General features: G+C 51.4%; 225 protein-coding genes, 1 tRNA gene, 13 pseudogenes and 2 riboswitches (2 of these 241 running past the window's edge). Of the genes and pseudogenes, 145 read left to right on the top strand and 94 right to left on the bottom strand.

The annotated features are described in order from the left end of the window. Positions 1–637 carry the end of an NAD-dependent DNA ligase LigA gene (ligA, locus tag IEW70_RS04205; RefSeq protein ID WP_188646720.1) on the top strand. Its footprint begins 1,376 nt before the window's first position, so only the last 637 of its 2,013 coding nucleotides appear in the window; its start codon lies off the left edge, out of view; it ends in the stop codon at positions 635–637. Between the two features lie 63 nt (positions 638–700). Here the strand turns inward: ligA and IEW70_RS04200 are convergent, their stop codons facing one another. Continuing rightward, positions 701–2,062, bottom strand: coding sequence for a tetratricopeptide repeat protein (locus tag IEW70_RS04200; RefSeq protein WP_268234822.1), 1,362 nt, complete (start codon positions 2,060–2,062; stop codon positions 701–703). Between the two features lie 450 nt (positions 2,063–2,512). Between IEW70_RS04200 and IEW70_RS04195 the strand changes: the two genes are divergently transcribed. The 5 genes from IEW70_RS04195 (at position 2,513) to IEW70_RS04175 (ending at position 8,478) form a co-directional block, all read left to right on the top strand. Continuing rightward, positions 2,513–4,195, top strand: coding sequence for a transglutaminase domain-containing protein (locus tag IEW70_RS04195; protein WP_188646651.1), 1,683 nt, complete (start codon positions 2,513–2,515; stop codon positions 4,193–4,195). Between the two features lie 120 nt (positions 4,196–4,315). Further along, entirely contained in the window at positions 4,316–5,233 is a 918-nt protein-coding gene (locus IEW70_RS04190; protein WP_188646650.1) for an RluA family pseudouridine synthase, read from the top strand. A gap of 111 nt (positions 5,234–5,344) precedes the next feature. Then, entirely contained in the window at positions 5,345–6,967 is a 1,623-nt protein-coding gene (locus IEW70_RS04185; protein ID WP_188646649.1) for an esterase/lipase family protein, read from the top strand. A 215-nt stretch (positions 6,968–7,182) separates the two neighbouring features. Then, entirely contained in the window at positions 7,183–7,446 is a 264-nt protein-coding gene (locus IEW70_RS04180) for a hypothetical protein (RefSeq protein ID WP_188646648.1), read from the top strand. A gap of 255 nt (positions 7,447–7,701) precedes the next feature. Then, complete coding sequence (locus tag IEW70_RS04175) at positions 7,702–8,478, top strand: SDR family oxidoreductase (RefSeq protein WP_188646647.1); 777 nt, start codon at positions 7,702–7,704, stop codon at positions 8,476–8,478. Between the two features lie 135 nt (positions 8,479–8,613). Here IEW70_RS04175 and IEW70_RS04170 read toward each other — a convergent pair whose 3' ends face one another. Beyond that, positions 8,614–8,772, bottom strand: a complete 159-nt coding sequence (locus IEW70_RS04170; protein ID WP_188646646.1) for a hypothetical protein — start codon at positions 8,770–8,772, stop codon at positions 8,614–8,616. A gap of 243 nt (positions 8,773–9,015) precedes the next feature. On the opposite strand from IEW70_RS04170, the gene IEW70_RS04165 reads away from it, so the two are divergent. The 4 genes from IEW70_RS04165 to IEW70_RS04150 all read left to right on the top strand — a co-directional run bounded on the left by IEW70_RS04165 (position 9,016) and on the right by IEW70_RS04150 (position 16,070). Next, positions 9,016–11,568, top strand: a complete 2,553-nt coding sequence (locus tag IEW70_RS04165; RefSeq protein ID WP_188646645.1) for a transglycosylase domain-containing protein — start codon at positions 9,016–9,018, stop codon at positions 11,566–11,568. Positions 11,569–11,772: 204 nt separating this feature from the next. Beyond that, complete coding sequence (locus IEW70_RS04160) at positions 11,773–14,271, top strand: transglycosylase domain-containing protein (RefSeq protein ID WP_188646644.1); 2,499 nt, start codon at positions 11,773–11,775, stop codon at positions 14,269–14,271. 161 nt (positions 14,272–14,432) lie between these two features. Then, positions 14,433–15,479: a YkvI family membrane protein gene (locus IEW70_RS04155; RefSeq protein WP_188646643.1), complete on the top strand. Its 1,047-nt coding sequence runs from the start codon at positions 14,433–14,435 to the stop codon at positions 15,477–15,479. Positions 15,480–15,497: 18 nt separating this feature from the next. Then, a complete protein-coding gene (locus IEW70_RS04150; RefSeq protein ID WP_188646642.1) occupies positions 15,498–16,070 on the top strand; it encodes a glycerol-3-phosphate acyltransferase in 573 nt (190 codons plus the stop codon). 394 nt (positions 16,071–16,464) lie between these two features. On the opposite strand, the gene IEW70_RS04145 is transcribed toward IEW70_RS04150, so the two are convergent. After that, a complete protein-coding gene (locus IEW70_RS04145) occupies positions 16,465–17,322 on the bottom strand; it encodes an alpha/beta hydrolase family protein (RefSeq protein ID WP_188646641.1) in 858 nt (285 codons plus the stop codon). A 116-nt stretch (positions 17,323–17,438) separates the two neighbouring features. Then, positions 17,439–17,625, top strand: a riboswitch (cobalamin riboswitch). A gap of 135 nt (positions 17,626–17,760) precedes the next feature. Here IEW70_RS04145 and IEW70_RS04140 point away from each other — a divergent pair. From IEW70_RS04140 to IEW70_RS04115, 6 genes are all read left to right on the top strand, one after another. Next, positions 17,761–18,708, top strand: a complete 948-nt coding sequence (locus IEW70_RS04140; RefSeq protein WP_188646640.1) for an ABC transporter substrate-binding protein — start codon at positions 17,761–17,763, stop codon at positions 18,706–18,708. A gap of 3 nt (positions 18,709–18,711) precedes the next feature. Further along, positions 18,712–19,752, top strand: a complete 1,041-nt coding sequence (locus tag IEW70_RS04135; RefSeq protein WP_229751811.1) for a FecCD family ABC transporter permease — start codon at positions 18,712–18,714, stop codon at positions 19,750–19,752. A gap of 40 nt (positions 19,753–19,792) precedes the next feature. Further along, the gene (locus tag IEW70_RS04130; protein WP_188646639.1) at positions 19,793–20,608 is read left to right on the top strand and encodes an ABC transporter ATP-binding protein; all 816 of its coding nucleotides are present in this window, start codon (positions 19,793–19,795) and stop codon (positions 20,606–20,608) included. Between the two features lie 64 nt (positions 20,609–20,672). Continuing rightward, positions 20,673–21,230, top strand: a complete 558-nt coding sequence (locus IEW70_RS04125; RefSeq protein ID WP_188646638.1) for a cob(I)yrinic acid a,c-diamide adenosyltransferase — start codon at positions 20,673–20,675, stop codon at positions 21,228–21,230. Between the two features lie 54 nt (positions 21,231–21,284). Beyond that, positions 21,285–21,647, top strand: coding sequence for an arsenate reductase family protein (locus IEW70_RS04120; protein WP_188646637.1), 363 nt, complete (start codon positions 21,285–21,287; stop codon positions 21,645–21,647). A gap of 272 nt (positions 21,648–21,919) precedes the next feature. Continuing rightward, positions 21,920–22,606, top strand: a complete 687-nt coding sequence (locus IEW70_RS04115) for an SOS response-associated peptidase (RefSeq protein ID WP_188646636.1) — start codon at positions 21,920–21,922, stop codon at positions 22,604–22,606. Positions 22,607–22,651: 45 nt separating this feature from the next. Here the strand turns inward: IEW70_RS04115 and IEW70_RS04110 are convergent, their stop codons facing one another. Beyond that, the gene (locus IEW70_RS04110; protein ID WP_188646635.1) at positions 22,652–24,250 is read right to left on the bottom strand and encodes a bifunctional metallophosphatase/5'-nucleotidase; all 1,599 of its coding nucleotides are present in this window, start codon (positions 24,248–24,250) and stop codon (positions 22,652–22,654) included. Positions 24,251–24,592: 342 nt separating this feature from the next. Here IEW70_RS04110 and IEW70_RS04105 point away from each other — a divergent pair, with 342 nt between their 5' ends. From IEW70_RS04105 to IEW70_RS04090, 4 genes are all read left to right on the top strand, one after another. After that, positions 24,593–25,132 carry a peroxiredoxin gene (locus IEW70_RS04105; protein WP_188646634.1) on the top strand — a complete coding sequence of 180 codons (540 nt, stop codon included), beginning with the start codon at positions 24,593–24,595 and terminating at the stop codon, positions 25,130–25,132. A 139-nt stretch (positions 25,133–25,271) separates the two neighbouring features. Beyond that, positions 25,272–25,724 carry a redoxin domain-containing protein gene (locus IEW70_RS04100; protein WP_308423122.1) on the top strand — a complete coding sequence of 151 codons (453 nt, stop codon included), beginning with the start codon at positions 25,272–25,274 and terminating at the stop codon, positions 25,722–25,724. Positions 25,725–25,743: 19 nt separating this feature from the next. Then, complete coding sequence (gcvH, locus tag IEW70_RS04095; RefSeq protein WP_188646633.1) at positions 25,744–26,130, top strand: glycine cleavage system protein GcvH; 387 nt, start codon at positions 25,744–25,746, stop codon at positions 26,128–26,130. Between the two features lie 71 nt (positions 26,131–26,201). Next, positions 26,202–26,438 (top strand): DUF2553 family protein, encoded by a 237-nt coding sequence (locus IEW70_RS04090; protein ID WP_188646632.1) that lies wholly within the window; start codon positions 26,202–26,204, stop codon positions 26,436–26,438. Between the two features lie 183 nt (positions 26,439–26,621). Here the strand turns inward: IEW70_RS04090 and IEW70_RS04085 are convergent, their stop codons facing one another. Beyond that, positions 26,622–27,470: a GNAT family N-acetyltransferase gene (locus tag IEW70_RS04085; protein ID WP_188646631.1), complete on the bottom strand. Its 849-nt coding sequence runs from the start codon at positions 27,468–27,470 to the stop codon at positions 26,622–26,624. 176 nt (positions 27,471–27,646) lie between these two features. On the opposite strand from IEW70_RS04085, the gene IEW70_RS04080 reads away from it, so the two are divergent. After that, positions 27,647–28,561 (top strand): ketopantoate reductase family protein, encoded by a 915-nt coding sequence (locus IEW70_RS04080; RefSeq protein ID WP_188646630.1) that lies wholly within the window; start codon positions 27,647–27,649, stop codon positions 28,559–28,561. A gap of 173 nt (positions 28,562–28,734) precedes the next feature. Here IEW70_RS04080 and IEW70_RS04075 read toward each other — a convergent pair whose 3' ends face one another. From IEW70_RS04075 to IEW70_RS04060, 4 genes are all read right to left on the bottom strand, one after another. Then, the gene (locus IEW70_RS04075; RefSeq protein ID WP_188646629.1) at positions 28,735–29,433 is read right to left on the bottom strand and encodes a LutC/YkgG family protein; all 699 of its coding nucleotides are present in this window, start codon (positions 29,431–29,433) and stop codon (positions 28,735–28,737) included. Next, the gene (locus IEW70_RS04070; protein ID WP_188646628.1) at positions 29,426–30,850 is read right to left on the bottom strand and encodes a LutB/LldF family L-lactate oxidation iron-sulfur protein; all 1,425 of its coding nucleotides are present in this window, start codon (positions 30,848–30,850) and stop codon (positions 29,426–29,428) included. Before IEW70_RS04070 ends, IEW70_RS04075 begins: the two co-directional genes overlap by 8 nt. After that, on the bottom strand, positions 30,847–31,575 hold the full coding sequence (locus IEW70_RS04065) for a (Fe-S)-binding protein (RefSeq protein WP_188646627.1): 729 nt from the start codon (positions 31,573–31,575) through the stop codon (positions 30,847–30,849). Before IEW70_RS04065 ends, IEW70_RS04070 begins: the two co-directional genes overlap by 4 nt. 93 nt (positions 31,576–31,668) lie before the next feature. Continuing rightward, on the bottom strand, positions 31,669–33,294 hold the full coding sequence (locus tag IEW70_RS04060; RefSeq protein WP_188646626.1) for a lactate permease LctP family transporter: 1,626 nt from the start codon (positions 33,292–33,294) through the stop codon (positions 31,669–31,671). A 281-nt stretch (positions 33,295–33,575) separates the two neighbouring features. Here IEW70_RS04060 and IEW70_RS04055 point away from each other — a divergent pair, with 281 nt between their 5' ends. Further along, positions 33,576–34,223, top strand: coding sequence for a DMT family transporter (locus tag IEW70_RS04055; RefSeq protein WP_188646625.1), 648 nt, complete (start codon positions 33,576–33,578; stop codon positions 34,221–34,223). A 408-nt stretch (positions 34,224–34,631) separates the two neighbouring features. Next, positions 34,632–35,531 carry an oxygen-dependent tRNA uridine(34) hydroxylase TrhO gene (gene trhO / locus IEW70_RS04050; protein ID WP_188646624.1) on the top strand — a complete coding sequence of 300 codons (900 nt, stop codon included), beginning with the start codon at positions 34,632–34,634 and terminating at the stop codon, positions 35,529–35,531. A 106-nt stretch (positions 35,532–35,637) separates the two neighbouring features. On the opposite strand, the gene IEW70_RS04045 is transcribed toward trhO, so the two are convergent. The 3 genes from IEW70_RS04045 to IEW70_RS04040 all read right to left on the bottom strand — a co-directional run bounded on the left by IEW70_RS04045 (position 35,638) and on the right by IEW70_RS04040 (position 37,393). Further along, on the bottom strand, positions 35,638–35,922 hold the full coding sequence (locus tag IEW70_RS04045; protein WP_229751809.1) for a flavodoxin family protein: 285 nt from the start codon (positions 35,920–35,922) through the stop codon (positions 35,638–35,640). Continuing rightward, on the bottom strand, positions 35,919–36,008 hold the full coding sequence (locus tag IEW70_RS17760; protein WP_229751808.1) for an NAD(P)H-dependent oxidoreductase: 90 nt from the start codon (positions 36,006–36,008) through the stop codon (positions 35,919–35,921). Before IEW70_RS17760 ends, IEW70_RS04045 begins: the two co-directional genes overlap by 4 nt. A 62-nt stretch (positions 36,009–36,070) precedes the next feature. After that, positions 36,071–37,393, bottom strand: a complete 1,323-nt coding sequence (locus tag IEW70_RS04040) for an APC family permease (protein ID WP_188646623.1) — start codon at positions 37,391–37,393, stop codon at positions 36,071–36,073. A 112-nt stretch (positions 37,394–37,505) separates the two neighbouring features. Here IEW70_RS04040 and IEW70_RS04035 point away from each other — a divergent pair, with 112 nt between their 5' ends. Both IEW70_RS04035 and IEW70_RS04030 read left to right on the top strand, forming a co-directional pair. Continuing rightward, the gene (locus tag IEW70_RS04035; protein ID WP_188646622.1) at positions 37,506–38,417 is read left to right on the top strand and encodes a LysR family transcriptional regulator; all 912 of its coding nucleotides are present in this window, start codon (positions 37,506–37,508) and stop codon (positions 38,415–38,417) included. A gap of 54 nt (positions 38,418–38,471) precedes the next feature. Next, positions 38,472–38,837, top strand: a complete 366-nt coding sequence (locus IEW70_RS04030) for a hypothetical protein (RefSeq protein ID WP_188646621.1) — start codon at positions 38,472–38,474, stop codon at positions 38,835–38,837. Positions 38,838–38,895: 58 nt separating this feature from the next. Here the strand turns inward: IEW70_RS04030 and udk are convergent, their stop codons facing one another. Then, positions 38,896–39,552, bottom strand: coding sequence for a uridine kinase (gene udk, locus IEW70_RS04025; protein WP_188646620.1), 657 nt, complete (start codon positions 39,550–39,552; stop codon positions 38,896–38,898). Between the two features lie 178 nt (positions 39,553–39,730). On the opposite strand from udk, the gene IEW70_RS04020 reads away from it, so the two are divergent. The 4 genes from IEW70_RS04020 to IEW70_RS04005 are packed head-to-tail and all read left to right on the top strand — an operon-like array spanning position 39,731 to position 43,322. Beyond that, positions 39,731–40,492, top strand: coding sequence for a DeoR/GlpR family DNA-binding transcription regulator (locus IEW70_RS04020; protein ID WP_188646619.1), 762 nt, complete (start codon positions 39,731–39,733; stop codon positions 40,490–40,492). 18 nt (positions 40,493–40,510) lie between these two features. After that, a complete protein-coding gene (gene pfkB, locus IEW70_RS04015) occupies positions 40,511–41,446 on the top strand; it encodes a 1-phosphofructokinase (protein WP_188646618.1) in 936 nt (311 codons plus the stop codon). 24 nt (positions 41,447–41,470) lie between these two features. Then, the gene (locus tag IEW70_RS04010) at positions 41,471–42,889 is read left to right on the top strand and encodes a PTS fructose transporter subunit IIC (RefSeq protein WP_188646617.1); all 1,419 of its coding nucleotides are present in this window, start codon (positions 41,471–41,473) and stop codon (positions 42,887–42,889) included. Further along, a complete protein-coding gene (locus tag IEW70_RS04005) occupies positions 42,876–43,322 on the top strand; it encodes a PTS sugar transporter subunit IIA (protein ID WP_188646616.1) in 447 nt (148 codons plus the stop codon). Before IEW70_RS04010 ends, IEW70_RS04005 begins: the two co-directional genes overlap by 14 nt. Positions 43,323–43,424: 102 nt before the next feature. Here IEW70_RS04005 and pknB read toward each other — a convergent pair whose 3' ends face one another. Together pknB and pckA are read right to left on the bottom strand one after the other, a co-directional pair. Beyond that, positions 43,425–45,080: a Stk1 family PASTA domain-containing Ser/Thr kinase gene (pknB, locus tag IEW70_RS04000; protein ID WP_188646615.1), complete on the bottom strand. Its 1,656-nt coding sequence runs from the start codon at positions 45,078–45,080 to the stop codon at positions 43,425–43,427. A gap of 534 nt (positions 45,081–45,614) precedes the next feature. After that, a complete protein-coding gene (gene pckA, locus IEW70_RS03995) occupies positions 45,615–47,192 on the bottom strand; it encodes a phosphoenolpyruvate carboxykinase (ATP) (protein WP_188646614.1) in 1,578 nt (525 codons plus the stop codon). Between the two features lie 219 nt (positions 47,193–47,411). Here pckA and IEW70_RS03990 point away from each other — a divergent pair, with 219 nt between their 5' ends. Continuing rightward, positions 47,412–47,780: a S1 RNA-binding domain-containing protein gene (locus tag IEW70_RS03990; protein WP_188646613.1), complete on the top strand. Its 369-nt coding sequence runs from the start codon at positions 47,412–47,414 to the stop codon at positions 47,778–47,780. A 105-nt stretch (positions 47,781–47,885) separates the two neighbouring features. On the opposite strand, the gene mnmM is transcribed toward IEW70_RS03990, so the two are convergent. After that, positions 47,886–48,458 carry a tRNA 5-(aminomethyl)-2-thiouridylate-methyltransferase MnmM gene (mnmM, locus tag IEW70_RS03985; RefSeq protein ID WP_188646612.1) on the bottom strand — a complete coding sequence of 191 codons (573 nt, stop codon included), beginning with the start codon at positions 48,456–48,458 and terminating at the stop codon, positions 47,886–47,888. Beyond that, positions 48,455–49,453 carry a tRNA modification radical SAM protein MnmL/YtqA gene (mnmL, locus tag IEW70_RS03980; protein ID WP_188646611.1) on the bottom strand — a complete coding sequence of 333 codons (999 nt, stop codon included), beginning with the start codon at positions 49,451–49,453 and terminating at the stop codon, positions 48,455–48,457. Before mnmL ends, mnmM begins: the two co-directional genes overlap by 4 nt. Before the next feature lie 140 nt (positions 49,454–49,593). On the opposite strand from mnmL, the gene IEW70_RS03975 reads away from it, so the two are divergent. From IEW70_RS03975 to lpdA, 6 genes are all read left to right on the top strand, one after another. Continuing rightward, positions 49,594–50,025 carry a ferritin-like domain-containing protein gene (locus tag IEW70_RS03975; RefSeq protein WP_188646610.1) on the top strand — a complete coding sequence of 144 codons (432 nt, stop codon included), beginning with the start codon at positions 49,594–49,596 and terminating at the stop codon, positions 50,023–50,025. A gap of 366 nt (positions 50,026–50,391) precedes the next feature. Then, a complete protein-coding gene (locus IEW70_RS03970) occupies positions 50,392–51,225 on the top strand; it encodes a hypothetical protein (protein ID WP_188646609.1) in 834 nt (277 codons plus the stop codon). A 581-nt stretch (positions 51,226–51,806) separates the two neighbouring features. Beyond that, positions 51,807–52,889, top strand: a complete 1,083-nt coding sequence (gene pdhA / locus IEW70_RS03965) for a pyruvate dehydrogenase (acetyl-transferring) E1 component subunit alpha (protein WP_188646608.1) — start codon at positions 51,807–51,809, stop codon at positions 52,887–52,889. Between the two features lie 2 nt (positions 52,890–52,891). Beyond that, positions 52,892–53,872, top strand: a complete 981-nt coding sequence (locus IEW70_RS03960) for an alpha-ketoacid dehydrogenase subunit beta (RefSeq protein ID WP_188646607.1) — start codon at positions 52,892–52,894, stop codon at positions 53,870–53,872. Between the two features lie 24 nt (positions 53,873–53,896). Further along, entirely contained in the window at positions 53,897–55,171 is a 1,275-nt protein-coding gene (locus IEW70_RS03955) for a dihydrolipoamide acetyltransferase family protein (protein WP_188646606.1), read from the top strand. Between the two features lies 1 nt (position 55,172). After that, the gene (gene lpdA, locus IEW70_RS03950) at positions 55,173–56,588 is read left to right on the top strand and encodes a dihydrolipoyl dehydrogenase (protein ID WP_188646605.1); all 1,416 of its coding nucleotides are present in this window, start codon (positions 55,173–55,175) and stop codon (positions 56,586–56,588) included. 88 nt (positions 56,589–56,676) lie between these two features. Here the strand turns inward: lpdA and IEW70_RS03945 are convergent, their stop codons facing one another. After that, positions 56,677–56,970: a hypothetical protein gene (locus IEW70_RS03945; RefSeq protein ID WP_188646604.1), complete on the bottom strand. Its 294-nt coding sequence runs from the start codon at positions 56,968–56,970 to the stop codon at positions 56,677–56,679. 256 nt (positions 56,971–57,226) lie between these two features. On the opposite strand from IEW70_RS03945, the gene IEW70_RS03940 reads away from it, so the two are divergent. Next, positions 57,227–57,622 carry an acyl-CoA thioesterase gene (locus IEW70_RS03940; RefSeq protein ID WP_188646603.1) on the top strand — a complete coding sequence of 132 codons (396 nt, stop codon included), beginning with the start codon at positions 57,227–57,229 and terminating at the stop codon, positions 57,620–57,622. 32 nt (positions 57,623–57,654) lie between these two features. Here the strand turns inward: IEW70_RS03940 and IEW70_RS03935 are convergent, their stop codons facing one another. Next, positions 57,655–57,882: a DUF1128 family protein gene (locus tag IEW70_RS03935; RefSeq protein ID WP_188646602.1), complete on the bottom strand. Its 228-nt coding sequence runs from the start codon at positions 57,880–57,882 to the stop codon at positions 57,655–57,657. Positions 57,883–57,941: 59 nt separating this feature from the next. On the opposite strand from IEW70_RS03935, the gene IEW70_RS03930 reads away from it, so the two are divergent. From IEW70_RS03930 to IEW70_RS03915, 4 genes are read left to right on the top strand one after another with little or no spacing between them, the layout of a single operon-like run. After that, entirely contained in the window at positions 57,942–58,409 is a 468-nt protein-coding gene (locus IEW70_RS03930; RefSeq protein WP_229751807.1) for a DUF309 domain-containing protein, read from the top strand. Beyond that, positions 58,396–58,920 carry a TatD family hydrolase gene (locus tag IEW70_RS18060; protein WP_188646601.1) on the top strand — a complete coding sequence of 175 codons (525 nt, stop codon included), beginning with the start codon at positions 58,396–58,398 and terminating at the stop codon, positions 58,918–58,920. The genes IEW70_RS03930 and IEW70_RS18060 overlap by 14 nt, the downstream gene beginning before the upstream one ends. Then, positions 58,905–59,216, top strand: a complete 312-nt coding sequence (locus tag IEW70_RS18055) for a TatD family hydrolase (protein WP_188646600.1) — start codon at positions 58,905–58,907, stop codon at positions 59,214–59,216. Before IEW70_RS18060 ends, IEW70_RS18055 begins: the two co-directional genes overlap by 16 nt. A 54-nt stretch (positions 59,217–59,270) precedes the next feature. Then, complete coding sequence (locus IEW70_RS03915; protein WP_188646599.1) at positions 59,271–59,690, top strand: DUF2203 domain-containing protein; 420 nt, start codon at positions 59,271–59,273, stop codon at positions 59,688–59,690. A 55-nt stretch (positions 59,691–59,745) separates the two neighbouring features. Here IEW70_RS03915 and IEW70_RS03910 read toward each other — a convergent pair whose 3' ends face one another. Both IEW70_RS03910 and IEW70_RS03905 read right to left on the bottom strand, forming a co-directional pair. Continuing rightward, positions 59,746–60,309, bottom strand: a complete 564-nt coding sequence (locus IEW70_RS03910; RefSeq protein WP_188646598.1) for a YdcF family protein — start codon at positions 60,307–60,309, stop codon at positions 59,746–59,748. Continuing rightward, on the bottom strand, positions 60,306–60,647 hold the full coding sequence (locus tag IEW70_RS03905) for a hypothetical protein (RefSeq protein WP_188646597.1): 342 nt from the start codon (positions 60,645–60,647) through the stop codon (positions 60,306–60,308). Before IEW70_RS03905 ends, IEW70_RS03910 begins: the two co-directional genes overlap by 4 nt. Positions 60,648–61,028: 381 nt before the next feature. On the opposite strand from IEW70_RS03905, the gene IEW70_RS03900 reads away from it, so the two are divergent. The 6 genes and pseudogenes from IEW70_RS03900 to IEW70_RS03875 all read left to right on the top strand — a co-directional run bounded on the left by IEW70_RS03900 (position 61,029) and on the right by IEW70_RS03875 (position 68,031). Continuing rightward, positions 61,029–61,739: an HAD-IIB family hydrolase gene (locus IEW70_RS03900; RefSeq protein WP_373285904.1), complete on the top strand. Its 711-nt coding sequence runs from the start codon at positions 61,029–61,031 to the stop codon at positions 61,737–61,739. A 299-nt stretch (positions 61,740–62,038) separates the two neighbouring features. Then, complete coding sequence (gene fdhF, locus IEW70_RS03895) at positions 62,039–65,023, top strand: formate dehydrogenase subunit alpha (protein ID WP_188646596.1); 2,985 nt, start codon at positions 62,039–62,041, stop codon at positions 65,021–65,023. Next, positions 65,004–65,504 (top strand): helical membrane plugin domain-containing protein, encoded by a 501-nt coding sequence (locus IEW70_RS03890; protein WP_188646595.1) that lies wholly within the window; start codon positions 65,004–65,006, stop codon positions 65,502–65,504. The genes fdhF and IEW70_RS03890 overlap by 20 nt, the downstream gene beginning before the upstream one ends. A 12-nt stretch (positions 65,505–65,516) precedes the next feature. Beyond that, a complete protein-coding gene (locus tag IEW70_RS03885; RefSeq protein ID WP_188646594.1) occupies positions 65,517–65,744 on the top strand; it encodes a heavy-metal-associated domain-containing protein in 228 nt (75 codons plus the stop codon). 527 nt (positions 65,745–66,271) lie between these two features. Further along, positions 66,272–66,367 (top strand): annotated as a pseudogene (locus IEW70_RS18665) (transposase); the annotation flags it as partial. Positions 66,368–66,501: 134 nt separating this feature from the next. Beyond that, entirely contained in the window at positions 66,502–68,031 is a 1,530-nt protein-coding gene (locus tag IEW70_RS03875) for a multicopper oxidase family protein (protein WP_188646592.1), read from the top strand. A 315-nt stretch (positions 68,032–68,346) separates the two neighbouring features. Here IEW70_RS03875 and IEW70_RS03870 read toward each other — a convergent pair. The 3 genes and pseudogenes from IEW70_RS03870 to IEW70_RS03860 all read right to left on the bottom strand — a co-directional run bounded on the left by IEW70_RS03870 (position 68,347) and on the right by IEW70_RS03860 (position 71,381). Continuing rightward, positions 68,347–69,287: pseudogene (locus tag IEW70_RS03870) on the bottom strand (GMC family oxidoreductase). 654 nt (positions 69,288–69,941) lie between these two features. Next, positions 69,942–70,097, bottom strand: a complete 156-nt coding sequence (locus tag IEW70_RS03865; protein ID WP_188646591.1) for a YmaF family protein — start codon at positions 70,095–70,097, stop codon at positions 69,942–69,944. A gap of 78 nt (positions 70,098–70,175) precedes the next feature. Continuing rightward, entirely contained in the window at positions 70,176–71,381 is a 1,206-nt protein-coding gene (locus IEW70_RS03860) for an oxalate decarboxylase family bicupin (protein WP_373285908.1), read from the bottom strand. Positions 71,382–71,588: 207 nt separating this feature from the next. On the opposite strand from IEW70_RS03860, the gene IEW70_RS03855 reads away from it, so the two are divergent. The 3 genes from IEW70_RS03855 (at position 71,589) to IEW70_RS03845 (ending at position 74,575) form a co-directional block, all read left to right on the top strand. Further along, positions 71,589–72,794: a trans-sulfuration enzyme family protein gene (locus IEW70_RS03855; RefSeq protein WP_188646589.1), complete on the top strand. Its 1,206-nt coding sequence runs from the start codon at positions 71,589–71,591 to the stop codon at positions 72,792–72,794. A gap of 340 nt (positions 72,795–73,134) precedes the next feature. Continuing rightward, positions 73,135–73,476, top strand: a complete 342-nt coding sequence (locus IEW70_RS03850) for a hypothetical protein (protein WP_188646588.1) — start codon at positions 73,135–73,137, stop codon at positions 73,474–73,476. Positions 73,477–73,576: 100 nt separating this feature from the next. Beyond that, positions 73,577–74,575, top strand: coding sequence for an NADPH:quinone oxidoreductase family protein (locus IEW70_RS03845; protein WP_188646587.1), 999 nt, complete (start codon positions 73,577–73,579; stop codon positions 74,573–74,575). A 38-nt stretch (positions 74,576–74,613) separates the two neighbouring features. On the opposite strand, the gene IEW70_RS03840 is transcribed toward IEW70_RS03845, so the two are convergent. The 3 genes and pseudogenes from IEW70_RS03840 to IEW70_RS03830 form a co-directional block, all read right to left on the bottom strand. After that, positions 74,614–74,922, bottom strand: coding sequence for a HesB/YadR/YfhF family protein (locus tag IEW70_RS03840; RefSeq protein WP_188646586.1), 309 nt, complete (start codon positions 74,920–74,922; stop codon positions 74,614–74,616). A gap of 49 nt (positions 74,923–74,971) precedes the next feature. Then, positions 74,972–75,448 (bottom strand): ribonuclease E activity regulator RraA, encoded by a 477-nt coding sequence (gene rraA, locus IEW70_RS03835; protein ID WP_188646585.1) that lies wholly within the window; start codon positions 75,446–75,448, stop codon positions 74,972–74,974. A gap of 81 nt (positions 75,449–75,529) precedes the next feature. Further along, a pseudogene (locus tag IEW70_RS03830) lies at positions 75,530–76,995 on the bottom strand (flavin monoamine oxidase family protein). Between the two features lie 212 nt (positions 76,996–77,207). On the opposite strand from IEW70_RS03830, the gene IEW70_RS03825 reads away from it, so the two are divergent. Next, positions 77,208–77,765: a DUF420 domain-containing protein gene (locus IEW70_RS03825; RefSeq protein WP_188646584.1), complete on the top strand. Its 558-nt coding sequence runs from the start codon at positions 77,208–77,210 to the stop codon at positions 77,763–77,765. A gap of 54 nt (positions 77,766–77,819) precedes the next feature. Here IEW70_RS03825 and IEW70_RS03820 read toward each other — a convergent pair whose 3' ends face one another. Continuing rightward, entirely contained in the window at positions 77,820–78,395 is a 576-nt protein-coding gene (locus IEW70_RS03820; protein ID WP_188646583.1) for a DUF6042 family protein, read from the bottom strand. Between the two features lie 137 nt (positions 78,396–78,532). Continuing rightward, positions 78,533–78,721 (bottom strand): hypothetical protein, encoded by a 189-nt coding sequence (locus IEW70_RS03815; RefSeq protein ID WP_188646582.1) that lies wholly within the window; start codon positions 78,719–78,721, stop codon positions 78,533–78,535. Between the two features lie 216 nt (positions 78,722–78,937). On the opposite strand from IEW70_RS03815, the gene IEW70_RS03810 reads away from it, so the two are divergent. Then, on the top strand, positions 78,938–79,807 hold the full coding sequence (locus tag IEW70_RS03810; protein ID WP_188646581.1) for a gamma-glutamylcyclotransferase family protein: 870 nt from the start codon (positions 78,938–78,940) through the stop codon (positions 79,805–79,807). Between the two features lie 52 nt (positions 79,808–79,859). On the opposite strand, the gene IEW70_RS03805 is transcribed toward IEW70_RS03810, so the two are convergent. Continuing rightward, positions 79,860–80,606 (bottom strand): sporulation protein, encoded by a 747-nt coding sequence (locus IEW70_RS03805; protein ID WP_188646580.1) that lies wholly within the window; start codon positions 80,604–80,606, stop codon positions 79,860–79,862. A 285-nt stretch (positions 80,607–80,891) separates the two neighbouring features. On the opposite strand from IEW70_RS03805, the gene hutU reads away from it, so the two are divergent. Genes hutU through IEW70_RS03790 form a run of 3 tightly spaced genes read left to right on the top strand, consistent with a single transcriptional unit; the run spans position 80,892 to position 84,893 of the window. Beyond that, complete coding sequence (gene hutU, locus IEW70_RS03800; protein WP_188646579.1) at positions 80,892–82,568, top strand: urocanate hydratase; 1,677 nt, start codon at positions 80,892–80,894, stop codon at positions 82,566–82,568. A gap of 24 nt (positions 82,569–82,592) precedes the next feature. Continuing rightward, positions 82,593–83,879, top strand: a complete 1,287-nt coding sequence (gene hutI, locus IEW70_RS03795; RefSeq protein WP_188646715.1) for an imidazolonepropionase — start codon at positions 82,593–82,595, stop codon at positions 83,877–83,879. A 21-nt stretch (positions 83,880–83,900) separates the two neighbouring features. Beyond that, positions 83,901–84,893, top strand: coding sequence for an agmatinase family protein (locus tag IEW70_RS03790; RefSeq protein ID WP_188646578.1), 993 nt, complete (start codon positions 83,901–83,903; stop codon positions 84,891–84,893). A 150-nt stretch (positions 84,894–85,043) separates the two neighbouring features. On the opposite strand, the gene IEW70_RS03785 is transcribed toward IEW70_RS03790, so the two are convergent. Then, positions 85,044–85,460 (bottom strand): PepSY domain-containing protein, encoded by a 417-nt coding sequence (locus IEW70_RS03785; RefSeq protein ID WP_229751822.1) that lies wholly within the window; start codon positions 85,458–85,460, stop codon positions 85,044–85,046. Between the two features lie 551 nt (positions 85,461–86,011). On the opposite strand from IEW70_RS03785, the gene IEW70_RS03780 reads away from it, so the two are divergent. The 5 genes from IEW70_RS03780 to IEW70_RS03760 all read left to right on the top strand — a co-directional run bounded on the left by IEW70_RS03780 (position 86,012) and on the right by IEW70_RS03760 (position 90,140). Further along, a complete protein-coding gene (locus IEW70_RS03780; protein WP_229751806.1) occupies positions 86,012–87,868 on the top strand; it encodes an HSP90 family protein in 1,857 nt (618 codons plus the stop codon). After that, positions 87,865–88,137, top strand: coding sequence for a hypothetical protein (locus IEW70_RS03775; RefSeq protein WP_188646576.1), 273 nt, complete (start codon positions 87,865–87,867; stop codon positions 88,135–88,137). The genes IEW70_RS03780 and IEW70_RS03775 overlap by 4 nt, the downstream gene beginning before the upstream one ends. 17 nt (positions 88,138–88,154) lie before the next feature. Further along, positions 88,155–88,427: a hypothetical protein gene (locus IEW70_RS03770; RefSeq protein ID WP_188646575.1), complete on the top strand. Its 273-nt coding sequence runs from the start codon at positions 88,155–88,157 to the stop codon at positions 88,425–88,427. After that, positions 88,424–89,560 carry a hypothetical protein gene (locus IEW70_RS03765; RefSeq protein ID WP_188646574.1) on the top strand — a complete coding sequence of 379 codons (1,137 nt, stop codon included), beginning with the start codon at positions 88,424–88,426 and terminating at the stop codon, positions 89,558–89,560. The genes IEW70_RS03770 and IEW70_RS03765 overlap by 4 nt, the downstream gene beginning before the upstream one ends. Before the next feature lie 178 nt (positions 89,561–89,738). Beyond that, the gene (locus IEW70_RS03760; RefSeq protein WP_188646573.1) at positions 89,739–90,140 is read left to right on the top strand and encodes a hypothetical protein; all 402 of its coding nucleotides are present in this window, start codon (positions 89,739–89,741) and stop codon (positions 90,138–90,140) included. 237 nt (positions 90,141–90,377) lie between these two features. Here the strand turns inward: IEW70_RS03760 and IEW70_RS03755 are convergent, their stop codons facing one another. The 4 genes from IEW70_RS03755 to IEW70_RS03740 all read right to left on the bottom strand — a co-directional run bounded on the left by IEW70_RS03755 (position 90,378) and on the right by IEW70_RS03740 (position 92,993). Beyond that, positions 90,378–90,728 carry a nuclear transport factor 2 family protein gene (locus IEW70_RS03755; protein WP_188646572.1) on the bottom strand — a complete coding sequence of 117 codons (351 nt, stop codon included), beginning with the start codon at positions 90,726–90,728 and terminating at the stop codon, positions 90,378–90,380. A gap of 182 nt (positions 90,729–90,910) precedes the next feature. After that, positions 90,911–91,525: a PH domain-containing protein gene (locus IEW70_RS03750; RefSeq protein WP_188646571.1), complete on the bottom strand. Its 615-nt coding sequence runs from the start codon at positions 91,523–91,525 to the stop codon at positions 90,911–90,913. 156 nt (positions 91,526–91,681) lie between these two features. Further along, on the bottom strand, positions 91,682–92,125 hold the full coding sequence (locus IEW70_RS03745; RefSeq protein WP_188646570.1) for a DUF441 domain-containing protein: 444 nt from the start codon (positions 92,123–92,125) through the stop codon (positions 91,682–91,684). 151 nt (positions 92,126–92,276) lie between these two features. Then, the gene (locus tag IEW70_RS03740; protein ID WP_188646569.1) at positions 92,277–92,993 is read right to left on the bottom strand and encodes a hypothetical protein; all 717 of its coding nucleotides are present in this window, start codon (positions 92,991–92,993) and stop codon (positions 92,277–92,279) included. 210 nt (positions 92,994–93,203) lie between these two features. Between IEW70_RS03740 and IEW70_RS03735 the strand changes: the two genes are divergently transcribed. After that, positions 93,204–94,079, top strand: a complete 876-nt coding sequence (locus IEW70_RS03735; protein ID WP_188646568.1) for an SDR family oxidoreductase — start codon at positions 93,204–93,206, stop codon at positions 94,077–94,079. 168 nt (positions 94,080–94,247) lie between these two features. Beyond that, positions 94,248–94,772 carry a thiol peroxidase gene (gene tpx, locus IEW70_RS03730; protein ID WP_188646567.1) on the top strand — a complete coding sequence of 175 codons (525 nt, stop codon included), beginning with the start codon at positions 94,248–94,250 and terminating at the stop codon, positions 94,770–94,772. A gap of 176 nt (positions 94,773–94,948) precedes the next feature. On the opposite strand, the gene IEW70_RS03725 is transcribed toward tpx, so the two are convergent. Further along, complete coding sequence (locus tag IEW70_RS03725; protein ID WP_188646566.1) at positions 94,949–97,192, bottom strand: immune inhibitor A domain-containing protein; 2,244 nt, start codon at positions 97,190–97,192, stop codon at positions 94,949–94,951. Between the two features lie 302 nt (positions 97,193–97,494). On the opposite strand from IEW70_RS03725, the gene IEW70_RS03720 reads away from it, so the two are divergent. From IEW70_RS03720 to IEW70_RS03685, 8 genes and pseudogenes are all read left to right on the top strand, one after another. After that, positions 97,495–98,115, top strand: a complete 621-nt coding sequence (locus tag IEW70_RS03720) for a helix-turn-helix transcriptional regulator (RefSeq protein ID WP_188646565.1) — start codon at positions 97,495–97,497, stop codon at positions 98,113–98,115. 20 nt (positions 98,116–98,135) lie between these two features. Further along, the gene (locus IEW70_RS03715) at positions 98,136–98,354 is read left to right on the top strand and encodes a hypothetical protein (RefSeq protein WP_188646564.1); all 219 of its coding nucleotides are present in this window, start codon (positions 98,136–98,138) and stop codon (positions 98,352–98,354) included. Next, complete coding sequence (locus IEW70_RS03710; RefSeq protein WP_188646563.1) at positions 98,338–99,252, top strand: MFS transporter; 915 nt, start codon at positions 98,338–98,340, stop codon at positions 99,250–99,252. Before IEW70_RS03715 ends, IEW70_RS03710 begins: the two co-directional genes overlap by 17 nt. Positions 99,253–99,756: 504 nt before the next feature. Next, positions 99,757–101,025 (top strand): annotated as a pseudogene (locus tag IEW70_RS03705) (APC family permease). Further along, on the top strand, positions 101,022–101,576 hold the full coding sequence (locus IEW70_RS03700; protein ID WP_188646562.1) for a bifunctional transcriptional activator/DNA repair enzyme AdaA: 555 nt from the start codon (positions 101,022–101,024) through the stop codon (positions 101,574–101,576). Before IEW70_RS03705 ends, IEW70_RS03700 begins: the two are co-directional and overlap by 4 nt. A 321-nt stretch (positions 101,577–101,897) precedes the next feature. Next, positions 101,898–102,686: an SGNH/GDSL hydrolase family protein gene (locus IEW70_RS03695; protein ID WP_188646561.1), complete on the top strand. Its 789-nt coding sequence runs from the start codon at positions 101,898–101,900 to the stop codon at positions 102,684–102,686. A 20-nt stretch (positions 102,687–102,706) separates the two neighbouring features. Further along, positions 102,707–103,894 carry a styrene monooxygenase/indole monooxygenase family protein gene (locus tag IEW70_RS03690; protein WP_188646560.1) on the top strand — a complete coding sequence of 396 codons (1,188 nt, stop codon included), beginning with the start codon at positions 102,707–102,709 and terminating at the stop codon, positions 103,892–103,894. Positions 103,895–104,196: 302 nt separating this feature from the next. Then, complete coding sequence (locus tag IEW70_RS03685; protein ID WP_188646559.1) at positions 104,197–104,622, top strand: VOC family protein; 426 nt, start codon at positions 104,197–104,199, stop codon at positions 104,620–104,622. A gap of 312 nt (positions 104,623–104,934) precedes the next feature. Here the strand turns inward: IEW70_RS03685 and IEW70_RS18390 are convergent. Further along, positions 104,935–106,068, bottom strand: a pseudogene (locus IEW70_RS18390) (MFS transporter). 228 nt (positions 106,069–106,296) lie between these two features. Here IEW70_RS18390 and IEW70_RS18385 point away from each other — a divergent pair. The 3 genes and pseudogenes from IEW70_RS18385 to IEW70_RS03665 all read left to right on the top strand — a co-directional run bounded on the left by IEW70_RS18385 (position 106,297) and on the right by IEW70_RS03665 (position 109,611). Next, positions 106,297–107,088: pseudogene (locus tag IEW70_RS18385) on the top strand (LysR family transcriptional regulator). A 343-nt stretch (positions 107,089–107,431) separates the two neighbouring features. Beyond that, positions 107,432–108,655, top strand: a complete 1,224-nt coding sequence (locus tag IEW70_RS03670; RefSeq protein ID WP_188646558.1) for an MFS transporter — start codon at positions 107,432–107,434, stop codon at positions 108,653–108,655. A 44-nt stretch (positions 108,656–108,699) separates the two neighbouring features. Next, a pseudogene (locus IEW70_RS03665) lies at positions 108,700–109,611 on the top strand (Gfo/Idh/MocA family protein). Positions 109,612–109,838: 227 nt separating this feature from the next. On the opposite strand, the gene IEW70_RS03660 reads toward IEW70_RS03665, so the two are convergent. Continuing rightward, positions 109,839–111,152 carry a YncE family protein gene (locus IEW70_RS03660; protein WP_229751803.1) on the bottom strand — a complete coding sequence of 438 codons (1,314 nt, stop codon included), beginning with the start codon at positions 111,150–111,152 and terminating at the stop codon, positions 109,839–109,841. After that, a complete protein-coding gene (locus tag IEW70_RS03655) occupies positions 111,149–111,385 on the bottom strand; it encodes a hypothetical protein (protein ID WP_188646557.1) in 237 nt (78 codons plus the stop codon). Before IEW70_RS03655 ends, IEW70_RS03660 begins: the two co-directional genes overlap by 4 nt. Before the next feature lie 280 nt (positions 111,386–111,665). Between IEW70_RS03655 and IEW70_RS03650 the strand changes: the two genes are divergently transcribed. The 5 genes from IEW70_RS03650 to queC all read left to right on the top strand — a co-directional run bounded on the left by IEW70_RS03650 (position 111,666) and on the right by queC (position 114,796). After that, a complete protein-coding gene (locus IEW70_RS03650; RefSeq protein ID WP_188646556.1) occupies positions 111,666–112,097 on the top strand; it encodes an SRPBCC family protein in 432 nt (143 codons plus the stop codon). Positions 112,098–112,103: 6 nt separating this feature from the next. Beyond that, positions 112,104–112,436 carry an ArsR/SmtB family transcription factor gene (locus tag IEW70_RS03645; protein ID WP_188646555.1) on the top strand — a complete coding sequence of 111 codons (333 nt, stop codon included), beginning with the start codon at positions 112,104–112,106 and terminating at the stop codon, positions 112,434–112,436. 479 nt (positions 112,437–112,915) lie between these two features. Further along, on the top strand, positions 112,916–113,392 hold the full coding sequence (gene queD / locus IEW70_RS03640) for a 6-carboxytetrahydropterin synthase QueD (RefSeq protein ID WP_188646554.1): 477 nt from the start codon (positions 112,916–112,918) through the stop codon (positions 113,390–113,392). After that, positions 113,385–114,113, top strand: coding sequence for a 7-carboxy-7-deazaguanine synthase QueE (locus IEW70_RS03635; protein ID WP_188646553.1), 729 nt, complete (start codon positions 113,385–113,387; stop codon positions 114,111–114,113). Before queD ends, IEW70_RS03635 begins: the two co-directional genes overlap by 8 nt. Then, positions 114,110–114,796 (top strand): 7-cyano-7-deazaguanine synthase QueC, encoded by a 687-nt coding sequence (gene queC, locus IEW70_RS03630; RefSeq protein WP_188646552.1) that lies wholly within the window; start codon positions 114,110–114,112, stop codon positions 114,794–114,796. The genes IEW70_RS03635 and queC overlap by 4 nt, the downstream gene beginning before the upstream one ends. 32 nt (positions 114,797–114,828) lie before the next feature. Here the strand turns inward: queC and IEW70_RS03625 are convergent, their stop codons facing one another. Both IEW70_RS03625 and IEW70_RS03620 read right to left on the bottom strand, forming a co-directional pair. Next, the gene (locus tag IEW70_RS03625) at positions 114,829–115,062 is read right to left on the bottom strand and encodes a hypothetical protein (protein WP_188646551.1); all 234 of its coding nucleotides are present in this window, start codon (positions 115,060–115,062) and stop codon (positions 114,829–114,831) included. Between the two features lie 150 nt (positions 115,063–115,212). Then, positions 115,213–116,070 (bottom strand): cation diffusion facilitator family transporter, encoded by an 858-nt coding sequence (locus IEW70_RS03620; RefSeq protein ID WP_188646550.1) that lies wholly within the window; start codon positions 116,068–116,070, stop codon positions 115,213–115,215. A 359-nt stretch (positions 116,071–116,429) separates the two neighbouring features. Here IEW70_RS03620 and pabB point away from each other — a divergent pair, with 359 nt between their 5' ends. Next, positions 116,430–117,809 carry an aminodeoxychorismate synthase component I gene (pabB, locus tag IEW70_RS03615; protein WP_188646549.1) on the top strand — a complete coding sequence of 460 codons (1,380 nt, stop codon included), beginning with the start codon at positions 116,430–116,432 and terminating at the stop codon, positions 117,807–117,809. A gap of 21 nt (positions 117,810–117,830) precedes the next feature. Further along, on the top strand, positions 117,831–118,688 hold the full coding sequence (locus tag IEW70_RS03610; RefSeq protein WP_188646548.1) for an aminotransferase class IV: 858 nt from the start codon (positions 117,831–117,833) through the stop codon (positions 118,686–118,688). A 152-nt stretch (positions 118,689–118,840) separates the two neighbouring features. Here the strand turns inward: IEW70_RS03610 and IEW70_RS03605 are convergent, their stop codons facing one another. Continuing rightward, positions 118,841–119,416 (bottom strand): class I SAM-dependent methyltransferase, encoded by a 576-nt coding sequence (locus IEW70_RS03605; protein ID WP_188646547.1) that lies wholly within the window; start codon positions 119,414–119,416, stop codon positions 118,841–118,843. 301 nt (positions 119,417–119,717) lie between these two features. Here IEW70_RS03605 and IEW70_RS03600 point away from each other — a divergent pair, with 301 nt between their 5' ends. Both IEW70_RS03600 and bacA read left to right on the top strand, forming a co-directional pair. Further along, the gene (locus tag IEW70_RS03600) at positions 119,718–120,167 is read left to right on the top strand and encodes a FixH family protein (protein WP_188646546.1); all 450 of its coding nucleotides are present in this window, start codon (positions 119,718–119,720) and stop codon (positions 120,165–120,167) included. Between the two features lie 137 nt (positions 120,168–120,304). After that, entirely contained in the window at positions 120,305–121,105 is an 801-nt protein-coding gene (bacA, locus tag IEW70_RS03595) for an undecaprenyl-diphosphate phosphatase (protein WP_188646545.1), read from the top strand. 54 nt (positions 121,106–121,159) lie between these two features. Here the strand turns inward: bacA and IEW70_RS03590 are convergent, their stop codons facing one another. Continuing rightward, entirely contained in the window at positions 121,160–122,449 is a 1,290-nt protein-coding gene (locus IEW70_RS03590) for an NCS2 family permease (protein ID WP_373285902.1), read from the bottom strand. Between the two features lie 210 nt (positions 122,450–122,659). Between IEW70_RS03590 and IEW70_RS03585 the strand changes: the two genes are divergently transcribed. Both IEW70_RS03585 and IEW70_RS03580 read left to right on the top strand, forming a co-directional pair. Then, the gene (locus IEW70_RS03585; RefSeq protein ID WP_188646544.1) at positions 122,660–123,421 is read left to right on the top strand and encodes a sugar phosphate isomerase/epimerase family protein; all 762 of its coding nucleotides are present in this window, start codon (positions 122,660–122,662) and stop codon (positions 123,419–123,421) included. 65 nt (positions 123,422–123,486) lie between these two features. Next, positions 123,487–123,690: a hypothetical protein gene (locus tag IEW70_RS03580; RefSeq protein ID WP_188646543.1), complete on the top strand. Its 204-nt coding sequence runs from the start codon at positions 123,487–123,489 to the stop codon at positions 123,688–123,690. 70 nt (positions 123,691–123,760) lie between these two features. Here the strand turns inward: IEW70_RS03580 and IEW70_RS03575 are convergent. Beyond that, a tRNA-Thr gene (locus tag IEW70_RS03575) sits at positions 123,761–123,827 on the bottom strand. Positions 123,828–124,305: 478 nt separating this feature from the next. Between IEW70_RS03575 and IEW70_RS03570 the strand changes: the two genes are divergently transcribed. Next, positions 124,306–125,163 carry a lipoate--protein ligase family protein gene (locus IEW70_RS03570; protein WP_188646542.1) on the top strand — a complete coding sequence of 286 codons (858 nt, stop codon included), beginning with the start codon at positions 124,306–124,308 and terminating at the stop codon, positions 125,161–125,163. 457 nt (positions 125,164–125,620) lie between these two features. Then, positions 125,621–126,895, top strand: a complete 1,275-nt coding sequence (locus IEW70_RS03565) for a dicarboxylate/amino acid:cation symporter (protein ID WP_188646541.1) — start codon at positions 125,621–125,623, stop codon at positions 126,893–126,895. A 377-nt stretch (positions 126,896–127,272) separates the two neighbouring features. On the opposite strand, the gene IEW70_RS03560 is transcribed toward IEW70_RS03565, so the two are convergent. Continuing rightward, complete coding sequence (locus tag IEW70_RS03560) at positions 127,273–127,911, bottom strand: SDR family oxidoreductase (protein WP_188646540.1); 639 nt, start codon at positions 127,909–127,911, stop codon at positions 127,273–127,275. Between the two features lie 363 nt (positions 127,912–128,274). On the opposite strand from IEW70_RS03560, the gene IEW70_RS17740 reads away from it, so the two are divergent. The 9 genes and pseudogenes from IEW70_RS17740 to IEW70_RS03520 all read left to right on the top strand — a co-directional run bounded on the left by IEW70_RS17740 (position 128,275) and on the right by IEW70_RS03520 (position 137,146). Beyond that, on the top strand, positions 128,275–128,478 hold the full coding sequence (locus IEW70_RS17740; protein WP_308423120.1) for a 2Fe-2S iron-sulfur cluster-binding protein: 204 nt from the start codon (positions 128,275–128,277) through the stop codon (positions 128,476–128,478). A 78-nt stretch (positions 128,479–128,556) separates the two neighbouring features. Next, complete coding sequence (locus IEW70_RS03550) at positions 128,557–129,924, top strand: MFS transporter (protein WP_188646539.1); 1,368 nt, start codon at positions 128,557–128,559, stop codon at positions 129,922–129,924. 17 nt (positions 129,925–129,941) lie between these two features. Beyond that, complete coding sequence (locus IEW70_RS03545) at positions 129,942–130,175, top strand: SRPBCC family protein (RefSeq protein WP_188646538.1); 234 nt, start codon at positions 129,942–129,944, stop codon at positions 130,173–130,175. A gap of 686 nt (positions 130,176–130,861) precedes the next feature. Further along, complete coding sequence (gene tnpA, locus IEW70_RS18380; protein ID WP_188646711.1) at positions 130,862–131,266, top strand: IS200/IS605 family transposase; 405 nt, start codon at positions 130,862–130,864, stop codon at positions 131,264–131,266. Beyond that, positions 131,266–132,354 carry an RNA-guided endonuclease InsQ/TnpB family protein gene (locus IEW70_RS03535; protein WP_188646537.1) on the top strand — a complete coding sequence of 363 codons (1,089 nt, stop codon included), beginning with the start codon at positions 131,266–131,268 and terminating at the stop codon, positions 132,352–132,354. Before tnpA ends, IEW70_RS03535 begins: the two co-directional genes overlap by 1 nt. Before the next feature lie 211 nt (positions 132,355–132,565). After that, a complete protein-coding gene (locus IEW70_RS03530; RefSeq protein WP_188646536.1) occupies positions 132,566–133,867 on the top strand; it encodes an FAD-binding oxidoreductase in 1,302 nt (433 codons plus the stop codon). Then, a pseudogene (locus IEW70_RS17735) lies at positions 133,854–135,194 on the top strand ((Fe-S)-binding protein); the annotation flags it as partial. The gene IEW70_RS03530 and the pseudogene IEW70_RS17735, both read left to right, overlap by 14 nt. 48 nt (positions 135,195–135,242) lie before the next feature. Beyond that, positions 135,243–136,685 carry an FAD-linked oxidase C-terminal domain-containing protein gene (locus tag IEW70_RS03525; RefSeq protein ID WP_229751821.1) on the top strand — a complete coding sequence of 481 codons (1,443 nt, stop codon included), beginning with the start codon at positions 135,243–135,245 and terminating at the stop codon, positions 136,683–136,685. A 146-nt stretch (positions 136,686–136,831) separates the two neighbouring features. Further along, the gene (locus IEW70_RS03520) at positions 136,832–137,146 is read left to right on the top strand and encodes a hypothetical protein (protein WP_188646535.1); all 315 of its coding nucleotides are present in this window, start codon (positions 136,832–136,834) and stop codon (positions 137,144–137,146) included. 48 nt (positions 137,147–137,194) lie between these two features. Here IEW70_RS03520 and thiC read toward each other — a convergent pair whose 3' ends face one another. Together thiC and IEW70_RS03510 are read right to left on the bottom strand one after the other, a co-directional pair. Then, a complete protein-coding gene (gene thiC, locus IEW70_RS03515) occupies positions 137,195–138,946 on the bottom strand; it encodes a phosphomethylpyrimidine synthase ThiC (RefSeq protein ID WP_188646534.1) in 1,752 nt (583 codons plus the stop codon). Between the two features lie 129 nt (positions 138,947–139,075). Then, positions 139,076–139,187: riboswitch (TPP riboswitch) on the bottom strand. A gap of 294 nt (positions 139,188–139,481) precedes the next feature. Then, a complete protein-coding gene (locus tag IEW70_RS03510) occupies positions 139,482–139,898 on the bottom strand; it encodes an acyl-CoA thioesterase (RefSeq protein WP_188646533.1) in 417 nt (138 codons plus the stop codon). Between the two features lie 252 nt (positions 139,899–140,150). Here IEW70_RS03510 and IEW70_RS03505 point away from each other — a divergent pair, with 252 nt between their 5' ends. The 5 genes and pseudogenes from IEW70_RS03505 (at position 140,151) to IEW70_RS03485 (ending at position 143,812) form a co-directional block, all read left to right on the top strand. Further along, positions 140,151–140,969: an ABC transporter ATP-binding protein gene (locus IEW70_RS03505; RefSeq protein WP_188646532.1), complete on the top strand. Its 819-nt coding sequence runs from the start codon at positions 140,151–140,153 to the stop codon at positions 140,967–140,969. A 109-nt stretch (positions 140,970–141,078) separates the two neighbouring features. Then, positions 141,079–141,435 carry a hypothetical protein gene (locus tag IEW70_RS03500; RefSeq protein ID WP_188646531.1) on the top strand — a complete coding sequence of 119 codons (357 nt, stop codon included), beginning with the start codon at positions 141,079–141,081 and terminating at the stop codon, positions 141,433–141,435. 383 nt (positions 141,436–141,818) lie between these two features. Further along, positions 141,819–141,905 (top strand): annotated as a pseudogene (locus IEW70_RS03495) (IS200/IS605 family transposase); the annotation flags it as partial. 111 nt (positions 141,906–142,016) lie between these two features. Further along, a complete protein-coding gene (locus IEW70_RS03490) occupies positions 142,017–143,114 on the top strand; it encodes an RNA-guided endonuclease InsQ/TnpB family protein (RefSeq protein WP_308423123.1) in 1,098 nt (365 codons plus the stop codon). Positions 143,115–143,362: 248 nt separating this feature from the next. Continuing rightward, a complete protein-coding gene (locus IEW70_RS03485) occupies positions 143,363–143,812 on the top strand; it encodes a hypothetical protein (protein ID WP_188646530.1) in 450 nt (149 codons plus the stop codon). 425 nt (positions 143,813–144,237) lie between these two features. On the opposite strand, the gene IEW70_RS03480 is transcribed toward IEW70_RS03485, so the two are convergent. From IEW70_RS03480 to acnA, 3 genes are all read right to left on the bottom strand, one after another. Continuing rightward, the gene (locus tag IEW70_RS03480; protein ID WP_188646529.1) at positions 144,238–144,897 is read right to left on the bottom strand and encodes a fumarylacetoacetate hydrolase family protein; all 660 of its coding nucleotides are present in this window, start codon (positions 144,895–144,897) and stop codon (positions 144,238–144,240) included. Positions 144,898–144,996: 99 nt separating this feature from the next. Beyond that, positions 144,997–145,353 (bottom strand): VOC family protein, encoded by a 357-nt coding sequence (locus IEW70_RS03475; protein ID WP_188646709.1) that lies wholly within the window; start codon positions 145,351–145,353, stop codon positions 144,997–144,999. A 6-nt stretch (positions 145,354–145,359) separates the two neighbouring features. Then, complete coding sequence (acnA, locus tag IEW70_RS03470) at positions 145,360–148,086, bottom strand: aconitate hydratase AcnA (protein WP_188646528.1); 2,727 nt, start codon at positions 148,084–148,086, stop codon at positions 145,360–145,362. A gap of 290 nt (positions 148,087–148,376) precedes the next feature. Between acnA and IEW70_RS03465 the strand changes: the two genes are divergently transcribed. Continuing rightward, positions 148,377–149,120, top strand: a complete 744-nt coding sequence (locus tag IEW70_RS03465; protein ID WP_188646527.1) for an IclR family transcriptional regulator — start codon at positions 148,377–148,379, stop codon at positions 149,118–149,120. A gap of 52 nt (positions 149,121–149,172) precedes the next feature. On the opposite strand, the gene IEW70_RS03460 is transcribed toward IEW70_RS03465, so the two are convergent. Further along, complete coding sequence (locus IEW70_RS03460; RefSeq protein ID WP_229751801.1) at positions 149,173–149,634, bottom strand: ferritin-like domain-containing protein; 462 nt, start codon at positions 149,632–149,634, stop codon at positions 149,173–149,175. 65 nt (positions 149,635–149,699) lie between these two features. Between IEW70_RS03460 and IEW70_RS03455 the strand changes: the two genes are divergently transcribed. The 3 genes from IEW70_RS03455 (at position 149,700) to IEW70_RS03445 (ending at position 151,433) form a co-directional block, all read left to right on the top strand. After that, positions 149,700–149,900: a hypothetical protein gene (locus IEW70_RS03455; RefSeq protein WP_188646525.1), complete on the top strand. Its 201-nt coding sequence runs from the start codon at positions 149,700–149,702 to the stop codon at positions 149,898–149,900. A gap of 1,062 nt (positions 149,901–150,962) precedes the next feature. After that, positions 150,963–151,157 carry a hypothetical protein gene (locus IEW70_RS03450; protein ID WP_188646524.1) on the top strand — a complete coding sequence of 65 codons (195 nt, stop codon included), beginning with the start codon at positions 150,963–150,965 and terminating at the stop codon, positions 151,155–151,157. After that, positions 151,158–151,433 (top strand): OsmC family protein, encoded by a 276-nt coding sequence (locus IEW70_RS03445; protein WP_188646708.1) that lies wholly within the window; start codon positions 151,158–151,160, stop codon positions 151,431–151,433. 602 nt (positions 151,434–152,035) lie between these two features. Here the strand turns inward: IEW70_RS03445 and IEW70_RS03440 are convergent. Beyond that, a complete protein-coding gene (locus tag IEW70_RS03440) occupies positions 152,036–152,371 on the bottom strand; it encodes a hypothetical protein (protein WP_188646523.1) in 336 nt (111 codons plus the stop codon). Between the two features lie 525 nt (positions 152,372–152,896). Between IEW70_RS03440 and IEW70_RS03435 the strand changes: the two genes are divergently transcribed. Next, positions 152,897–153,247: an HAD family hydrolase gene (locus tag IEW70_RS03435; protein WP_229751799.1), complete on the top strand. Its 351-nt coding sequence runs from the start codon at positions 152,897–152,899 to the stop codon at positions 153,245–153,247. A gap of 62 nt (positions 153,248–153,309) precedes the next feature. Here the strand turns inward: IEW70_RS03435 and IEW70_RS03430 are convergent, their stop codons facing one another. The 8 genes and pseudogenes from IEW70_RS03430 to IEW70_RS18690 all read right to left on the bottom strand — a co-directional run. Then, positions 153,310–154,356, bottom strand: a complete 1,047-nt coding sequence (locus tag IEW70_RS03430) for a galactitol-1-phosphate 5-dehydrogenase (RefSeq protein WP_188646522.1) — start codon at positions 154,354–154,356, stop codon at positions 153,310–153,312. 14 nt (positions 154,357–154,370) lie between these two features. Then, positions 154,371–154,550 carry a hypothetical protein gene (locus IEW70_RS03425; protein ID WP_188646521.1) on the bottom strand — a complete coding sequence of 60 codons (180 nt, stop codon included), beginning with the start codon at positions 154,548–154,550 and terminating at the stop codon, positions 154,371–154,373. 132 nt (positions 154,551–154,682) lie between these two features. Further along, positions 154,683–155,732 (bottom strand): zinc-binding dehydrogenase, encoded by a 1,050-nt coding sequence (locus tag IEW70_RS03420; RefSeq protein WP_188646520.1) that lies wholly within the window; start codon positions 155,730–155,732, stop codon positions 154,683–154,685. A gap of 39 nt (positions 155,733–155,771) precedes the next feature. Then, a complete protein-coding gene (locus IEW70_RS03415; RefSeq protein ID WP_188646519.1) occupies positions 155,772–157,037 on the bottom strand; it encodes a PTS galactitol transporter subunit IIC in 1,266 nt (421 codons plus the stop codon). Positions 157,038–157,161: 124 nt separating this feature from the next. Beyond that, positions 157,162–157,443 (bottom strand): PTS sugar transporter subunit IIB, encoded by a 282-nt coding sequence (locus IEW70_RS03410; RefSeq protein WP_188646518.1) that lies wholly within the window; start codon positions 157,441–157,443, stop codon positions 157,162–157,164. A gap of 22 nt (positions 157,444–157,465) precedes the next feature. Next, positions 157,466–157,927 carry a PTS sugar transporter subunit IIA gene (locus IEW70_RS03405; protein WP_188646517.1) on the bottom strand — a complete coding sequence of 154 codons (462 nt, stop codon included), beginning with the start codon at positions 157,925–157,927 and terminating at the stop codon, positions 157,466–157,468. Between the two features lie 25 nt (positions 157,928–157,952). Further along, the gene (locus tag IEW70_RS03400; RefSeq protein WP_188646516.1) at positions 157,953–160,007 is read right to left on the bottom strand and encodes a BglG family transcription antiterminator; all 2,055 of its coding nucleotides are present in this window, start codon (positions 160,005–160,007) and stop codon (positions 157,953–157,955) included. Positions 160,008–160,457: 450 nt separating this feature from the next. Next, positions 160,458–160,748, bottom strand: a pseudogene (locus IEW70_RS18690) (YhjD family protein); the annotation flags it as partial. 852 nt (positions 160,749–161,600) lie between these two features. Here IEW70_RS18690 and IEW70_RS03395 point away from each other — a divergent pair. The 3 genes from IEW70_RS03395 (at position 161,601) to IEW70_RS03385 (ending at position 162,499) form a co-directional block, all read left to right on the top strand. Next, a complete protein-coding gene (locus IEW70_RS03395) occupies positions 161,601–162,101 on the top strand; it encodes a carbohydrate binding domain-containing protein (protein WP_188646515.1) in 501 nt (166 codons plus the stop codon). 94 nt (positions 162,102–162,195) lie between these two features. Next, positions 162,196–162,396 carry a transposase gene (locus IEW70_RS18375; RefSeq protein WP_373285901.1) on the top strand — a complete coding sequence of 67 codons (201 nt, stop codon included), beginning with the start codon at positions 162,196–162,198 and terminating at the stop codon, positions 162,394–162,396. Further along, on the top strand, positions 162,308–162,499 hold the full coding sequence (locus tag IEW70_RS03385) for a hypothetical protein (RefSeq protein ID WP_188646724.1): 192 nt from the start codon (positions 162,308–162,310) through the stop codon (positions 162,497–162,499). The genes IEW70_RS18375 and IEW70_RS03385 overlap by 89 nt, the downstream gene beginning before the upstream one ends. A gap of 226 nt (positions 162,500–162,725) precedes the next feature. Here IEW70_RS03385 and IEW70_RS18045 read toward each other — a convergent pair whose 3' ends face one another. From IEW70_RS18045 to IEW70_RS03365, 5 genes are all read right to left on the bottom strand, one after another. After that, positions 162,726–162,860: a hypothetical protein gene (locus IEW70_RS18045; protein ID WP_268234814.1), complete on the bottom strand. Its 135-nt coding sequence runs from the start codon at positions 162,858–162,860 to the stop codon at positions 162,726–162,728. Then, a complete protein-coding gene (locus IEW70_RS03380; protein ID WP_229751798.1) occupies positions 162,844–164,145 on the bottom strand; it encodes a helix-turn-helix transcriptional regulator in 1,302 nt (433 codons plus the stop codon). Before IEW70_RS03380 ends, IEW70_RS18045 begins: the two co-directional genes overlap by 17 nt. A gap of 260 nt (positions 164,146–164,405) precedes the next feature. Beyond that, the gene (locus IEW70_RS03375; protein ID WP_188646512.1) at positions 164,406–164,702 is read right to left on the bottom strand and encodes a cytochrome C oxidase subunit IV family protein; all 297 of its coding nucleotides are present in this window, start codon (positions 164,700–164,702) and stop codon (positions 164,406–164,408) included. A 72-nt stretch (positions 164,703–164,774) separates the two neighbouring features. Next, complete coding sequence (gene bluB / locus IEW70_RS03370) at positions 164,775–165,434, bottom strand: 5,6-dimethylbenzimidazole synthase (protein ID WP_188646511.1); 660 nt, start codon at positions 165,432–165,434, stop codon at positions 164,775–164,777. Positions 165,435–165,513: 79 nt separating this feature from the next. Continuing rightward, positions 165,514–166,281 carry an arylamine N-acetyltransferase family protein gene (locus IEW70_RS03365; protein ID WP_229751819.1) on the bottom strand — a complete coding sequence of 256 codons (768 nt, stop codon included), beginning with the start codon at positions 166,279–166,281 and terminating at the stop codon, positions 165,514–165,516. 186 nt (positions 166,282–166,467) lie between these two features. Between IEW70_RS03365 and IEW70_RS03360 the strand changes: the two genes are divergently transcribed. Then, positions 166,468–166,884 (top strand): BrxA/BrxB family bacilliredoxin, encoded by a 417-nt coding sequence (locus tag IEW70_RS03360; protein WP_188646706.1) that lies wholly within the window; start codon positions 166,468–166,470, stop codon positions 166,882–166,884. A 146-nt stretch (positions 166,885–167,030) separates the two neighbouring features. Continuing rightward, positions 167,031–167,693, top strand: a complete 663-nt coding sequence (locus tag IEW70_RS03355) for an AIM24 family protein (RefSeq protein ID WP_188646509.1) — start codon at positions 167,031–167,033, stop codon at positions 167,691–167,693. Positions 167,694–167,742: 49 nt separating this feature from the next. On the opposite strand, the gene IEW70_RS03350 is transcribed toward IEW70_RS03355, so the two are convergent. After that, positions 167,743–168,471, bottom strand: a complete 729-nt coding sequence (locus IEW70_RS03350; RefSeq protein WP_188646508.1) for an alpha/beta hydrolase — start codon at positions 168,469–168,471, stop codon at positions 167,743–167,745. Positions 168,472–168,676: 205 nt separating this feature from the next. On the opposite strand from IEW70_RS03350, the gene IEW70_RS03345 reads away from it, so the two are divergent. Further along, complete coding sequence (locus IEW70_RS03345) at positions 168,677–170,614, top strand: acetate--CoA ligase (RefSeq protein ID WP_188646507.1); 1,938 nt, start codon at positions 168,677–168,679, stop codon at positions 170,612–170,614. Positions 170,615–170,738: 124 nt separating this feature from the next. Here IEW70_RS03345 and IEW70_RS03340 read toward each other — a convergent pair whose 3' ends face one another. Continuing rightward, on the bottom strand, positions 170,739–170,903 hold the full coding sequence (locus tag IEW70_RS03340; protein ID WP_229751797.1) for a hypothetical protein: 165 nt from the start codon (positions 170,901–170,903) through the stop codon (positions 170,739–170,741). A gap of 180 nt (positions 170,904–171,083) precedes the next feature. Here IEW70_RS03340 and sigI point away from each other — a divergent pair, with 180 nt between their 5' ends. The 9 genes from sigI to IEW70_RS03295 all read left to right on the top strand — a co-directional run bounded on the left by sigI (position 171,084) and on the right by IEW70_RS03295 (position 180,179). Next, entirely contained in the window at positions 171,084–171,911 is an 828-nt protein-coding gene (gene sigI / locus IEW70_RS03335) for an RNA polymerase sigma-I factor (RefSeq protein WP_188646506.1), read from the top strand. Further along, entirely contained in the window at positions 171,847–173,130 is a 1,284-nt protein-coding gene (locus IEW70_RS03330) for an anti-sigma factor domain-containing protein (protein WP_188646505.1), read from the top strand. The genes sigI and IEW70_RS03330 overlap by 65 nt, the downstream gene beginning before the upstream one ends. Positions 173,131–173,150: 20 nt before the next feature. Further along, positions 173,151–173,402: an AbrB/MazE/SpoVT family DNA-binding domain-containing protein gene (locus tag IEW70_RS03325; RefSeq protein ID WP_188646704.1), complete on the top strand. Its 252-nt coding sequence runs from the start codon at positions 173,151–173,153 to the stop codon at positions 173,400–173,402. A 171-nt stretch (positions 173,403–173,573) separates the two neighbouring features. Continuing rightward, positions 173,574–174,347, top strand: coding sequence for an enoyl-CoA hydratase-related protein (locus IEW70_RS03320; RefSeq protein ID WP_188646504.1), 774 nt, complete (start codon positions 173,574–173,576; stop codon positions 174,345–174,347). A 35-nt stretch (positions 174,348–174,382) separates the two neighbouring features. Then, entirely contained in the window at positions 174,383–175,186 is an 804-nt protein-coding gene (locus IEW70_RS03315; RefSeq protein ID WP_188646503.1) for an enoyl-CoA hydratase/isomerase family protein, read from the top strand. Positions 175,187–175,709: 523 nt separating this feature from the next. Beyond that, a complete protein-coding gene (locus tag IEW70_RS03310) occupies positions 175,710–176,801 on the top strand; it encodes a Leu/Phe/Val dehydrogenase (RefSeq protein ID WP_188646703.1) in 1,092 nt (363 codons plus the stop codon). 12 nt (positions 176,802–176,813) lie between these two features. Continuing rightward, positions 176,814–177,923, top strand: coding sequence for a pyruvate dehydrogenase (acetyl-transferring) E1 component subunit alpha (pdhA, locus tag IEW70_RS03305; RefSeq protein ID WP_229751796.1), 1,110 nt, complete (start codon positions 176,814–176,816; stop codon positions 177,921–177,923). Further along, a complete protein-coding gene (locus tag IEW70_RS03300; RefSeq protein ID WP_188646502.1) occupies positions 177,889–178,866 on the top strand; it encodes an alpha-ketoacid dehydrogenase subunit beta in 978 nt (325 codons plus the stop codon). The genes pdhA (IEW70_RS03305) and IEW70_RS03300 overlap by 35 nt, the downstream gene beginning before the upstream one ends. Before the next feature lie 14 nt (positions 178,867–178,880). Continuing rightward, positions 178,881–180,179 (top strand): dihydrolipoamide acetyltransferase family protein, encoded by a 1,299-nt coding sequence (locus tag IEW70_RS03295; protein WP_188646501.1) that lies wholly within the window; start codon positions 178,881–178,883, stop codon positions 180,177–180,179. 281 nt (positions 180,180–180,460) lie between these two features. On the opposite strand, the gene IEW70_RS03290 is transcribed toward IEW70_RS03295, so the two are convergent. Then, a complete protein-coding gene (locus IEW70_RS03290; RefSeq protein ID WP_188646500.1) occupies positions 180,461–181,309 on the bottom strand; it encodes a LysR family transcriptional regulator in 849 nt (282 codons plus the stop codon). A 114-nt stretch (positions 181,310–181,423) separates the two neighbouring features. On the opposite strand from IEW70_RS03290, the gene IEW70_RS03285 reads away from it, so the two are divergent. Both IEW70_RS03285 and IEW70_RS03280 read left to right on the top strand, forming a co-directional pair. Continuing rightward, on the top strand, positions 181,424–182,233 hold the full coding sequence (locus IEW70_RS03285; RefSeq protein WP_188646499.1) for an MFS transporter: 810 nt from the start codon (positions 181,424–181,426) through the stop codon (positions 182,231–182,233). A gap of 12 nt (positions 182,234–182,245) precedes the next feature. Then, positions 182,246–182,644: an MFS transporter gene (locus tag IEW70_RS03280; RefSeq protein ID WP_188646498.1), complete on the top strand. Its 399-nt coding sequence runs from the start codon at positions 182,246–182,248 to the stop codon at positions 182,642–182,644. A 249-nt stretch (positions 182,645–182,893) separates the two neighbouring features. Here IEW70_RS03280 and IEW70_RS03275 read toward each other — a convergent pair whose 3' ends face one another. The 5 genes and pseudogenes from IEW70_RS03275 to IEW70_RS18365 all read right to left on the bottom strand — a co-directional run bounded on the left by IEW70_RS03275 (position 182,894) and on the right by IEW70_RS18365 (position 186,532). Continuing rightward, positions 182,894–183,724 (bottom strand): aldo/keto reductase, encoded by an 831-nt coding sequence (locus tag IEW70_RS03275; protein ID WP_188646497.1) that lies wholly within the window; start codon positions 183,722–183,724, stop codon positions 182,894–182,896. A gap of 165 nt (positions 183,725–183,889) precedes the next feature. After that, positions 183,890–184,585: a tetratricopeptide repeat protein gene (locus IEW70_RS03270; protein ID WP_188646496.1), complete on the bottom strand. Its 696-nt coding sequence runs from the start codon at positions 184,583–184,585 to the stop codon at positions 183,890–183,892. Between the two features lie 117 nt (positions 184,586–184,702). Then, positions 184,703–185,515, bottom strand: a complete 813-nt coding sequence (locus tag IEW70_RS03265; RefSeq protein ID WP_188646495.1) for a mechanosensitive ion channel family protein — start codon at positions 185,513–185,515, stop codon at positions 184,703–184,705. 205 nt (positions 185,516–185,720) lie between these two features. Further along, positions 185,721–186,250, bottom strand: a pseudogene (locus IEW70_RS18370) (gamma-glutamyl-gamma-aminobutyrate hydrolase family protein). Continuing rightward, positions 186,247–186,532, bottom strand: a pseudogene (locus tag IEW70_RS18365) (DUF5662 family protein). Before IEW70_RS18365 ends, IEW70_RS18370 begins: the two co-directional pseudogenes overlap by 4 nt. 1,356 nt (positions 186,533–187,888) lie before the next feature. Here IEW70_RS18365 and IEW70_RS03250 point away from each other — a divergent pair. The 4 genes from IEW70_RS03250 to IEW70_RS03235 all read left to right on the top strand — a co-directional run bounded on the left by IEW70_RS03250 (position 187,889) and on the right by IEW70_RS03235 (position 190,293). Next, positions 187,889–188,746 carry an EamA family transporter gene (locus IEW70_RS03250; protein ID WP_188646493.1) on the top strand — a complete coding sequence of 286 codons (858 nt, stop codon included), beginning with the start codon at positions 187,889–187,891 and terminating at the stop codon, positions 188,744–188,746. A gap of 51 nt (positions 188,747–188,797) precedes the next feature. Then, on the top strand, positions 188,798–189,226 hold the full coding sequence (locus IEW70_RS03245) for a TlpA family protein disulfide reductase (protein WP_188646492.1): 429 nt from the start codon (positions 188,798–188,800) through the stop codon (positions 189,224–189,226). Positions 189,227–189,265: 39 nt separating this feature from the next. Next, the gene (locus IEW70_RS03240; protein ID WP_188646491.1) at positions 189,266–190,048 is read left to right on the top strand and encodes an undecaprenyl-diphosphate phosphatase; all 783 of its coding nucleotides are present in this window, start codon (positions 189,266–189,268) and stop codon (positions 190,046–190,048) included. Positions 190,049–190,134: 86 nt separating this feature from the next. Continuing rightward, the gene (locus tag IEW70_RS03235) at positions 190,135–190,293 is read left to right on the top strand and encodes a DUF1540 domain-containing protein (protein ID WP_188646490.1); all 159 of its coding nucleotides are present in this window, start codon (positions 190,135–190,137) and stop codon (positions 190,291–190,293) included. 107 nt (positions 190,294–190,400) lie between these two features. Here the strand turns inward: IEW70_RS03235 and IEW70_RS03230 are convergent, their stop codons facing one another. The 4 genes from IEW70_RS03230 to IEW70_RS03215 form a co-directional block, all read right to left on the bottom strand. Continuing rightward, complete coding sequence (locus IEW70_RS03230) at positions 190,401–190,709, bottom strand: cytochrome C oxidase subunit IV family protein (RefSeq protein WP_188646489.1); 309 nt, start codon at positions 190,707–190,709, stop codon at positions 190,401–190,403. Between the two features lie 73 nt (positions 190,710–190,782). Continuing rightward, positions 190,783–191,202 carry a VOC family protein gene (locus tag IEW70_RS03225; protein ID WP_188646488.1) on the bottom strand — a complete coding sequence of 140 codons (420 nt, stop codon included), beginning with the start codon at positions 191,200–191,202 and terminating at the stop codon, positions 190,783–190,785. After that, the gene (locus IEW70_RS03220) at positions 191,199–192,017 is read right to left on the bottom strand and encodes an MBL fold metallo-hydrolase (protein ID WP_188646487.1); all 819 of its coding nucleotides are present in this window, start codon (positions 192,015–192,017) and stop codon (positions 191,199–191,201) included. The genes IEW70_RS03225 and IEW70_RS03220 overlap by 4 nt, the downstream gene beginning before the upstream one ends. A 60-nt stretch (positions 192,018–192,077) precedes the next feature. After that, entirely contained in the window at positions 192,078–192,419 is a 342-nt protein-coding gene (locus IEW70_RS03215; RefSeq protein ID WP_188646486.1) for a helix-turn-helix domain-containing protein, read from the bottom strand. Positions 192,420–192,576: 157 nt separating this feature from the next. Between IEW70_RS03215 and IEW70_RS03210 the strand changes: the two genes are divergently transcribed. The 5 genes from IEW70_RS03210 (at position 192,577) to IEW70_RS03190 (ending at position 197,155) form a co-directional block, all read left to right on the top strand. Beyond that, positions 192,577–193,359, top strand: a complete 783-nt coding sequence (locus IEW70_RS03210; RefSeq protein WP_188646485.1) for an SDR family NAD(P)-dependent oxidoreductase — start codon at positions 192,577–192,579, stop codon at positions 193,357–193,359. A gap of 86 nt (positions 193,360–193,445) precedes the next feature. Then, positions 193,446–194,432 (top strand): NAD(P)H-quinone oxidoreductase, encoded by a 987-nt coding sequence (locus tag IEW70_RS03205; protein ID WP_188646484.1) that lies wholly within the window; start codon positions 193,446–193,448, stop codon positions 194,430–194,432. A 71-nt stretch (positions 194,433–194,503) separates the two neighbouring features. Next, positions 194,504–194,869, top strand: a complete 366-nt coding sequence (locus IEW70_RS03200) for a carboxymuconolactone decarboxylase family protein (protein ID WP_188646483.1) — start codon at positions 194,504–194,506, stop codon at positions 194,867–194,869. Between the two features lie 253 nt (positions 194,870–195,122). Beyond that, complete coding sequence (locus IEW70_RS03195) at positions 195,123–195,260, top strand: YuzK family famiily protein (protein WP_188646482.1); 138 nt, start codon at positions 195,123–195,125, stop codon at positions 195,258–195,260. A gap of 110 nt (positions 195,261–195,370) precedes the next feature. Further along, positions 195,371–197,155: a M3 family oligoendopeptidase gene (locus IEW70_RS03190; RefSeq protein WP_188646481.1), complete on the top strand. Its 1,785-nt coding sequence runs from the start codon at positions 195,371–195,373 to the stop codon at positions 197,153–197,155. 61 nt (positions 197,156–197,216) lie between these two features. On the opposite strand, the gene IEW70_RS03185 is transcribed toward IEW70_RS03190, so the two are convergent. Continuing rightward, a complete protein-coding gene (locus tag IEW70_RS03185; RefSeq protein WP_188646480.1) occupies positions 197,217–198,128 on the bottom strand; it encodes a YitT family protein in 912 nt (303 codons plus the stop codon). Between the two features lie 143 nt (positions 198,129–198,271). Here IEW70_RS03185 and IEW70_RS03180 point away from each other — a divergent pair, with 143 nt between their 5' ends. Together IEW70_RS03180 and sugE are read left to right on the top strand one after the other, a co-directional pair. Continuing rightward, positions 198,272–198,619, top strand: coding sequence for an Mpo1-like protein (locus IEW70_RS03180; RefSeq protein WP_188646479.1), 348 nt, complete (start codon positions 198,272–198,274; stop codon positions 198,617–198,619). A 75-nt stretch (positions 198,620–198,694) separates the two neighbouring features. Next, a complete protein-coding gene (sugE, locus tag IEW70_RS03175; protein ID WP_188646478.1) occupies positions 198,695–199,015 on the top strand; it encodes a quaternary ammonium compound efflux SMR transporter SugE in 321 nt (106 codons plus the stop codon). 239 nt (positions 199,016–199,254) lie between these two features. Here sugE and IEW70_RS03170 read toward each other — a convergent pair whose 3' ends face one another. Further along, complete coding sequence (locus IEW70_RS03170; protein WP_188646477.1) at positions 199,255–199,464, bottom strand: hypothetical protein; 210 nt, start codon at positions 199,462–199,464, stop codon at positions 199,255–199,257. A gap of 3 nt (positions 199,465–199,467) precedes the next feature. Then, complete coding sequence (locus tag IEW70_RS03165) at positions 199,468–199,992, bottom strand: type 1 glutamine amidotransferase domain-containing protein (protein WP_188646700.1); 525 nt, start codon at positions 199,990–199,992, stop codon at positions 199,468–199,470. 399 nt (positions 199,993–200,391) lie between these two features. Between IEW70_RS03165 and sufC the strand changes: the two genes are divergently transcribed. From sufC to IEW70_RS03130, 7 genes are all read left to right on the top strand, one after another. Beyond that, complete coding sequence (gene sufC / locus IEW70_RS03160) at positions 200,392–201,177, top strand: Fe-S cluster assembly ATPase SufC (RefSeq protein WP_188646476.1); 786 nt, start codon at positions 200,392–200,394, stop codon at positions 201,175–201,177. Between the two features lie 16 nt (positions 201,178–201,193). Then, on the top strand, positions 201,194–202,498 hold the full coding sequence (sufD, locus tag IEW70_RS03155) for a Fe-S cluster assembly protein SufD (protein WP_188646475.1): 1,305 nt from the start codon (positions 201,194–201,196) through the stop codon (positions 202,496–202,498). Beyond that, the gene (locus IEW70_RS03150; protein ID WP_188646474.1) at positions 202,495–203,715 is read left to right on the top strand and encodes a cysteine desulfurase; all 1,221 of its coding nucleotides are present in this window, start codon (positions 202,495–202,497) and stop codon (positions 203,713–203,715) included. The genes sufD and IEW70_RS03150 overlap by 4 nt, the downstream gene beginning before the upstream one ends. Continuing rightward, positions 203,702–204,133, top strand: coding sequence for a Fe-S cluster assembly sulfur transfer protein SufU (gene sufU / locus IEW70_RS03145; RefSeq protein ID WP_188646473.1), 432 nt, complete (start codon positions 203,702–203,704; stop codon positions 204,131–204,133). The genes IEW70_RS03150 and sufU overlap by 14 nt, the downstream gene beginning before the upstream one ends. A 39-nt stretch (positions 204,134–204,172) precedes the next feature. Continuing rightward, positions 204,173–205,597 (top strand): Fe-S cluster assembly protein SufB, encoded by a 1,425-nt coding sequence (gene sufB / locus IEW70_RS03140; protein ID WP_188646472.1) that lies wholly within the window; start codon positions 204,173–204,175, stop codon positions 205,595–205,597. Positions 205,598–205,809: 212 nt separating this feature from the next. Next, positions 205,810–207,417, top strand: coding sequence for a sodium:solute symporter family protein (locus IEW70_RS03135; protein ID WP_188646471.1), 1,608 nt, complete (start codon positions 205,810–205,812; stop codon positions 207,415–207,417). Positions 207,418–207,794: 377 nt separating this feature from the next. After that, entirely contained in the window at positions 207,795–210,524 is a 2,730-nt protein-coding gene (locus tag IEW70_RS03130) for a penicillin acylase family protein (RefSeq protein WP_188646470.1), read from the top strand. A gap of 43 nt (positions 210,525–210,567) precedes the next feature. Here IEW70_RS03130 and IEW70_RS03125 read toward each other — a convergent pair whose 3' ends face one another. From IEW70_RS03125 to dapD, 3 genes are all read right to left on the bottom strand, one after another. Then, positions 210,568–211,704, bottom strand: a complete 1,137-nt coding sequence (locus tag IEW70_RS03125) for an N-acetyldiaminopimelate deacetylase (RefSeq protein ID WP_188646469.1) — start codon at positions 211,702–211,704, stop codon at positions 210,568–210,570. A gap of 16 nt (positions 211,705–211,720) precedes the next feature. Continuing rightward, the gene (locus IEW70_RS03120; protein ID WP_229751795.1) at positions 211,721–212,920 is read right to left on the bottom strand and encodes an aspartate aminotransferase family protein; all 1,200 of its coding nucleotides are present in this window, start codon (positions 212,918–212,920) and stop codon (positions 211,721–211,723) included. A gap of 77 nt (positions 212,921–212,997) precedes the next feature. Next, on the bottom strand, positions 212,998–213,708 hold the full coding sequence (gene dapD / locus IEW70_RS03115) for a 2,3,4,5-tetrahydropyridine-2,6-dicarboxylate N-acetyltransferase (protein WP_188646467.1): 711 nt from the start codon (positions 213,706–213,708) through the stop codon (positions 212,998–213,000). A 234-nt stretch (positions 213,709–213,942) separates the two neighbouring features. On the opposite strand from dapD, the pseudogene IEW70_RS03110 reads away from it, so the two are divergent. Next, positions 213,943–214,098 (top strand): annotated as a pseudogene (locus tag IEW70_RS03110) (golvesin C-terminal-like domain-containing protein); the annotation flags it as partial. A gap of 516 nt (positions 214,099–214,614) precedes the next feature. Here IEW70_RS03110 and IEW70_RS03105 read toward each other — a convergent pair. From IEW70_RS03105 to IEW70_RS03075, 7 genes are all read right to left on the bottom strand, one after another. Next, complete coding sequence (locus IEW70_RS03105) at positions 214,615–215,961, bottom strand: MFS transporter (RefSeq protein ID WP_188646465.1); 1,347 nt, start codon at positions 215,959–215,961, stop codon at positions 214,615–214,617. Between the two features lie 341 nt (positions 215,962–216,302). Further along, positions 216,303–217,196: a hypothetical protein gene (locus tag IEW70_RS03100; protein WP_188646464.1), complete on the bottom strand. Its 894-nt coding sequence runs from the start codon at positions 217,194–217,196 to the stop codon at positions 216,303–216,305. Between the two features lie 78 nt (positions 217,197–217,274). Beyond that, positions 217,275–218,438: a sensor histidine kinase gene (locus tag IEW70_RS03095; RefSeq protein ID WP_188646463.1), complete on the bottom strand. Its 1,164-nt coding sequence runs from the start codon at positions 218,436–218,438 to the stop codon at positions 217,275–217,277. Beyond that, a complete protein-coding gene (locus tag IEW70_RS03090; RefSeq protein ID WP_188646462.1) occupies positions 218,408–218,722 on the bottom strand; it encodes a hypothetical protein in 315 nt (104 codons plus the stop codon). The genes IEW70_RS03095 and IEW70_RS03090 overlap by 31 nt, the downstream gene beginning before the upstream one ends. Before the next feature lie 37 nt (positions 218,723–218,759). Continuing rightward, positions 218,760–219,413, bottom strand: coding sequence for a response regulator transcription factor (locus IEW70_RS03085; protein WP_188646461.1), 654 nt, complete (start codon positions 219,411–219,413; stop codon positions 218,760–218,762). A 161-nt stretch (positions 219,414–219,574) separates the two neighbouring features. Next, on the bottom strand, positions 219,575–221,083 hold the full coding sequence (locus tag IEW70_RS03080) for a monocarboxylic acid transporter (RefSeq protein ID WP_188646460.1): 1,509 nt from the start codon (positions 221,081–221,083) through the stop codon (positions 219,575–219,577). Then, positions 221,080–221,409 (bottom strand): DUF485 domain-containing protein, encoded by a 330-nt coding sequence (locus IEW70_RS03075; protein ID WP_188646459.1) that lies wholly within the window; start codon positions 221,407–221,409, stop codon positions 221,080–221,082. The genes IEW70_RS03080 and IEW70_RS03075 overlap by 4 nt, the downstream gene beginning before the upstream one ends. Positions 221,410–221,683: 274 nt before the next feature. On the opposite strand from IEW70_RS03075, the gene IEW70_RS17730 reads away from it, so the two are divergent. After that, positions 221,684–221,827: a cupredoxin domain-containing protein gene (locus IEW70_RS17730; RefSeq protein ID WP_229751794.1), complete on the top strand. Its 144-nt coding sequence runs from the start codon at positions 221,684–221,686 to the stop codon at positions 221,825–221,827. Positions 221,828–222,010: 183 nt separating this feature from the next. Here the strand turns inward: IEW70_RS17730 and IEW70_RS03065 are convergent, their stop codons facing one another. Then, positions 222,011–222,280 (bottom strand): hypothetical protein, encoded by a 270-nt coding sequence (locus tag IEW70_RS03065; protein WP_188646458.1) that lies wholly within the window; start codon positions 222,278–222,280, stop codon positions 222,011–222,013. Positions 222,281–222,799: 519 nt separating this feature from the next. Then, positions 222,800–222,967 (bottom strand): hypothetical protein, encoded by a 168-nt coding sequence (locus tag IEW70_RS03060; protein WP_188646457.1) that lies wholly within the window; start codon positions 222,965–222,967, stop codon positions 222,800–222,802. 529 nt (positions 222,968–223,496) lie between these two features. Here IEW70_RS03060 and aceB point away from each other — a divergent pair. From aceB to bcaP, 3 genes are all read left to right on the top strand, one after another. Then, entirely contained in the window at positions 223,497–225,104 is a 1,608-nt protein-coding gene (aceB, locus tag IEW70_RS03055; protein WP_188646456.1) for a malate synthase A, read from the top strand. A gap of 53 nt (positions 225,105–225,157) precedes the next feature. Beyond that, positions 225,158–226,438, top strand: coding sequence for an isocitrate lyase (gene aceA, locus IEW70_RS03050; protein ID WP_188646455.1), 1,281 nt, complete (start codon positions 225,158–225,160; stop codon positions 226,436–226,438). Positions 226,439–226,827: 389 nt separating this feature from the next. Then, positions 226,828–228,261 carry a branched-chain amino acid transporter BcaP gene (bcaP, locus tag IEW70_RS03045; protein WP_188646454.1) on the top strand — a complete coding sequence of 478 codons (1,434 nt, stop codon included), beginning with the start codon at positions 226,828–226,830 and terminating at the stop codon, positions 228,259–228,261. Between the two features lie 155 nt (positions 228,262–228,416). Here bcaP and IEW70_RS03040 read toward each other — a convergent pair whose 3' ends face one another. Then, positions 228,417–228,815, bottom strand: coding sequence for a hypothetical protein (locus IEW70_RS03040; protein ID WP_188646453.1), 399 nt, complete (start codon positions 228,813–228,815; stop codon positions 228,417–228,419). Positions 228,816–229,153: 338 nt separating this feature from the next. After that, positions 229,154–229,649, bottom strand: partial view of a PadR family transcriptional regulator gene (locus IEW70_RS03035; protein ID WP_188646452.1) — the 3' portion only. The gene runs 74 nt beyond the window's last position; the window shows 496 of its 570 coding nt (coding positions 75–570); its start codon lies off the right edge, out of view — the gene reads right to left on this strand; its stop codon occupies positions 229,154–229,156.

Genomic DNA, 229,649 nt, shown 5'->3' with positions numbered 1-229,649 from the left:
CTTTGATGCAGGGTTGGTACGGGGACCCGCCGACTTGTACGATTTGAAGGAAGAACAGCTGCTTCCCTTGGAACGGATGGGCAAGAAGTCGGTGGAAAATCTGCTTGCCGCGATCGAGAAAAGCAAAGAAAACTCGCTGGAACGTGTTTTGTTCGGTTTGGGTATCCGTTTTGTCGGAGCTAAGGGAGCCAAAATCCTGGCCCAGCACTTTGGGAATATAGATCGCCTGATGGAAGCGACGGAAGAGGAACTCCTCGCCATCGACGAAATCGGCCCCAAAATGGCGGACAGTGTCGTCACTTATTTTGATAAACCCGAAGTGAAAAAGACAATTGAGCGGCTGCGGGAAGCAGGGGTCAACCTGACGTACAAAGGGCCTTCCCTTGCGCAGCGGGAGCAGGCAGACAGTTCCTTTGCCGGCAAGACGGTGGTGCTGACCGGTACTCTGGAGCGGATGAGTCGCAAAGAGGCTGCTGCCCGCATCGAAGCACTGGGCGGCAAAGTAACCGGCAGCGTCAGCAAGAATACCGACATGCTGATTGCCGGCGAGAAGGCGGGCTCCAAACTGAAAAAGGCCCGGGAATTGGGTGTGCCAGTGGTGGACGAAGAAGCATTGTTGAAGATGCTGGGGGAATAGATGTGAAAAACCGGCCTTTCCATTGCGAAGGGGCCGGTTTTCCTTTAGAAGGATATAAAATAATCAGTTCAGCTTTCCGATGACGGATGACGAACTTCCTTGTTTCAACGCCTTGACGATTTTTTTCGCCTTGGGCAGGTTGACATCAAAGTCGACCGAAGGGAACATGCTGTTGTAATTTTCAGCGGCGAGGAGAAGATAGCGGTTGGCTTCCTCGATTTCGCCCTTCTCAAAGAGGTATTTCCCGAGAGTGTGAGAGGTGCGGGCCACTTTTTCATAGATTTCTAAGGATTGAAACGAACGGATGGCTTTCGTATAGCAAGCCTGGAACTCGTCAAATTCTCCTTGAGCGTAGTGGATCTGTCCGAGGTAGATCAGGCATTCCGCCATCATTCGTTCCCGGTTTTTCAACAGTTCCATCGCTGCGTCAATGTGTTGCCGGGCTTTGTCCAGGTCATTCATTTTGAGGTAGGTTTGGCACAAAGCCTGATGGACGCAACCGATCTCCCAGTCGGCCAGCTTGTCTATATCGACGACTTCCAAAGACAGATTAAGAAAATACGTCGCCCGGTCGAATGCCTCCAGTTTCATATGGCAAACGCCCAAATTATGATAGGCCCGGGAGATGAATACCGGTGAGATCGTCAATTGGTTGGCCATCCGCAGAACGCGTTCAAAACACTGGATGCCCTCGACATAATCTCCGTTATACGTGTGGCAGGAGCCGAGGATGTTGAGCATGGCACACATTTCGACCCACCGATCCTGCCGCAGCATGACTTGAATCGCTTTTTCCGCGTATAAGATGCCGAGCGGCGGGTTGCCCAGGAGAAGATAGACTTTGCCCAGATTACCGTATATGTATCCCTTCTCCAGTTCGTCCGTCACTTCCGGCAAGATTTTTTCCGCCGCTTTGTAGTGAATCAGGGCTTTCTCGTATTGATCCTTCTGAAATTCAATATTGCCTTTAATCCGAAGGTACCAGACCAAGACATTGGGATCGTCCTGGAACTGCTCCCATCGCTCTTCAAACTCTTTCAGTTTGGGAAGATAACGAACTTCGTCAAATTGGTGCACCCACAGGTTGATTTCCATCAGATCGATTTTCATTAACACTTTGGAGTCAGCGACAGAGGAGGACAGGGATTTGAGGGCTTCCAGGTTTTCGAGTGCCTGCTCCACCCCTTCGTAGATCAGGGCGGTTTGGACCTTATCAATCAGATTTTCCGCTTCTTTAATCGTTTCTTCGTCGGTGACTCCCATCAGGTTTTGCATGGTGGTGCGGAGGCGTCGGGCCAAGGGGTTTAAGATGTCTGGGCGGGGCTGTGCTTTTTCGTTCTCAATCAGGCTTAGATAAGGAATGGATATGATACCTTCGGCCAATTCGGCTTGTGTCAGCCCCAGCTCTTTCCGCCTTCTGCGGATGTTGTTTCCTAGGCCGATCGGGGGACCCCCCTTTCCAAAAATGGCATGTGCACGCCCTTTTCTTTAAAATCCTTGTTGTTTCCATCATACTGGCCTCCAGATTTGTGTCAACCCCGCGGATGAGGAGCGATAATCAGAAAGTTTTAAAACATGCCGTGGAAAATGCAAAAAAAGAGGGGTTTTAAGGACAAGATTTTGTCGAATCCTGTCGAATTTTTAAAAACACGAACGGCCATTTTTGTTGTATTATAATAGTGAACCCGGAGTTGCAAATCGTGTAGGACAAAGTTCCTACTCCCTTTTGGTCTTTTGGTCTTGGTCTGAATCCTTTGTTGGTGGACTGCCTAGTCAGGCGGTCTTTTTTTTATGTCCCGGAAAAAGAAGATACAGAAAAACAAAACTTCCTTGATATAATGGTTGAAGGATTTTCGAAAAAATGGAGGAGCTTGTGTGCGACAATATGGGTTGGGTTTCATTGTTGGTATCTTGCTATTAACGATGATCGGCTGCGCAAGGATGGATGTCCCTTTTGGAATGGAGATGTCCTCTTCCGGAGGAAACCAGTGGGATCGATTGGCTCTGGAGAAAAATCAATCCCTTGATCTGGAGAAGCTGCAACTGAGTTCCTACGCGGAAAAAGCAGGAGCTCAGCTGTCCTCCCCCCGATATCAAACCTTTGCGGTGAATGAACGGTTTCGGGTAAAGGGGTCGGCCGCCCGACATGCTGCTTTTCAATCGGATGTGGCATGGATTGAAGTGGTGAAGAAAGGAACGGGTTCATCGGAGGAGAATACCTTCTCCTACTATGCTCCGTTGAGAGAGGGGCGTTTTGATCAGGATGTCCGGCTTTTTGACGGCAAGGGCACGTATCAAGTCACCGTCCGCTTGCCGAGTATGGAGGAAGAAGATCGTTTTTATGACATCGCCCGTTTTGAAGTGATCAATGTGAATCCCAGAAAATATCGGGATATCGCATATACCCGGGCGGGACGCCAGGCTGGCCTGTACATCGAGCAGCCGGCCAGAGGAAGAGTGGCGGCAGATGGACGGTTCAAGTTGCAAGGGCGCACAAAAGATCTCGGTGTGAAACGATTGATGCTCCGGCTGGAAAAAGGGGATCGGCATTGGGAGCAACTGATCTCCGTGAAAAATGGCGCTTTTTACACAGAGGTCCCTCTTCTTTACGGCAAAGGGGAACACAAGTTGACCGTGATGCTGCCGGATCCTCAACGGGATCGGTATTTCAACGAAGGGGCTTCCTTGCTGATCGATAATCGCTCTTCTGCTAAAAAGGAGCCGATAGTCTATTTTAAGCATTACCAGGAGCGGGGCGTGAAGCTGACCTATCCCTTGGCGGGCGGTGACAAGGCGGACATGAAATACCGCATCCGGGGGCAGATTGATCCCGATGCACCTTTTGCCAAGGAGACCAAGCATTTGATCGTGCAAACCAAGAAGGACGGCCTTGATGCGACCTATTTTGTCCCGGTGAAAAACTACCGGTTTGACGGGTTTTTCTGGTTGCGGTTCGGACCGGGCAAATATGAGGTGACCGTGAATGTCCCGGAGATCACGCAAGAGCAGCGGGATTACTTCCGTTTCTTTGGGGTCGCCCGGTTCCATGTGGTGAACACCGCTCAGAAAGATCTGCGCAATTTGCTTCCTTCCCGCGGCATCCAGTCCGATTCTCCGGCCATTCGGCAATTGGCGGAAGACCTGACCCGGGGAAAACGGACGGACCGGGAGAAAGCCCTGGCGATCTATGAATATGTGGCCAAGACCATGGATTACGATGTGCACAAGTTCCGGACGGATGCTTTTGAATATGACGACAGCGCTTTAAAAGCCCTGCGAGAAAAAACAGGTGTATGTCAGGATTATTCTTTCCTGGCTGCAGCTTTGTTGCGATCCATCCAGATGGAGACCCGCTTTGTCCAAGGATTTGCCGAAGGCAACCGGCATGCATGGATTGAAGTGAAAGTGGACGGACGCTGGCTCACGATGGATCCTACATGGGGTTCTGGATATCTTGACGGAAGCGGAAAATTTGTTAAGCGGTATACCACCGAGTATTTCGATCCCAATCCGGCAGTGTTTTCCAAAACCCATACCCGGACGGGCGTATTGTACTAGGTTGATAAGACTGAGGGAAAAAAGAGCCGTAGCCCGGGACCCAGCGTTTAAGGTGTAACGTGTACCTGCGGGCTCTTGTGACGTGGGTGGACACAGGCTTTTAAGAAGGGAGGGAACCGGATGACGGGTGAATCGGAAGCCGCCGTGTTTTTTCACCAAGTCCGCCCGGATGAAGACGGGAAGATGGTGCAACAAGTCTTGCGGAATCGGTTTCGCTTTTCCCGCCGCATGTTTCGGCGATTGAAGCAACAGCGCGCCGTGGAAGTAAATGGCGGGACGGTGTTTCTCACATCCCGGGTGAAGGCAGGAGATGTGATCCGGGTGCGGATGCCGGAGGAAGAAAAGGAATCCGTTTCTCCTGAACCGGTTCCCATTCAGGTGGTCTATGAAGATGAGGACGTTATTTTGTTGGACAAGCCGCCGGGATTGGTAGTGCATCCCACCAAAGGGGTGTATTCGGGAACGTTGGCCAACGGGTTGGTCCATTATTGGAAGGAGCGGGGAGAGGATCGCGCCGTGCGGCCTGTGACCCGGCTGGATAAAGATACTTCCGGTCTGATCCTGTTCGCCAAACATCCCTATGCCCACGCTTTCTTGGCGGAGCAGATGGAACGCAAGCGGTATCGGCGGGATTACCTGGCGCTGGTCCATGGGCGGATGAAGGGAGAGGGAGGGATTATCGATGCTCCCATCGGGCGTGATGAGCAACACCCCACGCGCAGAGAAGTGCGGTCTGACGGTGCTCATGCGGTGACACATTACCGTGTGCTGCAACGTTGGCAGAATGCTACCCTCCTCCGGCTCTCCCTGGAAACGGGTCGGACCCATCAAATTCGCGTTCACCTGGCTTATCTGGGGTATCCGATCATAGGGGATGCATTGTACGGAGGAGAACGGTCAGACTTCCCCATTGAGCGGCAGGCCCTTCATGCGGCTTACTTGAAGCTTTTCCACCCCCGTGAACGCCGGGAAGTGGAGTGGTCCTCTCCGTTGCCGGCGGATATGGAGAGGGTCCTTCATTTTCTTGAGGATCATTGAATCCCACTCCCCCATCCCTTCCTATGGGGAGGTTTTTTTTGTAAACGGGAAGAATCTAAGAAGCACAGGAGTGGAGCCGAGACCGCTCTGTCCAGGGAAGAGTCGGTTCCAATGAAACGGGGGTTGGGAGTATTGACCACGGGAATGTTCTGGGCTGCCGGATCCGTCCATGGAAAGGAGGGGAGAGATGCACCGCCGCCTCAGCCCATACGCCGTTCTGCTGCCGATGTGTCGATTCAGGGGTATACTCCGGGTACTTGGTATATAGGTGCGACGCCGCCCCTTGCAGATCGATCCAAACCGCCGATCGTTTTTGTCCCGGGGTTGAATGGGAAAGCCCAAGACTGGTGGGAAGATACGGAATATTACGGCACCAACGACATGTACGCCTATGCGTATAACCAGGGGTATCGAACCGCCTTTGTCCAATTGTATGATGCGGCGGGAAACGGTGCTGCCGACATGTGGGACAACGGAAAGCTCTTGGCGGGACTCTTGACAGACATTCACCATTACTTCGGTGAACCGGTGAATATTGTGGCTCACAGCAAGGGAGGGATTGATGCCCAATCTGCGCTGATTCACTACGGTGCATGGCCCCATGTGGGACGGGTGGTAACGCTGTCTTCCCCCCATCGGGGATCTCATTTGGCGGATCTGGCTTTCAGCTGGTGGGCGGGTTGGCTGGCAGAGTTGATCGGAGCCAGGGATGAAGGGACGGAATCGCTGCAAACGGGTTATATGGAACACTTCCGTTCGGTCACCGACGAACATCGGAATGCCGGGAAAAACACGTACTACACAGCGGCGGGAACGGATTGGGGCCCCTTTCCTTCTGCATTGTGGACAGGTGGTGCTTACCTGTCCGTCCATGGGGAAAATGACGGGCTGGTCAATGTGTGGAGTACGCCTCTCCCCTATGCTCGCCATCTATATACCGAGGAGTGGGATCACGATGCTATCCGGTTGGGCCGCACATCCTTTCCACGGGTGGATCCCTATTTGCGGAGTATCAAAACAGCCGATCCAGTCGGCCATGCCGAAGTGGCCGCTGCTGGGATGGCAGCCGTCCCTTCGCCAAGCGGCGGTGAACAAGTGGTCAGGGGAGGCAAGTTGACAGCGGGTCAGGTGCTGGAGGAGGGAATCGCGGTTCCAGATTCCTTGGAGCAGGGGATTTTCCAGGTGTTGACCGATCAAGACCATGTGACGGTAAAGCTGGAATCGCCGGACGGAACCATCTATAGCGCCCGCAGCCGAGAGTATATTCACGGCACCGATCACCAGGTTTTCGCTTCCGCCCATGTGCAGGCTTTTCAAATTCCGACTCCCCAACGGGGATTGTGGAAAGTCCGTCTGGAAAGCCCGGAGGACGGGGCCTACCTGTTGACCGCCACCTTAAAAGGAGCGGAAAGGGTCCGAGTGCAGATAGCCATGTCCGACGTCGAGGAAAACCGGCTTTCATTGACGGTTCATATTCCGAGCCAGCAAGGAGAGCCGCAACTGCGGGCAACGGTGTGGGTAGTGCCTCCCCGCGCTTTTGATGGAAACCAGATGGGCCAACAGGCTGGAGAAATGGTATTGTCATCAACAGGAAAGGGGCGCTTCACAGGATCTGTCCCTGTTCAAGAATCCGGTGTGTACAACATCACCATTGATTTGAAAGGGAAGGATGACAAGGGAATGCCGTATCAAAGAACGATCATCCGGTCTGTCTATGTTCCCCGTCTGTCCTGATCGTACCGGTAATGCTGACAAGGGAAAAGCGACCACAATCGATCATACAATGATGAGATGGCGGTACCGATTTTCCTTGGCATCTGGGAAAGCCACGTTATGAAGAGAAGGCAACGTTCGGAAAGCGAAAAGCTTACCGCAGTATGCCAAGGGAGTATGTTGCCGAACGATGTGGAAAAGATAGGAATGGATATACAAGCAAGGAGGAAGCGTGTATGGTCGATTGGTCGGTAGCTTCTCTTTGGGAATGGCAAGCCATGACGATACTGACGCTGCTGTCCGCTGGTTTGGCCTGGTGGACGAAGAGGCGGCTGTTCAGCGTTATCGCCTTGGGCGGTGTGACGGCGATCGTGCTGGCCGTTTCCTTATGGGAACCTTTTCCCTTGTGGTTTACCGTGGTGGGTATCACTCTGGCCGGATCCCTGTTGTTGTGGATAACCAAAATGATTTTGGAACCTACTGAGGAATGGGCAGAATAAGTCCCTGTTAAATTTGGGACATCGCACCCACAGGGCATTTCGACGTGATTCGTGTCGCTACGTTCCACCGTCACGCTATACTTTGGAGTGGACAGCGTCCCGTCTGTGACGTCGGAAAGAGAGCGATGGGTAGAAGGGCTCTCTGTTTTTGTATGGTAAAGTTTGTAATCAAACGGTCCCTGTTATCAAAACAGGGGTTTTTTCATGCCTGCCTCTCGGGTACAATACGGGTGGCAAAAAGGGGAGGGATCTTTGGTGACGGCAAAGGTGGCCTGGGTAACCGGAGGGATTCGGGGGTTGGGTGTCATGATAGCCAAGGGTCTGGCTGCCGATGGCTACGATCTTGTGCTCAACTACCGGTCGAGTCGGGAAGCGGGAGAACGATTGGCAGAGGAGATTCGTGCCCTGGGCCGGCAGGTATTGTTGATGCAAGGCGATGTCGGCCAACGGGAAGATGTACGAAGCATCGCCGCCCGGATTCGCAGGGAATGGGGGCGTTTGGATGTGCTGGTGTGTGCGGCCGGCCCGTTTCTGTTTCGGCGGATTCCCTTGCTGGATCTGACCGAGGAACAGTGGCGGGAGATGGTGGATGGCAACCTGTCCGGGGTGTTCTACTGTGTGAAGGAAACGGTCCGCATGATGCGGAAGCAGAAGTGGGGGCGCATCGTTACTTTTGGTTTTACCGAGGTGGAACACGCGCCGGCTTGGGAGGGATACTCCGCCTATGCGGCTGCCAAGGCAGGGCTGGTGTCCTTGACTCGGACACTGGCGCGGGAAGAAGCCCCCAACGGGATTACTGTCAATATGGTCTGTCCCGGAGATATTCGCCATCCCTATAAGGAAGCGCCCATTTCTGCCGCTACGGGGAAAAAGGACCCCCGCAATCCGGTAGGCAGGCCGGGGACCGGAGAGGATCTGGCTCGAGTGATCCGGTTTTTGGCACACCCCGACTCCGACTTTATCACCGGCGCGGTGATCCCAGTTTCTGGAGGGTTTGATAACCGTTTCTTTTCGCTGAATGAAAAGTCATAGGGCCTGCTTGGCCATAAGTACAAGAACAACCGCGCCGGTTAGGGCGGTTGTTCTATTGTGTAATCGGCGCAACAAATAAGGATAAAATTGCGTTATAATGTAAGGGTGTTATTTCAACACCGTTCGGGTTCCGGGTTATCTGGAATAGTACCATCCCAAAATAAACCAAAAACCGGATAAAAGGCACCCGGTGATCAAGCCGCCGATGCCATACAGTTTCCATAGGAGCAGGGATGCCAGCAAACCGACAAACCCGGTGAACCGGCAAGCAAACGCTGCCGCTTTTGTGTTCATTTCGATCACCTCGTACCCAATATACCACATTCGACAAATTTGAGAGCAAGGGAGTTGAAAAGACGAAAAGCAGCGGTGATGCCGGTGGCATGGATAAAAATGTCATAGACAAGACGCAGGGTTGTATGTAAAGTAGACAGATAAGTGAATGAGAAATAGAGAGGGAAACCAGTGCAAGCACAGCGAATGCTTGGTCCCGTTGCCAGGCAGATCGAGGTACTTTGCATCAGGGGGTTATAAATCATGGACGAATTGCGAAGGGGAAACGGGTCCTTTCCTTCCCGTGCGAGAGCCCACGGCAGAAGCTCTCGCACCATCGTTCGCAAAAAAGGGAACGGTGGAAAGGGAAACTGGAAACGTTTCTTCAACTGGAAATGGATATTGCTTGTGTTTGTAACGGCGATACTGCTCGCCGTGGGCGGATGCTCCGCCGTGCTGATGTCGGCGCCTACTTACTCTTTGGATCAAATTCAAAAGATGGATTATTCCACTCAGGTGTACGACCATAAAAACCAGCCGGCGATCAAGCTGGGGGCGGTCAACCGGGAACCCATCACCATGAAAGAGATGCAGAAAAAGAACCCGTTGCTGCCGCTCACCTTTGTCAAAGTGGAGGACGAGCGGTTCTACCAGCATAACGGGATCGACTACAAAGGGTTTGGCCGGGCGATTGTCCGCAACATCGTCGCCATGGGGAAAGCGGAAGGGGCCAGTACGATCACCATGCAGGTGGCCCGGAACGCGGTCTTGCAACAGCGGGAAAAAACCATGTCCCGGAAGTTGAACGAGATCGCTGTGGCCCTGAATCTGGAGGAAAAGTACAGTAAAGCTGATATTCTGCAAAGCTATCTGAACTATATCTACCTGGGCAACGATGTGGCCGGAGTGAAGATGGCCGCCAAGGTATACTTCAACAAAGACATCACCAAGGACAAGCTGGAACCCCAGGAGATTGCACTGTTGGCCGGTCTGCCCAAGGCACCGGAAGGATACAACCCCTTTACCAACCCGGAGAAAGCTAAGTTCCGGCGCAATGTGGTGCTGGATAAGATGGCCCAGACGGACAGTACCATTCGACCGTTGATTACCAAAGAAGAGGCGGAGAAATACAAAAAGATGCCGCTGGGCGTCGATAAGGAAAACCTGAATAAGTACGTGAAACAAAATGGCTCCGCTGCTTATAAAGAGATGATCAAGCGGGAAGCGGAGAAGCGCTTTGGCATCGACGATAAGACACTGGCCGGCGGCGGCTATAAAATCTACACCGGCTTAAACACAAAAGCCCAGGAAGCGGTGGATAAAGCGATCAAGGATAAACGCTTCTACAAAGGGCACGAAAACCTGGATGCCGGTCTGACCATGGTGGATCCGAACACCGGCGAGATCGCGGCTGTGGGCGGCGGGCGAAAGTATCTGCCTGGATATGCCCTGCGGGCGACGGAAAATCATCAGCCGGGCTCCACGATCAAACCGTTGACGGTGTTTGCACCGGCAGTGGAACGGGGCGACTATAACGAGTACTATACGGTTCCGGATAAGAAGATCACCATCGGCCAGTGGACCCCGAAAAACTATGACAATGAGTATCACGGGGATATCCCGATGCAGGAAGTGGTGGCCAAGTCTCTGAACGCTTCCACGATCTGGCTTTTGAAAAATGTAGTGACGCTGGATTATGCGTATAAAAAAGGCGTCCAAGCCGGCTTGGAATTGGGCCCCAAAGACAAAGGCAGCTATGCGGCCTTGGGTCTGGGCGGTTTGACCCGCGGAGTGGATACCGTACAAATGGCACAAGCCTATACGGCTTTCCCCAATGCCGGGGAAGTGGCACCGGCTCACGTGATTCGGAAAATCGTGAAGCCGGACGGAGAAATTCTCGAGCCCAAAGACGGCATGGATTACAACCAAAAGAAACGGGTCTATACGAAAAAAGCGGCTTGGTATACTCACCGCATGCTGCGCAATGTTGTGGAAGACGGTACCGGGATTTATGCCAAACTGAACGACGGGCGGCCGTTGGCCGGGAAAACCGGTACTACCCAGAACAGCAAGGAAGCATGGTTTGTCGGCTACACCCCGGACTATGTGACGGCGGTGACGGTGTTTAACCAAGGCGGCGAAGAGGTGGAACTGACCGGCGGCGGTTACCCGGCACAAATCTTTAAGCAAGTGATGGAAGAGACACTGGCAGGCATTCCGCCGAAAGACTTCCAAAACCCGGGTGTACCGGAACCGCAACCGCCGTTTGAGCTGAAGCCGGTCGGAGACTTGCAAGCTTCCTTCGATCAGGCCGGCAAGCAGGTGACTTTGCAGTGGGGCGATTACTCTGACCGCCTGAAATATCGGGTGGAGCGCTCCGAAGACCAGTCCAACTGGCAGCCCATCGGTGAAACCACCGAAGGTACCTTCTCCGATAAGGGTATTCAAATGCCGGATGCCGGTGGCGGATTCTTCGGCGGGGATCAGCCGGCGGAACCGAAGACTTACTATTACCGAATTGTCGCCATTGATACCCAAGCCAAAGGCGGCGAGAAGAAAGAAGCCGATCCGGGCAATGTGGCCCAAGTGGCCATTCAGCCGCAGCAGCCGCAACCGGGTCAGGATCAAGGCGATAAGCCCGACGATAAAAAAGGAAACACCGATCAGGGTGAGCAGCAAGATCCCGGCGGTTTCCTTGGCGGCGGTGACCAACAACAGGGCGGTGAACAAGATTCCGGCGATCAACAGCAGCAAGGTGGGGATCAAACGCCGCCACCGCCCGATGGACAACAACAGGATGACGGAGGCTTCTTCTAATCCTCCACATCGTACAAGAGACCGGCAATTTGCCGGTCTCTTTTTTTATCCTCATACGGAAGTTGTTGGCTTTTCCGATAAAATTCAGTAGTATATAAATAAATCGAACATTTCCCATATATTTTAAGAAATAGATAGAAAATACGATTTTGTGTTTATCAGAGGGCAAGTACAAAAGGAAACCTTAGGTTGGGGGTTAAGAGGATGGATGATTTTCAGAAAAACGGCGATGGCAACCCGGTTTCCCGACAAGAAATTTACGGCTCGCGCAAAGATCGGTTCGGCAACGGCGGCAGGCGTTTTTTCACGAAAAAGTGGTTTGTGTTGGTTGTGTTGACTACGGTGCTGCTGGTGGTGGGCGGCTGTTCGGCGGTGATGCTGTCCGCCAAATCGATGCCGCTGGATCGGATGGACGAGATCCAGTTTGCTTCCACTATTTATGACGTAAAAGGAAAGCCTGTGGCTCAGTTGGGGTCGGGTCAGAGAGAATATATTCCCCTGAAGCAGGTCAAATCCCGCAAGTTGTTAGAGGATGCCTTCATTGCGGTGGAAGACCGTCGTTTTTACCAGCACCACGGAGTGGATTACCGCGGGGTAGCCCGGGCTTTGTTTACCAATCTGATGGAGCGAAAAAAAGCGGAGGGTGCAGGCACCGTTACGATGCAGGTGGCCCGAAACATCATCTTGGAGAACAGTGCAAAAACCTATACACGCAAAATCAAGGAAGTGTTTGTAGCTTGGAATCTGGAGCGCAATTACACCAAACAGCAGATATTACAAGCCTATTTAAATTACATCTACTTCGGAAATGATGTACAAGGTATCAAAATGGCAGCCAAAATCTACTTTGATAAAGACATCAGCAAGGATGAGCTGGAGCCTCATGAAGTGGCGCTGTTGGCCGGTATCCCGAAGGCGCCTTCTGCTTATGATCCTTACCGAAATCCGGGGCAGGCTAAAGAGCGGCGCAATGTGGTGTTGGAAGTGATGGCCCAACAACGCCTGATCACACAAGAGGAAAAAAAGCGCTATCAACAGATGGATTTGGGTGTAAATCGATCGTATCTCAAAAAATATATCCAAAAGGATCAATATCAGGCCTACAAGCACTATGTCATGCTGGAAGCGGAGAAGCGCTTCGGTCTGTCGGAGACGGAGCTCGCAACCGGCGGTTATCAAATCTACACCCAGCTGGTGCCCAAGGCGCAACGGGCGATGGATAAGGCGATCAAGGACGACTCCCTTTTTCAAAACCATAAGCAGTTGGACGGCGGGGCTACGATGGTGAACCCGCAAACGGGAGGGATTGCTGCCATCGCCGGAGGGAGGGAGTATTTGGGCCGGGGCTACCTTCTCCGTTCCCTGGAACCCAAACAACCGGGTTCTTCGATCAAACCGGTATCGGTTTATGCTCCTGCCGTCGAGGAAAAAGGATTTGACGAATACTCCGACATCCAGGATCCCCCGGGCTTTCATGTCGACAGTTGGAAGCCGGAAAACTTTCAAAAGCGCTATTACGGCAAAGTACCCATGAAGGAAGCGATCGCCAAATCGCTCAATGTCGCAACGGCATGGCTGTTGAAAAATGAAGTCGGTTTGGATATCGCTGTGCGATATGCGGAACAAGCGGGAATTCCGCTTGAGGAAAAGGACAAACACTCGTATGCTGCAATGGCTTTGGGCGGGTTGACCAAAGGGGTCGATACGGTACAAATGGCGCAGGCATACACGCCTTTTGCCAATAACGGCAAATGGACATCGGCCCATGCGATTAATCGCATCCAGTTTAAGGAGGAACCGGTCGATCCCCTGCAAGAAGTTGAGCGCCGGGAGAATTTCAGCCCCAAAACTGCTTATTATATGACTCGCATGCTTCGGTACAATGTCCAAAACGGTACCGGAACCTCGGCCCGGTTGCCGGACGGGCGGGATGTAGCGGGGAAAACGGGAACCACCCAGGACAGCCAAGAGGCTTGGTTTGTCGGATATACCCGGGAGTATGTAATGGCCGCGATGGTATACAACAAAGAGGACGGGAAGGTGGAGTTGTCGGGAGGGGAATACCCTGCCAAGATTTTTCGACGGGTCATGTGGCAGACGCTCCGGGATACACCTGTCAGCCGGTTCACCAACCCGGGAGTCAAAGAGCCGGAGCCGCCTTTTGAGCTGAAGCCGGTAGAACTGAACGGGGAGGTGGATGAAGCGGCAAAATCCATCCGGCTGAACTGGAATGATTACTCGGATCGGGTCATCTACCGGGTGGAACGGTCGGAAGACGGTGCTTCCTGGTCTCTCTTGTCACAGACGCCGGAAGGGGGATATGAAGACAGGGACATCGTGTTCCCGCAGCCGGAAACAGGAGATCCCCTGGATGATATATTTGGCAGCGGCAAACCCAAAACCTACTATTATCGCGTCATTGCCATCGATACGGTAACAAACGAGGAAGCCCAACCCTCCAATACGTTAAAAGTGACGATCCAGCCTCCCCCGCCGGAAAAGCCGCCCGGAAACGAACAGGGGGATCAACAAGGAGATCAGCCGGGTGAACCCGGGGGAGGCCAGGAAGGACCGGGCGGTGATCAGCGTCCCGGATTGGATATTATGCCGCCTCCGGGCAGAGAAGAAGCAGGCGGAGATCAAACAGGAGGGGAGGGCGAACAGCAAGGATCCGAAGGGGGGGACCAACCGGAGAGAGAGTAGAGGAAGCTACGGTGGAAAAGCGATTGAGGGTATCTTTGTGATAGCAGTACCAAGCCAGGCTTGCTGCAAATGCGGCAAGCCTTTTTCTGTGCGGGTTCTAACCCGGCTTTTCCCCCATAAACTAGTCTTAACGGGACGAGTTTGCCGGGGGAGGGGTCACGGTGGTACTCCATGAACGTTGGTTTGCTGCGGCAAGGATTGGATTTGCCTACATCGGTACGGTGGTGGGTGCAGGATTTGCGTCGGGACAGGAAATCATGCAATTTTTCACGGTTTATGGATTGGGCGGGGTGTGGGCGATTCTAGCGGTCACCTTGCTGTTTTCCTGGTTGGGAACACGAATGATGGTGATGGGGGCTCGATTGCGCGCCCATTCCTATGAGGAGTTTAATCTCTATTTGTTCGGAAACAGATGGGGCCGTTGGATGAATGTGTTTGTCGGGCTGGTATTGTTTGGTGTTACGACAGCCATGATGTCGGGGACCGGTGCGCTGTTCCGCGAACAAATGGGCCTTTCCTTTCATTTTGGTGTGCTTGTGACATCATTGATCGCTTTTTTGGTCATTATGCGGGGGATGGAAGGCATCCTGTCTGTCAATGCGCTGGTTGTGCCCCTCATGTTTATCTTTACCGTTTTGGTCGGGGTTCAGGGTTTTCAAGGAGGCGGTGTAGAAGGGTTTTTATCGATGGCCCCCCATACGGATAAAGGGCACTGGGTAATGTCTGCCGTTACATATGTGGCGTTCAACTTGGCGATGTCCCAAGCGGTGTTGGTTCCCATGGGTGGAGAGATCCAGGATGAGAAAACCCTCCGAATCGGAGGCTGGTTAGGCGGTGCGGGATTAGGGATCATGCTGTTGGCCAGCAACTTTGCCCTCGCCTTGAAAAGTCCGCAGATCTTTCAATTGGAAATTCCTATCGCTTTGGTGATCGCCACGTTGGGCGAAGGGATGAAATATTTCTTTCTCGCCGTGATGTGGGGAGAGATTTTTACCACCTTGATCGGCAATGTGTACGGATTGGCCGCCAATCTGGAACAGTGGATTCCTTTGCGTATCAATACGCTGATGGCAGCGATATTTATCTTGGGGTATCTCTGCTCTTTAATCGGGTTTCCGGTCTTCGTCGGGGCTGTCTACCCCTTCTTCGGCTACTGCGGACTGATTGTTCTGATGCTGCTCATGGTGAAAAGATATCCTTCTTACTGACAAAAGGAGGCGTCGTCGATGCTCTGGTTGGTTGTGGCGGGTTCATACATTATCGGTACGTTGCCGACGGCGCTGTTCATCAAAGGGAAGGGATGGAGGGGGCCCTCTGCCCGCGGTGCGGTTTTTTTTGCGTCACAGATACAGGATGCCTTATGGTGGCTGGCAGTAGAAACGGGGAAGGGGATGACAGCGGCCGGACTGGGTCTGTTGGCAGGCGGGTGGTCGGGAGCAGTAGCGGCTTCCATCGCGGTGGTTCTTGGCCAAGTGGCACCGGTATTTCCGGGTTTTCGCGGAGGGAAAGGAGCGGCGGTAGCAGCAGGTACCTTGGTGGTCTTGTCGCCGCTGTTGATTGTGGTAGGGTTGGCGGCTTACGGCATATGTTTGGTCTTGACCCGCTACCTGTCGTTTTCCACCATGGCCGCAGTGGTGACTGTGATGGTCGCTGCTCTTTTCTTTTTCCCGAAGCTGTATCTGCTCATCGTCGTGCTCCCGGTAGGCACCCTGATCCTGTATCGGTATCGAGAGGATTGGAAGCGGTGGCGGCGAGGGTTCGAGTCGCCTTTTGTCTGGAAAGGTCCTCGCCAACGGTAAAACTGGGTGGACATCGTAAAAAACAAGCGGTCGCTGAGGATTTCTTCAGTTGATGTCGTCCAAACCCCATTTTCATCGATGAAACCATCCCGAATGGAAGAACGTTGATGGTAGATAAAAATACCGCTTTCTTGAAAATGGAAGCAAGTTGGGGAATATTCCCGGTTGACAAAGGGGTGTCTTTACATAAATTTATCATTTTAGTGATTGACATGTATTTTTAAATCTATTATAGTGAGAATAACGCTGATGCTGCTCATCGCTTCCGCTGTTGAACAAAATCTTGAATAAAGCTCGTTTATGTTTGCAATCCTTTCCTATTAATCGATACAAGTTTGACCCCCTTGAGACGAAAAGGCCGGCATCTGGATGCCGGCCTTTTCGTGTTAAAAATTCATCCTAAATGGTAATGAAAAAATGAAGCGGTTTTATCCAAAGCTTCACTTAGATGGGGAGTCGTTCCTTGGAAAGGATGAACAACGCCAAAGGTATGGTTGGCTCCGGGAAGGACGTGGAGTTGAGAGTGGGGCGCTCGCTTGTCGATATCCACAGCCGTATGAACGGGAACGGCCAAGTCTTCGTCGCCTTGCAGAATAAGCAGGGGCTGATGGAGTTGGGAGAGTCTTCCCAGGATGTCAAACTGTTCGCGGTGGGATTCGATATCTTCCAATACTTCGGCAAGGATCGGCATCTCTTGTTGTGTTCGTGCGTTGACGATGACCGTTTTTCCCTGCTCCTTCATCTCCTGTTTCATCTGGGGAGAGAACAAGTCTACATTGGCAATGCTGTTCCATAGGGCAACAGCCTGAACTTCTGCGGGATGATCCAAAGCAAACAGCAGGCTGTTGGCTCCTCCTCGACTGTGCCCAATCAGGCCGGTGCGCTGGGTGTCCGCATGATCGGGCAGGGGCAATCGGCCGGTGCGCAGTGCCGCAAACAACAGGGTGAGATCCTCTTGTTCCCGGGAGTACGTGTTGCGGGCAAATTTATCGAGTTCTGTAAACTGATCCGGCACTTCGCCTACTCCATTCATCGAGAAATTGAAGGTGATCACCGTAAACCCCCGTGTTGTCAATTCCTCTGCTGCATAAGGGAAAAAGCCCCAATCTTTAAATCCCTTAAATCCGTGACAAAGGACCAATACAGGTGTTGAAGCCGACGGTTCTCCAGTGAAAACCTCTCCCCGAATGATACGGTCTTCTTTTCCGACTTCCAATGAAAAAGGTACCACTGTCATGTGTCTGCGGCGCAAAAACGCCTTCCCTCCCTTTTATCGCTCTCACTAACGATTGTATCATGGGAGCAAGCGGGGATTCGACGGTGTCACTGGATTGAACCCATTAGTACATTCGTATATAATGAAGCCACAAGTGAAGAGAAGGAAAAGGTCTTTCGCTTACGGGCGAAAGTGAAAAGGGAAGCCGGTGTAAATCCGGCGCGGTCCCGCCACTGTAAGTGGGGAGCGACACTGCAGAAAGCCACTGTCATCGAACGGGAAGGCGCAGTGAAGCGAGGAGCCACAAGCCAGGAGACCTGCCTTTTCCCTCGGACACTTGCGATCTCCTTCGAGGTAAAGGAGACCGCAACACCTTCCGGCATCCGTCTGTTTCGGGAGGTGGCGGCAAACCCTGAGCCTCGGCGGCAATGGGTTTTTTGTTTTTTCGAAAAAGAATGGAGAGGAAGGAAGTACATGAGCGAGCGTTGGTCTAAAATTGCAATCTTCGTTGCTTCTATGGTACTGGTGCTGGCTGCGGCGGGCTGCTCCCCGTCGCAGCAAGGAACGGAAAAAGCGGGTCACGATCAGCATGCGTCCGGATCCTACCCTGTGACGGTAACCGATCAGACCGGACAAAAAGTGACGTTGAAGAAAGAGCCGAAACGCATTGTGTCCCTGATGCCGCACATGACGGAAATCGCTTATGCATTGGGGGAGGGGAATCATGTCGTAGGGGTGACGACGAACGACGACTATCCCAAGCAGGTCAAAAAGCTTCCCAAAGTGGGAGACATGAACATCAATGCCGAGAAAGTGGTGGAGCTGAAGCCGGATTTGGTGTTGGCATCGCCCAACAATGATCCCAAAACCATCGATAAACTTCGGAAATTGGGTTTGCCGGTTTTGGTGTATGAAGGCGCCAATCTGAAGGAAGTATTTCAATCCATCGAGACGGTTGGACAGGCTGTCCATGCAGAGAAAAAGGCGAATCAAGTGATCGCCGAGATGAAGAAGGAGCAGAAGGAAGCACAACAGGTTGCCAAATCGGTCGCTGACAACCAAAAGGCAAAAGTATGGCTGGAAGTTTCCCCCGACTTATTTACCGGTGGAAAAGGCACCTTTATGGACGAGTTGATCACCTTGGCCGGCGGGAAAAATGTGGCGGGCAACATCCAGGGGTGGAAACAGGTCTCTGGTGAGAAAGTGGTGCAATGGAATCCCGATGTGATTTTGATGACCCACCCGGATGAAAAAGCGGTGAAAAAACGCTCCGGTTGGAAAAATATCGCCGCGGTGAAAAAGTATCGGGTGCACGCATTGGACACCAACCTGGTTAGCCGTCCCGGTCCGCGGATTACCGACGGTTTGCTGGAAATCTCCAAAGCCCTGTATCCGAAAGAATTTAAGAAAGCGATGGAATAATCCGTGAATTGGCTTGTCCGCTTGAGCTGGCACGGAGGAATTTGGACGGGCGTACTGCTCTTGATGGTGATGCTGGCGGCCTCTTGGGGCAGTGCAGATATCACCATCCCGGATGTATGGCGGGTGATTCGGGCTCATATATGGCCGTTGGCAGTCGATAGCGGTGATCCGGCCACTCACGCCATTATCTGGGAGATTCGGATGCCCCGGGTGGTATTGGCGGGTTTGGTCGGGGCCGCACTGGCCGGGGCAGGGGTGGTCTTTCAAGGGCTGCTGCGCAATCCATTGGCTGACCCGTATGTGCTGGGAGTCTCTTCCGGAGCTGCATTGGGCGCGGCGGTCGCGATCCTGACGGGTTGGGGGATCGCCTGGTTCGGGGTTTGGAATACATCTATTTGGGCTTTTTTGGCCGGTCTGTTCGCCCTGTTGCTGGTGATTTGGCTGAGCAAGGCCGCAGCCGCCCGTTCCCTGAGTGGTTCAGGCATCCTGATTTTATCCGGGGTAGTGGTTCAGGCGCTTTTTGGAGCGATGCTCACCTATATACTGTCGATTTCCGAGGAACAGCTGCAACGGATCCAGTTTTGGCTGATGGGCAGCTTATCCATGCGGGAGTGGAGCCATTCCGCCGTGCTTTTCCCCTTTTTGATCACAGGTTTGGGTGTGCTGTGGTGCTTGTCGCCTCGTTTGAACCTGTTGACGTTGGGGGAAAGGGAAGCCTATCACCTGGGTGTGCCGGTGGAACGGACCCGAACCATTCTATTGCTTGCGGCCACACTGATGACGGGGACGGCTGTGGCCGTTTCGGGCATTATCGGGTTTGTCGGGTTGGTCATCCCGCACATTCAACGCCTTCTCTGCGGCCCGGATCACCGGGTGTTGCTGCCGGTATCGGCCTTGTCTGGAGCTGCCTTTTTGATCGGTGCAGACCTGTTGGCTCGGGTGGCAATGGAGCCGAGGGAGATTCCGATCGGTGTGGTGACGGCCTTTATCGGCGCTCCATTTTTCGCTTGGCTCTTACGGTCAAAAAGTAACCAGCTTAGTTAAGCGGGGCGTTGACACGTTCCTCTGAAAGGAGGGAACCGTCATGTTGCAAGGAATCGGCCTGTCAAAAAATTTCCAGGGAAAATACGTGATCCGCGACGTGGACATCACCGTGCGCCGCGGTGAAATCATCGGCTTGATCGGCCCCAACGGCAGCGGAAAAACCACCCTGGTACGTTTGTTGTCTGGGGAAGAAACACCGGACAGCGGACAGGTGGTTCTTGAGGGAAAGCCGTTGGTTGCTTTTGCGGCTAAAGAGCGGGCTCAAAGGGTGGCCGTGCTCCCCCAGGAGGGGCTTTCCCCTGTGGCTTTTACCGTACAGGAAGTGGTTGCGATGGGCCGCTACCCCCATGAAAGTGCCTGGTCTTGGTTGGAGCGCCGGATGGATTCGATGGTAGAGACTGTCTTGACCAAGACAGGTCTGACCGAAGATCGCCATCGTCCGGTTCAGCATTTGAGCGGCGGTCAACGGCAGCGGGTGGCCATCGCCAAGGCGATGGCGCAGGAACCCCATTGCTTTATCCTGGATGAACCCACTACTTACATGGATATCGCCCATCAAATCGCTGTATTGGATGAAATTAAGGAGTGGCAAAGAGAGAGAGAGCTGGCCGTATTGGTGGTCTTCCATGATCTCAACCTCGCCGCCCACTATTGTGACCGTATATTGGCCATGAAGGACGGCCGAATTGTGAGGGAGGGTCCGCCGGATTCCCTGTTGACGGCTTCCCTGATCCGGGAAGTGTATGATGTGGATGCCGCCGTCATTCGTCATCCGGTAACCGGTGTACCGCAGGTGTTGTTGTCTCCCGGAGAAACGACGGTGTCTCTTTTGTCCCGGTCCCGGACGATCGGATAAGGAGAAGGGATTTTTTCAACTTGGCGTGAAATAAATGGAGAATGAGGAAAGGGGGACGACACAGGTGCGGATTTATACACGGACGGGGGACGAAGGAAAAACGAGTGTGGTCGGCGGACGGGTCGACAAAGATGATCTTCGGGTGGAAGCCTACGGGACCACCGACGAGGTGAATGCTTTTGTCGGCGAGGCGATTGCTCGAATGGACACAAAAAAGCATGCCGATATGATCCGTGATCTGACCGAAATCCAACATGAGCTGTTTGATGCCGGCGGGGATCTGGCTCAAGCGGGAAAAAAACGGCAGTATCGGGTAACCGCCGCGATGGTGTCCCGTTTGGAAGAGTGGATTGACCGTTACGATGCGGAAACGCCGGAGATTCAGCGCTTCATCTTGCCGGGGGGCAACGAGGTATCCGCTGCGTTGCATGTATGCCGGGTATTGACCCGGCGGGCGGAACGCCGGGTGGTTTCCCTTACCAAAGCGCAGGAGACCAATGATGAAGTACGGAGGTACCTCAATCGGCTGTCTGATTTTTTCTTTGTACTGGCTCGTGTTGCCAATGTTCGCGACAATGTCGGAGATGTAGAGTACAAGCGAGGGGGCCAAGTGTTTCGCTGATCCTGCCCGAAGGGTATACTGGGGATGGAAATATGCGACAGGAGGAGAACACACATGAAGCCCTTGGTAATGTACCACTATCCCAAATGCGGCACTTGCCGCAAGGCAAAAAAATATTTGGAGGAAAAAGGGATCGACACAGCGGAACGGCACATTGTGGAGGAGCCTCCGACGAAGGATGAACTGAAAGCGCTGGTGGATAAAAGTGGATTGCCCATCAAGAAGTTTTTCAACACCAGCGGGAAAAAGTACCGTGAGCTGAATCTGAAGGAGAAGCTGCCGAAGATGAACGAAGAGGAGATGCTGGATCTTCTGTCTTCTGACGGCATGCTGATCAAACGGCCGATTGTGACTGACGGTGAAAAGGTGACAGTGGGTTTTAATGAGAAAACCTTTGATCAGACTTGGGCTGAGTAAAACACGACTGGGCTGCTCCTTCAGGAGTCTGCCCAGTCTTTTTTTCGCAAGAATGATTAGGTGTTATGAGCAGGCCTTGATTTTTTCCGTTTCCCCTCTTATCATAATAACTCGTTATCCTTTTCTCGCGTGAATGAACGAACAACGATGGATACAGATGTGAGATGTGATGCTCCGGTTGTTCCACACCCTGTGATATAATAGGATAAAAGTACGAGATTATCATATTTTTGGTGTAGATCTGAAAACTAGCAGGAAAGCGGTGAGGTGCTTTGTGCGGCCGATTCACTCTGACAACAGGTTTGGGCGAGATTATCCAGCGGTTTAATTTGAATCAGCAGGAGGATGCAGTGGAACATTCTCCCCGTTATAATATCGCTCCGACCCAGACAGTGCCTGTCATCGTGGAAGACGGTGGAGAAAAAAAGGCGGTGCCCATGCGTTGGGGGTTGGTTCCCCGGTGGGCAAAGGATCTCAAGATCGGCAACCGTCTGATCAACGCCCGCAGTGAAACCATTCGACAAAAACCTGCTTTTCGCCGTTCCTTTTTGCGGCATCGTTGCCTTGTCCCTGCCGACGGGTTTTATGAGTGGAATGTGACGGAAGAGAAAAAACAGCCGATGCGGATCGTATTGGATCAAGGCGAGCTGTTTGCTTTTGCAGGATTGTGGGACCAGTGGGAGAGTCCTGAAGGGGAAGTCGTTCATTCCTTTACCATTATTACGACGCGTGCCAATGAAAAAATGGCGGATATACACGACCGGATGCCGGCGATTCTCCATCCTGCGGACGAAAGTGTATGGCTTGACCCCAGTCTCAAAGATCCGGAGTTGCTGCGCAATATGCTCCAACCATATCCTTCCGAGACGATGGAGATGTATCCTGTATCTTCCCAGGTCAATTCACCACATCATGATGCTCCGGATTGCATTCAGCCGCTTTCTGTTCCAACCGAATAGTCCTTTACCTATATATAAGCCACCCGGAATGGGTGGCTTTCGGTTTTAATTGGCTTGTTGGATCCGTCCTTCGATCGCTGCGGAGAAAGGCTGGGGCAATTGTTTTACATATTCCACCAATGTATCCAGGTCGACCGGACCCACTACTTTGTCTGTCGCTTCATTGAAGACGGTGAATCCGTCGCCGCCGCCGGCGAGGAAGCTGTTGGCTGTAACCGTATAAGTTTGTCCGGGTTCAATCGGTGTACCATCCGCCTTTTTCAATTCCACCACCCGGTCGCCCGCCGGCCGGGAGGGATCCCATTTGTAGGTGAGGCCGGAGATTTGCAACACCCGAGGACGGTCCAGCTGCCACTGCTGTTCCAGGAGTTTGCGGATCTGTTCTCCCGTCATTTTCATAGTAACCAGATCATTGTTGAAAGGTTGAACGTTATACAGATCGCCCCAGGTAACGGTTCCGGCTTCGATATTCGCCCGGATGCCGCCGGGGTTCATGAAAGCGAAATCCGTATTCATCTTCCAGCGTTGGGCATCGGCGATCAAGTTACCCAGTGCGGATTCTCCCGCAGCGTTGGGTTCATTCGTCAGGTTCTCTTTTGCTTCGCCGATCTTTTCATTGATGATGGGAGCCACTTTTTCTTCGGATTTCTTGATGATGTCCACCACTTCCGGATCGGGCTGAACACCTTCCTGGTACACCGTGACAATCTCTGCTTTTTTCTTTACGACATCACGGGTTTTCCGGTCCAGGGAGAGATCGATATCGGAAAAGGCGGTGCCGTAGCTGTAGGACTGTACGACCAGTTTGCCGTCGATGGTTGCGTTGATGTAGGAATGAGTATGGCCGCTCATGATCACATCCACTTCATCATCCGTTGCTTTTGCGATGTCATGGATCCGGCCGTCCACTTGCCCGGTGGTTTTGTCCTGGAACCCGCCTTCATGGGCCAGGACGACGATGGCTTTTACGCCTCTTTGTTTCAGCTTTTTCACTTCGCGGTTAATCGTTTCCGCTTCGTCCAGGAATTTGACTCCCTTTACACCTTCCGGTGTGACAATCTTGGGGGTATCTTTGGTGACGACGCCGATGAAACCGACCGGAATGCCGTTCACCGATTTGATGAGGTGCGGGGGCAGGATCGGTTTGCCGGTTTTTTCATCCACCACGTTGGCGGCGATATAGGGGAAGTCGGCTCCTTCAAAATACCCCGTTTTCTCGTGTTCCCCGCCGTTAATGAGCCGCAGCATTTCCTTCACGCCATCGTCAAATTCGTGATTGCCTACCGTGCCGATATCAAACCCAAGAGTGTTTAAGATTTCAATCGTGGGTTCATCCTGTAGGAGAGCGGATACCGGAGCACTGGCTCCCACCACGTCTCCTGAGTGAACCATCAGCGTGTTCGGGTTTTGCGCTTCTCTTTCGCGCAAATACGTGGCCAGGTAATCTGCGCGGCCTGCCGGTCGGTTATTGACATTTCGGGTGACATTCAACTGGCCGTGCAGATCGTTGATCCCGAGAATCTGCAGCTCTACCGGTTTCGGTTGGGTGGTGACGGCAGCGGAAGAAGACAGTATCGGGGTGAGGAATACAGCTGTGCTTATCACCACGGAAAGTCCCCATCGCAAAGGACGCTTCGCTTTCATGCCGGTTTTCTCCTTTTTTTTTTCGTTCTGTGTGAGTCCTACCCGGAAATGATACTGCCCTCCCGTTAAGACTCCGTTGAACCGGGGTAAATCTTTTGACAAAAAAGCGAAAATCCCTACTGCTTCCTTCCCGTTTTTAAAATTTAACGGTTCCTTAATGAGAACAATTCCCAGTTAGTATTTAATATAAATTAGTATTGACTTTAAATAGGGTGGATGGTATCTTTATATATGTGCCGATGATATCGGCATGTTTACTTGCCCTGGATGTTGGGTAAAGTAGACAGTGGCTTTAACAAGCCCGGAACATAACAACAATCAAATCAAGGAGGAAGGGATATCATGGCAAGCCGTTTGGTTGGACTTCCTGCACCGGATTTCGACATGAAAAGCACCAAAAACCTCGAGACGTTGGATGAGAACGTAAAGCTCTCCGACTATGAAGGCAAGTGGTTGGTACTGTTCTTCTACCCGCGTGACTTTACCTTCGTTTGCCCGACGGAAATCACCGCTCTGAGCGACCGTTACGAAGAATTCCAAGACCTGGATGCCGAAGTCCTCGGTGTCAGCACGGACAGTGAGTTCTCTCACCGTGCTTGGATTAATACTCCGCGGGATGAAAACGGTCTGGGCGATATCAAGTATCCTCTGGCTGCAGACCCGACCCATAAAGTATCCCGTGCCTACGGCGTGCTGAACGAAGAAGCAGGTGCCGCTCAGCGTGGCCTGTTCATCATCGACCCGGAAGGCATCGTTCGTTACCAAGTGGTAACCGACGACAACGTTGGCCGCAGTGTGGACGAAACGCTGCGCGTGCTGGAGGCACTGCAAACCGGCAGCCTGTGCCCTGCCAACTGGAAACCGGGTGAAAAAACCCTCTAATTCGTGATGACCTGCAAGCTGAAGGGCCTAACGCTCGTCGTTAGGTCCTTTCTTCCACAAACATGGGATTGATTCCGTCTTTTTTGGGTTACTAATAGATTGAGGAGTTTTAGCGTGGAAACAAAGGAGGTTCATGATCATGGCTTTGCGTCTGCGTACACAAATGCCCGAACTGCAAGGCGCGACCGAATGGATTAACGGAGAAGTGACCAAAGAAGACTTGAAGGGACAACCGGTTTTGATCCATTTCTGGTCTGTCAGCTGCGGCCTGTGTAAAAAAAGCATGCCAGACGTTTTGAAAATGCGGGATGAATATGCGGATCAAGGATTAAAAGTGATCGGCATTCATATGCCTCGCTCGGAAAAAGATACGGATGTGGATACCGTCAAAGAAAATATTGAAAAATATGAGATGACTCATCCGCAGGCAGTGGACAATCAACACAACATCACCGATGCCTTTGAAAACGAATTTGTCCCGGCATTTTATCTCTTTGACCAAGAAGGTCAATTGCGCCACCGCTCAGCAGGGGAAAAAGCTCTCAGCATGTTGGAGCGCCCCCTGAAACGCGTGTTGGGCGAAAATGAATAGGTTGGGAGGATACGATAAGATGAACCTGCCCGAGGAATTGAAGTACAGCGAAGAGCACGAGTGGGTAAAAGAAGAGGGCGGCAACAAGGTCCGCATCGGCATCACCGATTTTGCCCAATCGGAGTTGGGTGACATCGTATTTGTGGAATTGCCGGAAGTGGGAGATGAATTGGAAGCCGACTCTCCTTTCGGCAGCGTGGAATCGGTGAAAACGGTCTCTGAGCTGTATGCTCCGGTCAGCGGCAAAGTGGTGGAAGTGAATGAAGATCTGGAAGACTCCCCGGAAAACGTCAACGAGTCTCCCTACTCCGACGGCTGGATGATTGTCGTTGAGATGAGCAATCCGTCAGATCTGGAGAAACTGATGGATGCTTCCAAATACAAAGAGATGGTATCCGCAGACTGATATTTCAAGGATGATCGGGGTCGCGGCCGGTGCTCCGGCCGCGGATATTCCGCTGAAAAGGAGGGTTCCGCATGTCCCAAGATCGGCAACGTGTCAATATTACCAACCGCGTCACGGGTCGAATGGCAAACTCGGGCGAAATGATACTGTACTACAATCGGAAAAAGATCGGTACACTGGATTTGGTAGACAAACGGCTTCACATGAAAGAGGGTTATGAAGCAGACAGACAACACATCTACATGACGAAAACAAGTGCCGTATCCCACCGTCACTATACAGAAGACTGTGACCTGGGTTGGTGTTAAAAGGAGTGAAGAAGCATGGCGTTTTAGAAGCTGTGCTTCTTTTTTAGTTAAAGCACCGCCTTTGGATGTTAAGCGAAGCGGTGCTAAAATGGAATCAACAACAAAGGCAGACGAAAGCTTAGAGCGAATACATCCGTCGTTACCTTCAGGCAGGTTTGTTTCCGCTGGATGGTCCGGTGGGGCTTATTTTATGATGCATTGCATATGGACTTGCCGGCTGGCTGGTTGAAATCCCGCCTCCTCCAAGATCGCGGCCAGCTCAGTGCAGGGAGGTTGGTTGAGCACCATGCCGAAGGTGTACGATTCTTCCGGCTTGAACACCCGGTGAAGAGCGGAACCAAGGATGGCATCAGCATCGGGATGTCCCGGCCGAGCTTCGCATTGGAGCAAAAGAATGCGCTGCAATGCACCTTGGTTATCTCTTGCGTGACGGTACAGTGCGTAACCTATCGTTTCTCCTTGTTCGTCCTTCACGATCAATCCATGGCCGTGAAGGTTGCTTTGCCATTGGGTCTGCCAAGGGGCTAGTCTTCGGTAAAAAGGAATTTTCGCGATGTGATGAGGGGGGACGATTTCGGTGTCAAAGGATGGAGAAGGAGCGGCAAATACATTCTCTTCTTTCATTCCTTCTTTTTTCCAGATCGCCAGTTCCTCCATCCTCCGATACCCCAATTGTTGGTAGAGAGCAATCGCCCCCTCATTCTCTGCAATTGCTTCCAGGAGGGCGAGATCGGCTCCTTCTGCCCGGTAGTGTTCCAGCATTGCGGTCATCAACCGACGCCCCACTCCTTTGCGCCTGTAATCCGGAGCCACTCCGGTGCCGCCGTTCCAGGCCACTTTTTGCCCCGCAATTTGACGGAAGCCGCTGAGGACACAGCCGATCGGCTGCCCACCGTCAAAAGCGATAAGGGAATGGGACAGAGACAAGCCTTCATGGTGAAGGCGGGATATATATTGTTCTTCCGTCATCGTCATCGGAAGAAAATACCCTTGAAAACCATCGTTCCAAGATTGCAGGCATTCAGCGTGCATTGACTGGCTTTGCGGATATCGATCATCGGAAGGCCTCCTGTGAATCGGGTTTGTGATTGAAAAGGAACCCCTTGTGAGATAGGAAAGCGGTCTTTCCATATCGACAAGTGCGACTGCTTTTACAGCCGCCGCCAAATGCGCTATGGTTAATACAGTAGAAAAGATGGAGGTGCCTTATGCGAATCTTAATCTTGGGTGCGGGAGCAGTCGGCGGTTATTTTGGCGGTCGGCTGGTGGAAAAAGGGGAAGACGTGACCTTCTTGGTCCGGCCGAAGCGCAAGCGGCAACTGGACGAAAACGGACTGGTCATCCACAGCACGCACGGGGACTTTTCTGCAGAGGTGCAAACCCTGTCTCCCGGAGACCATGCTCAGCCCTTTGACCTGATCGTCCTTGGAGTGAAAGCGTATCATTTGGAGCAGGCTTTGCCCTCGCTTATACCCTATGTCGGGGAAAACACGGCCGTTTTACCGCTGTTAAACGGGATTACTCACCTGCAGGTGCTGAAAGAAACTTTCGGTAAGGAAAAAGTGCTGGGCGGGCTTTGTTTCATCGAAACGACCTTGAATGAAAAGGGTGAAATCGAACAGTACAGCAGCGCCCATGATATGGTGTTCGGCGAGTTGGATGGAACGGATTCTCCCCGGGTAAAACGGATCCTGTCCCATCTCAGCGGGACACGGGCCAAAGTACGTACCAGCGACCACATCTTGCGGGAAATGTGGAACAAATATATTTTCATCTCCACCTTTAGCGGAATCACTTCATTGATGAAAAGCAGTATCGGACCGATTCTGGATGCCCCGTACGGCAAGGAAGTCACCCGGCGTCTGCTATCGGAGATCGTGACCATCGCCAAAACCCAACAATCCGACTTGGATGAAAAGATCGAGGAAAAAGTGTTCGCTATCCTGCAACAAATCGAGCCTACGATGAAATCTTCCATGCTGCGGGATACGGAAAAAGGGCATGCAGTGGAAGCGGACCATCTGCAAGGTTCTCTGATCCAAATGGCACCGGAGGGGATGGACCTGCCGATGCTGAAAACGGTGTACAATGCGCTGAAGGTATATGAGAGGAATCGGTACTGACCGAACAAAAGCCTGTCCAAAGTTGGGCAGGCCTGCTTGTTCACACGAAAAGCTTTTCTACCCGTTGCTCCCTCTTCAGCGTCAAATAAAAAACACCCCCCTATAGTAATTCCGCCATTTCATAGGCCCATCTATTTTAGAGGGGTGTTTGATACAAAGCGGATGAACTTTCGTCACCTTTTATTTCTACTATCATTTTCCGCCAACAAATATACCCGGAGGCTGCCCGGCCCGTGCACCCCGATGCTGAGGTCGTTTTCGATATCCGATGTCCGGCTGGGACCGGAGATAAAGTTGAGGCAGGCGGGTACTTTCTCTTGCTCACGGATCCAGGCGAGCACCGGCTCCATCCGAGGGGCGATTCGCTCTTCGGATAGCACGACCAAACAACGGGTGGGTAACAGGCTGACAATGCGGCCCCGGCCGCGTTCGTTCCAGAGAAAGACGGTGCCGGTGAAGGCGAGGCCCCATTCTGCAGATACCAGGCCGGCGTCCGCCTGTTCCGCCCGAGCGAGGAGTTCTTCCGGCGGTTGGTCCGGACTCCAAACGGTCACCTCGTCCAGCTCGGCGGAGTCGATCAGGGAAAGGAGCGGTTCCTCCTTCCACACAACCAATCGCTGACACCCTGTTTCCTGCAGATCCTGGTGAATCTGTTTTTTCAGGGCGAACCGGTTTTTTACCCGAACCACTTCACCGCCGGCGGCAGTCAGGTTGTCAACGAACTGCTTTACCCAGTCCTCCGGTCCGTTTCCTTCCGTCAGGTGATTCCAGGGGTGACTTTCCCACTCCGGCGGTGTGACTGGTTCCGGCAAGGGGCGGCCAAGGCGGGCGGACAGCTTGTTGAGAAAACGGTTTTTGGCTGATTTAGTCATCCTCATTGCTCCCTTCCTGCTTCCACCAATCCCGGAAGGAACGGCGGGCGGGAGCGGGGAAGTCACGCGTTTGGGTCCAGGCGGCGAGCGGTCCCAGCTCCTGGCGGATCATCCCTTCCTCGTCGCTGAAAGGGAGGGAGGCGAGGTATCCGCCTTTGGCCGCTGCGGAAAAGAGGAAAGGCCGCTCCGTCAATGCGGCATATCCCTTAAACGCAAGCCGCTCCGCTAGCGGCGTCCGCTTCTCCTCCACTTCATCCGCCCGCAGATCGAGGAGATATTCGTGAAGGGGGATCCGAACCGGACAGGCATCGGTGCAAGCCCCGCACAAGCTGGATGCGTAGGGGAGCTCTTCCCACTCGTCGAACCCTTCCAGCAGAGGGGTGAGCACCGCGCCGATCGGACCGGGATAGACTCCTCCGTAAGCGTGTCCCCCGATGTGGCGGTAGACAGGGCAGACATTGATGCAGGCGCCGCAGCGGATACAGTGCAGCACATCCTGGTACTCTCCGCCCAGGATGTCCGACCGGCCATTGTCCACCACGATAACATGCAATTCCTCGGGACCGTCCTGATCTCCCGCCCGCTTCGGTCCCGTGATAGCCGTCACGTAGCTGGTAATTTTTTGTCCCGTGGCGCTCCGGGTGAGCATCGACAAGAGGATATCCAGGTCCGTCCAGCGGGGGGCAATCCGCTCCATTCCCATAATGACGATATGGGTTTTGGGGAGAGTGGTGGTGAGTCGGGCGTTTCCCTCGTTGCTCACCAGGATTACGGAACCCGACTCGGCCACGCCGAAGTTGCATCCTGTAATCCCGATATCCGCTTGAAGGAACTTGTGTCGCATCCGTTGCCGGGCAAAGCGGGTCAGGGCCCGTGTTTCTTCCGGCAGCGGTTCTCCCGCTTCCCGGGAAAAGAGTTCGGCCACTTGCTTCCGGCTCTTGTGGATGGCGGGGATGATGATGTGGGAAGGGGTTTCTTCCGCCAGCTGGACGATATATTCACCCAGGTCGGATTCTACCACTTCCACACCCATCTCTTCCAAAATGCGATTCAGCTCCACTTCTTCGGAAACCATCGACTTGGACTTGACGACGGACCGGGCGTTTTTCTCCCGAATCAGACCGGTCACCACCTCCAGCACATCGGAGGCTGTATCGGCGAAGTGGACATGGCCGCCTGCTTTCTCCACGTTATAGGCAAACCGGTCCAGGTAGTAATCCAGGTTTTCGATGGTGTGACGACGGATCGCTTCCGCCCGCAGGCGCCAATCTTCCCAGTTGCCCACTTCCGTTTCGGCGGTCTTTTTTCCTGTGCGGAGCTTGTTCTGGGTTTTTCGGACTGCTTCCCGCAGAAACCCGTCGTCCAATGCTTTCTCCACGCGCTTCGGGAAGGGGTCTCGGTTGGTATGCGGGTTCATGAGATCATCCCCCGGTCCAGCACTTGTGCGACGTGCAAGATTTCCACCGGTTTTCCTTTCCGGCGAAGACGCCCTCCCAGGTGCATCAGACAGCTCATGTCGGAACCGATCAGAAACTCGGCTCCCGTATCTTCCACATGGGCGATCTTTTCGTCGGCCATGGCCGTGGAGATATCCGCCATCTTGACGGCGAAGGTGCCTCCAAACCCGCAACAGTCGTCACGGTGGGGAAGTTCTTTTACTGTCAGCCCTTCCACCCGGGACAGAAGGGTCAGCGGTGGATCCGCCAAGCCCAAGCCCCGGTACATGTGGCAGGAATGGTGGTAGGTGGCCGTTCCTTCCAGCCGGGCCTCTATGCGTTGTTTTCCCAGATGCTTGACGATAAACTCGGAAAACTCGCAACACTTGTCTGCCAATTCCCGCGCTCGAGTTTCCCACTCTCCGTCGCCCGTGAGCAGCTTCGGATAGTCGTGACGCACCATAGCGGCGCAAGAACCGGAAGGGGTGACAACAGCCTCATATCCGTCAAAAGCACGGATCATTTGGCGGGCCGCTTTTTTAGCTTCCTCCCGGTAGCCGCTGTTATAGGCGGGCTGTCCACAACAGGTTTGCGCCTCCGGGAAATCGACATCCACACCCAGACGGCGCAGTACACGTACCATGCTGATGCCTACTTCCGGAAAAAACACGTCCGACAGGCAGGTGATATACAAACCGACCCGCATCGGCATCTCCTCTCTTTTTGACCGGGGTGCTGCGAAAGAGACCCCAGAGTTATGGAAGTAAATCGCTGGAAAATTTCCGTTACAGAAGGCCCGTTAAGGGACCATCCAGATGAAGACATAAGCCTGCAGCATGGTGATGATCGAGACGATCAGGAGAAAGAGAAAGCTGTGCTTCAAGGTGAAGCGGAACAAGTCCCCTTCCTTGCCTACCAGTCCCGCCGACGCCGTCGCTACAGCAATGGACTGGGGCGAGATCATCTTTCCGGTCACCCCGCCGGTGGAGTTGGCGGCCACGGTGAGTGTCGGGTCGATACCGATTTGGTTGGCGGTGATTTTTTGCAAGTTGCCGAAAAGGGCGTTGGAGGAGGTGTCGCTCCCGGTCAGGAAAACGCCCAGCCAGCCCAATACCGGGGCGAAGAAGGGAAACAGGAATCCGGTATTGGCCATCGCCAACCCGAGGGTGGCGCTCATGCCGGTATAGTTGTAGACGTAAGCCAGGCCCAGTACGGATACAATGGTAAGAAGCGGTAAGCGAAGCTCTTTCACCGTCTCGCCAAAGGTCTTGACCCACTCGGAAAACTTCATCTTTACAAACAAGAGACTTGCCAGACAAGAGAGTAAAATGGCCGTTCCCGCTGACGCCAGCCAATCCAGCTTGTACAGGGCGGCGTAGGGAGTTGTCTTCGGCACAATCGGTGCCGCCTGGGCAACCGCTTCATGAAGTATCGGGAACGAGATTTCCAAGGTGAGCTGGTTCAGTTGTTCCTTCAGTGCCGGGATGCTCCAGATAATGATCAGCACCGTCAGGACGATGAAGGGGGACCAGGCGCGAACCACCTGGCCGGCAGTGTGGGTCTCCCGCTTCTGTTCGGGTCGGTACGTCTCTTTGTCGAAGCGGAAGAGGGATTTGGGCTTCCATACTTTTAACAGGAAAATCAGCGCGACGATGCTGAGCAGGGACGAGAGTACGTCGGGTAATTCCGGGCCCAGGTAGTTGGACGAAAGGAACTGGACGAGAGCAAAGGTGCCGCTGGTGACCAGGATGGCAGGCATCACTTCCCGCGCCCCTTTCCAACCGGCCATGATGATGATCAGCCACAGGGGAACAAACATCGTCAGGAAAGGAAGCTGCCGGCCGGCCATCTCGCTGAGCGCCATGGTGTCCAGGCCCGTTGTCTTACCGGCGACGATAATCGGGATCCCGATCGCTCCGAAGGCGACGGGAGACGTATTGGCAATCAGGCAGATACCCGCTGCATACAAGGGACGGAAGCCCAGTCCCGTCAACAGCGCCGCCGATATGGCCACCGGTGTTCCGAAACCGGCGGACCCTTCCAGGAAAGCGCCGAAACAAAACGCGATCAGAAGTGCCTGCAACCGATGGTCATCGGTAATCGAAACGATGGAGGAACGGATGATGTCGAACTGTCCTGTCTTTACGGTTATTTTGTATAAGAAGACGGCGTTTATAATAATCCAGCCGATCGGAAACAGGCCAGTAAAGAAGCCGTAACCAAATGACGCACCTGCAAGCGGCGCCGGCATCCGGTAGACGAGAACGGCGATCAACAGGGCTAGGCCCACGGTGATCAAGCCTGCCAAGTGTCCTTTCATCCGTTTGTAGGCGAGCGCCCAAAAGAAAAAGAAGATGGGGATCGCCGCGACCAAAGCGGACAGCCACGTATTGCCGAGAACCGGTTCATAAACCTGTGTCCACATCCAACAACCCCTCCTTTGATATTATTTCCTTGCTTCCGTCTGTGCTAGGATGGTACCAGATCATCAGATGACCTGTTTACCACTTTTCGGTGACAGTTAAACACAATATTCAGTTCTTTGTCAATCTAAATAATTATCAGAATAAAAGCGGCGTATGTCCGATACACAGACACGAGTTGGCTATTCCTATATGCCACGTCTTGAGGGATTTCAGGGAGGACTTATTTCTACACTCTCGAAAAGGATCAAAAGGATTCCATTCGGCTATTGGAGGGCTTGGCATGGAGCAAGCGAACAAAGTACCGGAAGAATCCGCTCATCCCGGATCGCTGATGGCCAAAAGAGGAGTGTGGGTTTCTCTTGCATTTGTGGTCATGTGGAGCAGCGGAGGGATTTTTGTCGAACTGGGTTTGGACGAAGCCCGACCCTTCAACTTCCTGGCTCTCCGATTACTCTTGTCCACTGTGATCATGTGGCTGATCTGTTTCCGTCTAAGGCCGGCGTTTCCCACCCAATGGGTGGAGTGGCGGGATATCCTGATAACGGGCTTTTTTCTTCAGGTCGGCTATCAGATTTTTTTCTTCCTGGCACTGGCTTACGAGGTGTTTCCCGGCTTGTTGGCGATTATCCTGGGAGCACACCCCATATTAACAGCCGTTTTTGCAAAAGAAGAGACGAATAAAAACCAGTGGCTGGGGTTGCTGCTAGGGATCCAGGGCTTGGTCCTGGTGGTGGGAGACAGTATCTTTATAGGGACCATTTCCGTCGTTGGAATCGGCAGTGCACTGTTGTCTTTGGCCAGTATCACCATCGGGACCATCTGGCAGAAGCGCATTTCCCTGAGCTTACCCGCCAATATGGCCCTTCAATATACGGTAAGCTCCATCCTGCTGTCTTTTTGGCACTCGTGTTTGAATCGTATGCGGTAAGTTGGACTATTCAGTTTGGCATCGCTCTGGCTTGGATGGTCCTAATCATTTCCGTTGGCGCCACGCTGTTGTTGTATCTTCTGATTCGCCGGGGACATCTGACGAATGTCACCAGCCTCTTCTACTGCGTTCCCCCTGTGACGGCGCTGTTGGATTATGCTGTTTTCGGCCATTCCCTTTAACGACCTTCTTGGGAATGATCTTGATCGTAGGCGGATTAATGTTGATGAACCGGAGAGGGAAAGTAGTGTGACCCAGAAGACCGGTATATGGATTGGACTAAACACTTCGAGTAATAACCACCTTTTCCCTTCGGCGGGAACTTGGTTTACAATGGGAAGGGGACGTTCGGGGGAATTGCCTACCGATCGTTCCCTAGGCGGGTTGTGACGAAGGAGAGTGAAGAGTTTGTCTGCAAAAAACGACCAATACCAAGTGTTATTATATTACCAATATGTACCGATTGAAGATCCGGAGGCATTTGCCGAGGAGCATCTCTCTTTTTGCCGAGAACTGGGGCTGAAGGGGCGCATCCTGGTTGCGAAAGAGGGGATCAACGGCACTGTTTCCGGTACTGTCGCCGCCACGGAGGCGTATATGGAGGCGATGCATGAAGATCCCCGCTTCCGGGACATGCCGTTCAAGGTGGATCCCCACGACGGCCACGCCTTTAAGAAATTGCATGTCCGGCCCAAAAAGGAGCTGGTTACGTTCCGCGTGGACAAAGATTTGGACCCGAATAAAAAGAGCGGGAAGCGTCTGAGCCCGAAAGAGTTCTACGAGCTGTTGCAGCGGGATGACGTGTTGGTGATCGATGGCCGCAACGACTATGAGTATGACCTGGGCCATTTTAAAGGCGCGATTCGTCCCGAGGTGAAATCCTTCCGGGAGTTCCCTGAGTGGATCAAAAAGAATCTGGGGGATAAGAAGGACAAAAAAATCATCACCTACTGTACCGGCGGGATCCGCTGTGAAAAGCTGACCGCCTTTATGCTGGAGGAAGGATTCAAGGATGTGGCCCAGCTGGACGGAGGGATTGTCACCTATGGCAAGGATCCGGAAGTAAAGGGGAAAGACTTTGAAGGTAAGTGCTTCGTCTTCGACGAGCGCCTGTCGGTACCTGTCAACCGGGTGAATGAAACTGTCGTCGGCCGGTGTTATCACTGCGGCGGTCCGACGGAGAACTATATCAACTGTGAAAATACCCGCTGTCATAAGCTGCATCTCTGCTGCTCGGACTGTGAAGAAAAGTACCACGGCTATTGCAGCGAGTCTTGTGAACAAGAAGCCCAGAAGAAACATGCCTGATACCCTTCCCATTGGACGGTATCATTCGAGCATCTGCATAGGAGAGCAAGAAGCCCTTTTGCCGAGTCGCTATAGAGCGCGAGGCAAAAGGGCTTCTTTTGTCCACTTATCTGCTCTGCAACAACCGGTTCCATTCTTCTGCTTGGCGAAGAGCTTCCGCATCCTGCAGCACATCCCCCGGACGGTTCCCTTCCCCGATGATCCAGCGATGGAGGCGGGCTCCGACAAAGTCAAGAATCCAGTGAAATTGCTGGATCAGGGGGAGTCCTTTGATTTTGGGTTGATCGCCGCCGGTGATGAGGACATATGCTTCTTTCTGAGCCATGCGATCGCTGAAGTTCAGATCCGGCTCACGCATACTTTGAGACCAGCGGTCAATAAAGTTTTTCATTCCAGCCCTTCGACCGCTTTTTCCGTCAGGATTTCGGAGTTGCCGCCGGGGCGGCTGCTGCCGTACAGAATCAGGATATTGTTCATGAAGGATCCCTCCTCGATTTTATGGATGAGAACAATGTTACGTAGAAGAAAAAAAGGATGCTTCAGTGGGCAGGCAGTTGGTGTGACGCATCGGCGGGAGTCAGCTTTTGTGATGGATTTCCTCCGGGCTGTGCGTTGGTTGACACGACTCGATATTTGCCTTGCTGTTTCCAGGCCAACCATGCCAAAGCAAGCATCCAAATCCAAACCCACCAGGGAATTTGGAGCAACAGCAGGAAAAAGCCTACCGTCAAGATGGCGGCAGTACAGCGGATCTTCCAGTCGCGGATCAGGCGGGCGGCGGCCAAAACGCCGAGGAGGGCATTGCCGATAAAAAAGGAGTTGGCGATGGCAACCAGGCTTTGCGGTTGCAGCCACCCCATCCCCAATGCTGCAAAGACAGCCAAATGAATGCACCCTAAAAAAGCGATTCCTGCGATGGGGACATTCCGGCGGTTTCGTCGGGCGAGAAACTGGGGGAAAGTGCCTTGTTCCGCTTGGGAGGCCATGAGGCGGGAAGTGCCGCCCATCACCAGCAGGACCGTGCTGATACAAAGTCCTGCCGTAATCGTGGATAACAGCGGCATCGCGGCTGGACCCAATAACGGGTAGAGTACGACAGTCAACAACAGGGGCTGCTTTTCAGCCAAATGCAAGCGGGCAGGATCGATCCACTGGGCGGAAGCGGCGACGGAAAGGCTGACCAGGGCGATGATCAAGGTGCTGATCAGTATTGCCCGGGGAATGGTTTTTTCCCGGTTGCGCACCTCATTGCTGTAATTCCCGATAATTTCCCAACCGGCCAGGGCCCAGAACAAAAGGAGCAACCCGCTGCCAAAGGAACCCCACTCAAAGGGTGTGGCGATCCAGTCACCTTTCCGAAAATAGGGGATGGCCGCCCAACTCCCGCAAACGAGGATCAGGGCGGCGGCTGAAGAGAGAACCAGGGAAATTTTGCTCACGAAAGTAATATGTCCGAACAGAATGAGGATGCACCCGATCCACAGCAACAAGCCGTACCATATCGATCCGCTTAAGTCGCCGTGGATCCACACACTGAAAAATTCACCTGCGGTGTGCAATACCACCACCGGGCCCACCCCAATGGCCGATAGGAGATACAATGCGGACAACTGGCGAAACCTTGGCCCGAAGGCATGTTCTACTGCCAGAGCGGCTCCGGCATCGCCAGGATAGGCCAGGCTCAAGCGGCCGAAAAGGCGGGCAAAGAGGAACCCCAGTCCCAGGATCATCACCCATGCCAGCAAGGCGTAATCGCCGGTGGTTTGGACGATCATCGGGGGCAGGAGAATAATGCCGGAACCGAGTATCGGTCCGATGATTAGGCCGCTGAGCAGCCAAGCACCCATTTTTTTCTCTTTCATACGCGCAACTCCCTTTGTTTGTTACTTCTATTCTAAGGCGATTCATGGTATTTATAAAATGAATGATTTTGATGAAAATGATCGGTATATCCGATGGGAAAGGATGTTCCAGGTGGAATTACGCCATTTGCATACATTCCAGGTAGTGGCAGAAGAAGGAGGATTCACCCGGGCGGGGGAACATTTGGGTTATGCTCAGTCGACGATTACCGCTCATATCCAAGCGTTGGAGAGAGAGCTGGGGAGGCCCCTCTTTGATCGCCTGGGTAAAAAAGTGGTGCTGACGGAAGCCGGGAAGCGTCTGCTCCCTTATGTCCGGGATATGATGCAACTGTCCCGCCGGGCGTTGGAGGTGGCCGGCGCAGGCGATGCGCCCACCGGTACCCTGGTGATCGGGGCACCGGAATCCCTCACCGCATATCGGCTGCCAGTCATCTTGAGGGAGTATCGGCGGCGTTATCCGCAAGTGAAACTAGTGATGCAGCCGGGCCACTGTTGGAAAATGCGCGCCAAACTGCGTAAAGGAGAGCTGGACGTGGCTTTTTTGCTGGAAGAGCCCCGTGATGAGGAAGATCTGGTCATTCGCTCCCTGGTGGACGAAGAGTTGGTTATGATCGCCCCACCGCATCACCCGTTGGCTTCCAACGAGGAAGTACTGCCGGAAGCATTACAAGGGGAAACCTTGCTTAAGACGGAAGCGGGATGCACCTACCGGGAGCTATTGGATTACCGGCTGAAGAAGGCGGGAATACCAAGTGATGACCAGATGGAGTTTTGGAATGTGGAGGCCATCAAAAACTGTGTGATGGCCGGTCTGGGGATCTCCTATTTACCGATTATGACAGTGGTGGAAGAGTTGAAGGAAGGCAAGTTGATTGCTCTGAACTGGAAGCACCGGGAAGACCGGGTGGTTACTCAACTCGCTTACCATAGGGACAAATGGTTGACTCCGGCACTGGAGCGGCTCTTGGACGTGGTGGAGGAGCAAGCGGAAGAGTGGAAAAAAGCGGAGGCAAAAGTATAAAATGGCGGACTTTGCCCACATTAAAAAAGAAATTGCTGCAAAGGAGGACGCCCCATGGGTGAACGGAGCGTCATCGCGTTTTTCCGGACGGAACGGCGTGCCAAGGAAGCAGTCGAGCAGTTGAAAGCGCAAGGGTTTGAAACGGTCGATCTGTCCCGCTTTTCCTTCAGCCCGAGGGAAGACGGAAGTGATCTGGACAACCCGATTGCCGAACCGCCTTCTGCCTTGTCCACAGTTACAGGAGCGCCGGTTTCCGGCCGGGATGCGGGGGTTCTGAAAGCCGCCGACAACTATTCCAGCGGAATGGCGGACGGCAGCGACGAATTCGGGGCCGAAGACTTGTCGGTAACGGTGGTTACTGATGAAGCACGTTTTGAAGAGGCGGAGGAAATCCTGAAACAGATGGGTGGACGGCTGTAAGGGAATAGGATATATAAAAAAGACAGTCTGCTTGATGCAGGCTGTCTTTTTTATATGCTCATGGCCGCTCTTTCAGTTGAAAATCGGAAGTCCCGTTTCCGGAGAGGAAGGTTTGGATTTGGTTTACCAGCAGGTTGACGGCCACCTGATTGTACCCGCCTTCGGGAATGATCAAGTCGGCGTAGCGTTTGCTGGGCTCGATAAATTGCAGATGCATCGGACGGACGACGGTCAAATACTGCTGAATGACGGAGTCCAGCGAGCGGCCCCTGCTTTTCATATCCCGTTCCATCCGGCGCAGGATGCGCACATCGGCATCGGTGTCCACAAACACTTTGATATCCATCAGTTCTCGCAGCCGTTCATCCTCCAGGATCAAGATCCCCTCCAGAATAATCACATTCTTTGGCTCCACGGTGATGGTCTCCTGAGCACGGGTGTGTTGGGTATAATCATACACCGGCTTCTCGACGGACTTTCCTTCCATAAGCTGGTGCAAATGGTCAATCAACAGCTCGTTGTCAAAGGCGAGTGGATGATCGTAGTTGGTTTTTACGCGCTCCTCCATGGGAAGATGGGATTGATCTTTATAGTAAGCATCCTGTTCAATGAGTGCTACCGATTCGGCAAAGCGGTCACAGATGTTTCGGGCGACGGTCGTTTTTCCCGATCCGCTGCCGCCTGCCACACCAATAATAATGGGACGTTTGTTCATGGGGCGATTCCTTCCTGACGTTAGATTCACTTTGCTGATCATAGCAATTTTAGCAGCATTTTTCAAGAAAGACGGCAGGGATGGAAAGGGCAAGCATTTCCAAATGAAAGCGCTTGAAAAGGTCATAAACAATCATATATAATCAAAATAAATCACAAACAATAAGGAAGAGCCGATCATGTTTGCTGAGGAAAGGCAAAAACAAATCCTGCAGTATATCAACGAACATGCCCGTGCATCTGTCGCCGAACTCACCTCGGTTTTTCACGTATCGGAGGCGACTATCCGACGGGATTTAAAAGAGCTGGAAGAGGCTGGGTTGCTGCGGCGAACGCACGGGGGAGCCCTGGCAAATCAGTCGGTGGGGTTTGAGCCTACGTTTTCCGAAAAAACCGTGCAACATGCAGATGAAAAAAAGCGGATTGCTGCCAAGGCGATGGAATGGGTGGGAGAAGGTGATACGGTTCTTCTCGATTCAGGGACAACCACGTATCAGATGGTTCCTTTCCTCGCCTCTTTTCGCGCCTTGACCGTGGTGACCAATTCCTATCGGATTCTGCAGGAGCTGGAACAAGCGGAATCGCTGGAACTGGTCAGTACAGGCGGGATTGTAAGAAAGGGAACCCAATCCCTGGTGGGTCCCATTGCAGAGCAAGTGCTAGAGATGGTGAAAGTAGACAAAGTCTTTTTAGGAACCAATGCGCTGGACCTGGAGGCGGGTCTTACCACTCCCAACTTGTATGAAGCTCAGATGAAAAAAGCAATGATCCGAGCGGCAAGCCAAGTGATTTTGTTGTGTGATTCCAGTAAAATCGGCAACACTTCCTTTGCCAAAGTGGCGGCGATCTCCGAGGTGGATGTGTGGATCACGGACGAACAAGCGCCTGCCGAAGTGGTGAAACAAGTCAGGGATTCCGGTGTAGAAGTGATATTGGTATAAGTCGTGAGGAGGAGACGGATGGGGAAAATCGTGACGTTGACTTTAAATCCGGCCATTGATAAAACGGTTACCCTGCCGCGATTGGAGCCCGGCCGCGTCAATCGTCTTAGTCAGGTCCGAATCGATCCCGGAGGAAAAGGGATCAATGTGGCACGGGCGCTGCATCAATTGGGAGCGGATGTGATTGCAGTCGGATTTAATGGAGGCTGGACGGGTCGGCTGTTAGTCGATCACTTGCAGCGAGAGGGGATTCACCATTGTTTGGTCACGTTGCAAGCGGATACACGGATCAATTGGAAACTGGTTGAGACGGAAGCCAACCGTGTAACGGATATCAATGAACCGGGCTTTCAGGTAACGGAAAAAGAGATGGAAACTTTGGAACAGCGGTTGGCTTCGGTGTTGGAGGAAGCGGATGCTGCAGTGTTTTCCGGCAGTCTGCCCGACGGGGTATCAGACGATGTGTATTATCGGCTGATTCGCCTGGCTCACAGGAAAGATGTCCCTGTATTCCTGGATGCAGACGGGATGTCTTTTCGCAAAGGAGTGGAAGCGGTTCCGTTTGCCGTCAAACCCAATCTGGACGAACTGGCCAAGTGGACCGGTTCACCGATTCAAGGGGATCAGGATGTACGGGAAGCCGGTCATCGTCTGTTGGACAAGGGAGTGGAAGCGGCGGTAATTTCCATGGGAGAGAGTGGAGCATGGTTTTTCACCAAGGAGCAGGAGTTACGAACGATTCCGGTTCCTGTGGAGAATGCTCACCCAGTCGGAGCGGGGGATGCCATGGTAGCAGGGTTGGTTTACGGCGTTACCTCCGGGTGGAACTGGGAGAAAACCGCCCGCTTTGCAACCGCTGCTGGCTCTGTCGCTGCCTCCTATTCCGGCACGCAATTTGGCTCCTTACAACAGGTGGAAGAGGCGGCTCGAAAGGTGCGTTTCTTCACAGATTGATAGACCATACGGGGAGGGATTGCAATGAAGAAGTTGTTAGCGGTTACCGGTTGCCCCACGGGCATTGCCCACACCTTTATGGCGGCTGAATCGCTGCAACAAGCAGCCAAGGCCAAAGGGGTCTCCATCAAGGTGGAAACCCGGGGAGCTACCGGGGTGGAAAATCGGATTACAGAGGAGGATATTCGGGAAGCTCATGCGGTGATCATCTGCTCCGACGTGGATGCAGAGGAAGGGCGGTTTCAACAGATCCCCGTTGTAAAAGCGGCTTTGAGTGAAGCGATTAAAAACGGGCCTCAAGTAGTGGAAGAAGCGCTGCAAAAGGAGCCGCTGCAACGGCAGGAAACGGCAGCGGAGACAAGGGAGAGTTCCTCTGGAGAATCCGACCAAGGGAAGAAAGGGCAGCACAACGCTTTCTACAAACACCTGATGAACGGGGTTTCCTTTATGATTCCCCTGGTGGTGGCGGGCGGACTGATTATTGCCTTGTCCTTCGCATTCGGGGGGATTCACGGCGCGGAGCAAAAAGAAAGCTTGGCCGCCAATTTGATGAAAATCGGAGCCGAAGGCGCATTTGCACTAATGGTCCCTATTTTAGCCGGATATATTGCCTATTCCATTGCTGATCGGGCAGGATTGGCTCCGGGATTGGTGGGAGGTATGTTGGCTTCCAGTTTGGGTGCAGGTTTCCTGGGAGGTATTGCTGCCGGTTTCATGGCGGGCTATATCGCCAAATGGATCAAAGACTTTCTGCCATTACCGAAAAGTATGGAAAAATTGAAACCGGTGCTGATAATTCCATTTTTGGCTACGCTGGCAGTCGGGCTATTGATGATCTATGTGGTCGGTACACCGGTGAAAGCGCTGATGGATGGATTGACTGCTTGGTTGAAATCGATGGGATCCGCCAATGCGGCGGTATTGGGACTAATTTTGGGAGCGATGATGGCTTTCGATATGGGCGGTCCGGTTAATAAAGCAGCTTACACCTTTAGTGTCGGATTGCTGGGCAGTGATGTATACGGCCCGATGGCAGCGACGATGGCAGCGGGTATGGTACCGCCCCTCGGCTTGTGGCTGGCTACGTTGATCGCACGGCATAAATTTACGAGCGAAGAGCGGGAGGCGGGCAAGGCGGCCGGAGTACTGGGGTTGTCCTTTATTACGGAAGGGGCGATTCCTTTTGCAGCAGCGGATCCCCTGCGGGTGATCCCTGCCATGGTGTCAGGATCGGCTGTGGCCGGTGCTTTGGCGATGGGTCTGGGCTGTACGTTGCGGGCTCCCCACGGCGGTGTGTTCATTCTTCCGATACCTCATGCCGTAGGCAATATCGGCGGTTTTGTGTTAGCCTTGGCAACAGGGATGATCGTGTCGGGTGTATTGGTCGTATTGCTGAAGAAAAATGTACAAAAGCAGGAGGAGAACACCGATGGAAGTTCGTGATGTAATCGATAGGGAAGCAATCCAGTTGGATATTTCGGTCCAATCCCGCGAAGACGTACTTCAACGGATGGCTGGTCAGCTCGAAGCATCCGGCGTGCTAAAGGATAAAGAGGCTTATCTGGAGGCTGTACGGGCACGGGAGGAGCAAGGTACCACTGCGATCGGGTTTGATGTGGCGATTCCTCACGGCAAATCTGAAGGGGTGGCACGTTCAGCTGTGGCTTTCGCTCGGCTGCCGGAATCCATCGACTGGTCGGGATCTGGTGACGAGGCTCGTTTGATTTTCCTGATCGCAGTGCCGAAAGAGCAGGCAGGAAATGAGCATCTGCAAATCCTGGCGGCACTATCCCGCAAACTGATGCACGAAGATTTCCGGGAAAAGCTGAGCTCCGCAGGAAGCCCGGAAGAAGTGTTGCAAGCTTTGGATGCGTAAATCACAACATCTTTGATCGACGGACTCATCAGAGTCCGTTTTTCTTATGCCGCAAATCGATATAAAAAAGGCCACGGTACCCTGTAACCGTGACCGCCGGTATTAATCATCCCATTTTTGCAACAAGTCTTCCAACACGTCCGTCTGTTGTCCATTGGCATCCAGGCGGTAGTAAACCACTTTGGCCATCCCTTCTTCTTGGGGGAGCTGGTCCTGGGGAATGGAAATGTGGAAGTTGGCCGGTGTGTAATTGGCCTCATCCCCGGAATTGGGAATAGGCTGTTGGGTAGCAATCGCTCGTTTTCCAATGGGATCGGCAACAATCACATCGTAAAAAAATGCCCCTTGCGGTCCTTTGATCATCATGCTGGCATCATATTCCCCGTCGGCCCCGCTAACCTGGTGATAATTGATGTACTGATTGGTCGCGTATGGACCGGGCAAATCATTTTGCCAGGGGTAAGCGCTCGGATCTTGGGCATCATTATGGTCATCCTGAGTATCTTCAGACGGTTGCTGCTCCTCATCCTCCTGCTTCGAATCGTCCGTTTCATCGGCAGCTTCTTTCGATGAATCGGCGTCCTTGGGCACCCCTTCTTTTTTGGCTGTTTTCTCTTTCTTTCCTTCGCTTTGAGTCGTGGCGGAGTGGGAAGATTGAGCGGAAGGGGAAGTATCTCCGCTGTTCCAGAAGAAAAAGAACAAAAGCATGATTCCGGCTGCTGTGGCTAACCCGGTCCACCACCACTTCTTTTTGCTGGAATTTGTTTTTCCATATGCGGCTGTCCGTTGTGTTCGATGCCGGTCGGAACGGCGCAAGGAAGCAGCGGATGGGGGAGTCTGCGTCCGATGGTGGCGAGAAGTCGCCCGCGGTGCAACAGGGTTTTCTGCTACCTTCCGGAACCGCCCGGCGAGGGAAGGGATCGCGCTATTCCAGTCCCCGCCTGCCAAGTGTCGCAAGTCCTCCATCATATCACGGGCCGATGCGTAACGGGCGTGTTTCTCTTTGGCCATCGCCGTTTCAATGATGGCGCAAAGCTCTTCCGGCACGTCGGGATTGATCCTGCGGGGATCCGGAACCGGCTCTTGGATGTGTTGCAGGGCGATCGCTACGGCCTCTTCCCCATCGTAAGGAAGTGCACCGGTTACCATTTGGTAGAGAACCACACCGAGGGAGTAAATATCCGATTGATGGCTGATTTCCCGTCCCCGGGCCTGTTCCGGTGAGAAATAGTGCACGGATCCCATCACAAAACCCGTTTGGGTAATGGTGGCCGCACCTGTGAATCGGGAGATTCCGAAGTCTCCCACTTTAAAACGGCCGTCTGCCGTCGCCATGATGTTATGCGGCTTGATATCCCGGTGGATAATGCCGTGTTCATGCGCATGGTGCAACCCGTCACACACCTGCATGGCGATGGTTACGGCTTCCTCCGTCGGGAAGGGGCCGTATTCCTGAATCAAGTCCATCAGAGAGGAGCCTTGCATATATTCCATCACCATGTAATGCGTGCTTCTCTCTTTGCCTACGTCGTAAACATTGATCACATTGGGATGGGACAGGCTGGCGGCAGCTTTTGCTTCCCGCATAAACCGCTGGATGAATTCGCCGTCATGGCTGAGTGATTCGTTCATCACCTTGACAGCCACAAGCCGCTCGAGCATGAGGTCCTTAGCTTTATAGACAGTGGCCATTCCGCCGCCGCCCAGTCGGCCAACGATCTCGTAGCGCCCACCCAATCGTTTACCTTCCAAGGGCACCACCCTTCTCCTTTAGTCACGCAATCGATCCGTATAAAAAATAAGAAAATGGTGTACTCTACGATTCTATCATGTTGAGCGAGGGCAAAAAATAAGTTTCCGTAAATTTGGAGAATCCGTTAACAAAAAGACTCCCTATTCCTTGTTAGAGGTCCGGTCCGGTGTGATCGTCTCTGGTCCCTTGCAAAAAGTGCAAAGGATCTTTACCGATCACACCGAACCCTCGATCGGATGAGGTCGAATGTTGACAACATCTTGAGAAAATGCCCTTCTACCTGTCGCTTCTTTCCGGCATCAAAAACGATAACCGAGGCGCGAGCCAAAGGAGATGATTGATGTGCACCCACGGGCACAAGCACCCACAGGGTACACGTCACGCCTTGCGTGCTACGCTCGCTTTTTGCCTCGGTTTCACGTTTTATCACTGGGCACGTCGTTCAAAAGTCGCGACTCGGCAGAAGGGCTTCCTGCTGCTCCTATGCAATTGCTGAGAATTTTTGTCAAGCATCAGCAAAGGTCAAAACGCTCCGCCTTTTACACTTTCGGTCCGGCGTTGCGGATCGCTTCGCTGACATGAGTGAAGCGGGCGAAATTTTCGTGGAAACGCTGGGCCAGTTCTCGTGCTTTGACATCGTAGGCATCCGGATCGGACCAAGTGGTGCGGGGATACAGCAAATCCGACGGTACGTTGGGACAAGTGTCGGGCACGTGGAACCCGAAGACCGGATCTTCGTGAAACGCGCTTTGTTCCAGCGATCCATCCAGTGCTGCCCGCACCATGGCACGAGTGTAGGAAAGTTGCATCCGTTCGCCGAAACCATAGGGACCGCCGGACCATCCAGTGTTAACCAGATAGACCCGGACACCGTGGCGAGTGATTTTTTCTCCGAGCATTTCTGCATAAACCGCTGCAGGAAGCGGAAGGAACGGGGCTCCAAAACAGGCGGAGAAGGTGGCTTCCGGTTCGGTGATCCCCCGTTCCGTTCCGGCCAGCTTGCTGGTGTATCCAGAAAGAAAGTGGTACATCGCCTGCTCGGGTGTCAGCTTGGCGATCGGGGGCAGGACGCCGAAAGCGTCTGCTGTCAGGAACAGGATCACTTCAGGATGATTGCCCACACCCGGGATCAAAGCGCCGGGGATGTGTTCCACCGGATAGGCGGCACGGGTATTTTCCGTAAGGGAATTGTCAGCATAATCCGGCATCCGATCCGGGTGGATCACCACATTTTCCAATACGGCACCAAACCGGATCGCATCCCAGATTTGGGGTTCTTTTTCCCGGGACAGACCGATGCATTTGGCATAACAGCCGCCTTCGATGTTAAAAATACCGGTGTCGGTCCAACCGTGCTCGTCGTCTCCGATCAGCCTGCGTTCCGGGTCGGCGGAGAGAGTGGTCTTGCCGGTTCCGGACAGGCCGAAGAAGAGAGCGGTGTCTCCTCGTTTCCCTTGGTTGGCGGAACAATGCATCGGCAATACGCCTTGATCCGGCAGCAGGTAATTCATCACGCTGAAGATCGACTTTTTCATCTCGCCTGCGTAGGAGGTGCCGCCGATCAGGACCAACCGTTGCTCGAAACTAACCGCGATAAAGGTTTCCGAACGGGTGCCGTCTGTTGCAGGGTCGGCTTTGCAACCCGGTACACAGATTACCGTGAAAGCGGGTTCAAAATGATCGAGGTCCGCTCTTTGCGGACGGACAAATAATTGGCGGGCAAACAGGTTGTGCCAAGCCAACTCGTTGATGACGCGGAGCGGCATGCGGTAATGAGGGTCTGCTCCGGCGAAACCGTCAAAAACAAACAGCTCGCGCTGTTTCACATACGTCCGTATTTTTTCGTACAACCGGTCAAAAGCTTCGGGTTTGATCGGCTGGTTAACGAGTCCCCAGTTCACATGATCATGAACCGAAGGTTCATCCGTGATGTATTTATCCTTCGGGGAGCGCCCGGTGTAGGCACCGGTTACTGCGGCAAAGGCACCTGTGGAAGTTAAGATGCCTTCCTGCCGTTGGATGGCCTTTTCCACCAGCTCCGCCGAAGTAAGATTATAGTGGACACGACCTTCCAGAACCAACGGTTTGGCATTTTGCGTATCGGTGTGAATGTTCATCGATCCATCCTTCCTTTTTCCCGTACCATATTGTATGACCGTGTTTTCTATTCGCCAATGCGCGTCGGAAGAAGTATAACACATTTGGCGATCGCGATAAAACAGTATGTTGGATAGGAAGCGGTTACACATGGGTGTTGGGCGTATTAACCATTGACTTTGATGAAAATAAGTGGTATCTTCATACAGAATGAATATGATTTTTTCGGGAGTGTTTGAATGAGTCAGCTAGCGGAAGGATCCGTCGTCAGCGGTGAAGTTGTAGCCATCAAACCTTTTGGTGCCTTCGTCAAACTGGAATCAGGTGAGACGGGTCTGGTTCACATTTCTCAGATCTCCAACAAGTTCGTCGAAAAAGTGGAAGACGAGCTGAATGTGGGAGACACCATCAAGGCGAAGGTGCTGTCCATCGATTCCTCCGGCAAAATCTCGCTCTCCATCAAAGCCCTGAGCGATGATCGGCCTCGCGGAGGCAACCGTCGCGGACGTGGTGGTCCCGGAGATTTCGAGGATATGATGAAAAAATGGATGAAAAGCAGTGAAGAGCGTCTGAGCGCTTTGGCCGCCAAACATAAAAAAGGCCGGTGACTCCGACCCCCTTCACTTCATAACATATGGAGCAGAGCATCTTCCGGGTTCAGCGACGGAAGGTGTTTTTTTATGCCCGTTTGGATAACGGGCTTTTTGTCTGTATTAGCGCACTTTTTTTATCGCCACAACGGAAGGGGCGTGATTCCGGTTCAACATTTGATACCATGCAGCATCGTACTGCTTGGGATCCAATTGCTTGGTAAAAGCAAGGACGGCATCGGCTTCTTTTTCGCCGCCAGGGTGTCCGGTATACAGGACCAGGGTGCATACCCCGTAGGGAGCCAGCAACGGCAATCCTTGTTCCAGAGCGGTGATGGTGGATTCTGCCCGCGTCGTTACCTGGCGGTCCCCCCTGGGAAGGTAACCGAGGTTAAACATCATGGCGGCCACCCGGCCGTAAACCTGTTCAGGCAATACTTCCCTCATAAACTGGTGTCCTTTCCGGTAAAGCGTCACGCGGGCTCCTACTCCTTCGCTGTGGAGGCGGAGGTGAGTACGTTCCAAGGCTTCTTGCTGGATATCAAAGGAGTAGACGTGTCCACTGGCACCGACAGCTTTGGCGAGAAACAACGTATCATGGCCGTTTCCGGCGGTCGCATCCACCGCGATGGCACCGTCGAAGAGGGATTTTCGGATTTGTTCCTGGGCAAAGGGAAGAATGGCGGGGAGGCTCATTGGCCGGCCCCGCCTTTTCGATCCGGTATCCGGGCGGTGATGTGAGGGGACCACTTCTTTCCTTGCCAACTGTTGCGCCGTTTTAGTTCGGCATCGATCGCATTCAGAGTTTCCCATTTTTTTGTGCTCCACATGGGTCCGATCATCAAGTCCGGGGGTCCGTCCCCGGTGACCCGGTGAATCACCGTGCTCGGCGGCATCATCTCCAAGGTATCTGCTACCAGCTTGACGTAAGTGTCCTTATCCAGGAACTGCAACAGCCCTGCTTCATATTGTTTCACCATCGGCGTTTTCTTCAGCAGATGGAGGGAGTGGATTTTCAGCCCCTGGATGTCCATGGCTGCACAAGCTTTGGCGGTTTCCAGCATCATTTCCGGTGTCTCCTGAGGCAGTCCGTAAATGATGTGGGCGCAGGTGCGGATCCCACGCTCCCGCAATTTGGCGACCCCGTCGAGGAAACAGGCATAATCATGCCCCCGGTTGATCAAATCGGACGTCTCGTCGTGAATCGTTTGCAGCCCCAGTTCCACCCACAGATAGGTACGTTTATTGATCTCCTCCAACAAATCCAGCACATCATCCGGGAGGCAGTCGGGCCGGGTGGCGATGGAAAGTCCCACGACGTCTTTTTGCTCCAGAATGATCTCATACATCGGCCGCAAAACCTCGACAGGTGCGTAGGTGTTGCTGAAGGCCTGAAAATAACCGATGTATTTGGCTTTCGGCCATTTTTTGTGCATCCGGTCCCGCACGTCATGAAACTGTTTGACCAGATCATCCCGCCGGTTGCCGGCAAAATCACCCGATCCCCGGGCACTGCAAAAAGTACAGCCGCCGGTAGTCACTTTGCCGTCCCGGTTGGGGCAGGTAAATCCTCCATCCAGCGGCACTTTGAAGATTTTCTCCCCAAAATGCTGCCGTAAATGAAAATTCCACGTATGGTATCGTTTTTCTCCCCATTGAAGAGGAATTTGTCCGTCGGTCAATGCTTTCATCAAATATCCGTCCTTTTTTCAAGCTGTCTCCATTATACATCAACTTTTTAATGATCCATCGTTTGATTCGAGACGGGGATGGGGAAAAGATATACCAGCACCAACATCGGATAGAGACATTGTGAAGGGAGTTGTTCAGTGTGAAACCTGAGGTCAAAGATTTGATAGACGGATTGAATGAAGATTTGGCCCATGAATACGGAGCCGTTATCCAGTACACTTATAATGCATCGGTCGTCTCGGGCCTGAGCCGTCCGGTACTCAAACCTTTTTTTGAAAATGAAGCCCGGGATGAGATCGGACATGCCAGCTTCTTGGCGGAAAAAATCGTTGCCTTGGGGGGCACACCGGTGGTTCAGCCCAGCGAAGTGAAACAGCACACCGAAGTGCGGGAAATGCTGCAACATGCCGTCGATGAAGAAGCAGCAACGATCCAGCGGTATATCCAACGCATGGCACAGGCCGAAAAGGCGGGCGAATACGGGTTGAAAATCGAACTGGAAGATATGGTGGCTGATGAGACGGGGCACAAAGAAGAGTTGCAACGCCTCCTGAATGACCCGCGCTTGTAAGCCGCCGATCACCGCAACCAAACGAGTTTTAGCTGCTGACATTCTTCAAAAAGAAAAGAGCAGCGTCGTATCATATTTGTGATCAGAGAGGAAGTGATGGGTAGATAGCTTTTTGCTATTTAAGAGGTTTGACATCAACCTGCGCAACCACAAGGTTGCATTTTTTTCATATAAAAACGAATGTTCAATATCATTGCGAGAGTGCTGACAAAGTTTCTCGAAATGAGCGGAAGAACTAGTTCGGACATGGATGTTCCGTTGTGATAGGTCCCGGATGTTAAAGAAAAAAGTGACGATGCCGTTCGAAGTGAAGAATACTACCTAGTAAATTCCTGATTGAAAACCGACAGGTAAGGGGGAAGAGGAATGGGCCGAGTGAAAGCGTGGATCATTGGCTTGATTGCGGTGATTTATCTGAGTGGGTGCTCTTCGTTGCCGGCAGGGGTGCGAGGGGGACAAGAACCGGGAACAGGGGAAAGGAAAGAGCCCGCCTTAACCCGGGTCCTTACACAACTGGACCGATCGATTCGGCAGACGGAGCAAACTCCCGGCATGCTTCTCCAGGGAGTAGGCGAGCGGGTGCTGATCGGTGATCCGGGATTCAAACAAGTGACCACCATGGGTGCTGCCATCCAGGCTTCTTCCTCCCCCTTCCTCGTCGTAGGAAAAGGAGAGATCATTGCGGAATCCAAATCCTTTCCCATCGAATGGGCAGCATCAAGGGCTGCATTTTACTTGAGAAAGGAGCAGGGGGTATGGGATGAGCAGGAGGTTCGGCCCTATTGGAGCGCGGGTTGGGAGCATCCGCTGAGCCTGTTACGTCAATGGAAGAATATCTTGTCCCGCACCCCGGTGAAAAATAAGGGAATACACATGCAACGCAGGGGCAAGGAAACCATCATCGAGATTAAATGGGGGCCGGACGAAATAGCGAAATCCCGAGTGTTGCTGAAATCACCGACACAGCCTTACGTATCGACTTCCGACCAAAATAGGGGGCTGGCGCCAGTATCAAAGAACCGGATCATCCACCTCACACAACGTTTTGTTCTGGATGCCGCCAGCGGCCGTCTGTTGCGCGCAGAGCAGGCATATGAGATGAAACAGGGGGAGCGCGTGACGATACAGGATCGGCGGCAGCTTCAGGTTCAAAAAAGGAACCTGCGGATCAAAGTACCGGAAGGACTGAAGCTGGATTAATAAAGGCTTACGTAACCCATGAGGGTGCGGACAATATCGATTCGGAAGCTTTTTGCTGCGTTCAAGAGGATGTTGTCAAGATGACTGTTCCACAAATAAGTGGGACAGTCTTTTTTGTTTGGAGACGGTTTCAAGTACAGTTTCTAAATGAAAATCTTTGTTGTTCCAGTACATGTTTGTGCATTTTGATTCGGAAACCAAACCTGTATCTGTCCTCTGTACCTATCTGTACTAATCAAATCCCGGAATGCTGTATTACTTAATTTTTCTGGGAAAAGTCGACCAGTTGACTGCTGGATAAGTGGGGTGTATCATTCAATTGTGGTGATTGTAAGGGTCATGAGCAAGGGTCATGGGACCAGGAAGATGACATCGTTAAAACCAGATAGGATTTCATGGCCGCGGTCAGGTTTGTCCCCACAGGGTCAAGGGTAGGTCTCCTATGAAAACCTTTGCTGGTTGGAGACCCGTTTTTGCTGCATTGTGCCGGATTCGGGAATGAATTTTCTTGAATAAGGCATGCTACTGAAGTGAATTACTGGAATTTTTACTTGATCAAATTGAAGCGAGGTGTATCCGTCGTGCCGAAAACCATGGAATTAAAGCAGGGTACGGAAATGTTTCAAATCCTGAATGAAAACGGCGAGATCAACGACGGGCAGCAAGCCCCCGATCTGTCCGACGACGAGCTGAAGGACATGTACGCCTGGATGCTCAAAATCCGCACGTTTGACGGACGTGCCATCAAATTGAACCGCCAGGGCCGTCTCGGCTTCTATGCTCCGATGGCCGGTCAGGAAGCTTGCCAAATCGCTTCCATGGCTGCCCTGAAGAAAAGCGACTGGCTTTTCCCTTCCTATCGGGACATGGGAACCGCGATGTACCACGGCTTCCCGGTGGAACAAGTTTTCCTGTACTCTCGTGGTCAAATCAACGGCATGAAAGTGCCGGAAGATGTGAACATGTTCCCGCCGCAAATCATCATCGCCGGTCACGTACCGCACTGCGCAGGTGCCGGGTGGGCCTACCGTCTGCGTGATGAAGACAAAGTAGCCATCTCCTTCTTTGGTGACGGTGCTACTTCTGAAGGGGACTTCCACGAAGGCCTCAACTTTGCCGCTGTGTATGATGCCAACTCCATTTTCTTCTGCCAAAACAACCAATACGCCATCAGTGTGCCGCTTTCGAAGCAAATGCGCTCCGAAACCATCGCCCAAAAAGCGATTGCTTACGGTATCCACGGCATTCAAGTGGACGGAAACGATGCCTTGGCCGTTTACCAAGCAACCAAAGAAGCAGCTGACCGGGCACGCAAAGGCGAAGGTCCGACGTTGATTGAAGCTGTGACCTATCGTTTCGGTCCCCATACCATGGCGGGTGACGATCCGGGACGTTATCGGACGAAAGAGGAAGAGCAAGAATGGACCAACAAAGATCCGCTGGTACGCTTCCGCAAATATCTGGAGTCCAAAGGTCTCTGGAACGATGAAGAAGAAGAGCGCGTAAAAGAAGAAATCCTCAATGAAATGAACGAAGCCATCAAGAAAGTGGAAAAAATGCCGAAAGGCACGGTGGAAGAGCTGATCGACGATACCTACACCAACATTCCGCCGATTCTGCAAAAACAAAAAGAAGAATATGTCCGCTGGAAGGAGGAGAAATAATCATGGCCACCATGACTCTGATTAAAGCGATCAACGATGCAATGCGCGTGGAAATGGAACGGGACGAAAACGTTGTCGTTCTCGGGGAAGACGTCGGCGTAAATGGTGGCGTGTTCCGGGCAACCGAAGGTTTGTACCAAACGTTCGGTGAGAAGCGGTCTTTCGACACCCCGCTGGCCGAATCCGGCATCATCGGAGCATCTATCGGTCTGGCTACCATGGGCTTCAAGCCAGTAGCCGAAATCCAGTTTGCCGGGTTCATTTATGAATGTATGGACCAAATCTCCACCCAGGCAGCCCGGTTGAGTTTCCGTTCCGGCGGACGTTTCAATGTGCCGCTAACCATCCGTATTCCTTACGGCGGCGGTGTGAAAACCCCGGAAATGCACTCCGACAGCCTTGAAGCGCTGTTCCTGCACAGCCCTGGCGTGAAAGTGGTTGTGCCGAGCAACCCCTACGACGCGAAAGGTCTGTTGATCTCCGCGATCCGTGACGAAGATCCGGTCATGTTCTACGAGCCGATGAAACTGTACCGCTCCGTAAAAGGTGAAGTGCCGGAAGAAGCTTACACCGTGCCGATCGGCAAAGCAAACGTGGTGCAAGAAGGTTCCGACGTCACCCTGATTGCTTATGGGGCGATGGTACCGATGGCCCAAAAAGCTGCCGAAAAAGCGGAAAAAGAGCGCGGCGTGAAAGCCGAAGTGATCGATCTGCGGACCATTTCTCCCTTGGATCTGGAAACGATCATCGGTTCCGTGGAGAAAACCGGCCGTGCCGTCGTAATCCATGAAGCAGCTCAAACCGGTGGTGTAGGCGCGGAAATCGTGGCCCGCATCAATGAAGAAGCGATCCTGTCCTTGGAAGCTCCGGTGCAGCGTGTGACCGGCTTTGACACGCCGTACCCGCCGTCTGCCATCGAAGACGAGTGGCTCCCGACTCCGGAACGTATCTGTGCCGGCATTTATAAAACCCTGGACTTCTAAACTAGAGAAAGGAGGCTCTTCCTCTTGGCTTACGAATTTAAGCTGCCCGACGTGGGTGAAGGAATCCACGAGGGTGAAATCGTGAAGTTTTACGTAAAAGAAGGCGACGAAATCAAAGAAGACGACGTACTTGCCGAAGTGCAAACGGACAAAGCTGTGGTGGAGATCCCGTCTCCGGTCACCGGTACCGTGAAAAAACTGAACGCCGAAGAAGGCGAAGTGGTCGAAGTCGGCTCCGTATTGGCGGTATTTGACACCGGCGACGGCGATGTTGCTGAAGAGTCTGCTCAAGAAGAGCAAAAAGAAGAGGCTCCGGAAGAAAGAGCCGAAGCCAAACAAGAGCGGCAGCCGGCTCAACCGCAAACAGGCGATAAAAAGCGCGTTCTGGCCATGCCCTCCGTTCGGAAAAAAGCCCGGGAAATGGGCATCGACATCACTCAGGTGGAAGGGACCGGCCCTCACGGTCGCATCACCTTGGACGACCTGAACAACTTCGGGAAAGCACCGAAGCAAGAAACGGTAGCGGAAGCACCGGCTCAAGAGGCCGAAGCCGAAGAAAAAGCAGCTGCCCCGGTGGTATCCCAAGGCCGCGACGATCTGGAAGAGCGGATGCCGCTGCGCGGTATGCGCCGGACGATTGCCAAGCGGATGGTCCAAAGCAAATTTACTGCCCCTCACGTAACCGTGATGGACGAGATCGATGCTTCCGAGCTGAAGGAAGTGCGCAAATGGGCGAAGCCGATGGCTGAAGAGCGCGGCATCAAGCTGACCTATCTGCCTTTTGTCATCAAAGCGTTGACGGCAGCCCTGCGTGAGTTCCCGACGCTGAACGCTTCCATCGATGATGAAAAAGAAGAAATCGTACTGAAGAAGTACTACAACATGGGGATCGCCACGGCGACCGACGACGGTTTGGTGGTGCCGGTCGTGAAGGATGTGGACCGCAAGTCTATCTTCCAACTGGCGGACGAGATCCGCGACGTGGTCGCACGGACCCGCGACCGCAAAGCCGGTGTGGATGAGCTGAAAGGCAGCACCTTCACCATTACCAATATCGGCTCCTTCGGCGGACAGTTCTTCACCCCGATCATCAACTATCCGGAAGTGGCCATCTTCGGTATGGGTAAAATGGCCGACCGTCCGGTTGTGGTCGACGGTGAAATCGTCATCCGCCCGATCATGAATGTATCCTTGAGCATCGATCACCGACTGATCGATGGCGATGTGGCAGCTCGCTTCCTGAACCGCGTCAAAGAGTTGCTGGAAAACCCGAAACTCTTGATGATGGAGATGAATTAACATGGTAGTAGGAGATTTTGCAACGGAAGTCGACGTACTCGTTGTGGGTGGCGGCCCCGGCGGGTACGTGGCTGCCATTCGCGCAGCCCAGCTGGGGAAAAAAGTGACTCTCGTGGACAAAGGCGAATTGGGCGGGGTGTGTCTGAACCGCGGTTGTATCCCTTCCAAAGCCCTCATCCATGCTTCGGATGAAGTCTATAAAATGAAAAACTCCTCCCACATGGGAATCGAAGTGGACGGTGTGAAGATCGACTTCACCCAAATGATCCAGTGGAAGGACGAAATTGTGAAGAAGCTCACCAGCGGTGTGGCTTCCTTGATGAAAGGAAACAAAATCGAGGTCATCCAAGGGGAAGTGTACTTTACTGGCCCCGACACCGTGAAGGTGGCTACGGAGTCCAACAGCACCACCTACAAGTTTAACGACTGCATTATTGCGACCGGTTCCCGTCCGACGGAACTGAAGTTCATGCCCTTCGACGGCAAAAAGATCATTTCCTCCACGGAAGCTCTTTCCTTGAAAGAGGTACCGGAAAGCTTGATTGTGGTAGGCGGCGGTTACATCGGTCTGGAGCTGGGCACCGCTTATGCCAAATTGGGCACCAAAGTGACCGTGCTCGAAGGTGCTGACAGCATCCTGCCGGGCGTGGATCCCTCGATGTCCCGGATGGTGCAGCGCAAGCTGAAAAAGCTGGGCGTAGACGTGAATGCCAAAGCGATGGTGAAGAGTGCCGACAAATCCGGTGATACGGTTAAAGTCACCGCCGAGATCAAAGGGGAAGAAAAAACCTTTGAAGCGGATAAAGTATTGGTGGCTGTGGGCCGGACTCCCAACACCGACGAGTTGGGTCTGGACCAAGCCGGCATTGAGCTGGATGAGCGCGGCTTTATCCCGGTAGACAAGCAAATGCGAACCAAAGTGGAGCACATCTATGCCATCGGTGATGTCGCCGGTAACCCGATGCTTGCCCACAAAGCCAGCTATGAAGGCAAAATTGCGGCGGAAGTGATCGCCGGCGAGCCCAGCGAAGTGGATTACCAAGCCATGCCCTTCGTCATCTTCACCGATCCGGAATTGGCCTACACCGGCCTGACGGAAAAAGAGGCGAAAGAACAAGGCTACAATCCGGTGGTCAGCCGTTTCTCCTTCGCCGCCAACGGCCGGGCGCTCTCCCTGGATGCTGCTGACGGCTTCTGCCAAGTGGTGGCCGACAAAGAAACTCAGCAGATCCTCGGTGTGCAGATCGTGGGGCCGGAAGCTTCCAGTCTCATTTCCGAAGCAGTTTTCGCTATTGAAATGGGTGCTGTAGCGGAGGATCTCAGCTTGACGATCCATGCCCACCCGACTCTGCCGGAAGCGATTATGGAAGCAGCCGAAGGCGTCATGGGCAATGCCATTCACATGGTGAACAAGTAAATCAGCTGACTATCCCCCCTTTCCTGTTGAAGGGGGGATTTATTTTGAAGCACTCAACCCCCCCGCGTTTGTTGCGCGGGGGTTGATGTTAATACAGCTTATCCTGTTCTTTGTCGGCCTTGTCCAACACATCGTCTTGGATCTTGTCGGCTTTATTCAAAACAATGTCTTGCAATCGATCCGTTGTATCGAAGTTGTAATTGTTGATGACCTTTTCCCGATCCCAGAAGGTATCCCTCACTGAAGACAGCAGATCAAATTCAAAGTTCCGCTCATTTTCCAGGTATTCGGTCATTTTGTAGAACCGTTGGGCTTCATGTTTTGTCCGTTCATACATTTCATTGGACATATGCTGGAGATCTTCGTATTTCTTGTTGGACACTTTGGAGGCCTTGTCATAGTGTTCATTGGCCCATCTGGACCAGGCATTGTAGAGTCGGTTGTGTTGTTAAAATAGAATGTATTCCTATTCTAGATAATTTTCTAGATCCGGTCTACAGAAATGTGGACAAAACAGGTCCGACCTAAGTTGTATTTTGGTCTGTCGGGAAAGGATATGACAGGGGTTTGTCGAACACCTAGGCATGGCCGAACGAAAAACACCCTGAAATGTCCAGGGGATGAAAGGAGGAAGCAGGGTGGAGACGTCCATTCAAATAGAAGTGCGGCCGACCGAGATTGATGTGATGGGGCATGTGAATAACGCAAAGTATTTGGAGTATATGGAGTGGAGCCGGGAGGATTGGTACAACAAGGCCAATCTGCCTTTTGATACGTTTACAGAGATGAATATCGGAACGGTGACCGTTCACATTGCCATCAATTATCGAAAAGAGGCCCGTTTGGGTGAAAAGTTGACCATCAGTACCAAACCGCTTCGAAAAGGGCGGACCAGTTATGTGTTGGAACATGTCATCACCAATGAACAGGGGGAACGGGTCGCCGATGCGGAAGTGGTCAGTTGCACCATCGATCTGACCGCACGTAAAAGTGTCCCGATTCCGGAAACTTTGGCTCGGCAGTTTGAAGGGTGAACATAAAAAAGCCGCCCTGCGGCGGCATAGCCTTACTTCCGGCGAAGCTCTCCCAACTCTTCCAACACACCCTCGATCTCCATCATCGTTAATCGGCCCTGTTTCTTTTTCACCAGTTCATACAGGTCCCGGATTTCCTCATAATCTTCGATCCGGAAATCTTCGGGATTGATGATCGAGGCATTGACGATTTTCAGATGGTTTTTCATTTCGCCGATCATCATTTTCAGGTTTTCTTTGCTGGGGTTGTCCAGGCTCATCCAATCGCTCCTTTTGTGCCCTGATGCGTATACTATTTTTATTGTAGCGGAAAACAGCGATGATGACCATGGATGGAGAGAAGGTGGCAGGGTTGACGGAAGAGAGTCGAGGGTATCCGGATCTCTATGTACAGTTCTTGTATTATTTTAATATCTTGCGGGATTATTATGAATGCCACGAGGTATTGGAAGAGCTGTGGTTGGAAGAAGGAAGAGACCCCTTGTGGCAGGGGTTGCTGCAGATTGCTGTGGGGCTATATCATTTTCGGAATGAGAACATCAACGGAGCCCGCAAGCTTCTTCGTGTCGCGCTGAATAAGCTGGAGCCGTATCCGGCCCGCTGTGCGGGTATTCATCTGGGACGGTTGAAACAAGATGCCCGGGAGCTTTTGATCCGTTTGGAAGGTTTCGAGGAAGCACCTGTCCGCTACCAAGATCTGAACATCATCGTGTTGGAGCCGGAACTTCGGCAACGGGTAGAAGCTTTGAAACAAGAGAAAGAAGGGCGGGACGATGCTGGTCGATAAAGCTGACTCAACCGGGGATCGATCAGAGTATCCACTAGTGGATTCCCATGTGCATTGGGATCAGATCCCCGAGGAGCAGATGGATGAAGTGATTCGACGTGCGAAAACAGCCGGAGTTCACATAGCACTCAGTGCTGCGACAGGACCGGACTCCTGTCGCCGGCTACTCCATTATCAGCAGCGATATCCGGATTTTTTGCGGATCGGCTTCGGTCTTCATCCCGAATATGAAAGCACATCGGACGACGTGCTGGATGTTCTTCGTTTGATCGAGAAACACCGCGGATACATTTGTGCCGTAGGGGAAATAGGACTTCCTTACTACTGTCTGGCCGAAGAGGAGCGCTCCCGTCCGCCTTCCGGGAGTGAGAAAGATCGGCTGATGCCGTTTTTGCAAATGGCAGCCATGATGGACCTGCCGGTCTGGCTGCATGCTGTCCATGAGCGGACACTACCGGTGTTGGAAATGGTATTGCAGGCGGGGTGCGCCGTGCCGTGTTTCATTGGTTAAAAGCTCCCGCCGCCGTAGTTCGTGAGATTGTTCATGCGGGATTCCATATTTCTGTCACTCCCGAAGGGTGTTACCGGGACCGGGATCGGGAATTAATCCATCAAGTGCCTTTGACATCCTTGTTGTTGGAAACGGATGCTCCCTGGTCCTATGGGGGGCCTTTTGCCGGACGGCCGTCGGAACCGGCGATGGTGGTGCATGTGGCAAAAGCAGTCGCAGAGGTGAAGGGATTGTCTCTTTCCCAAGTGGCTCAAGTGACTACGCACAACCTTAGCCAGCTGATCGACGATGAATAGGCCTTTGATGGGAATCTGGAAAATACAAATGACGAGAGACAGGGGGGATATCTCATGACCAAGAAGTTTTTCACGGTCGAAGAAGCCAATCGCTTGCTTCCGCGGATCGATGCGGATGTGGAACAATTACAACAGCTGAAACGGAAGTTCGAAGCGAAATATCAAGAATTGCAAAAGCTGCGGACACGGATCGGGGGAGGGGGCACCCTGGATGAAGACCCCTTCTTTATGGTGGAAGCCCAGCTGGAATTCTTAAATATCCAGGCTCGCGGCATCATCGACCGGATCAACGAAACGGGCGCCCAGTTGAAAGATATCGAAATGGGACTGGTGGACTTCCCTGCCAAAAAAGGAGAGGAAGAAGTGCTTCTCTGCTGGTGCAAGGGAGAAGATAGAGTATCCCATTGGCATCACTTGTGGGAAGGATACATGTACCGAAAAACATTGGATGAAAACGGTGAATACCAGGGATAATAAAAAAAGAATCCATCATTTGCAAGGTCCCTGCGCAGGGACTTTTTTGTTTGAATCATTTCCGCCACAGGGCGTATTTGATCAGGGCCAGACATTCCCGAGCTTTGTGGTAAGGCATCCACAAGGTGCGGCTGTGGAAGGGAGCGGGTGCCAAATCCAAGCCTGCGCGCTTGGCATAGCCGAGCGCACGAAACATGTGGTAATCATGGGTGACCAGGTAGGCATCGGTAATGTCGTGTTGTTCCATCACTTTTCGAGTCAGGAGAAGATTTTCAGCCGTGTTGGTAGACTGATCTTCAAGTAAAAGTGCTTCTTCGGGAATTCCTCGCTGGATCAAGGATTTTTTCATGACGGATGCTTCACTGTCCTGTCGGTTGGGACTGCCTCCTGACAGGATCAGACGGGTGACCCAGCCTTCCCGGTACAACTGCTCGGCGTGATCCAACCGTTCCAATAATGCGGGGCTCGGTTCGGTTCCGTTCAATGCAGCTCCCAAAATAATAGCTGCTTGCCGCTTCTTTTTTGTATAATCCCCATGATCATAGCGTGAGACTAATTTCCAAAGCGATAGAAAAAGCACTCCCAGAACGCCCCCTGTGACGGCGATCCATCCGCTCATGATTGCTCTTCCTTATCCATCGGTGCTGCCGGCATGGAACAATCAGGAAGAAACGGCGGATCAGGATGGTAAATGGAGAATTTTCCATTTTCCCGGTTGAGATCGATGACGATCCCGTCCAGCCAACCGGTTTCCCCGGGTGGACAGGCGAAGGAAATTCCTTTGACTTCCGTGACGATATACCCTTCCCGGATATCGGTCAGCTCCAATGCGAAGGAGGGGGTACTGCAACCGGAAGTGAGAGGAATCACCCGTACGGCCAATCGATCGCTGTCTGGTTCGTCCAACAGCAGAGCTTTCAACCGGGCTGCCGCCAGATCGCTCAGTTGGATATCCATGGTAAGCCCTCCAAGATGGTTGATTCCTATGCATTGTCACTATAGCAGATATCGAGACGGGAAAAAAGCAAACAATCCGGGAAGTCCCCGGACTTGGCAACGCCTACGCTGTCGGCAACCCAGCAGCGCCCCCGTTGTGGATGGGTGGTCCCTTTGCGCGGATCTATGCGGGATTTGTTGGTGTGAGGATATTACCCTCTTACAAGTTCACCAAAGGTATCATTTGACTGAAGTCGAATTTAGAAATGGTACATAGTTAAATATTTCACCAGGTCTAACATTAGAAGAACAAGAAAGAGAAGTGGAGGGATTAATAAGTGTTATTAAGTAAAAAAATCCAATTTCAAGTCATTTCCTAACGTAGAAAAACCAAAATACATTGTGTTTTGTGATTTTGATGAAACCTACTATCCCCACTCCATGAATGAAGTTCGACAAAACTACTTACATGAACTTGAAGATTATTTAGAGCAAAAATCGAAGGAAGGTCAACTTATCATTGGATGGGTTACAGGAAGTAGTGTTGAATCCGTTTTAGATAAGATGGAAACAGGAAACTTCAGGTATTTCCCTCACTTTATGGCTAGTGATTTAGGGACTGAAATTACTTACTTTACTGAAGATAACCTTGGGAAAAGGGATCTAGAATGGGATTCTTGTTTAAAAAATAGAGTATTTTCTAAAGAAAAAATTAGCGAGATAACGAACCTGTTGCAAAAGGAATATCAAATACACCTGCATCCTCAAACCCAATTGGGTGATTCGCGTTATAAATGTAACTATTACTATCAAGAACAAAACGAATGGGTAGATGAAAAAAACTTTTCAGCAATCAAAACAGTCGCTGAATTGTATGGTGTTGCAATAAACATTAACCGTTGTAATCCGCTTGCAGGAGATCCGGAAGACTGCTTTGATGTTGATTTTATACCAACAGGTACAGGGAAAGACGAGATCGTATGGTTTATGTTGGATAAATACAAGGTAGAGCCAGAGAATGCTTTTGCATTTGGCGATAGCGGAAACGATTTACGGATGTTAAAAGAAGTGAAACATGGTTATCTGGTTGAGAATGCAACACAGGAAGCGTGAATATGGGTGTTCACTGGTAAAGTAGGATACACTTATCTCTCCCCCGCTTCATTTTAGTGATACATTCGTTCTTACCTCCTTAAGTCCCTTATGAGAGTTTAGGGTGATGTTTTTTTTTTTTTTGCGTATCTTCTAGTCAAGCTATGGACAGTGTACGAAGGCTTTGGCTTTGCTTTGGGGATGTTTTCGAAGTATTTACCGGTGTCTGATGACATCATATGGTATTTCCCCGGGTAATTGGGGACATTACAATATACCGTCATCTTATTAAATTTCTTGTTTAAGGGGGCAAACAGTGGATGAGCGAGCAGAACGGAAAAAAGAAGGTCACCTTTTACATAAATGGCCGGGAATTTCGAGCCGAGCCCGGTGAAACCATCTTAAATGCGGCCACCGCCCAACAACATGTGATTCCAAGCATCTGTTACCATCCCGCTTTGGGTTCGATGCAAACGTGCGATACTTGCTTTGTAGGGGTGAATGGACAATTGGTGCGGGCTTGTACCACTCCCGTGGCAGAAAAGATGAATGTGGATACCCGGTCCAAGTGGGTGAAGGATGCGCAATATGAGGCCATGAGCCGGATCCTGCAAAACCATGAGCTTTATTGTACGGTTTGCGATAACAACAACGGGAATTGCGTAGTTCACAACACGGCGGAACTGTTGGAAATCGAGCATCAGAAATACGATTTTGAAGCCAAGCCCTATCCACCGGACAATTCCCATCCATTCTACCGTTATGAACCGGATCAGTGCATTCTCTGCGGCCGGTGCGTGGAGGCTTGCCAAGATCTCCAAGTGAATGAGACGCTCACGATCGATTGGAACCGTGAAGTACCGCGCGTGATTTGGGACAACGATGTGCCCATCGACCAGTCCTCCTGTGTCTCGTGCGGTCATTGCATTACCGTTTGTCCATGCAATGCATTGATGGAAAAGTCTATGCTGGGTGAAGCCGGTTATCTCACCGGGATTCCGATGGATATATTGGAACCGATGATCGACATTACAAAAGAAGTGGAACCGGGATACAAGGAAATCTTTGCCATTTCCGAAATCGAAGCGGCTATGCGCCACTCGCGCATCAAGAAAACAAAAACCGTCTGCACTTACTGCGGAGTGGGTTGCAGCTTTGAAATCTGGACCAAGGATCGGGAGATCCTGAAAGTGGAGCCGCAGGTTGACGCTCCGGTGAACAGCATTTCCACCTGTGTCAAAGGAAAGTTCGGTTGGGATTTCGTCAATAGCGAGGAAAGATTGACCCAACCCTTGATCCGAAAAGGAGACAGGTTTGTCGAGAGTACATGGGAAGAGGCACTGGATTTGGTCGCATCGGGGTTGCAAAAGATCAAGGAAAAGCATGGAGCCGATTCCATCGGTTTTATCGCATCATCCAAATGCACCAATGAAGAGAATTACTTATTCCAGAAACTTTCGCGGGCTGTTTTTGGTACCAATAACGTGGACAACTGCTCGCGCTATTGCCAATCGCCCGCCACCGCGGGGTTGTTGCGGACAGTGGGAATCGGGGGAGACTCCGGTACGATTGAAGATCTGCAGAAATCGGATTTTGTCCTTATCATAGGGGCGAACCCGGCAGAATCTCACCCCGTTTTGGCGACACGCATTAAGCGGTCCCACAAACTTCACGGACAAAAATTGGCCGTGATCGATTTGCGAAGAAATGAAATGGCTGAAAGGGCAGACCTCTTTTTGCATCCCAAACCAGGAACGGACTTGGTTTTGTTGTCCGCCGTCACCAAATATATCGTCGATCAGGGTTGGCATGATCCATCCTTCATCGAACAACGTGTCAATAGTTTTGATAAATATCTCCCATCACTGGAGAAATTCACACTGGACTATGCGGAAGAGATCACGGGCATCGCAAAAGAAGAAATAATCCGTTTGGCCCAGATGATCCATGAAGCCGATACCATGTGTATCTGCTGGGCGATGGGGGTGACCCAGCATATTGCAGGAACAGATACCAGTACGGCCATATCGAACCTGCTTCTCATCACGGGTAATTACGGAAAACCGGGTGCGGGTGCTTTTCCCCTGCGTGGACACAACAATGTTCAGGGTGCCAGTGATTTTGGAACCATGCCGGCTTGGTTTCCCGGTTACGAACCCGTTGAACACGATGAGGTGCGGGCGCGTTATGAAAAAGCTTGGGGAGTCACCCTCCCCAAAAAACCGGGATTTAACAATCATCAGATGGTGGAGGCGATCACCAAAGGGAAGATCAAGGCAATGTATCTCTTCGGTGAAGACATGGCGCTTGTCGATTCCAACTCCAACTATGTAGAGTCCGCTTTTGAAATGTTGGATTTCTTTGTTGTGCAGGACGTCTTCTTCTCCAGAACGGCCCGATACGCGGATGTCGTCTTGCCCGCTGCGCCCAGTTTGGAGAAAGAGGGAACATTCACCAATACTGAAAGGAGAATTCAACGCTTTTACCAGGTTTTCGAACCACTGGGCGAATCCAAGCCGGATTGGGTGATCATTCAGGAAGTCGCCAATAAAATGGGAGCCAATTGGAATTACCAACATCCGAGTGAAATTATGGCTGAAGCGTCCAAACTTGCGCCTGTATTCGCTGGCGTGTCCTATGAGCGATTGGAAGGATGGAATAGTCAGCTTTGGCCTGTTGCCCCGGATGGGCTGGATTCCCCGCTGTTGTACACGGAGCGTTTCGGGTTCCCGGACGGAAAAGCGAGGTTGTATCCCGTGGACTGGACTCCGCCGTATGAACCGGGAGCCGAGTATGACATCCATTTGAACAATGGACGGTTGCTTGAACATTTCCATGAAGGGAACCTGACCTACCGTTCCAAAGGGATCACGCACAAGGTACCGCAACCATGGGTGGAAATATCCCCCGAGCTGGCCGAGGAACGCGGAATCAAGGACGGCTCGCTTGTTTCTTTGACTTCGCCTTATGGGAAAGTGGAAGTGCGAGCGTTGGTCACGGATAATGTGGCAAAGAACGAACTGTATCTCACAATGAACACGACGGATGAGAACCAAGCGGTCAACCGACTTACCAGCAGTTACCACGACAAAATCACTCACACTCCCAACTATAAGGAAATGAGTGTAAAACTAGAGATCGTCGAAGTGGAAGGCCAACCCCCTTTGCCCAGAGCCAACCATCGTTTCGGCAACCGGCAACCCCAAATCGGTGTGAAAGTCGAGGAGAAGTGGAACCGGCCCGACTTCGTGCCAATCACGGAACTGTTCAAAGGAGGAGAATCCGATGGCCAAGCCCATTCGTGACATTCACCGGGTTGAACCTACACCCGAGCAAGTGCAAGCCCAGGCGATACAGGATCTGATCAAAGCAATCGCAGACAATCGAGAGACCATCCTGGACCTGTTGGAGATTGTCCGTCAGCTGCAGGAGATGGGAGTATTGGCGATAATCAAGGGGTTGCTGGAAAACCGCCACGATGTGGGGTTGATTGCCATTCAACAGCTCAACCAACCTAAAATGCACCACCTATTGAAAAATGCCGTGACGCTGGTTCAGGGGCTGGGAGAAATCGAACCCGTGCGCGTGCAAAAGATGTTTCACGGCCTTTCCCGCGGTTTGGAAGCTTCCGAACAGGTTATGTCCAATGGAAAAACGCCAAGCCTGTGGGAAATGGCCAAATACGCGAGAGACCCGGCCATTCGTCTGTCCATGGCCACGATGTTGGCGATCTTACGGGGAATGGGCGAATCCTTCAGGGATGAATCCAATCGTGAAGAAAAGTGAGGAGGATTGGAGATGAAGAAAGAAACCATCATGATCAAAGGAATGAAGGATCAAAAAGACCTGGACCGTGTGTTGGCCAGTCTTCGTGACGTATGGGGAGTTCGTCAAGTCGACATCAACTTGTCAAAGGGGGAAGCTGTTGTTTCCTTTAACAAAAATGCTGCGTCATTACACGATTTCGAACAAGCCGTCATTGATTCCGGTTTTCAAGTGAGGGATGAACATGAAAAAAATCTGTGAAATTTGTGGAGCGGAAGAAAGATATCACGAGGAAGAGGAACGTGATGAAATTCTGCTTGGCCTTTGCGAACCATGCAAGGATGATTTTATACAAAGGTCGGAGACAGAATAATGTCGCCGCTTTTTTGAACTAAGCCCTTCCAACCAAACCGCATGAAAAGCGGCTGAAGATTGGGTTTGTCCGCTATTTCATAAGTCGTGAAACATTGGACTACATCCCTAGCTTTCTGGCCTGGTTCAACAAATCAATCTCCCGCTGTTTCCTGCCTTTGTGTCCCACGCGCAAACATCCTGATTTAACGGTCAAATGGGTATCCGAAATCTTGAGCCGGGACACATCACACTTACCCGATATCCCGCCCAGTAACACAACGCGAAATCTGGGATCGCAAATCCCCTTTTTTCTCTAAACGCCTTACCTCAGATTCCTCTCCTCCACCAAAAAAGCCTAAAATCCCCATAACATAAGGATTTTCAGCTCTTCTTATCACAACGTTAATTTCTAGCTTTTGAAGCCCTATCGAGGGCTACGCACAACCAACAGGTTGGAAGGCTTAAACCAGGAAATTCGCCGTCGGGAGTGGGTAATCCCGATCTTACCGAACCATAGCGGAATAATCAGGAAAAGACAAAAACAAGAAAAACCCTTCAGCTTCTCACCTAATCGGCGACTTCTGCAAAAGGGGAGAACTTGCACATATTTTTGGATTGATCCAATAGATTAATTAAGAATTAGTATTTTATAAGGAGCGGAAATATGATTCTCTCTAAATTTGTCGATGAACTTCCCATTCTCCCTATTTTAAAACCTCGTCGAAAAGATCAATTTCATACTTATTATGAAGTGAATATGACGGAATTTAAGCAATCTCTCCATAGTAAGTTAAATGATACAACGGTTTTGGGGTATGAAGGCAGCTATCCAGGCCCTACCATTGAGGTGGAAAGCGGAGAAAAAGTGTTCGTTAAATGGATCAACAATCTTCCCGCAAAGCATCTTTTACCGGTAGACTATACGGTACATGGTGCCCATATGGATGTACCGGAAGTAAGAACGGTGGTACATGTACACGGAGCTAGCGTTGAACCTGAAAGCGATGGCTATCCGGAGGCTTGGTTTACAAAAGGATTTGAACAAGTCGGTCCCTATTATACAAAGAAAGTATATCAATATGATAATTACATGCGAGCCTGCACTCACCACGACCATGCACTTGGTATCACAAGACTCAATGTGTATGCAGGCCTCGCAGGGTTTTACCTTGTAAGAGATCAACAGGAACGCTTATTGAATTTGCCATGTGGTCCATATGAAATCCCTCTTATGATACAAGACAAGTCTTTTAATGAAGACGGTTCTCTTTATTACCCGAGGCAGCCAGAAAAACCAGTCCCGGAATTAGAAACATCGGTAGTTCCTGAATTTATAGGGGATACCATCTTGGTGAATGGAAAAGTATGGCCCTATTTAAAAGTGGAACCACGTAAATATCGATTTAGGCTGCTAAATGCATCTAACACCCGTTTCTATAAGATCAAGCTTGATTCGGGACAACTTATTTATCAAATCGGAACGGATGGAGGATTGATGGAATACCCGATAGGAGTCGAAGAAATCATGTTGGCTCCTGCAGAAAGAGCAGATGTCATCATTGATTTTACCAATCTTGAGGGAAAGAATATTATCATGACAAATGATGCCCCTGCTCCTTTTCCAAGCGGCGATCCGCCAAATCCAAATACGGTAGGTACATTGATACAATTTAGAGTAACTCTTCCTCTTTCAAGTATTGATACGAGTGTTATACCGTCTTATATGGGGCCTCTTCCCAAACAGAGAGAACAATCAGCTTCAAAGATAAGATATTTAACATTAGATGATATAACCGATCAGTACGGTCGTGAATTCATGTTATTAGATGGTAAAAGGTGGGGTGACCCCATAACAGAAGATCCAAAATTGGGGTCAACCGAAATATGGCATCTCATCAACTTAACTGACGATACACATCCTATTCATTTTCACTTAATTGATTTCCAAATACTTGACCGGAGAGCTTTCGATGTAGAACGATTTAAAAAGGAGAGAGTCATCCATTACACTGGCCCGTCGATCCCTCCTGAACCAAAAGAAAGAGGATGGAAGGATACAATAAGAGCTAATCCTAAACAGGTAACTCGAATGATCATGAAATTTGGTCCTTATACAGGTTTGTATGTGTGGCATTGTCATATACTGGAGCATGAGGATTATGAAATGATGAGACCGTTTGTGGTTATCCGATAATAGACCTTGTTTATTTGAGGCATCCAAGGGTCATGACCGCAGTTTTTCAATAGAATGAATCGAAAGTCTTCAATAATTTGAGATAAAGGTTTTTCTATTCCTTCATAAGGATGCGGGTCGTAGTCGCCATACCAACAGCATTTTTTATGTTGTCAGTAATCACCTTCTCTATTAAAATAGGTAACTTCTAATGTCAGAGGCACGGCTAATATTAAGCATAAAAAAAGGAGTAACACCATCGTAGTCTTTTTTTTTTTAATTTAATTGCTTGTGGTGTCAAACCTATTTAAATAGCGTTACCTTCCCAAAAAGTTTTCACTCCTCAAACCTATCTAAAGAATCAATAAAGGAGCCCCTTCTACGTTTCTGTTTAAGCAATTGCTGTGCAATGGTAAAACCAATTAGATACGCGGTAGCTGAGGTATTTCCATCTACAGTAAAAGGAACGATCGAAGCATCAGCGATAATCAAGTCCCTAACGCCGTGAACTCTCCCGCGACGATCAACAACTCCTTCTTTTTCAAAAGGTGCCATCCGAAGAGAGCCTTGTTGGTGGTGGTTATGTTCAAAATTTTCTTTGATAAATTCTTCTAGTTTAGTATCGTCATCAATGATTTCCAGGGATGGGGATAGAAGTTGGTATGCAGGATCAATAGCTGCCAACCTAGACGCAATTTTCTTAATGTATATCCTGTAGATGTTTTTTACGGCTTCCAGATCAGCGGGATTCTCAAGGAAACCTTCATCGGCAAGTTCAATTTGCAAGGGGTCATTGCTCTGTATTTCAATGCTTCCCCGGCTTTTTGGCTACAGGTAGAGGATTGCAATAGTTAGTAAACCACCTGAGCCAATCCCAATAAGCTGTACCCCCCGACGATTCTGATCTGCACCTACCGCCGAGAAGACCAAAGATCTCCCAAAAGTTTTTGCCATTCCCGGAGTACGTCCGATGTGGGTCGTACATACTGCTCACCATTGATCGAAGAACCACCCCCGGCGAGCCGACCCGTGGTCCACTCAAAAGACCGTTCATCTAGCCCTTTTTGAGGAACCCCTTCTCCCTGCCAAAAGTATTGCGGAAAAAAACGTTCTTCAAGCTCTAAAGCAAATGTAGAATCTCTAATTGGCCGGTCTTTATCGTGATTTTCCCCCGCTAGAACGGACGTTTTTTTATCATCCGTAAGGGTTTTCGCCATAACAGCACCCGCGGGGCCGGTTCCTATAACGATATAGTCAAATACCCATTGCTGGCTCAATCGAATCCTCTCCCCGTTTTTAGACCGTGTTAAGGGAGAGATATGTTATGACTTAACCTACGCACTAGATCAGTTGCCGACCGCCTCCGGTGGGATCCTTAAAATAAAAACATTCTCAAGTCATGCGGTAAGCAGCAGAAGTTGGAGTATATAATGAGGCTGGTGATTAGTTAAATATCCTTCTAACATTGACTTAAATGTGGCAAAAAGAAAAAAGCCGTAAAAAGATCGGCTTTTTTGAGAAAAAGGGGGAATTCACACCAGTGGTATTCACTTTTCTCAACAGGGCACTTTCGAGAAATTAGTACCCATGAAAGACGCCAACAAGGGCGAAAATGGTGGCGATTACCAACAGAAAGAGAAGCAGTCGGCGCAAACCGAATCCGTAACCGTAACCGTAGCCACTCATAAACCTCTCCCCCTTTCGGATCAGAGCTATATTTTTATTATGCTTCTCTGTTGTCATTTGACATGGACAGAGATACCTAAGTACAAAAATAAATAATATCTCGCTTTAATTAAACCGTGAAAATTAGCCGCATGAGGGCAGGGTCGGGGGATTCAGATAACGACTTGGGTAGGTTTGACAGAACCGTTATATCAGAGGTTATCTTGCTTCTCCCGTATAGGAATGCGTATGGGGGATCTCGCCGTTTATCGTTGTTCAATGATGTGGTAGTGACCTCCATCCGGCAACGGAATGGGTGGCCCAGTAACGCAAGAGAAATGGTGGACATGAACATCGCCAAAATGTAGTGGTCCCCCATATTCGTGGACATGATTTGGTACGTCTGGTGCCGGTGCGGTCACCCCACCTGGATCTTTCCATCAATGAGACAGCCCTGAACTTGGGAGTTGTCCGAAGCAGAAATGAATGGAGGACGCTAACTACCCAAGAATCCCATGCCTTCGGGCGTGTCGAGTCTCAAATCTCTGCTTGCATTTGACGACCGGCCATTTCTCCTTCCGCAACGCGTTCATCAGCTCCGGTCCTACATGCAAGTGGTCCTCTACCAGCTCCCGGGGAGTCAGCGCCATCCACTGGTTCAGCGACACGTCGGCAAAGCGGTCACTTTTGAACATCTCCAGAAACCACAAGCTTTGGTAACCGGTGTTCTGGATGTAGTGCCCCATGGCGAACGGTACATATCCTACATCACCGGCCCGGGAATTGAAAGTTCGGGCCACGCCATTTGCCGCGAACACCGTCATGCGAGCCGTGCCCAAGAGGTAATACTGCCACTCGTCGTTATTCGGGTGCCAGTGCATTTCCCTCATTCCGCCCGGCTTGACTTCTACCAGCGCCGCCGCAATGGTAGTCGAAACGGGGAAGTTGGTGCAATCGACGATGCGCACAGTCCCGCCCGGAGTTACGATCGGGTCCTGAGCAAGCAGCCGGTGTGTGAAGCTCTTCGGCACAGTACCGTAAGGACTCGATATCTCCTGGCTTTCCAGCGGTCCGGGCACCTTTGCTTGGAATATGTATCGCTGTTTCGTCGGGATGTGGGCAAAGGCTCTTTCCGGTACGCAGAAATTTGCCGCCAGCACGTCCTTCGGTGTGTGCGCGAACCAATCGGAGATGGTAAAGGTGTCGAATTCAGAGAAGCTGCCGTCGTCGAAAACGAGTAGAAACTCGCAGCCTTCCTCCAGCCCTTGAATCGAGTGTGGAATTCCGGGGGGAAAGTACCACAAATCGCCCATGCCGACATCGGCTATGAAGTTCCGCCCGTTCTGGTCGACCGCGGTGATGCGCGCACGACCCCAAAGCATGAAAGCCCACTCCGCTTGTTTATGCCAATGCAACTCACGCACACCACCCGGCGTCAGATACATGTTCACCCCCGCAAGCGTGGTTGCGATCGGCAGCTCTCTAACTGTCACTTCCCGCGACCAACCGCCATGCTTTAAATACATATGGGTGTCGGAGAAAGAGAACTTCAAGTTGGGGATCGTTCCGGCGTCGGTGGCCGGCGGGACCAGCATATCGGGGTTCTCAAGGTCGCGCATCACGTCCTGCGGACCTAAATCGACCCCACCGGCGCCATCTTCCCTTATAGGCTGTGGTAGATATCTATAAGGATGCAAAGGATACATTGGATTCAACGATGATCCCTCCATCTATTTGAGTTAATGCAGTATATTCGCCCAACTAGGCGTATAACAACTCAACGCAAGATGTAGGTCAACTTTTGGGATGGACTTCTGCGTCGGAGGAAAGGAAACAATGGGCAAAAGAGTCGAAGATATCATAAAGGTTTGTCATCAATCTAATGAAGATAACAAAGAAAAGGGGAGAGGGATATGAACAAACGATCGAATCATGAAGAGCTGAATCCCGGTGAACTTCGAGATGAAACCTTGGTTATACACGCTGATGATGGGGTGACCAACGACGGGACGGTAGCTCCTGCGATTTATTACTCAGCCACATTCCGTGCACAAGATGCCGCCGAATTCGCGGACATGGCGGGAACTCCCCGCCATCCCCGGTATTACACGCGTTATGGCAATCCAGTGCATGAGCGCTTAAAGAAGGTGATGGCTGAGCTCGAAGGAACAGAAACCGCACTGGTAACCGGCTCCGGGATGGGGGCGATTGCTACGACCCTTTTAGCGCTGGTCAGCGCAGGCGACCATGTGATAGCACAGACACGGCATTATATGAGTACCGCCAAGATCATGGACGAGATGCTGCCTCGATTTGGTGTCGAAGTGACCGTGGTCGAGCAAGCCGACGTCACAGCCTTTGCCACAGCGATTCGGCCCAATACAAAGCTCATCATGGTGGAATCGCCAGCCAATCCGACTTTGGTAGTGACCGATCTGGCCGCCGTGGTGGAGTTGGCCCGGCCGCGCGGCATCATCGTCGTGGCCGACAACACGTTCGCGTCGCCGATTAATCAGCGCCCTCATGATCTGGGCGTCGATGTGATTGTTCACAGCGCGACCAAATATTTGGGTGGACATCATGATTTGACAGCTGGTGTAATCTGTACCAACGAGGAGTTAGCCGAGCGTATTTGGCATACGCATATCTCCGTCGGCTCGGTCCTCTCGCCGATGGACGCGTGGTTACTATTGCGTGGTCTGCGTACGCTTCCGATGCGGATCGAGCGCATTAACACCAACGCCCTCGCCTTGGCCGAATTTCTTGAAGCACAGCCGCAGATCGAGCGTGTGTATTACCCCGGTCTTCCCAGCCATCCGCAACACGAGTTGGCAAAACGCCAAATGCGCGGATTCGGAGCGGTGATCGCTTTTGCCATCAAAGGTGGTTATGACGCGACTCAGCGCTTCGTTTCCGCACTGAAACTATCCTCTAACGCAGTCAGCCTGGGCGGAGTCGACTCACTGGTGGTACACACAGCGGCGATGTGGGAAGGTGTGATGAACGAAGAGCAAATGCGGACAGCAGGGATTCCGTCCAATTTCGTGCGCTACTCGGTCGGCATCGAGCATATCGACGACCTGAAGGCGGATGTGTTACAAGCTTTGCAGGTGGTTTAAGTCATGTTGAGGGTCTTCTGGCCCCCAAGGGCAGGAACCACCTCCACTTTCAGTTCCATCGTGAACAACCGTCAACACCTGCTGGCTAAGAGCAATATTGTATCTCGGCTACACTGACCCCTATCCTCCTCTGGATCAAGCGCAAAGATTTATGGGCTATCCTTGAAAAACTTTACCCGATCACGAGGTGATATCGTGTTATTATTGTAACAGCTTCCGCTTCCGGGGGCTGTTCATTGTTATAGATTTTTAAAAATTTATGTTATAATGGGCGGAGCATCATTTTCCATCAAAAAGGGGCGGGAAACAGCCCGGTCCGATTTGCAGCGGAGGGGTAACCATGAAGCGATGGAACGGCGGTCAGGGTTTCAGGGAAAAAGTGGTGCATCTGGTGGAAGAGGAGTACCTTTTTTCATGGAGCATCCATCGGATCCAGCCGAAGGGACCAGCGCTGCAATTTGTGATGACGGTGATGGATGAATACGGACAACCGGTGGTTTCTTTCCCATGGGATGAAATTACGCAAAAAGAAGGGGTCCATGCGGCCACGGTGGACATCCCCCGCTCCGGTCAGTACAAGGTACTTATCCAGGCAATTAACCTCGAATGGGCCCTTGAAATCCGCCCACTGGGAACCAAACCTTGGATAACAGAGTCCTTGTGTTCTCCGGCTTCTGTTTGATGGATGATCAAGCCGATAGGACAGATTCTCCTTGTGACAACTTGGATCTTTGATAAGATGAGAGAGAAGGGCTTGTTCCAGACTGGGAAGGAGGAGTAACATGGCGGACTTTCGAGCGTTGGTCGTAGACAAAAAGGATGAGCGTTTTTCGGTGTCGATCCAATCATTGAGTAAGGACGATTTACCCGTCGGGGATGTAACGGTTCGTGTCCGGTACTCGGGTGTCAATTACAAAGACGGATTGGCCAGCATACCGGAAGGAAGGATTCTTGAATCTTATCCCATGGTACCCGGTATCGACTTGGCAGGTGTGGTCGTGGAGTCTCGGGATTCCCGTTACAAAGAAGGGGATGAAGTCATTGTCGCCAGTGCGGAGCTCGGGGTGTCCCATCCCGGCGGTTTCAGCCAGATTGCCCGTGTACCGGGGGATTGGGTGATTCCCCTTCCCCAAGGATTAACGCTGAAAGAAGCGATGGTGCTGGGGACGGCCGGCTTTACTTCCGCCATGTCAGTCCAGCGCTTGGAAGAGAACGGCCTCACCCCGGAGAAGGGGCCGGTGATCGTGACCGGTGCCAGTGGTGGTGTAGGCAGTACGGCGGTGGCGATGCTAGCTAAGCGGGGATATCATGTGGTAGCCAGCACAGGGAAAACAGCAGCCCATGATTATTTGCGCTCATTGGGAGCCGAGGAAATCCTCAGTCGAGAAGAGACGACGGATGAGTCCGGTCGTCCGTTGCAAAAGGCTCGCTGGGCAGGAGCTGTGGATCCTGTGGGCGGAAAGACACTCGCCTATCTGCTGGCGACGACTAAATTTGGCGGCTCTGTTGCCCTGAGCGGACTGACGGGCGGCCCCAAACTTACAACCACAGTCTTCCCCTTTATCCTTCGGGGGGTGAGCCTGTTGGGCATCGACTCTGCCCATGTGTCCCAAGATTACCGGATCCGTGTATGGAACCGGCTGGCCGGTGATCTGAAACCGGATCGTTTGCTGGAGAGAATCGCCACACGGGAAATCGCTCTGGATGAGCTTCCGGAGATCTTGTCTGCGATCTTAAAAGGAAAAGTGACGGGACGCACCATTGTGAAGATGGAAGAATAAACAACGAAACCCACCGGACACCCGGTGGGTTTCGTTGTTTATTTCATATTTAAAGACAGCTCGTCCGCTGTTTGATCATAGGAGACTGTCAATAGATCTCCTTCAAAGTTCCACAAGTCCTGCTCCTCTACAAAAAAGGAGATGCCGTCCATACGGGTGATGGCAGCGGGGCGGTTCGGCTCTTCAAAGGAAAGGCGAAAGCCGCATCCCTGATGGACATCACAACAGCCGGTCTCGGCTTTATACTTGGCCACCAAACGGATGGTGTCTCCGGGCCGGGCGCCCATTTCCCGCTGAAACCATTTCAAGGCGGCGGGAGCGACGTCTATCTGCAATGATTGGCTCATAAAAAATCCCACCTCGCCATATTTCCTTCTATCTTAACATCTTTCGGGATTACAATTCCATAGGATGAGGGGCGAGAACAATCCCATCTTCGTCAACGGCCGCCCAATGTCCCGGTTCCCAAATCACACCGCCGAAACGCACAGAAAGGTCCCTTTCTCCTTTGCCTTCCTTTTTACTCTTCAGCGGCATGCTGTCCAACGCCAACACGCCCAAATCCAACTGGGCCAAATCGGCGGTATCCCGGACACACCCGTGAATAATCATACCGGCAATCCCTCGGGACACGGCGATCGCAGCCAAACGATCGCCCAGCAATGCGCATCGCTTGGAACCACCGCCATCCACAATAATGATGCTCCCTTCCGGCGCGGTTTCAATCGCTTGACGCACCAATACGTTGTCCTCCCATACCTTCACCGTGGTGATCGGTCCGGCGAAGCGACGCTTTCCTCCGAAGGATCGAAACATCGGCGCACATACCTGAAGAGCTCCCTTATAGTGATCGCACAAGTCCGCTGTTTTCATAAAAATCCTCCTCGGCAAAACTGTTATATAACAATGGTACCTTTCTTTGTGTGTGATGACAAGAAAGGAATCGGTCAGCTTTTATGGGAGCTGTACCCGCTGCTGAAATTCCCAGGCAGCAAGTATGCCGGACTCGATGGCCCCATGCATCCAGGCATGATGGGTGGAGGCCTGCTCTCCGGCAAAGTGGACCCGTCCTTCCGGACGACAGATGTGCGGAGCCAGTTCTGTTTCCTGTTCCGGTTTGAAAAAGGAAAAGGCGCCGCCCGTATAGGGATGGCGAAGCCAACTGAAGGAAACGCCCTTGTCAAATTCCCGGAAGACTTGCTCACCGTGGATAACCGCCATCTCCTTTAAAGCTTCCTGTACGCGTTCCGAGTCGGACAGGTTGTCCCAGGGCAGGGTGTCATCTTCCCAGGTATAACTGGCCAGTACGACGCCGGGTTCGGAGGAGCCGATGCCGTAGCCCGGATAGTAGGTGAATCGGAGGGGAAGATCACTCACCGCTTTCCCCCCGTTCATCCCTTCCTTTTCCCAAAATCGGGTGCGAAACTGAAGTCCGATTTTGGTGGCGGGAACGAAGTGCAGCTCCCGAATGGCTTGCCACTTATGATGGGAAAAGGACTTCCGCGGTTCTACTTGGACTCGGCGTAAAATGGAAAAGGGGAGGGTAACCACGGCGAAGTCGCCGGTAAATGTGTAATGGCGTCCGGTAGAGGTTTGACGGGTGTGAAACGTGACCTGGTGAGGGGATTGCTCGATTTTGACCAATTCATGCTGAAGTGCAGGCTGTCCTGGATTAAGGGAAGGAAGGAGCGGGGAAGGCGGTCCATCCCCCCGTCAACGGCAAAAAACTGGATCTTTGGATCCACGAAGTGTATTAAGACGCGAATGATTTCAACAAAGGAGTGTTCCGCCAAGCCTTCGATATCCAGCAGGACCTTGATCATTTCGACGGCCCCGGGAGACAGCGGCAGCTGGAAGGGATTCCGTTTCAGGTAGGTCTCCATGGAATAGGCATCCAAATAGGAAATCAATGCATACCGCTGGTGCCAGTCCGCCTTTTCCCACAGAGTAAGAAACGGCTGTATGGCCTGCATTACTAAGTCTTCTTCTGTTTGTCCACGTTCATGGGGAAACACGGGGAAGTCAAGGAGATCCGGGTTGCGGTTGTATGTATCGAGCCGGGTCCGAATACCGTTTACATAGATCAGATCCTTGGGAGTGCTGTTAATGAAGGGATGGACGGGGAGTCTGAATTTCCGGATGTATTCCCAAGTCAAATAATGGTTGCAGGGGATGCGCATGGCGCCGGCATCCAAATAGTGTCCATCCGAAAAGGGAGAGCGGATGGTCCGTACGCGGCCGCCCACCCGTTCGGCCGCTTCCAGCAGAATTACCCGGTGTCCCGCTTCTTTCAGCAGAGAAGCTGTGACCAATCCCGCTATGCCGGCACCGGCGACAAGGATGGTTCGGGGTTGGACGCCTTTCTCCAATCCGTTTCGGATGATGGAGATCATGTGTGATGGCTGAATCGGGGGCAGCATATACGGATTAGGGTACGAGTTTTGGTACGGGTTCATAGCGATCCCCCTGCTTCCATCCTACTGATTCAATATATGGGTATCGGGGGATAGATAATGACCCATTCCCGGAAAAAAGGAGTCACTTGCCACGGGATTGTTATTTTCATGATCGGATCGGTTTCATGGGAATGATATACTGAGGGCAAAGAATCGGATAGGTAAGGTGAAGGGATATGGCAGATCAATCCAACCGGGATGTTGACACTCCCAAACAACGAAACTATACTCCCTGGGTCGTCTTTTTGTCGATCTTGATCAATGCGATTGTTGTTCTGCTGATTTTCATGCCGAAATACGAGGGTCTTGATCATGTGGATCTGACCATTCTGCCGATGATGAACGCGATTTTCAACAGCTTTACCACGGTGTTTTTGTTGGCCGCCCTGTTTTTCATACGGCAGAAAAACGTGAAGATGCACCGCCGGTTTATCTTTGCTGCCTTTACCTCGACCGCTCTTTTTCTGATCACCTATTTGACGTACCACTCCTTGGCGGAATCGACGCACTTTGGCGGGGAAGGGTTCATTAAATACGTGTACTACTTTGTCTTGATAACGCACATCGTTTTGGCTGCGGTGATCGTTCCGCTGGCTTTATTGACCTTGGCTCGCGGGCTGAATATGCAGGTAGAAAAACACCGGAAAATCGCCCGGTGGACGATGCCGCTCTGGCTGTATGTCAGCATTACCGGCGTACTGGTGTACATCTTGATCTCACCGTACTATGGATAATGAAAAGAAAACGACAACCCCCTGCACCGAATAGGCGACAGGGGGTTGTCGCTGTTACCGCTTGAAAAAGACGCGGCGGGCGGTCATGAGAGCATCGGCTTCATTTTCTGTCTCTTCTCCGGACTGCAACTTCTCCAATCGGCGCAATTGGGCGGGTTCAAAGGTAAGCACATCCTGTGGCTTGGGGAAAGGATGATAAACCATGTCTACCAGTCTTTTCTCATCCCGTTCGGTTTCGACCAGGATACCGAGGCGGAACAACAGAGAAATGGAGTCTTCTACGGTCACTGGATATGTCAGTTCATTTTGGGCCAGAACGTGTCGGATTTTTTCCTCTTTGGAACGGGTAATTTCATACTCTTCTTTTTCGAGCTCGTTGGCAAATTCCTGTTGTTCAAAGTTGAAACAGACGGGACGCGCCTCTTTACGAAATTTGTTTTCCACGTGGCGAATAATCTCCTCACGGGTGGATCCGCGGGCGATTTGAACCAATATGGGTTGAATCATAGAAAAGGTGGCCTCAGGAATATAACGGAGCCAAAAATAATCAAACAGGCCGGGAGGAATGGGAATGTCCAATTCTTCGCGTTGGTCGGAAACATTGCTCAATACGGTTTGCACGTCTGCCATATTGATCGCCCCTTTTCTCATTAAACCTGATAAGGGCCCGTGATCGTGGGCATCAGCGGGGTGCGTCAGGCCCTTGGCAATTGTTATTGTAGCAAATTTCGACTTTTTTTGATATAAGAGAAAAAGCCCCGGAGGGCTTATCTGCTTTCGGATGATTTCTCTTGTTCTTTTGCGGGTTGACAGACGATCTTGCTGGAGACGGAAGGTTTTCGGCTTTTCCACTTTTCGATACACCACTCGATCAAAAACGCTCCGCTGATGGAAAACAACAAGCCCACGCCGATAAACAGGCCGAACACAATTTGCGGCTCCCATTTCTCCATCATTATGTTGTGACCCTCTTTCATGGGATAATCCCACATGATCTCTTTTCACCATGTATACGACGACACCGAAGCAAAATCCTTTCAGACCGGCGAGTCAAATTTCCGGATTTGAGCAGGAGATGAAAAAGAGGAGTGATGGTTGGGCCATACGCTCGATACAATGTTCATATGTGCGGATTTTAAGCTGATGAGGAAAGAGCGACAGGAGGGATGAACATGAGTGGAAACCATCTTCTCTTTGTGTATGGAAGTTTGCGGCAAGGCGAGCAGTATCATGATGTCTATCTGAAGGCTGCCGAACAAGTGGCCTCCCAATGCTGGGTGCGGGGAAAACTGGTGGATACCGGAGAAGGGTACCCGGCACTGATCCCTCACGATGAAGGGCGGGTATACGGAGAGTTGTACCGAATCACACCGGAGCAGCTGAAGGACGTGGATAAACTGGAAGGATGCCGCCAAAACGAGCCGGAATACCAACGATCGCTCAGGCCGGTGATGACTGATCGGGGAGAGGCGTTTGAAGCGGAAGTCTACTTCTATGTCCAGCCGTTTCAACACATGCCGGAGGTGCCTTTTGGCGACTGGCGTTTACGGGGGATTGGGGAACGAGATTATGTGCTGTATTTTGCTTACGGATCGTGCATGGATGATGAACGTTTCCGCAAGCAGGGAGTGGAGGAGAAGTTTCTCGATCTCGCAGGACGCGGCACTCTGCACGGTTTTCGGATGCGGTATCCCCGTATTGCCAATGACGGCGGGCGGGCCGACATCGTGGAAACGGGCTTTGGTAAGGTGGAAGGCAAGGTGTATCGCATCGATCAAGAGGCCGTGGAGTACCTCTACCACCGGGAAGGTGTGCATACCGGGCGCTACCGGCCGGCTTTGGTGACGGTGGAAATGGACGGTCAGCCAATCCGCGATGTCCTCACCTTTATCGTGATCGACAAATCCATTCCCGAGCAAGCCCCGCCGGAACATTATGCCCGGGAAATTCTCCGGGGTTCCCGGGGGACGGTAAGCAAGGAGTATCATCAGCAGTTGTACCGGGAGTTGAAAGAGCGCTGGGGGATGGAAGTAAGCTACTGAGTGAATAGAAAGCGCGTCCGATGCGGGCGCGCTTCGTAACGAAAGGAAAAGATCATACATGCTGTTCGATCAATCCGCGGATCTTTTCCGCCAATAGACTGGATCGCTTCATCTCCTCATCGGTAACGCCGAATCGGATCAGGTGATCCCCCAGTCCCGGGGTTTCAGTCAAGCCAATCTGTTTCCGATCGATGATCATGGCTGCGCCGAGGTCTCCCTCGTATTCGATAAAGGCCACTTCCAATTCGTCTATCCTCTCGTTAAATGAACCGACCGGCTTAAATTCATACTCCATCACAAAAGGGCGGTGAGAGCCGTAGCGTTCGCTGGATTCGTTGTCTCGGGTGGTCCAGAGAAAGCCCAGTTTCTTGATGGCTTCCACTATCGCGTGGGCTTTGGGATGGAGCTTCACGATAATCCGGTCCGAATCCTTCGGATCTTTGGCATGGGAGATATCCAGGCCCGTCTGCAGGTAAGTTTGAAACACTTTCCCGCTGATCGGCAGGTCGAAGGGTAGCCGAAACTCAAAATCGATCCGCCGGGTTTCGCCCGCGCCGATCCGAAACGATTTTGCCAGACGAAACTTGTCCCATGTAAAATGCTTAAATTCCCCGTGGTCATTTACTTCGACTACGAGAAACATATAGATGTCTTTGATGTTCTGGGCAATGCTGCCCCCGTTTACCACCACTTCTCCCCGGACCATTTCTCCCTGGTGGTACACTTTTTGTTCCAGTCGGGTGTCCACTTTGGCCGAACCGACTCCGATCCGCGCCAGAACATTGGCAAAAGGTGTCATACCGATCCTCCTCGTTGGTTCAAACTTCCACTCTCTATTTATAGCAGATACAGGGCATGGATTTAAGAGATATTTAAGGAATCTCTTTACGGTAATCATGCCATGGACGAACCATTCACTATGCTAATACGGTAATAATGCATTACTCTCGCTTGTCGGGCAGCTTTAGGAAGGGTAAGCTGATCATGAGGATAAATTGCCATGTTGACTTGTTGCGGTCAGGCGGGAATAAGCTGATATGGAGAGAATTTCAAGACAGGATCAGTCAAAGGGGGTTCAAGGGGGATGAGTGCCAGAGTGATCCGGGCTCCGCGAGGAAGCAAGCTCCTGACAAAAGGGTGGGTGCAAGAGGCGGCACTGCGCATGCTGATGAACAACTTGGATCCGGAAGTGGCGGAAAAGCCGGAAGATTTGGTCGTTTACGGCGGCATTGGAAAGGCGACGCGCAACTGGGACTGCTTTGATGCGATCGTTTCTACCTTGAAGCAGTTGGAAAACGATGAGACGCTGCTGATCCAATCCGGCAAGCCGGTCGCGGTGTTCAAGTCTCATCCCGATGCGCCGAGGGTATTGCTGGCCAACTCCAACCTGGTTCCAGCATGGGCGAATTGGGACCATTTTCGGGAGCTGGAGCGAAAGGGTTTGATTATGTTTGGGCAAATGACGGCGGGCAGCTGGATTTACATCGGAACCCAGGGGATTTTGCAGGGAACCTATGAAACGTTTGCCGAAGCTGCCCGTCAGCACTTTGGCGGTTCGCTGAAGGGGACATGGACAGTGACGGCGGGTCTGGGCGGCATGGGCGGGGCACAGCCGTTGGCGGTCACCATGAACGAGGGGGTGGTAATTGCCGTGGAGTGCGACCCCGAGAGGATTCAGCGTCGTTTGGAACATCGCTACCTGGATGTCCAGACGGACAGCTTGGATGAAGCTCTGCGATGGGCCCATCAAGCAACAGCGGAAAAACGTCCCCTCTCGATCGGTCTCTTGGGCAATGCGGCGGAGGTGTTGCCGGAAATGGTCCGGCGGGGGGAAATCCCGGATCTGGTGACGGATCAAACCTCCGCCCACGATCCATTGAACGGTTACTTGCCGGAAGGGCTGACTCTCGAAGCAGGAGAACGTTTGCGGAAAGAGGATCCCCAGGCATATATTCGCCAGGCAAAAGCCAGCATGGCCCGCCATGTCCGCGCCATGCTGGATATGAAAAAACGGGGGGCGGTCGTGTTTGATTACGGCAACAACATCCGCCAGGAAGCGTATGGCGAAGGGGTCAAAGATGCTTTTGATTTCCCCGGGTTTGTACCGGCTTTTATCCGGCCGCAATTTTGTGAAGGAAAAGGCCCCTTCCGTTGGGTCGCCCTTTCCGGCGATCCCGAAGATATCGCCAAAACGGATGAAGTGATTTTGCGGGAGTTTGCCGACAATGAGCGCCTGACCCGTTGGATTCGGATGGCTCGGGATCGGGTTCACTTCCAGGGCCTCCCTTCCCGGATTTGCTGGCTGGGATACGGGGAACGGGCGAAGTTTGGCCGCATCATCAATGACATGGTGGCTTCAGGGGAATTATCCGCTCCCATCGTTATCGGACGGGATCATCTGGACTGCGGGTCGGTGGCTTCCCCCAATCGGGAAACGGAAGGGATGAAAGACGGTAGTGATGCCATCGCCGATTGGCCGATTTTGAATGCGCTCATTAATGCCGTCAATGGGGCAAGCTGGGTTTCCGTTCATCACGGCGGCGGTGTGGGGATAGGTTATTCCCTTCATGCCGGGATGGTGATTGTGGCCGACGGGACGGAGGCGGCGGCCCGCCGCCTGGAGCGGGTGCTGACCTCCGATCCGGGAATGGGCATCGTCCGTCATGTGGATGCCGGCTATGAATTGGCGGAACAGGTCGCCGCAGAAAAAGGAGTGCGCATCCCGATGAAGGAGTATTTACAACCCGGATCTGCAAACTGAACAAAGGGAAAGGGAGCGATGACGCTGGAACGACTGGTGATTCGGAATGCGGGGCAGTTGGTGACGTTGGCTGGCAGCAGCGATGCGCCGAAAACGGGCGCGGGCATGTCGGAGTTGGGAATCATCGAAGGGGGCGGAGTGGCGGCGGAAGGCGGAATAATCGTTGCTGTGGGAACGGATGAAGAAGTGGAGCGGATCCTCCGGGACCGCTGGGGCGATCCACCGTGGAACGCTACGGTGTTGGATGCGAAAAGGCGGGTAGTGATGCCGGGTTTGGTCGATCCCCATACCCACCTGGTATTTGCCGGGAGCCGGGAATATGAGCTGGAAATGCGGTTAAACGGGGCCACCTATATGGAAATTTTGCAAGCAGGGGGCGGCATTTTATCCACAACCCAAGCAACCCGCGCAGCTACGGAAGAGGAATTGCACCAGGAAAGCACAACCCGCCTCGACCAGTTTCTCTTGCACGGGGTAACCACGGTGGAGGCCAAGTCGGGCTACGGGCTGACCACGGTGGAGGAGCTGAAACAGCTTCGGGTGGCCCGTTGGTTGAATGAGACTCATCCGGTCGATGTCGTCTCCACCTTCATGGGAGCTCATGCGATTCCTTCCGAATATAAAACCGACCCGGATGGGTATGTGGATCTCGTGGTGAAAGAAATGATCCCTCGGGTGGCAGAGGAGGGGTTGGCGGAGTTTTGTGATGTCTTTTGTGAGGCGGGAGTTTTCTCGGTGGAACAGTCGGAGCGCATCTTGCGTACCGGGGCAGAATACGGCCTTGCATCCAAGATCCACGCCGATGAGATCGAGCCCCTGGGTGGAGCGGAGCTGGCAGCGCGATTGGGAGCCGTCTCTGCCGATCATCTGCTGAAAGCTTCCGATGCAGGGATTCGGGCCATGGCGGAAGCCGGAGTCGTGGCGGTCTTGCTGCCCGGGACGGCTTTTTTCCTAATGGCTCCTTTTGCCCGGGCCCGGGATATCATCGAGGCAGGTGTGCCGGTGGCACTGTCAACGGACCGGAATCCAGGCTCTTCCCCAACGGAATCGATGCCGATCATCATGAATCTGGCTTGTCTCAACATGAACATGACCCCTGCGGAAGTAATCACCGCTTCCACCATTAACGCCGCCCATGCGATCGGCAGAGGACGGGCAATCGGCAGTTTGGAAGTGGGCAAGCAGGCGGATCTATTGATCATGGATGCGCCCAATGTGCCGTATTTACAGTATCATTTTGGCGTCAATCCCGTGGACGTGGTCGTGAAAAAAGGAAAAGTGGCAGCAGCGGGCGGGCGCAGGGTGGAATGAGAAATCAGGGGAGGTGAAACGATGCCCTTTCACTATATACAGCCGCCTGTGTTTATCAATCGGGCCGGGAGCGTAGACCGGTTTGATCGGAAAGTCAGCCAGTGGATCGTGCCGTGGGAAGAGGGACAAGAGGTGGAAGCGGGGCTGATTGGTGTGCCGCTGTCCCGCTCTTCCATCAGTCCTTCGGCAGCCAGTGAAGCGCCCAATGCGCTGCGGGGAGTATGGAAATCCTTTGCCGCCTATGATGTGGATCATGATGTGGATCTGACCCGGATCCGTGCCGCCGACTTTGGTGATATCGCCATGCATGTGACCGACATTCCGCGTTGCCACCAAAATATCGAAGCCGGTGTGCTCGAGATGTTGGAAGCCTCTCGGGATTTCCCTTCTTTTTTGCCGGTAATCCTGGGCGGGGATCATTCCATCACCTGTCCTGCTCTCAAAGGGCTGGCCCGTTTTCATACAGGAAAACGGATCGGCCTGATTCAGTTCGACACCCACTTTGACGTGCGTAATCTGGAAGACGGAGGACCCAGCAACGGTACACCGATCCGGGGGCTGCTGGAATCAGGAACTTTACGGGGAGAGGATATCTTCCAGATCGGCATCCATAGCTTCGCCAATGCCTTGGCCCACAAGGAATACGCGGAAGAGCAGGGAATCACCTATGCCACCATGCGGCAAGTGCGGCAAGAGGGATTGCTATCCATCTTGGAACGCTTTGTAAAAATCCTGCGGCAACAGGTGGATGGAATCTATATTACTGTGGATATCGATGTGTTGGATTTAGCCTGTTTACCCGGATCGCCGGGGCCGTCCCCCGGTGGGATGCAGCCTTGGGAGCTCTTTGACGCGGTGCATCGTCTGGGACAGGAAGACAAGGTGTTGGCTCTGGATCTGGTGTGCTTGGATCCTTTCCGGGACCGGGGGCAATTGTCTGTCAAGACAGGGGCGCATGTGATTCTCTCTTTTTTATCGGGATACTGCCAACGTCTGCAACAGAAGGGTCCGTAAATGTACAAACGCCCAGATGGATGAACGATGACTCAGGTGATCTGTTTAAACACGAAACGACTTGAGTTCCCTAAGTGGCATCTCAAGTCGTTTTTGTCCATTGCTTGGACAAATGACCCCACCTTAGCTTGATGGATGTGTCGAGACTTTCTAATCAACTTCGGCTTTGATGATTTCTTTAGAGTAAGCGGAAATTTTGAGAGTGTATTCCTTTTTGCCAGAGGTGAGTTCCACTTTATAAAATTCGAGTCCTTTTTCTTCTTTGTATTCCACTTCCTCTAAGTATCCGCCTCCGGCTTTTTCCCTTGCGATTCGAACCGCATCTTCAGCGGATAACTTTTGTGGTTGGGTATTTGGTGTTTGAGTTGGTTCGGTGGAAGGTTTCGTATTTTCCGTTGGTTCTTCTGTTTCTTGGTTGTTCTCTTTAGGTTTTGGGTTTGGTTTCGATACCTGGGGCGCCGACGGTTCCTTCTTTTCCTCGGTTACATATTTATACCCTGAATAAACTATGGCTGCGGACGCTCCAAGCGCTAGAGAAAACACTGAAATAAGAGCGAAGAATTTCACTGCATTCAATTCATGTCTACCTCCTAATGAAGCAGGCGTTCCGTTCATTATAAAACAAAAAAACGCTCTGGGGTATCGTCGACATTTTGTAGATTCTGTACGTTAAGGGGTAATTCGTCTATTCCAACCCACCAACACTGATTACCCCAACCTCAAGGAGCATAGTTTTCCGCACCCTTCGGGAAAAGTTGACCTTCCTAATGTAAATCCTGGCGGACAATCATACGACGCCCTTACCGATGAATTTCGCCAGGAGGTGCGCGAGCTGCAAAAGGATTGAAAAGCAGAAATACATTCGGGACCTGGAAACGGCTTACCGGCAACTGGACCAGCGCCTGGATGCGTAATTTGAGGAGTTGGCGAAACAGTTGAGGTATAAAAAAACTGAAACAGGAGTTCGCATTTGGTAAAATGGATCAGAGGGAGGTGAATTTGAGGGAATCCTACAGATTCCAAGGGGAACCAAGGATCAACATGCGGGATAAATTCCGATTTTTATGATTGAATAGAAACGTCCCATTCATTCAACACGTTTAAGGAGCCATCGGTTTGTGAGTTCATACATAACGGAGGGATTTTTCAAATTGCAACAGTACCAATTCCAGATCCATCTCGGTGGAATCATCGATTTATTGAGCCATCATCTGTACAGTGGTCCGCACGTGTTTATCCGCGAACTGATGCAAAACGGTGTGGATGCGATTCAGGCGCGAAAACAGATAGAGGAAGAGCATCAGGGACGGATGGATATCCAGGTGGTGGATGCGCGGGATGATCTGCCGCCCACCCTGGTGTTTGAGGATAACGGGATCGGTTTGACGGAAGAGGAAGTTCATCGGTTCCTGGCAACGATCGGAGAAAGTTCCAAACGAAACGAGTTGGCGGTCCGGCGAGGGGATTTTATCGGCCAGTTCGGGATCGGCCTGTTGTCCTGCTTTATGGTGGCGGATGAAATCCTGATGATCACCAGGTCCGCCCGCGAGGCCGGTCATCCTGCAGTGGAGTGGCGGGGCAAATCCGACGGAACGTATGAAGTGCGTCTCATGGAAACGGATGTTTCACCGGGGACCCGAGTGTATCTCCGGGCACGTAAAGGGATGGAAGCCTATTTTACCAAGGATCAGGTCGGCAAATTGGTTCGTCATTTCGGAGACCTGTTGTCGACTCCCATCTATCTTTCCCACGGGGATTGGACGGAACGGATCAATGACCGCCGTCCACCGTGGGAACGGGTATATGTCTCTTCGGAAGAGGAACGCCGCTCCTATTTGGAGTATGGAAATGATTTGTTCGGCCAGCATTTTATCGATTATATCCCGCTTCGGTCGGAAGCCGGCGGAGTGGTGGGGGCGGCCTATGTACTTTCACAGGCGACCAGTCCCAAAGTCAAAAGCCACCATCGCGTATATCTTAAGGGGATGCTGCTCTCCGACCAGGTCGAAAATCTTCTCCCGGACTGGGCGGTGTTTGTCCGCTGTGTGGTCAATGCCGAACATCTGCGTCCGGTGGCATCCCGGGAAGGTTTTTATGAAAACGAGGAGCTGGAAGCCACCCGGACCGTCCTGGGTGAGACCTTGCGCGCCTATCTGATCCGGTTGGCGGAACGAGCACCTCATCGATTGCAGGATATCATCCAGCTTCACCATATGGCGATCTGTTCGCTGGCAGCCCATGATGAAGAGTGTTTCCGCGTGTTTGGCGATTTTATCACCTTTGAGACCACGATGGGACGGATGACCCTGGGGGATTGCCGCAAACGGTACGATACCATCCGTTACGCTTCATCCGTCGATGAATTCCGTCAAATCGCCCAGGTAGCCGCATCGCAAAATCTGTGCATTCTTAATGCCGGCTATGTATATAACCGGGAATTGCTCTCCATGTTGGAGCAAGTAGAGCCCGATCTGCAAGTGGAGCAGGTGGATGCCGCCAATCTCACCCATCATCTGGAAGATTTGACGCTGGAGGAGCGGGAAAAGGCGTTCTTGCTGCTCCGAACCGCCGATCTGACCCTGCAGCCGTACCGCACCGCATCGGATATCAAGAAGTTTGAACCGACGACGTTGCCCACGATCTATACCTCCAATGAGCAAGCGAACTTTGCCCGCCAAGCCCGCCTGACCAAAGAATTGGCAGACGATACCTGGGGCGGCATTTTGAACGCTTTTGAAAACGAATATGCGAGCAGTCAGTATGCGCAGCTTTGTTTCAATTTTAAAAATCGGCTGATTCAACGCCTGATGAAGATCCAGGATCGCACAGTGCTGAAACGGGTTGTGGAAATGCTGTATGTCCAGGCGCTGCTGATGGGACACCACCCGCTCTCGGATAAGGAAATGGCATTGCTCAATCAGGGACTGTTGCAAATGATTGACGCGGTGCTGGGTCAAGAGGGGGACTTTGAGTGAGTCGGGACTATACCCGAGTTGTCGGGGAATTAATCGAAGCTTATGAAGACGCCTACAGCCAGGAAGGTGTTTATTCGCTGGAAAGAGCGGCAAACATCGCTGATTCTCATCAAGACATTGAACTGGGGATTCGGGCGCGAAAGGGATTGATTAGTAACGCAACCTTCAGCGGGATGGCCGACCGGGCACTGTCACGGATCAGACGGGCAAAGCGGCGGGGATTCTGGAACGGCAGGCCAAAGCGGCATTTCGATGTCCTCAGCCCGTAAGCAAGTTGTATTTCCTGATGGGGGCGAGTCTGTTTCTTAAGCGGCTGGAGCAGATCGGCAAAGATACCCTTCGGTTGCGGTTGGACAGGCAACTGCCCGTACCGGAGGAGCAGAACGGGTGTTACCGGGTGAGAGAGCTTGGAGCATGGATGGAGGAGCAGGCTGAGCGGATCGCGGAACAGTTGGATCAACGGAACGGCAATGACTATTACGGACGTTTATTGGATGAGAATCAGGCATTGCTGAAACAGGTTCGCCCGTTGGAAAAATCAAAAGGAGCGAAGCCATGAGTACAGACTATCGTCAACGAATTGAAGAAATTATCGATGCGGCGGATGGGGAAGAAAGTGATCGGGCGGTGGCGGCATTGGAAGAAGCCGTGCGTCTGGCGGATGTCCATCAGGATATCGAGTGGGGCTTTAAAGCACGGGAGTCTTTAGTTCAGGTGGCCAATTTCAGCGGTCACGGGGATAAATCGTTGGTGGCGTTCAGTTGGATTTTGGCTCAAATTGACAAAAATCCGGAATACGAAGATCGTTACCTGAGGTATGACCTGATGTGGCGCTATAAATGGATAGCAAGCAGCCTGACCAATTTCCCCCATATTTCCAAAGAACAGATTCTTAATGTCGTGGAGGATATGGAGCGCCGCTACAAAGAACGGGGTTTGAGCATGCGTGCCGTGGAACGGATTCGATATTCCCTGGCGAAGGAGTTCGGTTGGGAGGATAAGGTGGAAGAACATTTTGAGCGTTGGCAGTCTCTTCCCCAGGACGGTTCACAGGATTGTGAGGCTTGTGAGACGGATTTTATCATGGACCATTATTTGTTTCACAGGAACGATCTAGATCAGGCATTGGAAATTGCCCGTCCCATTTTGGAAGGACGTTTATCCTGCATCGGAGTTCCGGGAAACACCCTGACCACCCTGATGATGGAGCTGTTTGAAGCAGGACGCGTGGAAGAAGCGGACAGGATGCAACGCAAATCCCATCGATATGCGACTAAAAACGCAGACAGATTATGGGCGGCGGGGAAGCATATCCAGTTTTTGACGTTAACTGACCAATTGCCCCGCGCCATTCGAATCTTTGAAAAAATGGCATCAGCAGCGGTGAAGTCGCGGGAACTTTCCAATCGACACACCTTTATCCGTGGAGCCCGGACCCTCTTTTTGCGGATGGCGGATCGGGGTCGAAAAAAGGTAAAGCTGCGGTTGGCAACCGATTTCCCCGTGGCTTGTGATGAACCATACCGGTATGATGTTCAGGCTTTGGGGGACTGGTTTTCCTGGGAAGCTGAGCGCGTTGCCGACCTGTTTGACGCCCGGAACGGAACGTCGGATTACCATGATGAGTTAAAAGAAGACTTGGAGTTGATGAAAAAGATTCAGCCCCTGCCGCGAAAAGCGAAAGTGGAATAAAACTCCCACCACGAACTCTGGGAACTCATCCATCTTTATTCAAACAATAACCGGGTGGTAATATCGCGTAGATCTGTTTGGCTTGTCTAAACACGAAATGACTTGAGTTCCCTAAGTGGTGTCTCAAGTCATAAAGGAAATATACAGAGAGTGTAACAAAATGTTATGGGAAAAAATCATGGCAATCCCGTTGTGGATCAGGGCAGGGATCGGCATGGCCATTGGTTTCATTCTGGGAGTCATCGTCTTTTTTCAAGTCGTACCGGCAGAGGCACAGTGGGGTACCTTTCTGAATGGGGGTTGGTTTTACTTTATGTATTTACCGGCGGGCTTTGTACCGGGATGGCTGGCAACCAACCGAATTTTTTGGTGGTTGAAAAAATGGCTCATACCGAGACCCAAGCAAGACTACTTTTTAATCTATCCCGTTATTTTTAAGTATATTTACATTATCATTAAGCTACAGGTCAAATGGGCCTTTGCATGGTTTGTCGACCTCGTGGCATCGCCATACTTTGTCTGGCTGATTATCCGCGGAATGCAAGGAAATAAAGTTGCAGATCAAACACGAGCAGCGTAAACCCACGAGCAGCGTAAACCGGAAAAAAGAGCACGCCGCAAATGGGTCGTGCTGAATTTTATATTTAAAATTGCGACGACTTAATTAAAAAAGAGGAAGCGTTCGCTTCCTCTTTTTTACTAGCTTCGTGAAAAGGGGAAGAGTTAAGGTTATAAAATAACAAAACTCTAAAATTGGGTTAAAAAAGAGCTGGAAATACCTTGAACTGCCCCCATAAGGGGGAGTGACCGCACCAAATTATGTTGGTGTACCTTGATGAAAAACCATTTGCCATTTTCCATCCTTTTGTTTCCAAATCGAACTACGCAAAGTATTCATTTTTCTTGCTTCGTCTACTACACGGTATGTAGCTAAAACTACGTCAGGAGCCAAAACATTTACTTCAAAATGATGTAGGGTCATCTCTCTGACAGTAAGCCCTGAACTGACCATATCCTTTTTGAACCAAACTTTACCCGAGCTTCCAAACTCAAAAAATTCATCTGCCAATAACTTTGAAAATTCTTCTGGGGATGTACGAATTTCTGGTTGTAACAACTGTCGCTCAAGTTGGTATAAATGTTCTTTTAACGAATTTGTATTTTTCATTTTTATCCATCCCCAGTTCATGTTGGATCAATGATAACATTCTAGTGTTTTTTTATCTTGTCTACATTTATGGGTTCAGATCAGACCTTATACTGGCGCCGACTGATGTTTTTTTAGTTGGGAAGATATTTAATTACCTAACCGACTCAAAGATTATATGCTCGATCAAGGTGTATATCGGATTAGTTGTTGATATAACGTTCAAAAACAAAACCAAAATCCTTGATGCTGTACTGTTTGCGCGTATCCATCAGCCAGGAAAAAGCAGCTTGATTCAGTTCTTTAAACTGTTCGACCAGAGCGCCTTCTGTTCGCACATGACGTCCCAAAGTTGACGAAGCCAAATCCAGACTCTGTTTTGCGTAATCCATTGCGATGGCATTCTCACGAGTAATTTCTGCGATTTTGATCAGGGCTTTATATAAATCCTTCAACTCTTCAAGGTGCTTCTTGTGAACATCGATAGAGTACTGTACATTGCCCATGGTGAACTTAATTTCGACATCCAAATCCATCGTTCCGGCTGTTTCCAGTATCACATTGGAAATGTGGTATGTACTGTAATCATAGCGGCGAAGCGTACGCTTTTTGCTGGCTGCGCTGGTTCCGTCCACATGGATAAGGGCTCTGTTCGTAAAGCAATATTCATCTGACTTCGATTTGATCAGAAAAAATATTTTTTCGTTGTCTTCATGCAGGACATAATCATCTGCATCGACTTTATCGTAATCTGCCGGTTTAATCACACTGCCTACATCACTTAATCCGAGCACATCAGAGGCTACTTTCCCAAACATATGATCAGCCCTTTCCTATTAATTCTTCGCTATATTATAATAACACAGCAGTGTCGAATAAAATGATAAATTGGAAAAATATCGAGAAAAGGTTCCTACTCCTCTGTTAAGGAGCAGGGAAATAAAAAGGGCCTTCGCCTCCCGAACAAAACAAATTCACTTTAACCAATGGGCAAACAACGAAAGCATACCGGCAGCGATCAAGGGACCGACAGGAACTCCCCGGAAAAAAGCCACTCCGACAATGGTGCCAATCAAAAGGCCAGTGACGAAATGGGGCTGAGCGGTTAATAAACCGGCTCCCTTCCCTCCGAGATAGGCAACAAAAATGCCGACGAGAATGGCGATCATCCCGGACATACTTTTAAAGGTATGGACAAGGTTGGATAACGGGATTTTATCCAGAGCAATCGGGGAGAGTACACCCATCGTCAAAACAGAGATGCCGATTTTCAATCCGTATTGATGGGTCCAGAGAAGGGGCTGCTCAAAGGGGATAAAGCGCAGAATGATTAAGCCGAGTGCTGCGATCCAAACGGCTGCATTGTTAGAAAAAACACCGAGAACAATAACAATCCCTAATATGATATAAGCATCCATACGTTTCTTCCTCTTTTCTACATCCATAGACCTGTTCATGGTAATCCTATTGTTTCATATTAACTACAGTCATTATGAGTAAAATCATCCGAAATCATTTGTCCGCCAAAAATAAGATGGCTTCCGGTAAGGCTGGAAGCCATCTTATTTTTTAACGGGCATACAAACCCTGGATAAACAAGCTTTGCTGTTGCGTCCAGTCCTGGCTAATCAACTGTTTGGCTTCCGGAGTCAACGGAGATAGCACCCGGAAAGGGATTCCCTTGGCCGTTGCCAGCCGGTCGACTCGCACCAAATCCTGTGTGCTCATATTCGCCCGGTTCCAGATTTCCAACGCGGTACCGTCCCGAAAGTGCAGATAGTAAGAGCCGGTGAAATGATCCTGTTCATGTCCGGTTTGGTAGGTGACAGAAATCCATTCTACGTCTTGCCATGAATGAGCGGTTTGATCTCCCAACGACCAAAAGTCCGAGTGAACGACACCTTGGGGCGTGACAGCGATATAGGAGTCCATCACCATTCCGCCCAGGGGAAGAGAAAGGATCAAGGGTACCAAGAACTTCCGTATGGTTTGACGCCACTGGGTGCGTCCGGCGCGCAACAGACTGCCGTACAGATAAAAGGTAAACATCAACAAAAGGATAAAGGCGGTAGTGGTGGCGGTATCTGCGTAAGGATGAAAATAAAGCGCATTCCCGGGGTGAAACAGCCATTGTTGAACCCAGTACAATCCCTGTACCAGCAAGGCGACGGGAAAAATCAGAACGGCGATGTTCCACAATGTTGTGCTGGCACTGTGGAGCAGCATGCGAGTGACAAGGAACAGTTTATGGGAAGACGGCGGTTTGGGCTGTTGAACGGCTTCCATAGGGCATTACTCCTTTTGGCCTGATGGATCTTCGTGCCTTTTATTTATGATTTCCTATTATATACGAACTCCGTTACATGCGGGTTACAAAAAGATATGCGGGTTACAAATGGATACCACTCCAGCACTTTTCGGCGGGGGTGGAAGGGAATGTGAGGGATCAGAGAAGGGAAAAGTATCCCTGACTCTTTCTGAAAAGGAGCATCCCATATGACCCATTCCTCTTGCAACCCAAAACCCACCTTGCAGCCTCCGCAGCACCAAAATCGTCAGCCGGGGTTGGAAACAGAGATGACCCCTCGGCCCGTCGCTGAAGATCCTCAGTATCGAGGCAGCGGAAAACTGGCTGGTAAAGTGGCGCTGATCACCGGAGGCGACAGCGGGATCGGACGGGCAGTCGCGATCGCTTATGCCAAAGAAGGGGCCGATGTGGCCATCGTGTACCTGGATGAACACCAAGATGCCACCGAGACGAAACAACAAGTGGAACAGGAAGGGCGAAAATGCCACCTGATATCCGGCGATATCGGACAGGTAGCTTTTTGTTTCCAAGCGGTTCAGCAGACAGTGGACAACCTGGGCCGGCTTGATATCCTGGTCAACAATGCCGCCGAACAACATCCCCAGAACGGGATCGAAAAGATCAGTGCGGAGCAATTGGAACGAACTTTCCGCACGAACATTTTCTCCTTTTTTTATATGACCCAAGCGGCACTTCCCCACCTGAAACAGGGCAGCGCCATTATTAACACCACATCGGTGACAGCTTACAAAGGCAATCCCATCCTGATCGATTATTCCTCCACCAAAGGAGCCATTGTCGCTTTTACTCGGTCCCTTGCTTTGTCGTTGGTGGAAAAGGGAATCCGGGTGAACGGAGTGGCACCGGGGCCAATCTGGACTCCCTTGATCCCATCCACGTTTACGGCGGAACAGGTGCGCTCATTTGGTTCCAATCAACCGATGAAACGGGCAGGGCAGCCGGAAGAAGTGGCTCCGTGTTATGTCTTTTTGGCGTCGGATGATTCCTCCTATATCTCGGGACAGGTTTTGCATCCCAATGGCGGGGAAATTGTAAATGGATGAGCGGGATCAGACCATCGGGCGAGATGGATCTGGAACAACCGGGGAGAAAAGGCGCACCGCCGCAGTGGGCGGGAGTTTTTTTTTAAAATAATCGTGATCAGACGTTTTTCGTCGCCGGATGCGGGAAAAGTATGATAGGATATCGGTAGACGACTACATAAGGAGGCAATGGACATGGCGGAAGAACGCAAAGGAGCCATAACATTCAAAGGCAACCCGGTAACCCTGATCGGACCGGAAGTAAAGGTGGGGGACCAAGCTCCCGACTTCAAAGTGTTGGCCAACGATTTGAGCGAAGTGACCTTGGCAGATAGCAAAGGGCATGTGCGTCTCATCAGCGTGGTGCCGTCCCTGGATACCGGCGTTTGCGATGCCCAAACCCGCCGGTTCAACGAAGAGGCTGCTTCTCTAGGAGAAGATGTCAGAGTGCTGACGGTGAGCGTGGACTTGCCTTTTGCCCAAAAACGCTGGTGTGGTGCTGCCGGGATTGATCGGGTGCAAACGTTGTCCGATCACCGGGATCTCTCCTTCGGCACTGCCTATGGCGTCGCGATCAAAGAACTTCGTTTGTTGGCCCGTGCTGTGTTCGTTGTGGACAAGAACGATCAAGTGGTTCATGCCGAGTATGTGTCCGAAGCCACCGAGCATCCGAACTACGAAGCCGCAGTGGAAGCCGCGAAAAAAGCCCTCTAAGCTCCGTTTTCGTGTTGCTGATCAAACCCGGGAAAAAGAATTCCCGGGTTTGTTTATTATTTCATAAAGGCGGGAGTGACCGAAAAAGCGAAGAAAAGCCAGTACATAGAGGAAAAAACCGGCGGTTCAACCCACAGGTTGACGCCGGTTTTTCAAAAATGGAGTGGCCATCTTCGTTACCGCCTGGAAATACCGATTACGGCTGCTTTGCCGCTGTCTACTTCTGTCTTCACGGTCAAGCGGAGCCCGTATTTGGGAAGGATTTTTCCGACCGACTCTGCTCCCGGCATGGAGTAATCCATAGCGTCATCAAAGGTTGGCACACCCTTCTGGGAGGGATAGTGCAGGCTTCCGTAGGTCAAATAGTTGTCGATATCGAGGGGAGACGTTTTGCGCAACCCGAATGCGGCATCCAACACCAGATAACGATCGGTTGCCGGTTTGCTGGGGTCGTTGTTCCAGTAGTGGATCCGCTGGTGGGCATCGACCACACCGACCAATCCGTAGCCGGGATGACTGCTGGTGTTGTTCTCCAGGTAGCGTCCGTCGTGATACCAGACCACCATACCCGGGTCGTAAACCAGGAAGCTGTCACCGCGGCGGTAGTGGGCCAAACCTTTGTCCATCCCGTTTTGGGTGCGCCATTCCACCAGATAGTAGTTGGGGTGCATGGTACCGCTGCCGTCAAAACGTTTAAATCCGGACAGATCGAACTTCGGCTGGTCCTCTCCTCCGTCTTCAAACAGTTTTTGACCGTCCCCCGTTACGGTGATATTGTCTGCGTAGAAACCGTCCAGGGCCAAGCCTCCGTCAGTGACATAGTTAAACTCCAACCGGATCTTCTTGCCTGCAAAGGCGGAAAGGTCAAGCTCCTCATTCACCCACTTGCCGTCGGTTTCATCGTCATAGGCTTTGATTTCTTTCTTTTCGTTGGTTGCGGTGTCAATGACATTGACGTACAGATAGTCGTAGCCTGTTTCAATCTTGCGCCATGAGTCAAAGGAAAGAGTGGCATTGGACACACCGGACAGATCGATGGTTTCCGAAGTCATCTTAGTGTTCAGGTTGTCACCCATGGTGGAGAAGTACGAATACTTGCCGGTAAAAGGCTGAGTCGGAGGTTTTTTTTTCACATCAGGCAGATTGATTTTGAGAATCTTGTTAAAGAGGTCTTCGCTGACCGCTTCTTTCAGCTTGACAGGCTTTTCGCTGCCGAGGTCCTTGATGTCCAGTTCCATCGGATGTGCCCAGTGGCCGCCGAAGGTTGCCTGCAGGAACAGTTTGGACCACGGATCAAAGCCGGTCGGCTGGGTGCCGAGGATTTTTCCGTTCCAGCTTCCGCTGGACATGAGCGACCAGGAGCCCACCGGGGAACCCAGACCGCCGTAGCTGGTGTCGTACAGGTCCGGCAAACCGAGGTTATGGCCGTATTCGTGAGCAAATACACCAACCGCCCCGTCTTCCGGCTGAATCATATAATCAAAGGCTTTCAGCGATGTGCCGGGGATGGCCGTCGGCTGTTTCAGCGTCCAGCGGTGGGACCAGATGGCGTCATCGCCGAGATCGCCTCCGCCGGCTTCTTCACCGGTACCGGAGTGGACCAGCATCAGGTTGTCCAGCAGACCGTCGGGCTCCATCACGTTTCCATCGCCGTCGATGTCATAAGGGTCCCGCTGATCGTATTGGGCTTCCTTGCCTTTGATCTGGCTGCCTACCGTTTCCAGTGTTTCTTTAACCAAATCGCGCGGAGCCTTGTCGTTGCCGGTGACCGCATCGTTTCCGCCGTAGTAGGCGGCTTCATGCTGCGCTTTAATCCAGGGAGTCACGGTGCCGTCGATATTCCAGGTGCCGCCGGATTGTTCCCTGTAGTACCTTGCCATCGTCGTCAGGTTCAACCCCTCCGGCGTTTTATATTCGTAAGGGTTGAACAGCATGCCGCGGTAGTGTTCCGGGCTGAAATCCTTGGTATACAAAGAGCCCTTTTCCGGCTTCAGCTGATTGTGGGTATAGTCCGGAAACTCGATCAGTGCTAAGACGAGGTTGTCTGTATGTATACCTTGGGATTGGTTTTGAACGCCTTCCCCCGCCTTTTTAGCCGACCGGGCCTGCATGCTCTTCAAGCCTTTTTCCGCTTTTTTTCCGAAAGCAGTAGAAGTGTCCACGCCGTGCGGAACATGACGTTTGGCCACATATTGCCGTACCGCGCGCTCCACTTCGTCCGGCGAGGCATTCTTGTCGATCACGCCCCGCTCTATCAGCGCCTTGGACAGGCGTTCCATGTTAACCGTACCCAAATCCATATGGGCTCCCTTCGGTTGTCCCGGTGCTTTCTTTTCCGCGGACACCATGGGAGCGGCGGTGACGGTTCCTATAACAAGGGCTGCGGACAGCAGTCCTGCCATCGTTTTGCCTACTTTCATACCCATCCTCCTTTATTGGTGACAAATCCCTTGAGAATACGGCGTAACAGGTTGCACACGAACCGTTTTCAGACGGGTGCCTATTGTCCCAAAATTAAGACGTATAATATTTCGCTAAGGGGCTTTGAAATCCTGCAAACAACGGAGGGATTACAACTTTTTTCTTTCACCATCAGAAAAAGGGGTTTATGTCAGGACAAGGACACTTGATGCGCCGGATTCCGTTTTTTAATCAGAAATATTTGACTAATAAAATGACATACGATAACATAACGGAGCGATATATCAGAGGGGTGGTTTGGATGTCAGTAAAACACATTTTACTAGGTGTCCTTAGTTGGGCACCCAATTCGGGATATGGCATTAAATCGGAAGTGGAATATCGTGGGCGGGAGCTAGGGTGGGGTCGTGTTAGTTTTGGGAGTATTTATCCCCAACTGAAGAAGCTTGAGTATCAAGGGTTAATCCAAACTGTATCTACTGAGGAGGAAGGCAGAAAGACTAAAATTTACGAGTTAACAGCGAAAGGATGGAGGGAGTTATCCCATTGGCTTGAGCAACCTCCCTCTCCTCCCGAAATGAGGGACGAACTCCAGATGAAACTGAGCTTCTGGGATACGGGTAAACCCGAAGACCGAGAATCATTAATAGATCACCTGGAGCTACGTCGGAAAGAAGCGAAGGAAATGTTGGATCATTTTGAACAATGGTCTAGCAATGATTATTCCGCAATTGGTGAGATCAGTGGACTAGGGATGGATTACCTGAAGGACCGGCTTCGACTAGATATTGAATGGTACGGACGCATGATTCGCCAACTGGAACAACCACCGACTCCACCCCGTCAGGATCCGCGAGGTTTATTTAAACAAGCCAGTCAAAGAAAACGCGATGCTCTCTCCGAAAGTATGGATTTAAAATGACACATAAAGCTGGGGGTGCCATGAACCGTTCCGTTTTTGTTCCACTTACCATCCGCTCATATCGCCAATTGTTCACAGCTCAGGTTTTTTCTGATCTGGGGAATTGGTTCGACTTTATAGCTATTGAAGCTTTGATTGTTTACCATTGGGGGCTAGGAGCTGGCGCCTTAGCTGCATTTGCTGTTACTATGGGAATTCCCATGGATTTTAATGGGTCCTTGGATGGCTGTAGTGGTTGACCGGTCATCAAAAAAACAATTAATGATCATGTGCTGCTTATTACGTATTCCATTTGTTATTGGTTTCATCCTGGCTCCGAACCTATACTTTCTTCTTCCGCTTGTTTTTTTTAAGGAAGTACTGGACGTCATCTTTGACCCAGCACGACAAGCCTACATAAGGTTTGTCGTTCCCCGAGACCAGCTACAAGAAGCCAACGCGTTAAGTCAACTATCCATGAATGGTGCCAAAATTACTGCACCAGCACTTGGAGGGTTGATTGTCGCGGCCTTTGATCCACAGATGGTGTTTATACTGGAAGTTATTGGTTTTTCGTTGGCATCAATCGCTTTACTCCGCCTTCCTATAGAGGAGAAAGAAAAGAGTAAAAATAAGGAAGGTGGACTTTTTTGGAGCGATTTTGCGGATAGAATTCGTTATATTCGGTCGAATCGCATTCTAGCTTTTAATATTGGATCGATGACTTTTTCCATGTTTATCATTAGTCTTTATGACAAATTAATTGTTCTTTGGACAAAAAATCTTGGAATAGGTATTGACGGCTTTGGAACTATTCTGAGTGCAGTTGCTGTGGGGAGTATTGTTGGTACGTTCTTGGTCACACCCTTCAGTCGACTATTTGAGAATCCTCTAATGATGAGCGCTGCAGCTGGTCTGTTGGGAGGTGGTATATGGTTATTGATTGGAATAGGGGGTTGGAGATGGGTTACTGCCCCTTTTTTTGTATGGGTTGTTGTATGGTTTTGGGTAGGCATCATGAGTCTCTTTTCTTCTATTACTTACACAACACTTATACAATCTGAAACGCCACCGGAAATGATCGGGCGGATTATTGCTGTTACACATGGGTTCCAAAATACCGCATTGCTTATTTCTCCTTTACTTGGAGCCGTCTAGCAAAATGGATCGGTATAGGAGGAGTTTTCTTCTCTGCAGGAGTTTCTTTCATATTGTTTTGCTCTTTGATTCCATGGTTTATTAAAAGATACAAATTGGAACCAAAGAGAGACGAAGGAGAACTAGCTTCTTAGAAAATTCGACCAACCGGTGTACTCGGTTAATAGCTAAACACCTTTTCTATCGCCTATTCCCATTCTTTGGCGGACACCCACTGTACCGAACGCAAGGAAAAGGAACAGGGCGGGGTGGTCATCGGTCCGGGTTTCAAGATCTGAGACAGCTGCAACCGTGCCTCAACTGCAAGGGGGACGGTTCGTGCAACGTTACCCTTCCCTTTCGGGGTACAAATTACATCGCAAAAAAACCAGACGATCTTTTCATTGGATTGTGATATTTAAAAGGTGATCCCTCTTTTCCCCTGTGGTCGAGTTCTTGGGAAGAATGGTCGGTTAGGTTTGGACGTGAAAAAAGGATGTAATTGGCAACTAGGGAGGGGAAAATATGAAACGGTCCATTCATTTGCCTGAAGCCGTCGCTTTATATATTACGGCTATTCTTGGTTCAGGGATTTTGTTTTTGTCAGCAGTACAGCGACGATCGCGGGCCCGGCCTCCATTTTATCTTGGACGATCATGATCCTGTTTAGCTTCCCTTTCGCCTATACATTTGCCGCGTTATCCCGCTCATACCCCGACGCTGGGGGAGCGGCCACTTTTGTTCGCATGGCTTTCGGGGAACATACGGGAAATCTCGTGGGATGGTTTTATTTTTTTACAGCTGCAATCGGGCAGATTATTGTTTCTTTGACAGGTGCTAGTTATATCGGTAACTATTGAAATTGCTTTGATCGCCTGTTTCATTTTGTTTATCGGAGGTCTATCCAATCATTTTGGAATACGGATAAGCGGAAAGTTGTCTGTGGTGCTTAGTACTCTTTTGCTCATTTTATTGTGTATGGCAGTGGCGGTCACATTGCCATCCGTTCGCTGGGAAAATTTTCAGCCCTTCGCTCCCAAAGGATGGTATCCGGTAGGAACGGCTGTTATTATGATTTTTTGGTCCTTTTTCGGATGGGAAGCAATCTGCAGTCTGGCGGATCGGTTCAAACATCTAAAGAAGGATTTAGTACGTAGTGCACTAATTAGCGCAATGGTTATCGGTACAGTGTTTCTTCTTCTCAGTTTTATTACCGTTGGAAGTGGAACTTATGGAAATCTGGAAAGTGATTCATCGCCAGTGGGAGTCATGGTCCATCGTGCTTTGGGTTTTGGGGCGCAATGGATTACCGCCATTTTGGCTCTGATTATATGTACGGGTACTGTCAATGCTTTTGTCGCCAGTCTGACCCAACTCGGTTATGCATTAAGTCGAGATCGGGCTTTTCCTTCTTGGTTTTATTATTTAAATCCCCACACCGAGACACCGACCCGTGTCGTTTGGCTGGTCGTCCTATTTGCCGGGTTCGGTGTTGTCCTGACCACGTTTATAAAGGTTCACTTTACCCGATTGCTGTTTATCCCGAATTCCTTGGGCATGGTGGTCTATATCCTCTCTATGGCCGCGGCCCTTAAATTGTACAATAAAAACTCCAAACCATGGATTAGCGGTCTAATCTCCCTGATTGTGCTTGCTCTCTTTGTTCCTTTTCTGGGTTTGCACATTTTGGTTCCCGCAGTGGTGAGCGGAATGTATTTCTTATACATGAAAGCAATCAGGAGACAAGGGGAGAATCATGGGAATATGCAACACGGAAAGGGAGGCGGGCGATGAAGATTCAACGTGAAAAGATGTGGGAAGCCGTTGTTCAGTGTGATGGAAAGTATGACGGATCTTTTTATTATGCAGTAAAGACAACCAAAATCTTCTGCCATCCCTCATGTAAATCCAAAACGCCCAAGCAGGAGAATGTAGAGTTCTTCTTTGATATAGAGGAGGCATTACGGAAAGGCTATCGACCTTGTAAACGGTGTCGTCCTGATTTGTACCGCTCTTATGACCCCAATCAAGAAGTGATTAAAGAGGTGAAAAAAGTTCTGGAAAATGAATTCGATAAACCCTGGACTCTCTACAAATTATCCGAACGTTTTGGAATCAGTTCGTACCATCTACAACGATTGTTTAAGAAAAAAACAGGGATGAGTCCAAAACAGTATTTAATCCACATTCGCATTGAACAAGCTAAGCTTTTATTGCTAAATGGAGAGAAAAATAATACGGACATCTGCTTTATGGTAGGCTTCAATGATCCTTCCCATTATTACAATGTTTTTCGCAAAGTAACGGGCTTGTCCCCGCTAGCGTTTAAATATCGCCATTCTTAAAACAAAACTAGACTGGCACCGATTATCCTCTCCGTAGAAGTCGAACCTTGTCTACCGGACATCACCACCGGGCTAGGGAAACGCTTCTGGCAGGGACAAAGGCGAAAGCACCGGGGGTTTCAAAACCAAAACCATTCCTAGTATAAAAGCACAGTTGAATCTGTTGGATCTACAAAATAAATCGACGGCTCCCTAATTAAAGGGCCTGATTTTTCGGGCTTTTTTTGACCAACTTTCAAATAAAAATCTGAATAAAAGGAATATAAGAAATATTGTTGAATTTAATTAAGAGAATTTCAAATTTTTAAAGGAGGAGTAGCTTTGAAACGACGGATATTTTCCTCAATCCTGACAGTATTCCTATTGTTGTCTGTATTCACTTTTGGACTTGCGACAGAGGTTGCAGCGGCGACTACCTGGGAATATACATCTCTGGGGGATTCACTCGGAACCGGATTTGGAGCCTGGTACGGTTATGTTCCCCGTTACCGGGATCACATGGGGAAGGATACTGGAAATAACGGGAACCTGACCAACCTGAGTCAAAATGGTTGGACGAGTTCCGATCTGCTTTACGCCCTACAGACAGATTCAACCTTTCGCAGTTCGGTTGCATCGGCGGATGTTGTCACTTGGGACATCGGGGGAAATGACCTTCGAGAAGCCCGAAATAAATACTTGAACGGAACCTGCGGCGGAACAGACAACGAAGACTGCCTGCGGGAAACGGTAGCAACCTTTAAGAACAATTGGTTCCAAATCGTCGGGATCATTCAGGATCTCCGAAATGGACAAACCACAAACTATAAAACTATAAACGTCTACAATCCGTATGTCAACGAGGATAAAGATGCTTTGAGCTATGATGGAACCGTGACGCGGTTTGAAGTGTTTAAACCGTATCTCGATCAAATTAACCAATACATTGACGCTCAACAAACTCTAGGGTATGAAATGGCGGATGTGTATACGGCTTTTAATGGTCCAAACCATAATATAGATCCTGAACAGAAAGGTTATATTTGGATTGACGGTCTACATCCCAATGACACCGGTCACAAAGTCATCGCCGAGGAGTTACGACGTTTGGGATATGATCCACTCCGATAACGGGTGAAAGGAGCAATATCTTGAAGAAACAAATCGCCATCGTAGGAAACGGAACAGCCGGATTGCAACTGGGCTACTCCCTGAAACAGGAGTTTGACGTAACGCTTTTCCACCATCCGACAGCCGACGAGATCCAAAACGGACGCATCCTTTCGACCCAGGTGCACTTCCCGCCGACGAGGGAACGGGAAGAACGCTTTGCCATGCCGAAATGGGAATCGGCGCCGCCCATCCGCAACATCCATGTGACTATTGGAGACAAAAAGCTCTTCATAGGGAAGCTGTACGGAACGGCTTCTTCGGTAGATCAGCGGTGGGCTTTTCCCCATGCCATGAGGGATCTGGAAAAACAGGGGGTCTCCTTGCGGGAGGGCCGGGTTTCTCAGGCGGATGTGACGCGCCTGGTGAACGAATTCAACCTGGTGATCGATGCTACGGGGAAATCGGGTCCGCTGGCTCCTTTCCCCATCGACAACAAACTCTCCCCCTTCGACAAACCGCAACGGAAATGCATCGTTGGTTATTTCAAAGGTGTGGATCCCGTCTATCCCGCCGGGATCTCCATCACCGTCCTGCCCGGTGTGGGGGAAATGTTTGAGATCTCGGCGTTGACCGAAAACGGGCTCGTGACGATCCTGTTCATCGAAGCGGTTCCCAACGGGGATCTCGACGCGTTCAAAGGCGTGAAGTCCACCGATGTCTTCGCGGAGCGCATAGCGGATACCGTGCGCCTGTTTTTCCCGGACATCCATCGGCGGATCGATGGACGCAAATTTGCGCTAGTGGATGAAAAAGCCTGGCTCCAGACCGCTTTCACCCCGGTCATCCGTCGCCCTTACCTCATACTGGACGGCAAGTTGATCGTGAGTTGCGGCGACAGCGTGTTCCTCAACGACCCGATCACGGGGCAGGGCTGCAACACGGCATCCTTCTGTGCGGAAAAGCTGTACGAAACCCTGATGGATTATCGGCAGTCCTCCAACTGGGACGAGCGGCTGGGCGAGGACTATTGGAACCGGACCCGGCCTTACATCCAGGCCGTGACCGAATGGACCAACGCCATGATGGGCCCCCTCCCCGAATCGATCATCCAAACGTTCCTCCAGGGGGCTGAAGATCAATCGGTCGCTGACCAGGTGGCCGCCTGGTTCAACGACCCGCGTAAAGCCCATGCCGCTTTCTTTCCGGACGCCGTGCGGCATGAATAATAGCCTTTGGTCACCCTGTACGCTAATAAAGTAGTGCCAAAAAATCACCGAAAACGGCGGATTATTGGTATCCGCCATTGCTCAGTTTCTTTACCAAAGAGAAACACCTTGATCGGTTTCAACTCACATATATTTTTTGTCACACCTTGTAAGGAATTTACCAGAACGCTCGACTTCATTTTCTGATAACGGGAGGGTTTCGGCTGAATTTTAACTACTGGCTGAGTTACATTTTGTAACTTTTGTTATATACTAGAATTTGGTACCTACCGATCATATATGAACCAAGGAGCTGATGAATCATGACATTGCGATTGACCCCTTATTTAGTGATGGACGGAAATGCAAAGGAAGCTATCCAATTTTACGAAAAAGCATTGGATGCCAAAGTCCTTTATATCCAAACTTTCGGAGAAATGCCGGAAAACCCCGAATTCCCTATACCAGCAGATGCAAAGAAACGTGTGGCACACGCCATGTTAAAAGTTGGGGAAACGGACCTTATGTTTTCTGATACGTTTCCGGGTCAACCCCATCAATCGGGCAATCAAGTTACCATCTGTATTTCAACTAACGACATGGAAAGATCAAAACAAATTTATGAATCCTTGCAGCAAGACGGTCAAGTGAACATGCCACTGCAAGAAACTTTCTTTAGCCCTGCTTACGGTATTGTAACGGACAAGTTCGGCGTGACTTTTCAAATTTATACTGAGGGCCAAAACTAAAATAAAAGGGTGAAAGTCCGGACTATAGCTGATAACTGCCACCAATTCCTTACCGGTAAGGGGATCTTGGTTGTGTACATAAAATTGCAAGACTAAGATTTAGCCCGAGAGTTGGCCCTCTCGGGCTATTGGTGTTGTTGTCTGACGTGAAAATCGTGTCCGCTTTTTGTCTCGTCTCCCTTCTTGTCGTTGAGTTCGTCGTCAAAAGTCGCTGCTCGGGCAAAAGAGATCTTCTTCAGCTTCTCTCGATCTTGAAAAAAGAGATAGTCTTTTTCCAAATCACAATTCAACTCTACTGTATCTTGTTGATTCTTACTTTTTCGCGATGATTATCAGCTGTCCCAGTAAAGTCACTAGTACAAGACAACCAGCAGTAAACGGAAGTTGGGAAGGGGCCAATCCCGCTAACATAACAATACCACCGAGCGCGGAACCGATCGCACTACCTAAATAATTAGCGGAACTGTTTAAGGCAACCGTCGCTACGCCGTGATTCGGTTGTAAATGAAGTAACACGTGTTGTTGTGGGGCTTGCGAGGCCCATCCCATTGCGCCCCAAAGAACAAATGGTAGGAAGGCTAGTATGGGAAATTTCAGCCCAAATGGTAGGCTGAACATGGCAAAAGCCAATATGGCTAAAATACCGGCCATGAGCAAACCTGGACGTCCCGTACGGTCAATGAGAGCGCCGATGGAGAAACTTCCGATCACGCCACCAATGCCCCATGCCCACAGATAAGGCGTTATGTAATCAATATCTGCTAGGTTATGCAAGATTTAAGCAATGTACGTATAGAGCCCCAAGCTCGCAATACTGGTTAACAAAGTGATACCAACGGTTGCTGAAACACGTTTATTGGTCATCATAGCCACACGTTGACGTAGTGACGGGGGCGCTGAGGCAGGAAAGTTTGGGAGACCGATAACAATACCAAGCATGGCAACAAGACCGAGTACAGTGATTAACCAGAGAGTTCCTTGCCAACCCAGATGTTCAGCAATGATTAATCCAACTGGAACCCCAACGACCGTGCCCATGCTCATCCCACCTAAGGTCATCCCAAGGGCACGTCCTCGTTTCTGTTCGGAAACGAGGGAGGAAGCAGCTGCGGCTGCCAGCGGGGAATAAAGCCCAGCTCCGATCCCTGCAATTGCACGGGACATAAGCAGCAAGGGGAAACTCGAGGCAATTGCACTAGCCCCGTTGCCTACAGAGAATACAGCAAGTGCCAGTAATAAAAGTTGGCGCATGGGTTTTCCAGCCAGCAGCGTTGCAAAAATGGGAGCAGCCAGTGCATAACAAAAGGTGAAGACACTAACCGCTTGTCCCGCTTGGGAAGCGTTTATTTTAAACATTCCCGCAATATCAGGCAACAGACCAGCCACCACATAGGCATCAAACCCAAGAGCGAACATTCCCATAGTGAGAAGAAGAACTTTTTGCATGGCGACCTCTCCGTTCCGTATCAGGTATTTTTGTCGTTATAATTAATTAAGCGCTTGACATTTAAAAGATTATCAATAACTAAAGACAAGCAGAACGATCATTATTTTTGAAGGGTATAACATATGGTTATATCTATTGGAGTGAAAACAGATGAATATAGAGTGGTTACAAAATTTTGTTGAAGCCGCTAAACAAAAAAGCTTGTCTAAGCAGCCAAAGCACAAAACATTTCTCAGCCGGCTTTAAGCAAACATATTCGTAACCTGGAACATGATCTTGGCATTGTTTTGTTTTATCGAACGTCTACTGGTATTGAACTGACAGAAGCAGGCAAACGCTTCTACAATCGAATTGCTGAATTAACCACCATTCGTCAGGAGTTAAGGCAATTTCGCCGAACGAACCCCATAGCTATAGGGAGTTTGCCTAGTCTGGCAACTTACTATTTACCTCCAAGAATCAAGGGATTATCTCACTCAGACCGACCCGTGACATTAATGATTCAGAACACTTCAGGGGAGCTTATACAATCATTGCAGGAAGGAAGGCTTGATGCGGTCTTTGTTGATGCAACGTATATCGGGGAGTCGTTGTGGAGCTGTGAATTATTTACGGAGTCTTACTATGCGGTGTTTCCTTTTACACCATCGTTTTCGTTCGCGAAAAATGGTTAAGCTTGCCGAACTGTGTGAAGAGCCACTGATCGTTCATCAAGCTCCTTGTGATACACGAGAGCATATCATCAAGCAATGGAATTGCTAGGTCACAAGCCGAACATCATCAACGAGGTAGCTTTTGGTGACTTTATTTTTGGAGCTGTAACAGCTGGAATAGGAATCACAATTGTCCCTGAATTGATGGCCAAACATATGGGTCATTTGCAGCTGTTCGCTCTACCGATTATTGATTTTGGAAGAAAACGATCCATTTCTATAGCGACCCGTAGTCGTAAACTTGGATCGCAATTACATATGTTATATCGACGTCTGTTGAAACTGCTTTTAATAAATAATGTGTGAAACAGAGGTAGTTCGGAAACATCGGGATTGGTAAAAGACCACAAAAACCGCCTGAAATCCTTGGTACGGCAAGGGTTTTAGACGGTTTTTCCATAAAGAGTGTAACGTAAACTACGTTATATAACTTTATTGCATTTTACATGCATTTTACATGCGTAACGGACTGTATACGATAAACAGGACAAAATAACTTCAGAAATCTTGGGCTATAGTAGTGTTATGTAGTGTTTATAAGCGCTCCACATGCGAGACAGCTGTATAAGGAAAGTTAGGATTCGGGAGGGGGTTTTTGGTAGAGGATATTTTTAAAGTGTTTCGAAGGTTTAGATGGAGGTGAAGACTGATGAGAAACGCATTGCTTATGATTTTCAAGAAAAAAGATTATTTGGTGCTGCTGATCATCATGTTGTTGTCTGGTATCTCCGTTTCTGCGAGCATTCCCTTAGTGACCTTATTTCTCACCAAAGAGTTGGGGGCTAGCCAATCCGTTTCCGGTCTGTTCTTTCTTACCTCACTGGTTACTCCCTTTATCAACCTTTACACCGGGCCACTATCTGATCGTCTTGCTTCAAGAAGGCCGGTCATTACGACCGCTGCTTTGCTGTTAGCGATCGGTTGGGCACTAATTGGCGTGTCTACTCATGTGGTGATGGTATTTGTCATCGGGGTTATTTTTCTACAGTTCCTCGGTACCCTCAACGCACAAGTATTTGCGCTCATTCGAGACGTCATGGACCGTGATCAGGAAAAGCGAGAAGCGACGGTTTCCAGTACGATACGAACGGGTTATTCCTTTGGCTGGACATTGGGACCCGTAGTGGGCAGCGCGATTGCCGGGATGCTGGGTTATCGGGCAGCTTTCTTCTTGACCGCATCCTTATTTCTCTTGATCCTTATCCCATTGCGATGGGTAGGCACTCGAAAATCTTCTTGTGAGAAGTCAACCCATGACAAACGTCCGCTAAAACCATGGAAGGTCCACAATAAACCATTGCTCATTTATGGTGGAGTGTGCGTCCTCGTTCTTAGTGGTGAAACGATCCGTTTAGCTTATCTGTCTCTTTTGGCAGTAAATAAGTTAGAGCTTAGCGTTACGCAACTGGGAAGCATCATGTCAGTTGCTCCTTTAACGGAGTTGGTTGCTATGCCCCTTGCCGGCATGTTAGCGGATCGTTGGGGCCTGAATAAATTGCTCTTGGGAGGCTTTCTGATCGGTCTGTTCTCCTACCTGATTTTTGCTAACAGTTTTGAGTCCTGGCACTTATATCTTGCTCAGATTCTCCATGCGATTCTCATAGCCATTGTTTTTGGTCTTGGTGTCACTTACGCACAACAGTTGTCTCCGGCATCCCCCGGCCTTGCCAGCTCCATATTTTTCAGTGCACAATCCCTTGCCTTATTCGGTGGAAGCGTGTTAGGAAGCCTTGGTGTGAAGTGGGTTGGCCTTCCTCAAATATTTTATCTACCCACCATGATCGTCGGATTTGCTTGCCTCGTTTTTGTGTGGAATGATCGAGTGAGATCTTCGCGAGAGAACGAGACTTTAAAGGTGGACAGCGCAATTTGAGCATGTGGCTGCCTATGGGGAGCAACAAATAAAGGAGGAAAGACATGAGGCATCCCAAAATCGGAATCATCGGACTCGGGTCTATTGCACAGAAAGCATATTTGCCACTATTAACCTTCGAAGAAAACTGGAAACTAGTAGGTGCGTTTTCTCCGACGCAAGCGAAAAGGAAACAAATATGAAGACAATATCGTATGGAATCTTTTGCAGATGTAACTTCATTACTCACTGCTTGTGATGCTTTATTTGTACATAGTTCCACCGACTCGCATTATGAGGTTGTTGACAAGGCTCTTCGGGCAGGAAAAGATGTCTATGTTGACAAACCACTTGCTGCTACTATAGAACAAGCAGAACAGTTGGTCGAATTGAGCAATAAACTGAACCGAAAACTGATGGTCGGATTTAATCGACGTTTTGCTCCTTTTTACATTGAAGCAAAACAAAAAAGCCAAAAGATTGCCTGGATCCGTATTGAGAAACATCGAGTCAACGGGATTTATCCGAACCATACATTTAACTTTACCCTTTTTGATGACTACATTCATCTGGTGGACACGGCTCGTTGGGTGGGTGCTCATTCCATTACAGATGGAATGATACAGAAAACTGAAAGTAATCAACTCTACTATGTTCAGCACCAACTGACATCAGAATCATATCCCATTACGACATCCATGCACCGACAAGCAGGAACGAACTTAGAACAACTGGAGATTGTTTTAACTGGCTCCATCCTTCGTGTAAAAAACTTAGAGGTGATGGAGATAGAAGAAAACGGAACCGTTCAAACGAAGTCTTCGGCTTCATGGGACTCCATTCTTAAACGACGAGGATTTGAAGGAGCAGTATATCACTTCATTGATTGTCTAATCCAAGATAAGGAACCCAAAGTCAACGGGTGGGAAGCGCTTCAGTCCCAACTATGGGTAGAACAAATGATCAAACGCATGTAAAAAGTATCAACCTAGCGTATCCATGCTGTTTTTAGAAAATCACCCGGGAATTCCTTAAACGGTTGAGTGCCGAGGAAACTGACCCCAGCATGCAATGTGGACACAAATTAAACGGCTCCTTGTACGTTAAGGGAACCGGTGTTATTTTTGCCGGATTTTCCTGTCTGAAATCCTCTGCTTGGCTCCTCTCCTTTCGTTTTTCAGGGCGTTTTATCTTCGTCTGAAAGCTACCACGGACTCTTTGTGGGACAGCTGTCGCTGTCCTGCTCCGAACCCGACAGGTGCTCCACGTAATCGTGACGGATGACCCCCATGCGCATCCGTTGCGGGTGGTTGCCGACGGGGATCCGGGCGATCTCCTGCTCGGTGTCGTAGTCGAGAACGACTACCGAGTCATCGCCGCTGGCCGAGACGAAGCAGTACTGCCCGTCGGCGCTGTTGGTCGCCCAGTACGGCTTGTCCATGTTCGGGAACAGCTTGTACTCGAACGTCTCACGATCCACAATCGCGGCGTAGTTCGACATCGCCCCTGCGACACAGAGCTTCGTGCCCTCAGGGTTGATCGCCAGCCCGTGGTGAGCGGAGTCGAGGAGATACTGCTCGCGCGGGGTGTTCTTCGCTTCCTCGCTGACCGGGAGGTGAGCGAGGCGTAGCGGCGTAAGGGTCTCCAGATCGAACTCGACAAACCCGTGGAAGAACGACAACTGCATGTAAGCGGACTTTTCGTCGGGGGGGATGGCCATCGGCCTGACTGCCGCGCTGTAGCCCTCATAGCCGTGCTCCTCGAGGATCTCGCCGATATCCAGGCGCTTGATCACCTCGTTCGTCTCGGCGTCGACGATCTGGAACCAACGGTCGCCCTTCGTGGAGTCGAGGGCCGGCTGGTCCGCCGGGGTCCAGACGTGTCCGATGCTTGCGTGATAGATCCGCTTGCCGTCGGAGGAGTAGTTGCTCTCGTGCGGTGAGTCCCCGGACTGGAACTCACCGACTTTGCGGCCCTCCACCGGGTCGATCACGTGGACCTTCCGGGCTGTGGAGTCAGACACAAGGAGGCGGGTACCGTCGGGAGACATTGCCATGTGATCCGACCGGTAGCCCTCCATCGGCACGCGCCAGACGATCTCCTGTGTCCGGAGGTCGATGCCTACCACATCAGCCAGGCTGGGTCTTGAGACGTAAACGTAGCGACCATCGTGCGACGTGAACATGTCGTCCACGTACTGATCGTTGCCTTCCCCGACGAGCTGCCGAATCGCCAAGTAGTACCCGAGCGCCAGGGGATTGGTAGCGATCTCTCGCTGGCGCTCCTTTAGATCTGGGATGACGTTGATCCGACCGAGCCGGGTAAAGTCCTCGGGGTCGATGATGTCCGCCGTGCCGTCCCAGTTGTTGCCGACGAAGAGGACCGACCGTGTCTCCGCTCTTTCCGGCGGTGCCTGGGACGCGGTCGCGATGCCCGCCATTGGGAAGACGGCCACGACGGCGACCATGGCGAGCTTTGCCGCCAAACGGGTGCCAGTCCTCCGCAGTGCAGTAATCATCGATAAATCCCCCGTCGAATCAGCTCTACACTCTCTACATCCCCAACCAGCAGCGTCCAGAGGCTGGGTGACCGATGACGCTGCAACCGCACCCCGCCAGTGCGGTGGAAGGATTTTTCTCCCTCTTCAGCACGAGGGGCCATTCCCAAGTGGCCGCTCGCCTGTTTGTACTCAATGTTCCCGTTGATCGCCTCACCCCAGGGTATGGTCCAGCTCTCTTCAAATACCACCATGCGATTCACCTCTTCTGTCGGATTTATATATCAGAATTGTATAATAATTATGAGCAAGTTCCAAATGCATGTCCTGAGTGTGAGACTAAGAAAAACTGAACATCGATGAAACAAGTCCTTGAACAGAATAGACCCTCTATTTTCGCGTAAATAATGGGGGCGGAGGGGGGAGGAGATCCTTTCTATCAAATAAAATTCGCTTGACATGAAACCAAAAGGTTGCTTATCTTCATAATAAGAAACCATTTGGTTTCATATTAACTCTTACATGGAGGGACCTATGAAGGAAAACAGACAGAACAAGTTGCCAGACATTCGTCATACAGTCGTATTTGACGCACCCATTCAGAAAGTATGGGAGGCTATTTCCACTTCAGAAGGCATCGCCGCATGGTGGATGCCAAATGATTTTCAGCCAAAAATAGGACATGAATTCACTCTGGAGTCACCTTTCGGACCTTCACCCTGCAAAGTACTGGAACTCGATCCTCCTCACCGACTTACCTTTGCTTGGGATGAATTCGGTTGGCGTGTTTCTTTAGAATTAAAGGAGCTAGAAGGAAAAACACAGTTTACACTCGTTCATTCTGGTTGGGGAGAACCTGATGAGATTGTTCCGAAAGCGTCAGCAAAACATTCAGTGATCCGCGACAGAATGGACAATGGTTGGGAGAAGCTTGTTAACGACAATCTCCGCAAGTTGGTTGAGTGAGATCAAGTGTCATCCGCGCCAAAGCATGACGTCTTTCAGGCAATCGCCGATCCCACCCGCCGTAAACTGCTCAGACTGCTTTCTGAGAAAGAGGAGATGCACCTAACCGCTCTAAGTAAACACTTTCCGATGAGCCGTACGGCTGTTTCCAAGCATCTGCGCATTTTGTCAGAAGCGGGACTTGTGAGTGAGCGCAAAGTTGGGCGGGAGACGCGGTATAGGCTTCAGCCGGAAGCATTACTCGAACTGAAGGAATGGCTCTCCCAATACGAACAATTTTGGGAAAACAAGATCTCTGTACTCAAACACTTCGTGGAAAACGAGGAAGCAAACGAATAGGGTGAATACCAGCGAGCTGTTATCAGGGGAGAATTAGATTATATTTCTGCCATCTTGAAGATTCCGCACACTTCTGTCCTGTTGTTCTGCGTCAGGGTCGTTGCGTCTCTGCTTACCTATGTTCTGCCAGAGGGAAGCTTCGAGCGGTTGGAAGATCCGTCTACGGGGAAAACCATGGTTCAGCCGGACGGGGGGAGAAGTGCCGATGTATGAGGCCGCGGTTCGATATCCTTTTGGTGAAGTCCGGTCATCAACAGGATTTGTCAGCCGGGGAGATAAAAAAAACCGTCCGTTCCGGCGCAAATATGATACACTAATGTTTGGCGATCTACGTATCGCTTCACAGAGTGTCGCAAACCCACCACTCTTAAAACAACACTAGGGATCCTGAAAAGTAAACCATTCCCCTGAAACAGCTGAAGCAGTGTTGCGTTCAGGGTTTTTCACGGATCCCCCTCAAACAACAAGGGGGTTTTTTCATGGAGTTTCGCATTCCGGACAAAGTGGAGAAGCTGGGGACGGACATTCAGCGTCACGAGCTGAAGTACCACCACAAGCGAGTGGCGGTTACGAAGGCCTTTACCTTTGATGCGGCCCATCATCTCCACTGTTACGAAGGAAAATGCAAAAACCTGCACGGGCATACGTACAAGCTGGTGATCACCATCAGCGGTTTTGTGGATGAAGTAGGCATCGCCGTCGATTTCGGGGACATTAAGCGAATGTATGAAGAAGGGATCAAGTCCCGTTTGGATCATCGGTATCTAAACGAAGTCCTGCCCAATATGAATACGACGGCCGAAAATATGATCGTCTGGATCTGGGAAGAGCTGGATGCCTGTCTGGAGCGGGAAGGTCTGAAAAAAAAGGGCCATCGTCTCGAAGAACTGGTTCTTTATGAAACACCCACCAGCTATGCTACCTTGAAGCGGGAATGGATGGAAGCCGATGCGTAAATGGGATCTGCCTGAAGCATCGGTGTACAGAAAATGGTCCCTGCCGATGGTGGAGATCTTCGAGACGATCGAAGGCGAAGGGACGGCTGCTGGTTATCCGACCGTGTTTGTCCGCGTCTTTCATTGCAACCTGCGCTGTACCTGGTGTGATACGCCCTACAGTTATGCCCCTGCACAGCCGGAATTTGAAGCCACCATCGAAGAGATCGTCGAGAGAATTGGTCGCTTTTCCAGCCGCCGGATTTGTTTTACGGGGGGTGAACCCCTGATTCACCGGGAAAAATCGGCTGCTCTTCTGGCCGCGATGGCTTCTCTGCCTCATATCGAGGACATTCACATCGAGACGAACGGTGCCATCGATTTGGCTCCCTTTGATGCGCTTCGCCGGAAGCATCCGGAATGGGAAAGAAAAGTCCGGTTTGTCATGGATTACAAGCTCCCCGCTTCCGGGGAAGAACACCGGATGATCCGGGACAATTTTCGTTATTTGACTCAACGGGATGAAATGAAGTTTGTCATCGGCAGTGAGGAAGACTTTCGTCACGCGGTGGATGTGGTAAAGCAGCACCATCGCCAGGGTCAGGTATTGTTCAGTCCGGTATGGGAAACGATGCCGCCCCGCCGGTTGGTGGAAAAAGTGCTGGCTGAGCCCCTGCCCCAAGTAAAAGTGAGTCTTCAATTACACAAGATCATATGGGATCCCGCGGAGCGAGGTGTATGAGGTTGGAGAAAAAAGCAGTGGTTGTGTTGAGCGGCGGTTTGGACAGCACCACCTGCATGGGGATCGCCCAAGAACGAGGTTACGCGTTGTACCCGCTGACGTTTCATTACGGCCAGCGTCATGACCGGGAGGTGGAGCAGGCCAAAAAAGTGGCGGCTCATTATAAAGTAAAAGAACACCGGGTTGTGGATATCGGCTTTTTGAATCAAATCGGTGGGAGCGCCTTGACAGATACGGCCCTGGATGTACCGACAGAGGGGACGGAAGGGGAGATTCCGGTTACGTATGTTCCCGCCCGGAACATGATTTTTCTTTCCCTGGCCAGTGCCTACGCCGAAACCATCGGTGCCGAGGCAGTCTATATCGGTGTGTCGGCAGTGGATTACAGCGGTTATCCGGATTGCCGCCCGGAGTTTATTCGCAGCATGGAACAAACGGTTAACCTGGCGACCAAGGCCGGGGTAACGGGTCAGCCGATTCGCCTGGAGGCCCCGCTCATCCATTGGACCAAAGCTCGTACGATTAAGGAAGGCTTGCGCCTCGGTGTACCCTATCACCTGACGACTTCCTGTTACCAGGGCGGGGAAGCGGCCTGCGGAGAGTGCGACAGCTGCCGCCTCCGGCTGAAAGGATTTAAGGAAGCGGGAGCAGAGGACCCGATTCCTTATGTGAACAGAGGCTGATGAAAAGCCGGGATTTTCTCCCGGCTTTTTCGTTATGTAGCTGGATTCCCTTTGTCCATTGTCTCGTCCATTTCTTCTTCCATTTCTTCTTCCCGGTCATACCTGACACAATCGGCCGCCAACAGACTCATTTCTTTCGACATCAGGTAAAATGCTTCCGATGGCGTCACTTGATGTTGGGCAAAAAAGTTCTCGATCAATAAACCGAATTCCGCTGCGATCTTTTGAAACTCCACATCCCGTGGATGCCGATTTCCCAGATTCAAATGGATGCGGCCCCCTTGTTAATTGAATAGAAAGTGAGTCTCTACCTATCTTACGTGTTTGATAGAAAAAAATCGATGCTCTTAGCAAAAAATACCCGTTCGCTTATGGAACGGGAACGATATCTGTAACAAGGAACGCGAGGCAGTCGGTTAAGCATCCGGTTCCACATGGATGTGGGTGTTGTATACCCGGTATTGGCTGCACATTTTTTGTTCAATGGCGTCGGTGATATCATGGCTGTCTTTGACGCTTAAGTCGGCGTTGACCTCAATGGTGACATCCAGCACCACTTCATTCCCTTGGTATCGCCCTTTCAGGTCGATCACTTTTTTAACGCCGGGTATTTGATGAATCGTGGTTTCATATTCTTTCAGCCGGTCCGGGTGAAACCCGTCGGTCAGCCGGTGAGCCGTATCCCGAAAGATATCCCAGGCGGTCTTCAGGATCATGCTCCCGACAATCAAGGCTGCTGCGGGATCCAGCCAAGGCAATTTCCAATGAGAACCCAACACCGCCACTGCGGTGCCGAGACTGACAAGCGCGTCCGACAAATTGTCCCGGGCGGCGGCATGCAGTGCCTGGCTCCGGGTTTTCTCTGCCAGTCTGCTGTTGAAGAGATAGACCCCGGTCATCACAGCTGCTCCTCCCATTCCCACCACTGCGGCGGTCCAATCGGGGGCTTCTCCTCTGCCGTTCAGGGCGCTGTCCCCCGCTTGAAACAGCACCTGGAGCCCAATGCTGGCCATAATAAAGGAAGCCAGCAGCGAGGAGACGGTTTCCGCCCGTGAGTGACCGTAGGGATGATCCGGATCTCTCGGTTTTTGGGCGATTTTGATTCCGATCAGCAATCCTACGGAAGCCAGAATGTCGGTGAAGTTGTTCCACCCGTCTGCTGTGACGGATTCCGAATGGGCGGCATATCCTGCTCCCAGTTTGATCAAAACCAGAAACAGATAAGCTCCGATACTAGCCCATACCCCCGTTTCCGCTTGACAAGTGTGTTTCACGATACCTGCGCTCCTTGTGTTTGTTTTGCAACCATTAGCTTAAAGGATGAACCCCGTGTGGGTCTACAGCAAGATAATTAACCGGGGAAAAAACACTTGGCTCCGTCCAAATCGGAACGGAGTTGAAAAAGGGCATCCTGTCACAGAATGAGGATCTTTTCCAAAGACGCTCTCCTGTCAACTCTGTACAATGGAAAGAGAAGGTCGGTGACATAGGTTTATACAAAAAAGGTTTGTAGGCTAGATGCTCGAAATGAGCAGATAAACCCCTTAACCGAGCAGCGACTTTTGCCGACGAACCCAGCGATAGCAAGTCGAGACAGCAAGAAAAAGGCTTTGTCGGAACAGGAGTGAGGAACATGATGAACATGCGAGGTGCCTGGAAACGAATTCATCGTTGGGTAAATCCCATACACATTTATACCCGTATTGCCGGGCAGAGTGGTGTGTTGCTGGATAGTTGTTCACGGGGAAGGTACACGATCTTGGCTTGGGATCCGTTTCAGCAGGTGGAGTTGTGGCAGGAGCGGGAACCGGAACCTTTTCAAAAACTGGATTCCTTGGCGGCATTGGCACCGGAGCTGCCAGACTTGCCGGATGATGCTCCGCCTTTTTTGACGGGAGTAGTCGGGTATCTGGGATATGAACTTGCTTGGAGCTTGGAAGTGATCGGAGAGGCCAAGCCGCGTCGGTATGCCGTGCCAGACGGCGTGCTGATGGTTCCCCGCCGTACCATCGTCGTAGATGACGAGCGGAAAGAAACTTGGGTGGCTGTTGTCGCGGACAACGAGGCGGAAAAAGTGCTGCAGGCTGCGGTGGAAGAATTGCTTTGCTGGGAACGGGAATCCTTGGTAGAGATGGCTCCGGTCAAGGGGGGGCCGATCCAAATGGTGCCGGAAATCGCCCCGGATGACTATTTTCAACGGGTGCAACGGGTAAAAGAATATATCGGCAGAGGCGACATCTACCAGGCTAATCTTTCCTATCGGATCAGCGGTTCCATGAACGGAGATCCCTGGCAGCTGTATCGGTGTCTACGCAAGGCCAATCCGGGAGCTTACTCCGCTTTTCTGCGTTTTGCCGATCATGCGATTCTCAGTTCATCGCCGGAGCAGTTTATTCGCTGGGAAAAAGGTTGGATCGAGACAAAGCCGATCAAGGGAACCCGGCCCCGGGGTCGGGAACAGACAGAAGATGGTCGGTTCAAGGAGGAGTTGGCTGCAAGTGAAAAAGATCGGGCGGAGCTGCTGATGATTGTGGATCTGGAACGGAACGACCTGGGGAAATTCTGTTTTCCGGGAACGGTGCAAGTGCCGGTGTTGTTTGCGATTGAGCCTCATCCCACCGTCTGGCATCAGGTAGCTGTGGTTAAGGGCCAGATTCGCCCGGGGGTCACACCTGGTCAGCTGATGGCAGGTATGTTTCCCGGAGGCTCTATTACCGGAGCGCCCAAGATTCGCTCGATGCAAATTATCCATGAATTAGAGAGCAGTCGGCGAGGGGTATACACCGGATCTATCGGATATGTAGACCGTCGCGGGAATGGCGAGTGGAATATTGCCATTCGGACGATGACATGGTGGAACGGGGAGCTTTCCTTTCACGTGGGAGGCGGGATCGTGGCAGACTCTGACCCGAGAGCGGAATATGAGGAAACCATCGCCAAGGGAAAAGGGATGATGGAGGCGATCCGCCGTTTTTCTGAACGGGAGCCGGCTGCCGCTGGGCGCGGGATGTGAAGGACGGAAAGGGGGATCACGGTGTATATCTGGTTCAATGGCAAGCTGATGGACCGTCAAAGCGCCTCTCTGTCCTTGCAGGACCGGGGAGTACTCTATGGGGATGGTTTGTTTGAAACTTTCCGGGTGGAAAAAGGTACCCCCATGCTTGAAGATGCCCATCTTAACCGCTTGCGGCAAGGGGCATGTCTGTTACGTTTTGCCCAAGTGCCGGAACCGGAGGAGTTGAAAAGGGGGATCCGGGAACTTTTGCGAGCCAACCGAGTGAGGAGCGGTTACCTGCGGATCACATTGACCCGCGGGATCGGGGGATTCGGACAGCCGCTTCACCGATTGACAGACATCTCGGTATGGATGGAAGCGAGAGAGCATCCTTTGGATCTGTCTCGGTATGAGCAGGGAGTGCAGGCGGTTGTCACATCGATTCGCCGCAATCCGTACTCCCCGCTCACGCGAGTGAAATCGCTCAACTACTTGGAAAGTGTGCTGGCTCGGGACGAGGCAGCGGAAGCCGGAGTGGAAGAAGGCATTTTTCGTACTGTGGATGGGGATGTGTCGGAAACAGCTTCGGCCAATCTGTTTTTGGTTCAAGACGGATGTGTGGTAACGCCCGACGTATCCAGGGGGCTGTTGCCCGGGATTGTCCGGTCCTGGGTGTTGGATACATGCACCCAGAGGGGGTGGGCGTGGGAGACGCGAGCGGTTTCCGTAGAAGAGCTCATGAAGGCGGACGAAGCGTTCTTAACCAACTCCACCTGGGGTCCCTTTCCCTTAGTCGCCGTGGACGGCCGATCCATCGGGAGCGGAAAGCCGGGTCCCGTAACCCGTGAATGGATCTCCCGCTGGCGGAAGGTCGCCGCGGGTGACTCGGCCGAGTGATGGTTCAATAATCCAACGTTCCTAACTGGCGGATCCTACGAGCTGTGGGGCCGAGGCGAAAAGCGAGCCACTGCGCGACCTAGGAGCAAAGCGATGAAGAAGGCGACGTGTGCCCTGAGAATGCTACCCCCTCCTGATGAAAGGGGGTCCCTTTATTCAGTCCCTTTTATGCATACATAAACAAACGCACAGGGGATATTCCAAGGCACAAAGCGGACTTGGCGCAGGTTAAACTTTTTTTCCAAAAGGGGGCGCATTTGCAGCGAATATTGATAGGCCACAAAAAGACCCCCGGGCCTTAATGAGCGGTATACGTTATCGATGATTCGTTCTCTCACATCAGCGGAAAAGTTGGCAAAGGGCAGGCTGGAAATGATACAGTCCACCGGCTCCATATCGAGAGAGCGGATGACATGGTGGATGTCTTCAGCGTTGGAACGAATGATGAACTCCGGGAACTCTTTTTGAAGCATTTCCCGCATTTCAGGGTCCCGCTCAAACACGGCCACCTGGCAATCGGAACGGCAACGCTTCCGAATGCTGCGGGTTAATACCCCTGTGCCGGCTCCCAACTCCACAAGGGATCGCGTATGAGCCCAATCGATCGGTTGGAGCATGGCCCGTACCAAAAAGCGGGAGCTTGGAATCACACTGCCCACAGTACGAGGGGATTTGATGAATTTGGTCAAAAAAGTCCAAGCATTTACCAGTGTATTCGGGATTTCCATGGTTTCTCTCCTGTTTGGATGTAAGGTTGTATACTCGGATCTATCGAAGGTAAACCTTCTATACATCAATGTACGAGATTCCAGTCCGTCAAGTTTCATTGATGATGGGAAGGCTTTGTATTGTCAAGAAATCGTTGAAGTTTCAGGTGACAATAATGGGTCCAACATATTCTGTCCCTTCGGGCAAAAATCCTTTCATTTTGTAGTTGTTGGATTTGTTACAAACGGAAAAAACAGGTACACTTTGGTTGGGTAATCATTATGTGCCGCAGGAAAATGATGGAGAAGAGGTGGAAGGTGGATGAGAAAAGATTTTGTTCAAATGGGGGCGGTTGCAGTGGTATGGTTCCTTCTGCTAGGCGGATGTTCCCCGGCTGAACCTGCGGTGGAGCAGAAAGAACCCTCCGCAACATCGCAGAAGCATCGGCACCATGAGGAGACGCCCGGCGGTGCGCCGCTGAAAGTCGCGCTGGTTACGGAACCCAAAAGAGTGGAAGCAGGGGAAAGGTTTACCGTTCAAGTCCGTCTGACCCAAGCTGGCAAAGCGGTGAACGATGCCCGGGATGTCGCCTTCGAGATTTGGAAAAAAGGAGATCAGAAGCATCAAAAAATACCGGCTCGGAAAAAGGGGGACGGGTTGTATCACGCTGAAACCCGATTGAAGAAGCCGGGGTCTTATCAGGTGATGTACCATGTGACGGCGAGGGGAACCCATGTGATGGAAGCGGAGCCGCTGCAGGTGCAGCCGTAAAGATTTTATATGATAGCACACTTTTGTGAATCTGCGAAAGCTGTGCTTTTCTTTTTGATGGTCTCCTATTACAATGCATGTTGTGGGCAAATGTCCATGTTTCGAAACTCGATGAAACGGAGTTGAAAGAGACTTCCATGGAGATCATCAAGGCAATTGTTTTGGCTATTGTGGAAGGACTGACCGAGTTTTTACCCGTTTCCTCGACCGGACACATGATCTTGACAGCGCATTTGATGGACTTTCAAGGAGAAAAAGTGAAAACCTTCGAGATCGTGGTTCAGTTGGGATCCATTTTGGCAGTGGTCGTGGTGTTTTGGCGCCGAATATTGAGCCTGATCGGTTTGAATACGGCGTCTTCTGAGTCCGGCGGTTCACATTTGAACTTGCTTCATGTCGTGATCGGGATGTTGCCTGCCAGCTTGTTGGGACTTCTTATTCATGATTTCATCAAAAAGTATCTGTTTTCTGCCACAACAGTGGTGCTGTCGTTGGTGGTGGGCGGCGTTTTGATGATGGTCGCTGAAAACAAAAAGACTGCGGTGAAGGCAGCCACCTTGGACCAAGTGACTTACAAGCAGGCCCTGGGAGTGGGATTGTTCCAATGTTTGGCCCTTTGGCCGGGTTTCTCCCGTTCCGGCGCCACGATCTCCGGAGGTCTTCTATTGGGATTGAGCCGGAAAACGGCTGCGGAGTTTACTTTTATCATGGCGGTGCCGATCATGGTGGCAGCCAGCGGTCTGGATTTGTACAAAAGCTGGGACAGTCTGTCTGCGGCTGACTTCCCGATGTTTGCTGCCGGCTTTGTGACAGCCTTTATCGTGGCGCTCCTCGCTATCGTCGCTTTTCTGAAACTGGTGGAGCGGGTATCGATGACCGTATTTGCTGTATATCGTTTTATATTGGCTGCGGTATATTCTTACTTTTTCCTGTTCTAAAGATCACGGGTTGATAAAAACCGTTCCCTCTCGAAGAAGGAACGGTTTTTTGATTCAATGGGAAATCCAACTGGTGGCTATGAAATAAAGCAGGAACAGTACCGCCATCCCGTTCAGGATACCCGAGACTTCCCTGATTTTACCCGAGGCGGCTTTCATCAGAGGGTAAGCGATGAAGCCGAATGCGATCCCGTCTGCAATGCTGTAGGTCAATGGGATTAGGGTGATAATCAAAAAGGCAGGGAATCCTTCGGTGAATTCATGAAAAGGGATGTGGCGCACACTTTGCATCATCATCGCTCCAATAATGACCAGCACCGGTGCGACGGCGTTTTCCGGAATCCAGCCGATCAGTGGGACAAAGAGATAAGAGAGCAAAAACAGCCCGGCGGTGACCAGAGCCGGAATGCCGGTACGAGCCCCTTCTGCGATGCCGGAGGCGCTTTCCGCCGCCGCGATGGTAGGGCTGGTACCGAAAATACCCGAAGCGGCAGTAGAAATAGCAGCCGCTTTATATGCCCGGGGAAATTTGTCCTGATCCGGCAACATTCCGCTCAAAAGGCCCATGTTTTCAAATATGACGATCATACTTAAGGAAAATACCGCAATCCAGAAGGAAAGGTGAATCATCCCGCTGAAATCAGCAGTGGCGAAAACCGTTAGCAAATCTTTAGCCCCTGGTTGCGGCAAGGCTTGTCCCGTGGGTCCGGAAAAGATCAGGGAGAGTGTAGTGGTAAAGACGATGCCGATCAGCAGACTCCCTTTAATTCCGCGTACAAACAGCAACACCGTCACCACCAGCCCGATCAGCGTGATCCAAACCACTGGTTGACTCAAGTCTCCCAACCGGATCATCGTGTTTGGACTAGATACGACGACATGTCCTTTTTGCAATCCGATCAGTGTCAGGAACAATCCGATTCCCACAGTGATGCCATGCTTCAGGGAAGCGGGAATCGCAATGGACAGACGCTGTCCAAAGGAGCTGACGCTGGCGGCGAAAAACAAAACACCGGACAAGATGACGGCTGCCAATGCTTGCTGCCAAGATAGTCCGATGGATTGGACGATGGTATAGCTGAAAAAAGCGTTGACTCCCATGCCGGGAACCAATACGATCGGTGCATTGGCCCACCAACCCATCCACAGGCATCCGAAGACGGAGACGGCGATGGTGGCCAGAATGCCGGCACTGAGCGGGATTCCCGCATCTTTCAGAATCAGCGGATTCACCGCTAAAATGTAGGCCACGGTAAAAAAGACCGTGAAGCCTGCGGCCAGTTCCTGTTTCCAGTCTGTTTGACGTTTGTGTAAAACAAAGCGGTTAACCATTCGGTTGAGCAATGTCTCCGATCCTTTAACATAAAACCCTCACCCACCCATTATGCATTTGAGCATAACATTTATATTATAGCGCATTTGATCCCCTAAAGTTAACCTTTATTTGGAAAATAGTAAAGCATTTATTTCCCGAAAAGCGGATCTTGTCAGAAAATCAACCGTCTTGTACGATGGAAACCAAGGAAGGCACCAACGACCCGGAGGTGGCATAGAATGACATACCGATTAGGCATCCAGTTATATTCCGTAAAGGAAGCAGCGGAAGCAGATTTGTTGGACACCATTCGCCGTGTGGGGAAAATGGGCTACGATGGAGTGGAGTTTGCCGGCTTTTTTGGTCATGCAGTTTCCGACATCCGGAGGGTGATGAGGGAGGCGGGGGTGCAGGCAGCAGGTTCCCACGTTCCTTATGACCAACTGAAATCATCCCGATTGATGGAGATCTTGGATGATCATCGGGAGCTCGGGTGCTCCTTGGTCATTTGTCCCTATTTGGAGGAGCATCAGCGCCGGAAAGCATCCGACTACCGCCTGGTGGCCGCTGAGTTGAACCGAATAGGTGAAGCTTGCAACCAAGCAGGAATCACTTTCGGCTACCATCATCATGATTTTGAATTGGCCGATCAGGGCGGTATTACCGGGTTGGAGATTTTGATGGAAGAGACACATCCGCAGTGGGTCAAGCTGGAGCTGGATGTTTTTTGGGCTGTGTACATGGGTCGGTCCCCGTTGCAATTGTTGGAAAAGTACGGCAACCGGATCACTGCCATCCATATGAAGGACTTAACACAGATGGAAGGACAGAAAATCAGCACGGAGATCGGACGGGGAGAAATCGATCCGGCAGAAATCGTCGAAGCGGCCCAATCGTTGGCGATTCCCTGGGTGATTGTAGAACAAGAACATTTTGAGCAGGATCCGATGATGGCGGCACAAGAGAATGCTCGCCGTATGCGGCCGCTCATGAGCCGCTAAATTGCAACGCATGCGCCACCTCTTTAGCTCCCATACGGATCTGCAGAAAAGGAGAGTGGGGCAACTTGAAACTGGAGATGGAACTCTCCTGGGAAGAGTGGAATATGGCCCAAGGGTGCCTTCAGCGTAGATATGACGAATTGAATCGAAAGATTCGAGAAGGAGATCGCAAAGGGCGGAGCATCCGATGGTATCGGGAAGAGGCAATCATTCTGGCGCGGGTGATTGAAGAGTTTCGGAGAAGCAATAAGGAATCCCGGAATAGATAGGACTGTCTTGGCGGACAGTCTTTTTTCATGCAAAAACCCGCCTGCAGGCGGGTGATCGAGATCATTGTACGGCGGATGACAGGAATCGAACCCGTATCACCGGTACAAACGGCATTCTGCCATTGAACTACATCCGCACGTTATGGGTCACTTGTCAGGTGACCATAAAGCAAGATCAGAAAAACAGGTGAAAGGCGAAGTACAGGAGCATCCAGCAGGGCAGGCTGATCGCAGCAGCGTTAAACAATCCGATTGCTTGGTTCATGATGAAGCACCTCCGTTCGTTGTTGGGTACATTATAAAACAGAAAATCGGCCTTGTGGGGGATTTGCGGCATTTGTAATGAACGCTTAAACTGGACATCATTTTGTAACATCGGAGTAATAAAACAGAGGTGGGATGTGTGGCTCAGGGGTGCATACAGTTTTTTCTTTTGGATCGGGCCTCGGCCATCGATTCCTAGCGGGCAGTTATCTGTGACATCGGAAAGGAAGAGACGGATAAAAGGACATTCTTTTCTTACTGGACAGATTTGTCATCTAGCTGGAGGTCTTCAGCCCTATCTGGCCTTGGTGTATGATAGTAAGTGGTTTTGAAGAGCAGGAGGACAAAACGATGGAACAAATCCATACAGAGGAACGCATGTATCAGGAGATAAAAGAGTGGCGGGTGCTGTGGGATGACACTCCACCCACTGCCCTCAGTTATGCGATGGAGGAAGCCTTGGGACGAGCCGTTGCCCGTCAAGAAGCCCCGGCCACGCTTCGGATTTGGCAAGGACCTCAGGCCATTGCCGTAGCGAAAAAGGATGTTCTGACTCCTCAAGCACAGCAAGCTGCCGCGATGATGAAAGAGGTAGGCTGGCCGGTGTTCGTCCGGCAAAGCGGGGGTACGGCGGTCCCGCACGGTCCGGGCACCCTCAACCTGTCGCTGTTCTTGCCCCGCCCCAAAGATCAGCGATACAGCATCGATGATGTCTATCGCATGCTGGGCTTGCCACTCCAGAAAATGCTGGCGGATACCTTCGGGCTGGACGGATATTTTGCGGAAGTTCCGGGTTCTTTTTGCGATGGCAGATATAACGTCGTTGTAGACGGAAAGAAGCTGGCAGGAACCTCTCAAGTATGGAAGGGCGGCCCTGCAGGGCTGGCTTCCCGCAAACCCGGTTACATTCTGGCTCATGCGACGTTTTTGACCCATCAGGATCCCAAGATGGCAGTATCCGCATTGAATGCCTTTTATGAAATGGCCGAGGGAACCCGTCCGGTTCAATTGGAAACGGTCGGCACACTGGCGGAGTTTGCGGGCCATCCATCGGTGGAAACCCTGGAGCGACAAGTTCGCGAGGGATTGCTGCAAGCTATTGCCGGGCTGACGGGTGTAACCGAAATCAGTGTCCCCAGTGAAAAAGAGAGGGCAGAGGCGGAGGCATTCGTGCCCCAGTGTGATCCCCGAGCGTATCGAAAGAAGTGAAAATGATGAGGCCCTCCGGTTTTCATGGGGAGGGCCGAGCTGGCATTGTCCTTCACGGGAGTGTTGAGCGCGTGGGTATTTCCCGAGTATCCATTCGTAAGTATTTAACTTTTTAACGGATATGGGGCATCTGTCAATGGATCTATCCTATTAGACATATGGGCGTCCTGTATATGAATATCAAAAAAATGATCATTGCGCGGAACGAATTAAGCCTTATCTAGAGGTGACCGATTGTTAGTGTCGCCTTACTTACTTTGCCGATGTGTTTTTGTTGATTACATTGTCTACAAGGAATCAGCAAAACTATGTTAACATAATAGACATAGACACTTCGACATAAATGAAAGCGATTACTCACCGTTCCAAAGGGGTAAATCATCTCTGTACTTGCTATACACCCGGCTTCATAAGGTGCATAAGACTCTTATAGTCGCCAAAAGGAGGTTGAGACAGAATGCAAAAAGTATACAAGAATCTCACTTTCCAAGTGCTGTGTGCTATTGTGCTTGCTGTTATCCTAGGTGTGGCTGCTCCGGGAATAGCAGTGAAGATGCAGGTGTTGGGTGACTTGTTTATTAATATGGTGAAAATGTTGATCGCTCCCATCATTTTTTTCACCATTGTTCTCGGGATTGCCAGTGTAGGGGATATGAAAAAAGTGGGCAGGGTGGGAGGAAAAGCGCTTTTGTACTTTGAGATCGTTACCACCTTCGCGCTGGTGATCGGTCTGATTGTAGCCAACCTGGTGAAACCGGGGGTCGGTGTTACATTAGATCCGACCAAAGGTAGCGAGGAGGTTGCGAAATACGTAGGGGAAGGAGAGAAGATGGGGCTGCTCGACTTTATTACCCATATCGTTCCTTCCAATATGATGGGTGCCTTTGCGGAAGGTGAAATTCTTCAGGTGGTCTTTATCGCGATCCTTTTTGGTTTCGCTTTATCTTCTCTGGGTAAGGTCGGCGAGCCTGTCATTGATATTTTTGATCGAATCACGAAGGTGTTTTTTAAGATCGTGAACATCGTCATGCGGGTGGCTCCCTTTGGCGCATTCGGTGCCATGTCTTACACGATCGGGAAATATGGCTTGTCTTCGCTCCTTCCGCTGGGCAAGTTGATGTTGTCCGTATATATTACGATGTTTCTGTTTGTGTTTGTCGTTTTGAACCTGATTTGCAGACTGTATGGATTCCGTTTGTGGAATTATTTGAAATTCATTAAAGAAGAGCTCATTATTGTATTGGGTACCTCTTCTTCTGAGTCGGTACTCCCGCGGATGATGAACAAGATGGAACGCTTTGGGTGTTCCAAATCGGTAGTGGGTCTGGTTTTGCCCACGGGGTATTCCTTTAACCTGGACGGCACCTCCATTTATTTGTCCATGGCCGTTGTCTTTCTGGCTCAGGTGAGCGGCGTTGACCTTTCTCTCTCTCAGGAGCTAACCATTATCGCGGTCCTCATGCTGACCTCCAAAGGCGCGGCAACAGTAACCGGCGGTGGGTTCATTGTGCTGGCGTCCACACTTAGTGCGATGAAGGTGATTCCGATGGAAGGTCTGGCTCTGTTGTTGGGTGTGGACCGATTCATGTCTGAAGCCCGTGCCATCGTGAACATGATCGGGAACGGGATTGCCACTGTGGTGGTGTCCAAAAGCGAAAATGAGTTTAACCCCGGTCAGGAAAGTACGGAAGAAAAACAGCCGATTCCTGCGTCCAAGTCTGTAAACGTATAACAGCAGAGAGAACGTACCAGAGAGATGTTCCGACATTTTCATCGTCTTCTTTTCCTGGGAAATAGAAGAGAGAATAGAATGGGAACTCCAACAAGACTATCCCTTAATTCGGAGCTGCCGACAAAGTTTCCCTAAATGAGCTGAAGAACTCTTTTGCCCGAGCAGCGACTTTTGACGACGAACTCAGCGACAAGAGAGGAGACGAGACAAAAAGCGGCGCACTCCGCATTGTGCCGCGTCTCGTTGAACCTCTTGGAGCGGACAGTATAACTTCTGCGTCGGAGGAAAGGGAGCAATGGGCAAAAGAGTCGAAGCTATCATAAAGGTTTGTCATCAATCTGAAGACCATCCCTTATTCGGATGGTCTTGTTGCTTGCTTATAAACGCTTCAACGCTTCTTCAATCGGCGTTTCACCCGACAAAAGGTCAAAGGATTTGTGCTGGGTATTGGAGACATCCAAACATGTCACTAGGGTCTGGGCCACATCCGCTCGGGGGATCGGATCCGGCTGGAACTCCAGCCTTTCGGCCAAGTTGACTTTGCCCGTGCCCACATCGTCAGACAGACGTCCGGGGCGCACAATCGTATAGTTGAGCCGAGTGGATCGCAGATGATCGTCCGCTTTTTTCTTGGCAAGGAGGTAGTGCTGGATTTTTTCGGGGCCTTTTTCCGGCTCGTTGGAGCGGAGGGAGCTCAGCATGATATAGCGGTTTACACCCAATGTTTCCGCAATTTCCATCGAGCGGATGGCCCCTTCCTGGTCTACGGCGATGGTCTTGTCAGGACCGGTATGCGACCCCGAACCTGCAGCAAAGATGACCGCATCACACCCCTCCAGGGCGTGGGAGACGTCTTTCTCCAGGTCGGCCACAACGGTTTCCGCTCCCAGCTTTTCCAAGGCGGGAGCTTGCTCTTCATGACGAATCATGGCCCGTACTTGATGGGCGCTTTTTCCCAACAGCTCGACGATGATGCGTCCGGTTTTTCCATTGGCTCCGATGACAAGCACTTTCATTTTCTGTGACCTCCTTTTCTCGTTTCCATTTTGACACTATACCCGAAACAAACGCGGGTTACACATCCGCCAGAAGAGATACCCGTCTTTATCCTGCAAGCTCTAAGCGCTTCCACCCCTTCTCCGACGTCGAAGATGGTATTCTTTCCATTTTGTGAATCAGGTAGGCTGCTCCGGCTGCCAAAGCAAATTACACTTTGATACACAGGGGAATGTCTCCGGCCAACAAGGTTAGAATTAAAGAAAAGGTAGATACCGTAAATAATATAATCGTCGGAGATAGCCGTCCGACGCTGATGAGTTTGGGACCGGTAAGGTAAAACCTAACTCAATAAATCATGAAACGATTCCATTGGTTCGGAATTGGTCACCGTCGAAGAACTTCCAGATGGTCCGCTGCAACAGGCTTTTTGGGAAAAACACGCCTTGCAGTGTGGGTTTTGCACCCCCGGTTTGTTAATAACGGCTTTCCACTTTCTTCAGGATAATCCTTGTCCAACTCGAGATGAAATGCGATTGCCGGGAACTTATGCCGATGTACCGGCTACCAGAATATTGGTGACGTGATTGAAGCGGTGGTAAAGGAAAACAAAAACAATAGCTAATAGCGGGTTTTATCCTAAATAAAATCTGGAGTGATTTTTAATGAAAACTGGAGACCAAGTGATTCAAGATCTGCCATGGCGGTGGAACACCCAAGGAAAGATTTTTATTATTGGCGGTCTCGGTTACATGTTTGACGCCTGGGATGTCGGATTGACAGGTTTTCTCCTACCACTTTTGGCTAAGGATTGGGGGTTGAGCGGCTTTCAACTAGGTTTGTTCGGTTCGGCTGGGTTGATCGGCATGGCCGTCGGTGCTGTGATCTGGGGGACGATTGCGGATCTGATTGGGCGGAAACGCGCTTTCACATATACCTTGCTCATATTCTCCATATTCAGCGTCTTAGGAGCGTTGTCACCGTCCTACGGTTGGCTATTGATCTCCCGCTTTATAGCGGGGATCGGCCTGGGCGGCTGTATTCCGGTCGATTATTCAATGGTTGCCGAATTCATGCCGAGGAAAAATAGGGGTGCTGTTTTAACAGCCCTGGATGTTTGGTGGCCGATTGGGTTAACGGTGTGCGGAATTGTGTCCGTAGCCCTTTTACCGCTTCAGAGTTGGCGGATTTTGCTCCTCTTTATGGTGTTACCTGCACTGCTCGTGTTCTGGGTTCGCCGGTCGGTTCCAGAATCCCCATTGTTTTTGATCCGTAGGGGTCGGGATCGAGAAGCGAGGGAGGTAATTCAATCCCTAGTCGATAAAACGGGGGCATCGGTAGAAAATTGGACACTACCTTTACCAGCTGACAGTTCGAAGACTTCTTTTAAGGGTTTCTTCCGCCAATTCAAAAGTATCTGGTCCTTTAACTGGAAGATCACTTTTACTGTGTGGTCTTTGTTTGTCACTATTTTGTTGCTGTACTATGGCGTAATCACTTGGTTGCCGACAATTTTGGTTAATCAAGGGTATCCCGCTTATAAAGCCTATCTCTTTGCCACATCCATGACGGCGATCGGCATTGCCGGCGTATTAGCGGCGGCTTGGTTGGTTGAAGTCGTAGGACGTAAATGGGTGATCGGAGCGAGCGGCTTTATCTCGTCTTTGGCCATGGTGCTTTTTACGATGCAAATTGAAACTCCCGCCTTGGCACGGATATGGATCTTGGTTTTCGGATTTGCTAGTCAAGTGGTGATCCCTGCTATCTACTGCTATGCTCCGGAAGTCTACCCAACGTTATTAAGAGCTTCTGGTTTCGGTTGGGCCTCCTTTGCCAGCCGGATTGGTGCCAGTTTGGTGCCGGTTATTTTCGGTACATGGCTGTGGCCGACCCTCGGCTTGACTAATACCTTTAGCATTATAGGATCACTCGTCCTATTTTCGATTATCATCATGGTCTTCTTCGGACCGGAAACCCGAGGGAAGGCACTCGATCAAAGAGAATCAGGAGATTGGTATAACAACAGGGACTAATTAAGGAGGAATGATAAATGGACGTACAAGGGAAAATTCCGGTTCATGCTCTTCAAGAGGAAGTTTGGACAGCTTTAAACGATCCGGCTATATTGCAGAAGGCCACACCCGGCTGCAAGTCCTTAACCGAAGTGGAACCTGATCATTACAAGGCTGAAATCAGTCTCGGAGTAAGCTCCATTAAGGGAGAGTATCTTGCTGAGATGAAAATATCAGAAAAAACATTACCGGTATCCCTAGGGTCTGTCTGATCATTTGTTATCGGGTAGTCCGGTGTGTCCGTCTCCGATCTCTTGCAAAAAGCGCATAGCGAGACCAGGGAGCGGAGCGACCTTGGTGAGACTTGTACTCTGTGAGTGCAAAGGATCTTGCCGATCACACCGACTCTCCCCGTCTATCGATGAAGCTTAAAGAGACAGACATGCCCTAGAGGGTATGCTAAGAACAACCATCTTTGATAAAATAAAACACGTGAGCGGTGCTCATCCGCTGGTAGCGGGTCTTTTGTGCCACTGTACGTCATCCCAAACCATGCAATACATAGCCCCAATCGGGTGTAGCGAGTGCAGGAATCTCCCATATAACGGTGGAGGAAACGCCATAGCAAGCGGTCACGCTGCTCCTGCAGAAACTACTTTCTCGCCTACGTCCACGTTCGAACCGCAAGAGGATAACTTCATGGGTGCCTGTCCCCTGGTATTTCACATTGGGCAGGTAATATCCTGAACACCATCTTTTTCGGTTAAATGATAGTCCCCCGACAATATTTTCATCTAAAGTTCCGCCGTTGCGATCTCGAATGGTTTGCTTCTTTCTCGCTTCCATTCTTTTTAGGAATCGCGAGCGGGAATCCTCCCCATTTCAATAGGGTAGATGAAAGCGAGCGTCGGTCGAGGGGGGTGTTATCCCCTCGCAAGACCGACAATCCTTGTAGACGATCAGATACATCAAGCATGCGAGAACCTGTGTCTATAACGTCCATTATCATATCGTTTGGTCTGTCAAATATCGCAGAAAAGTACTGGATACGGAAATTGAATCCTTTCTGGCAAAGCTTTTTCAAGAGATTGCGGAGGAAAAAGGCTTTGAAGTTGTCATGATGGGTGAGAAGGATTACGTCCATGTATTTGCTTCCGCTCATCCAAAATTGGCTCCCTCTTACATAGTCAAGATGCTAAAAGGAATTTCCGCACGAAAATGTTTCATAAAATTTCCCCATCTAAAACAGAAACTTTGGGGAGGACACCTTTGGAACAGTAGTTTCTATATCGAGACCATCGGCTCCATTTCGGAAGATACGATCCGAAGGTATATCGAAAACCAACAGAAAGGGGGGGACTGATGCTTCGCACCTACAAATTCCGGTTATATCCAAAGCCAGAACAACAGGAAAGGATCGACTTCACCCTGGAACGGTGCCGATTATTGTATAACCGTTTGCTCGATGAACGGATTCACGCATACCGAACGGAAGCAAAAACCTTGTCGTATTATGAGCAGAAGAAGACACTCCCCGCTCGGAAAAAGGCCATTCCGCCATTAAAGGAAGTTTACTCCCAAGTGCTGCAAAATGTAGTGGAGCGGGTGGACAAAGCATACAAAGCTTTTTACCGGCGCGTACAGAATGGAGAGAAAGCCGGATTTCCCCGGTTTAAAGGAAAGAACCGCTACCGTAGCTTCACTTATCCGCAAAGTGGATTCGTCGTGGAGGGGAAATATTTGAAGCTGTCCAAAATCGGAGAGGTTCGAATCCGCCTACACCGACAGATCACCGGGACCATCAAGACCTGTACCATCGTCAGGAAAAACGGGAGGTACTACGCTTGCCTCGTCGCAGAGCTTGACCTGCAACCTTTACCGAAAACGGGGAAGGAAGTCGGTGTGGATCTGGGAATTAAGCACTTGGCTGTGACATCTGATGAGCAGTTTTTTGCCTCCCCACACTTCTTGCGTAGATCGGAGCGGAGACTTAAACAGCTCGGGCGGCTTGTATCCAGAAAGAAAAAAGGTTCCCATCGTAGGCAAAAGGCGGTTCGCCTTCTTGCCAACATGCATGAAAAAATCGCCAATCAGCGGAAGGATTACGCGCATCGAATCAGTCATGTGCTGGTAAAGCGATATGATTTGATCGCCTTTGAAGATCTGAATGTGCAGGGAATGACAAAGAATCATCACCTGGCGAAAAGCATTGTGGATGTGGGATGGAGGCAACTGGTTCAGTACACAACTTACAAGGCTGAGAGTGCTGGTAAGCGTGTGGTCCAGGTCAACCCCCATCAAACCAGCCAACGATGCGCTAGCTGTGGTGAGATCGTCAAAAAAACATTGGCCGAACGGGTCCATCGTTGCCCTTTTTGTGGCTATGAACAGGACCGGGATGTCAATGCGGCCATTAACATTCTGCAACTCGCAAGACAAAAAGCTTCTTAAAACTCAATCAGGCCAGGAACTGGCCTTCGTGGAGAGTACGGCAGAGTCGGCTCGATGAAACGAGAAGCTCGCCATTTCAATGGCGAGAGGTTCACAAATATTTCGGATTGAATGACCCCTTTCCCTATGGTATCGTAAACAAAAACTGTTATATGACAGAATGGGCAGGATGGTGGGTCAGAGAGATTGAATTGCGTTGGGGAGGTCGGAAATGAAAGCGACATCGGTTACCACTCATAACAGGGAGCAGCTGGCTTCCCGGCTGGGGCGCGAAAAGGTGCAGAAAGATCTCATCTTTGCTGAGTCGGAGAAAGATGTTGTTCAAGCGATCCAATGGGCGAAAGAAACGGGGATCACTCTTTTTCCCGAAGGGAGGGGGGCTTTTCGCACGGAAACGGGTGAAGTCCCTGGGATTCGCCTCTCGTTGGAACGGATGACAGGGGTGGTGGAGCATTCCGCCGGAGATTTGACGATCACAGTCCAACCGGGGGTGACACTGGAACGTTTGCAAGGAGTGTTACAGCCGCATGGGCAGATGCTGCCATTGGATCCTCCGTGGCAAGGGGTGACGACGGTGGGCGGGGCGGTGGCTCTGGCCCGTACCGGACCTAAGCGGTTGAAAAATGGACAGGTACGGGATGCCGTGCTCGGGCTGCGTGTGGCACTGGCTTCCGGGAAAGTGATTCGTACCGGGGGCAAAGTGGTGAAAAATGTGGCCGGTTACGATATGAACAAACTGTTTGTCGGTTCGATGGGAACGCTGGGTGCGATTACCGAGTGCACCTTGAAGTTGCGTCCTGTGCCCGCTGATCAAGCCGTTGCCGGTGTGGCGGGAAAGAGCTGGGGCGAATTGGCCGTCTTTGCCCGAAGACTCCTGGATTCTCCGTTGGAACCTTCGGCAGTGGAACTGGTAAACGGCCGGGTGTGGGAGGAATTGTTCGGAACCGACACATCCCCTTGCGGGTTAGTGGTGGGATTTGGTGATGAAGTCCCTGCGGTTCAATCCCAGTTGGATCGGCTGCATAACTGGGGGAAAGAGGAAGGGCTTCACTTGGAAGAGGAAAGAAGGGGCGATGAAGCGGCGGGTATATGGAAACGGTTGGGGCGGCTGACACCCCATCATCTTCGACCGGCGATGGGTCGATTCACCCTGAAATTGAAAGGGATTACACTGTCGACCCAAACGGCAACACTGCTGGAAAAAGGAGAATTGTCGGCTCGGAAGCAGGAGCTTCGCCTGTTCCAGTGGGGCGGATTGGGAACCGGTATCAGTCATCTGGTACTGCAGGGCCACCGGGAGCAGTCGGAACAAGCGGCGGAGTGGGTTCATGCGCTACGTCGCACAGTAGAAGAGATGCAGGGGTATGTGGTGGTGGAACATGCGTCCGATGGGTTGTCGTCCCGGATCGATTTATGGGGGAGGAAACCGGGAGGATTTTCGCTGATGAAAAACATCAAATCCGCATTGGACCCGGAAGGGATATTTCCGCCGGGTCGGTTTGGAGGGATGTAGTGTGGCACAAATCCATGGGGAAACGGAACAGCCGCGGACGGGATACCCTTTTGCCGATCCGCCCGATCCCGGTAAATGGGATGTCTGCATTCATTGCGGCATGTGTCTGGATTCCTGTCCCACTTATCAGGAAAAACAGCTGGAGCCCCATTCTCCCCGGGGAAGGGTGCATTTGATCAAAGCCGTAGGAGAGGGAAGGATGGAGCTGAATACCGGATTGGCCGATCCGATATTCGAGTGCCTGGACTGCCGTGCCTGTGAGACGGCTTGTCCCTCCGGGGTGCGAGTCGGAGCCCTGATCGAAGAAGCGCGTGGACAATGGTATCAGGCTTCTCCGCCGACAGGATGGAAAGGGTGGGTCAGTCGGTTTTTCTTGCAGACCGTATTCCCTCATCCCTCCCGTCTTCATCTTTTGGGGAAGCTGCTCCGTTGGTACCAGCGGTCCGGATTGCAGCGCCTGGTGCGCACCTCCGGTTTGCTCCGCTTGTTACCGTCCCATCTGGCACAGATGGAGGCCGTATTGCCGACCATCCCCCGCCGTCCATCACGCAAGAGTCTGGGAGAACGGTTGCCGGCCCAAGGTGAAAAAAGAAGCCGGGTGGCCTTGTTGACGGGATGTGTGATGGATGTGATGTATGCGGGGATCAATGAAGCGACAGCCCGGGTGCTGCAACGAAACGGATGCGAGGTGACGGTGCCTCGGGGACAACGGTGCTGCGGCGCGTTACAGGTCCATGCAGGAGACCGGGAGACGGCCAAATGGTTGGCGCGGCAAAATATCGATGCATTTTTGGAAACAGGAGCGGATCGGGTGATCGTGAATGCGGCCGGATGCGGAGCGGCATTGAAAGAGTATGGGGAACTATTGAAGCACGATCCGCACTATCGGGAAAAAGCGGAGTCCTTTGCCGCCAAAGTGATCGACATCTCCGCATTTCTATCGGAAGAGGGGTTTGAACTGCCTGAGGGAGAGCTCCGGGGAACAGCGGTGTACCATGATGCTTGTCATCTGGCTCACGGACAAGGGGTCCGCCGTGAACCCCGCGAATTGTTGCGGAGCATACCGGGTTTAAAGCTGTTGGATCTTCCGGATGCAGACCGCTGCTGCGGCAGTGCCGGTGTATACAACCTGACCCATCCGGAGATGGCGGGGCGGTTGTTGGCCCGGAAGGTGGACGACATCCCCGACGGCGTGGATTGGGTTGTCATGGGTAATCCCGGCTGCATGTTGCAAGTAGCCAGCGGGATTCGCCAACGCGGCGGGAAGGAGCAGGTGGTCCACACGGTGCAGCTGTTGGACTGGGCATACCATGGTGTCGACAATCGAAACGATCCAAGCACGCCAACGGAGAAAGGGGATCGCATCCCAGCCGGCGTGACAGAGGCGGATGCCGTTGTGCAGCAGCTGACATCCATCCTGGGCGAGCACGGTGTACTCCACCGTCGGGAAGATCTCCTCGCCTATGAATGCGATGCCTATACGGTGACCAAAGGGATGCCGCGAGCCGTGGTGTTTCCCGAAACGACCCGTCACGTTGCCGAGGTGGTTCGGCTGCTCCATAAGCAGAAAATCCCCTTCATCCCGCGGGGAGCCGGAACCGGTTTGAGCGGGGGAGCCACTCCGCGCGGAGGAGAGGTGATCATCAGTCTGGCCCGGATGAATCGGCTCCTGGAAGTGGATATTCCGAACCGGCGGGCAGTGGTGCAGCCGGGGTATGTCAACCTGCACCTGACTCAAGCGGTGCAAGGGGACGGGTTCTACTATGCACCGGACCCTTCCAGTCAGCAAGCCTGCACCATCGGCGGCAATGTCGGGGAAAACGCAGGAGGTGCCCACTGTCTTAAATACGGTGTTACCACCAATCACGTTCTGGGGTTGGAGATGGTGCTGCCTGACGGTGAAATTGTTCGGCTCGGTGGTCTATTGGAAGAGCCGGGCCTGGATTTGACCGGCTTGGTAACGGGATCGGAAGGAACACTCGGCATTGTGACGGAAATCACTGTTCGCCTGATGAAACAGCCGGAAGGGGTACAAACGGTGCTGGCTTTGTTTGACCGGATAGAGGATGCCAGTGCGGCAGTCTCGGAGATTATCGCTTCCGGCATCCTTCCGGCCGCGTTGGAGATGATGGATACCCTCGCCATCGAAGGAGTGGAGCGGGGTACCTTTCCCGTGGGATACCCCGAAGGGCTGGGAGCCGTATTGATAGCCGAAGTGGATGGAGTGGCAGCGGGGCTGGCAGATCAAATCAAGCGCATCGTAGATGTATGTCAGCATCATCATGTGCGGGAAGTACGAACGGCGGCATCCGAAGAGGAAAGGAAAAGCTGGTGGGCCAATCGCAAGACCGCTTTTGGCGCAATTGGTACCCTGGCACCCGACTATCTGGTGCAGGATGGGGTCATCCCCCGGACCCGCCTGCCGGAAGTACTGGCCAAAATAGCGGAGATCGGCCGGGAAAAAGGAGTGCGCATCGCCAATGTGTTTCATGCCGGGGATGGGAATCTGCATCCGCTGATTTTGTTTGATTCCAAGGTGCCGGGAAAACAGGAGCGTGCTGTGGCGGCAGGTTCGGCCATTTTGAAAGTATGCACCGAGGTGGGGGGGAGCATCACCGGAGAACACGGTGTCGGTCTGGAGAAGCAGGAAGAGATGCGTTTTCTGTTTACAGAGGAGGAATTGTCGGTCATGACCGAGGTGCGGAGTGTTTTTAATCCTCATGGTCTGTGCAATCCCGGGAAGATGTTTCCTTCCCCGGCCAAGTGCGGGGAAGTGAAGCGGTCGGCCCGGCTCGAACCCGTCCGTTCATCGACATAAGCCATCCTTTTGTATTAATTTTCGGAAAAGCCATTGACTTTTGTCGGCGGTTTATGGTAAATCAAAAATGGGAAAACAATGAAGCGAATACAATAACAGGGGAAGGATCCGGGTGTAGATAAAAACGATTGTAAAGGGGAGTTTTCATGGAATTTTCCTCGCCTTTTCTTTGGACTTCGTGGGTGTTGGCCGTATATCTGTTGATCGGGCTTTGGCAGGCAAAACGGATATTGCAGCACATTGAAGAAGCCGTCAAAGAATATGAAGCGGGGAACGCCGGGGATGCTGAGCGAAGGCTGGTACACCATTTCCAGCTGATGGAGAGTCAGCTGTCGGCGATGTTTAAGAACCCGTTGGCGTTTTTTTATCTACTCGTGGCCGTGATCTGGCTGCCTGTGATGGTGTATTCGTATCTGGAAGAGCCGCAGGAAAGCTCGTCTGGAGACACCGATCAACCCTGAACATACAAAGAGCCCCCTCCCAGTCGGTAGGAGGGGGCCCTTTTTATTTCACCGGTAAATTTCCGCACCGGACTCTTTAAATTCCTTTGCTTTTTCCTTCATCCCTTCTTCACGGGCGGTGTTCAGATCCAATTCCCTGTCTTTTGCATACTCCCGGATATCCTGCGTGATCCGCATGCTGCAGAATTTCGGGCCGCACATGGAGCAGAAATGGGCCGTTTTGGCCGGTTCTGCCGGTAAGGTTTCGTCATGGTAGGCCATCGCCCGTTCCGGATCGAGGGACAAGTTGAACTGGTCCCGCCAACGGAATTCAAACCGGGCTTTGGACAAGGCATCATCCCGCTTTTGCGCTCCCGGATGTCCTTTTGCGAGGTCGGCGGCGTGAGCAGCGATTTTATAGGTGATGACGCCTTCTTTTACATCCTCTTTATTGGGCAGACCCAAGTGCTCTTTGGGTGTGACATAACAGAGCATCGCCGTGCCGTGCCAACCGATGGTGGCCGCACCGATGGCGGAGGTGATATGGTCGTAACCCGGGGCGATATCCGTCGTCAGGGGCCCCAATGTATAGAAAGGTGCCTCGTGGCAGATCTCCTGTTCTAGGTCGACGTTTTCTTTGATTTTGTGGAGGGGAACGTGCCCGGGGCCTTCAATCATCACTTGGACATCGTATTCCCAAGCGATTTTGGTCAGTTCACCCAGCGTTCTCAGCTCGGCAAACTGGGCCTCGTCGTTGGCGTCGGCGATGGAACCGGGACGAAGGCCGTCGCCCAGCGAGACAGAGATATCGTATGTCCGTAAGATTTCGCAAATCTCCCGGAAATGGGTGTACAGGAAGTTTTCTTCATGATGGGCGAGACACCAGGCGGCCATGATTGAACCGCCGCGGGAGACGATTCCTGTTACCCGCTCGGCGGTCAGAGGAATATACCGCAGCAATACCCCGGCGTGGATGGTGAAATAGTCTACGCCTTGTTCTGCTTGTTCGATCAAGGTATCCCGATAGATCTCCCAAGTGAGCTTTTCCGGTTCCCCGTTTACTTTTTCCAATGCCTGATAGATCGGTACCGTACCTACGGGCACCGGAGAGTTGCGGATAATCCATTCCCGGGTGGTGTGGATGTCTTTTCCTGTGGACAGGTCCATGATGGTATCTGCGCCCCACCGGGTAGCCCAGGTCATTTTTTCCACTTCCTCGTCGATCGAAGAAGTGACGGCGGAGTTACCGATATTGGCATTGATCTTCACGTGAAAGTTCTTGCCGATGATCATCGGCTCGCTTTCCGGATGGTTAATGTTGGCCGGAATAATGGCACGCCCCGCCGCCACTTCCTGCCGGACAAATTCCGGATCCATCTGTTCCCGGATCGCGACGAACTCCATTTCCGGAGTGATGATGCCTTGTTTGGCATAGTGCATTTGAGTGACGGTTTTCCCTTTTTTGGCCCGTAGCGGGCGGCGTTTCAGGCCGGGGAATTCTTCCGAAGCATTTTCAAGGTTGACCCGGCGTCCGTTGTCTTCGGGTTTAACCTCCCGACCGGTGTATTCTTCGACGTCGTCCCGCTCCAAAATCCAATGCCGGCGAAGGGGTTGTAATCCCTGGCGGATATCGGTGGTGACATCCGGGTCGGTGTAGGGTCCGCTGCAGTCGTATACCCGGACCGGTTCATTGGGCATCTCTCTGCCGAATCGGTCTTCGGTCGGGGACAGCGAGATCTCCCGCATCGGCACGCGGATATCCGGTCGACTCCCTTCCACATACACTTTGCGACTGTTGGGAAACGGATGCGTGTTTACCATCAAAAAAGCCCTCCTATTGAAAACATTGCGGCAACCGCACCAACGGAAGGAGAGCTTGTTTCAATTCCAGGGTTTTCCTGAGTACGCAAAAAGGCCGTACCCAGCGTACGACCTTGAAACTCGAATCATACAGGAATCCCCTGTGATTCCCTACGCTGGCATTACCCAGATCAGGTTGAACGGTCGGCGTAGACATCCCGCCCTCTCAGCCTGGCTACTCCAAGCTCCCGTTGAATATGCAGTTGCTATGTCAAACGTTAACACAAAAGTGAGAATAGGTCAAAAGAAATGGAGTATGATGATCGGTGGACTGGATGCAATGGGTACAAAAACTCGCAAAATAAAAGATAAAATAGATGAATGATGGCGTTAACTGTAAGGGAAAAGAGGTGTATTATCACAGTTGAAAAAGAAGGATGGGTTGGTCCGTATCACCGAAGCGGGCCAACCGCAAATTGGAATATCTATGAGGAGGAACGGGGATTCAAAGGACTTTCGGAATCGGATGGGGAAGGCGAGGCTTGTGGCCTGCTTTTTACTCCACGTCATCCCGGATCGACAGCGATTCCAACACCTTGCGCATCGGTTCGGTCAGCGGGATGCTCTTTTGTTCCCGATAATCATAGTGGACCAATACGGCACGCCCTACAGCGATCAGCTCTTCCGTATCCCGGTCCAGGATATGATGAATGACGGTAAAACTCTTATTGCCGATTTTTTCGACGGCGGTGGAAATCTTGAGCCATTGGGCAAAGGTGGCTTGCGATTTGTATTCGCAGCTGGTGGATGCGAGGATCAGCTTCCATTGCTTTAAGTCCAGATCGGGGTCCAGCATCTCAAAGAGTTCCGTGCGGGCTGCTTCCATGTAGGTGTAATATACGGCATTGTTGACGTGACCCAAACCGTCGCATTCATTGAAGCGCACTTGCAGTTTTGTCCATAACTTGTTCATGGGGAACTCCCTCCGTTTCTTGGGTGAAACTGCGTTCACAACACTGTCACAAAAAAACTTTGTCGAAAATTGCAGAACCCCTGCAACTTTATGTAAGGCCTTTGCGTCTATAATAGCAAAAGAAGAGCAGGAACCAGTCAAGTGAACAGGTCGTGAATTTTTTCAGTTGAAAAGATTCAAAGCAAACGGAATTGTTCTTACATTTCTTATCCATCACTTTATAGGGTTGCGAACGAAAGGATGGAGGTTCCTTTGCGCATCGAATGGTCCCACATTAAAAAGGTGTATCGCACCGAAGACGATAAGAAGTGGTCATCGCGATTGATTTTCCCCCGGGAGACCCGGACCGGCTTGTTGGATTTCAGCGCGTCGACGAAACGAGGCATTACCGTGGTCCTGGGGCCCAAGGGATCGGGTAAAAGCACGCTTCTCAAAGTGACTGCGACCATCTCGGTTCCGAATGACGGTCGGGTGACCTACACGATGGACAACAAAAAAGTGTGGGTCTGGTCCCGGAACCGGGCGGAAATGTCAGGGACATCCGGGCTGGAGGGATTGAAAAACCGAATCGGCTATGTTCCCCAGCGGAAACGGTTGGAAGAAGATATCTCAGTAGAAGAGGCCATGGTATATCTGGCGCAGAACCGCAGGGTGCCCCAACCCAAACGGCGGGCAGCCGAACTGATGGCCCGGTGGGGGTTGGCAGGTTACCGCAAACATGAGCTGTCCCAGTTGCCCAAAAGTGCATTATCCCGGTACTGGTTGGCGCAAAGTCTGTTGACGGACCCGGATATCTGGTTGTTGGACGAGCCGGCAGAGGGGTTGGATGAGCTAGGCTGGGAGCTGTTATGCCAGGAACTGTTACATCACCCTTCCCATCGCCTCACGTTGATTGCAACCAACGACCTGGAACTGGCGGAATGCGCAGATCATTTGATGTTGATGGAAGGGGGCTCCTGTAGGCGGCTGGGGGCGCGCCATCTGCTGACAGCGAGCGTTCCGGATGGATCGGTTGCCTCGTGGTATCGAACGATGCAGACGTTTTCCGGATTACATAGCCGTATCAAGTAAATACACGGGTGTGTCGGTCGGGATGAAGCGACAGCGCCAACTGCCTTAACGATCGATGACAAAGGGTTTTGTATACACCAGACGTGAAATAAGACAGGAGGTATGACAAATGTCCCTGGAAATGGCGGAAATGCAGCTTCACATGCAACAAGAGGTCGATCAGTTGGGAAAAACCTTGATGCAAGAAGAACTGGGTTACTTTTTGGAAGGGATGTTGGAGCAGGGAGACTCCCCGGTGAAAAATCTGGCCTCCTACCTGGAAGATTGTGAGACGGAAGAGTTGGCTTTTGATCTGTCCTGCATTCGTGGATTTAAGCAAAGCGACGCGCCGGAAGCAGAAAAAGTGGCGTTGTTGGAATCCAAAGGCGGACGCTATTTCGCCGAAACCGGCATCCGCCCCATGGAATGGCTTTCCCTGGTGGAGGAGGAGCTGGGTAAAGCACTGGCACGGAAGCAGCATCATTAAAAAGAAGCACCAGTAACCCCCGGCTTGATACCGGGGGTTTTTGCTTTGGAGGCGTGTCTGGTAATTCAAGCTTCTTCGAAGATGGGGAGGGTCGGTGCAATCGGCGAAGGTCCTTTGCACTCACAGAGTACAGACGTTATGAACAACCCGGATCATGTCTTTGGAGGGTACGGTCTATACATGCTATTTTGTAATCTTCGTCAAAAACGGATTTAAATTTAACATACTTGCGTAAGAAGTCTCCCGCTTCTATAAGCGGTGAGATGAATTACTCGTCAGACGAGGGAGGGGTGTTTTTTACCCCTCTCGCAAGTCTGACCATTTTCAGAATCGTTTGTTGTCTATTATTCCACCTTGATCTATCATCAATATTAGGTGATGAAATGGCTGATAGCAACAACCATTCAGTATTTTTGATGTACTATCACTTAGTCCTTGTGATCAAATATCGAAAAAAGGTACTGGATGATCCTATTTTGAGACAGAAAGCGAGGTGAAACCATGCTTCGAGCCAAGAAAGTCTATTTCTGCGCATTTCCATCAGAGATGGATCGTCTCTTTGCCTGTAACCGTGAAACCGCATTGGTTGGAACCAATGCCTGCAATTATCCAGACAATTCTATCTAGACAATGGGAAATGGATAACCAAGTCCGAATTACAAAAAGCGACCAAAGGACGATTCCATCTACATAGCCAATCGATTCAAGCAGTTTGTCACAAGTATCTATTCGCCAGAGATTCTGCACACCAAGCGATCCAAAAAGGAATCAAAACCGCTCGCTATCCCTACAAAAAGAAGACGCATTACAATACCAAGTGGGCAAAAGATGGCTTCAAAATTCATGCAAATGGGAAAATAGAGCTATCGATGGGAATCCATGATGGAAAGCGTGAGAAGCCGATCACTGTATACACCAAGAATCTGCCAAAGGGGATCATCAAAGAAATCGAGCTTTGTTATGATAACGGACTCTATCTATCGATCGCCTTTGAAGATGGAAAAGAGAATCAACCTTATAAGAAGAAACTATCTGCCGGAGTAGATCCAGGTGAAATCCACACCATTGCCGCTTTCTGTGAAAATGGAGAGGCCTTAATCCTCACCGGTCGTAAAGTCCGCTCCATTCACCGCCTCCGCAACAAGAAATTAGCAGAAATTCAGCGTCTTCAGTCCAAATGTAAAAAGGGATCCCGTCAGTGGAAAAAGTACCAAAAGGCGAAACGCTATATCCTCTCTAAATCCGAGAAACAGCTTCAAGATGCCCTCCATAAAACGACGAAGCAGTTTGTCGACTGGTGTGTGGAGCAGTCCGTGTCAGATGTCTACATAGGGAACCCTGAAGGAGTACAGAGAAAGACAAGAAAGAAGAAGAAAGCAACTCGAAAACAAGCGCAGCGTCTATCCAACTGGTCATTTGGAAAAGTAAAAAAGTACCTACAATACAAGTTAGCGATGATGGGAATCCAACTTCATCAAGTCGATGAATCCTATACCAGTCAGACATGTCCTGTCTGCAAGAGGAGACAGAAAGTCTCTTCTAGAATCTACCGCTGTTCCTGTGGATATCAAGAACATCGAGACACGCATGGAGCGAGAAATATTTTATCCAAATCGCTCTATGGAGAGATTCAGCATCTTGATGTTCCCACGAAGCAAACGTATCTACGGATCGCCTAAGCGAGAAGTAGTAGATGGTCTGTTCCGACCCATGCCCATGCGTGCATGTTGCTTACTTAGGAATCCAAGAGGCTTTCCGATCGGTTCGATCGAGTATGGCAGGCAAACACTTCCATACGTGAAAGCTTTTTGGTTCTGATGGTAAGAAACTCCCACTTCTTAGCGTTAGCGCAAGTGGGAGAGGTTCATGAAAACACCTTCGATGGATGGAATTTATTACGGCAGCGGCGGAGATAGCGCGGACATCGATGACATTGATTTTGATATTTAAGGCTAATCGAGGTGATATGATGAACTTAGATCTCTCTTTTATCCATCCGGCAATCCATCCAATCGCTTTTTTTGCGTTTCTCGTTAGTGTTGCAGGGTGGTCAATCCTTTTTTTCTTCGCTGATAAGTGGTGGAACATACACCCTGGCATTAAAGTCCTTGCTGGAGCAGTTTTCTCCGCTGCTCTAGCCTATATCATCTATCCGGTTTTGGTAATTATTGCTTGGGTGATCATGTCTTTTTTCTCAGCAATGGTCATTTCATGGGTTATCGATATGGTATTGCTCCTGATGATCCCTAATTATCGATCTGTAGTTATTTCTTCTTCTGGTTCTTCTGGTTATGGTGGATATGATGGGGCCGGGGACGGCGGAAGTTGTGGTGGAGACGGTGGCGGCGGAGATAGTGGAGGTTGTGGTGGAGACTAAGATAAAACACCCCGCTAGAGCCAATAGAGGCTCATGACGGGGTCTTAGCCACTCTCGTCTGTTTCTAAGAAATAGTTGATCCCTTTTTTTAATGTACGCATCAAAAAACGACACATCCTCATTGTCGTCCAATCGATGATAGGCGCAATAATAGTCTCCGAACATTACGTATACATAATGTTTGACTTTCCCTTTGTTTATAAAGAGGGCCGTATACGGCAACCCTTCATTGTGCATGTATTTCGCCTGATCTTCGGTAATCTCGCCACTAACTTCTTTTAATGAACTCAGATACTTTCATCCAAAGAGGAGTTGGAATTTAAAAAAGGAAGGGGGAATCCCCTTATCCGTTATATTGTATTGAGGATTGAGAGGTACACGTACCCCCTATAGCAAATGATCAGACAGACCCTGGTGCGACGGGTTCAAGGGACTTGCTGTTCAGGCTCGGGTTTTGAGTTAAAAAATCGAATACGACACTCTCCCAGCATGTCTTTTCCCCAGAACAGTTGCAGATGATCCCCGTTGTCGACTTCTCCGACACCTGCCGGTGTCCCGGTATAGAGGAGATCTCCTTTATCCAGCCCCAAGTGAATGCCGCAAAAATCGATCAGGGTTTGCAGATCAAATACCATGTCACGAATATTGCCCGTTTGCACCCGGTTTCCATTTTGGACAAGCGAAAAGTCGACGGCCTGGCAAGCTGCAACGCCAGGGAACTTCCGAAACTCCGTGATAATAGCCGAATTTGGAAACCCCTTCGCCAACAGCCAGGGGTGCCCCTTTTTCTTCAACCGGCTTTGGACATCACGGAGAGTGAGATCAATACCCAAGGCAAATTGATCCACGATGTTTTCCACCTGGATCCCTGCTTTATACGGGCGGGAGATGTGAATGACCAGTTCCGCTTCATAATGGACCTTTCCCTGTCCGACGGGAAGGGAGATTTCCTGTCCATTGGCTTGGATGAGGGCATGGGTGGGTTTTGAAAAGATGAGCGGGGACTTCGGCACTTCATTGCCTAACTCTTCTGCATGCAACCGATAGTTTCTTCCAACACAATAAATGTTGCGAATCGTATTCATGGAGCTTTTCTCCCCGTGGTCAATATTTCACGTTAGAAACGGAAACAGAGAAAGCCTGTGCAGAAGAGCCCCCTCACAAGAAAGTGAGGGGGCCTTCGATTATGCTCGTGCTATTCGTTCCAGTCGGTTGCCGAAGGGGTCGCGAAACTCAAACCGCTTCACACCCGGGATGGGGACGGACTTCTGAAGGGTGACACCCTGTTGGATAAGGTGTTCCCGCCAGGGGGCGATGTGGTCCACCTCATACGCCAGGTGGGCTTTGGTCCGGTTCCGGTCGACTCCGTCTTCGGTGCCGACGTGGATCTCCTGATCACCCAGACGGAGCCAAAAGCCGCCCCGGCCGGCCAGAGAGGCCGGCTTGGGGACGAGGCCGAGCATTTTGCAATAGAAATGCCGGGCTTTTTCTTCGGCTCCTTTGGGGATGGTGATCTGCGCGTGATCAAGACGAAGGATCAGAATGGATCAGACGTTAGCCGTTTCGGTGTCGTTTAGGATTTGACGGAGCACTTTTTGCAGGATACCGCCATTTTTGTAGTACTCGATGTCCACTTGGCTGTCCAGGCGGACGATGGCGTCGAATTCCACCGTGGAGCCGTCCGGACGGGTCGCGCGGACCTGGAGTTTTTGGAACGGCTGGATGTTGTCGTTCAGTCCCAGGATGTCGAAGGACTCTTCACCGGTCAGTCCGAGGGACTTCCAGCTTTGGCCCTCGCTGAACTGAAGCGGCAGCACACCCATGCCCACCAGGTTACTCCGGTGAATCCGCTCAAAGCTCTCGGCAATGACGGCTTTGACACCCAGGAGGTTGGTTCCTTTGGCTGCCCAGTCACGGGAACTGCCGGTACCGTACTCTTTGCCGGCCAACACAACCAGCGGGGTGTTGTCTTCTTTATACTTCATGGCCGCATCGTAGATCGCCATGGTTTCGCCGGTCGGCACGTACTTGGTGAAGCCGCCTTCCACGCCCGGCACCATTTGGTTGCGGATGCGGATGTTGGCGAAGGTGCCTCGGGTCATGACACGGTCGTTTCCGCGGCGGGAACCGTAGGAGTTGAAGTCTTTCGGCTCCACTCCGTTTTCTTGCAGATATTTTCCAGCCGGGCTGTCCGGCTTGATGGCACCTGCCGGGGAGATGTGGTCCGTCGTGACGGAGTCACCCAGCAAGGCGAGCGCCCGCGCGCCTTTGATTTCTTTTACCGGCTCCACTTCGGCGGACAGGTTGACGAAGAAAGGCGGTTCTTGGATATAAGTGGATTTTTCGTCCCAGTCGTACAGTTCGCCTTCCGGGCTTTCCAGCTGGTTCCACCGCTCGTTGGCATCGAACACTTTGGCGTATTGGCTGCGGAAGTGTTCCGGTTTCATGGATGCATTGACGGTCTCTTGCACTTCCTTCGCGGTAGGCCAGATGTCTTTGAAGTAGACCGGGTTGTTATCCTGATCGTAGCCGATCGGGTCTTTGGCAAAGTCGATGTTCACCGTGCCGGCCAGGGCGTAGGCCACCACCAGCGGCGGAGAAGCCAGGTAGTTGGCTTTGACATCCGGGTGAATCCGGCCTTCGAAGTTCCGGTTGCCAGAGAGGACGGAGGCCACGGTCAGGTCATTGTCCTGGATGGCTTTGCTGATCTCTTCCGGCAGCGGACCGCTGTTGCCGATACAGGTGGCGCAGCCGTATCCGGCCAGGGTGAATCCGAGCTTGTTCAGGGAATCCATCATGCCGGACTCTTTCAGGTACTCGGTCACCACTTTGGATCCCGGAGTCAAGCTGGTCTTGACGTAGGGTTTCACTTTCAGTCCTTTTTGCACTGCTTTGTGAGCGACCAGAGCAGCACCCAGCATCACTGACGGGTTGGAGGTGTTGGTGCAGCTAGTGATGGCAGCGATCACCACGTCGCCGTTACCCAACTCGTAGGTGGAGCCGTCGGGGCTGGTGACGGTCACTTTTTTCTCGGCGTCTTCCTTGGATACACCGAAACCGCCTTCGTCCACGGACTTGGTCAGGGTGTCGTTCCAGGTTTGTTTCATATCTGTCAGATCGATCCGGTCTTGCGGGCGGCGCGGACCGGCCAGGCTTGGCTTGACAGTGGACAGATCCAATTCGACGGTATCGGTGAAGATGGGATCTTCCATGTCGTCGGTGCGGAAGAGGCCTTGAGCTTTGTAATATTGTTCCACCAATTCCACCAGCTCTTCGTCCCGGCCGGTGTTGCGCAGGTAGTTGAGGGACTCTTCGTCCACAGGGAAGAAGCCCATGGTAGCGCCGTATTCCGGAGCCATGTTGGCGACGGTGGCACGGTCGGCCAGGCTGATGTTGGAGAGACCCGGGCCGTAGAACTCGACGAATTTGCCCACCACGCCTTTTTTCCGCAGCATCTGGGTGACGGTCAGAGCCAAGTCGGTGGCGGTGGCGCCTTCAGCCAAGGTACCGGTCAGTTTGAACCCGATCACTTCCGGAGTCAGGAAGTACAGCGGCTGTCCGAGCATGCCGGCTTCGGCTTCGATCCCGCCGACACCCCATCCGACCACGCCGAGGCCGTTGATCATGGTGGTGTGGGAGTCGGTACCCACCAAGGAGTCTGGGAATACTTCCGTTTCGCCGTCCACTTCGCGGGTTTGCGCCACTTTGGCCAGGTATTCCAGGTTCACCTGGTGCACAATCCCGGTAGCCGGCGGCACGGCCTGAAAGTTGTCGAAGGCTTCTTTGGCCCAGCGAAGCAGGCGGTAGCGTTCGCCGTTCCGTTCAAACTCTTTGTTCATATTGTATTCCAGGGCATCTTCGGTGCCGAAACGGTCCACCATCACCGAGTGGTCGATAACGAGATCCACAGGGATGAGCGGGTTGATCCGTTTCGGATCGCCGCCCACGCGGTCCATGGCGGAACGCAGCGCTGCCAGGTCAACCACAGCCGGAACGCCGGTGAAGTCCTGCAGCACGATCCGGGCCGGTTTGAAGGCGACTTCTTTTTTCTCGTTCAACTCAGCCCATTGCGCCAATTGCTGCACGTGTTCTTTGGTGACGGAGTGGCCGTCGTATTGACGCACAGCGGCTTCCAGCAGCACCTTGATGGAAAAGGGAAGGCGGGAAACGTTGCCGACGCCTTGCTCTTCCAGGCCCTGCAGGCGGTAGTAGGTGTAGTCTTTACCGCGGACGTTCAGCTTCTTGCGTACGCCAAACAGGTCCTTTTTAGACATGCCGATTACCTCCTTGAGTTGGGTTCAAATTACGAGGGAGCCATAGGTTTCATCTAGTGAAACGAAGTTTCTTTTTCCGTACTCATTATACACTGAGAAGTTTGACTTTGTATACCCCCCCAATACCCCGAATTTCATGTTCATCACAGGATAAAAGTTCCATATCGGCCTTGTCGTTCCGGCTAGAAATCCATCTTTTGTCTGACATTCACTCTTTTCCAATTCCTACTTCCGGCGTATAATGTAAAGTAAAATCTCTTTTCGCAGAGTGAAACGAAAGGGTGTCCCGTGTGGAAGGGAAGAAAACCGTACGTGCTGCGGAACGTGCCTTGGATATCCTGTTGTGCTTCACCCAGGAGCCGGAGCTGAGTCTGACGGATGTCGCGCGAATGACGGAACTGAATAAAAGCACGGTGTATCGGTTGCTTGCTACCTTGGAGGAAAAAGGATTTCTCATACGGGATGCCAAAACGGAAAAATACCGGTTGGGATTCCGCGTATGGGAATTGTCCGCCAACTTGTCTCAAACCGATGACCCGGCCGTGCTGTTCTTGCCTGAGATGGAGCGTCTGCGGGATCAGGTGGAAGAAACGGTCAGCTTGTACATCCGGGATGGGATGGAACGAATCCGCATTCAGGCGGTGGAGAGTACCCAGACCATCCGGCGCGTGGCTCCCCTGGGGGCACGGATGCCGCTGTCGGTGGGAGCATCGAGCAAGGTGCTGGTGGCGTACGCTGATCCGGCGGTGCAAAAAATGGTGCTGTCCGACCCCTCCTGGCCGGATAATGTCGATAAGGACCAGTACATCAGGCAATTGGATGAGATCCGGAACCGGGGCTACGCGACCAGCTTTGAGGAACGGGAAGCGGGCACATCTGCCATTGCGGCTCCGGTGCTGGACCGATCCGGCAACATTATGGCAGCCCTGTCCATTTCAGGACCGGTCAGCCGGTTTACGATGGAACGGATGCAGGAAGTGATCCCGAAACTATTGGAATCCACCCATCGGATGAGAAAGATGGCAAAAAAATAGCGTTAAAAAATCCTGGATTTCAACTGTCCAGGATTTTTTCGTTTTGATTCGGTTATTTTGCCTTGCTTAAATAATACTGAAACCAACCGGCGTGGTTTTGTTCATCCAAGGCCGCTCGTCGAAATGCCTCTTTGATCAAAGGATCTGTCGCTTTATCCGCGATATCCAGATAAAAATCCACCGTCTCCAACTCATCCCGGACAAAGGCATCCAGCCCCTCTTTGTACGTCCTGGGACAGGCTTGGACATGTACCGAGGGCTGTCTCCCAGTCAACCGCATGTAGATCTGGGAAAACATCTGAAAATGGCGTACCTCATCCTGACGAATTTCCTGTATTCGTGCCTTTTCTGCCGGAGTCGGCGCTTTTAGGGCCAGTTGTTCATAGCATACCACCGCCTGATATTCACCGTTTACCGCTTTGGCAATATCGTTGATCAGGGCTTGATCTTGCTGGTTAGGGTATATGCCGGGCCGTTGCCGATAGGGATAGGTGTAATATTGGGATATGAACATCACAAAACCTCCCGAGGCCATTGTGTCGGGATATTGTAGGCGCTTTGGGCGAGGGGGTGTAGAAAGTGTCAATGATAAAAATGGTGGAAAATTGGCCGCTGGAGCAAGAAGGAAAGGTCAGCTGGAATATCTGGGTGACGGTGCCGCGGGGGACAAAAGGCACCTATGAAGTAGCCTGTGAGGTGATTTTAGCCAAAACCCAAAAGCCCAAATTTATTGCAAACAGCAAACCAGTTGGGGCTATCCGCGGTCGGGAATCATGTTGAGCTGTAGTCTGTCGGAAATCCAAAACCCTGCAGTTGATTCCGAATACAAACAGCAAATGATCTCGGGCTGATTGAGCTTATATGCCCGATAATTGTTTCAGGCCCGAATCGGTTTCACAAATTCTATGCAGATCCCATGTAACAGTGTGCAGGCCGGGGTTGGCTCCGTGGCTCAAAAGATGGGTGTCAGCATCCGAACCAATCCTTTTGGTTAAATAGTCAATAAGATGGTGGCTGCTGCACCATTCGATAAGGCTCCGACTCCGGTTCCGATAAGGTCAATTCTTATAGATAATAGATCGAATGGGTTGACTTGGAAATTAACAGGTGCGGGTGCAAATGCACAACAAACTCGGGGATTCGGGGGCGTATTCGGTCCCTGTACTGTTGCTATAATACCTGTGTTTTCTGTAGTACCACCACAATTTGTACTTCTAACTATCTCAGCCCTTACCATCTGATTGGCGCCTAAATCCTTATCACGAATGCTTAAAACGAATCCTGTAATGGTTGCTGTTTGTGGTATGATTACAGTATCTCGTATAAAACCCGGTGCCCCCCTTGTGAGGTACCCAGCCCAAGGAATTGGTTATTGTTAATTGATTGATCTGTAGCTAAATAGATCGTCATTCCTCCTGGTCCTTGGGGACCTTGTGGGCCTCTAGGACCCCTGGGGCCTGGTGGACATTTGCAACGTGGTAGTCTGATACCCATTCATAACACCTCCTGATTGTTTCCCTCTTGGGGTACGACTAGGAGTGGTTTCTTTGTGCCGTATAACTTTACCGAATATGGATTCTGTAAAGTAAACAGCCGGAAAAGGCTGTTTTTTCTTTGCAGAATATGTGAATTTAGAGGGCTCTTTCACTTTACAGAATTCGCATCATCAACCCGAAACCTAGCCCATTATGTTAGGGTGACCGGTTTTTTTTACAGCCTCCAAGCAGATGTGGAGTACAGATGCTTCAGTTACCCCAAAGTAGCTTTGGACAACCCTAAGAAGGATTCGGAAAAAGGAAAATCGAATAGGGTGAAAGGAGAACCCAATGAGGAGGTTGCAGGATGAACCAACCGATTGAGATTTCCAGGATCCGCATCCATCAGGACGAAGGACCCAACCGCCGCGCTTACATCGCCGGTTTTGAGAAACCCCTACTGTTTGGTGTCCACGGCGGCGTGAAGGATTTTTACGGCGTGGAGCCCGCCGAGGAGCGGCCGTCCACGCTGGACCACATCGTGGCCGCTGCCGGCGGGTGACTGACGGGGACCCTGTCCGGCGCGCTGGAAGCGCGCCACATTCCCACCAAGGGAGGCCAATTGACTGCCGAATTCAAGGGAACCATCGAAGCTCCCGACAAAGTGCTGAAGATCACTCGCATCGATTGCCACTACCATCTCACTATCCCCAAAGGAAAGAGAGAAGCCGCCGAGCGGGCTCTGAAGACCTTTGAACGGGGTTGCCCCGTCGCCCAGACGCTGAAAGGGTGCGTCGAGTTCAACCACGAATGGACGATTAAAGAACAAGAAGGCTGAGATCTCGCAAATGGAAAGACCGTCACCTCTTTCCCTGTAGGAAGATGTACGGCTTTTTGGGGTGGAGGGAGCGAAGACCGATTTTGGGGCCATCTCCTATCTACTTCCCAAAAATACAATTAAAAGCCCACCAATTGGTGGGCTTTATAACTTAAACCCTGGCAGGGGTGCTTAACGTGCGTTTTCCGCGTTTTGACGTCGGGACCCCCTAAATCGGAGCACAACATCCCCACCTTTCTTCTCAGTTGATGGGTTGTCAAATTCGTGTTAAGTCTATCACGTGCTTTTGAAAAGAATATAACCGGATAATTAAAGTTAGAAAAAGATATAAAATGATATTCTTTTTAAGGTGGCGGAAAGTGTTAGACACAATAAAGAGGGCCGGTCCATTCTTTTTCGCAAGCTTTGTCTTTGAAATGGATGCCGAAAAACGTGCATAAAAAACCACATCACTGCATCCTGAAGGATGCGGTGATGCGGTTTTAGGCTCGGACGGAGCCTTCGGGAGAGGGTAGCGGGTTGCCGTACCCAATGATCCGAGAAGCCCACGGCGCCCGTAGGAAGTGCCCTTGGGGTGCTTTAACCATTTGGAGCAAGTCACATCAATCTGAATGAAGGACCTCGAGGCGGGTTTCAATAAACCGCTTTATCCTCTTCAACTTTTGATATTCCTGCATAGAATGACACAACATCGAGAAGCTTTCTTTTTCGGCTGTTCGAATATTCTTTTTTAAATGATGAGAGCCATCTAATGAAAAGCGAATGTACCCGCTCGAGAAAGGCCAGAGAGGTTTGTATAACTCCACATGCTGGATATCGTTAAATAAAAGAGTGATATCTTCTAAGGCATGCCGTTTTTTCCTAGTGATCGAATGGATGAGTTTTATGGAGCTTTGATACATACGAATACAACCACTTGATAATTTCAGTTCGTGCATGATATCCCTCCAGGTCTGCTTAAAAGTCGCATCCAGGGCGGTTTTTAAACACCTAAAAACAGCCCGTGCATTTACACGGGCTGGGAAGCAAGGGGTGTTATGTAGAAGAGGTTAGTAAAGATATAAAGTTTGTGGCCTTGGTTTATTGTTATTGTAGAAAACTTGAGCCACTCAAACAATCCACCATTGGATCCAATTTCTTTTTCCTACTTTCGTATTTCAGGCTATCGGAAGGAGGAGCGCTATATTCGCTGCAACTAAATAACTATAAGTGCTTGAACTTACCCCAAAAACATTAATATAATGATTAACGAACAGTCTAAAATGGTAATTCCTGAGCCGGGAATAGGTAGCTAGGGTTCCGCCTCTACTGAGGGACAGCGACCGAGGGCTACAGGATCCTGCGGTTTGCAGGAGGCACCTATTGGCATAAAAAGCCCGAGGGGGAAGGCTCAGCGTATTTGCTATACGCTGAGATCTTCCTCAGTCGGGTTTTTATATTTGTACTAAAGGGAGAGTCAAATTTTGATTGCAGACCAATTTGAAGTTTTTATATTTGACCTTGACGGAGTCATATATTTGGGTGATGATTTGCTTCCTGGAGTTAAGGAGTCTATAACTCGCCTTCAACAGATGGGAAAAATCATACGTTTTTTGACGAATGATCCACGTCCTTCAAGAAGGCAAGTAGCAAGACGTTTGTCTAATTTAGGACTCGATGGATCGGACAATGTTAATTTTGGAGATCGTCGTTTTTGCGTTAAATCACTAATCAAGAATCAAGCTGATGTTCGGTTTGATTATTGGACCCTTTGCCCTGATTTATGCGGGGATCTGTTGGGGCGAGGATATCGTGGAAATGGTGAAAGAGATTAAACAAAACCGGACCCAATCCGGCGAAAAAACCCCCGACTTTGTTGAACGTCCGGGGTCGGGGATCATTCCGGATATAATAATACTTTTCCAAAGAAATCTTTTTGGTTGATCATATCTTCAAATGCTTTTGGCCCTTCGCTCAAGGGAAGGCGATGCGTAATCATGGGTGTCACATCCAGCTGTCCCGTACTCATCATGTGAAGGGTGGTTGTCCACTCTTTTCCCGGAAACGGAGCGGAGACTGCGTTCCAGGAACCGTACACCTTCAGCTCGTTTCGGACGATCTTCTCGAAATAGAACCGCTCGATGGGCACGTCTCCGTATGGAATTCCCATAAAGACGACCTCGCCCCCTTTGCGGGGAAGAGCAAATACTTGAGCCGAAGTGATGGACGAACCGGCGGCTTCCACGGCAAGGTCGACACCGTTTCCATCGGTAGCTGCCATCAACTGGTCATAGGCTGATTTCTTTTTTGGGTGAATGACAATGTCGGCACCCATCTGTTTGGCCACGCTCAATTTCCTGGGATTGAGGTCGATCGCATAGACGGTTTCGGCACCAAACAATTTCGCCCATTGAATGGTGAGCAAGCCGATATTTCCACATCCCAGCACAGCCACGCTTCCACCGGGTCGTAAGTGCGTCAGGTACAAACCATGGACGGCAACGGCTGACGGCTCAATCAATGCGGCTGTTTCGTATGCAATTCCCTCCGGGAGAGGCAAGACATTGGCTGCCGGAAGTTTGGTGAATTCAGCAAAGCAGCCAGGTTGTTTGGATCCGATCACCGTTAGGTGGATACATTGAGAGGGGGCACCTCGCAGGCAGCTTTCGCACGTTCCGCATACGATGGCGGGGCAAGCGGCCACCCGGTCACCCGGAGACACATGAGTGACCGCGTTCCCGACGGCTTCGACCACTCCGGTAAATTCATGGCCCAACACCATCCCCTCCACATAGGGGCCGAGCTTTCTATACCGTGAGAGATCGGACCCGCAAATGCCTGCCGCTTTTACACGAATAACCACCTCATCTTCCATTTCGATGATGGGAAGTTTTGCCTGTCCATAGCGCAAATCACCGATTCCGTATAGTTTTAAAGCATTCATATGGATACTCCCCATCACGATGTGCGAGTCGGCTCATTCGCCTCAGCGGCAGATGATTGGTTCCGTCTCTTGAATAATCGGAACAACCCGATCGCAATCACCACGGTATTCACCATCATCTGATTGGCGATATACCAGTTGCTGATCATTTTCCCGTAAGGGCCCAGCATGGAATCGACTGCGAATTGAACCATATACCGGCACCTCCCGTTTTTCAGTAGCTGTTTTGGGCTTCCTGGTTGGTGAAGCCGTGCTCGATGGTTTCTTCGCAGCGAGTGGCGGTGGGTTTAAGAAGCCTATAGTCCATGGATGCTTTTACGGTCTGCTTATCCATTGGCACTTTCCTCCTCAAGCGGTCTGAGCAATACCTTGATCGCCTTTCCATCCTTGATGGCCTGATAGCCTTTGTCCCACTCGGCGATCGTAAATTCATGCGTGATCAACGCTTTCGCGTTTACCCTGCGATCATTCATCATCGCGAGAGAAGGTTCCCAGTCCGCTGATTTTTGACTGCGGGTACCGATCACGTGGATTTCTTTTTGGATGATTTTTTCAAAGTCGATTTCAATCATGGCTTTGGGGAAGATGCCGATTTGCACGTATTCCCCCTTCTTGGCCAGCAAGTCCAGTCCCATGTTGGCAGCGGACACGGCGCCCGTACATTCGAAAACAAGATCCGCTCCGTATCCATCCGTCATTTCGTTCACGATGTCGGCAACGTTCTCTTTTTGAATGTTAACGGCTGCGTCGATTCCAAGCTCAGTCGCTTTTTCCAGACGCGTTCGGTCGTTGTCCAGGCCTGTGATAATAACCTTCGCACCGTTCGCTTTGGCAACCTGTGCGGTCAAAAGGCCAATCGGACCAGGGCCGAGTACCACCGCAACGTCACCTGGTTTGATATGGGTTTTCTGGATGGCATGATGGGCGCAAGCAAGCGGTTCCGTCAAAGAAGCGGATGAAAAATCCACGTTTTCGGGAAGCTTATGCACGTTTTTTGCATTGGCGATCAAATACTTGGCAAAGCCGCCGTTCACCTGGGTACCCAGGCCTTTGCGTTGGTTACACAAGTTGTAGTCGCCGGTCCGGCAATAGCGGCACTCTCCACAAATGGCAAAAGTCGTTTCCGATGTCACCCGGTCGCCGACCTGAAGTCCCATCACATGGGGGCCGACTTCCACCACGACTCCCGAAAATTCATGCCCGAGCGTCACAGGGGCATTCACCTTGTAATGGCCTTCGTATGTGTGCAGATCAGACCCGCAAATCCCGGCTGCTTTCACTTCAATCTTGACCTGTCCCTCTCCGGCGAAGGGTTCCTCCACAGTCAGGAGATTCAGGTTTCCAAAGCCGAGTTCTTCTTTCACCAGCGCTTTCATGCACATCTCCTCCTCGTTCCGTTCACCCTATGATTGGATTTAATTAAATAAAGAGAAGAATTTATAAATCACGAAGTTCACCAGGTTTCCACCCTGGTCGATGCTTGAAATGAGACTGGTTCCCTTCGGGATGGTGAACTGGGCGTTGTTGGCCATTTCCGTATGGAGGGGGGCGATATCGGTCGCCATGTAAAGAGAGAGTGCGATCATGACCGAACCTACGATCACCGAGTGAACGATATTTCCGCGCGCGGCACCTACGATAAAGGCGACGATGAAAGGAATCGTAGCCAAGTCCCCAAACGGCAACACCTTGTTGCCAGGCAGAATGATGGCGAGAACCACGGTGATCGGCACGAGTATCAACGCGGTGGCGATCACCGACGGATGTCCGATGGCGACGGCGGCGTCCAACCCGATGTAGATATCTTTCGTGCCGAAGCGCTTGTGCAAGAACTCACGGGCGGATTGTGAGATCGGCATGAGACCTTCCATCAAAATCTTGACCATACGTGGCATCAGCAGCATAACGGCGGCCATCGATATTCCGATGTTCAAGGTGTCGCCGATGTTGTATCCAGCCAGAATACCTAGCGCAAGGCCCAGAAACAATCCGATGAACAGGTATTCACCGAATATTCCGAAACGTCGTTGTATGGTTTCCGGGTCGGCATTTAGTTTGTTGATGCCCGGGATCTTCTGAAGGAGCTTTACCATGGGAATCCCCAGAATGGCATACGAGATGGTACTGCCGGTTGCCACGGAGATCCCGGGAAGCTCAAAGTATTTTTCGAGCATGGGAGCGGTCCAGTCGGCGATTTTCAAGCAGACGATTTCAAAAAGAATGGCTGCAATCAACGCTTGGAAAAAGCTTCCGCCAGACAGAAAATAGACAATGGCCCCGATGAATGAGAAATGCCAAAAGTTCCAGATATCCACGTTCATGGTCTTCGTGGTTTTCGTAAAAAGCATGAGGATATTGACCAACAACGCAAGGGGGATGACGAATGCGGCTACCGGAGTGGCCCATGAAATGCTTGCGGCCGCCGGCCAGCCGACATCAATGACATGAAGCTCCACGCCAATCCGTTTCACCATCGCTTTGGCTGCCGGCCCCAGATTATTGACTAACAAATCAACGACGAGGAATATGCCGACAAAGGCAACTCCGATGGTAACCGCCGAGCGAAAGGCTTTCCCGATTTTTTGACCAAACAGCAGACCCAGTAGAAAAATGGCCACGGGTAAGATAACCGTTGGACCCAAGTCGAGAAACGCTTTGAATCCGTGAATAACGCCATCCATGATAATGCCTCCTTTGTATAGAGGTGCTGCGCTCGATATTCCATGTTTTGATTGTAAAATCGCGCTCAGGAAGCTTCGTTAGATCGGTGTCTAAAAAACTTCCATGTTGCGCGAGAGTGAATCCTTATTTTTGAAGCTCCTCCAAGATCTCTTGCTTGGTATCCTCAACCCCTACGCCGGTCAAGAACGAGCGTGCATTAATCACCGGGAATGGATAGCGCTCTTTGACGATCGTCGTGGTGACCAGCAAATGGGCGGAATCTTTGTAAGCAGGAATGTCTGATACTTTGATTTGCAAAACTTCCGCATCGATACGGTGCTCTTTACACATGGTTTCAATGGCCTCATTGACAATGGTGGAGGTCGCGATTCCGGTTCCGCATGCCACTAAAACGCGTTTTTTCATGCTTTTTCACTACCTTTCACATTTAGTCAAGGACATCCCGCAACGCGGCGATGATCTTGGTTTTATCCCTTTCGGATGCGAGATAAGCTAAAAGCTCTTTGTCTTGAAACACGCCCATGAGCTTTTGCAACAGGGAGAGCTGGGCATGACTCTCGTCCATGGCCAGCATGAAGACGAGTTTGACGGGCGTGGACTGTTCATCCTCTCCCATAATGACAAAGTCAACGGGCTCAGTAAGCACTCCGACGCTCAAGCTTTTTCTGTTCACATGTTCTTTGTCCGTATGGGGGATCGCGACGGAGAGCCCTTGGGTGGGAAGTCCCGTTGCATAGTGATGCTCGCGGTCGATGACCGCTTGAATGTAGCTTTCTTTCACGACACCCTGTTCCTGCATCGTAGAAGCCATCAATTGTAAGACCTCTTCTTTTGTATCCACTTGAATATCTTGCAGGATCAGTGATTCATCCATATACAAGGTACTCATGTCCATAACCTCTTTACGTAAAGTTTTAATCATCGGTTGAATGGGCTTCGATCAGAGAAGCCATCTCTGCGACGGAGCCTGCTTCTGTCAGGGCATGCATCGCTTCACGATTTTGGGATAACTTCACAAGCTGTCGAAGCGCTTTTAAATGCTGGTACTTATCGGGCGCCGCAATCACGACGATGGTGTGGACCATGTGGTCCCCGGCGTAGGGAACGCCTTCATCCAACTGAAGAAGACTCATGGCCACACGTTTGACCCCTTTCTCCGGATCCGCGTGCGGAATGGCGACCCCCGATCCGATGATGATATAGGGATCCTGTTCCTCCGGTGAAAGGATGGCTTCAATATAGGAAGGCAGGACCCATTGATTTGCAAGCAACGGTTCAGCGGCGATCCGCACGGCGTGATCCCAGGATGTTGCGCCCCGTGCCCTCTGAATCGTTCCTTCATGCAAGAAGTCCGATAGATTGGGGGTTTCAGATTCCGTTGGCCCGTCTCCGGGCGCAGCATTCTCCTGACGGAGAAACTGACCAAGCTCTACGGCCAGCGCATCTTTATCCTCTACGGACGCATGCTTTTCAATGATCTTGAGCAGCTGGTTCAGTTGCATATCCGTCGGAACAAAACCACCGGTTTCTGTCATCACTTGTTTTCGAAGGCGGTGTTTTTCCGTCTCATCCATCAAGGGGGAGATGATGAACAGCCGCTTTTCCGTTTGGACATAAACCGAAGAGAAAACAAGGTCATAATGAAGGGGGTAGGTCTGAAACTCGCGGATCGATAAGGGTTCCAAGAAAATGAATTCGGGAAAGAGCTCATTCAATTGGCTGAGCATGAGTCTTGAAATGGAAACTCCCTTTGGACAAACCACCACGGCCTTGATCTTTTTTTGTAAGCTGTCTCCTTGTTTCGTCAACCAGCCTCCGAGCAACATGCTCAGATACATCGCCTCATTTTCCGGAATAGGCTCACCGATGAACTCTTCCAGAGGTTGCATCGCTTGTCGGGCGATGCGATGCAGCTCAAAAAACTCCGAACTGACGGTTTGGTGAATGTCATGGACATCGGTTAAACGATACTTCATTCGGTAATAGGCCGGTTTGGTATGCAACAGGAGCTTATTGAGCAACTGTTCTTTATCTTTAAGAATGATGCAGGAGCGCTTCTCAAATAACACCAGCATTTCACGGAGAGCTTGTCTTAAATTTGGAATGAGGTCTTCAGCCTCATTCTCGGAAGAGTACACATTCGTCGTCAGCAGGTGAAGCGTGATGAACAGCCGTTCAACAATCGGGATATCTCCCGCGTCGTTTAGAATGAGCTCGGTAGCGCGGTACTCTTTTGTGTCGGAGAGTTCATCGTAGTGAATGGAGAACGGTTCGATGATTTTCTTCTGTTGGATCCGCTTCAAGGTAAGGGCAAGAATGTAGGGCATGGCTTCCATTCGGTCATCCGTGAATTGAAGGCCGAGTTCTACTTCCACGTCTTCAATTTTGCGACGAAACCCGTGAATCTCTTCCTTTGCAAGGGCCGTCGCTTTCTCCAGGTAGCGCTTTCCGTTCGGAAGGGAGAGGCATTGGTTGACCAAGGCAATCAGTGCATGTCGGATGGAGAATTCTTTGCCGGCCAGCAAATAGCCGTGACGTCTGGAATACTGAATCTCAATTTCGTATGGATCCAAATAAGTCTGAGCTTTTTTCAAATCGTTCAAGATCGTGTTCTTGCTGAACTCCAAAACGCTTGTGAAGTGGAAAAGAGAAAGGTCCTCTTCGCAACAGAGCAGCATGAGGAGAATCATATGGACCCGTTCTTGTTCCGACGGGATGGTCTCCTGAACGGGAACATCCTCCTCTTGAAGGAGCGTTGAGACGAGCACGGGGTGAATCACAAACGTTCCTTGTCTGGTTCGCTTGATCTTGGGAAGGTTTTTTGAATCCAGCCAGTCATTGATTTTATCGAAGCTGTATTTTAGCTGTCGTCGATTTAAATCGTGCTTGCGCTCAAGATCGTCACTCTTTAAACCGGGATTGGAAACGACTTCGTTCAATAGTTTCGTGCTCCGACTGTCAAGCTGCATCTGATTCCCTCCCTTCACCGACGATTATAACATCTAGAAAAACCCTTTTGTATGCGCTTTCATCCTACTATCTTGGTGCTGGAAGTGTCACACGTTGTGATCAACGGTTGGACAACCTAATTTTCGGATGACTTGCCGGGGAACTCGTCGATCTCTTCCTGCGTGGATGTCCTCGTGACAGCGACGGCAGACCACGAGGGTCTTGTAGGGTACCCGTCCTTGGCTAGTAACTTAATCCCACTGACTGGGGCTCGGTACCTGGACCTGGACCTGGAACTGGCTGAACTGGAACTGGGTTACCGTACGGAGGATAACAACAGTACCAATATGGTAGCGGTACACAATACCAATATGGATATAAGAACCCTTTTCACACCTCTTAAAACATGGTCGTTTATCATGTTTAAACCGAGAAGCTTTTGTGACACGACTAGTTTACGATACGTACGGTTAAAGGCTCAGGTTTTTGTAGATGGGAAGGTGATCCGTAATGAACTGCCAAAAGGCTTCTTCACACATTGCACGGAGATGTGCGTTAAAGAAAGCGTTGGAGTATGAATAACCACAGAACAAAAACGTTACCACACGGCTGTCTCGTTCCTGTTCGATCTGAAGAATCTTCCCATCGGAGCGGGAAATTTCCCCTCGTGTTTCGCTTAGTGCTACTACCACCTTGTCATACGTGTAATCTAATAGTTTGGCTACCACAGATCGGGATTTTAGTGGAACCTGTTCAAGCTGCTTGCGATCATGGGAATAACCTTTTCCAGCACATCAAGCACACTAAACTGTCTCACTTTAGCTTCAAACTCATCGTAACCTGGTGGATATTGCATGCTGTTGAACTCCTTAAACCTCTCTTTTCTCACACTTTATCCCTTTTATCCGTCTTTTCTAGAACATATGTTCCGTTTAATGTTGGAATTTTTGTGGTTGATAAGTGATGGCACAAAAAAGGCAGCCTAGAGGCTGCTAGTAGTAAAGAGGTGTCATTATATTATTCGAATGGACAGGTTTTTTTGTGTCTTTTTATCCTAATATGCAAAAAAATACCACACCGTAAGGGAGTGGTCAGTAGAAAAAGGGGGATTACTATCGGGAAACGTGCAACTTTATGGTTCTGTTTCAATTTTTTTTAGAAAAGGGTGTTGCTATAGGGTAAATATTCGGTTAATCGTTTGCAAATCCCCATGGAAATGCGGACTGCTTTGATAAAATAAACTTGGTCATAGGTTATGCTACTCGTCATTTTGACTCTCTCATTCCGGGTTGGGCCTTTATGGGCCTTTTTTTTGCTATCAGCTCCCCATACGATTAAAAGCCCATCGATCAGTGGGCTTCATAGCTTGAACCCTTGAAAAACGGGCTCCCGTAAATAACCCGCATGGGTCTCTTTTTTGTATTGGACTCGGCAGCGGATCCAAGGTTCAACATAGATAAACTGCCGACCCTCACGGGTCTTTATCTGTTGTGCTACTTCGTAATCAAATGCTGGTTCTACCCCTACTAACGCCTTTTTTCGTTAATTGTGTTATTTCCATTATCAATTATATAAGTGATTTCATAGTTTTATATAAAAGGCAGGTGAACAAAATGGGTGTCAATTTGTTAAAGAACCGCTCCTTTGAGAGGGCAACGCTGGATCCGTGGAAAACCAAGGGCAATGTTTTTACTTCAACTGACCAAGCTTTTGAGGGGAAAAAGGTCGCACAAGTGGGTCCGGTCACGGCTGTTGGCGAGAGGGCCGTTCTCAAGCAACGCGTTCAGTTACCCTCCGATACCGAGGCCCTGCATCTCAGTTTTGCAGTCCGAGAAGAACCAACTAATGGTGATACTGCCCCATGGTTCGTGGACATCAAATGGTTGGGGAGTGGCGGACAAGTGATCCGGAAAGATATCGTGAAACGGCAGGAAGACTTTGATACCTTTGATGCAAACGACTGGTTGACCTATGTCGACGTTCCCCGCCGGAAACCTTCTGGGGCAGTTAAAGCTCGGCTGCGATTCGTTCTAACGGGTTTCAACGATGGTACCAGTGATACGTGTGTATCTAGGGGTACGGCAATGATTCGTGGAATTGGCCACTCTGTATAGCAACACCCTTTGCGGTAAAAAAATGAAACCATTGTACTGGAAGGTATACTGACCCCATGAGACCCCAGACACATGTTAAGTTAGAACAAAGGGGATGAAAGGGGTCTGTTTCATGGGGCGGAGAAAATGGAGTGCAGAGAAGAAGATGGAAATCGTATTGGAAGAGATGACTCCAGGGGCGAATATTTCCGAGGTTTGTCGTCGGCATGGTTGCCCAGACCCAGTATTACCGGTGGCGGGAAGCGTTTCTGGAAGGAGGGCGTTCCGCCCTTCGCACGGCTCCCTCCCAACGTGAAAAGGAGATGGAACAGGAACTGAAAGAAGCGAAGGTCTTACTCGGTGAAAAGGAGATGCAGATCGAGATCTTGCGAAAAAAGACCGATTGGGGCCGAAGGTAAGCACGAGAGAGCTGATGCAAGCGCTGGCTCACGAAGGGTATTCGGTCCCCCAGATCACCTCGGCCCTTCGTCTGAATTTGATTTGAAGAGACTTACTCGTCAAGAGTTAATTAAATTGGTCGAAGAGAACACTTTACAGAGTGCCGAAAACCATAGAGTAGTACTTAGTTTTGAACAAAAAAAAAACCGCATAGTTGCGGTTAATAGAGGATGTTTCGTTGGAAATTCAACCTCCTCCAGGTTCACTTAGGTTCCCTTGCTCATTACTAACTTGGACTACATCATTGGAAAATACGAAACAAGAACCCACTGCTGTAATCAAAAAAGCAGAAAATAACATTGTTTTAAACCACTTCTTCATAAGGGATTTCCTCCTTTCTTTGAAGTTGTTGCTGTACTAGATACATATTTTGCAGAGTTCGGTGAAATTCCTCCTTATCTATGTTTTCCCAACATTGAGCAAGGCGAAATAAAGCTTGATACTCTTTTTTTGTGTAATGATGCTTCTTAGCTAAAGATAATGCTTCTTTATAGAAGGAGATAGCTTCTTGATGCTGGTTTGTGATTCGGTAAAAATCACCTGTGATATATAGAGCATGGGTGAGGCGAAAGGTATCACTACAATTTTTTGCTATTTTAATCGCCGTTTCTAAAGAGGTTTTGGCATCCTCCCATCGTTTTTGGTGCATGTATAGAATACCAAGTTGTGTATATACCGTTGGGAATTTTAGATCTGATGGGATAATGTTTTTAAATTTCAAGGCCATATCAAAGCTTCGAATCGCTCGTTCCCAATCTTTTTTACCCATATAAGTACTGCCCAGTACAGTCCATAAATCTAACAGGGAGTCATACTTCCAGTTAAACCGTCCTAATTCAAGCCCTTCCATTGCATAATGAATTGCCTCGTCAAACAGCCCGGTCCGGCGAAGAATCTCAGATCGAAGCCAGTATAAACCCAAAACAACATCTAATTGCTCGATATGAGGAAGTCGCCTCCATGCTTCTTGTACTATTTGCATTGCTTCTCCAAGCCGACCCAAGCGCTCCAGATAAATTCCTTTGTTTCGCAACAGAACGTCTATAAAATGCTTTCGCTCTCCATCCTCCACAAAAGCTGCAATCCCGCTCTCGGTGTATTTCAGCGCTTGCTCCAGGTTGTTTTGGTAGTAACTGCACAAGCCCAATTCGGTGAAGGCTGCCGCTTCGATGTTGCTTTTTTCGTTGATGGGATGCTGGTTGGCGAGGCGGACGGCATTGAAGAGGGAGCGTTCGGCCCGTTTCCAATCCTTTTTACTGTTGTAGCATTTGCCCATGACATAGTAGTAGAGGGCGGCATAGGGGTGGCTGTCGTCGAGGTCTAACTCTTCCAGCCCCTTCAGGGCTTCGTCTGGTTTGTCGATATCGCGCATGGTTTCCAGGGCAAAGAGTTCAAACCGGACATTTTCCAGTTCCCGCTGTTCATTCATGACGAGGCTGGGCAGCTTGTCCATTTCCAGGTCAAGCTTCTGCAGGAGGTACTGGGTTTTCTCCGGATTAACATGGGGGACACCTCGCTCGATATTGCTGATCGTGGCGGGAGAGATATTTTCATCGGCCAGATCTTCAAGGCGAAGACCTCGTTCTTTTCGGATTTTTCGAATCACTTCCCCGATCTCATGGATTTCCAATGTGGTCAACCCCTTCACCATTCATTTGGATGTAGATCACCTTTTTGTACATATTTTACAACCGATTCCCTGGGATAGGAAATAGAACCTTATAACTAATCTTATAATTAAAATTTTAAAGAAGAGACGGGGTTCGCTCTTGAACTGCAAACCCCGTGTGGTACTGGTATTTTTCGATGCCTGCTCTTTATTTTCCTGTGATAACGTGTGTCAGAGCGGCAAACTTTTTTCAAAAGTCACTTCCAAATCCACAGGGAGAGGGCGAAAATGACACCCAATCCGATCCCGCTGGCCATGAAGAGGATGGGGAGCTGGCTCCTGCGATCCAGGTGCATAAAGGTAAAGAGTTGCAAGACAGCCTGTATCGCAGCCAAAACCAGGATGATCGCCAGGGTGACAGGACCGGAAAAAGCTTCGGTGGCGACGACCACAAAAGCGGCAGCGGTAAACAAGATCATCCAGAAAAAAGAGATCAGATGCTTTTTGGACGATTCCCGAGGTCGGTTGGAAGCAGATGATTCTTTTTGAACCATGGGCACTCTCCGCCTTTCGAAAATAGGGTTTCGCTTTGAGCGTGCCCTTCCTGGCAGGAAATATACGGCGGGTTAAGGATGATACGGTTCTCCCCAGCGGTTCTCAAACACCAGGCTGTTCAAATCGAGACGGGATTTCCACCCTTCTCGTTCCAACATCGGTTTTTCCGTAAACTCCACCGGATATCCGAGACAAAGGTAGGCCACCAGACGGACATGGTCGGGCAAGCCGAGAACTTTCTCCGTCTCTACCGGGTCCAGGATGCTGACCCAACCCATTCCGATGTCTTCGGCCCGGGCCGCGAGCCACATATTTTGAATAGCGAGACAAGTGCTGTATAAATCGGTTTCCGGCATGGGACCTTGACCGAGGATAAAGGGGGCATCCCGGTTCCGGTCGCAGGTGACGGCAATGTTGACCGGAGCTTCCATGATCCCTTCCAATTTCAACCGGCGATAAAGCTCCTTGCGTTCCCCTTCATCCAATCGGGCGAGCTCTGATGCATTTGTTCGTTCAAAGGACTCCTTAATCTGTTTTCTGATGGATAACGAGGTAACGAGGATAAAGTTCCAGGGTTGTTTAAAGCCCACCGATGGAGCATGGTGGGCCGCTTCCAAGATGCGTTCCAAGGCATCCTGTGGAACCGGACGGGGCAGAAAGTGACGGATATCCCGGCGGGCCTTGATAACGCGGTGAATGGTTTCTCTTTCTTGCGGTGAAAAGGATGTCAAAGTACATGCCTCCGTTCTATGGAACTTCTATGTCCGAGGTGGGAGACGACAGGTCTGCGGCGTTGGGCCATTGCGATGTCTACTCTATTGTATGAATGGATGTGTTTCCAAAGTGCTTTCCGAAATAGCGGCGGATGGCTTGCTCCCGTTCTTTCCGGGAGGAGAAGGGGACCTTTTTCTGCTTGCCGTTCTTTGTGATGGTGAGATGCTTATCAGAGACGCTGATCCGGCCTTCCGGAGTGGCGATGGTACAGATCAGCTTCTTCGTAAAAACCGATGTCAAGGAAGATTGCTGATGACTGCACATCATGTCAAAGTCTGCGAGCCGTCTGGGCGTTGTGGTGAACAGATATTTGGGTATCCACCGTTTGCCTTTTCTCTTTTCCAAGGCGTAATCCCCCGTCCTTGGTTTGATACGATACGTCCCACTGACATCTGCACACTTTTTTCCGGTGAGAGGCAAGGGTCGGCGGCAGGAATCGCCGAACCCTACATCGACCAGGTAGTGCTCTTCTTGCAACCGGACGATCAGTGCCATGTGGTCAAATTCAGGCCCGAAGGTGCCATCCGATTTGCGCACCCGGGCGGAAATCAAGGAGACCGAATAGCCGAGCGCTTGCAGCAAACGGCTGAACAAATAATTGAGCTCATAACAAAAACCGCCTCGCTGCCGTTGTACGACCTTCCCGTATAATTCTTCAGGTATGAGGCGGATCTCCACTCCCTGCAGGATGTCCAAATTTTCAAAGGGCACATGACACAAATGTTGATGTTGGAGTTCAGCAAGGAACGAGAGAGTAGGCTTCCGGATCTCTGTCATACCGATACGGGACAAGTAGGTTTTCACGTCCAACGCGTGTCACCTCGTTTCAAGGGTCGCTCTCCGTCTGTCACTTCCCCCTTTACTCCAAAATTTTAGCATAGATGTTTTGGAAGTGGGATAACAATGGCTGTGTAGACTCCCGCACACCTTTGGGATACAATAACACTGAAGGAGGGATCCGGATTGGCACAAGACTTTTATATTCAACAAATGCAAATGATGGTTCAGCCGATGCGGGATGAATTGACCCGGATCGGTTTCAAGGAATTGCGGACACCGGAAGAAGTGGTGGAAGCACTGGAGGGAGAAGGTGCGAAAGGGACTGCGCTCATCGTGGTCAACTCGGTATGCGGGTGTGCTGCGGGATTGGCCCGTCCTGCTGTGGCGGAATCCCTGAAGCATGAGAAGAAGCCGGATCACCTGTTTACGGTCTTTGCAGGTCAAGATCGGGAGGCGACTGCGAAAGCGCGGGAGTATTTCGAAGATTATCCGCCGTCTTCCCCGTCTTTTGCCCTGATGAAAGACGGCAAACTGGTTCACATGGTCCAGCGCCATGAGATTGAGAACCGTTCCCTGGAAGAGATCGCTGCCAACTTGACCAGTGCTTACGATAAATATTGCGGATAATGGGTTCAGCCGCCTCCCGGGGGAGGGGGCTTTTTCTGTACGTCCGGGGCTCGATTTATAAAGATAAAGGTGGCTCTGTCAAAGTCCGGCAGCTGACGAATCAGGATCAGCCGCCGGATGGATTTCATTTCAGAGGAGGGATCACCATGGCGGAATCCTTGGATCATTTGTTGCATAAAGCGGAAGAAGTAAACACCCAGGAGTCCTTTGTTTTGCAAAACAATAAAGCGCTCAAAATAAGGGTGACGGATACCGTGTTTTGCCGACAGGGAAGTATGATCGCCTACCAGGGGGATATCAAGTTTTCCAGCACATCCGGCGGAATCGGCAAATGGCTGAAGAAAAAGATAACCGGGGAAGGTGTGCCCCTGATGAAAGCGGAAGGTCAGGGGGATCTCTTCCTGGCTGACAACGCGGCGGATATCACCATCCTCCGATTGAACGGAGAAACTTTGTACGTGGAAGGACGTCACCTGCTTGCTTTTGAACAGACGGTGAACTGGGATATTTCAGTGATTCGCGGAGCAGGGATCGCTTCCGGCGGTCTTTTTACCTGTAAGCTGTCGGGACACGGTTTTGTGGCCATCTCCTCCCATGGACAGCCGATCGCGCTGGATGCGCCGGTGGTGGTGGATCCCAATGCGGTGATCGGTTGGACGGAAGGGGTTTCCACCGGAATCAAAACCGATATCAATCTGAAGACCCTGTTGGGCAAATCCTCCGGTGAAACGGTGCAGCTCAACTTTAAAGGCCGGGGGAAAGTATTGATCCAACCGGCAGAGTGGGTATCCTTCGGTGAGGTAGAGTGAGGAACTATGAGAGCAGGGGTGATTCCACCCCTGCTCTTTTTTGTGTGCCTTATTTTCCGAAGAAGAAGCGCAATGCTTCCGGCAAGTCCTGCTGCCACAATCCCCAGGTGTGGTCGCCTTCCTTTTCCCGGTACAATACCCGGGCTTCCTGCTCCTGCAGAGCACGGTGAACTTCCCGGTTGCGTGTCAGGAGATCCAGGATGCCCATATGAGTGGAGACGGCGGTTTCCGATTTGCCGATAGACTGGTAAATTTCCAGATGACTCAGGTCCGGACTTTGGCGGATGGCTTCCAAAGTGGCCTTCAAAAAGGCACCGGATTGAGACAGCACTCGCTGGAACAACAGCGGATAATCCAACGCCAAGTGAAGCGAGACGGTCCCTCCGAGAGATGAGCCGCCCAACACCCGGTCTTCCACTGATCCGCCGGTGGGGAATTCGTTCTCTACAGCGGGGATCAGCTCTTCCAGGAAAAAGGATTTATATCGCTTGTTGCGCTCACCTACCGGTGAATATTCCGCAGTCCGTTTCTTTTTATCCACCGGCACTGCAACGGCGATGATGGGTACAATCTCCCCGTCGAGAATCATCTGGTTGCAGCGGGTGGCCAAGCGGCCGAGGTTGAAATAGTCGTCCCCGTCCTGAAGATAGAGGACGGGATAATGGTACCGTTCGTCATAATCCGGGGGAAGATAGATTTGGATGTCCCGTGTTTCACCCAAGTGAGAGCTTTTCACTTCCCGTTTCAGGATGGTTCGTTTGAGATATTTGTTTTCCAATACTGATCACTCGCTTTTTGTCTCGTCCCATTGTAGTCCTATTGTACCCCACATTGTACGGGAAGAAAAATAGAGAGGTTTGTATAACTTGTTCTATTTTCATCCTGATTCTGGATCCGGTTGATGTCGGCTTTACCAACCGGATAGGCAAGTTTAAAATAAAGTATGAATATCCTGAATTCATGAGGCGGTTGGAGGGAGAGAGATGAGCAAAGCGGCATGGTTTCCCAGTGAAGAACAGATACAAAACATGCGGTTGTTCCAATTGATGAAAGCACATGGCTTGAAGGATTACGATGCGTTCTACGAGCGGTCGGTAACGGATATCGCTTGGTTCTGGGATGCGGTGGTCCGGGATATGGGCATCCGTTGGTCCCGTCCTTATGAGCAAGTGTGGGATAACAGCAAAGGAAATGCGTGGCCCCGATGGTTTGCGGGAGGGAAGATGAATGTCTCCGTCAACGCTCTCGACCGGTGGGTGGAAGACCGCCAAAGCCGACACCGGTTGGCCTTGGTCTGGGAAGGAGACGACGGTACAGTGGTCAAGTACACGTACCGCGAGTTGTTGCAAGCGGTAAGCCGATGTGCTCGAGGGCTGCGCGAGCTGGGAGTCCAAGCGGGTGACCGGATCGCCATCTACTTGCCGATGATTCCGGAGAATGTGATTGCCATTTTGGCAGCGGCTCGGATCGGGGCGATTTTCACCCCTTGTTTTTCCGGATATGGTGCTGAGGCGGTGGCGACCCGTTTGCGGGATTGCGAAGCCAAAGTATTGATCACTGCTGACGGGTTTCTGCGTCGGGGAAGAATGGTCCGGATGAAGGAAGAGGCAGACCGGGCGGTGGATTTGTCTCCCAGTGTGGAAAAAGTCGTGGTGGTTCCCCGTCTCAAGCGGGAGCTGACCTATACCGAACGGGATATGTCGTGGGACGAAATGACAGCGCCTTCATCCTTTTGCCCCGCGTTGGATACAGATGGCGAGAATCCCTTTATGATCATCTACACCTCCGGCACGACGGGCAAACCGAAAGGGACGGTGCACTGCCATGCCGGGTTCCCGATCAAATCCGCTTTTGACGCGGGTTATATGATGGATCTGGGACCTGGAGACGTGATGTTCTGGGTGACGGATATGGGATGGATGATGGGTCCCTGGATGGTATTTGGGACGCTTCTTTCCGGCAGCACCATGGTGTTGTTCGAAGGGACTCCCGATTATCCCGAGCCGGATCGGTTGTGGAAAATGGTGGAGACTCATGGTGTCAGCCATCTGGGCATCTCACCGACGGTCATCCGGGCGTTGATGAAGTACGGGGAGGAATGGACGAAACGGCATGACCTCAGCTCTCTTCGAGTTTTCGGGTCCACCGGTGAACCATGGAATCCGGAGCCTTGGCAGTGGTTGTTTGAGAAAGTCGGGAAAAAACAAGTGCCGATTTTTAACTATTCCGGCGGTACGGAAACCTCCGGCGGCATACTGTCCAGCAATCTGATGAAACCGATCGCCCCTTGCTCCTTCAACGGACCGATGCCCGGTATGGCTGCTGAAGTGGTGGACGACCAAAACCGTCCTGTCCGCGGTGAGGTGGGAGAGTTGGTCCTACGAAAGCCCTGGGTGGGGATGACCCGAGGGTTTTGGCGGGATCCCGAACGCTACGAGAAAACCTATTGGAGCCGCTGGGCGGATACCTGGGTTCACGGGGATTGGGTGGAAGTAGATGAGGAAGGGTTTTGGTTTATTACCGGCCGTTCCGATGATACACTGAAAATCGCTGGCAAACGGCTGGGGCCTGCCGAGGTGGAATCGATTCTCGTCGATCATCCGGCAGTATTGGAAGCGGCCACTATTGGGGTGCCGGATCCCACCAAAGGAGAAACGGCCGTCTGTTTTGTCTCCCTTCAACCCAATACAGCCGGGGATGAAGAATTGAGGAAGGAATTGATCGCTATGGTGGAGGTGCGGTTGGGCAAAGCATTAAAACCCAAACAGATCCATTTTGTCGAGGAGCTGCCGAAAACAAGGAACGGTAAAATTTTGCGGCGGGCGATAAAAGCAGCTTATACCGGCAACGATGCGGGGGATCTTTCTTCCCTGGAAAATCCTCAAGCGGTGGAAGCGATAAGAAAAAGTGTCGTGAGATAATCTCCCCTCCCGTGGGAACGTATTAGATGGTAAAATAGAATACGACTGCATAAGAGCTGACCCAAGAGAGCTCGAGAGCGCAGACGCAATCGAGCTCTCTTGGGGTTGTTTCATTTTCTGATGATTATGTGTTGTCGGGTGTTTCCCAACCCAATCGAGTGACCGATGTGGATTTCCCCTTGCGGATTTCTTCTTTTGTGGCATCTTTTTCGATGGCTTCGTCGGTGATGCCGGGTGCTACGGTGGGTTGCCGACGCGATGGTTTGGGATTTTTTTGTTCATCTTTCAAAAAGAACACCTCCATGGTTATCATTTTTTTGATCTGGGACTCATTCTATCCGTGAAGACAGGGTAAAATCCTTGTTTGTCCGTGTGTAAAGCCCACTTTCATTTGGCAAGATGAGGAATTTTCAAATGGACAAAAAAAAGAGGGTTGCTCCGAATAAATAAGTAGGGAGAGGTGTCGGTATTGCGTGTTCCGGGGGATGGTGAGCGAGACGAAAAAAGACGCCAATTGGAAGAGCGCGTACTAAAAGCAAAAGCCTCCCAGTCCACCGAGCAACGAGAGGAACTGTTGCGGGAACATCGCCAGCACATTGTTCGGATCGCTTCACGCATCTGTAATCGGACGGTGACCATGCAGGATGACGAATACTCCATCGCACTATCCGGTTTTGATGAAGCGATCCAGCGCTACGAAGAAGGCCAAAGCTCTTCATTCCTGTCGTTTGCGTATATGGTGATTCAGAGGCGGCTAATCGATTTTTTCCGGCGTGAAAAGAAGCACCTTTTAAGTCAGGTGCCGCTGGTATCTCCGGGTTCCAAAGATAATGAGCCGAACTATCCCGAGATGGTGGAGCAGTCTTTCGACCATTATCGTGAAAAGGAACTGGGTGAGATGCGTCGCGAAGAAGTGGTGCAATTCACCAAAGCCTTGAGCCGGTTCGGGATCGGTATGTCGGATTTGGTGGATGCCTCGCCCAAACACCGGGATACTCGAAAAGAAATGTTGGAAGTGGCGCGCAGGTTGGTTGCCGACAACGAGTTGCTGAAACAGTTTTACGAACAGAAACGAATCAAAAAAGAACTGGCAGAGCGAGTCGGATGTCATAGACGTACATTAAAAAGACACCGCACCTATTTAATCGCTCTGACTCTGGTGCTTGTGGAGGAATTGCCTCTGATGAGGGAATACCTCGGCTGGCCATCTGAACAGAAGGGGGGTGGAGATTGTGCAGAAGGGGATCGTGATGGAAATCGGTCCGCAGTATTGGGTCATCATGACGCCCAGCGGTGAGTTTTTCCGGGTTCCTCCACAGGGAAAACCGGTACAGATCGGTGATGAAGTTACTTTTGAACTTCAGACCCGTCGCTTCCAGCTGCCGAGGTTCCCCAAGTTGGCATGGATGGCCGGTTGTCTGGTCGCAGCCGTTGTGGCGTTTCTTTTGTTTGTCCCATTTTGGACACCGGGCAGTGTCCATGCCCAGACCTATGTGTATATTGATTCCGTTCCTAGCCTTGAAGTAGGGGTGAACAAAGACGGGAAAGTGGTAAAGGTGCGTGCTCTCAATACCACCGCTCAAAAGCTCTTGCCTTCGGACGGCTGGGAAGGGAAGCGAGCAGACGAATTCGTCGTGGACATCTTGCACCGGGCCAAACAAAAAGGGTACCTGAAGCCGCGCGACCGCGTATTGGTGTCTCAGGTGAGCCCGGAAGGGAACTCCGATCCGATCCTGGAAGCCATTCAAAACCGGGTGTCCCAGGACCCACAGTTAGGGAAGTCCGAAGTCAGTTTCTTCGCTTTGCCTTTGCCGGACTTTGTCAAGAAGAAGGCGGAGGAAAAAAAACTCTCCCCGGCGAAGTATGCGCTGTGGCTTTTGGCACGGCAGAACGGCGAGGATATTTCCTTCAAATCTCTCTCAGATCTGTCGGTTTCGGATTTGATGCAACGGGTCGATTTTTCCCCGATACTGCGCAATCCACCGTCTGACCAAGATTGGGCGTCCATGATTGAGAAAGAGGAGAAAGAGAAAAAGAAAAAGGATCCGGCAGAAACTTTGGAGGAAGAAAAACCGGCAGAGAAGCCCCAGAATCCGCCTGCGGATGGAGGTGTTCAACAGCCTGGTGATACGGGGAGCGCGGAAGGAGATACCGGTACGCCGTCACAACCGCCGTCCGGAGATCAGCCTTCCGATACGGGATCAGACACCCCATCCCAGGAGAACCCTCCTTCGCCGGAAACGGGGGATGAAAGCACGGGAACAGGAGATACCACAGGGTCGACTGGTGGTTCCGACAGCGAGACCACCTCTGGCGGTGACCAACAGTCGGCCCCTTCCAGTGAGGGGGGATCTCTTGAAAACTCCCAGTCTTCTGATGATGTATCCTACGACGATACGTCGGACAAATCTTCTGAGACGGATTCTAAAAAAAAAGTCCCGCTGTCGCGGTTTGTTGAGGAAGTATCAGACAACATCCGCCCCTACGACATTGCAGCCGGCATCTCCCGCCAATAACCACTGCAATGGGGGAATCCATCATGAAAGGCATCGGGATCGTAAGAAAAGTGGATCACCTTGGTCGGATCGTGCTGCCAAAAGAGTTGCGTGACACCATGGGTATTCATCCTCATGACGGAGTGGAGATTTTCGTCAACAATGACACGATTGTTCTGCAAAAGTATAATCCAAGCTGTATCTTCTGCGATTCCTCTGAGCAGCTCTTTTACTTTAAAGGAAAAATTGTCTGTCACGACTGCTTGGAAGAAACACGCAAACATGTCTCATAACCGGACAAGCCCGTTACGGGCTTTTTTTTTTTGCGGTCCTTCAGCTCTGTAAAGCGAATCACTGACAAAGAGGCGGGCGCTTTGCTAAAATATACGGTAGAGTCCCAAAAATCAAACCCTTTAGACAATGATTTGGTAACGCTTTCTACATCTCTCAAGGGAGCGGTGGTGTTGGAGACAAAATATCTGTTGGTTTCCCAGGCGAACGGAGTTGGGACGATCCGGCTGAATCGTCCCCAGGTGCTGAATGCGCTTAATCTGGCACTGATGGATGAGCTGGTCCGTACGTTGAAAGAGATGGAGCGCGATGAGGAGATCCGGTGCGTGCTGCTGACCGGAGGAAGCCGTTGTTTTGCTGCCGGAGCGGATATTGACGAGATGGCGGAAGCCTCCTCGGTGGAGATGTTGCTTAAGGATCAGTTTGCTCAATGGGAATACATCCGCCGTTTTTCCAAGCCGCTGCTTGCAGCGGTCAGCGGGTATGCCCTGGGCGGGGGATGTGAGCTGGCAATGGCTTGTGACATGATTATCGCTTCAGAAACAGCAGAGTTTGGGCAGCCGGAAATCAAGCTGGGCGTCATGCCTGGAGCGGGCGGGACTCAACGCCTCACCAGGGCTGTCGGTAAAGCCCGGGCCATGGAGATGGTGCTTACGGCTCGTTCCCTGTCCGCGCGTGAAGCTTTGGCTGCCGGTTTAATCAACCGCATCGTGCCGGTGGAATTGCTGGAACAGGAAGCCAGGGAATGGGCAGAGGAAGTGGCTGCCCAGGCACCGGTAGCTGTGCGGCTGGCCAAGCAGTCCGTCTTAAAAGCGCTGGATACCCCGCTGGAAACGGGTCTGGATTATGAACAGAAGCTTTTTTTCTTCCTGTTTTCCACGGAGGATCAGAAGGAAGGCATGCGGGCGTTTAAGGAAAAACGACGTCCTCGATTTCAAGGAAAATAAAGCGAGAGGATCTATCGATCGGAAAGGGGATTGAGATGACACAAAAGACATTTACAGCAGAGACGGTGACGTTGACGAAAGAAAACGGAGTGGGGGTTATCACTCTCAACCGGCCTCAAGTATATAACGCCATGAACAAGCAATTGAACGAGGACCTGCTAAAGGCGCTGAAGGATGTAAGCCGGGACGAGGATGTCCGTGCAGTCATTGTGACGGGTGCAGGAAAAGCCTTTTGCTCCGGCGCGGATCTGAATGACCGCACCGATCCCAATATTGACAAGCTTTCCCTGGGGAATAGTGTCCGGGACCGCTACAACCCGATCGTTGTCACAATCGCCCAGATGGAAAAGCCGGTAATTGCCGCGGTGAACGGCGTGGCAGCCGGTGCCGGCTGCAGCTTGGCCCTGGCTTGTGACTTGCGCATTGTTTCGGAACACGCGAAGTTTATCGAAGCCTTCGTCCGGATCGGACTGGTCCCGGACAGTGGATCCAGCTATTTCTTGCCGCGTTTGGTCGGATTGGGCCGGGCCATGGAGCTGGCGTTGTCTGGAACGGATGTGGATGCTGAACAAGCGGTGCAGATCGGATTGGCCAATCGACTGGTCCCCCATGAACAGCTCCAGGAAGAAGCGATGAAATGGGCCAGCCGGTTCGCCCAAGCGCCGACCAAGGCGGTAGCTTTGACGAAGCGTTCGCTGTACAAGGGGATGGAAGTTTCCCTGGAGGACGCTTTGGAATACGAGGCGCAGTTGCAGGATATTGCCGGGAAAACGGCTGACTTTCAAGAAGGAGTTCAAGCCTTCATGGAGAAAAGGCCGCCGCGGTTCACCGGAAAGTAAGGCTGGGCATATAGTGAAATGAACAAGGCGGTTTTTGCAACCGGTCTGCTGACAAAGTTTCTCGACATGAGCTGAAGAACTCTATTGCCCGAATGAGCGGTTTTTGACGACGAACTCAGTGACAAGAGAGGAGATGAGACAAAAAAGCGGCACATAGCACGACCGGGGAGCATGCGGCCAAAGGCGTGACGTGTGCCCTGTGGGTGCTTGTACTTTTTGAGTACACTATGCATTGTGCCGCCTCTCTTGGAAGCTCTTGGAGCGGATCGTACGGACTTCTGCGTGAGAGGAAAGGGAGTAACGGGCAAAAGAGTCAGGGCTATCATACAGGTTTGTCATCAATCTGGCGGTTTTTCAACCGCCCTCTTTTTCTCGCTTTAAAGGAATGAAGTTCCATAGTTTCCGTAAGATGTGAAGCTGATGGAAGTGGGTGATGGCAGTGAAAGTGATCAAGGGAGACTTTGCGATGCAGGCTGCTCAGAATAACCCGAAAGCAGCCCCTTCCCGCGTGGAAGAAGACAGGATGAGCGATGTTTTTCAGCTGATGGACGAGATGGGACATGAGCAAGTGGTATTTTGCCGGCATCGTGGAACGGATCTGAAAGCGATTATCGCCATTCACAATACCACGATGGGGCCTGCCTTGGGCGGCTGCCGGATGATCCCTTATGCATCCACCGATGAGGCCCTGAAGGATGTGCTTCGGCTTTCCCGGGGAATGACATATAAATGCGGGTTGGCAGATGTGGATTTCGGCGGGGGAAAAGCAGTGATCATCGGTGACCCGCTGACGGATAAGACCCCGGAGATGTTCCGGGCACTGGGCCGTTTTGTGGGCGGGTTGAACGGGCGGTTTTTTACAGGGACGGATATGGGGACAACCCCTGAGGATTTCGTTCATGCCGCCCGGGAGTCCGATTCCTTTGTCGGACTGCCGGAAAGCCACGGGGGAAGCGGTGATACATCGGTACCCACGGCCTTGGGCGTGCTTCAGGGGTTGAAAGCGACCGCCTATCATTTGTGGGGAAGCAACAGTCTCGAGGGCAAAATCATTGCTGTCCAGGGAACGGGCAAAGTGGGGGGGAAACTGGTTCAGCGGTTGGTAGAGGAAGGATCAACCTGCATCGTCGCCGATGTCAACGAAGAGCGGGTTCAGGCATTGTGTGAGCTATACCCGGAACAGGTTCAACCGGAAGGTGTGGCCCGTATTCACGCTCGGGAGTGTGATATCTTCTCGCCTTGCGCCGTGGGTGGTGTCATTCATGATCACAGTTTGAATGAGTTGAAATGCCGAGCAGTGGTGGGCTCGGCCAACAACCAGCTGGCGGAGGATCGTCATGGGGACTTGCTGCACCAAAGAGGTATTTTGTATGCACCGGATTACCTGGTGAATGCCGGCGGTCTGATCCAGGTTGCCGACGAGTTGCAAGGTTACCGGGAAGAGCGTGTTTTGCAAAAGACCCGGGCCATCTATGATATGTTGCTTCAAATCTACCGGCGTTCCCGGGAGGAAAATATCCCCACCTGTCGGGCAGCGGATCGACTGGTTGTGGAGCGGATGCGCAAGGTGGCGGATTTTCGACAGATTCTGCTGGGATTTGATCGAAAAGGGTGAGGAGGATTGCCGATGTTGCAGCAAACCCGTCATGATATGGTTCAATATCTGCGTCCCAACGGCTGGTTGACCGATGAAGGGAAGAAGGTGTGGGGAGGGTTGTCCCGGGAACAAAAGCTGGACTTGTATCGATGGATGGTGAAAGTCCGTTTATTTGACCGCCGTGCCGTCATCTTGCAGCGGCAGGGGAGGATCGGCACCTATGCGCCGTTGGAAGGGCAAGAAGCAGCGCAGGTAGGGAGCGCTTTGGCTCTCGGGCGGGAGGACTGGATTTTCCCCAGCTATCGGGAGCACGGGGTGTCCATGATCGCCGGGATGCCACTGGCTCATATTCTTTTGTACTGGATGGGCCGAGTCGAGGGAAATACGGCTCCCGAAGGGGTTCGCGTCCTTCCGCCCTATGTTCCCATTGCCACGCAAATGCCGCAAGCCATGGGAGCAGCCTGGGCATCCAAACTGAAAAGGGAGTCGTCTCTCGCTATCGCCTACTTTGGGGATGGAGCCACATCAGAAGGAGACTTTCACGAGGCGTGCAACTTTGCCGGGGTGTTTCAGCTGCCGGTTCTTTTCTTCTGCCAAAATAACCAGTATGCGATCAGCGTTCCTTTTTCGCGGCAATCGGCCACCTCTACCGTGGCGGAGAAAGGGCAGGCGTACGGAATCCCATCTGTACGCGTCGACGGCAATGATGTTCTGGCTGTGTACCATGTCACCGCCGAAGCGGCAGAGCGGGCCAGAAACGGCGGGGGGGCGACGCTGATTGAGGCGGTCACCTACCGGCAAGGTTCCCATACCACTGCAGACGACGCCACCCGTTACCGGGACCCGGAAGAAGTACGAATATGGGTGGAAGAGCGGGATCCAGTGGACCGTTGTCGCCGTCTGTTGGAAAGGGAAGGACTGCTTTCGGAAGAGTACATCGCATCTTGGGAAGAGTGTTGCAAAAAAGAGATTCAGGAAGCGGTAGATGCCGCGGAACGGGCGAAGGCTCCTCCGCCGACTCACTTGTTCAACCATGTTTTTGAAACGTTGCCCCCCTCGCTCCTGCGGCAGCGGGAGGAGTTGGTAAGGAAGGAGGGTGGCCCGGATGGCAGTGAAAACCCTGATCCAAGGCATCCATGACGGGATGCGGGAAGCGTTGCGCCAGGACTTGCGGGTGGTGGTATTGGGAGAGGATGTCGGTAAAAACGGCGGCGTGTTCCGGGCAACGGAAGGATTGTGGCAAGAATTTGGCGAGGAGCGGGTGATGGATACACCGTTGGCAGAAGCGGGGATTGTCGGAGCTGCCATCGGGATGGCGGTGAACGGTTTACGGCCGATTGCGGAAATTCAGTTCATGGGCTTTATTTATCCTGCCTTTGAGCAAATCGTCACCCACGCTGCCCGCCTGCGGACACGCACCCAGGGACAGCACCCGGCTTCATTGGTGATCCGGGCGCCATACGGCGGGGGGATTCGGGCCCCGGAACTCCATTCGGACTCTACGGAGTCCCTGTTTGTCCATATTCCCGGATTGAAAGTCGTGGTGCCGTCCACCCCGGCGGATGCCAAAGGGTTGCTGTTGGCTGCCGTAAAGGATCCGGATCCCGTCATTTATTTGGAACCGATGCAGATCTACCGTTCAGTCAAAGGAGAAGTCCCCGATGGGTGGCATGAAGTCCCGTTGGGAAAAGCACGAGTCCTTCGCGAAGGGGAAGATGTTACCCTGATTACATGGGGGGCGATGGTTCCCCTTGCGGAAAAGTGTGCACAGGCATGGGCGGGTCGAGGGATCTCCTGTGAAGTGATCGATGTGCGCAGCCTGTATCCCCTGGATGAGGAAACCATCATCGCTTCCGTCAAAAAGACCGGGCGGGTCGTGATCGTCCATGAGGCTCCCAAAACTGCGGGACTGGGAGCGGAATTGACGGCTTTGATCAATGAGCAGGCTTTTCTCTGGCTGGAGGCTCCGATCACCCGGGTGACAGGGTTTGATGTGCCGGTCCCGATGTTTGCCTTGGAAAACGCATTTCGTCCCGACCAAGAGCGGGTGGACCGGGCCATTTCCTATGTAACCAGCTTTTGAGTGGAGGGGTTTGAGTGGGTGTGGAATTTACCTTACCGGATGTGGGGGAAGGAGTCGCGGAAGCGGATGTGGTCCGTTGGCTGGTTGGCGTGGGCGAGATCGTGGAGCAGGACCAGCCGGTGGTGGAAGTGCAAACGGACAAGGCGGTGGTGGAGCTGCCCGCGCCGGTTGCCGGTGAAATGGCGGAGATTCGGTGTCAGGAAGGGGAAACAGCCGCAGTGGGGCAGGTGCTCTTTGTGGTGCGGCCGACGGAGGGGATTTCTGCGGGGATGAATTCGGTCGGCCAACCGGGCACCGTTCCGGAGGAAAAAGGAACAGACTTTTCCCCAGTGGAGGAAATGCCTCATGAACATTCCTCTTCCTGGACGGATGAAGCAGCGGCTTCCTTAACGGCTGCTCCCCCCTCTCCCTGCTCCGGTGATGTAGAGGGGCCGCGACATCGGGTGTTGGCTGCTCCCTCTACCCGCCGTCTGGCCCGGGAACTGGGGGTGGATATCCGGGAGGTACGAGGAAGCGGGCGGCAAGGCCGGGTATTGGATGAAGATGTGAGGCGATACGCTTCTTACCCTTCGGAAGGGGCGCTGGCGCTTCCGCTTGAAGCGCCGTCGGACGGGGGTGTGGAAGAGCCTCTCTCTAAAACGCGTCAGGTGATTGCGGAACGGTTGCGTCACAGCGTGACCGCCAAGCCCCACGCTACCCATTTTGATGTATTGGATGTATCCGGTCTGGTGGAGTGGAGGAAGCGGAGAAAGCAGGAGTTGGCAGGGGAGAACATCCGTATCGGCTATTTGCCTGTTCTAATGAAGATAGTGGCAATCACTTTAAAGCGGCACCCGCTGTTTAATGCGCACTTCGATGAAAGGAAGAAACAGATTCGTCGGTTTTCCTCTGTTCACCTGGGGATCGCCGCCGATACCCCCCGCGGATTGCTGGTTCCTGTCGTCCGGGATGTGGGCCGCAAAAGTATCCTTCAACTGGCCGTGGAGTTGAATCAGCTGCTGGAAGCAGCCCGTTCCGGCAAGATTTCGCCGGCTTCCCTTCGTGGAAGTACATTTACCTTGAGTAACGCCGGTTCTTTGGGCGGCTCCTGGGCGACCCCGATTATCAATCCGCCGGAGGTAGGCATCCTCGCCCTGCATCCTGTGGAGCAACGCCCCGTGGTGGAAAATGGAGCGCTCTCTGTCGGTTGGAGGATGAATGTTTCTCTCTCTTTCGATCATCAGGTGCTGGACGGGGGAGATGCGATTCGCTTCACCCAAACGTTGGGCCGCTATACACAAGACCCGGGAAGATTATTGCTGGAGGACTGCTAAAGAACGGAATCCCAAGCAGGCAGGGTTGTCGTCTTCTTTTGGGGATGTCCCCATTGTGAAGATCCCCTGCCTTTTCTCTTGATTTGCGAAGGGAAAACGCGACAAGATCGAAGGGAGGGTGGTGGGTCGGCGAAGTGCTTTTGTACTCACAGAGTACAAGTCTCGCCAAGGTCGCTCCGCTCCCTGGTCTCGCTATGCGTTTTTTGCAAGAGCACGGAGACGGCCCACCATCCCAACCGGCCCACGTTATGAAAAATAGAACGATGTTGCTGGAAGGGACACTAGGTGATCTTGAACATCTCGATAAAAGCCTTCAACGCGGGGGATTGCCAGCGGTTTCTGTGATAAATCAGCATGGTGTTCAGTCGGTTATATGGGGAAGGCAGGGGCTGACAATGCAAACCGGAAGACGGATGATTCGCCATCAGCGAGTGGATCATCACGCCGTTTCCCATGCCTGCTCGAACACATCCCAAAATGGCATCGATACTGCCAAACTCCACAATGCAACGGGGAGTGATGCCCTGTTTTTCCAACAACTTCTCCAATTGTGTCCGGTAAGCGCACCCTTTTTCAAACACCAGCAGGGTGGTGTCTTGTGTGAGCCATGTTGGATCGGGCCGATGGGACACTACAACCAAATCTTCTTGGAACACGGGAATCTCTTGCAGTTCATGACGGCTTGCAGACCCGGCGACAAACGCGGCGTCCAATCGCCGATGGGAGACGGCATCTCTCAATTGTTCCGATGTGCCGGTATGAAGATGGAGATCCACCTCCGGATATTGACCATGGTATCGGTGGATCAGCTCCGGGAGCCGTACCGCCGCAGTCGATTCCGTAGAACCGATGTGCAAAGACCCTCTGGGTGTGCGGCTTCCCCGTACCTGCTGTTCGGCTTCTTCCAGCAATGACAGGATTCGCTCGGCATAAAAGAGCAATTCTTTGCCTGGGGAAGTGAGAGAGACTCCTCTCCCGTGTCGGTCAAACAACGAGGTATCCAATTCTTTTTCCAACTGTTGAATGCGAGCGGTGACGTTGGATTGAACGTAGTTGAGCTCTTTTGCAGCCTGTGACATGTTGCCGTGTCGGGCTACCGTCACAAATACCCGCAAATCCTGAAAGTCCATTCCCGAAAGGTCCCCCTCTCACTAGATATCATCTTTTTTGATTATTACTATCTTTACTAATCATTTTACTTCATATATTTTCCCCCGTATGATAAATCCCGAGGAGGGATGCGGGTGGATGGTCGGTGGCGAATGTTGTGGCTAGCCATGTGGGTGCAAGCAAGTGCCACTTTTGTCACCTACGGGGTTGGACCTTTGGCGGCTCTGTGGAAGAAAGAGATGCAGTTGTCCGCTTTTCAGGTAGGGCTGTTGGTTTCCGTCATCCAGATCGGCCCGCTGTTGTCCATGCTGGCAGTGGGATGGATGTTGGATCGATATGGAGAGCGTTGGCTGATCAGCGGAGGTTCTTTGTTGCTGGGGCTGTTTATGTGGACCTGTATCTTAGCTTCGGATTATGAAATGTTGCTGTTTTTCTTGTTGTTGACGGGTGTATGGTATGGTACGGCGCAACCCGGCGGCAGCAAAGTGATTTTGCAGTGGTTTCCTGAACGGGAACGCGGGTTGGCTATGGGGGTGCGCCAAGCGGGAATTCCAATAGGAGGCGCCCTTGCAGGGATGATATTGCCTTGGGCTGCGGAATGGCGGGGAGTGGATATGGCAGTATTCCTCGCTGGGGCGTTGGCGGTTTCGGCTGGCATTCTTTTTGGCTGGTTGTATCGCAGCCCTGTTCAAGAAACAGAGGCGCAAACCACCGCCCGCGTTCAAAAAGACCCCAAGTTTCAGCTCCCTGCCAGGCTGCACCCTGTGCTGCTGGCCGGTATTGTGTTGGTTTCATTGCAGATGGTGATTGTATCCCACGGTATGATGTTTGCAGCAGAGGAGCTGCAGATTCCCCGGCTCACAGCGGGCCGACTGTTTTCCATAGCGTTATTGAGCGGGATGATCGGACGAATGGTCTTGGCTTGGTGGAGTGACCGCATGTGAAAAGGGGAACGGATGCAGCCTTTGTTTTGGACGATGGCGGCCGCTGCCGGAGGGGCATCCGCGATGGTGCTAGTGCCGGGGCAAGCAGCGTTCTGGATTTGGCTTATGATGTATGCTTGGATCGGTTTTTTCGGTATGGGCTGGTACAATTTGTTTTTGGTAGAAGTCGCCGAGAGAGCCGATTCATCATCTGTCGGCCTAACAGTCAGTTTTGCGTTGACCGTGAATCAAGCGGCGGTCATCACAGCTCCTGCCGGCTTTGGTTGGCTGGCGGATGTTTTGGGTTCCTACCGTTGGGCATGGGCGTTCCTTGCTTCGGGGTTGGTGTTTGCGGCGGTTTGGATGCGAGCAGTGAACCATGCCGGGACGAGGAATCCGCTGACGAAGGTTCAGCAGGGTCCATATGAATAGCAGGAAGCCCTTCTGGAACTACGTACCCCGTTTTGATAAGTGGGACCGAGGCCAAAAGCGAGCCATCAAAAGTATTTCTTTTGGCGTCTCAGTCATCGCACCCACAGGGCATTTAGTCGTGTAAAGTGTCGCTCTCCACAGTCACGCTATATTTTGGAGAGTGTCACATCTGTGACGTCTGAGAGGGAGGATTATATCAGTAAGACGAAAGCCCCCTGTCTTTTAGACAGGGGGCTGGGCTGGTACGGCTTAGAAATCGAAGTTGTCCGGGTCGGGGCCAATACGTTTATCCTGATTCAAGGCATCGATCTGTTCCATATCTTCGGGTGCGAGTTGGAAATCGAACACGTCGGCGTTGGCGCGAATCCGCTCTTCTTTTACGGACTTGGGGATGGTAACTACTTCATGTTGCAGATCCCAGCGAAGCACCACCTGGGCCGGAGTTTTGCGGTATTTGTCGGCGATGGCACGAACCGTTTCATTGGAGAGGATCTGACCTTGAGCCAGAGGAGACCAGGCTTCCAGTTGGATACCGTTTTCCTTGCAGAAGGAGAGCAGCTCTTTTTGCGTCAACAACGGATGGAACTCCACTTGGTTGACAGCGGGTTTCACTTCTGCGTCGGCCATCAGGTCTTGCAAGTGATGAATGTGAAAGTTACTAACCCCGATCGCCCGAGCGCGGCCTTCCTTATACAGAGTCTCCAGGGCCTTCCAGGTTTCTTTGTACTTGCCTTTGACCGGCCAGTGGATGAGGTACAGATCCACATACTCCAGACCTAACAAGCGCAGGCTTTCTTCAAAAGCGCGCAGGGTGGAATCATACCCTTGCTCCGAATTCCACACCTTAGTGGTGACGAAGATCTCTTCACGGGGAACGCCCGATTCGCGGATCGCTTTGCCGACACCGGCTTCGTTCTTGTAGATGGCGGCGGTGTCAATGCTGCGGTATCCGTGTTGCAGAGCCGATTTTACCGCTTGCTCTACTTCCTCCCCCTCTTCGGCTTTCCATACCCCCAGACCAAACCAGGGCATCTTAACGCCGTTGTTGAGAGTGGTCGTATCTTGCAAATGGGTGGGCATGACGAGACCTCCTCAGTGATTGGGATATGTAGACGCATCACTACTTCTCCAGTATAACGCAACCCTTTCGTCTAACGAAATAATAATCGAACAGATCCATGTCACGTCTATCTAATCCCAGACCGTGAGATAATCCCGCGCCCAACATCGCTCTTTTCCTGAAGGTCATGGAGCTTCGTAAGAGACGGAGGAGGTCAACAGATGAAATGCGTCTTCCCAGCGGCCTTGTTCAGTCAACGATGCAGCTTCATCCCACTTGTCCGGATCGATTTCGTTGGCAAAGGGGCGCATTTCTTGAAATGTTTTCACCGCCCGTTCCCAATTTCCTTCTTCCGCATGGAACAAGGCCAGTTGATGGATGGCATAACACAGGCCGGGACCTACCAGATTGCGGCCGTCTTCCGGGGAATCGGCTGCATGGAAACGGCGGGTTTCCCGTTCAATGATCGAGCGGAGCTCCCGGAATGCCTCTTCTTTTTTTCCGGCTTGGAAGCGGTAGTAAGTCAGGTATACTTCAAGGTGTACCCGGCTCATCATATAGTTCATGGACTCAGGGTATTCTCTCAATGCTTCCGCCATATGAACCTCCGCGTCGGCAAAATCCCCCCGTTCCGCTTCGATCTCCGCCATTTCCGCCAAGCTGCGCACATAAGCAAAATGGCGGTTTTCGTTTTCTTGCGGGCCTGCTTCGGCGATGGTGGCAAACAATTTGTAGGCAAGCTCTTTGTGTCCATGATGCATGCAGGTCACAGCAATGAGCATGCGGGTATTGAGATCCTCAAATTGCTGGAAGGTTTGATTCGGCAGCAGGTGGGAGACACGGGTGGCTGCTTCCGATTTGAGTTGATCCAGTTGTGTCATCGCTGTTTTCCTCCGTATCGACGATTGATCCCTTGAAATTTCTCGTATTTTTTATTGTAGCATTGCCGTTTCCACATCTAAAGGAAAAACCGCCCGAAGGCGGTACGGATTACCCTGTTACGTTTCTTTCTTGTGAATCACGGTCTGATGCGGGAAGGGAATTTCGATGCCAGCTTGGTCCAATGCTGCTTTCAGACCTTTGCGCAATTCCCGTTCTACAGCCCACTGTTCGCCGTTTTGGGTACGGGCCAATATCCGGATAACAACGTCGGAGGCACCGAGATTTTGCACGCCGAGAACGTTGGGGCCTTCCACAATTTGCGGCAATTGCTCTTTCAGTTCATCGCATTTGGCTTGCAATACCTGAATGGCTTCATCGATATCAGAGTCATAGGAGATGCTGATATCTACCAACGCCTGTTTGTTGCCGCGGGAGTGGTTGGTCAACGAACCGATTTCCCGGTTGGGGATAAAGTGGAGATCGCCGTTGAAATCCCGGATTTTCAACAGGCGCAACCCTGTTTCTTCCACGATCCCGGAGTAATTGCCCACAGTGACGTATTCACCGACATTGACCTGGTCTTCCACCAACACGAAAAAACCGGTCACCACATCGCTGACCAAGCCTTGAGCACCGAAGCCGATCGCCAATCCGACGATCCCGGCACTGGCGATAATCGCAGAGGTATTGACGCCGAATTCATTCAAAATGGCCACAATCGCGATAAAAAAGATCACATATCCGGCTACGCTTGTCAGCAAGGAGGACAGTGTATGCAAACGTCCTGTGTTCCCGTTCTCTTTTTTCAGTTTCCGCTTCGCTACACGGGTGATGATTCCTTTGACCACAGCATAAAGAATGATCGATACGATGGCGATCAGCCCGGCAGAGATTAAGGAGCTGACGATTTCAGAAGTGTTGAACGACACGGGTAGCCCGCCTTTCTCTAGTTAGATATACACGAATGGTTTTACTCGATCAGCATGGGTAAAACCAGCAACGCTACGAAATCCGCAATTAATCCAATAAATATAAAATGGCTAAGGATGTCGGGGCATTTGGTAGCAAGGCTCCTCTTAAGGCGCAGAATCCATTAGGGGACGATTCATTTTGGTACACGCTTGCACGAAAGTTTCAAATAATGCTTTTGCAATTGTGTCGTGTGCTTTCAAATCCTTCGATCATGCCGTCCCTGCTTTGCGCCGTTTTCCTAAATAGCTTGCGTACCGCTTGGTGGTGAAAGCTGTTTACCCGGAATTCTTTCCGTTTTGCGATCTGATGCTATTTTGAGCCTGAAACCACATCTATCACGTGAGAGGCATGGTTACGAGGGGCATGTTGATTATGCTACAATAAACCATCTCGCTGCGTGTACATGTCTTGATAAATGTCACCTCCTGCAGCAATATTAAGAACCTGATAGCCCTGGCAAACTGTAAGATCGGTTTGTCCATATCAAGGAGTCGCATAACAAGTTCAATTTCCATTTGGTCCCGATCCGGAATGACCTCCTGTAAACCAGGAAGCGGATCTTCCCCAAACAGTGCGGGATCCACGTCTCCACCTCCCGTTAACAACAAACCGTTCAGGTGATTAGAGAGCTCATCTAACGTAGAATCATCTGTTATTATATAGGGAAAAATAAAGGGGAGTCCACAGATCATTCCCCCAAGCTATTAATCGTGTTTTCGAATATCTCATACAGCTGGTCGCTCATTTTAAACCGTTCCCGGTTGATCTTAAGACCCCTCCGGATATCTCCGTTGTCATGACGCTTTGCCGCTGCCATCCAATCGCAGAACATTTCCACGATATCGAACAAGTTCGCCGTTTCCATAGTGTTCTGGATGATGGCTGTTATGTGCGTAGTGATGATACAAAGCAGGTTTTAGTTCCTTCAAAAAGGCTTTATACTCGTCGGAACCATACGTGGGACGTTTCGTAATTACCCGTTCGCGGCCTGCGTACCTCGCGGAACGCTAAGATTAACATAAAGAACGTATTTAATAGGTATAGCCAACTCATCTCCACCAATTAAAATCCCTCCCTTGTTCATCCATAACATGTGCAAACTGTGACGCTGTATACGCTTGGAATCCAAATGATACGCTCAGGGAGTCAAGTTTGAATCATGTGCGCGAGGGAAAACATGTGGACATTCTTTGAGGTAAGTCCGAGATAAATCCAAAAGTGGAACGATAGATAGGGAATAATGGAAAACACAGTGATGTGTCCATAGAGTTGTCTTTTCTGATACTGTCTTCGTTGTTCCGCGTACCATGGTGGAATGCGGTTTGATAGAATCCCAAAAGTCAGTATCAAAATAAAAGTATCAATTATTTTTCTTCAGTGGGTTTTAAGACACTCGCTGATAACCGAGCAATGTCCAGCGAAGGTGCCATCAGGGGCAAAGTAAGTACACATGATGTTCCAATATAAAAAAGCTAAACTGGTTTTCTCCGTATTTTATCCAGTCATTTAATAAAAGATTGTTTCATCTTCCTTTAGCTCCTTCTGAATTTAACAATCTTCGGTGCTCTCTAATACAAGTATGCAAGTATGCTGTTTTACCAACATAGGATTTTAAGTTAGCTCGATTAAGTATAGATAAATCGCCGCTGTTCTCGCTTTGATGTTTTGATGAGTCGATACTAATCGCAAATCAAGATTTTCCAACACTTAAATACAGCTCCTGTTTTTTCAACAGTTCTCCCCTATAAAAATGTGATTCAATCCTACGTGCATGTGGCAGTCCCCGCGACTGCCAATGACCCTTCCAATGGCACTTTTTTAATTGACGTGCCCCCATGGTACATAGTCAAGATAACCTCCTGATAATTGGTACAATCAGTTAGGGTTAATAAAACCGTTGAAAATGTGTTGATGATAAGCAGTCTCATTTGACTGTACCCTATTAGAATCGACCACCTGTCATCGGGAAGAACGGGGAGGGTGGGAATCTGGGTCGGAGGGTTGTTCTTTTTTCTCTGCGGAACTCTTTTTTCGCTTTGGTGTCGAAGTGAATACCTGCTCCAATGGATCGTTATGAGGTGGAACCGATGAACGGGTTTTCTTGCGAGGCATATAGGCTCATCCCCTTTCTTTTTCTAACGTGTCCCCCGATGTGCCGCTTTAGTCGCCATAGTACAAAATTCCGCAAGGTTTTCATGCATGATTTCTCCGGTGGAGATTATGTATGTAAAAGGGACAAACCACCTTGGGCTATTTCTGGACGAATCGTTGCGGTCATGATAATGTTAGGCGTTGAAACTAAAAACTGACAGAGAAAGGAACGACGGCTCGTGTGGTTTGTTTTGGCGCTGTTCAGTTCGGTGGTTTTCGGGATGTCCGGTTTCTTGATGAAAACCAGTTCCGTTCAACGATGCCCTGTTGTTCCCTTGTTGTGGGGGCTGTATTTGACCGGGACATTAGGGTTTGCGTGGTGGATGCTCTATACCGGCGACGTACGGCTGGACCTCTCGATCTGGATAGGGGGATGGGTCGTCGGTTTGGGAAGTGCAGCAGGAAACTGGCTGTTTATGAAAGCATTGGAAGAAGGACCGGCCAGTTTGACCTCGCCGTTGGTCAATACCAATATTTTGCTCATTATTCTCTTTTCTGTGATCGTGTATGGTGAGCAACTCTCCCTTCTGGAAAGCCTGGGTGTGGGCTTGTTGTTGCTGGCTTTGCTCCTTATTCCCATCGATCCCGATGAAACCTTGGCCATCCGCAACAAACGGTGGTATGTGTTGGTCTTCTTGGCGACGCTGTTGTTTACATTTCGCAACGGAGGATTGAAAGTGACAGATGAGCTAAATCTGCCGGGAACCCCCATCTTGTTTGTTTCCTATCTGTTCGGCTGGATCTGGTCTACGGTGGAATGGATTCGCTGGAGGAGAAAAGGAAGGGAGCATGTTGCCGGTTCAGTGCAAAAAGGGTTTTGGTGGGGAGCTTTGGCGGGGATTTTTTCTTTTGGCGGAATGCAATTGTATGCGGCAGCGCTGGTAGAAGGCCCGGCCAGTATCGTCGCTCCGATCTTTGCCACCAACAGTCTAGTGGTCGCTGTATTGTCGATTCTCCTGTTTCGGGAACGCCTGTCCAAGTTGCAGACAATGGGCCTCATCCTGATTTTTGCCGGTCTGATTATTGTCCGTCTCTAAGTTTTCCCAGGAAATATCGTCCTTTCCACGAACAAAGAAAGGAGGGATACCATGATGGAACGAGCACCTGATTTTTGTCTGCCTTCCCTTCGGGATCAGTCCTCCGTCTGTCTGACAGATTACCGGGGCAAAGTGGTTCTCTTGTCGTTCTGGGTGACATGGTGCCCGACTTGTCAGACGGATTTGCCGAAAAAAGAGGTGTTTTTCCGCAACTTGCGTCATCCGGATTTTGTTTTTCTCACTGTGAATGTGACCGGGAGAGAGGCGGAACCGGAAAAAGTTCCCGCCTATATCGAAAAGATGGGTTTTCAGTTTCCGGTATTGGGAGATAGGGGCCGGGAAGTATACGACGCTTTTGGTATCCAGTCGGTTCCGGCTTCGGTGCTGATTGATCGGACTGAACAGATCGCCGGAGTGTACGATGAAACCGTTCCTTTTCCCGTAGTGGTAGGGGAGATCGGCCGTTTGCTGGAAGGGTAAGACAGGAGGGGTTTGAAGAAATGAGAAAGGGGTCGGGGAATGGATTGGGTGGAAGCCATGGTTTTGGGCATGATCCAGGGGTTGACGGAGTTTCTGCCGATCAGCAGCACCGGCCATCTATATCTGGGCCGACATTGGTTTGGGTTGGATGAAGCCGGATTGTTTTTGGACACGATGCTGCATGTCGGGACATTGGCCGCTGTAGTAGCGGTATACCGGCGCGAGTTGCTCTATCTGCTGCAACACCCTTTCAGCCGGTTGAGCGCGTTGCTGGTATGGGGGACTGTGCCGACTGCGATGATTGGCTTGGCCTTTGAGGATCTCTTTGAAGAGGTCTCCAAGACCGGAGTGACCATCGGCTGGGAGTTCCTCGCTACCGGTTTGGTGCTTTGGGTGGCGGACCGTTGGAAGGATCGGGGTCAAAAAGGTTTGGAACAGATGACCTGGAAAGATGCGGTGATCATCGGGACGTTTCAGGGTGCGGCGATCCTCCCGGCCATCTCCAGATCAGGTTTGACCATCGCCGCAGCGTTCTTCCGCAAAATCGACCGTTCCACTGCGGCCCATTACTCCTTTTTCCTCTCCATCCCCGCGATCGCCGGTGGAGTGGTATTGCAAGGAAAGGACATGCTGCAAGGGAGCGCAGAAAGTCTGCCCCTTTCTTCCTTGCTGGTGGCGACAATCATGTCTGCGCTCTTTGGATACATCGCCGTACGGTGGATGATCCGCTTGTTGCAGACGGGCAGCCTCAAATGGTTTTCCATCTATGTGTCGATTTTGGGAGGATTGATTTTGGCTTTTCAATGGACAGGACGGTTTTGATCAGCTGGCGTAATTTGTTAGACATGAAAAACGAGTTGGAGCAAGGGGGAAAGGGCCATAATAAAGGAGAGAAGGAGGGGATTTTCATGGCCAGAGACGTATTGTGCGAAGTGAACAACTGCACCTACTGGGGCGAAGGAAACAAATGCAGAGCCGACCAGATTTATGTGGTCAGCCAGCGAGGCCGCCAGGCCAGCGATTCGGAAGAGACGGACTGCAAGACCTTTAAACCTCAAGATTTGTAAGCAGTCGGCTTCCTTTTCTTTTGTTTTAGGTGTTGGTTGTTCGGGCAGCAACCTTATTTCTCCATTTGAAAACGCAGCCTCCGACCGGGGGCTGCGTTTTTTACCGGTTACACCCAATAGAGCATGGCCACGATGGCGGTGGCAGCGACCAGGATACCACCGCCCATGAAGAAAAGGGGGAAGAAACTGCCCCTTTCGCTCAGGTGCATAAACGTAAACAACTGAATCACCACTTGCAGGGCGGCCAAGATTAAAATGGCGGGAATCAGCATGGAAGTGCCCATCTGTCCGGTTCCCACCAACACAAAGGAGATAGCGGTCAGGATCATCATCACAACAAACCAAGCGACGTGTTTCCATGCGCTTTCCTGTGCGGACGGCTTCTCTTTTGTCACCGATTTTGCTTTGCTTGCCATCGGATCCCCGCCTTTCATATATATCCGATTTCACCGAATTGTAAAAATATTATCTCCAATTTCGGCGGGATTGTCAAAGGGAACGGGGAAAATAGTCCGGGCTGTATACCACTTCCAGCTTCAGACGAAAGGGATCTTCAAAAAATAGCGCGTAATACAGTCCATCTTCATCGAAGTTGCGGGGGCTGTCGTAAAGAATGGGGATGTTTTGCCGTTGAAGGAAATCGGCAACCTGATCCACATCCTTCGATGAAACAGCTTGAAAGGCGAAATGATTCAACCCGGGATGTTTCCGATGGAAGCCCATTTGATCATAGGGCGGTTCGCTCTGAACCAGGCACAGCTTCATCCTGTCGTTGGAATACAAGATCCACTGATCGGTTTCGTGTTCTTTGTGAAAGCCCAAAAAGCCCATCAAGGGATCATAAAAGCTTTTCGCTTTGGCCAGATCCGATACATTGTAGTCAAGATGGGAGAAGGTGACCCGGATCATGAGCCCACCCCCGAATGTTCGCTTACGATCGATCGGATCAGATGGACCGGGGACATCTCCCCGCCGGAAAACCACTCGACCGCCGGTCGGCGTTGGAGCAAGCGGTGAGCGATCTCCTTCGATGGAGCCCCCTGTTGATGGAGGTCCAAAGTCTCTTCGGTCAGCCATGTTAAGAAATCGTGCTTTTTTTGGAGTCCCTTTCTACCTTCTCGAATAATTCCCGCATGGGAGCAAAATACCGTGGCGACGGGGAAAGATAACAGGGTTCGGATGGATTGGATCAATTGGCTGACAGATTCACCCCGCATGCCGTAAGTCAAGCGGGTTCCCAGGTACAAATCGCCGGTGAAAGCCCACCCCTGGTTTTCTTCCAACCAGATGGAGTGATCCGGCGAGTGGCCCGGGGTGAAAATACGACGAAAACGGTGACGGGAAGTTTCGATGACATCGGAAACCGTGCAGGAAACTGCCTCCATCTGTCCCCATATCCACTGCCGGTAACGGGGGATTGGATCGGGGTTTTTCAGCAGGGCCGCGGTTTCCGGACCAGCGGTTACCGGAATCCCGAACCGGGCGTTTAGATGGGCGGCATTACCGCTGTGATCCTCATGAAAATGTGTCAGGGCTATTCTATCAACCGGATGGTCGGCGACAAACTGTTCCACCATGTGGCGAGCGCGGACGGGACCCGTCTCCATCAACAATCCGTCTACATAGTATAAGGACACGTGAAAATTGTTGCCCAGCATGCGGTAACGCATGGAGAAACGGGTTACCCCATCATAGGTTTCTGTATTGATTTGCAGTTTTCCCACAACAGTCACTCCCGTTTATGTCAAAAGCTCTTTCTTGATGTACAGAAGCGGATGGTTTGGTTATTCGCTTTTCCCGCGGCCCTTGATAATTTCCCAGATTTTGCGCAGTTCCTCACGGCATTCCTTGGGCGCTTTGAGCAATTCATCAAACCACTGGCACAGGGCCGGATCATGGGTATCAGAACGGGGGAGTGTTGCTGCATTCGATTCCCGGCCAAGTAAATAGTCTGTGGATACTTCCAATACATCAGCCAGTCGGTGTAGGGTCTCCAAATCGGGTGTTCGTGTGCCCTTTTCGTAGCAAGAGATGGAAGCTTTCGTGACGTTCACTTTTTTCCCCAGCTGTTCTTGTGTCCACTGACGTTGACGGCGCAAGGCCTTCAACCGGGCTGGAAATGACATATTTGTCCCCCCCTTTACCAGTATTGGTATCTTTCTATTATAGGTTTGCAATTGGTTAACGTCAAAGGTTAACCATTCGCAGAAAACGGAGATGTTGACGTTTGCGTATAGTTAACCTATGATAGAGCCAGCCAAATGACAAACAGGGGGATCATGCATGGTTAAACAGAAAACAGCGTTGATTACTGGGGCTTCCAGCGGGATCGGGTATGAACTGGCCCGGATACTGGCGGAAGACCATGTTCACTTAGTGTTAACCGCGCGAAGTCAGGATAAACTGGAACAGATGAAAGAAGAGTTGGAACGGGAGTACACCATTTCGGTGCACGTCATTCCCATAGACCTGTCTATCCCGGAAGCTCCGGCAGCCATTGTCCGGGAGCTGGAGCGGCGTGGCCTGGTTATCGATATTTTGGTGAATAGTGCCGGCTTCGGATTAAACGGGGCTTTTGCCGAAACGGAGTGGTCCGAAGAAGCCGGCATGATTCAACTTAACATTATTGCCTTGACAGAACTGTGTAAACGCCTGATGAAAGGCATGATCGAGCGGGGAGACGGAAAGATTCTCAATGTAGCCTCCACTGCGGCATTCCAGCCGGGGCCGTTTATGGCGGTCTATTATGCCACGAAAGCATATGTGCTATCCTTTTCCGAGGCGTTGGCCAACGAACTGAAGGGAACGGGCGTTACCGTCACTGCATTGTGTCCCGGTCCGACTGAAACGGGTTTTGGCCAACGGGCGCAGATGGAAGGAACCCTGTTGTTCAAGCGAGGGGTTATGGATGCCAAAACCGTGGCCCGGGCAGGTTATGACGGGTTGAAAAAAGGGAAAACCGTAGTGATTCCCGGTGTGAAAAACGCCTTGTTGGCCCAGTTGGTCCGTTTGATGCCGCGAAACGCGGTTACGAACATTGTCCGGATGCTGCAGGAACGGAAATAAAGGGTCAACTGAATACGAAGCATGGAGAAGCTGGGTGCGAACATGTTGGAAGTGACAGGCTGTTAACCAAGAAAGGAGAGATTGGAATGCGCGCGATTTTAGTCAAGGAACCCGGGGGGCCGGAGCAGCTGGTAATGGGAGAATACCCCACCCCGCAAGCGGGGGAAGGGGAATTGCTGGTCCGCGTGAAGGCAACAGCTTTAAACCGGGCCGATGTGATGCAGCGGAGAGGGCATTACCCTCCGCCGCCCGGTGCCAGCCCGTTGCTGGGACTGGAAATGGCGGGAGTCGTGGAGGAAGCGGGACCGGGGTGCTCCCGTTTTCAGCCGGGAGATCGGGTATTCGGTCTGCTTCCCGGCGGGGGCTACGCAGAGTTTGCCGTTATTCCCGAATCCGTAGCACTTCCGGTGCCGGAACGATTCTCCTTTGAGGAAGCAGCGGCTGTGGCGGAGGTATTCCTGACCGCCTATCAGTGTTTGTTCTGGCTGGGGGATTTACAGCAAGGACAGCGTGTACTGATACATGCTGGGGCGAGCGGCGTAGGCACCGCAGCCATTCAACTGGCCAAGAAACACGGGACTCATGTCATCGTGACAGCGGGATCGGAAGAAAAGCTGCGCTTTTGTAAAGAGCTGGGAGCAGACGCGGCCATCAATTACAAGGAAGGGCCCTTTGTCGAGTCCGTGATGAAAGCCACTTCCGAGCAAGGAGTACATCTGATCCTCGACTTTGTCGGCGCCCCCTACTGGCAGCAGAATATCGAAACCCTCACCGTCGACGGAAAGCTGATCATTATCAGTACGTTGGGCGGACCTAAAGTGGACGGGGTTAATTTGCTCCAACTGTTGATGAAACGCATCCATGTGATGGGAACGACTCTCCGGTCCCGGGATTTGGATTACAAGGCCCAGTTGACTCAGGAGTTTGCCGAGCAGGTGCTACCCTTGTTTGAAACGGGCAAATGTAAACCGGTGATTGACTCTGTATATGACTGGCATCATGTCCAGGAAGCCCATCGCTATATCGAATCCAATCGCAACATCGGCAAAATCGTCCTGAGAGTTGGAGAATGAAAGTGCATGTTTGCCAAAAGAACATCAAACAATAGACGGGAATTCACTCGACATATTTAGGAGGGATCCCGATGGAGGGTTCTTTTGTGCAACAAGCTCTGCAAGATTACAAGGAAGGGCTGGGGGCGTTTGAAAAGCAACTGCCGGAAGTGGCGCGGGAGTATAACCGCTTTACTGAAGCTTGTTTTGCCGATGGAGAATTGTCCGCCAAAATGAAGCACCTGATCGGTGTTGCGTTGGCTTGTCTGGCTAACGATGAGTATTGCATTATTTACCACACCAAAGGGTGTGTGGATCATGGGGCTAGTGACATGGAAGTATTGGAAGCCGCCGCGGTTTCGGGTGCTTTCGGCGGTGGAGCGGCCATGTCCCAATCTGTGACGTTGCTGCAAGACGCGCTGGAACAGCTGCGGAGAGGAACAGGGCTGGTTCAGTGAATGACGGACCCTTTTACTGAGATGGAGTGCCATCTTGAGCGAGAGTGCACAGCGTAAATGAGTACGGGAGGGGATATCCCCTCAAATTCGGAAGGAAAAGGGGAGGGTTTCTCCTGAACACGGAGAATACCCTGTGAACCATGGAGAAACAGTCTGGTTCCATTTGATGGATGGAAAAAGAGCGTGATACAATGGCTTCGAAAATCGATAAAAGGAGATGCTTTTCATTAACGCGCCGAAAATAACAGAACCGATGGCGAAAGCCATGTACAATGCTCACGACGTCACCTATGATGAATATACACGAAGCTTGGATAAACAATTGGAAGTGGAAAAAGCCCGCGATGCCGAGTATCGAAAAGCGCAGCGCGTGGTAACTGAGAGTGCGTAAAAAACCGGCCTCAAGGCCGGTTTTTTTCGTTGAGGAAGGAATCCACTTTCGGTGTAAGCGAAGTGATATAATGGGGTCTGGAAGAAGTTACATAAATGGGAGTGGGGATAATGAAAGCGCATCGATACACGATGAAGTGGGATTTGGATGTTTTCTTCAAAGGGGGTAGCCAATCGAAGGAATTCAAGCAGTATGTGGAGCGTTTGGAACAAGATGCACAAACCTTTGATACCGAGGTCAAGGAGCTTCCAGTAACGGATACCGAGGCTTGGAAAAAGGTGATTCGCTTCCTGCAAAATATCGGCACTCGGTTGAGCCAAGCCCATTCTTTTGTATCCTGTTTAACGGCCCAAAATGTAAAAGATGAACAGGCAAAGCTGCTGCAGGGACGTTTGAGCCAATTGGATGCTGTGCTTCATCGAACGGGAACCCGTTTGGATCAGAAAATGCTGGAAGTTTCGGAAAAGGACTGGGACGCATTGCTGAAGGATTCGGAGATTCAACCCGTTTCCTTTAAACTGAGAGAGCAGCGTCGCCGGGCGAAGGAAAAAATGGCACCCGAACTGGAAAGTTTGGTGGGAGATTTGTCTGTCGACGGGTACCATGCCTGGGGAGATTTGTACGATACGATCGTCGGCAGGATGAGTATCCCTTTTGAAGAGGATGGGGAAGTCAAAGAGTTGTCCGTTGGTCAGGCCAACAACAAGTTGCACAGCAGCAACCGTCAAACCCGTCAGCGGGCTTTTCGACAGTTGTCGGAAGCCTGGGAAAAAGAATCGGATCTGTGTGCGTCCGCGTTGAATCACTTGGCCGGTTACCGGCTGAATCTATACCGCAACCGGGGATGGGATTCGGTACTGAAAGAACCGGTAGAAATCAACCGCATGTCGGAAGCAACCCTCCAGACCATGTGGGATGTGATCAGCCAAAACAAAGCGAAAATATTGGAATACATGAAACGAAAAGCGTCCCTGTTGGGATTGAAAGCGTTGAGCTGGTACGACATTTATGCACCGGTCAGCACTAAGGAACAGAAGGTTTCCTACGATGAAGCAGCCGATTTCATCACGGAACAGTTCGGCCGATTCAGCCCTGCCATGGCCAATTTCGCCAAAACGGCTTTTGAACTGCGGTGGATTGAAGCGGAAGACAGACCGGGCAAGCGGCCGGGCGGTTTCTGTACCACCTTTCCGGAAAGCGGACAATCCCGTATTTTTATGACCTATGCGGGAACGGCTTCCAATGTGGCCACCCTGGCTCATGAGTTGGGTCATGCTTACCATTCGTATGTGATGCGGGATCTGCCATCTTTGGCGCGGCGCTACAGTATGAGCGTGGCGGAAACGGCTTCCACTTTTGCCGAAACCCTTGTGGCCGATGCTGCGATTCAGCATGCGTCCACCAAAGAACAGAAGATCGCACTGCTGGAAGACAAATTGCAAAGAGCTGTCGCTTTCTTCATGGATATCCATGCTCGTTTTCTGTTTGAAACGCGTTTTTATGAGAAACGGAGCAAGGGTCTGTTAACGGCGGCAGACTTGAACCAGCTGACACTGGAAGCCGAAAAAGAGGCATTCCAGGGTGCATTGGAGGAATACCATCCTCATTTTTGGGCTTCCAAACTCCACTTTTACATCACCGGTGTGCCTTTTTACAACTTTCCCTACACCTTCGGCTATCTCTTCAGCACTGGGATTTATGCCCGTGCCCAACAAGAAGGCCCTGCCTTTGCCGACCGTTATGTGGCCCTGCTGCGAGATACCGGCAGCATGACCGTGGAAGGTTTGGCACAGAAACACCTGGGAGTCGATTTGACCCGGCCGGATTTTTGGCAAACCGCCATCCGCGTCGTGCATGAGGATGTGGACCGGTTCCTGCAACTGACCGAAAAATGAAGGCACGTGAATACTACGACTCTGTCACGTAAACAGGCCGCATGGAGGCGGCCTTTTTCTTTCAGTGAATATCCCGTTTTTTGAAGCGGCCGCCCTTGACGTCATGGATGTTTCCGACAGCCAGGAATGCTTCCGGGTCGATATCTTCCACGATCGACTTCAGCTTGGCCTCTTCCAGACGGGTGACGACGCAAAAGATCACTTTTTTATCGTCCCCTGTATAAGCACCTTCTCCTTGCAGATAGGTAACTCCACGTCCCAAACGGTGCAGCAGTGCTTCTCCGATTTCGCGGTGCATGTCGCTGATAATCCACACGGACTTGGTTTCATCAAATCCCTCAATGGTAATGTCGATGGTTTTGAAGGCGATGAAATAAGCGATCAGGGAGTACATGGCACGGTCCCATCCGAACACAAAGCCTGCACTTCCAAGGATAAAGATGTTGAAGAACATCACCACTTGACCCACAGAGAAAGGCAGCTGCTTGTTAAACATAATCGCCAGGATTTCTGTACCGTCAAGGGATCCCCCGTATCGAATCACGATCCCGACACCGATACCTAAAATGATTCCGCCAAAGACAGATGCCAACAGAACATCTTCTGTCAATACTTCTACAGGATGGAGGTAGGCCGTGCCGATCGACAAGACGATGACGCCGTATAATGTGGAGAGGGCGAAGGTTTTCCCGATCTGTTTATAGCCGAGGAAAAAGAAGGGCATGTTGAACAAAAACAAGAGCACTCCCAGTTTGACCCCGGTAAGGTGGGACAAGATGATCGAAACACCCACGATTCCGCCATCGATCACGCGGTTGGGCACCAAAAAGATTTCCAAACCCACTGCAACGAACAATGCTCCCAGGGTGATCAGGATGATCCTTTTTGCCAGAGTTCCTTTGCTCAGCTTTCGGTGTTCTTTCTTGGGTTGTTCTGTAAGTTGCGCTGTGCTCAAAAGTTCACCTCTTTTCATCAGTCTTTCTTTATGTTTATTATACTAAAAATGGCACGCGTCTATATTTGCAGAATCAGACGGGCATCATCAGTGATCCGCTTGCACATGTTCCAAAACCGAGGGTGGTGGCTTGTTTCAAAATCCGAAGGGGAGGGCTGAAAATGGAATTTAAAAGTTTTGAGGAGTTTTGGCCCTTTTATGTGTCTCAGCACAGTAAACCGGAGACGAGGCGTTGGCATTTTGTCGGAACGGCATCGGTGGTGGTTTGCCTTGGGCTGGCTCTCTGGGTAAACGGATGGTTTGTGTTGTTGGCGCCGGTGATTGCTTACGGGTTGGCTTGGTACAGTCATTTTTTTGTGGAGGGAAATAAACCAGCCACCTTCGGCCATCCCTTGTGGTCCTTGTTGGCGGATTTTCGCATGTTCGTCCTGATGTTGACGGGAAAAATGGATCAGGAGGTTCAACGATTAAAACGGGAAAAGAAGAACCAGGATGTTGGGGGAGCTTAAAAAAATAATCTTTTCCACATTCATCGGGGCGGGCTTCGGCCCGTTCGCTTTTTGGCGGAACAAGGAGGCAGGACAATGGCTTGGTACTACCTTATCATTGCCGGATTGTTTGAGATGGGATGGGCCATCGGGTTGAAATATACCCATGGCTTTACCCGTTTATGGCCCAGTATTTTCACCGTGGCGGCAATGATTCTCAGCTTTCAGTTTTTATCCAAAGCGTTAAAAACACTCCCGGTGGGTACGGCTTATGCGGTTTGGACGGGAATCGGAGCCGTGGGGACCACCATCTTGGGCATGGTGTTGTTTGGAGAGTCGCGGGATATGATGCGGTTTCTCTGTATCTTGCTCATTGTCGGAGGGATTGTAGGGTTGAAATTCTTGAGTCCGCAATGAACTGTTGAAACCCTGTAGCTGGCCGCGGGATGCCAAGGGGAAAGTGAGGATGAACGAACAAGGATTGTTAAATAATAATGGAGATTTCAAGGGGAGATCGGGGAGAGAACCCTGCACAGAAAACAAGCACGACTTGGTAGCGAAGCTACCAAGTCGTGCTGTATCCACCTTTGCTCCCGCGGTTATACATTTTTATCATTTGGGTACATTGGGTAGAGGCCGCTGTTTCTCTCCCGTTGTTACCCGTCTTCCTGACCGTCTGTGGACGGCGGCAGGGAGTCTGACTTCCGGGCGGGACTATGCTGTTGTTGCCGTTCTACTTTGCGCACGTACCACCCGTCACCGACGGGCTGATAACGATCCCGGTTCTGTTTGTGTAGCGGACAAAAGTCGCATCGCCCTCCGGGGCGTCGCTTGTAGCATTCAATACAGCGGATGGGCCGGTCCATGGCTCAGCCTTGGGCCAACACATCGGCAAAGGCTTTGGCATAGGGCGCCAGGTCCGGGGGACGGCGGCTGGAAACCAGGTTTCCGTCTACGACGACGGCTTCGTCTACCCATTCGGCACCGGCATTGGTCATATCGTCTTTGATCCCAGGGGTGGATGTTACTTTTCTCCCTCTTAAAATATGGGCGGAGATCAGTACCCAACCGGCGTGACAAATTTGACCGATCGGTTTATTGGCTTCATCCATCGCCCGGATGAAAGACTGTACTTCCGGGGAGCGGCGGATTTTGTCCGGTGCCCAACCGCCAGGAACCAACACCCCGTCGAATCGATCGGCATCCAGTTCATCGTAAGATAGGTCGGCAGTGGCGGGAACACCGTATTTTCCGGTATACTGCGCACCTTTTTCCGGACCGGCGAGCATCACTTTCGCCCCTTCTTCCCGCAGACGAATGATGGGATACCAGAGTTCAAGGTCTTCAAACTCATGGTCGACGAGGCAGACGACGTGTTTTCCTTGTAAACGCATCATTTGGTTTCCTCCTTTAGATCACAAAGAAGCTCCTTGGAAAACAGCTTCGTTAGTAGAAAGAGCCAAGTGAGAGTTCTTACCCGTGTTGCTGTGTGGAGTATGACTGTCAAAGCGGAGATTACCGGACAAAAGCCACGGGGAGCGGCTGGCGCCGGGACTTGTGCGGCTGGAAAACATACAATAAACCAAGGGTGTGAAACAGTCTCCACATCCCTTGAATCCCCACCCCACATGATATAGAATGGAATGAGAATCAGGTGAGAATCACTCTAAATTCGCCTGTTTTTCAGATATATCGTAACATAACCATTTACGCCTGCAAACTCGACGCGTGTCCGTGTATCCCGTCGGTTTGTTGATAAAAATGGTGGATCCGAACAATGGAGGAATGAGAGCATGTCGACACCCAAACTGACGATAAAAGACCTGCATGTAGCCATTGAAGAAAAAGAAATTCTCAAAGGGGTGGATCTGGAAATCAACGGGGGCGAGATCCATGCCATCATGGGGCCGAACGGAACGGGCAAAAGCACCCTGGCTTCTGCGTTGATGGGCCATCCCAAATATGAGGTGACCAAGGGCAGCGTCATCCTGGACGGCGAAGACGTATTGGAAATGGAAGTGGATGAGCGCGCCCGGGCCGGTCTGTTCCTGGCGATGCAATATCCCAGCGAAATCCCCGGTGTGACCAACTCCGACTTCCTTCGCAGCGCGGTCAACGCCAAACGGGGCGAAGGCAATGAAATCTCCATTATGAAATTCATCAAGCAATTGGATAAAAAAATGGCCAAACTGGGCATGGATGAATCCTTTGCTGAGCGGTACTTGAACGAAGGCTTCTCCGGCGGGGAGAAAAAACGGAACGAGATTCTGCAGATGATGATGCTGGAACCGCGTATTGCCATCCTGGACGAAATCGACTCCGGTCTGGATATCGACGCTCTGAAAGTGGTGGCCGAAAGCGTCAACTCCATGAAGAGCCCGGAGATGGGTGTCCTGATCATTACCCACTATCAGCGTCTGTTGAATTACATCCAGCCTGATTTTGTGCATGTAATCATGAATGGCCGCATCGTGAAGTCCGGTGGTCCGGAATTGGCAGAGAAGCTGGAGGCCGAAGGGTACGACTGGGTGAAAGAAGAGCTGGGCATCGAAGACGAAACCGTCGAGTCCAAAGCTTGAGTCGGGAGGGTTAGCGATGAGTGTGGATACCGAACAACTTTTTGACCGTCAAACTGTCACCCAACTCTCCCAGTCCCAGCAAGAGCCCGAGTGGATGCTCGAATTTCGCTTGAAAGCCCTGGAGGCCGCATCCAGACTCCGCCTCCCCAAACTGGAGAAAACCAATATCACGCGTTGGAACTTCACCAGCTTCCCGGCCTATCAACCGGAAGAAGCGGTGAAATCCGCCAAGGATCTTCCGGAACATCTGCAATCCCTGTTATCCGGAGAGGCGGATGACAACCTGATCGTACAGAAGAATTCCAGTCCGGTGGTACAGCAAATCGACCCAGCTTTGAAAGAGAAAGGCGTCATCTTTACAGATCTGGCCACGGCTGTACGGGAACATCCGGAACTGGTAAAAAAATATTTTATGACCAAGGCGCTTCAGCCTGATGAGCATAAGTTGGCTGCATTGCATGCAGCGTTGTGGAGCGGCGGTGCTTTTCTCTATGTGCCCCGCAATGTTGAAGTGGAAGCTCCTTTCCAAACCCTTTTCTGGGCCAGCGGGGAGAAAGCAGGCCTGCTGCCCCATCTCTTGGTTATGGCTGAGGATAACAGCAGTCTCAATGTCGTAGCCAATTACATTGCCGATGAAAATACCCACGCCGTGTTCAATGGTGCTCTGGAAGTGTTCGTCGGTGCCAATGCCCGGGTTCGCGTGGCAGCATTGCACACTTTGAACGATACCACGGTGGACGTCTCCTACCGTCGCGCCGAAGTGGATAAAGACGGGCATATGGAATGGATTATCGGCGAATTGAATGAGGGACGTACCGTTTCCGACAATACCACCCATTTGCGTGGCCAAGGCGGAATCGCATTAGTCAAATCCATCACGGTAGGTGCCGGTGAACAGCGGGGCAACATCACCTCCCGCGTCCATCACTGGGGAACCCATACCGAGAGTGATATCATGGCTCGCGGCGTGATGAAGGATAAAGCGCAAAACATTTTGAACGGAATTACCAAGATTGAAAAAGGTGCATCCAAAGCCAACGGCGTACAGGCGGAAAAAGTGTTAATGCTGAGCCGGGAAGCTCGCGGGGATGCCAACCCGATCCTGCTTATTGACGAAAACGACGTAAAGGCAGGTCACGCCGCCAGTGTGGGGAAAATCGACCCGATTCAAATGTATTATCTGATGTCCCGGGGTCTTTCCCGTGCGGAAGCGGAACGGCTCATCATCTTCGGTTTTGTCGGACCGGTGCTGGACACGATTCCGATCGAGTCGCTGCGTGAACGTCTGTACGGCGAAATCGAAAGGAAATTGAAACCATGAACCGATTTAAACAGGATTTTCCGATTCTTGACCAACAGGTAAACGGAAAGTCTCTGGTATATCTTGATAGTTCGGCAACTTCCCAGAAGCCGTTTCAAGTGATTGAAGCGGTGGAAGAATACTACAAACAGTACAATTCCAATGTGCACCGCGGCGTACATACCCTCGGTACCAAAGCGACCGACGGGTATGAAGGAGCCCGGGAAAAAGTACGCCGTTTCATCAACGCCGCATCAACCAAGGAGATCATCTTTACCCGGGGGACGACGACAGCGCTGAACCTTGTCGCAATCAGCTACGCCCGGACCAATCTGAAGGAAGGGGATGAAATCGTCCTCTCTCCTTCCGAGCATCACAGCAACCTGATTCCCTGGCAGCAGGCGGCAAAAGCCACCGGTGCCACGCTGAAATACTTCGAGCTGGAACCGGACGGCACTTTGGACATCGAAAAAGCGAAAGCCGTTATTACGCCGAACACCAAGCTGGTCGCGATCGCTCATGTGTCCAATGTGCTGGGCACCGTGTTTCCGGTAAAAGAACTGGCTCAACTGGTACACCAACAGGGCGGCGTGATTGTCATCGACGGCGCACAGAGTGTTCCCCATATGAAAGTGGATGTCCGGGAGATCGATTGTGACTTTCTGGCTTTCTCCGGTCACAAAATGGTGGGGCCGACGGGTATCGGTGTCCTGTACGGAAAAGAAGCTCTGCTGGAGAAAATGGAACCGATCGAATTTGGCGGAGAAATGATCGACCATGTAGATCTGTACGAATCCACGTGGAAAGAGCTCCCCTGGAAGTTTGAAGGGGGTACCCCGATCATTGCCGGTGCCATCGGACTCGGAGCAGCAATCGATTACCTGGAATCCATCGGGATGGATACGATCGAGGAGCACGACCGTCAATTGGCGGCCTATGCGGTAGAAGAGTTGCAAAAAGTGGAAGGTCTTGAGATTTATGGCCCCCTGAAAAACCGGACGGGTCTGGTCACTTTCAATATAGACAATGTTCATCCCCATGATGTGGCCACTGTATTGGATGCCGAAGGGATCGCCGTACGGGCCGGCCACCATTGCGCTCAACCGTTGATGCGCTGGCTCAATGTTACAGCTACAGCCCGGGCAAGCTTCTATCTGTACAACGACGAAGAAGATATCCAGCAGCTGGTCAAAGGGCTGCAAAAGGTGAAGGAGTATTTTGGAAATGTCTTTGGATGATTTGTACCGCCGTGTTATCATGGATCATTACCAAAAGCCGCGCAACCGGGGACGGTTGGAGGACGGGGACGTTTCCGTCGATCTGAACAACCCTACCTGCGGTGACAAAGTATCCCTGCAGATGCGGATCAAAGATGGTAAGATAGAGGAAGCCAGGTTCATGGGGGAAGGTTGCTCCATCAGCTTGGCGTCCGCGTCCATGATGACGGAAGCGGTCAAAGGTCAAACTGTCGAGGACGCCTTGCGTTATGTGCAGCTGTTTTCGGACATGATGCAAGGAGAGGATATAGATACGGACGAGTTTCCACTGGAAGACATTGAAGCGCTCCAAGGTGTCGCCAAGTTTCCCGCGCGGATCAAATGTGCGACACTGGCGTGGAAGGCCCTGGAGAAGGGCGTAAAGGAACCTCGCAACTAACAGGTTTGCGCGGTTTCTCCCGAAAAAGGAGGGATAGCAATGGCAAAGCAAATGCCGGATATTTCGGATTACCAATACGGCTTTCGCGATAAAGACGTCTCCGTCTTCCGGTCCAAACGCGGCCTGACCCGGGAAATCGTGGAAGAGATTTCCCGGATGAAGGAAGAGCCGGAATGGATGCTCGAGTTTCGCCTGAAAGCATTGGAACAGTTTTATAAGATGCCGATGCCCAGCTCCCAGAACAGTCAGTGGTTTTCGCTGCTGCCGGGCGAGCTGTCGGATCTGAACTTTGATGACATCACGTACTACGTGAAACCTTCCGAGCGCCAGGGACGCTCCTGGGATGAAGTACCGGAAGAGATCAAGCGTACCTTTGACCGTCTGGGGATTCCCGAAGCGGAACAGAAGTTCCTGGCCGGTGTGTCCGCCCAGTATGAGTCGGAAGTGGTTTACCACAACATGCAGAAAGAACTGGAGGAGCAAGGGGTTATTTTCTGCGATACCGATACCGCGGTAAAAGAATACCCTGAGCTGCTTCGAGAATACTTCGGAACCGTAGTACCGCCGTCGGACAACAAGTTTGCCGCCTTGAACAGCGCGGTGTGGAGCGGAGGCAGCTTTATCTACGTACCGAAGGGCGTTAAGTGCGATGTACCGCTGCAAGCTTACTTCCGGATCAACTCCGAAAATATGGGACAGTTTGAGCGGACCTTGATTATCGCTGATGAAGAAAGCTTTGTTCACTACGTGGAAGGCTGCACGGCGCCGATCTACAGCACCGATTCCTTGCACAGCGCTGTCGTGGAAATCGTGGTGAAGGACAACGCCCGTTGCCGCTACACCACGATTCAGAACTGGGCTCCCAACGTGTACAATTTGGTGACCAAGCGTGCCGTTGCCGAAAAAGGCGCCCACATGGAATGGGTGGACGGCAACATCGGTTCCAAGCTGACGATGAAATACCCCGCCGTTATCATGAAAGGAGAAGGCGCCAAAGCAGATGTCCTCTCCATCGCCGTGGCGGGCAAAGGGCAACACCAGGATGCCGGTGCTAAAGTAGTGGCCCTGGCTCCCAACTGTACCTCTACCATCGTGTCCAAGTCCATCAGTAAACAAGGCGGGAAAGTGACCTACCGCGGACTGTCCAGCTTCGGCAAAAACGCCACCGGTTCCAAGTCCAAGGTGGAATGTGATACCTTGATCCTGGACGATCAGTCCACTTCGGATACGATCCCGTATAACGAGATCAAGAATGATGATGTCACCCTGGAGCACGAAGCAACTGTTTCCAAAGTGAGCGAAGAGCAGCTCTTCTATCTGATGAGCCGCGGCTTGTCGGAAGAAGAAGCCACACAGATGATCGTGATGGGCTTCATCGAGCCCTTTACCAAAGAGCTGCCGATGGAATACGCGGTGGAAATGAACCGTCTCATCAAGTTCGAGATGGAAGGTTCCATCGGTTAATCCCAAATACGGTGCAGATTCACTCCCACACCCTCACCTGTACAGGTGAGGGTGTTTTTTGATTGGGCCGACTCGTTAAATTATGATTAATTAATTTAAAAAAGTAATTAAAATATCTCCGTCCATCCTTTATAATGGAAGATGAAAGCGTTATCAGATAGTTGCAAATTCGGCCGTTTACGCTCAAATGGAAGCAAGCAAGGAGGGTCTCGATGGGCAAGACCTTGGTACATACAGTACCGATTGACTATGTGATGATCGCATTTATTTTCGTCTTTGTTTTGGGAATCGGCTTTTTGCTGAAAAACCGGACCAAGACCGGAGAAGATTTCTTTTTGTCTGGACGTTCCATCCCGGCCTGGATCACCAGCTTGGCTTTTCTGTCGGCTAACCTGGGGGCGCTGGAAGTGTTGGGAATGGCGGCAAGCGGTGCCCAATACGGCGGGACGCATTTTTACTGGATGGGTGCCATGCCGGCCATGTTATTCCTCGGGGTTTACATGATGCCCTTTTACTATGCCACTAAAGTACGGTCGGTACCGGAATATCTCAAACTGCGATATAACGAGGCGACCCGGGGTTTTAACGCCATTTCCTTCGCCGTGATGACGATTTTGGTTTCGGGGATCAGCCTGTACTCCATGGGTTTGATCTTTCAGGTATTGGTCGGCTGGTCCCTGACCACCAGCATTTTTGTTTCTGCCGTGGTGGTGTTGATCTATGTCGCCATGGGCGGGCTGACGTCTTCGATTTTTACGGAAGTGATCCAGTTTTTCCTGATTTGGCTCGGTCTGTTGCTGATCCCCGTGCTCGGTATGGTTGAGCTTGGAGGATGGGATCAGATGGTTTCCCGGTTGCCCCATGGATTTGCCCATGTTTGGTCCCATATGGGTACGCCCGACAGCAATGCGATGGGCATCGACTGGCTCGGTGTGGTGCTCGGCCTTGGCTTTGTGCTTTCATTTGGCTACTGGACGACGGACTTCCTGGTGGTGCAGCGTGCCTTGGCGGCTAAAAACTTGCGTGCCGCTCAAAATACACCGATCTATGCCGCTTATTTCAAAATGATTGTTCCTTTTCTGGTAATTATCCCTGGCTTGATGGCAGTGGCGTTGATTCCGGATATCGGGAAAGCGGGAGGTCCCAGTTACAACCTGGCTTTGCCACTGTTGATGGAGCGGTATTACCCGCCGGGCTTGATGGGCCTCGGTTTGACGGCGATGCTGGCCAGCTTTATGAGCGGGATGGCCGGAAATGTTACCGCCTTCACCACCGTGTGGACCTACGATATCTACCAGGCTTACATTAAAAAAGATGCCAGCGACGCGCATTATGTGAAAGTGGGGCGCTGGGCCGTGGTGATCGGGGTGATCGTCAGCATAGGCACCGCCTATATTGCGGCAGATTTCCCCAGCATCATGGATTACACACAGTTGTTGTTCTCCTTCTTCAATGCGCCGTTGTTCGCTACGTTCCTATTCGGGATGTTCTGGAAGCGTACCACTCCTTGGGGCGGTTTTTGGGGGCTGTTGGCCGGCACTTTAGCAGCCGTGCTGTTATATGTCCTGATCCCGGAAGGGTATTTCGCCAGCGATCAGGCCGGCAACTTCTGGCGTGCCTGGGCATGGGTGGCTGCGGCGGTCGTGACGGTGCTGGTCAGCTTGTTTACCAAGCCCAAACCGGAGTCGGAGTTGAAGGGCGTTGTGTATGGTTTGACGGAAAAAGTGACCTACGCGGGTCATGCCTGGTATAAGCGTCCCGGGATTCAGGCATTGATGGTCTGTGTCCTGCTCGTCTTCCTCAATATCCTGTTCTGGTAATGGAGGTGTTCCCATGCAAGGACAAACCCGATGGTTGGATCTCCGTTTTCTGATCGGATGGATGTTTACGATCTATGGAGTCGTTTTAGCCGGGTATGGCCTCGTTGCCAACCCGCAAGTAGAGGTGATGAAAGGTCACAATCTCAATTTGAGGACTGGCGTTCCTCGCTTCGTCTTTCTGGAAGCCGATAAAAAAAGAGAAACGGGCACACCCGAAATCCAACGTCAGCGCTTGATGGGAGAACTTCTTCAGTACCCTCAGCCCTCACGCTACCGTGAGGGTTTTTTCTTGTTGTCCTGGAAATCTTTTTTCAAGAGGCAGACGAATATGGTAGAATCTATATATTCAGAAAATTTGTGATGAAGGGGCTGCTGTCATGTCGGGAATGGAGGGTATAGCAGCGGTTAGTGCGGCAGGTGTCATTGCTCTGTTGCTGGTTTGGATGTGGAACGGGCGGAGAAAGCCTGCCGTGGTTGGCGGCTGGGTGTTGTTCATGGCGTTGCTGTTGTTGGTATCGCCTTTGTTGCAGGCATCGGCGGTATCTTTGGATGACCCCGGCGGGTTTTACAACATTATGCCGCCGGGTCAGGATGGAACGGTAAATGCGGCGGAGTTGGCCGCATATCAGCTCGGGAAGCAATATCCCAAACATGCCAATGATCAGACCGCGATGTACAATGATCTCGTCTTTCGATCCCCGGGACTAGAAGAAAAAGAGATTCCAACGTTCTTTAAAAAAGCCTCCCTGGGAGCGAGAGGGAACATCGAACGAACCTATTCACCTGTTTCAGGGGCCGTGATACAGCGGGATTCCTTTGGCGTGCCCCATATTCAGGGAGAAACCCGAAAAGCGGCGATGTTTGCAGTGGGATACGCCACGGCGGAGGATCGTCTGTTTTTGATGGATGTGTTGCGTTACCTGGGTCGCGGGCGGATCAGTGAGTTTTTGGGTGCCAGCAAAGCCAATAAAGAGATGGACCGGGCCCAGGTGATGGCAGCTCCATATAAGGAAGAGGAATTGACCCGGCAGGCGGATAACCTGTGCAGTCAAGGGGAAGAAGGAGCTCAGGTGTGTGCCGACGTTCGGGCTTACACTGCGGGCGTAAATGCCTATATTCGCAAAGCCATTCTGAATCCGAAGCTGCTTCCCGCCGAATACCCGGCCCTTCAGCAGATTCCGCGGAAATGGAAGCCGGAAGACAGTGTGGCCATCGCCAGTCTCGTAGGCGGGATTTTTGGCAAAGGCGGTGGCAATGAAGTGGCCAGCGGCCGTTTTTTGCGTCAATTGCAGGAAAAGCATGGAATCAAAGAAGGAAGACGGATCTGGGAAGATTTTCGCAGTGCGGAAGACCGGGAAGCACCGGTAACGACAGAAAAATCATTTCCCTATAATCAGCATGACAAGACGGACCCCGAATCGATCGCATTGTTGGATGTGGAAACCGCCGATCAGGCAGTGGAAAAAATGAAACCTCCCAAAATGGTAGCGGACGGCCCGCTGGGACCGATCGACTTGCGCACCCCTTCACAGATGAGCAATGCCATTCTGTTATCCGGCAAATATGCACAGCACGGCAAGCCGATCGCTGTTTTCGGCCCTCAGACCGGCTACTTTTCTCCGCAGTTGTTGGTGGAAACCGATGTACAAGCCCCTGGCCTGAGGGCCAGGGGTGTCGGATTCGCCGGGGTGAACCTATATGTCCAACTGGGACGGGGAACGAACTATGCCTGGTCTGCTACATCTGCCGGTGCAGATAATGTTGACCAGTGGGTGGTAAAGCTGTGCGAGCCTGATGGAGGGCAGGCGACGTTGAAATCCCAAGGGTACTTGTATAAAGGGAAATGCCGCCCCATGGAGGTCTATACCCACCGCCAGATCGCCAAGCCCTCTGCAGCCGGGGTTCCGGAGCTGGCCAAAGAGAGTCTGGTCTTCGATATCCAGGTGGAACGGACCGTATACGGACCGGTCCAAGCCAGAGGGACGGTGGATGGAAAACCGGTGGCGGTGACCACTCAGCGCTCCACCTATGGCAACGAGCTGAACAGTGCGATTGGGTTCAAGCGGATCAATGATCCTGTATTTATGAAAGATGGAGCCCAATCCTTCCGTAAAGCTTTTTCCAAAGTGGATTACACCTTCAATTGGTTTTACGTAGATCAGCAGGATATCGCGTATCAGCACTCCTGCCTTTGTCCGGTGCGGGATCCGCGAACCGATCCGGATCTGCCCGTCTGGGGGACAGGGGAGTACGACTGGACTGGTGCCTTTTTAACGTCGGATCAGCAACCCCATGAGATCAATCCGGACAACGGCTACTTTGCCAACTGGAACAACAAGCAGGCTCCCGATTTTCGCGCCAATGATGCCAATTTCAGTTATGGTCCCTTGCACCGATCCCTGCATCTAGAGAAGCGGTTGAAACAAGCGGTCCAATCCGGTAACAAACTGGATCGGGCGGATATGGTCAACATGATGATGGATGCAGCGACAGTAGACCTCAAAGGGCAGGAAGTATATCCATGGGTGCTGAAGATGTTGGGGGATACCGCGCCGGAAAACGATTCCCGACTACAGACCATCCGAGATGTATTGGCCAAATGGGTGGCTGAGGGCGGGCACCGGCGGGATTTTTCCCCCAAGGATGGAAAGTATGATCACGGAACAGCGGTGGCCATCGGGGACGCTCTCTTCCCTTATTTGGTCAAAGCGATGTTTGGCAAGGTCCTAGAAGGCACCGATCTTCCCAATGTGCTGGAAGATTCGCCCCGTCAAGGGGTGGGTTCTGCCTATATCGAGGGGTATTACTCCTACGTACAAAAAGACCTGAGGCAAGTGTGGGGTGCCCCTGTTCGGGATGCGTGGCATACCGCTTACTGTGGAGACGGAGATAAGCAGAAGTGCCGGGCTGCATTGTGGAAAGCCATGGAACAGACGGCGTCAGACCTGGAGAAAGAGTATGGCAGCAAGGAGGTAAAGGATTGGGTGTATGACGGCTCCCGGGATACCATTGATCAAGAAGCGGTCGGACTGATGGAAGCACCTCAGATGCAGTGGGTGAATCGTCCTACCTTCCAGCAGGTGGTACAGGTGGGTGTTGGCCCGTGATTAAGTCAGAAAAGAACCCAGCAGAGAACAACTGCTGGGTTCTTTATTGAGCCGATTTCCACTCCAAATATCGGGTCATCAACGGAATGGCCGTTTCAATCGCCCGCTCATCCGGTTCGATTTTGGGATGATGAAGACCGAAAGGGGTGTCCACACCGAGCCAGAACATAAACCCTGGAATGTCCCGCAGGAAATAACCGAAATCTTCTCCGGCCATGGCTTCTTTGCATTCCACTACGTTTACATCGCCAGTCTTCTGCGCCCAATGCATAAACTCCCGTGTGAGGGCGGGATCGTTGTCCACCTGACAATAGTTGGCTCCCCAATCGATGCTAGCTTCGCATTCAAACCCGGTTTCAATTCCCCGAACCAAGTCACGGATTCGATCCTTGATCTTGGCCATCGATTCCATGGACAAGGTGCGGATGGTTCCTTCCAAGCGCGCTTTGCCGGGGATGATATTTTGCTTTGTGCCGATGGTTACTTTGCCAATCGTGAGGATGGCGGAGTCCAAAGGGTCAATATTGCGCGAAATAATGGTTTGCAGCTGCATCGCCAGCTGGGAAGCAGCGATGACCATGTCGTTGCTCCGGTGGGGGAGTGAAGCGTGACCGCTTTGACCTTTCAGGTCAATGAACAACTCCGAGGTGTTGGCAAACAGAATTCCCGGTTTGGTGGCAATCGTCCCCACCGGATAGTCCGGCGCGATATGCAGGGCAACCAAAAAGTCGGGCTTCCAGGACTGGAATTCCGCGCTTTCCAGCATGGGAAGGGCACCGCCCGGACCCTCTTCTGCCGGCTGAAAGATGAACAGTAAATCATCAGCGATCGGATGCTCTACAAAATGGGTCAAGATGCCAAGGGCAATCGCCATATGAACATCGTGACCGCAGGCATGCATCTGCCCCGGATGGGTGGACGCAAAGTCATAGGAGGTTTCCTCTTCGATGGGCAAGCCGTCCATATCGGCCCGATACCCCAAACATCGCCGGGGGTTGGTGCCTTTCACCTTGACGAGAACGCCGGTGCGCCAGGTCTTGATTTCCATCCGGTCTTGGTGCAATTGCCGCAGATAATCCAAAATAAATTGCTGAGTCTTAAACTCTTCAAATCCCAGCTCAGGGATTTGGTGCAATTGCCGTCGGATCTGAACAAAGGGATGCAAGGATGTTCGGCTCATGGTTCTCCCTCCTTTCTCAGGCTTGTTGGGTGATCAGGTATTCCAAATGGTCCACGAATTGGTCGGATTCCTCCGGAGTCAGGGTAAGGGGGGGCAACAGCCGGATCACCGTTTGTTGAGCAATGTTGACCAGAAAACCGTCTTGCAGCAGCTGTTGTTGGAGGCGGGAGACTTCTTCCGGGCTTTTACGGGTGCGGATCCCGATCATCATACCTTTGCCGTGGACGCCTTCGATGGATTGGGGATGGGTCTTGGCCAGATCGGACAATAGGCCAAGCAGGTATTGGGCATGATTTCGTCCTTGTTCCATCATCCCGTCTTCCAATAACACGTCGAGCACGGCGTTACCCAAAGCGGCACTCAAAGGAGAGGGCGCAAAGGTGGTGCCGTGGTCTCCGGGTTGAAACAAATGGGCCGTTTTTTCCCCGGCGATGATGCCGCCCAGAGGTAGCCCCCCGCCGATTCCTTTGGCAAATAAAATCACGTCCGGCTGAATACCTGCATGTTGGTAAGCAAAAAACTTGCCCGTGCGGCCAACGCCGGTTTGAATTTCATCCATGCAAAGTAACAGGTCTTCCCTACGAGCCAGCTGTTCCATCTCCTGTAAATATTCCTCGTATAAAGGGAGGATTCCCCCGGATCCCAGAATCGGCTCGGCCAGGATGGCAGCGGGCCGATTTTCGGTAACGATGCGGCGCAGCTCTTCCCGGTTATTGGGCTCTACTTCATAAACGGGAACATCCGGCTGAGGGAAATCCTGATATACTCCCGGCTGGCGGGTGAGACGCACAGCTCCCAAAGTCCGCCCATGGAAGCTGTTTTTCATCACGACGAACCCGCGCCTTCCTTGTCCGTCTGCCTGGGCCCACTTGTGCACCAATTTGACAGCGGCTTCTGTCGCTTCCGCCCCGGAATTGGAGAAAAACACTTTGCCCGGGATGCTCTGTTCGATCAGCCGTTCGGCCAGACGGATGGCAGGGGGATTTAAAAAGACGTTGGAGATATGAAGGAACTTCTCCCCTTGTTCATGCAGCGCTTTGATAACTTTGGGATGGGAATGCCCCAGGATGTTTACCGCCAATCCGGTGAAGAGATCCAGATAGGACTTTCCTTCGGTGTCGATCAATCGATTCCCTCTAGCTTCGGCAATGGCGATGGGCAGGCGCTTATAGGTGGGGAGCAGGTATTGCCGATCCCTGGCTTGCCAGTCACTCACATCCGACTCCTCCTTGATCCGGCGTTCCATAAATATAAAAGGCGGGCCCGCAGAGGGCCCGGAATGATTGTTTCTGCTTACAGTTGACGCAGTTCCTGTTTGATTTCCGTTTTGGAGCGGGTTTTTTCGTCGATCTTTTTGATCACTTTGGCCGGGGTTCCCGCTACAACGGAGTTTTCCGGTACATCCTCCACGACAACGGCTCCGGCGGCGACGACGGATCCTTTGCCGACGCGAACCCCTTCCAAGATTACCGCATTAGCGCCGACGACCACATCATCCTCGATAATCACCGGTTTGGCTGACGGCGGTTCGATCACACCGGCAATCACGGCGCCTGCTCCGATGTGGCAGTTTTTCCCGATCGTGCCGCGGCCACCGACCACCACATTCATGTCGATCATGGTGCCTTCACCGATCACGGCGCCGATGTTGATCATGGCCCCCATCATGATGACGGCGTTTTTTCCGATTTCCACCTGATCACGGATGATCGCACCGGGCTCGATCCGTGCTTCCACCCCTTTCAGGTCGAGCAAGGGAATGGCGGAGTTCCGGCGATCGTTTTCTACCACCAGGTCTTCGATTTTATCCTCATGTTGCTTCAACAAAGGTTGGATCACTTTCCAGTCTCCAAAGAGAACGCCCACGCCGCCGTTGATAAAGGAATGGACATCAGGCCCAAAATCGATGCCATTCAGATCCCCTTTGATATGTACTTTGACGGGGGTTTTCTTTTCGCTTTTCTGGATAAATTCGATGATTTGGTTTGCATCCATCATATCCATATCCCAGCATCCTTTCCTGTTGCGAGATCGCATGTCTTTTCACTCATCTGCTTTACCTATGCAAAGTATAGCACACCTCTTGTCCCTTCTAAAGGGAAGTGGAGGGAGAGATGATTCAGGGGAATTTTGGCACATCCCTTTGGCTGTCATTATTATTCATCGAATCATGGGAATGCATCATCGGTACCACGATCCCATTACCCGCACTTTAGAAAAATATAAAAGGACGGCCAGTCGGTGAAAACCGTCAATCAGCGAACGGGAGGTGGTCAGTGGATCTACCTGGGCACCTGGAATTTTTCCCAGGGCGCAGGCATTAAAGTCGTCCTGTCCGATAATGCAGACGGCATTGTCGTCGCCGATGCGGTTCGCTTGGTGAAGGAGCAATAAGTTGGGCATCGAAAAGAGGGTCTGTCTCCATTTGGGGAACATGGCCTTCTTTTTTGTTTTTCCTTCGGATCTCTACCCAGAAAGAAAGAGCAATTGTCGTCCCCCGCCCCTTCATGGTGGATGACAAGCTGAACGCATCTGACGAGGTTCGTTTCAGCCTCCAGAGGAAGGGGATCTCACCTACCTCGACCTGAAGGTTGACGAAAAGTGGCTGCAGAATTCGGAGCGTGCCGGGTTTTTTCGGCGAGGAAGGAGAAGTGGATGGTTTCATCCATCTTGCGCAGCAGGTAATCTTCCGGTACCAGTTCTATGTATAATAAACTCCATATTTCCTTGGCGGTTGGGGTTGGTTTGAAACATGGTATCCGTCCTTTGTTGAAGTCTTTCTACTATTGCAACAAAAAGAGGCTGCTGACCTTCTCCCTTTGTCAGCAGCCTCAGCCCCTTTAGGGGCTTTTTCTATATCATCTGTAATTGAGCTATCAGTCTCAACTAATGATTTTTGCACTAGAACCCTTAAGAGTACCGTGAGCTGAATCCACGAACAGCCGGCTCATTTTCAGCGTCCAGCTCGGATTCGATGTGAGAGACCTTCGAAGACTCATCCATACGCCAGTAGACGATAAGGCTCACGGCAATGCAGGCAGCTACGTAGAAGAAGTAGAGCGACTCGACTCCGATACTCTTCAGCCATAACGCGATGAACTCCGCCGTTCCTCCAAACACCGCGACGGTAACTCCATAGGGGAATCCCACGCCGAGGGCACGGATTTTGGTCGGGAAGAGCTCGGCCTTTACGATCGCATTAATGGAAGTGTAACCGGTGACAATGATGAGACCTACCATCATGAGCAAGAAAGCAACGAGAGGGTTCTTCGCCTGCTCCATAAACAGAAACAGCGGCACCGTCAGCAGCGTTCCGAGGACACCGAAACTAATCAATAGCGGGCGACGTCCGATCCGATCAGACAGCATACCAGCGAGTGGTTGAAGCACGACGAATAACAGTAGGGCAATAAAGTTGATCCAACTGACCACTTCCTTGGGAAGGCCAACAGTATTCACCATGAACTTCTGTAAATATGTAGTGTAGGTATAAAAGGCGACGGTTCCGCCGAGTGTTAGTCCGACCACTGTCAGCACCGCCTTGGGGTGTTTCATCAGAGCCCGAACGGTACCAGCGCTCGCCCGGCTTTCAGAACCCATTTTTGAGAACTGCTCCGATTCGTCCATCGTGCGACGCAGCCACAATACGGCCAATGCCCCCATTGCTCCGATGACGAAGGGAATACGCCAGCCCCAGGAGTTCATTTCAGTTTCGCTGAGCATTTGCTGAAGGATGATCTGGATACCCAGTGCTACTATCTGTCCGGCAACAAGTGTGACGTACTGAAAGCTCGAGTAGAAGCCGCGGCGGCCGCTGCTGGCCATCTCGGACAGGTATGTTGCCGAGGTTCCATACTCTCCACCCAACGACACTCCTTGGAGAAGACGTGCGAGAACCAGAATAATGGGAGCCAGTACACCAATGGTGCTATAACCTGGGGTGATGGCAATAATCAGCGAACCACCGGCCATGATGGTGATGGAAAGCGTCAGCGCGGAACGGCGGCCATGACGATCAGCGTAGCGGCCCATCAGCAGGCTTCCGATCGGGCGCATCAGGAAGCCGACAGCGAAGATCGCCGCCGTGTTGAGAAGCTGGCTGGTCGGGTCTCCCTTGGGGAAGAACTCTGCCGAGAAATACACGGCGAAAGCAGTATAGACGTACCAGTCGTACCATTCAATCAGATTTCCAACCGAACCTTTGAAGATATTGCCTGTGATGCGTCGCGTCTTCTCGCGCTCGATGGATTCGGCCATTGTTAAACCCTCCTCTTGAACAAATTTCGTTTTTCAATACGATCCCACATTTTTTTGGATCAATAGAATCCGTTTGTCTAATATCTATAGATTCATTGAAATGTTCCCAAATTTTTATGCAAGAACCTACCAATATCGTACGCCCCACCATAGCCAGATACCATACTCATTCATTATATTAGATAGCGCTTACATTTGTAAATTGGATGACACTTTTTAAACCCTATCACCACAACGATCAAGATAACCAATACCGTTAAAACGGAGATGGCAAGGCATATTGGGAATAAACTCAAAAAACCTGCCGGATATCCGGCAGGTTGGATTGGATGTGTATTCGTTTACAGCCGGGAAGTGGAGTCTTCCCGCTCCTTCGGTGCCTTTTGCGGGGCAAAAGATGAATCCTTTTCCTGTTCCTTCCCTTGCCGGCGGATCTCTTTCAGCCAGCCGGTAGTTTCCTTCCAATCTTTGCGGAATCGGGTGAGCAGCTCCTTCGCCGCTTTTCTCAGCTCGGACCGGTCGACACCCAGAGATTTACCCACCTCGGACCAGGTGTTGTCTCTTGTCTTATGGGCGAACACTTCCTCCAGGCTTTTTCCGCTCGCTTTGGATAGGATGGAGGCTTTCACCAGCCCTGCCAGGTTCGTCTTTTCTTTCCTGGCCAGCCCGACCAACTCTTTCGGTTCCATCCCGAGATAGTCGGACAGCTCTTGAACTGCGAAGCCGGGATGGCGTTTTAAAAAGTGGAACGCCCTCGCATCGCGGGGCAGGATGCGGCGGATCTCCTTCCGGATTTCCCTCCGGTTTACCTTGTATTGTGCGGCTACCTCTTTCCAGGTGCGGTTTTCCTTGGCCTTCAGCACCACATCCAGCTCTTGACCGCTCAATTTGGCGATAACGGCAGCCATCGCCGCTTCCCGGGGTGGATGGTGACCGATGGATTTTTCCACCGCCTCTGGCTGCTCGCCAAGGTATTTGGCTATTCGTTCCAACCATTTTTTCCGGGCTTGGCCTTTCCATTCCATTTTTTCATCCATACCTGAGCTCAGCTGCTTGAGATCATAGGAAGAGACGCCCTTCACCGCTTTGGCGGTTGAAGTCGTGCCATCCGCTTTCGTTACGGTTGCCGCCGTTTTATGCTCGGCGGAGGTGTAGGAATGGATTCCCCACGCCCCTCCCAAGACGAGACCCGACACAGTGGCAACCTTGAGGATGCCCTTCAGATTAACCAGCACCCTTACCACTCCTTTCTGGTTGATGCTGCTTTTTTAGCATACCCGCCAATCATGACAAAATAATGACGGGCTTGTGTCTTAGCCGGGAAGATCGGTCGTCGGTCCAGTCCCTTTTGGATTGGGAACGGGAAGCTTCAGCGTAAAGGAGCTCCCATCCCCGGGGCTGCTCTTCACCTCGGCGGTGCCTCCGTGGGCCTCGGTCAACCGCTTCACGATGGACAGGCCGAGTCCCGTCTCATTTCCCCTCCGGGCCCGGGAAGGATCCGCTTTAAAAAAGCGATCCCAGATTTTCTCCAGTTCCTCTGGGCTCATCCCGGCACCGGTATCTTCCACCCGCAGGATGGTGAATCCTTTCGCTGACGCGGCGGTGAGCCGTACTTCTCCTTCCTCAGTAAACTGGATCCCGTTTTGGACCAGGTTGACGAGGATCTGCAGGAGCCGGTCATAATCCCCGTACACCCGGATACCGGTCGCTCCCCTGGAGGTAAGGCGGATCCCTTTCTTCGACGCGAGGGGTTGCATCTGTTCTGTCACGATTTCAAACAGGTCCTCCACCTGATGCCACTCTTTTTTCAACTCTACTTTGCCAGCCCGAATCCGTTCCAGATCGAGGAGCTCGTTGATGAGACGGATCAGGCGCAGGGTTTCTTTTTCCATGAGGGAATAAATCCGCTCTTTTTCCCCGTCCTCCACCACTCCGGTGCGGAGCCCCTCAAGGAGTCCGCGAATGGAGGTTAAGGGTGTCCTCAGCTCATGGGACACGTCGGAGATAAACTGGCGCCGCCGCTCTTCGAATCGCGCCAATTCGGCTCGGCTTCGGGAGAGCTCTTCGGCCATCGCGTGAAAGTCCACGGCCAGCTCGTCCAGCTCATCCCGTCGGACCCGGCTTCGGACACGGAAGGGAGGTGACTCGACGTCGTAGCGGCCCCGACGAATCCTTTCGGTGGCTCGGCGCAGTCCCCTAATGCGGTCGGACATGCGTTTGGCAAAACCTCTGCCGATCAACAGGGAGATTATAAGGGCCGCGATCGCTGCCAGGATAAGAGAGAACCGGATTTGCCGCAGGGCCCGGTTCAGACCCTCGATCGGGGAAAAGAGAACCCAGGCTCCGTCAACCCCGTCACGCTTGTGCGGCAGGATGACCCAAGTCACTGGCAGGCGGCCGATCTCGTCTCTCCCCTCTACCATCTGCCCCCGGCGGATCCGTTCCATCAGTGCGGGATCGAGTTGGAAATTCTCCAATCCGCGCCGGGCCCCATCACCAGCCCCTCCCGATCCAGCCGCAGGATTCGGATATCCCGGCCGCTCAGGAGGATCTGAAGCCGGCGGATATCCCGCCCTTCCCCATCTTCCGCTAGAGGATGAATGCGGACCAGCTGTTCCCCGAATCCCTTCAGCTCCCTTATTTTCTGTTTGTAGAGGAAATTCTCCACAACAGCGGACAGAACACCGGATAAAATGAAGATGACCGTCAAAATGACGGCCAGATGGCTGACCAGGATCTTTTTGAACAGGTTAAAGCGCATCCTCCTCCCCCGCTTCGTCAAACTTGTAGCCCACACCCTACACGGTGTGGATCCAGGGATGGCCCGGCCGGGCGATCTTCTTCCGCAGGCGCTTGATATGGACATCTACTGTCCGTTCATCCCCGTAGAAATCGTAGCCCCAGACTCCATCCAACAGCTCCTCCCTGGAAAAGACGCGTCGGGGGTGACGAGCGAAGAAGTGGAGGAGGTCAAACTCTTTGGGTGTCAGGTCGGCAATCGCCTCTCCATCCAGAAACACTTCCCGTGTTTCCGGATTGATCCGCCAATGTTGGAGCCGGATGCCGGAATCGGGCCACGGACTGCCCCCGGCACTGCGAACCCGGCGCATCACCGCCTTAATGCGGGCCATCAGGGCGAGGGGGCTGAAAGGTTTGGTCACATAATCATCGGCTCCCCACTCCAGTCCCAGCACTTGGTCCGACTCCTGGGTGCGGGCCGTCAGCATGATGATGGGCACCTGGGACCGGCTCCGCACTTGTCTGCAGATCGCCATCCCGTCCAATCCCGGGAGCATCCAGTCCAGCACCAGGAGTTCATAATCCCCCCGCTCCCACTCCTCGAGGGCTTCCTTCCCGTCGTGGACGAACCGGGTCTGGTAGCCCTCTTTTTCCATGAAAAGGCGAAGTACCTCGCAGACACCCGTGTCATCTTCGGCAACGAGTACACGCATCCTTCTCTTCACCCGCTTTTGTGCATTCTGGTTCCAACGTTGATTTTGAGATCGGTACATGCTGTATGTTCTTAATTGTAACCCATTATAATGTGGGATTGAGCTTGCAAGGCAAGCAAAAAGCGCGGATCGGGAGACCCGCGCCTTTTGCAGGGGCTGCCTTACTCTGCCCCGATGCCCGTCTGGGACCGGACATACAACTCCGTGAACTTCTCCTCTGAAGCTTGGTCGCGCGGACTCAGGAGCGTACCCAGCCAGGCGCCCAAAAAGCCCAAGGGGACCGACACCAAAGCCGGATTTTTCAGCGGGAAGATGGCTGATTCCGGCGGCATGAAGTTGGGGCTGATCAACACCAACAGGACGGAGCTGATCAGGCCGGTCAAGATGCCCCATACTGCCCCTTGCGTGGTGAAACGCTTCCAATAGAGGGAGAACAGGATCACCGGCAAGTTGGCGCTGGATGCGACGGCAAATGCCAATGCCACCAAGAAGGCTACATTCATGTCCTTCGCCAGCAGTGCCAGGATGATGGAGACGACGCCTACACCGATCGAAGCCCGCTTGGCGACGCGCATCTGCTCCTCATCGGAAGCTTTGCCGCCCCGGAGCACATTGGAGTAAAAGTCATGGGCAAAAGCGCCCGCAGCGGAAATGACAAGGCCGGCTACTACCGCCAGAATGGTGGCGAAAGCAACAGCAGCGATAAATGCCAGAAAGAAGTTGCCGCCGAGAGCTTCCGCCAACAGCGGGGCTGCCATATTGCCAGCTTTATCTGCGGCGGTAATCTTCTCTTCATCGACCAAGAGTGCGGCACCAAACCCGAGGAAAGTGGTCATAATGTAAAAAGAGCCGATGATAAACATGGCCCAAACCACGGATTTCCGCGCTTCCCGGGCAGAGGGGACGGTATAAAACCGAATCAAAATGTGAGGCAGACCGGCGGTTCCGGCCAAAAGGGCAATCCCCAGGGAGATGTTTTCAACCGGGTTGGAAAATTGGAGTCCCGGTTCCAGGAAACGTTGTCCCTTCTGTGCGGCTACTTCGTTAAACAGGGTGACGAGGCTGAAATCGTACTTTTGCAGGACCCATACACTGAGCAGGGTTGTTCCAGACATCAGCAGTACCGCCTTGATGATCTGGACCCAGGTAGTAGCGAGCATCCCGCCGAACACCACGTAAAGGATCATTAGGGTTCCAATGATGATGATGGATACCGTATAATCCAGACCCAGCAGCAGCTTGATGATTCCACCTGCTCCCACCAGTTGGGCGATCATGTAGAAAGCGGAGATCGCCATGGTGCTGAGGGCGGCGGCTGAACGGACGGGCTTGGCTTTCAACCGATAGGCCAACATGTCGGCCATGGTATACTTGCCTGTGTTGCGCAGCGGCTCTGCCACGATCAGCAGTACGACCAGGAAGGCGACGAGAAAACCGACGGAATACAGAAAACCGTCAAAGCCGAACAAGGCGATTAATCCGGCGATCCCTAGGAACGATGCGGCGCTCATGTAATCGCCGGCGATGGCGATACCGTTTTGCCAACCGGTGATGGAACGTCCGGCGGCGTAAAAATCGGAGGTGGTTTGTGTTCGCTTGGCTGCCCAATAGGTGACCAACAGGGTGATGGCGACGATGAGCACAAACAGGATGAAGGCCGTGGTGTTCACTGCTTCTCCTCCTTTTGATCATTGATGCGTTGGACTAGTTGATCTGTCTTATTGGCATGCCAGACATAGATAAGGGACAAAATCCAGGCCATGAAAAACTGGGACAGAGCGAAAAGGTATACCCAGTTCATCCCTCCGGACACCTTTGTATTCAAGATATCCGAATACCCGGTGACGACAGGCAAAGCGAAGTAATACAAGAGAAAAAAGACGGAAGCTGGAAGGATGAACCGCTTTTTCTTACGGATCAATTCTTGGAACACAGGTGTGCGGGCCACTTGCTCCCAGTGGTTGTCCGTTCGCGGTTGTTGTTGAGATTTTGCCATGGGTACCCCTCCTTTGGAGTTCGTGGTGTATGTTTGGATCTTATATCACGCGACGATCACGCGACCACCCCCTATTAATAGAATAATGCGAAAATTGAGGTTGACGAGTGCGGGATGCATCAGCGGGGCAAGTGTTGCAGGAATTTTGCCACGGCGAGATGGTTCACTACCCATAATACAAACAGTCTACTACAAACATGCAGTTTTCTCCTTCTTTTTTCACCGATGCCGATCATGGATTTCTTTAACTGAATCAGCCGTTGTCGGGCACGATGTGAAAATTACTCATGTAGACGGTCAATCGATCCAGCAGCCCAAGAGTTTCAGGGATCAGTTGATTCCCGTAGCTCCCGGTGAACGGGTGGATGTGGAGCTCACCGCCAATCAGTCTGGTACCTGGAAGATCATGGTTCGATGATGAGAGTACCGATTCGGTATAAAGGCTCAGCGGATTGCATCGGTTTGCATCATGCTGCAGGAGGCATGATGACCATAGTGGAATATGAGGAATACCCAAGTTCCGGCCGGACCCGGATGTAAAGAATATCTCGAAGTAACGGCAAAAGCCGGGCTGCCACATCGGGGCCCGGCTTTTTGTGGATCAAGTATTATTTCTGCAGTTGATGTGGTAGTAGAGAGAGAGGCAATCAGGACACTGTCCGGCCCGCAGTCCGGGCAGACCTTCTACTGGTTCCAGCGAAACCGTTGTTTCGTGGTAGAGCGGTCGTCGGGCCGTTTGGGTGACGTCGATTTCCAATTGATAATGGGAACAGACGGCTTCATCCACTTCCTCCGGAACCTGGATCCACTGTCCTTCCTTCTCTTTGGAACGATACAACCGTTCCAATGCTGCTCGATATGGAGCGTTCACCCGCTATCCACCTCCTGCGAGAGAGGATGTATCCGTTTTATATGATTATTCCCCTTCGGGTGCTGGGAACCCTTGAATATGCGGATGAGTTAAACGGGCGGCAAGTAGCCGCCCCATCTTCTGCAGAAGGGGGGCTCATCGCAGGTGGGTCAGAGCTCTCATTTCGTTCCCAAGCAAGGATATCTAGGAGTAACCCACTCCAGTAAATTATTAGGGCGGTCACAACAATAAGGAGGTGAAATCCTCCGCCGCTTTTCTTCTATACCGCTTCACCCGGATGAGGGTTCAATCGGGTGATCAACACCCTCAATAAGAAGAACCCTAATTGGGTTCTAGAAATTTACCACTATTCGTTTCGATTGTCCTCGTCATCGGGATGGATGATGGTTTCGCAGGCAGGGCATTGGAGAAAGCAATGAAGATATTTTTCTTTGTCGACTTGAAATACATTACCACATTGACAGGCTATGGTTACAATTTCATCGAAACGCTTATCCAATCCTTTTCCCACCTTGTTCTTTAATTGATTGTTTCTTCAGAGCGGGAAGAATAAGATAACCGTTTGATGAAATTATCGATCCCATTTTTTATTGGTTGATCCAGGTATTTCTCATATAAATGAATATTTACCAAATTGTTATGTCGCTCTTCTTTTTTGTCTGAATAAGTTATTTGTTGATCTTCCATTGATGTATGTCCCCCTTTGATGTCATATAAAAGCGTATAATAACTTAACTTAGTTAAACACTAAAACAACTTAAACATGAGAGTCCGTTTTCCTTGTTTTGTTTTTGAACACTTTGTGAACTCATTATCATCCAAATATATACAAAGATTGGGGTTATCATACGAGGTGCAGATTAGAAAGATTACTTTCCGGATGAGGGTGCGCCCATTCATCCGACGTGGTGATCGGAAACCCGTGTATTTAGGCTAATGTTGGCAAGGGACGACGGGGAGAGGGGTTCGTAGTTCGGAGCGGATAGCATCGTAACTGTGATGTCGGAAAGGGAGCAATAGAGTCTGAAGACTAGTAAAGTCGTTCGTTTGTTATATTACAGAATACCGCTGTGCTGGGGATAGTACAAGGGCTGCAGCAGTTTTTTCGTGAATTGCGAAAAAAGTCTTGCCACTTTCGCCAAAACTGTACTATAATACATTACGAGTTATTTAATCTGTTTGAAACAGTTCAACAAAACCAAAGGAGTGTCGTCCTGTGACTACACCCACAACTGCCTATCCTTCCTATGTCAGCATCAAAGGCGAATTGACGGATTCCTTCAAGGAAATCCTGACACCCGACGCGCTGGCATTTGTGGCCAAGTTGACCCGAAAGTTTTCCGAAGAAAGGGAACGGCTGTTGCAATACAGGATGGATCGGCAACGGGAGATCGATGAGGGGAAATTGCCCGGTTTTTTGCCGGAAACGGAAGAGATTCGCAACCGTTCTTGGTCCGTCGATCCGGTTCCCTATGATTTGCAGGATCGGCGCGTGGAAATCACCGGACCGGCCGGCGATCGGAAAATGGTGATCCATGCGCTAAACTCGGGAGCTAAAGTGTTTATGGCAGACTTTGAGGATGCCAATTCCCCCACCTGGGAAAACACGATTCAAGGGCAAATCAATATGCGGGATGCCATCAACCGCCAAATCGACTTTACTAGCCCCCAGGGGAAGGAATACAAGCTAAAGGATCAGATCGCCACCTTGGTGGTACGTCCCAGAGGCTGGCATTTGGATGAAAAACATGTGGAAGTGGACGGAAAACCGGTGCCTGCGGGACTTTTCGACTTCGGACTCTATTTCTTTCACAATGCAAAAACCTTGTTGCATAATGGATCAGGACCTTATTTCTATCTTCCGAAAATGGAAAGTCACCGTGAAGCCCGCCTGTGGAACGATGTCTTTCTCTTTGCACAGGAGGAGCTGAAGATTAAACGGGGTACGATCAAGGCGACGGTGCTGATCGAAACCATCCTGGCCGCATTTGAAATGAATGAAATTCTCTATGAGCTGCGGGAACATTCCGCCGGACTCAACTGCGGGCGATGGGATTACATCTTCAGTTATCTGAAGCGGCTGCGCAACCGTCCCGATGTGATTCTGCCCGACCGCTCCCAGGTAACCATGACGGTTCCGTTCATGCGCGTGTATACCTTGCTGGCGGTGCAGACGTGTCACCGGCGCAATGTTCACTGTATCGGCGGCATGGCTGCGCAGATCCCGGTCAAGAACGACCCGGAAGCCAATGAAGCGGCCATTGCCAAAGTGCGGGCAGACAAGGAGCGGGAGGCTTTGGACGGCCACGACGGCACCTGGGTAGCGCATCCGGCGCTGGTGCCGGTGGCAAAAGACATCTTTGATAAGCATATGGTCGGTCAAAACCAGATCGATAAAAAGCGCGGCGATGTGAACGTGTCCGCTGAAGACCTGCTTCGGGTACCGGTAGGGACTATCACGGAAGAAGGGTTGCGCAACAATGTAAGCGTCGGCATTCAGTACATCGAAGCGTGGCTTCGGGGTTATGGTGCCGTGGGAATCAACCATTTGATGGAGGATGCGGCGACGGCGGAAATTTCCCGGGCTCAGGTATGGCAATGGATTCGTCATCCCAAAGGGCGGTTGGAAGACGGCCGCGAGGTGACGGAAGAACTGTTTCGGCAAGTATTAAAAGAAGAGTTGGAGAGAATCAAAGGAGCCATCGGAGAAGAGCGGTTTGAGCAAGGGAAATTTGACGAGGCCTCCGAGCTGTTTTCAGAATTGACATTACAGGATGAATTTGTGGAATTTTTGACGTTGCCGGGCTACGAACGGTTGGCTTGACGAGGTCTCTGGGTAAGGGCCGCAACATATAAAAAGAAAGGGAGAGAATCAATATGATCGATCAACAGGAAGCGAAACAGCTGCAGGAGTCCTGGGAAAAAGACGAACGCTGGAAAGGGATTGAACGCCCCTACAGTCCGGAGGATGTGCTACGTCTCCGGGGGTCTATCCAGATTGAACACACCCTGGCGCGCAAAGGGGCGGAGCGCCTCTGGAACTTGCTTCATACGGAACATCATGTGAAAGCATTGGGTGCACTGACCGGAAACCAGGCGGTTCAACAGGTGAAAGCCGGATTGAAAGCCATTTACCTCAGCGGCTGGCAAGTGGCTGCAGATGCCAACCTGGCTGGTCAGATGTACCCCGATCAAAGCCTGTACCCGGCCAACAGTGTGCCTCATGTAGTCAAGCGGATCAACCAGGCGTTGCAACGGGCGGACCAGATCGAGCATGCCGAAGGGAAAAACGATACGTACTGGTTTGCTCCCATTGTAGCGGATGCCGAAGCTGGTTTTGGCGGACCGCTCAATGTGTTTGAGCTGATGAAAGGGATGATCGAGGCGGGAGCTGCCGGAGTACATTTTGAGGATCAGTTGGCATCCGAGAAAAAGTGCGGGCACCTGGGCGGAAAAGTGTTGATCCCGACGCAGCAAGCCGTGCGCAACCTGATCGCGGCACGGCTGGCGGCCGATGTGATGGGCGTTCCTACCATTCTGATCGCCCGTACCGATGCCAATGCGGCGGAGTTGATCACCAGTGATGTGGATCCCTATGATCATCCGTTCCTGACGGGTGACCGGACGCCAGAAGGTTTCTACCGGCAGAAGAGTGGACTGGAGACGGCGATTGCCCGAGGATTGGCTTACGCACCGTATGCGGACCTGATCTGGTGCGAAACCTCCGAGCCCAATTTGGATGAAGCGCGCCGCTTTGCAGAAGCGATCCATGAGAAGTTCCCCGGCAAAATGCTGGCATACAACTGCTCTCCTTCGTTCAACTGGAAGAAGAAGTTGGATGATGAAACCATCGCCAAGTTCCAAGATGAATTGGGAGAAATGGGCTACAAGTTCCAATTTATCACCCTGGCCGGCTTCCACACTCTCAACAACAGCATGTTCGAATTGGCCCACGGGTACAAAGATCGGGGGATGGCAGCCTACTCCGAGTTGCAGCAAAGGGAATTTGCCAACGAATCCATCGGCTACACAGCCACCCGTCACCAGCGGGAAGTGGGTACCGGTTACTTCGATGAAGTTTCCATGGTCATCTCCGGCGGTGCTTCCTCCACCACAGCTCTCAAAGGCTCTACGGAAGAAGAGCAGTTTACCGCCTGATCCTTGCCTGGGACGGAGCATGAGACCAAGAAGGATTTCACTGCTTGAACAAGAAGGTTGGTTCTCCATCCGATTGCGTGGATGGAGATGGTTGAGCCGCCCCGTCCGAGCCGACGGGCGGGGTGGAAAGCGGGTTCAAACGGGAGTACATGCTACCATGGCGGCATCCTTCAGGGGATGCCTTTTTTTGGCTTGTGAAATCTAATTTTCACCTGGAGGAAAAGAGATACGACTTGTGGAATATAAATGAGGAATATATAAATCATTATGAACATTCCGGCTTATGGGGGGTGGAAAGGGTGTAAGCGAATAATCGAAATTGACAAAATATTAATGAAATCGGTGTGTCACTACTTTCTTCTCAAGGGGAAGATCAAGGGGGAGTCACGATGGGTCAACCTGTAAAGACATTGCCCACTAAAGGTTCGGGCAGTTTGTTCCGCAAAAAAAGCGTGGCGGAGTTAATCGCAAGTACGCAGACAGGGAGAACGCTGCGTAGGGAGTTGTCCGCCTGGGACCTTACCATGTTGGGGATCGGGGCTATTATCGGTACGGGTATTTTCGTTTTGACCGGAGTAGGATCCCTGACCGCAGGTCCGGGTCTGATTTTATCTTTTGTTTTAGCCGGTTTGGCTTGTGCTTTTGCCGCCTTTGCCTACGCCGAATTTGCTTCTACAGTGCCCGTATCGGGATCGGCGTACACTTACAGCTATGCGACATTGGGTGAGTTTTTCGCTTGGATGATCGGGTGGGATCTAATTTTGGAATATATGTTGGCCGTTAGTGCCGTGTCAGCGGGATGGTCGGGATATTTCAAATCCTTGTTGGCGGGTTTTGGCATCGAGATCCCTACCGCCCTCTCCGCCGCTCCAGGGGCATTGGATGGGCAAACCACTTACTTCAACCTTCCTGCCTTTTTGATCGTGATGTTCTTGACCTTCCTGTTATCCATCGGGATCAAGGAATCCAAACGGGTCAACAACATCATGGTGATCGTCAAATTGGCTGTGGTGGTTCTGTTTATCGCAGTCGCGTTCGGTTATGTGAAGCCGGCAAACTGGGAGCCCTTTACTCCTTTTGGATTCTCGGGTGTGTTCCAAGCAGCGGCATTGGTTTTCTTTGCTTACGTGGGCTTTGATGCCGTTTCTTCGGCTGCGGAAGAAACGCGCAATCCCAGCAAAGATTTGCCCAAAGGTATTTTGTATTCCCTGGGGATTTGTACGTTGCTATATGTGATCATGTCCGGGTTGATGACCGGGATGGTGCATTACAGCTCCTTTAAGGGACATGAAGACAGCCCCGTGGCATATGCACTGAGTGTTACGGGTCAGGATTGGCTGGTCGGTCTGATCAGTCTGGGGGCCATTGTGGGGATGACGACGGTGATGTTGGTGATGTTGTACGGACAGACCCGGATCATCTTTGCCATGTCCCGCGACGGGCTGTTGCCCAAAGGCCTTTCCAACATTCATGAAAAGTACCGCACCCCTTACGGGACGACGTGGTTGGTCGGCTTGCTATCCGGTTTGCTCGGGGCATTGGTTCCGTTGAACGAGCTGGCGGAGCTGGTCAATCTCGGTACCCTGGCCGCCTTCATCATGATTTCGGTCGCCGTGATCGTGCTGCGGAAAACCCGCCCCGATCTGGAGCGGAAGTTCCGCTGTCCGGCGGTGCCGATCGTACCCGGCCTGGCTGTTGTGTTTTGCCTTTTCCTGATGAGCCAGTTGCCGGCGCTGACTTGGGGACGCTTTTTGATCTGGCTGGGAATCGGTTTACTGATCTACTTTGTCTATTCCCGCCGCAATGCCAGTTTGAATCAGTGATGAAGAAAAGCCCGGATGCCGTTGAGGCTCCGGGCTTTTTTTCGTTTTTTACGGGGAGACTTCCTTCATTTCGTCCTCCGTGATGGAATACTCGGCATCGATCTCTTCCTGAGAGGTGCCTTCCTGCTTAAAGTCAATCACTCTCCACTCGCCGTTCACTTTCTGCAGGGAGATGATGAATTGTCCATGTCTTCCGGTCGATAGAGAAGGACTTTCTGGTGATCGTCGAAGGACGATACCGTGTATAGGCGCAGGCTGCTTTCCTTGACGTCATCGGGATCGGTTTTTGCATCCTGGACGGCTTCCATCAATCTTTCCAAAGGATCTTTCATGTCGCTGTCGTCCATGCTCAGCAACGCTTTGGCTGGATCGTACTCGTGGTTGACATCGACTGCCTGGAAAAGTCCCAGGCGGTCTCTTCGGCGTCCGAGAGAGAAGAGCCGAAGATAGCAGCGGACAAAACAATCGGAAGAAGAGGGGTGGAGAGGAGTGCGATTTTCTATTGCAACAGACAGGGCAAGAGGAACCGCAAGTAACGTTTTGAGACTCCACACGGCTTCAGCCGTGGGATTCTTGGGTAGTTAGCGCCCTCAGTCCATTTCTGTTTCGGACAACTCCCAAGTTCAGGGCTGTCTCATCAGCCCATCCCATGCAGTTAGAAATGTACCCGCATGGGCGGCGTACCTGCGACCAACGGAAGTGCCCGTGGTATTACCAGTACGCTAGTTCCTCCATCTCACTCTCATGGTTTTACCCAGTAGGAGAGATTGGTTCGCTACTGGAACCCCATACCATGACGTTTACAAGGAACGTACCCACTACCCGTGGGATGAGCACCGCTCATACGTTCGATTATACCCGGTATTGGTTGCTCTTTCCACCCGAAAATGGCTTACTCAGTGGAAGCGCGCTCTTCTTTTTCCTTCATCCGGCGCAGGACATCGATGGCCCAATCGCACCATTCTATCCAGTTTTTCGCAAAACGGACGCCGAAAGCGGAAGTGAGGTATTCCCCCAGCTGTTCTTTTGAAGGCAGCCCGTCATTGGTAAATCGCTCTTCCCGCCACATTTGCGTGCCTTCCAGAATGTTTTGATAGGTTATTTTACTTTTTTCCAACAGCTGAATGGCTTCGTTATAGGGTATCAGGTGGAAGATGGAGACTCTGAGGAAAAAGTCATTCTTTATACTGGGTGGTTTCGGCGGTTCTTCCAACAGCCAATGGAGCAGCTCCTCCATCCCTTTTTTTTGGATGGTATAGATTTTTTTATCCGGGTACTCTTTTTGTTTGACGATCTGGGATGTCACCAGATTATCCACTTCCATCTTGGCCAGTTCCCGGTAGATCTGCGTGTGGTGAGCGTGCCAAAAGTAGATCATCTTTTCCTTA

Origin of the sequence: Marinithermofilum abyssi (assembly GCF_014641195.1) — a bacterium.
Classification (GTDB): domain Bacteria; phylum Bacillota; class Bacilli; order Thermoactinomycetales; family DSM-45169; genus Marinithermofilum; species Marinithermofilum abyssi.
Note: the sequence above shows the minus strand (reverse complement) of the source record. Positions and strands in the feature narration are given on the sequence as shown.

Excerpts from the sequence above, each read along its gene's own strand:
- IEW70_RS04190 (WP_188646650.1), top strand. The coding sequence starts at position 4,316 with ATGACGGGTGAATCGGAAGCCGCCGTGTTTTTTCACCAAGTCCGCCCG.
- IEW70_RS04185 (WP_188646649.1), top strand. The coding sequence starts at position 5,345 with ATGAAACGGGGGTTGGGAGTATTGACCACGGGAATGTTCTGGGCTGCC.
- IEW70_RS04180 (WP_188646648.1), top strand. The coding sequence starts at position 7,183 with ATGGTCGATTGGTCGGTAGCTTCTCTTTGGGAATGGCAAGCCATGACG.
- IEW70_RS04170 (WP_188646646.1), bottom strand. The coding sequence starts at position 8,772 with ATGAACACAAAAGCGGCAGCGTTTGCTTGCCGGTTCACCGGGTTTGTC.
- IEW70_RS04165 (WP_188646645.1), top strand. The coding sequence starts at position 9,016 with ATGGACGAATTGCGAAGGGGAAACGGGTCCTTTCCTTCCCGTGCGAGA.
- IEW70_RS04160 (WP_188646644.1), top strand. The coding sequence starts at position 11,773 with ATGGATGATTTTCAGAAAAACGGCGATGGCAACCCGGTTTCCCGACAA.
- IEW70_RS04150 (WP_188646642.1), top strand. The coding sequence starts at position 15,498 with ATGCTCTGGTTGGTTGTGGCGGGTTCATACATTATCGGTACGTTGCCG.
- IEW70_RS04140 (WP_188646640.1), top strand. The coding sequence starts at position 17,761 with ATGAGCGAGCGTTGGTCTAAAATTGCAATCTTCGTTGCTTCTATGGTA.
- IEW70_RS04130 (WP_188646639.1), top strand. The coding sequence starts at position 19,793 with ATGTTGCAAGGAATCGGCCTGTCAAAAAATTTCCAGGGAAAATACGTG.
- IEW70_RS04120 (WP_188646637.1), top strand. The coding sequence starts at position 21,285 with ATGAAGCCCTTGGTAATGTACCACTATCCCAAATGCGGCACTTGCCGC.
- IEW70_RS04110 (WP_188646635.1), bottom strand. The coding sequence starts at position 24,250 with ATGAAAGCGAAGCGTCCTTTGCGATGGGGACTTTCCGTGGTGATAAGC.
- IEW70_RS04105 (WP_188646634.1), top strand. The coding sequence starts at position 24,593 with ATGGCAAGCCGTTTGGTTGGACTTCCTGCACCGGATTTCGACATGAAA.
- IEW70_RS04100 (WP_308423122.1), top strand. The coding sequence starts at position 25,272 with ATGGCTTTGCGTCTGCGTACACAAATGCCCGAACTGCAAGGCGCGACC.
- gcvH (WP_188646633.1), top strand. The coding sequence starts at position 25,744 with ATGAACCTGCCCGAGGAATTGAAGTACAGCGAAGAGCACGAGTGGGTA.
- IEW70_RS04090 (WP_188646632.1), top strand. The coding sequence starts at position 26,202 with ATGTCCCAAGATCGGCAACGTGTCAATATTACCAACCGCGTCACGGGT.
- IEW70_RS04085 (WP_188646631.1), bottom strand. The coding sequence starts at position 27,470 with ATGCACGCTGAATGCCTGCAATCTTGGAACGATGGTTTTCAAGGGTAT.
- IEW70_RS04080 (WP_188646630.1), top strand. The coding sequence starts at position 27,647 with ATGCGAATCTTAATCTTGGGTGCGGGAGCAGTCGGCGGTTATTTTGGC.
- IEW70_RS04075 (WP_188646629.1), bottom strand. The coding sequence starts at position 29,433 with ATGACTAAATCAGCCAAAAACCGTTTTCTCAACAAGCTGTCCGCCCGC.
- IEW70_RS04070 (WP_188646628.1), bottom strand. The coding sequence starts at position 30,850 with ATGAACCCGCATACCAACCGAGACCCCTTCCCGAAGCGCGTGGAGAAA.
- IEW70_RS04065 (WP_188646627.1), bottom strand. The coding sequence starts at position 31,575 with ATGCGGGTCGGTTTGTATATCACCTGCCTGTCGGACGTGTTTTTTCCG.
- IEW70_RS04060 (WP_188646626.1), bottom strand. The coding sequence starts at position 33,294 with ATGTGGACACAGGTTTATGAACCGGTTCTCGGCAATACGTGGCTGTCC.
- IEW70_RS04055 (WP_188646625.1), top strand. The coding sequence starts at position 33,576 with ATGGAGCAAGCGAACAAAGTACCGGAAGAATCCGCTCATCCCGGATCG.
- IEW70_RS04045 (WP_229751809.1), bottom strand. The coding sequence starts at position 35,922 with ATGAAAAACTTTATTGACCGCTGGTCTCAAAGTATGCGTGAGCCGGAT.
- IEW70_RS17760 (WP_229751808.1), bottom strand. The coding sequence starts at position 36,008 with ATGAACAATATCCTGATTCTGTACGGCAGCAGCCGCCCCGGCGGCAAC.
- IEW70_RS04040 (WP_188646623.1), bottom strand. The coding sequence starts at position 37,393 with ATGAAAGAGAAAAAAATGGGTGCTTGGCTGCTCAGCGGCCTAATCATC.
- IEW70_RS04030 (WP_188646621.1), top strand. The coding sequence starts at position 38,472 with ATGGGTGAACGGAGCGTCATCGCGTTTTTCCGGACGGAACGGCGTGCC.
- udk (WP_188646620.1), bottom strand. The coding sequence starts at position 39,552 with ATGAACAAACGTCCCATTATTATTGGTGTGGCAGGCGGCAGCGGATCG.
- IEW70_RS04020 (WP_188646619.1), top strand. The coding sequence starts at position 39,731 with ATGTTTGCTGAGGAAAGGCAAAAACAAATCCTGCAGTATATCAACGAA.
- pfkB (WP_188646618.1), top strand. The coding sequence starts at position 40,511 with ATGGGGAAAATCGTGACGTTGACTTTAAATCCGGCCATTGATAAAACG.
- IEW70_RS04010 (WP_188646617.1), top strand. The coding sequence starts at position 41,471 with ATGAAGAAGTTGTTAGCGGTTACCGGTTGCCCCACGGGCATTGCCCAC.
- IEW70_RS04005 (WP_188646616.1), top strand. The coding sequence starts at position 42,876 with ATGGAAGTTCGTGATGTAATCGATAGGGAAGCAATCCAGTTGGATATT.
- pckA (WP_188646614.1), bottom strand. The coding sequence starts at position 47,192 with ATGAACATTCACACCGATACGCAAAATGCCAAACCGTTGGTTCTGGAA.
- IEW70_RS03990 (WP_188646613.1), top strand. The coding sequence starts at position 47,412 with ATGAGTCAGCTAGCGGAAGGATCCGTCGTCAGCGGTGAAGTTGTAGCC.
- mnmM (WP_188646612.1), bottom strand. The coding sequence starts at position 48,458 with ATGAGCCTCCCCGCCATTCTTCCCTTTGCCCAGGAACAAATCCGAAAA.
- mnmL (WP_188646611.1), bottom strand. The coding sequence starts at position 49,453 with ATGAAAGCATTGACCGACGGACAAATTCCTCTTCAATGGGGAGAAAAA.
- IEW70_RS03970 (WP_188646609.1), top strand. The coding sequence starts at position 50,392 with ATGGGCCGAGTGAAAGCGTGGATCATTGGCTTGATTGCGGTGATTTAT.
- IEW70_RS03960 (WP_188646607.1), top strand. The coding sequence starts at position 52,892 with ATGGCCACCATGACTCTGATTAAAGCGATCAACGATGCAATGCGCGTG.
- lpdA (WP_188646605.1), top strand. The coding sequence starts at position 55,173 with ATGGTAGTAGGAGATTTTGCAACGGAAGTCGACGTACTCGTTGTGGGT.
- IEW70_RS03935 (WP_188646602.1), bottom strand. The coding sequence starts at position 57,882 with ATGAGCCTGGACAACCCCAGCAAAGAAAACCTGAAAATGATGATCGGC.
- IEW70_RS03930 (WP_229751807.1), top strand. The coding sequence starts at position 57,942 with ATGATGACCATGGATGGAGAGAAGGTGGCAGGGTTGACGGAAGAGAGT.
- IEW70_RS18060 (WP_188646601.1), top strand. The coding sequence starts at position 58,396 with ATGCTGGTCGATAAAGCTGACTCAACCGGGGATCGATCAGAGTATCCA.
- IEW70_RS03915 (WP_188646599.1), top strand. The coding sequence starts at position 59,271 with ATGACCAAGAAGTTTTTCACGGTCGAAGAAGCCAATCGCTTGCTTCCG.
- IEW70_RS03910 (WP_188646598.1), bottom strand. The coding sequence starts at position 60,309 with ATGAGCGGATGGATCGCCGTCACAGGGGGCGTTCTGGGAGTGCTTTTT.
- IEW70_RS03905 (WP_188646597.1), bottom strand. The coding sequence starts at position 60,647 with ATGGATATCCAACTGAGCGATCTGGCGGCAGCCCGGTTGAAAGCTCTG.
- fdhF (WP_188646596.1), top strand. The coding sequence starts at position 62,039 with ATGAGCGAGCAGAACGGAAAAAAGAAGGTCACCTTTTACATAAATGGC.
- IEW70_RS03890 (WP_188646595.1), top strand. The coding sequence starts at position 65,004 with ATGGCCAAGCCCATTCGTGACATTCACCGGGTTGAACCTACACCCGAG.
- IEW70_RS03885 (WP_188646594.1), top strand. The coding sequence starts at position 65,517 with ATGAAGAAAGAAACCATCATGATCAAAGGAATGAAGGATCAAAAAGAC.
- IEW70_RS03875 (WP_188646592.1), top strand. The coding sequence starts at position 66,502 with ATGATTCTCTCTAAATTTGTCGATGAACTTCCCATTCTCCCTATTTTA.
- IEW70_RS03860 (WP_373285908.1), bottom strand. The coding sequence starts at position 71,381 with ATGTATCCTTTGCATCCTTATAGATATCTACCACAGCCTATAAGGGAA.
- IEW70_RS03855 (WP_188646589.1), top strand. The coding sequence starts at position 71,589 with ATGAACAAACGATCGAATCATGAAGAGCTGAATCCCGGTGAACTTCGA.
- IEW70_RS03850 (WP_188646588.1), top strand. The coding sequence starts at position 73,135 with ATGAAGCGATGGAACGGCGGTCAGGGTTTCAGGGAAAAAGTGGTGCAT.
- IEW70_RS03845 (WP_188646587.1), top strand. The coding sequence starts at position 73,577 with ATGGCGGACTTTCGAGCGTTGGTCGTAGACAAAAAGGATGAGCGTTTT.
- IEW70_RS03840 (WP_188646586.1), bottom strand. The coding sequence starts at position 74,922 with ATGAGCCAATCATTGCAGATAGACGTCGCTCCCGCCGCCTTGAAATGG.
- rraA (WP_188646585.1), bottom strand. The coding sequence starts at position 75,448 with ATGAAAACAGCGGACTTGTGCGATCACTATAAGGGAGCTCTTCAGGTA.
- IEW70_RS03825 (WP_188646584.1), top strand. The coding sequence starts at position 77,208 with ATGGCAGATCAATCCAACCGGGATGTTGACACTCCCAAACAACGAAAC.
- IEW70_RS03820 (WP_188646583.1), bottom strand. The coding sequence starts at position 78,395 with ATGGCAGACGTGCAAACCGTATTGAGCAATGTTTCCGACCAACGCGAA.
- IEW70_RS03815 (WP_188646582.1), bottom strand. The coding sequence starts at position 78,721 with ATGATGGAGAAATGGGAGCCGCAAATTGTGTTCGGCCTGTTTATCGGC.
- IEW70_RS03810 (WP_188646581.1), top strand. The coding sequence starts at position 78,938 with ATGAGTGGAAACCATCTTCTCTTTGTGTATGGAAGTTTGCGGCAAGGC.
- IEW70_RS03805 (WP_188646580.1), bottom strand. The coding sequence starts at position 80,606 with ATGACACCTTTTGCCAATGTTCTGGCGCGGATCGGAGTCGGTTCGGCC.
- hutU (WP_188646579.1), top strand. The coding sequence starts at position 80,892 with ATGAGTGCCAGAGTGATCCGGGCTCCGCGAGGAAGCAAGCTCCTGACA.
- IEW70_RS03790 (WP_188646578.1), top strand. The coding sequence starts at position 83,901 with ATGCCCTTTCACTATATACAGCCGCCTGTGTTTATCAATCGGGCCGGG.
- IEW70_RS03770 (WP_188646575.1), top strand. The coding sequence starts at position 88,155 with ATGGGGGCGAGTCTGTTTCTTAAGCGGCTGGAGCAGATCGGCAAAGAT.
- IEW70_RS03765 (WP_188646574.1), top strand. The coding sequence starts at position 88,424 with ATGAGTACAGACTATCGTCAACGAATTGAAGAAATTATCGATGCGGCG.
- IEW70_RS03760 (WP_188646573.1), top strand. The coding sequence starts at position 89,739 with ATGGCAATCCCGTTGTGGATCAGGGCAGGGATCGGCATGGCCATTGGT.
- IEW70_RS03755 (WP_188646572.1), bottom strand. The coding sequence starts at position 90,728 with ATGAAAAATACAAATTCGTTAAAAGAACATTTATACCAACTTGAGCGA.
- IEW70_RS03750 (WP_188646571.1), bottom strand. The coding sequence starts at position 91,525 with ATGTTTGGGAAAGTAGCCTCTGATGTGCTCGGATTAAGTGATGTAGGC.
- IEW70_RS03745 (WP_188646570.1), bottom strand. The coding sequence starts at position 92,125 with ATGGATGCTTATATCATATTAGGGATTGTTATTGTTCTCGGTGTTTTT.
- IEW70_RS03740 (WP_188646569.1), bottom strand. The coding sequence starts at position 92,993 with ATGGAAGCCGTTCAACAGCCCAAACCGCCGTCTTCCCATAAACTGTTC.
- IEW70_RS03735 (WP_188646568.1), top strand. The coding sequence starts at position 93,204 with ATGACCCATTCCTCTTGCAACCCAAAACCCACCTTGCAGCCTCCGCAG.
- tpx (WP_188646567.1), top strand. The coding sequence starts at position 94,248 with ATGGACATGGCGGAAGAACGCAAAGGAGCCATAACATTCAAAGGCAAC.
- IEW70_RS03725 (WP_188646566.1), bottom strand. The coding sequence starts at position 97,192 with ATGAAAGTAGGCAAAACGATGGCAGGACTGCTGTCCGCAGCCCTTGTT.
- IEW70_RS03720 (WP_188646565.1), top strand. The coding sequence starts at position 97,495 with ATGTCAGTAAAACACATTTTACTAGGTGTCCTTAGTTGGGCACCCAAT.
- IEW70_RS03715 (WP_188646564.1), top strand. The coding sequence starts at position 98,136 with ATGAACCGTTCCGTTTTTGTTCCACTTACCATCCGCTCATATCGCCAA.
- IEW70_RS03710 (WP_188646563.1), top strand. The coding sequence starts at position 98,338 with ATGGCTGTAGTGGTTGACCGGTCATCAAAAAAACAATTAATGATCATG.
- IEW70_RS03700 (WP_188646562.1), top strand. The coding sequence starts at position 101,022 with ATGAAGATTCAACGTGAAAAGATGTGGGAAGCCGTTGTTCAGTGTGAT.
- IEW70_RS03685 (WP_188646559.1), top strand. The coding sequence starts at position 104,197 with ATGACATTGCGATTGACCCCTTATTTAGTGATGGACGGAAATGCAAAG.
- IEW70_RS03670 (WP_188646558.1), top strand. The coding sequence starts at position 107,432 with ATGAGAAACGCATTGCTTATGATTTTCAAGAAAAAAGATTATTTGGTG.
- IEW70_RS03660 (WP_229751803.1), bottom strand. The coding sequence starts at position 111,152 with ATGATTACTGCACTGCGGAGGACTGGCACCCGTTTGGCGGCAAAGCTC.
- IEW70_RS03655 (WP_188646557.1), bottom strand. The coding sequence starts at position 111,385 with ATGGTGGTATTTGAAGAGAGCTGGACCATACCCTGGGGTGAGGCGATC.
- IEW70_RS03650 (WP_188646556.1), top strand. The coding sequence starts at position 111,666 with ATGAAGGAAAACAGACAGAACAAGTTGCCAGACATTCGTCATACAGTC.
- queD (WP_188646554.1), top strand. The coding sequence starts at position 112,916 with ATGGAGTTTCGCATTCCGGACAAAGTGGAGAAGCTGGGGACGGACATT.
- IEW70_RS03635 (WP_188646553.1), top strand. The coding sequence starts at position 113,385 with ATGCGTAAATGGGATCTGCCTGAAGCATCGGTGTACAGAAAATGGTCC.
- queC (WP_188646552.1), top strand. The coding sequence starts at position 114,110 with ATGAGGTTGGAGAAAAAAGCAGTGGTTGTGTTGAGCGGCGGTTTGGAC.
- pabB (WP_188646549.1), top strand. The coding sequence starts at position 116,430 with ATGATGAACATGCGAGGTGCCTGGAAACGAATTCATCGTTGGGTAAAT.
- IEW70_RS03605 (WP_188646547.1), bottom strand. The coding sequence starts at position 119,416 with ATGGAAATCCCGAATACACTGGTAAATGCTTGGACTTTTTTGACCAAA.
- IEW70_RS03600 (WP_188646546.1), top strand. The coding sequence starts at position 119,718 with ATGAGAAAAGATTTTGTTCAAATGGGGGCGGTTGCAGTGGTATGGTTC.
- bacA (WP_188646545.1), top strand. The coding sequence starts at position 120,305 with ATGGAGATCATCAAGGCAATTGTTTTGGCTATTGTGGAAGGACTGACC.
- IEW70_RS03585 (WP_188646544.1), top strand. The coding sequence starts at position 122,660 with ATGACATACCGATTAGGCATCCAGTTATATTCCGTAAAGGAAGCAGCG.
- IEW70_RS03570 (WP_188646542.1), top strand. The coding sequence starts at position 124,306 with ATGGAACAAATCCATACAGAGGAACGCATGTATCAGGAGATAAAAGAG.
- IEW70_RS03565 (WP_188646541.1), top strand. The coding sequence starts at position 125,621 with ATGCAAAAAGTATACAAGAATCTCACTTTCCAAGTGCTGTGTGCTATT.
- IEW70_RS03560 (WP_188646540.1), bottom strand. The coding sequence starts at position 127,911 with ATGAAAGTGCTTGTCATCGGAGCCAATGGAAAAACCGGACGCATCATC.
- IEW70_RS03550 (WP_188646539.1), top strand. The coding sequence starts at position 128,557 with ATGAAAACTGGAGACCAAGTGATTCAAGATCTGCCATGGCGGTGGAAC.
- IEW70_RS03545 (WP_188646538.1), top strand. The coding sequence starts at position 129,942 with ATGGACGTACAAGGGAAAATTCCGGTTCATGCTCTTCAAGAGGAAGTT.
- IEW70_RS03535 (WP_188646537.1), top strand. The coding sequence starts at position 131,266 with ATGCTTCGCACCTACAAATTCCGGTTATATCCAAAGCCAGAACAACAG.
- IEW70_RS03530 (WP_188646536.1), top strand. The coding sequence starts at position 132,566 with ATGAAAGCGACATCGGTTACCACTCATAACAGGGAGCAGCTGGCTTCC.
- IEW70_RS03520 (WP_188646535.1), top strand. The coding sequence starts at position 136,832 with ATGGAATTTTCCTCGCCTTTTCTTTGGACTTCGTGGGTGTTGGCCGTA.
- thiC (WP_188646534.1), bottom strand. The coding sequence starts at position 138,946 with ATGGTAAACACGCATCCGTTTCCCAACAGTCGCAAAGTGTATGTGGAA.
- IEW70_RS03510 (WP_188646533.1), bottom strand. The coding sequence starts at position 139,898 with ATGAACAAGTTATGGACAAAACTGCAAGTGCGCTTCAATGAATGCGAC.
- IEW70_RS03500 (WP_188646531.1), top strand. The coding sequence starts at position 141,079 with ATGTCCCTGGAAATGGCGGAAATGCAGCTTCACATGCAACAAGAGGTC.
- IEW70_RS03485 (WP_188646530.1), top strand. The coding sequence starts at position 143,363 with ATGACATTGATTTTGATATTTAAGGCTAATCGAGGTGATATGATGAAC.
- IEW70_RS03480 (WP_188646529.1), bottom strand. The coding sequence starts at position 144,897 with ATGAATACGATTCGCAACATTTATTGTGTTGGAAGAAACTATCGGTTG.
- acnA (WP_188646528.1), bottom strand. The coding sequence starts at position 148,086 with ATGTCTAAAAAGGACCTGTTTGGCGTACGCAAGAAGCTGAACGTCCGC.
- IEW70_RS03460 (WP_229751801.1), bottom strand. The coding sequence starts at position 149,634 with ATGTTCATATCCCAATATTACACCTATCCCTATCGGCAACGGCCCGGC.
- IEW70_RS03450 (WP_188646524.1), top strand. The coding sequence starts at position 150,963 with ATGAACCAACCGATTGAGATTTCCAGGATCCGCATCCATCAGGACGAA.
- IEW70_RS03440 (WP_188646523.1), bottom strand. The coding sequence starts at position 152,371 with ATGCACGAACTGAAATTATCAAGTGGTTGTATTCGTATGTATCAAAGC.
- IEW70_RS03430 (WP_188646522.1), bottom strand. The coding sequence starts at position 154,356 with ATGAATGCTTTAAAACTATACGGAATCGGTGATTTGCGCTATGGACAG.
- IEW70_RS03425 (WP_188646521.1), bottom strand. The coding sequence starts at position 154,550 with ATGGTTCAATTCGCAGTCGATTCCATGCTGGGCCCTTACGGGAAAATG.
- IEW70_RS03420 (WP_188646520.1), bottom strand. The coding sequence starts at position 155,732 with ATGAAAGCGCTGGTGAAAGAAGAACTCGGCTTTGGAAACCTGAATCTC.
- IEW70_RS03415 (WP_188646519.1), bottom strand. The coding sequence starts at position 157,037 with ATGGATGGCGTTATTCACGGATTCAAAGCGTTTCTCGACTTGGGTCCA.
- IEW70_RS03410 (WP_188646518.1), bottom strand. The coding sequence starts at position 157,443 with ATGAAAAAACGCGTTTTAGTGGCATGCGGAACCGGAATCGCGACCTCC.
- IEW70_RS03405 (WP_188646517.1), bottom strand. The coding sequence starts at position 157,927 with ATGAGTACCTTGTATATGGATGAATCACTGATCCTGCAAGATATTCAA.
- IEW70_RS03400 (WP_188646516.1), bottom strand. The coding sequence starts at position 160,007 with ATGCAGCTTGACAGTCGGAGCACGAAACTATTGAACGAAGTCGTTTCC.
- IEW70_RS03395 (WP_188646515.1), top strand. The coding sequence starts at position 161,601 with ATGGGTGTCAATTTGTTAAAGAACCGCTCCTTTGAGAGGGCAACGCTG.
- IEW70_RS18375 (WP_373285901.1), top strand. The coding sequence starts at position 162,196 with ATGAAAGGGGTCTGTTTCATGGGGCGGAGAAAATGGAGTGCAGAGAAG.
- IEW70_RS03385 (WP_188646724.1), top strand. The coding sequence starts at position 162,308 with ATGGTTGCCCAGACCCAGTATTACCGGTGGCGGGAAGCGTTTCTGGAA.
- IEW70_RS18045 (WP_268234814.1), bottom strand. The coding sequence starts at position 162,860 with ATGAAGAAGTGGTTTAAAACAATGTTATTTTCTGCTTTTTTGATTACA.
- IEW70_RS03375 (WP_188646512.1), bottom strand. The coding sequence starts at position 164,702 with ATGGTTCAAAAAGAATCATCTGCTTCCAACCGACCTCGGGAATCGTCC.
- IEW70_RS03360 (WP_188646706.1), top strand. The coding sequence starts at position 166,468 with ATGCAAATGATGGTTCAGCCGATGCGGGATGAATTGACCCGGATCGGT.
- IEW70_RS03355 (WP_188646509.1), top strand. The coding sequence starts at position 167,031 with ATGGCGGAATCCTTGGATCATTTGTTGCATAAAGCGGAAGAAGTAAAC.
- IEW70_RS03345 (WP_188646507.1), top strand. The coding sequence starts at position 168,677 with ATGAGCAAAGCGGCATGGTTTCCCAGTGAAGAACAGATACAAAACATG.
- IEW70_RS03315 (WP_188646503.1), top strand. The coding sequence starts at position 174,383 with ATGACACAAAAGACATTTACAGCAGAGACGGTGACGTTGACGAAAGAA.
- IEW70_RS03310 (WP_188646703.1), top strand. The coding sequence starts at position 175,710 with ATGAGCGATGTTTTTCAGCTGATGGACGAGATGGGACATGAGCAAGTG.
- pdhA (WP_229751796.1), top strand. The coding sequence starts at position 176,814 with ATGTTGCAGCAAACCCGTCATGATATGGTTCAATATCTGCGTCCCAAC.
- IEW70_RS03300 (WP_188646502.1), top strand. The coding sequence starts at position 177,889 with ATGGCAGTGAAAACCCTGATCCAAGGCATCCATGACGGGATGCGGGAA.
- IEW70_RS03290 (WP_188646500.1), bottom strand. The coding sequence starts at position 181,309 with ATGGACTTTCAGGATTTGCGGGTATTTGTGACGGTAGCCCGACACGGC.
- IEW70_RS03280 (WP_188646498.1), top strand. The coding sequence starts at position 182,246 with ATGCAGCCTTTGTTTTGGACGATGGCGGCCGCTGCCGGAGGGGCATCC.
- IEW70_RS03275 (WP_188646497.1), bottom strand. The coding sequence starts at position 183,724 with ATGCCCACCCATTTGCAAGATACGACCACTCTCAACAACGGCGTTAAG.
- IEW70_RS03270 (WP_188646496.1), bottom strand. The coding sequence starts at position 184,585 with ATGACACAACTGGATCAACTCAAATCGGAAGCAGCCACCCGTGTCTCC.
- IEW70_RS03245 (WP_188646492.1), top strand. The coding sequence starts at position 188,798 with ATGATGGAACGAGCACCTGATTTTTGTCTGCCTTCCCTTCGGGATCAG.
- IEW70_RS03240 (WP_188646491.1), top strand. The coding sequence starts at position 189,266 with ATGGATTGGGTGGAAGCCATGGTTTTGGGCATGATCCAGGGGTTGACG.
- IEW70_RS03235 (WP_188646490.1), top strand. The coding sequence starts at position 190,135 with ATGGCCAGAGACGTATTGTGCGAAGTGAACAACTGCACCTACTGGGGC.
- IEW70_RS03230 (WP_188646489.1), bottom strand. The coding sequence starts at position 190,709 with ATGGCAAGCAAAGCAAAATCGGTGACAAAAGAGAAGCCGTCCGCACAG.
- IEW70_RS03225 (WP_188646488.1), bottom strand. The coding sequence starts at position 191,202 with ATGATCCGGGTCACCTTCTCCCATCTTGACTACAATGTATCGGATCTG.
- IEW70_RS03215 (WP_188646486.1), bottom strand. The coding sequence starts at position 192,419 with ATGTCATTTCCAGCCCGGTTGAAGGCCTTGCGCCGTCAACGTCAGTGG.
- IEW70_RS03210 (WP_188646485.1), top strand. The coding sequence starts at position 192,577 with ATGGTTAAACAGAAAACAGCGTTGATTACTGGGGCTTCCAGCGGGATC.
- IEW70_RS03205 (WP_188646484.1), top strand. The coding sequence starts at position 193,446 with ATGCGCGCGATTTTAGTCAAGGAACCCGGGGGGCCGGAGCAGCTGGTA.
- IEW70_RS03200 (WP_188646483.1), top strand. The coding sequence starts at position 194,504 with ATGGAGGGTTCTTTTGTGCAACAAGCTCTGCAAGATTACAAGGAAGGG.
- IEW70_RS03195 (WP_188646482.1), top strand. The coding sequence starts at position 195,123 with ATGGCGAAAGCCATGTACAATGCTCACGACGTCACCTATGATGAATAT.
- IEW70_RS03190 (WP_188646481.1), top strand. The coding sequence starts at position 195,371 with ATGAAAGCGCATCGATACACGATGAAGTGGGATTTGGATGTTTTCTTC.
- IEW70_RS03185 (WP_188646480.1), bottom strand. The coding sequence starts at position 198,128 with ATGAAAAGAGGTGAACTTTTGAGCACAGCGCAACTTACAGAACAACCC.
- IEW70_RS03180 (WP_188646479.1), top strand. The coding sequence starts at position 198,272 with ATGGAATTTAAAAGTTTTGAGGAGTTTTGGCCCTTTTATGTGTCTCAG.
- sugE (WP_188646478.1), top strand. The coding sequence starts at position 198,695 with ATGGCTTGGTACTACCTTATCATTGCCGGATTGTTTGAGATGGGATGG.
- IEW70_RS03170 (WP_188646477.1), bottom strand. The coding sequence starts at position 199,464 with ATGGACCGGCCCATCCGCTGTATTGAATGCTACAAGCGACGCCCCGGA.
- IEW70_RS03165 (WP_188646700.1), bottom strand. The coding sequence starts at position 199,992 with ATGCGTTTACAAGGAAAACACGTCGTCTGCCTCGTCGACCATGAGTTT.
- sufC (WP_188646476.1), top strand. The coding sequence starts at position 200,392 with ATGTCGACACCCAAACTGACGATAAAAGACCTGCATGTAGCCATTGAA.
- sufD (WP_188646475.1), top strand. The coding sequence starts at position 201,194 with ATGAGTGTGGATACCGAACAACTTTTTGACCGTCAAACTGTCACCCAA.
- IEW70_RS03150 (WP_188646474.1), top strand. The coding sequence starts at position 202,495 with ATGAACCGATTTAAACAGGATTTTCCGATTCTTGACCAACAGGTAAAC.
- sufU (WP_188646473.1), top strand. The coding sequence starts at position 203,702 with ATGTCTTTGGATGATTTGTACCGCCGTGTTATCATGGATCATTACCAA.
- sufB (WP_188646472.1), top strand. The coding sequence starts at position 204,173 with ATGGCAAAGCAAATGCCGGATATTTCGGATTACCAATACGGCTTTCGC.
- IEW70_RS03135 (WP_188646471.1), top strand. The coding sequence starts at position 205,810 with ATGGGCAAGACCTTGGTACATACAGTACCGATTGACTATGTGATGATC.
- IEW70_RS03130 (WP_188646470.1), top strand. The coding sequence starts at position 207,795 with ATGTCGGGAATGGAGGGTATAGCAGCGGTTAGTGCGGCAGGTGTCATT.
- IEW70_RS03125 (WP_188646469.1), bottom strand. The coding sequence starts at position 211,704 with ATGAGCCGAACATCCTTGCATCCCTTTGTTCAGATCCGACGGCAATTG.
- dapD (WP_188646467.1), bottom strand. The coding sequence starts at position 213,708 with ATGGATATGATGGATGCAAACCAAATCATCGAATTTATCCAGAAAAGC.
- IEW70_RS03105 (WP_188646465.1), bottom strand. The coding sequence starts at position 215,961 with ATGGCCGAATCCATCGAGCGCGAGAAGACGCGACGCATCACAGGCAAT.
- IEW70_RS03090 (WP_188646462.1), bottom strand. The coding sequence starts at position 218,722 with ATGCGCTTTAACCTGTTCAAAAAGATCCTGGTCAGCCATCTGGCCGTC.
- IEW70_RS03085 (WP_188646461.1), bottom strand. The coding sequence starts at position 219,413 with ATGCGTGTACTCGTTGCCGAAGATGACACGGGTGTCTGCGAGGTACTT.
- IEW70_RS03075 (WP_188646459.1), bottom strand. The coding sequence starts at position 221,409 with ATGGCAAAATCTCAACAACAACCGCGAACGGACAACCACTGGGAGCAA.
- IEW70_RS03060 (WP_188646457.1), bottom strand. The coding sequence starts at position 222,967 with ATGGAAGATCAACAAATAACTTATTCAGACAAAAAAGAAGAGCGACAT.
- aceA (WP_188646455.1), top strand. The coding sequence starts at position 225,158 with ATGATCGATCAACAGGAAGCGAAACAGCTGCAGGAGTCCTGGGAAAAA.
- bcaP (WP_188646454.1), top strand. The coding sequence starts at position 226,828 with ATGGGTCAACCTGTAAAGACATTGCCCACTAAAGGTTCGGGCAGTTTG.